The organism is Paenibacillus riograndensis SBR5 (assembly GCF_000981585.1).
GTDB classification, from domain to species: Bacteria; Bacillota; Bacilli; order Paenibacillales; family Paenibacillaceae; genus Paenibacillus_AQ; species Paenibacillus_AQ riograndensis.
Genome location: NZ_LN831776.1, coordinates 6,473,072 through 6,703,757, shown reverse-complemented (window position 1 = coordinate 6,703,757; position 230,686 = coordinate 6,473,072). Strand labels below are relative to the sequence as shown.

Below are 230,686 nucleotides of genomic sequence, written 5' to 3'. Positions count from 1 at the left end.
TCACCTGCTCCCGCTGACTTGCGGAGGCAGTCAATCCTTATTGCCAACATGGGTCTTTATCAGACGGCCGACACTTTGGATCAAAAAAGCGAGTGATTTAAAATCGACGGTCATCGCGTCCCCCAATTTTGGAATGAAGTACTTTTTGACCTTTTTCTACCGTTCACAATGCAGCTACGAATGGGATTTATCAAATGTCCGGGTGTTGCTTGACGCAGCTGAACCCATTGACGCCAAGCTATGCAACGAGTTTCTTGAGGTCATGGATAAGTTCAGCCTGCCCAGAACATCGCTCCTTCCCGGATACGGCTTGGCGGAAGCGACGGCTGCTGTAACTCTTTACAAGCCCGGACATGAATTTACATCTTATAACATCGTAAGAAGCTCTATCAATACAGGTAGCCGTGTCCAAATTGTTGAAGAAAACTACAAGGATAAGGAATATATTGTCTCCTTGGTAGATTTGGGTAACCCTATTGAGAATTGCTTCGTAAGGGTGTGTGATGAAGAAGACCGGGTATTGGATGAATGCGTGGTAGGGCATGTACAAATCAAGGGCAACAATGTCACGAACGGTTATTACAATAACGAGGAAGCTACCCGGAAGGTATTTACCAAGGATGGGTGGCTCAGGACAGGCGATCTGGGATTTATGAAGGATGGCAGCCTTATTGTAACCGGCAGAGAGAAGGACATTATTTTTATTAATGGCCAGAATTTTTATCCGCAGGATATTGAAAGGGTGGCAGAGGAATTTACCGGAACGAGAATCGGGGTTACTGCAGCGTGCGGTGTTTATAACGAGCAGCTGGCAACGGAGGAAGTGATTCTGTTTGTGAACTATAAAGACAAACCGGAAACTTTTGTACCTCTGGCGATAGAATTGAGAAAACAGCTGAATCTTAAAGTCGGCATACATGTCCGGCATATCATCCCTGTCAAAAAGATACTAAAAACGACCAGCGGAAAAGTGCAGAGATATAAAATGAAAAACTTATTCCTGGAGGGACAATTTACAGGATTGCTGGCTGAAATGGAGGAAGTCACGAATACAATAACCTCCAGAATCGATGCAGATCAGCCGAAGGATACGGTGGAAGCGGCACTGCTGAGCATATGGGCTAACGTACTCGGCAATGACAGGCTCGGTGTTAAAGATAACTTTTTTGAAATTGGCGGAACTTCGACTTTGCTGGCTCAAATGTTTGAACAGGTTGATCGTGAATATCCTGGCAAGATCACTTTAACTGACTTATTCGGACATCCTTCCATCAGTAAATTGGCCGGATTGATCCGGCAGGACGGCAGTGACATTAATGCAAGCGCTCACATCAGAGCCTTGGAATTGCCGGAGGAATTTTTCAAGAACGGCTCTCATGCGGAAGAGGAAGACGGTTTGAGCAGGACACTCAGCTTTTCAGTTGATCATAAATTCACCGGTCAGTTGAAGCGCATCGCTGCTGCGGAGCATCTGAAACACGAATCGATTCTTCTGTCGATGTTCGTATATCTGTTGTATGAGCTGTCTCCGTCTGCCCGGATAGAGGTTCAAACAATGATGGATGGAAGCGGCTGGGTAGTGCCGTTTACGGCTGACTTCGCTCAAATCGACCGGTTGGAGGACTTATTTACATTGGCTAACGAAACCGTCAAACCCGGAACTAGGGAAATCTATCATGTCCAGGATGTAAGCAAATTTTTTATCCATAAAAAGAACAGCGTAGTTCCTTTTATCTGTAAGGAGCACTTGAATCTATCGGCAGGAAATTTGCTTGACGTATATGATTTAGTACTGAAATTCAAAGAGGATCATAACGGAATTCATTTCGTGTGCGAATTCAATTCAAATGAGATTCGCAGCGAGCCCGTGCTTAACTTTATCCAGCGGTACGCTCAAGCGTTGTATGGAGTTGTTAACCGGTTTGTGAAGGATCATAAACCACTGGGTGTTATGTAAGAAAGACAGCTTAAGGAGGACTCTGTTGTGATCAAAAAATTGCTGGATATCCCTGAGGAGAAGGCGATAAATCTTTTAGTACAAGTGGAAAGCGCTTGCAATAATGATATCGCTATTATTGGAATGGCGGTAAAGCTGCCTTCAGCTGAAAATATAGATCAGTTCTGGGACAACCTTTGCGCCGGAAGAGACCATATTTCAGAGTTTCCCGAAAAAAGAAGAAGCGACGTTGAGCAATACCTGAAATTTTGTGGTGCTGCAGAAAGTCCGGGATTTATACAAGGCGGCTATTTGGAGGAAATCGATAAGTTCGATTACTCGTTTTTCCGGATTACTCCAAAGGAAGCAAGCCTGATGGACCCTTACCAGAGGCTTTTTCTTGAAACCGCATGGACTGCGATTGAAAATTCCGGATATGGCGGAGAGCGTCTGACCGGTAGCAGGACGGGAGTTTACGTAGGCTCCGGCGGAGAGCATGAATACCGGCAAATGATTGAAAAAGCCGATCCCGATTCTTTCGTTCCCTCGGTCGCCGGGAATTTGTCCCCCGTCACCGCCAGCAGAATATCCTATATGCTTGATCTTAAAGGTCCGAGTCTCATGGTGGATACGGCGTGTTCCTCTTCATTGGTTGCCGTTCATTTGGCGTGTCAATCCATTATGAATAATGATTGTGAAATGGCAATAGCCGGGGGCATACAATTGGACCTGTTCCCCTTGCAGGATCAGCCAAAAGTAGGAATTGAATCACCAACTTTCAAAGTAAAGGCATTTGATGACCGTGCAGATGGGACGGTCAAGGGAGAAGGTGTTGGTGCCGTTGTACTGAAGCCTCTTGCGAAAGCGCTGCAGGACGGCGATCATATCTATGCCACAATTAAGGGAAGTTCTGCCAACCAAGATGGGAAATCGATTGGCATTACATCGCCGAATGTCATTGCACAGGAATCCCTGATTTTGAATGCGTGGAAACAGGCACGGGTTGAACCGGAATCCATCACCTATATTGAAACCCACGGTACCGGGACCAAAATTGGCGACCCGATCGAGGTTGACGGAATCCAGCGGGCCTTTTCCAGATATACAGATAAAAAGCAATTTTGTGCAATTGGCTCGGTAAAAACAAATATTGGACACCTCTACTACGCAGCAGGAATTATCAGTGTGATCAAAGCGGCATTATCCCTGCACAACAAAAAAATACCCGGGACTCTTCATTTTGAGAAGCCCAACAAAAATATTAACTTTATAGATTCTCCCGTATATCCCAATACCGGGTTGGCCGACTGGAATCCGGCAGGTTTTTCAAGAAGATGTGGTGTCAGCTCTTTTGGGATGAGCGGAACGAACTGCCATGTGGTGCTGGAGGAAGCGCCGTTGCGGAAAGACAGTCCGATTAAGGTAGACCAGCGTCCGGCTGCACTTACCCTCTCAGCCCAGAACCCTCTATCTCTGGAGAAAATAATCGGGGACTATATCAATTATTTGGCCGGTGCTGATGCGGCGGAATTTCGGGATATTTGCTATACATCCAATATTGGAAGGGGGCATTACAGTTACCGTTTGGCGATAATTGCCGAGAATCTGGAAGATTTGATCACTAAGCTTAACAGAGTGAGTCTTTCACCGGACTATTTCGAAACCGGTAAAGGCGGAATCTACTCCCATTCTTCTTTGGCGAATTCAGGAGCCTGGGAACAATCCGGTTCCGGGATGCCGGAACCGGGTTCGGAATTCCTGCATTCATTGTGCAGCTCATATGCCAACGGGGAAGGCACTGATTGGACTGTTGTGTACACGGGCGAACGAAGACGGATCGTACCGCTTCCCACCTATCCCTTTGAGAGAAAGCGCTGCTGGATCAGGCTCCCGGATACACGTCAAAAACACCATGAAGAACCCGCAATGGCTCTCAATTTCAATCGAAAGGAGGCCCTGTCCAACATGTATCATAACGAGAATAAACGCCATGTGATTAATAGTTTAAAGAATATATTTAGTGAGGTGTCCGGACTGGAGCCGGACGATATTAACATACATACAAATCTGCTAGAGATGGGGCTTGATTCCATCCTGCTGACCAGCTCCAGGCATGCCATTAAAGAGCAGTTTGATATTGATGTGCCGATGAGAATGTTTTTTGAACAGTTGTCCTCCATCGATTCTATTGGGGATTATCTTGTAAGTCTGATTCCCCTAGATGCCGGGCCGGAACCATCCGGTTATCAGGAGGCGGCGGCAGCCGTTGGTATTCAAGAGCAAGCAGCGGCAATTCAAATGCCACTTATGGACAGGCAGGCAAGCCAACGTGAAGAGTCCAGCTGTAAGAGTCCAGCTAATTTGTCTGCTGTAGAAAGCGTAATGGAAAAGCAGTTGCAGGTGATGTCCCAGCAATTGGAGCTTTTACACGCGTTAGGAACTCGGGAAGAGGAGCCGTCCACTTTGGGGCAGGCAGGCAGACTAAAGGCAGTACAACCACTTCAGGCCGGCACTAGAAGCAAAGGCCATAGCCCCGATCCGGAAGCTGCTAACGAGACTAAAAGAGCGTTTGTTCCTTACCAGCACATCCCGTTGAAAGCCTCCACTAACTTTTCGGCAATGCAGCAGCAGTTCTTGGATTCCTTTATATCCGCTTATACTCACAAAACAGCAGGTTCTCAGAAGCATACCGATGATTACCGATATGTTCTGGCCAATAATCGAAATGTAGCGGGATTCCGTCCATACTGGAAAGATATCGTCTACCAAATAGTTGTGGATCATTCTTCCGGATCAAGGATTTGGGACATTGACGGGAACGAATATGTTGATCTGACAATGGGATTCGGAGTGAATCTGTTCGGGCATAATGTGCCTTTTATCAATGATGAGATTCAACGGGAAGTGGAAAGAGGCATGGCTGTCGGTCCCATATCCCAAACTGCCGGAGAGGTCGCTGCTCTGATTTGTAAATTTACAGGGACAGACAGAACCGCATTCTTCAACTCGGGAACTGAAGCCGTTATGGTGGCACTAAGGCTGGCCCGCGCTGCGACAGGACGTTCCAAGGTGGTCCTGTTCTCCGGGTCGTATCACGGTACGTTCGACGGCGTGTTGGCAATGGGAGGATCTGTGAAGGCAGGTGCACAGCCTATTGCTCCCGGTATCAATCACAACATGGTCGAAGACATCATTGTGCTTAATTATGGAACCGGTGAGGCATTAGAAATCATTGAAGCTCATGCAAATGAGCTGGCGGCAGTCTTGGTGGAGCCTGTGCAGAGCCGCAGACCTGATCTTCAGCCGGTAGAATTTCTGAAAAAGATCAGAGAAATAACCTCTATGTCAGGAACTGCGCTCATTTTTGACGAAGTCATTACAGGGTTTCGGATGCACCCTGGAGGAGCACAGGCTCTGTTTGATATTAAGGCTGATCTGGCTACCTATGGCAAAGTCATCGGCGGCGGGCTGCCAATCGGTGTAGTTGCCGGAACAGACCGGTTTATGAATGGTATTGATGGAGGCGCCTGGAAATTTCACGATGATTCACAGCCGGCTCATGAAGAACGCAGAACGTTTGTTGCGGGAACCTTCTGCCAGCATCCCCTTGCAATGAACGCAGCATTGGCTGTGCTGACCCATCTTGAAAGAATGGGGCCGGAGCTGCAGGCCAATCTCAATTTTCGTACTGCCCGGCTTGCCGGTGAATTGAACACCTATTTCAGGGAGCAGAATGTACCTGTGGATGTTGTTCATTTTGGATCGCTGTTCAGGTTCGTATTGCGCGGGGATCTGGAGCTCTTTTATTATTTATTGCTTAACAAAGGCCTTTACATCTGGGAAGGAAGAAATTGCTTTATCTCCACAGCCCACACGGATGAGGATATTCAATATATCGTTGACGCCGTTAAGCAAAGCATCGGGGAAATGCAGGCGGCGGGTTTCCTCCCGGGTCCGGATAACCGGCCAAGGGGCGGGTATCAGCCAAAGCCGCTGCCTTCCGGACCTGCCCGGGAGAGCTTAACCAGGGCACCCCAAGTTCTCAAATTAACCGAAGAGCAGCAGCAAATCAGCCTGGTCATTCATTCCAATGACACCCATGGTGTCGTACACCATGAGACCGTTGGTTTATATTTGCGGGGAGAGCTGAATAAGGCTGCGCTTGAAACTGCCTATCATAAAGTGTTGAACCGTCACGAAAGCTTGCGCTCAACCATAAGCGCAGACGGGAATGAGCAAATAGTTGCAAGTCATGCAAATGCAGACATTTTTTTTGCTGACATTTTGGCAGACTATAGCGCCTTGGGTGATGAAGCGATTAATCAAGCGCTTTTGAAGGAAAACGCAGCTGCTTTTGATTCTGTAATGGGGCCGTTAATCAGGCTTCGGGTGCTGGCTACAGCCAGACATGAGTATTTGCTGGCGCTGTCCGCCCATCATATCATCGCAGACGGCTGGTCGTTGATTGTTTTCTTGCAGGAGCTTGCTGCATTGTACTCAACCGAATGTACGGGCACGCGCTCTCTGCTGCCGACTCCCACACCCTTCTCGGATTACGCCATTTGGCAAAAGCGAATGTTGGAGTCCCAACCAAAAGAAAAGGCAGCAGCCTATTGGAAAAACAAGTTTTCCGTACAAACCCCCGCATTTGAGCTGCCTTCATTCAGGATCAGGGATGCCGCCGGAGTACGAAAGGGCAGCAGACACCGGTATGTACTTGATATCCCGTTGACCGCAAAGCTGAAGGCGGTTAGCCAAAGCATGAAAGTGTCACTTTTTACAGTCTTATTGAGCGCATACAAGGTGCTATTGTATCGGATTTCCAATCATAAGGAACTGGTTGTCGGGATTCCTACTGCAGGGCAGATGCAAATGGGGCAAAAGCACTTGGTCGGCTATTGCCTGAATATTCTTCCTTTCTCTACTACAATCAATCCTGAAATGACCTTCCGGGAGTATCTTTCCTACATGATGGAAGAATTATTGGAACTCTATGAGTATCAGGATTACTCTTATGCATCACTTATGAAGGAATTGCATTCCTTGGACGGCTCCGTTCATCCTCCGCAGATCAATACGATGTTTAATATGGATAAGTCGTTAGAAACGCCTGATTTCACGGGGATGGACGTCGAGCTTCTTCAATCGCCTGTTAGTTACTCGAAATATGACCTGAGTATGAATATTGTCGAGCTTGATCATGAGCTTATGATTGATTTTGAATATGACCCAAATTTGTTCGATACACAGATAATCACGGGTTGGGCTAATTATTTCAACCGAATTCTGCTGGCGGTTCTCCAGCCTGACCGGAAATTACAGGAAATCTCTCTGCTTTCATTGGAAGAAGAGAAGATTCTTCGGACAAGGGGAACTGAACAAGCGGCGGCATTGCGGGCTGAGCTGGATAAATATGGGGTTTCATGGGATGAGGCTGATATCTTCGTAATCTTGGATAAGGATATGCACCCTTCGCCTGTAGGCGTGCCGGGTGAGGTGTATTTGGCAAGGCTAACGGAACCGTCGCTTCTTGCGGAGCAACCATCCACGAGTACAGGGATTATGGCTATGTATACAGCAGATTTTGAAATAAAGGTGATCGGGCATCATTCCCGCCTTATGTCCCAAAATGGCCGGATGATTAATTTGGATACCATACAGGAACAATTGGTGCTTCATCCACTAATCGGACATGCTGCAGTAACGGTTAAACCTTCCGGTACTTTTCAGCGGGACCAAAAAATACTGGCCTACATCACACCACGGGGGACTTCCATTCCGAAGGTTAGGGAAATAAAGAAGTTTTTGCTCTCCAGAATCCCGGGGAATTTCATTCCTTCCGCTTTCATGGTCTTAGATGAAATACCGCTGAATTCAAAAGGGGGAATCAACGAAAGGCTGCTGCCGGCTTTTGATGAGGATAAAGCCTTGCGGGAAGAGATCATGCTTCCTGAAAATGAGACCGAAGAAAGGCTGGCGGAAATTTGGCGAAATGTGCTTAACCTTGAACTGGTCAACACCAATGACGATTTTTTCGAGCTTGGGGGGAATTCGTTAAAAGCCTCACTGCTGGCTTTCAGCATACAGAAGGAATTTAGTACTGACATTTCGCTGAGAATGTTGTTTGAGCATCCGACCGTGAAAGGACTCGCGAAAGCGATTAACGGTGCGGGGAAATCATTTCTCCCTGAAATCACGCCACTTGGGAAAAAAGATTGGTATCCGCAATCCTCTTCCCAGAAAAGGTTGTTTGCGATTGAACAAATGGGAGGGGCCGGGACGGCATACAACATTACCGGCATCCTGCACGTGGAGGGGAAGCTTGATCCTGGACGGATGGAGGAAGCCTTTCAACGGCTTGTTAAAAGGCATGAGCCGCTAAGGACATCGTTCGAACTTTTGCATGATGAGCCTGTTCAGGTCATTCATGATGATATCCCGTTCAGCATCTCTTATAGCATTGCGGAAGATGAGGATGAACCGGAATTGGTTAAGCGGTTTATATTGCCCTTTTCATTAAATCAAGCGCCGCTGTTCAGGGTCCATATTGTATCCAGATCTGATCATGAACACATTGTCATTATGGATATGCACCATATTATTGCCGATGGAATATCGGCCAATATTCTTTGTAATGACTTAATTTCCTTGTATAGCGGGGAGAATCTGCCTGGACTAGAGGTTCAATACAAGGATTATACGGCACTGCACAACGAAATGCTGAGCAATGAAAGGATTAGACAGCAGGGGGAGTACTGGCAGCAGCTGTTGTCAGACGACATCCCGTCTTTAACCCTGCCTCTGGATTTTCCCCGCCCTCCCGTGCAAAGCTTTGATGGAGCTTGTTATTCAGTTACATTGGATTCGGACTTAACCCGGGGTTTAAAAGTGCTTTCGAACCGGTTGAAAACGACGCTATATACCTTGCTGCTGGCTTCATATAACATTTTGCTGTCCAAGTACTCCAACCAGGAAGATATCGTTATCGGGTCACCCGTTGCCGGCAGATTTAACTATTCGACCAATAACATGGTAGGGATGTTTGTAAATACACTGGCAATGAGAAATCAACCGGCCAAGCACAAGACCTTTCAGGAGTTTTTATTGGAGGTAAAGGAAAATACGTTAGAGGCTTTTGAGAATCAGGACTATCCTTTTGAGGAACTCATATCCAAATTGGGCATCGAAAGAGACATAAGCAGAAATCCCGTGTTCGATGTCATGTTTGTTCTGCAGAGCCTGGATTTAGCTGTTCCGGATGTACATCTGGATGATATCAGGCTGAATGGTTACGAATTCAAAAACGATGTTGCAAAGTTCGATCTCATTCTCGAGGTCATAGAGAACACTGAGAATTTGACGCTTAATTTTGAATATTGCGCCAAATTGTTTCAGGAATCCACGATCATCAGGATGTCGGAAAGATTCCTCCGTATTTTGACAACGGTTGTGGAGAATTGCAATGTTCTGCTGTCCGACATCGATTTACTTCCGAAGGAGGAAACAGACCGGCTCATCTATACATTCAACGATACAGCAACAGCTTACCCCGGCGGCAAAACTGTGTATCAGTTGTTCGAAGAGCAAGCGGCAAGAACACCCGGCGCTGTGGCGCTTGTTCACCAAGGCGAAAGCATCACCTACGAACACTTTAACCGCAAGACGAATCAAATGGCCCGGATGTTAAGAAGTAAAGGAGTAAAACCCGATACGACAGTAGGAATTCTAATGGAGCATTCGTTTGAGCTGATTATTTCCATGTTCGCGGTTATGAAAGCGGGGGGCGCTTATGTTCCCATTGATCCGACTTATCCATCGGAGAGAATTAACTTTATCATCAAGGATAGCAATCTGGAAATCATGCTGACCCATAAGGGATTGGCGGAAAAATGCCAATTCCAGGGGGAATTCATCGACGCTGCATCCAGTAAATGGTATTGCGGGGACGACAGCAATCCAGTATCTGTGAATTCACCGGATGATCTGGCTTATATCATCTATACATCCGGATCAACCGGCTTGCCGAAGGGGGTCATGACCAGACACCAGGGCCTGACGAACTATGTATGGTGGGGAGACAAAACGTATGTACACGGGGAAGCGGTTGATTTTCCGCTCTATTCCTCCATTGCCTTTGATCTGTCAGTTACCTTGATCTATATCCCGCTTATTTCCGGCAACAAGGTATTTATTTATTCCGGTGTAAGTTATGAATCGCTGCTTGAAGCTGTAGTAATCGATAATCAGGTCGATTTTATTATGCTGACCCCGTCACATTTAAAAATTCTGGGTGAATATGACCTGAGCCGGCTTAAAATCAGAAAATTTATCATTGGCGGAGAAGCGTTTGATCCATTTTACGCCAAAAAGTTCTTTTCCCGGCTGGCGGAGGATGTGGAAGTTTACAATGTTTACGGCCCAACCGAAACAACGGTTGCCTGTACATTTTACCGTTACTACCCGGATAAAGATCTGCGAAATCCGGTACCCATAGGGGGGCCAATCTTCAATGTCCAGTTGTATGTCGTGGATCAGAATGGAAAATTACAGGGGATTGGTATTCCAGGCGAGCTGTGCATAGCAGGGGACGGCGTCTCCCGGGGCTACTTGAACCGTGAGGAACTGACGCGTGAAAAGTTTGTTCCCGATCCTTTCCAGACAAGCGGAATGATGTATAGAACGGGTGACTTAGTGCGGATGCTGCAGGATGGAAATGTTGAATTCCTGGGCAGAATGGATGATCAGGTAAAAATTAGAGGCCACCGGATTGAGCTTGGTGAAATCGAAAACCAACTGGTAAAGCAGCCAGGCGTCAATAAAGCGGCAGTCATTATTAGTACAGGCCCAACGGACAGCCGATATCTATGTGCCTACTATACCGCGGACTTTCCAATGAATTCCGAATTATTAAGGGAAAGCCTCTCTAGACTGCTGCCCAGGCATATGGTACCTTCATTTTTTGTGCAGATGAAGAGCATTCCCTTAACGGCGAGCGGCAAAGTAGACCGAAAAAAGCTTCCCGATTCATTCGAGTCGTTTCAGATGGAAGACGCATATTCGGCTCCGCAGAATTTCATTGAAGAAAAGCTGGCGCTGGTGTGGGAAGAGGTGCTTGGGATAAATAAGGTGGGCACCAGCAACAGTTTTATTAAATTGGGCGGGGACTCCATTAAAGCCATCCAGATCGTGTCACGGCTGAAGAAGTACGGGTTAAGCCTTGAGGTGAAAGAGCTCTTTCTGCATCAGAATATCAAGGGGATCAGCCCGTTCGTAAAGCAAAATATTAAGCGCCATAATCAGGGAACCATTGAAGGCCCCGTGAAGCTGACAGCCATTCAAAAATGGTTTTTTGAGCAAAATTTTGCAGAAATGCATCATTGGAATCAATCCATTTTATTGCACAATGAAAGGTTTGACGTGCAGTTTATCAGGCAGGCCTTCCAAAGGATCACAGAGCATCATGATGCTCTTAGAATGGTTTACAGGCATACAGGCCAGGCTGGAGTTGAGCAAAGCAACAGGGGGCTGGCAGGGGAACTCTTCTCATTGGAGGTCACGGATTTGACTGGGTGCGATGATCATACGGATCTGATGCATGCCGGCATAAAAACGATTCAAAAGGGTATCGACCTGGAAAAAGGACCGCTGCTCAAGCTGGGGCTATATCAAACCACTAACGGTGATTATTTGGCAATTGTGATTCATCATCTTGTTGTTGATGGCGTGTCATGGAGAATTATTCTGGATGATTTTGCGAGCTGCTACCTGAGCTTGGATAACGGTGAGGAAGCGGGACTAATTGAAAAATCGGACTCCTATCAGAAGTGGGCCGAAGCGCTTGAGGTTTATGCCAACTCGCCAAAGCTGCTGCAGGAATTAGCCTATTGGACGGACGTCAACCGGATTGCCGTTCCGGCACTGCCCAAAGATTCTGAAGCCGGCAACGGAAAAATAAAGGACCGCTATCAGACAAAGACCGTTCTTTCGGAGAAAGAAACGACGAATTTGTTGCGGCATGCGGGTGATGCCTACCAAACAGAAACGCTTGATTTGCTGCTTGCAGCTTTGGGGGCCGCCATAAAGGGGTGGGCGAATGTCGATCGTGTCCGCATCAATATGGAAGGGCACGGAAGGGAAGCACTGATTCAGGATCTGGACATTACTAGAACGGTGGGCTGGTTCACTTCGACCTACCCGCTTGTATTGGAGCTTGCGAATTCCCATGAACTGCCTCTTCATATTATGACCACAAAAGAAACGATCAGGCAAACGCCGAATAAGGGCATGGGGTATCAGGTTCTCAAATATTTGACCTCGCCCGAGCTCAGAGCAGCGGTGGACTTTAATGTGATGCCGGAGATTAGCTTTAACTACCTGGGCCAATTTGGAAATGAGGCATCGTATGGTACGTTTGAGATTTGTAACACTTTCATGGAGTCAACGGAAAGCCCGGAATCCCACAGGCCTTATGCCATAGACATTAACGCTATGATCGTGGGAAATCGTGTCGAAATTAGGGTTGATTACAATCCCGGACAGTTCAATGAGGCAACGATGTCACGGTTTGCGGAATTGCTGTTGAATTCTCTGAAGCTAATTATCTCGCATTGTACCCGGGAAGAACGGATTCAGCGCTCACCCTCCGATCTGACTTACAAGAAGTTGACCTTTGAGGAGCTGGATGATTTAAACCGGCTTTATCCCGGAGGCATAACGGATGTATACACCATGACTCCGATGCAGGAAAGCATGCTGTTTCATGCGCTTAAGAACAAGCGCTCCGACGCTTATCACGAACAATGTATCTTAGATCTGAAGGGTGACATTATTCAGGAGTTATTGAACGAAAGCTTCAAACTGATCGTGGGTAAGTATGATATTTTGCGAACCCGCTTTGTCTACAAAAAACTTCATAGACCCTTGCAGATTGTTCTGGGGAGTAGCGATTTCCACCTCGAATTCGAGGATATCACGCACATGGAGTCCAGTGAGAAGATGGCACACATGGAGAGATTAAAGGCGCTGGACCGGGAGAAAAGGTTTGATTTGGTACAAGGCCCGCTGATGAGAGCCATCTTGCTTAAGACCGGTGACAGTGTTTATCAAATGCTATGGAGCTTTCATCATATTCTGATGGATGGATGGTGTATCGGGATTGTATTAAAAGATATGTTGGAGCATTACAAACAGCTCAACGCCGGGTCTCGGCCCAGCTTGGAAACTCATCAGTACCGTTTGTATCTGGATTGGTTGGCGAGCAAGAACAAGGAAGAAGCCAAAGTTTACTGGATGCAGTACCTTGAGGACTATAAATATAAAGAATTGTTACGCAAGGAAGGGACGTCCAAAGAATTCCGCTTGGCAGTACTGGATATCAAGCTGGAGGAAAAAGTCAGGACAGCCGTCACCCATGTTGCCTCCAGCAGCGGGATCACGATAAACAGCTTCTTCCAAGCTGTGTGGGGGATTTTATTGTCTAAATACGACAATGCGGAGGATGTAGTCTTTGGAGCAGTCATTTCAGGCAGGTCTCCGGAAATTGAAGGCATCGAAAGGATGGTAGGCCTGTTTATAAATACCATTCCTGTACGTGTCAGATTAAGCGGCAAGACATTCCACGAGCTTGCTGGCGAAATTCAGAGCAGCTTCATCTCGTCTGAGCAATATGGTTATGTTCCTTTATCCGATATCCAGGCTTGGTCGCACCGGGATTTGATCAATCATGTGATGGTGTTCGAGAATTATCCTCTGGACCGGGAAATAAGGGACACGGACGGGCAGCAGATGGAATACGGATTTCAAATTGCCGGGTGCGAAATCCTTGAGCATACCAATTATGACTTCAGTATCATCATCGAGCCGGGGGAGGATTTTATTATACGCATTGTGTATAATGCGCTGGCTTATGACAAGGAGACGATCAGCATTCTGGAAAGTTATCTGCTGGCTATAATCGGCCAAGTAACAGCGTGCCCGCAAATTGAGGCCGGGGATGTTGAAGTGTTAAGCCAAGAAGAGAAGCTGAAGCTGATGAATGTCTTTAATAAGCCGAACAGAAGAGAAGCCGCCGATTTCAATTTTTGATCCATCATCCTGTATGTGAATAGGGGTTGAACGAGATTATGTCCATTCAAAATGCCAATATAAACGTTCTGTTATCGACTTCCGAAATGAAAAAGAAGAAAAAGTACTGGTTAAACAGGGTTGTTGGAAGCGAGACAGACAGCCGGATTCTGACTGACCCTCACAAATCTGCTCTCGGCATAGAGGGCAAAGAAAGCCTGCGGTTGGATATTCCTGATGGACTGTTCCAGCAGCTTCAGCATTTAAGCAACCGGTCCGACGATTCTCTTTACTATATACTTCTGACGGCGTTGAAGTGGCTGATTGTAAAGCATACCGAAAGCAGCATAATCACTGTCGCATCACCTGTATATATGGACGAGAACAGCACCAGCGAGGCGTACAATCATTATGTCCCGATTATTGACACGTTTACCACCGGCATGACGTTCAGGGAAAGCCTGCTTCAAGTCAGGGAAACCACCTTGGGAGCGTACGATCATCAGGATTATCCGTTCGATAAAATCATCGAAGATGTACAGGCAATCAGCGATCGTGATTTTTCTTTTGTCCGTCATGTGCTTTGTTTGCTGACCAATATCCATAATGATGCGGTCATTCCCGATGTAGGCAGCAATATTGTCTTTGGCTTTACCCGGGATGACGCTGGAATTAGTCTGAACTTAATATATAACCTCAAATATTTCACCAGAAATTTTGTAATGCAGCTAGCCAAACAATATTTCCAAATTCTGAAGGGGGCAGCGGAGAATGTAAGCATCAAGCTTGGTTCTATGAGTTTGCTGTCGGCGGAGGAATCGCTGAAGCTTTTAAAGGAGCAAACGCGAACCTATCAGAACATGGAAGACATGACGCTCTATGAACTGTTCGAGAAACAGGTTCGCCAGACTCCGGACCACGTGGCAGTCAAGTTCAACAACCAATCCATAACGTACAGAGATTTGAATGCCAAAGCCAACAAGCTCGCCAGAGTGCTCAGAAATCAAGGAGTCGGGGCCAACCAGATCGTGGGGCTGCTTGTCGAGCGGTCAATCGATATGGCTGTGGGCATATTGGGAATCTTGAAGTCAGGTGCGGCTTATTTGCCGCTGGATATAAAAAGCCCAGAGGAAAGACTGCAATTTCTAATCGAAGATGCTGGGATCGAAGTTGCCGTCTCTAACAAGCAGACCGAAGAGAAGCTGAAGCGGGACGGTTTGACAGTCATTCGGCTGGATGATGATGTCTTATTGGAGAACGAAAGCGATCTGGACTTAATTCTAGGCAGAGCTTTAGATCATCCCGCCTATGTTATTTATACATCGGGTACTACGGGACAGCCTAAAGGTGTTATTATCGAACACCGCAGCATTTCGAACACTATCCAGTGGAGAAAAAGCGAATACAGCTTTGATGCAAGTGACCGTATGCTTCAGTTGTTTTCCTATATTTTCGACGGATTCCTTACCAGCTTTTTTACGCCTATCGTATCCGGTGCCACGGTAGTATTTTTGGACGAAACGGAAGCGAGAGATCCTTTAGCCATTATTCAATTGATCACATTGCATAAAATCACTCATTTTATCGCCGTACCCACCTTATACAGCGCCTTGTTGCGGAACATGAAGCCCGAGGAGGCCCAAAGCCTCCGCATCGTTACCTTAGCAGGTGAGAAAGTAACACCCAATTTACTCATAGCTAGCAAGCAACTGCATCCCGGAATGGAAATCGTGAATGAATACGGACCAACAGAAAGCAGTGTGCTGGCAACCCTCAAAAGGGATCTGAAACCGGATGACACAGAGCTGACGATCGGAAAACCTATCGGAAATACCAGAGTTTATATCGTAGGCGACAATCTGGAATTAAAAGCGGCGGGTATGGTCGGGGAGCTGTGCATTTCAGGCGCCGGTCTGGCGAGAGGATATTTGCATAATGAAGTGCTTACCCGTGATAAGTTCGTCAGCAATCCATTTGAGGCCAACGAAAGAATGTACCGGACAGGAGACCTTGCACGTTGGACAACGGGCGGGGAAATAGAAATTATCGGAAGGGCGGATACACAGGTTAAGCTCAGAGGCTACCGGATTGAGCTGGGAGAAATCGAAAACCGTTTGCTGGAATATAACGGAATCACGGAAGCGGTAGTTGCACTATGGGAGGATCAGAACGATAACTCCAGAATTTGTGCTTATATTGTGTGCGACAGAGTGTTGTCGGCGCTGGAGCTAAGGGAATCGTTGTCGAAGTCTCTGCCGGAGTATATGCTGCCAACCCACTTTTTTCAACTGGAACAGTTCCCCATGACGCCGACAGGAAAAATGGACAGGAATGCCTTGCGGAATAATCAGGACCTTAAGGAACTCGGGGCCCGGTTCCAGCATCCGACGAATGAAATTGAAAGCAGACTGGTGGAAATCTGGAAAAATGTACTGGAGGTCGACAAAGTCTCGATTCATGATAATTTTTTTATGCTGGGTGGCCATTCTCTGAAGGCAACCATGCTTTTGTCTAGGCTTCATAAGGAATTCCAGGTAGAAATCGAATTGGATGAAATATTTGAAAAGCAAACGATATGCAACCTCGCGGCCTTGATTAAAAGTAAACGTCCCGGCACGTACTCCTCTATTCTGCCAACAGAAAAACGGGATTATTACCCCATGTCCTCAGCACAGAAAAGAATGTACGCCCTATACCATCTGGAAGGGGAATCTACGAGCTATAATATGCCGGAAGTGATGGTGATGGAGGGAGAACTGGATGTTGGTCAGGTGGAAAGCGTCCTTAGGCAAATGATCTCCCGCCATGAAATATTAAGAACCTCATTCCATATGATACATCATGAGCCGGTTCAGGTTGTGCATGACACTATTGATTTTTCAATTGATTATACAGAAGAGAAAATAGACGATATCCGCTTAGAGGCAGACAGGTTCATTCAGCCTTTTGATTTAGACACATCCCCGCTGTTCAGGGTGAAGATCATCAAAATCGCCAGCCGCCATTATCTTTTTATGTTCGATATGCATCATATTATATCTGACGGGATTTCGATTGGGTTGTTCATTAAAGAACTGGCCCTGCTTTATGGGAATGCCGTACTGCCGGAGCCGGAAATTCAGTTTAAGGATTTTTCCGTATGGGAGAAGGAATCCGCTGAGAACGGGGATTTCAAGCAGCAGGAAGAGTTCTGGCTGAAAATGTTCAAGGGCGAAGTTCCGCTGCTGGAATTGCCCGTTGATTACAAGAGACCGGTTCACAAGAGTTATGAAGGAAGCAAAATTCCTTTTACTCTCGATAAAGAAACTACTCGCAAGCTCAAAGAGCTTGCGGGCGACAATGGCGCGACGCTGTATATGCTTCTATTAGCCCTTTTTAATATTATGCTGTCAAAAATTACGAACCAGGAAGACATTATAGTGGGTTCCCCTGTCACACGCAGAAGGCAGGTTGAACTGGAAAGTGTCATGGGCATGTTCTCGAATACTTTGGCGATGAGAAATTTCCCCGCAGGGAATAAACGTTTCAAGGATTTCTTAAATGAGGTCAAAAGCAGTGCACTGAGTGCCTTTGACAACCAGGATTATCAATTTGAAGAAATGATTTCAAAACTGGACATCGTGAGGGACACGGGACGGAATCCCCTTTTTGATGCGATGCTTATCCTGCAGAATATCGCCGTCAATCAGTTTCAGTTCGGAGAGATGAAGGTATCTTTCTATGAACACGAGCATAACATTTCAAGGTTCGATATTACCCTTCATTGTCTGGAAGGACTGGATGGATTGCTGCACTGCAGCTTCGAATACTGCACCAGATTATTCAAACGCGAAACCGTGGAGACCATGATCGATTATCTCAAAGCAATAGTCAACCAGGTCATTGCGGACCGGGAGATTAGGATATCCGATATCTGCATGGTTTCAGAGAATGCTGTCCAGCAGATATTGGCTTTCAACCAGACTTCGTTTGACTTGCCGGCCGATCAAACCATTCATGGATTGTTCGAAGAACAGGCGAAACGCCGCGGTGATGAGCCTGCCCTGGAGTTTCTTGATCAAACCATGAGTTACGGTGAGCTGAATAAGAGAGCAAATCAGTTGGCGCGATTGCTGAGAGAGAAAGGCGTCACCGCCGGTTCAGTGGTGGGCCTCATGTTTGAGCGTTCTTTTGAAATGATGATCGGTTGGCTGGGCATTCTTAAGTCTGGAGGCGCGTATTTACCGATCGACCCGGACTATCCGGGTGAAAGAATCAAATTCATGATTGAAGACAGCGGCATACAATTAGTGCTGACCCAGAACATTCCTTATAACTGGCTGGATTTCGACGGGGAAGTTATAGATCTGAATTGCGCCGGACTGAACAATATGGATGGCTCCAACCTCCCTGTAATAAACCGGTCAAGCGACTTGGCTTATATGATCTATACTTCCGGCACAACCGGAAAGCCTAAGGGAACTTTACTGGAGCACAAAGGGATCGTGAACTTGACCGCCTCCAACAAGGAGCAGCTTAAAATTCAGGACCGCGAGCGGGTTGTTCAATTTTCCAGCATTTCCTTTGACGTATCATTAATGGATATTTCCATGTCCATCTTGCTGGGCGGCACTTTATGTCTCACGACCAAGGAGATCCTGAATGACAACAGCTGCTTCGAAGCATTTCTAAATTCCAACAGGATTACGGCAGCAATCCTGCCGCCGACTTATTTGGCCAATTTGAATCCAAATAACATTCATACGGTTGACAAGATGATTACGATCGGTTCAGCGATTTCATCCGGACTGGTCAATGAATGGAAAAGGAAATGCGAGTACATCAATGCCTATGGACCGACGGAAACGACCGTATATTCTTCGGTTTGGATCGCCAATAAGCAAGGTGAAGTGGATGACCCCGTTCCGATAGGCAAGCCGATACTGAATACTCAAATGTATATCCTGGATAAATATCGCAATCTTCAACCGGTGGGAATTCCGGGAGAACTGTGTATTGGCGGTATAGGCTTGACCAGGGGGTACTGGAAGCGGCCTGAGATGACCGCGGATAAAATAATTACTGCTGCCGATTCCAGAATCGGAAAAGTGTACCGGACAGGCGACTTGGCTAGATGGCTGCCGGATGGGAATCTAGAGTATTTGGGCCGGATGGACGAGCAGGTCAAAATAAGGGGCTTCAGGGTTGAGCCTCAAGAAATTAAAGCGGAATTGCTTAAGATCGAGGGCATTAAAGATGTAATCGTAACACACCGAAAAAATCAGCTTCAGCATGCCAGCATCTGTGCTTACTACATTTCCGCAATGGATTATTCAGTGACCGAATTAAGGAAGCAGCTCCTGAGCAAATTGCCTGAATTTATGATTCCTGCGTATTTTGTCCGAATGGAGGCTTTCCCGTTGACCTCCAACGGCAAGATTGATCAGAAATTATTGCCTGTGCCGGAGAATAGTATGCAGCGCCATTCCGGATACATTCCCCCTAGGAACGAAATCGAGTTGATGCTGGCGGAAGTCTGGGAAGAAGTGCTGCGGCTGGAAAAGGTGGGAATCGAAGATAATTTCTTTGAGGTTGGCGGAGATTCTCTGAAGGCAATGCAAGTGGCTGCAATACTGGGTAAGCACCGGCTGCATATGGAAATCAAGGATCTGTTTCATCGCCAGAAGATTGCCGAGCTCTCGGAATGTGTCCGGGATCTGCGAAATAATCCAATCGTGGAGAACCCTGTTGGAAGAATCGATTCATCTGGCACTGAAGGGGATGCTTCTATAGAAGTATTATGCAGCATATGGCTGGCTGAGATAAAGGATCAAGAGCTAAGGCATACGGAAAGTATCCGAAATGCCCCGTTGGTTGGGAAACATTTACCGGCGGCTGTTCAGAAATACCATCTGATGAATGCCGAAAAGGTCCATACTTCCATTCCATTTCGGAGCTGCGGCGATATTGGCAAGATTCAAAAAGCTATTTTGCGGCTCGTAAACGAACAGGTGCTGTTGAGATCTGTAATCGTAAATGACGGAGAAAATACGTATTTTTACGAACATGGCTCTGTATATAATCTTCCGTTTATATTGATTGATCTGTCCGGTTTTGATGCAGCACGGAGAAGTGAATGTCTGGCTTATTTGCAAGATCATTTCAACAAACTTCCATTTGAACGGGACAATGGATTATTATACCGTTTAGTTCTGGTCCAAACCGCTCCTGAAGATTATATGCTGCTGTATTCTGCCGATCACGCAGTTTCTGATGGATTAAGCCTGGGGATTATCACGGATCAATTGGCTGCTTACTTTGCCGGCGACTCTTCACTGCCTGTTCACTCCCTAAAGCATCATCAGAACTATTGGGATTATGCGGACCAAATGCAAAAGGGACCCCAAAATCTAAGCGAGCAGCAATTGTGCGGGATGTTCCGGTTGGCCGCATTTGCAGCGCAGGCCAGAGAATTGGAGAAGTACATCAACTCCAAAAACAGGCATAAATCTACAATGCTAGATCTGGTTATCCCCCTGAGGCTGGGAAACAAGGAGAAGTCGCATTGGCAGCTCGCTTTAGAGGTAATGATTCCCCTTTGCGGCAAAATGTTTGGAATCCGCGAGGTACCTTTTTGGCTGGTGAATAACGGAAGACGTTATGAAGAGAATCTCTATTACGATATCGTCGGAGACTTTGCAGATGTTATACCAGTGCTGGCGGGAAATAACCAAACGGATTCCCTCGAAAAATGGATTCAGCATCTGGTTAATGAATGTGTCAAGGGTAACATCAGCTTTGTCAATCTGATGCTGAATGGAGGGACGGCTTATCCTTTTGCGGAGACCTCCAGGCTTCTTGAGAAGCTATATTCAGGTGCGTCGATCATGTTCAACTACTATGGTGTCTTACAATCCTGCAGCGAGGATCTCACATTGCAAGAAATTGCGGTCAGCGCAGAATATGGTGAGCGGGCAGAAGACAGCAACGGGAAGATCGGGTTCTATGTCTGGCAGGGAGAAGACTATTTGAAGCTAAAAATCATCCTGCCATTTGAAGAAGATAGAGATGACCTTTTATTTGTCCTGCAGGAGGCCGCAGGAAACATCCAGCCCATTGTTACGCAACGAGATTAGGAGGAATGTGCAAACATGTCAAAGGTAATTTTTCTGAGCTACCCTTTCTATAGCCACGTCATTCCATCCTTGGCGTTAGTTCGTGAACTGCTTGAACGGGGAGAGGAGGTGATTTACTACTCGGTTGAGGCGTACAAGGATGCCGTAGAAGAGACAGGAGCGGTCTTCAGAGATTATGGAGACATCATTGGGCTACTGGAAGCGGCGACCGATCAGATTAATTATGCCGGGTATCCGACACCCGTTGATATTTTATACTCGCTCGTGCCAAGTAAAATTTTGAAGTCCAAAAAAGTGGTGCAAAGAATAGTCAACCGTGTACTGGCCGATAACCCTGATTATATCGTAAGAGATTGCGAGGCTTATTGGGGAAGGCTGCTCGGTAATATATTGGATGTGCCGGTCGTTTGTTATATCACTACCGTTGCATTAAATAACAGGATGATGGATATCAACAAGGAAGGTTTTATGGAATCTGTATTCAGCATGTCCGCGGATTCGCTGCCGGTTGCGGAGAAGGAAAGTGTCAGCCAGGTTCTGGATCATATTGCAGCAGGGATCGCCAAGGAACAAGGTGTTGAGGGATACACTGTACTGGACGCGCTGGCAGGTGGTGATGAATTCAACATTGTGTATACCTCCAGGGAGTTTCAGCCCTACGCGGAAACATTTGGCGACAACTACGTTTTTATCGGTCCGAGCGTGCGGGCAAGCAAAGAAAAAACGGATTTTCCGTTTCAAAAAGAGGCGGATAGGCCCGTGCTGCTCATCGCCTTCGGAAATATTTTTAATAACACGCTGGAGCTTTATAAAAGATGCATGGAAGCGTTCAGGGACACCGGATTTTCAGTCATTATGTCCGTTGGAAAGAAGGTGGATATTTCATTGCTGGGCGATGTTCCGGCAAACTTTGTAGTGGCAAATCAGGTTCCGCAGGTAGAGCTGATGTCGCAGGTAGATGTGTTCCTGTCACATGGGGGCTACAACAGTTTAAGTGAAGCGATCGATAATCATGTGCCGCTGGTCTTGTTTCCGCAGGGTGCCGACCAGGTGGCTACCTCCAGCCGTATAGAAGAAACCGGTGCAGGTGTTTATGTGAGAAACCAGGAGATATCTCCTGTGGAATTGCTGGAAACCGTGGAGGGTGTTTATAAGAATAGTGAGTATCGACGGAATTGTGAGAAATTGGCAGACTCCTTCCGGTTATCCGGCGGAGCAAAGCTGGGGGCAGACGCTATTCTGGCTTTTATCTCAGAAGCCATTGTCGTTTAGCTCCTCTGTGCAGGCGGTTATTTTTCTGGGCGAAAGGATGTCATACAGTGTCCAAAATCGTGTTTTTGAGCTTTCCTTTTTACAGCCACGTGATGCCAACCCTTACTTTGGTGAGGGAGTTGGTGTCACGGGGCGAAGAGGTTATTTATTATTCCAACGAGAGTTTCAGGGAAACCATCGAGGCAATGGGGGTGACATTCCGAAGCTATGGGCACGCAAGAGGGATGTTCGACAACAGCGCCACTACTATTGAGGTCGAACATCCCAAAGTACTGCTAAACTATCTCGTGCCGGGGGTCATCGAAAAAAGCAAAAAGATCATCAACGCCATCTTGCCGGAGGTTATGGCCGATAACCCGGATTATATCATCCGGGACTGTGATGCCTTTTGGGGGAAACAACTAGCCAGTGTCCTTGATGTCCCGGTCTTGTGCTACGTGCTTACCTTTGCTATTAACAAAACCATGATCGATGCTGCTCCATTGTACTTCCTGGAAAATGTATTTCGCATTCCCCCTGACAAAGGACAGGAATACCTGGATTCTCTTGGGAAGAGCCGTTTAAGCGAAGAATTGGACGTAATGTCCAAGCAAATCGCTATGGCTCATGGAATCAAGGACTTTGATGCGCTTGATGCATTTACAGGACGGGAGGAGCTTAATATTGTATACACCACAAAAGAGTTTCAGCCGTTTGCGGATACCTTTGATGAAAGCTATGCATTCATCGGACCTAACATCCGTCAGGATCGGACAGGCGTAGATTCCCGTATCGAAGAGATGTCGGGCAAGCCGCTTATCTATATTTCGTTAGGCTCAATCTATACGAACCGCCCCGGCTTTTATCAAAAGTGCTTTGATGCGTTCAGGGATACCGAATGGCAGATTGTAATGTCCATTGGCAGTCTTGTGGATATTGGCGATATCCCCGTCCCTGATAATTTTTATTTGAGTGCCTTTCACCCCCAGATGGATGTCTTGGAAAGAGCAGACGTCTTCATCACACATGGGGGATATAATAGTGTGTGCGAGGCTGTTCACAATAATGTACCCATGATCATGTTTCCACAGGGAGCCGACCAGTTCACCATATCCAGCCATTTGGATGACATGGAGGCTGGGATTTATGTAAGGAATTCTGAGATTAGCCCTAGGGAGCTGCGTGAAACGGCTTACAAAATTTATCAGGATAAAAAGTACAAAGAGAACGGAGACAAGCTGAAACGCTCGTTCCAATTGTCCGGAGGAGTCAGGCTTGCGGTCGATTCTATATTCTCATTCCTAAGACAAAAAGGAATTTAGCAGAACAGCGCTTGCTAATATAAGCAATCAAACAGAAAGGATATTTTTATCTTTTTTGTTAATTTCCGCCTGAAGGACATCCCGTAGCTTATTCATCAGGAGGCTGGTATCAAAATGCTTTACAGATTCCCGAACCGCCTCCTGTGACGGCAGTATTTCCGGTTGATCAATGACATTTTGCAGCATGGAGGAAATAGCCCCGACATCACCGGGGGGAACTAACCATCCGTTCTCGCCTCCGCGGATAATCTCGGATGGACCTGATGGGCAATCTGTGCTGATGCATGGTATGCCTTTGGACATAGCCTCAACAAGCACCAGTCCAAATCCTTCCAGCCGTGATGTTAATACTAAACAGGAAACGGGAGGGAGTTGATCCCAGGGGTTATATTGCCAGCCTCTCCATTCAACCCTGTCATTGATCCCCAATTGCCGGGACAAGGCAACTAATGGTTCATGATCCGGCCCGTCGCCAATCATAATGGTTTTGAACTCTCCCTTTAATTGAGAGAGGGCCTTTAAGAAATCACTTATTTTTTTATACTCATCTTCCAGCCGGCCTACATACAAAAAAGTGGCGATATCCGGTCGAGGCACGGTCATTTCAGAAATGGCGACAGGATTATAGATGATATGGACATTATCGCTTCTGCCCCCGTTCACTTTCTCAATTTGCCTGCCAATTCCTTTGCTAATGGCCAAATGGAAGTGGGCCGAGGCCAGCTGCTGAACCTTTATTAACGCAGACAGCTCAAAGTGAACCCAGGACCCAATGGCTGGTTTTCTTTTCATCCGGGAAGTCACCAATTTTGTTTGATAGATAAAGTAGGGATCAGTCACCAGAATGACCTCAGGATTGAAATTGCGCAGCAGTCTGGAATATACAACCAGCGAATTATAATAAATTTTTATCAGGTTGGATCGGGGCATTTCAATAATGTGATGCGGAACCGACTCCAGCCACTTTTTATCATGCGATCCCCCAAATATAATGAGTTCAACCTCATCACCCTTCTGCATCAAGTGTGTGATTACATTTTTAAATACCGTTTCCATCCCGCCTCTGCCGGACAGTTCCCTGCAAACAATGGAGATCCTCATCGAATTACCTGCCTTCATCATATGGATTTGGATATGCAGAGCACAAAAAAACAATTCGATTTACATTTCGACACATAAAAAGGATTTTCCTCCAATCTGGACAGGCAAATGTATTTACTTTTTTTATATAAGTTAAGGAATATTGACATGGAAGAATTAGCTTGTTATGATTTGTTTAACGAATACTTAACAAATTTCTATATTAGTTAAATTCATATTTAAAACCGAAGGGGGAAGGAATTATTAACCCGGATGAAATTGTGAAGATGATGAAGTTTGACTACTGCGAGCCGCTGGAATTCATTGCCGCACTGACGATGGCCGCCAAGGTTGAGTCCATGAACGAGCTTGCGCAGGAGCTAAAGTTTACACCAGACCCCCAATTCACGGAGATGCTGGAAGACGTCATAAGCCGAATATCCCGGCATGTCAAAGAGGAACTGGCCCGTTTTTTTGGAAAGACCCTGACGTACGACCGTCTGGATGCCGTTCTTTCCCAGGTGTTTTACGATGATGATAAAGTGGAGACCGTAGAGGCCTGGATGGAATGCTATAACAAGCGTCAACCTGGGGAACTGGCAGCGATGCTGGTTGAGGCTGTGTATGCAAGCTCCGGCCCGGATTGGCGAGGCGGCTTTTCTTTTGAGGAGGTTTGTCAGGATTCCGCTCTTCTGCATCGGCTGGTTGCCGCTGTTCCGCTGCCGGATGGAGAACTTCACGCTGAACTTATGGACTATGCAAGGTTTCCCGGGGAGTTCAAGCGGAGAACGCAGATTTTACTCGATTCTTTTTTCCGTCACGGCTTTCTAGTCCTAAGGGAGCGGTTAAGGGAGCTTGGAGAGGAAGGCGCGGCTCGTTATGACGTTTATTTTCACGAACAGCCGGAGAAGGCTTTTGGAGAGATTGCCAATTCCGGTAAAGAGCTAATCGTAAACGATACCCGGGTTCACGTCAGCTATATCTCACAGGTCCGCGTGGATTTCCGGCATTTTGAGGGCGTGTCCCGGCTGGATTGGATGATTCTCGGATACCGTAATGATGCTTTGGCCAGTCAGCGTGAAGAGAAGGAAGCGATTGAACAGTTCCTGAAGGTAATCTCCGACAAACGGAGGCTGGAAATTATCGGGCTGCTGAAACAGAGCAACCGGTATGCAGGCGAACTGGCGCAGCTATTAATGCTGACACCGGCAGCAATCAACTACCATACGAACCTGCTGATTGACCTGAATTTAATCCGAATCACCCGAACGGATAGCCGGATCTACTATGTGCTGGACACTGAGCGGCTGGCTGCGTTGATGGATCAGACCAAAAGCTTGCTTTTGCGATAGCGAAGGAGATGGGGAGAAATGGATAGCTGGATCTACGAGGTAGAGTGCGTCAATATGGTCTACAAAAAGGGCAAAATCAAAGCCAACGAAGATATTTCTTTTCTCATTCAAAGGGGAGAAATCCTGGGGGTGCTGGGACCAAACGGAGCGGGCAAATCGACATTGATCAAACAATTGGTGGGACACCTGAAGCCGACCGAAGGGCAAGTATTATACAACGGGCTTGATGTGTACAAACAAACACGTGTGGTAGCAAGCGAGGTGTCTTACTACGCGCAGGAGCCACATGCGTTATCTGCATTAACAGCGATGGAAGCGCTTGTATTTACAGGGCAGCTTCGCGGAATGCAGAAGAAACCGGCAGAGCGGGAAGCCGCGGAATTGCTGGAGCGGTTCGAAATGACAGAACTGCGGAACAAATCATTAAAACGCCTCTCCGGCGGACAGAAGCGGATGGTTGGCATCGGCACGGCGCTGATCGGCCACTCGCCGGTGCTGATACTGGATGAACCCACCAATGAGCTTGATCCGACAAAGCGGAGATTGGTGTGGGATCTCATCCAGGAGCATAACCGTAATGGCGCTACTGTAATCCTGGTTACACATAATGTTCTCGAAGCAGAGCATGTGGTTGACCGGGTCGCAGTGATCAATCACGGAAAGCTGCTGGCGATTGATAGTGTGGCTAAGCTGAAGCAGCGTGTGGACCAGCGGCTGAAATTTGAAATCCAGACGGCATTCGGCCAGAGGGAAGAGGTTGAAAAAGAGCTGGCTGAGTGGGGGATTCTCCAGAGAAGCGGTGAAAACCGGATCTGCCTGCTGGTGGACAAAGCCCAGGCGAGCAGCGTGCTGGACAGAATCATCTCACACCGCGGCCTGCAGATAGAGGAGTATGCCGTCCTGCCGCCAAGTCTGGAGGATGTATATTTCCATATCGATCAAGCAGCCAAAGAGGTGGTGGGGGCATGAGCACCTTTATGAATCCGATCGGGCTTCAGCCGCTGAGAAAGAGGGGCCGATGGGAACGCTGGTGGACGGAAATCTCTATTTTGTTCCGGATTCAGTTCGCGATTGTCAGGGACAGCTGGGCATGGGTCATTCTGATGGCGACGCTGTACCCGCTTACGACCCTGCTTTTCATGCGGTTTTATACGGTGAACCCGACTGATGAAATGGTCGTGCAGATTATTGCAGGAAATCTCGTGTTCGGAATTATCGTGATGGGGATGAATGGGCTGGGGCAGGAAATTGCCTTGCAGAAGCATCAGGATCATTTTACCTTTTATGCGTCTCTCCCCATATCCAAGAATAACTTTGTGCTTGCCAACATGCTGCGGGGACTGATGAACACACTGCCTTCTTTTCTTATTTTGGGATCGCTCGGCCAGTGGATGTACGGTGTTCAGCTTCATTATTCGCCGGGGCTGCCCGTCGTCATCATTCTAAGCCTGACCAGTGTTGTAGGCATTGGAATACTTCTTGGATTCTGGTCGCCCACCTTCCAGTTCACCAACATGCTCTGTCAGGCCCTGATGATGATCATCTCCTTTCTGTCTCCGGTCATGGTGAGCATTGATCAGCTTCCTGTGCCGCTGCAATGGATATCTTATGTGCTGCCGACAACCTACGCTGCGGATGCCATGCGTTCCATTCTGACGGTCGGCTGGTCTAAAGGGGTTATGCTGGATTGTGCCGTCATGCTGGTCTTCAGCATGATTTCACTGATTGTCGTGAACAGGCTGGTCAGTTGGCGGGTTAACAAATAAGGAAATCAAATAAATAAAGGGTTCTACATATGCATGACTAATAGGTGGAACCCTCTACTCAATAATGCCGGTATCTATAATTTTTACATCCACTTTAGGATGGAAATGTACTTTACGATAATCTTTAGGCCAATTTTTGTCCCTCCAGACCTTGTGATGATAAGCAATAAGTTCTCTCCCGACCCCAAAGATATCACAGTTGGCCTTTTGGACTTCTTCCACAACCGATTTAGCTTCTTTTGTGAGAATTTCCGAAAATGCTTGATTTACTTTTTGAAGATCGTTCTCCTTTAACGAACGCTTTCCGGGAAACTCTTCTACGATGGCTTGCAGCTTTAACTCCAAATGGACTTCAACACTTTTGTCCGCAGAAACCGATACCTTGAATTTCCGCTTCACTTTTTTTAAACCTACATTAATAGTAACGTACTCCTGTATATTATCCGGATAGCCCAGAACAATTTTCTTTGTGAATCTTGCATTTTTTCCCTTCTGTCCCTTTAGCAGGACTAGTAATATGGACTGATCTGGGTTCAGCATCCCGCTATAATACTGATCACTAAAAAGGGCCACTCCTCTTGTGATAATTTCATTGCCTTCCATAGCTATATAGGGAAGCGCAAAGTCCTGCCCGGGATCCTTCAGGTACCGGAACACGGTATCTAACGTTTCTTTTGGAAATACACTCATGTCCTCAAGACTTTTAATCTTTTGTGTGATGAACTCGCCAACCTTTGACTCCCCGACCGTTTTTTGTTCAAGAATATCGGAAGCCTTTCCTTCCGCAATAATTACCCTGACGTTGGATGTCGGGTTGCCCGGGTCCCTGAAGTTTACATCCAAGTTAGAGTAAAGGCCTTGCTCTGCCACGGACTTTCCGAGTAACTGAAAACCATTTTTAAGAAATCTAATGTTTCCACTCACCCGATTCCGCAGCTCATTGCTGGCACTGCGCAGGTTATGGCCAGAACTCGTATGAATTTCGCTCGTAGTGGCTTTCTGCTCAATTTCAGGTGGAATGATTAATTCCACAGTTTCTTGTATCTTTCCATCTTCGGTTAGATCAAACCCTGCACTGTAGGCCAGATGCAAGTCCTTCAAGTATTCCTGATCCCAGCATCCGGTGAGACTGAGGGAGGAAAGAATAATCAGCACCGAGAGTGCAATCGTTCCTAACTTCATGCGGCATCTCATGCAAGGCCACTTCCTTTGCTCTTTATAAATAGAGAGATGATTAACATTACCGGCGTGAGCCCGCCAATAATGAGGTAGGCAGCATATGTAGAGGCAGTATCCAGCAGATGGATGCCGACAGAAGTTGCTGGCGCAAGCGCAATTATGAATGTAATGATTTTCACAAACGGAGTAAAATTCCGATGGCTTTTTCGTCTGAATAAAACACTGAACCCCATGGACGCTGCGTAGCAATAACTTACGATAGAACATACAAGGGTTACGGTCCAGATCGGTAGAAACAGGATATCCGCACGGTCCACAATGAAAAAGCTTAGAGATTTCATTAAGTAAATAACCGGTTCGGGTATCATTTTGATTTGCTCGGAGTTAAAGAACATCAGACAGGTAGAGACCACGAAGAAATAGAACAGGGTCACAAACAGGTTAGAGAGACTGACCGTTATCAATTTTTGTTTATCTGTACCTTCAGACAGCGGGTAGATGATCAGCATTAATTCGAAACCATACATAGATATGGTTGTTTCCTTTGCTCCTTTTATAATATTCAAGACCCCCTTTTCCAAGAGGGGGAACATATTTTCCAAGTGGGCTTGAGTTAATCCATAGCAGATAAATAAAAATAAGGGAATAAACAGCACGGAAGCCAGCGTATAGAACCTTGCCAGTACGGTCAGCTTTTCTCTTGCGAGGTAGAGTGTCATGATAGAAAAAAGAGCCAGTACAGCCCATCTTGGCGTGGTTTGCAGCATCCATCTCCGAAGCACCTCTACGGCATTAAGCATAATATTGGAGCCAAGCAGAATAAAGTAACCGATGTACACAATAATCAACAGACTGCCAATAATCGGGCCTCCGAGCTTTATGCAAATATTGAATAGGTTAAGCCCGGGGAATTTCTTCAGCAGAAGCCACAGAAGAATGATGACAAGTTGGGTAACAGCCCCTGCAACTAAAACAGAAAGTCCCCCTCCGCCTTTGGCGGTTTCGTTAAGCTTGGAAGGAAGAGACAGAATGCCAACACCGATTTGGGCTTGAATTATAAAAAGGAAGAGTTGTCCCTTCGTTATCATTTTTTCCTTTTGAGCCACCGTGTCAACTCCTGTCAGTACAGTATAGATTAATGGTCATCTATCCGTTTTTGGGTTGCTTGTACTCTTCCGGAGGGACCAAATTGGAAAGCGTACGAATGTATCCTTCAAGCCTTGAAATTTTAGCGGACTTAATGGTCTAAGATAGGGTTGTCCAAAAGATTCTAGCTTACACAAATGTATAAAAATAAGTGTTAACCCAAAGGATATCCCGATATAGCCGAATAATGAGGCAGCAATCATCAGGGGAAACCGCATAAACCGGATAGCAGAGCTCATTTCGTTAGATGGGATCAGAAAAGATGAAATGGCCGTTAACGCTACAACAATGATCATCGTATAAGAAACCAGTCCTGCCTTAACAATTGCATCCCCGATGACCAAACCCCCGACAATTCCGATAGTTTGACCTACACGGCTGGGCAGACGAAGTCCTGCTTCCCGCAGCAGCTCGAAAATAAGTTCAAGCAGCATCGCTTCAATCAGCGGAGGAAAAGGGACCCGGGTCAATGAACCTTGAATCGTATAGAACAATTGCAAGGGAAGGACATTGGAGTGAAAAGAAACGGTGGCAATATAGAGCGCCGGCAGCTGAAATGCTGTTACAAAGCCGATCAGACGGATAAACCGGACAAAAGAAGCGATAAACCATCGATTGTTATAGTCGTCCGGTGTCTGATAAAAGCTGAAGAAGCTCGCCGGCACAATCAGAGCTGTGGGGTCCCCATCCAGCAGTATGGCGACATATCCGTCCAGCAGATAGGTTGCAGTATGGTCCGGACGCTCCGTATTGATTAGTTGTGGAAATATGGAGAATGGACTATCCTCCGTTAATTCCTGAATAAAACCAGTGGAGAGTACCCAATCAAGGGAGATCTTCTGTATTCTTGTTTCTACAATATTCACCAGTTCAGGGCTGGCGGTATTCTCCATATATACTAAGCTAACCTGTTTGGGGACAGTTTTTCCAAGTGTAAAGTAGCGGACCTTAAGGTTTGGGGATGCTATTTGTTTCCGGATCAGGTATAAGTTCACCTTCATCTGTTCAATAAAACCGTTATGAGGTCCCCGGATTACCCCTTCATTCTCAGGTTCGCTAATGCTTCGTTCGTACTTGGCAGGAGTGAACAGGACATAAAATTCAGATATTCCTTCTGAAAAATAAAGACAGCTTCCTTCAAGAAGTCCCTGAATGCCTTGGTTTAGTTCGGTTTCCATACTGAAACTGAGGGTTGTGAACAGCTCAGTAAGGTCTTTGTCCGGATTACGGCTAAAAGGAACAATCACGTTTCGTTCAATCAATTCTGTGTCAGTGATGGACTCCAGGTAAAAAACCATCCCTTTCCTTCCCTGAAAGGAAATGCTTCTTTTTTTGAGGTCATTGGTATGAAACATTGCCGCTTCGATATAATCGGAATTTTGATCCAGAGAAGGGAAAGAGGTCTGCGTTGGGTTAGTCATGATAAGGCGCTCGACTTTCGGTTAGATTTGCTGTTAACGTTCCCGGATAATATGCAGAATATTCCTGACGGGGCTAAGCCTCAAGTATTGAAGGGGAATTTACATATGAGTCTGAATGAGATAACGTAAATACATATAAAAAGCGAGGTGTACAATGGGGAAATTAACTGATCATTCTTTGAGTTTTACAAAGCTGTGTTTTATATATTTACTTGTTTGTCTGGTCGTCTTACAGCCTCAACGCGCTAATGGAGCAGCATATGTCACGGTTAAGAAGGACGGAGGCATAGATATCGCCTTCAGTCTCCAGCTGAATTCGCGCGTCGAATCGCTGGTTGGCGGCAAAATAGAGGAGCTGCTCACCAGCAGGCTGCAGGCCGCCGGAATCGAACTGCACAAAACGAAAAACGGTAAATCAACGGAATACCAATTCCTTAAATCCTATGACTCCATACAGGATTTGCAGAATGCAGCAAGCCTGGAGCTCGCCGACACTGAAGTCACAACAGAAGACAAGTGGCTGTATACCCGGTATGACGCAGTGGTTCAGCCCAAGCTGAATGCCTATTCGGAAGAGATTATAGACGGTCTTGGGACGCTGAGTGTGCCGAAGTCGCTGGTCCGGATGCTGATGCAGAATCTGGCGCTGGATTTCAATTTAACGCTGCCTTATGATCTGTACGGACCCAACAACGCTTCTGAACAGGACGGGAATACGCTGACCTGGCATATTACGATGGCTGATTCCGAACCGCTGCGCCTTGTTGTGAATGTGCCCAATATCAGGAATATTGCCATTGCCGGCGGCACTGTTATTCTGCTTCTGGCTGTTGCGGTCACCTTGTTCATCAGAAAAAGAAAATCCCGCAGCCGCCATCAATAATCATCCGGCACGGCCCGCTGCCTTGCGCCTGCATTTTCGCGGTACTGGCCGGGGGTCATCCCTTCCTGCTTGCGGAACGAGCGGATGAAATTCTGCGAATTGTTGTAACGGAGACGGGCGGCGATATCCTTGATCGGCATGTCCGTTTCCTTCAGCCATTTCTTGGCCATTTTGAACCGGTACATCGCGAGATATTCGCTGAAGTAATATTGGGTCTCCTTGCGGAACACGCTGCTGATATAGTTGGCATTATAGTGCAGCCGCGAGGCGCACTCCTCCAGCGTCAGGTCTTTGTCGTAATCATGCTGAACGATATCGATCAGCTTTTCCGATATATTGTGGTACTGGGCATTTTGCCTGCTGCCAAAAATGCGGATCATCGGCTGGATGACCACCGTCCAGAACCAGTCCTCTATCTCGGCCACGATGTGGATATCCGTCAGCTCCTCAAATAAAGAGCCGTTCCCCGGATGGATCTGGTTCAGGCTGATCCCCGATTCCTGCATCATAATCAGGAGATTGTTCAGCAGGCGGGTCAGCGGAATCTGATATTCCTGCGGCGACAGCCCCGGCGCAAAAATGCAGCTGAACACCTTATGCAGCACCTCTTTCGCCTTCCCGGCATCCGCCAGCTTAATGGCATCCATCAGATCATTTTCTTTATGTACAGGATAGCTCAGGTTGAGATAATGGTTTCCGGAGTTGATATTTTCGTATTGGATGATAATGCCTTTGCCCAGCGTTATCCGGTGTTTCAGGGCTTCGAGGCCTTCCCTGTAGGCAATCGACATTTTATCAAAGGCATGGAAGGGCAGGCTCAGTCCGATGCTGGCTTCCAGCTTCAGGTAGCTGTTGATAGTCTGCTGCAGCGATTCGGTGAGCGAATAGAGCATTTTGTGAAAAGACTCTGCATGGCCGTCGGCGCTTCCAATCAGTGTAACGACAGCATGGTCCATGATGACCGGTGTCAGCCGGCTGCTGGAAGGAACCAGCTCTTCTATCATATTATGCACGGCGAACAGCAGCAGGCTGAGGTCTTTTTTCAGGTAGCTGTTCTCCTCGGAGAAGTCGAGGCTGATTGTAATAACGGCCATGGTTTGCCATTCTTCGAGCTGGGTGTGATAGCCGAATTGTTCCAGCTCTTCAAGCAGCTCGCGCTTCTTGATATGGCCCTGGAAGGCTTTGATCAGGCCGAAGGTCCGCACCTGCTGGAGATGCTGGGCGACCTCCTTTTCCAGCCGGGATTTGGACTGGAACAGATGATGCACCTGCTCGCCGATGACCTGAAACTCGTTGGTATGCTTTTTGCGGATATCCGGCCTGCGCTGGCCTATCTGGTTGAGCAGCCGTTCAATGGGCGTGTACATTTTGCGGGAGCCAAGCCAGGCCAGCAGTACCGACAGCAGCAGCATCAGGGTGCTTACATAGAGGGTATAGGTCCCGATTTTGTCAGATTCCTTGGTCAGGCTCGCAATCGAGGTCACGGAGAGATAGATCCAGCCGCTCTGCTGGGAACGCATATAGGTGATGGAATAATCCTTGTTGTCCATCACGGTCTTGAATTGCCCCGATGGGGTGGCGGCAGCGGTAAGCTGCGCAAACTCCGTGAATCCGCTGGCGGCAACGGGCTGGCCGATCAGGGTACGGTCCGGGTGCAGCAAAATCCGGCCGGAGCTGTCCAGGACGATAATGCTGTCCAGCGGCTGCACATCGGAATTGATGAAATCCTGCAGACTGCAGGCGGGAATGTTGGCCATCGCCAGCCCGTATTTTTGCAGCTTGGTGGTCGGCAGCTTCTTAATGAGGCTGATGCTGTATGCACACCCCGTAACATTAATGCTCTCCTCGCTGTAGAACAGGGAAGAGGGGTTCAACACCCATGAGCTCTCATCAGGCAGATTAATCAGGTTCGTCAGCTGCTCGTAATTCTTATATTCATTCAGGCGGTAGAGACCGGAATTTTTGATCATCCAGTTCTGCCGCTGGTTCAGCAGGATCACATCCTCCAGCTTCGTATCAAAAGACTGCATATTGCGGATTTCCGTACGGATGTCATTATATAAAATGAAATCGGTTACATTTAACGGATTGTTCAGTGCTTTTTTGAGTACAGAGGAGTTTACGACCTGGTTCAAGGTTTGATTGACAGTAGCCAGCTTATGCTCTACATTTGATGTGATTTGTAAAATAAGCTCCATTTTGCTACGGTTAACATTTTTTTGAATCTCTCTGGAGGAAGTGAAATAAGAGAACGAACCAATGAACAGCACAGGCAATGTGCTGAGGACAAAGGCGAACATCGTTAATTTGCTCAGGAAGCTTAAATGTTTCAATAGATTCAGCACCTTTACATTAGGTAGAAGCAATCGCCTGTCTTAAGTGTATGCATCACGATGGATAATAACAATAATCATCTGGTGCCGCAATAATCATTTTCTCTAGTTATCACTATGAATTGCAATTTGTACATCTATTAGGAGCAAAATGTATAATTTATAGGCCAGGGGGATACATGGATGTTCAGACAAGGATGGGGCCGCAGGGCTGCCCGGTATAACGGTGTGCTTGTTCTGTTTGCAGTTATTATGTTAAGCGCTTGCAGTAGTGAGGATGCTGGACACAGCAGCCCCGCTGGTGAGGCTCCGTCGATATCCATACTGGCTCCGCTGCATTTTCCGCAGACTCCTGCCAGGGATATTGTCACGGAGATCGACAAGCTGACCGGTGTCCGGCTGGAGATCACCTGGGTTCCCGAAGGGGTCTACACCGACAAAATGAACACGGCAATGGCAACCGGTTCCCTGGGCAAGGTCACTTTTGTTAAGGTCACGGATTATAATCTGGTCAAGAACGCGATCCGCTCGGGTGCTTTTTGGGAGATTGGCCCCTATCTTAAGGATTTTCCGAATCTGAAGCAGCTGGACCCTGCGATTCTGGACCAGACTGCCGTGGACGGGAAGTTCTATGGCCTGTATACGGAGCGCCCCTCCTCCAGACAAGGAATTATCATCCGCAAGGATTGGCTGGACCGTCTCCATTTGAACAAACCGCAGACGCTGGAGGAGCTGTATCACGTTTTACGGCAGTTCACCTACAATGATCCGGACGGCAACGGCAAAGCCGATACACTAGGACTTGTTGACCGCAATGATCTCGTCTATGGGGTGTTTAAGACACTCAGCTCCTATTTCGGCACGCCGAATAACTGGAAGCGGGTGAAGGGCCAATTCATTCCTGAATTTGAGACGCCTGAATATATGGATACGATGAACTTTATGAAGCGGTTATATCATGAAAAGATCATCAACCAGGATTTCGCCTTGACCAGCAAGGAGGTGCAGCGGGATAAGTTCATCCGGGGCAGCGCCGGGGTATTCATTGGCAGCATGACCGATGTGCAGCGGCTCTCCATTGAGGCCCAGGCGATCAATCCCGCAGCCGAGCTGACCTTGATTAACCGGATCAAAGGGCCGGAGGGCTATAAGGTGTGGTCCATACCCAACTATAACGGGTTGTACCTCTTCTCCAAAAAAGCGATCGCCACGGAAGCGGAGCTGAAGCAGGTGCTGGGTTTTTTTGACCGGACGATGGATAAGGATGTCGCCAACCTGATGAAATACGGGTTCGAAGGACGGCACTACAAGCTGGAGGACGGCAAAGTCATTCTTCCTGAGGAAACCTCGCAGCTGCGTGTGAATGAGGTGAGTCCGCTCTACTCCCTGATGATCGCCGATATCGGCAACCGGAACATTATGGAAATCGCGCAAAAAGAGCAGCTGACCGCCCTCGCCGACCAGCTCAGCGAAGACAACGAGCAGTTTCTGGTCAATGACCCGACCGTCAGCCTCAGCTCGCCCACTTTTGACGAGAAAAACACCGAGCTGTCCACCATCATCGTCGATGCGACCTACAATTATATCCTGGGCAATATTACGGCCGAAGGCTTCCGCCAAGAGGTGAAGAAGTGGAGAAGCAGCGGCGGCAATCTGATTATTCAGGAATATGGGGAGGCGGCGCGGGCGAGGGCGGGGGGATAGGATGACTTGTGATTTTGGCCAAACTTTTAGTAGAACTGCTTGAATGAAGGAGTGGAGATTATGAAACGTATGCTGGATGATCAAATATCTGATACTAGGCATCGGCCAGCCTCTTCTTCAGATTATGATTCGTTAAAAGCTATTGCAGTAATCCAGAGGAGAAGACGCCGTAATCCAAATTGGGTTGCTGGTGAAAGTTCCATTACAACTGAAACGATTAAATCTGACTACAAACAACTTGATGCTTTTCTGGAAGTAGCAAGTACGAACGAAAAAGTTGAAGCCCCAGTTAAGACAATTCATTCCTAAACGAATTTCCCTAAACCCACCACATTTTCATGCGGTGGTTTTTTTCTGCTTTTCTCTCTGCACCTGCCCTAAATATAGAAAAATATTCATATTTATGGCTTGTATGCGTTATTGACCGCTGTTATATTTTATGTAGTGATGAAAGGGAATATATTCAAATTATTGGTTTTAAGTGTGAAAGGTGGTTACGACTTGGAACCTATACCTGCGATATTGGCAGAGCTCGAAAATTATTTGAAGCGAGAAGCCATTACGAAAACACAGTTTGCAGAACGTTCAGGCATTCATTCAGGTACGCTCAGCAATATGATTCGTGGACGCCGTCCCATCGCGATACAGCAGCTGGACCGGATTACCCAAGCGATGGGGCAGGACGAGGGATTTTTTTATAACTTATACATAGACAATTACATCATCGATAGTTCCCGGGACTGGCGCAGGATTGGCCCATTGCTGCAACGTTGTGCTGACTTAAATAAGCTGGATTGTATTCAGCGAATTGTTCAACATGTAATGGACAATCTGATGTATTCACCCATGCTTTTTGACACGGCCGAGGCATTATTTGCAAAAGACCGGTTGGCCGCAGCGGCGCTATTATACGAATGTGTGGCGGAGAGTGAACGGTCGCAGCATTCGGAACGTCTGGCGTTTTGCCAGTACCGTTTGTTTACTATTGCTCTTGGTGATAACCAGAGTGAAAATCTTAGGGCTGCTGATCGGTTTGAGCCTTTTGTAGAGCGTCTGGATGAAGTGGATCAACTGGACGCGCTCAAAGAGCTCGCGAATACATACCGTTCTTTGCAACGTTGGGACAAAGTGGATGAGTTGGCAACCAAAATGGGCCATAAAGCCAGAATTCAATATGATCTGCAGTATGGGCCTCATCGAAAATCTAATGAACCGCACAAGGCTCCCGGCAGACCCTTGTTTTTCTATATCGCCTACAGCGACTTGCTGCGTGGTAATGTATGTGATGAGCTTGGTGATTACGGGCAGGCCCTGGCTCATAAATATGCTTATGCTGATTTAGGCTGGGTGAAAGAGCAAGGGGAAGCGGTCGATTACTGGAAAGCTCTTTTTATGGAGTGGTCAGAGGCCAACGTGTATATCACAAGACTTTTGAGTGGTGATTCAACAGTGATTGAACCTTACGCAAACTATATCGATATCAAAAAAGGTGAGCTAACGATTGGACTTTTATACATATTGAAAGCCGCTAATAAATATCAATTCAATGTAGACGACATCTTGTATCGGTTTAGACAGGATATAGAAACTAATTTTAATGAGCTAACCCAGGGAAGATATTCTCGAAAGCTGGCTTTGGATCGCCAGGCAAATCTAACGTTTGAATTAGCTCATTATTTCTTGTATAAAAAGAATTATTCTAATGGATTCAGATTTCTATTAGATGCTTTAAAGAATTTCAAGCAAATCAATAATGAAAAGTATACACTGGAATGTGTGACCCTGTTCGAGCGATTTAGAAAGGCTGCCACTCAGGAAATAAAAGACCGATATCAATTATTACTTTTGGGAGGCTCTTCTTATGAAGAAAAAGATTCTTGTACTCTTAACCCTCATTAGCTTACTTGTTGGACTCATAGGCTTAGTCACGAATACATCAGATTATTTTGTGGTAACGCCATTTAATCATGGTGAAGGGTGATATTTTTTCTAAGAGTTCCTCTATGATTTAATATTATTTGGAAAATGCAGATCAGGAAATCCAAATCCAATTCCAACAAACATTACTTCTATATAAATTGAACTTGAAAATATTACAAATAAGGGAGAAGTGGCGGAGGAGAAGTTTGGAACTGGAGGAGCGGTAGCGTCCGCCTTTGTCTGCGGATTTCAACCGTTAATAACGGTATACAATCAAGAAATCTGTAGACAACAGCGGCCGGAAGTCCAAACATTCTCTGGAGTCACGACCCATCCCAAAATAGAAAAATCACAAGTTCAGTTTATATAGGAGGCGGATCTTATGAAGAAAAAAGCAGTCATATTTCTAACTGTTATTAGTGTTCTTTTAGGACCTATTATTTTAGTACCCGGAATACCAAATCCCCCCGTTATTACACTATACACACACGGAGATGGCTGATGCGATGAATACGGACAGGAGAAGCGTTATTTGATCCAAAAAGCTAATCTTTGAAGCCAAACGGACAGAGAAGCCGTTAATAGCTCCTTTGACCGTCATTTTGAGTTAAAAAGAATGAAATAAGGGCTTCTGAGTCCGGATGGACGTGAAAAGCTGCCTTTTTGGCAAAATAGCGCCTCATGTGTCCGTATAGCATTACGGACTTGCTGCACAATTTGCTTTGCACGACTTGCTGCACAACTTGCAATCTTCAACGTTCAATCGTTTTTCAGTTCTGATCGGCTACGCATAAGCTTGCCCTTAACCCCACCGCACATTCATGCGGTGGGGTTTTTCTGCTCTCCCTCCCTGCATTGAGCTGAACTACACCCAAGGGAGGTGGGAGTGACGGAGGGGAAGTTTGGAACTGGAAGAGCGGTAGCGTCCGCCTTTGTCACCGGATTTCAACCGCAGAAGGCGGTTCAAATCAAGAATTTCTTACGACAACAGCGGCTGGAAGTCCAAACATTCCCCGCAGTCACGCCCAAGCCACCTCCCGAGACACTTGTTCTGTTCCAATGCCCCGTTATCACGATAATCATTTCCCCAGAACGCCCGCAGCCAGGCCTTTTGTGAGTAAATGATTGTATTCGTAACCCCCCCGGACGCTGTAATGTAGGGCTTGTAACCAATTACAAGTTAAACGGAGGTCAAATCGGCATGAACAAAAAATCCTTCACCCTGCTCCTGTCTGCGCTGCTCACATTCAGCATGTTGACAGCGTGTTCAGGCAACAACAACAACAAGAACAACGAAGCTGCCCCAAGCAATGCGGGAACGAGCGGCGGAACGGACGCCGCAACAGCGGCACCGGAGCCGGAGAAACCGACAGAGATCAAGATTATGCTGCCGCTGAATACGACAGAGACTCCACCGGATACGATCAAAACCGAAGTGGAGAAGCTGACCAACACGAAGCTGACCTATCAGTTTTACCCGGCAGATACGTATGAAGAGAAGCTGAACTCTTCGTTCGCCACCGGCTCCCTGCCGCAGGTCACTTACCTGAAAAATCAGACGACTTTTATTCAAATGAAGGAATCGATGAAGGACGGGCAGTTCTGGGAGATCGGGCCGCTGTTAAGCGAATTCCCCAATCTCAATAAGCTGAAGCCGGAAATCCTGAATAATACCAAGGTGGACGGCAAGCTGTATACCTTGTACATTGGACGGCCGCTGGCGCGCCAGGGCATCATTTACCGCAAGGACTGGGCCGACAAGCTGGGGCTGCAGCCGCCTGCGAATGTGGATGAGCTGTTCGCTATGGCCAAAGCGTTCACGGAGCAGGACCCGGACGGCAACGGCAAAAAAGACACGACAGGTATTGTAGACCGCAACGAGCTGGTGTACGGCGCATTCAAAACCGTATCCTCCTGGTTCGGCACTCCGAACAGCTGGGGAGAGAAGGATGGCCAATTGGCGCCTGAATTTGAATTCCCGCAATACTACGATACTATGGATTTCTTCAAAAAAGCCCGCGATGCCGGTTACATGAACCAGGACTTCGCAGCTACCAGTAAAACGGATGCCGTTAACATGTTCGTCAGCGGCAAGGCCGGAATGTACATTGGCGGCTCCATGCAGGATATCGATACCCTCAACAAGGATCTGGTCAAAAACTACCCGAATGCCGTGCTCGATACGCACAGTATGGTTGCCGGTCCGGACGGCAAATTTGCGCAATGGATGATTCCGGGCTACAACAATGTGGTGCTGTTCCCGAAATCTGCGGTTAAGGACGAGGCTGAGCTGAAGAAAATCCTTGCATTTTTTGACAAAATGATGACTCCGGAGGTGGCTAATCTGATGTACTGGGGGATCGAAGGCACCCACTATACGGTGGTAGACGGCAAAGCCAAACCTGCGGATGACAAAGAGCTGATCGAACGCGAAGTCAAAGGCTTCAAGGACAGTGTGATCGGTGAAGCGGAGACTAATGGCATGTACCAAAGCCTGAACGTGCTGCCGGGCAGAATCCATGCGGAGGAATTGCTGCTGGAGAATGTCAAGGTGGGTGTAGCTGATCCCACGGCTGCGCTGGATTCGGCCACCTATACTTCCAAAGGCGTAGAGCTGCAGCAGATCATTTCGGATGCCACCTATAAATATATCTATGGGCAAATTGACAAGGCCGGATTCGAAAAAGAAGTGCAGGCCTGGAAGGAGCGCGGCGGCCAGAAAATTATTGAAGAATACAATGCCGTGTACAAGAAATAGGCAGCACCCTTGTGAGTGACTGATGCCATTGAAGCTGAAAAGGCTGCTAACAACGGATATAAAGCGGCCTTTTCAGATTATAACATACTACTGTTGGGGGCGCGCCGGCAGTCAGGTAGCCATTAAGAAGCAGAAAGGAAGAGTATTATGCAGGAAGTCTCCGCTCAGCCTGGTGTGGTTCCCGAGCTGAAGCCCAAGAGCTACAAGAGCAGCAGCGAGCTTAAGAAACGTCTGTGGAGAAACAAATTGCTCTACGTCATGCTGCTGCCGGGTGTGCTGTATTTTGTGATTTTTAAATATTTGCCTATGTATGGATTGATTATTTCGTTTCAGGATTACAAGCCTTACCAGGGGATAACAGGAAGTGAATGGGTGGGGATGGAGCATTTCCAGCGGCTGTTCACAGAGCCGGATTTCCTGAATATCTTGGGGAACACCTTGATATTGTTCGGCATGAACATTTTATTTTACTTTCCGATTCCGATTATTCTGGCTTTGATGCTGAATGAGCTGAGAGGCACCTTTTTCAAAAGAACCTTTCAGACGCTTATCTATCTGCCCCATTTCATGTCCTGGGTGATCGTCGTTTCGATTTCTTTTGTGATGACGACGATGGACGGCGGGATTATCAACGAGCTGCTGTCCTATTTCGGGTTCGAAAAGATTAATTTTCTGCTGAGTCCCGGCTGGTTCAGGCCGATGTACATTATTCAGATCATCTGGCGCGAGGCGGGCTGGGGAACGATTATTTATCTGGCTTCAATTGCGGCCATCGACCCCGGACTCTATGAAGCTGCACGCATGGACGGTGCCGGGCGGCTGAGACAAATCTGGCATATTACCCTTCCGGCGATCCGTGGCGTCATTGTTACCCTGCTTATTCTGAAAATCGGTTCCGTGCTCGATCTTGGATTTGAACATGTGTATCTGCTGCTTAACTCCATGAATCGCGAGGTCGCGGAAATTATTGATACGTATGTATACACGGCAGGGCTTAGACAAGGCCACTTCAGCTACAGTACAGCTATTGGATTCTTCAAGTCGATCATTGGGCTCGTTATGGTCATGTCGGTTAACAAATTGTCCAAGAAAATGGGCGAAGAAGGCGTTTATTGAGAACCAGCGGGAGGAATTTGAAATGGTAGAAGATCGTACGATCGGCGGCAGACTTTTTGCTGCTGTAAACTTTACCCTGCTTGCCATTATTACACTCATTACCGTGCTGCCGTTTATCCATGTGGTAGCCGGCTCATTCACGACCAGTGCGGAGCTTGCGGCCAACAAATTTGTGCTGTTCCCAAAGGTGTGGAGCTTTGAGGCCTACACCTTTATTTTCTCGACCAATACGATCATCAAATCCATGGGTGTCTCTATTGGAGTGACGCTCGTCGGCACGCTGTTCAGTATGTTAATTACTGCCCTGATGGCATATGGTCTGTCCAGAAGGGATCTGGACGGCCGCAATGTGTTCAATTTTCTCGTAGTATTCACCATGCTGTTCCATGGCGGGATGATTCCCACCTTCCTGGTGGTGAAGGAGCTGGGCCTGATCGACTCGTATGCAGCTCTCATTCTGCCGTCGGCCATCAGCGCGTTCAACATGATTATCCTGAAGAACTTTTTTCAGAATATCCCTGAAGGACTCGAAGAATCGGCCAAAATCGACGGCTGCAACGACTTCGGCATCCTGTTCCGGATTGTGCTGCCGCTCTCTTTGCCGGCGATTGCGACCATTTCCCTGTTCTATGCGGTGACTTACTGGAACACTTACATGAGTGCGATTCTGTATCTGGATGACAGCGCGAAATGGCCGATTCAAGTTCTGCTGAGACAAATTGTCGTGCTCGCGAGCGGCATGGATTACAGCGCCTCACTGGATGCGACCAATCCGCCGCCGGATCAGACGATCAAGATGGCCGTTATCGTGGTAGCGACGCTGCCGATTCTGATGATCTATCCGTTCCTGCAGAAGCATTTTGCCAAGGGGGCCATGCTGGGATCGATGAAGGGGTAAGAGTGAGTTGGAGAATAAAAAAGCAGAAGTGCAGAGGGGAGGTTTGGGACTGCAGGAACGTTACTTATACAGTAGGAGGGGTATGGAGATGATAGGCAGTCTGCCGGCTACACCGATAGAATGGGCGAAACAGGCCTGTGATTCTTTAATGGATACTTACACAGCGGGAGAGCTGCCTCCAGCCCACCGCTGGCATTATCATCAGGGTGTGTTTTTGTGCGGTATGGAAATATTATGGGAAGCCGTCCGGGAGGAACGTTATATCGAATATATTCAGCAGTATGTCGATGATCTGGTGGATGAGAACGGCAATTTATATTTTGCCCGCGACGAGCTGGATGCGATTCAGGCCGGACTGCTGCTGTTCACGCTGCATAAGCGGACGGGTAAGGAGAAGTACCGGATTGCTGCCGATAAGCTGCGCAGTCTACTGCTAACGCTGAACCGGACTTCGGAAGGCGGATACTGGCACAAGGATAAATACCCGAACCAAATGTGGCTGGATGGGCTCTATATGGCCGGGGTGTTCTCCTTAAAATATGCCAATACCTACGGTGAAACCAGCCTGCGTGAAACGGTGCTGCATCAGGAGCGGCTGATGCGGAGGCATATGAAGGATGAGGCTACCGGTCTCCTGTACCACGCTTGGGATGAGAGCAAGCGGATGCCCTGGGCCAATCCCCGGACCGGCTGCTCGCCGGAGTTCTGGAGCCGGTCGCTGGGCTGGTACGGGCTGGCCGTCTCGCAGTTTCTCGACCTGCTCCCGGCCGGGGACCCGGGCAGGGCAGAGCTTGCCGCCGAGCTGAGCGGCTTCGTTGAAGCGCTGATCCGGTATCAGGACAGGGAGAGCGGGCTGTGGTACCAGGTGGTCGACAAAGGCGACCAGCCGGATAACTGGCTGGAGACTTCAGGCTCTTGCCTGTTCGTCTATACGATTGCCAAGGCTGTGAAGCATGGCATCGCCCCACCGGGAGCACTGGCTGCCGCCCGCAAGGGATATGAAGGCTTGATCCGGGTGCTGCAGCAGGATGAACAGGGCAGGCTGATTCTGCCTGACATCTGCATCGGCACCTCGGCAGGCGACTATGAGAACTACGTCACCCGCCCGAAGGTCAGCAACGACCTGCACGGCGTTGGCGCATTAGTCATGGCCTGCGTGGAGATGCAGTCTTTGTATGACGAGGCTGCGGGCTGAGTGGGAGGCGTTAGGGGATCAGTCCGCTGGGCGTCGCTGTTAGCCGGCGGGAAGTGGGCGAAACAACGGTAGAAGTGCTGTTGTTTGGGCACGGAGAATGGCGGAAAGGTGGAGTTCTTCCAAGCCGGAAGAACTGGCTGGGCCGGTTGCTGTGGAGCCGGTAACAGTTAAGGTGACTCCAACTCTTGGAATAGCAGGGCTGGATACAGTAGAATCCACCCGTTTATTGGCTGCCGTTGAAGTTTTTTTCGCTTTAAGTTCTAAACGCAGCTGGTTTTGCCGGAATGTTTGCTCAAGAACCAAAGGGATGACTCGGCAGCTAACCGCGGCCAACGGATCATCCCTTTGTTGTGTCAATTCCCCCTGCACAAGCTACTTCCTAAGCAATAAATAGGCGAAATAAGGCACGCCGATCAAAGATACCATGATGCCTGCAGGGATGCCGTCAGGGTCTGCGATATTGCGGCCGACAGTGTCCGCGATCAGAAGCAGCCAGCCGCCGAGCAATATGGCAACGGGGATAAACATTTGATTGCGGGGGCCAACCAGTGATTTGGCAATATGCGGAGCCATCAGCCCGATAAAGGCAATTCCGCCTGTGACGGATACCGCGGCTGCAGCGGAGGCAACTGCGGCCAGAATCAGGACGATGCGCTCACGCTCCAGATTGAGACCTACGCCAACGGCCGACACCTCATTCAGGCTGAGCAGGTTGAGCTGCGAGGACTTGAACAGGGTAAAGGGAATCAGCAGGACCAGCCAGGGCAGCAGCGCCCAAATAAAGGGATAATCCGTCCCCCAGATATTACCCGCAATCCATTTTGCGATAAAGTCCACCTTAGCGCGTTCCGCCGAAGAAATAATCACGATCATTACTCCCGACAGCGCCAGGGAAAATCCAACCCCGACCAGCACCATCCGAATGGGATCAAGCCCCCGGGTCCGGCTGTAAGAAAATAGATAGATGAGCGTTGCCGTCATTATTGCCCCTATAAAAGCGGCCAGCGGCAGCGCATAAATGAATGATCCGGTGCTAACCGGGAAGTACAGGAAAAAAACAGCCACAGCCACACCTGCGCCGGAATTGATGCCAATAATGCCAGGGTCCGCCAAATCGTTGCGGGTAACGCTTTGCAGAATCGATCCGGATAACGCAAGGGACATTCCTGACAGCAGCGTAATCAGAATCCGCGGCAATCTTACGGAGAAGAGAACAAAATCTTCTTTAAAGGTTCCATGGCCGAACAGCACGGGAAGCAGCCGGTCGAAAGACAAAGAAGAGTATCCCAGCCCCATACCGGCAATAGCTGTCAGTACAATCAGCACGGAACAGAGCAGCAGGATCAGACGTTGTTTACGAACAGGAGCGGATGAAGTCATGAGAGTGCTTTGCCTCCTTTGCGCACAACGAACAAGAAGAAGGGCAATCCCAGCATAGCCACTACGGCGACTACCGGCGTCTCATAAGGTGCGTTGATTGTACGTCCGAGCGTATCCGCAAGAAGCATGAACGTCGCACCAATGAAGACCGAAACCGGCAGGATATAGCGGTAATCGGTGCCGACGATTTTGCGGACAATATGCGGGATCATCAGCCCCACGAAAGCCATGTCCCCGATCAGGGCAACCGATGCCCCTGTCAGCAGGATGATGAGAAGGAACAAAATTACTTTGATCAAAACGAGTCTTTGTCCTAAACCGATAGCTACCTCGTCACTCAGGCTGAGAATGGTTAACTGGCCCGAAAGAAGCAGTGCCGCCAGAATTCCAATGAGAATTACCGGGGCTATGGTCTGGAGCTGTCCCCAGGTTGTGCCGATCAATCCGCCTGCGGTCCACATGGATACATCCTTGGATATTTTGAAGGCAATGCTGACGCCGCTTGCGATGGCATACAAAAATGCAGACACGGCTGCACCGGCAAGCACGATCCGGATCGGGGACAGTCCGCCTTGGCGTGCGGAGCCAAGAATAAGAACCAGAGCTGCTCCGAGCGCAGCGCCCAAGAAGCATGCGATCATGGTTGCAAAATAGTTCAGCCCCGGGAGGAATACGAACGTGAGCGCCAGTGCCATATTGGCGCCGGAGGTCAAGCCCAGCAGGCCCGGATCAGCCAGCGGATTGCGCGTAACCCCCTGCATGATAGCGCCGGATACCGCAAAAGCGGCACCGATCAGCACAGCGGCCAGCTCCCGCGGCAGCCGGAGCTCACGCAGAATGAGAACGTTGTCTGCAAGAGAACCTGAAGCAACGGCAAGCCACAGGTCATGCAGCGTGGTTTCTTTGGCTCCGAATATCATTGCGATTAGGAAGCTGAGGACCATGGCCAGCATGCTGCCAAGCAACTTATACAAGAAAGGAATGGATGCTTGCTTCGTCTTCATCATTCGCATTATTTGCCGAGAAAACTATGCTCGAAGAATTCGAGCTGGTACTCCAGGCTCAGAGGATCGTTGAAGTAGAAGGCTTTTGCATCGGCCTCGAAGACATGATTATTCTGGACGGCAGGAATACTTTTATAGATATCTGTATTTTGGAAGGAGTTGTCTTCCTCAGCATTTTTACTGAAAATGACGTAATCTCCAAGATAGTCCTTCAAGACTTCCGTCGATACGGCTAAGTAACCGTCTGTCTTTGTTCCTTCCTTCACTTTTTCCGGCATGCCTAGTTTGAAGGCCCCATAGAGAAGTTCGGTGCCGCGGCCAAAGTTATATCCGTACACATATAATTGCTTGTTGAATGTCTCAATGACCGAGACGGTTGCCTCTTTGCCGATTTTTGCTCTAATTTCCTCTCCGGCTTTTTCGGTGCGGGCTTTAAAGTCATCAACCCAAGCCTGGGCTTCTTTTTCTTTATTCAGCAATTTGCCGACTTGCAGCTGCAGGGTTAAGTAATCAACTTTATTATAAGTATAGGTGACTGTTGGCGCGATTTGCTTGAATTTATCGATGTTTTTAATATCGGAGAGCCCGATAATGAGATCCGGCTGCAGCTCAATGATTTTCTCCAGACTCTCATCGCTGACTGCCTCTACATCCTTCAGCTTCTCTTCAAATCGCGGATTGGTTTTGGACATTTCGTCAACGCCGACTACAGGCACGCCCAGTGCCATAACGTTACCGGTTAAAAAACGGGTGAGTACAACAACGCGCTGAGGGTTCTTGGGAACCTCAACCGGCCCATTTTCAGATTCGTAAGTAAAGGTAGACCCCTCCGGCTCCGAAGAAGAGGCAGTAGATGAGTTGTTGGCTGAATTGCCGGCAGGACTGCTGGAGGGGCCGGGCACCTTCGCCTGATTTCCTCCACAGGCACTGAGTACAATCCCCAGGATAAGTACAAACGGAATAAATATCTTTTTCATAAACTTATGCTCTCCCCTTTGTGATGACAATGTTTCCATGAACAATTCTGAATCTTTAGCCGGGGCTTAAGACTGATTATGAGAATCATTCGCATTTGTAATCATTATAGGGATCACTTCTATGCCTAACCATACCTTTTTGTTAGGGAAAAGACTTGGACTATTATTTGCTGTCGAACAAAGCTACAGCGCGTCCCAATTGCAGACGAATTGAAACCGGGTTATAAGGCACCCATTCATCCCGTTCAAGCCAATGGACGTTCTTCCGTTGCACGGCAGGAAGCCGTTTCCAATGAGGGGACCGGAAGACTGCTTCAGTATGCGCTGTGGAGCCTTTGGCGTCTGGAAATACAACGACAAGCAATCGGTCTCCTGCATACTCTGCCAGCTCTGAAATATCAATGGGAAACGAATGAAACTGGTCACCCAGCTTCTTCATCTCCGCTTCTATCAAGGCCGGTGCTCTCAGCCCCAGCGATTGGTATATCACACAGCCAACATTCCTGGACCCATAAACCAGCAGCCCGTCGGGTTTAATCACCAGAATGGTTATGATTTCCTTCCCTCCTGTGCTTTGCTGCACTATTGCACGGGCTTCCGCCTCCTCCTTTTCAAAATCAGCCAGCCACTGCTCAGCCCGTTCACTTCGCTGAATGGCCTGGCCGATCAGGCGCAAGTGGTCCTTCCAGCCCATCTCCATCCAGGGAATCTCAACAATAGGGGCCACAGCCCGCAGTTCCCCGGGACTCAGCCGCAATTGGTCCAGATGTTGCCGGGCAGCAATAATCAATTCAATGTTGGCTTCAAGCAGGGCTGATCTCATCTGCGCAGCAGAGCTATTGGTATTAATAAATTTCATTGGTTTCGGTGGTTCCTGTCCAGAAAGATTCAAATACTCGCTGCTCTCCGAAATCGTAACCGCAGGTTCCAGTCCAAGCAACAGCAAATGGCTGGCATACGGGGTGAGCAGCACGGCTACATGCCGGATGGGTTTGCGGTTATAGCCCGACGGAGAGGTGCCTGTCTCCTGCTTGAAGCGCCGGCTGAGATAAAATTCATCCTTGTAGCCTACCTTCAGAGCTATTTCCCTAAGCGTACCCGAACTGTTAAGCAAAAGCTCTTTGGCCCGGTGTACCCGCAGCCGCGACAGATATTCATTCAGAGTAAAGCCTGTGAGCTGCTTGAATAGCGTCGAATAATGCGAGCGGCTTACACCTGCAATCGCGGCCAAGTGCTCACGTGTTATTTTTTCGCTGAAGTGATTCTCCAGGTAGGTGATGCTTCGTTCCATGGATGGCTGTCCACTGGCTATATATCTGGCTTCCTGCTGTTCCAGCAATTGCAGAAGAATCTGGTGGAACAGCAACTGATTCTGTACATGACGCGTTTCGCGGTCCGGCAACCGGTGGAGGTATAACTCTTTCACATCGGATACAATGGCAGGTTCATAAGGAAACAACAGCAGCTTTGAGTCTGAGGCAATTCCGCTTTTTTGCATCATCGTCCCGGCAGGCATAACCCGTGTCTGTTCAAGGAACCGGATGGAGAGCTTATAGGCATGAAGGGGCTGCCGGGGATTTGTAGTCAATGTGGCGTAAGTATTTGCGGGGAGAAGGACAATGCCTCCTTCCATAAGTTCATAATGCTGATTATTTACCTCTAAGCTGCCTTTGCCGGCGGCGATAGCAATCAGTACGGTTTGATTCTCATGAATCTGAACACTGGGCAGATTTGAGGTTCCATACATCGACTGAATACCATCAAAGGTATATAATGGAAAATGGGATTCAGCCCATTCCGGGACAAGAGTATTCAATACAACAGCCTCCATTGCTTTAAAGGTGTGAGGTCTTTTTTAGAGAGCTATGATTCAATGAATTTCATGTATTATTCAGTTTATATTACTAATTATAATGCCTGATGCCCTTCCAAGATAGGCAGGTGTAATAATGGGATCAAGTCTTTATGCAAAGCTGGCTTATTTAAATTCTTTTGCAATACAGGGTGCTGGAAGTTATAATTAGTACCAAGTACTAATAGCAGATACTAAATTATGGGGTGATACTCTTGAAAGGTGCCAAAATTACCGCAATCGGAGCTTATGTACCGGCCCGGAGACTTACGAACAGCGATCTGGAGCAGATGGTGGATACCAATGATGAATGGATTGTCCAGCGGACCGGAATCCGTGAACGCCGGATCAGCCGCGAGGATGAATATACCAGTGATTTGTGTGCAGCCGCTGTGCTGGATCTGATGAAGCGTTATGGCAAAAGCATGCACGATGTCGATATGATTCTCGTCGCCACCAGCACACCGGACTTCCCCTTTCCTTCGGTTGCGTCCATTCTGCAGAACCGTCTCGGTATTCCCGCTACCGCCGGAGCCATAGACATGAGTGCTGCCTGCGCCGGGTTTGTCTATGCGCTGCATACGGCACATGCCTATGTCGCTTCCGGTCTGCACCGCAAGGTACTGGTGCTTGGCGCGGATGCCTTGTCCAAAATTACGGATTATACCGACCGGAGCACCTGCATTCTGTTTGGCGACGGGGCGGGGGCAGTGCTGGTCGAGAGTGGTGAACAACTGGACGGCTTTGCCGGATTTCATCTGGGCAGCGACGGCAGCGGGGCGCATCATGTATACCGCACAGGCCTGTCGCACCGTGTGAATGAGGTTGAGCTATCAGATACGGGCAAGCTGGTGCAAAATGGCCGCGAAGTGTTCCGCTGGGCGGTACGGACTGTGCCGCAGGGTGTGCAGCAGGTGCTGAACAACGCCGGAATCGGCTTGGACCAGGTGGACTGGTTCATTCCCCACAGCGCTAATCTGCGGATGATTGAGCCGATTTGTGAACGGCTGAATTATCCTTTTGAGCAGGCCTTATACAGCCTTGAGTATTTCGGCAACACTTCTGCCGCAAGTATTCCGCTGGCTCTGGACTTAGGTGTACGCGAAGGCAAAGTTGTGAACGGCCAGCAGATTCTGCTCTATGGCTTCGGTGCCGGGCTGACGCAGGCCGGTCAGCTGGTGAAGCTGGAGCTGGCTCCCGAGGTCTCGCCGCCTACTCCGCTATAACCGAAAAATGACGCCCAAAACCAGAAAAACAGCGCCTTGAACCCTTCCATCAAATAGGCGATTATATTATCGAAAGTATTTCGATTAGTATTAGCTGTTAGTGAAAGTAAAGTTTCGTTGGAGAGGGGGATGCTGCATAAAGGTGAATTGGGTAAGTGCAGGTAAGTAAAATATTCCTTGAAATTAACTATCCGGGCCCCTTCTTCTGGTGTAATTGCACTTTGTACAATAAAAATTGCTCAAAATGGGGGGGAGATTCGCTTCAACTGCACTTTGTGCAGTTGAAAATCAAGAATTCCTCCTTTTTTGGGCAATAGGCACTTTCTAATTGCACAAAGTGCAGCAGAATCGCAATTTGGCTGATCTTGGCCCGTTTCTGTTGTACAAAATGCAATTGGCCGGCTGCGTCTGGAGCTGCTGCTATGAAACGCATGATGAAGGTACTTCCGTTGTAGCTGGTATCCTAGCTGCTGCGCTTGCAACGCCCGTCAGGATTTCCGGTTGCTGGAGCGGCCGGATTGAATCTGACAATTAAATTTTACCTTAAGCCACCTCCAGGTTAGCCAGTCAACTTGCTCCCGCAGGATTCGCGGACGATCAGTGCCGGTTCGACGACAAAAGAGCCGCCGTCCGATTGGTTGTTAATGAGGTCGTAGAGCATATGTGCTGCGAGGACACCGAGGCGCTCTTTGTTCTGGCGGATTGTGGTCAGTGTGGGGCTGGTGTATTTGCAGGCTTCGATGTCATCGCAGCCGATGATGGCAACATCCTCCGGGATGCGCAGGCCCTGCTCCTTCAAGGCGCGGATTGCGCCGAGGGCAAGCAGGTCTGAGGCGGCGAAGACCGCTTGCGGCATACTGCCGCTCTCCAGCAACCGGCGCATAGCCGTATAGCCGCTGGATTCGAAGAAATCATCCCCATGTACGAACCAGTTACGGTTCAGCGTCAGTCCAAAGCTTTCAACTGCCTTGACGAACCCGGCCTCCCGCTGATTGGAAATGTCCGAGTCGGCTGTGCTGCCGATAAAACCAAGCTCTCTGTGGCCCAGCAGATAGAAATGCTCCACCACCTTGGAGGCGATCTGAACATTGTCCGACATCACGTATCCGGATTTTTTGCCCCGCAGCTCCAGGTCTACGCCGATGCAGGGAATGCTGCTCATATCGAGGTCGCGGATCGCCGGCTCCATTTTTTGCCCGGAGATGATGACACAGCCGTCAACATTAAAATGCAGACAACGGGAGTAATAATCCCCGCTGCTGATGAATTTCTCGTTGGAAAAGAAGATCAGATCGTAGCCCAGCACACCCATCTGCTTCTTGAAGGCATTCAGCACTTCAACAAAAAAAGGGTGCGTAAACTCTACATTCAGCTCGCCGGCAAAAATCACCCCGATCAGGCTGGACTTTTTGGTGGCCAGTGTCTTGGCGGAGTTGGAGGGGGAATATCCGGTCTGTTCGATAATTTCCATGACCCGTTTTTTTGTTTTTTCGGAAACATCGCTGTAATTGTTTATGATTTTCGAAACTGTGGAGACGGAGACTCCCGCCATTTCTGCGATTTTTTTGATATTCAGTTGCATGGAAATCCACCCTCCGCTATTCAGTGCACTTAGTCCAAAAAGACGGCCACACCGCGCTTATTCATGAATTTAAGTCTATTCAACTTGCCGGAGCAAGTCAAACGGTTTTGCAGGATTGCTGCGGTAATCGGGGGGTGTGGAGATGGGCTAAGGTATGTTGGCGTAAATATTACCGAAACCGCTTTCGTTATATCAGGAAAGAACCATAGGATTTCGAGGAGGAATGAACAGAATGAAAAAAAAGGCATCCGCTCTGCTTACGGTCATGGCTCTGCTCTCAGGATTGCTGTCCCCGCTGGGCGGCGGACATATTGCCGGGGCTGCTTCAGGCCAGTCTGTCAAGGCTGCGGATTCAGCTGTCCAGACAGGCAGCGTAACGGCAGCAGAGGGCAAGTCTTCCGGTTACAATGGGTTGAAAGCGTTTACCGATGTTCCGGCGGATAGTTGGGCAGCCCGTGCCGTGCAGCGCTGGATTGAAAATGGAATTGTCGCAGGCTATGGAGACGGCTCATTCCGGCCGGATGCTCCGGTGTCGAAGGCGGAGTTTGCCGTAATTATTAACCGTATTTTTAACTATAGCGCGAAGTCGGCTACCCTCCCTGACGATGTGCCTGCGGCCGCATGGTTCAGCAGTGAGATTGCCAAAGGCATTGCCGCAGGTTACTTAATCGCAAGCAAAGACGGCCGCATTGAAGCGTCTGCTCCGTTGACGCGTGCGGAGACGGCTGTGGCTTTGCAGAAGATTTTTCGGCTGGACACCGGGGGGCAAGCGGCTTACAGCGATCTGGCCGGAACAGACCATGAGGTTAGGGATGCAGCGGCAGCACTTTCGGGTGCGGGGTATGTAAAAGGCTATCCTGACGGCTCATTCAAGCCGCAAGGGCGGATTACCCGCGCAGAGCTCGCCCAAACGCTAGACCGGATGGTGCCGGGTCTGGTGCGCTCTGCAGGGGAGGTCACCCTTGGTAAGGTACAAGGGAACGTGGTGCTGAATCATGCCGGTATCACACTAAAGGATACTGTAGTTGAGGGCAATCTGTATCTCTCGGAGGGGATTGGAGAGGGCAAAATAATACTTGAAGGAGTAAAAGTTACGGGCACGACGTTCATTCTCGGCGGCGGAGAGCAGGGCGTGGGCCTCCAGAACAGTGTGATTGGCAGAGTCCAGGCGGGCAAGCCGGATGGAGATATCCGTATGTATGCCAGCGGGACAACCTCGGTGGGAACGGTGCTGCTGAATTCAGGCGCCACGCTGGAAGAGACCGGGTTGACCGGTACGGGCTTCACAGATGTGGAAATCTCAGCCGCTGTAAAAGCAGCAGTGCTAAAAGGAAGCTTCGCCGCTGTATCCACAGCTTCATCCGCCACAGGCAGCGTTAAGCTGACGCTCTCCGGCAAGGTCGGCAAGCTTACCCTGGGCAGTCCTGGCCAGGTTGTGCTTGCAGATCATGCGCAGGTCGCGGAGCTGCTGCTTACCGCGGCTGCCAAGGGCACGGCCCTTCAGGGCAGCGGCAGCTTCGGCGCCGTCGTGAACAACGCCGAAGGCGTCACCGTCAGCGGCGTTCCGCTGAAGCCGGGCAGCAGCGGGCCGGTGGCTGTACCGCCGGCCGCTACCCAGGCTCCGGCCGGCGGCTCCGGCACGTCCCCGACGGCGACGCCGACCGCAACGGCCACAGTGACGCCGACGGCCTCGGCCACGCCGAGAGCCACGGCCACGCCAACGGCCACAGCGACGCCAACCGCCACAGCAACGCCAACGTCTCCGGCTGATCCCTGGACGCTGGTGTGGAACGATGAGTTCAATGACGGTACCATTGACCCGGCGAAGTGGACGTATGACCTGGGCGATGGCACGGCCGTCGGGAATCCGGGCTGGGGCAACAATGAGCTGGAATGGTACACGAATGAGGAGAAGAATGTGAAGGAAGCGGACGGGAAGCTGATCATTACCGCCCGCAAAGAGGCGCAGGGCGGCAAGGAATACACCTCCTCGCGGATCAAAACCAAGGATTTGTTCAGCAAGAAGTATGGAAAATTCGAAATCCGGGCCAAAGCGCCTGCGGGCAAAGGCTATTGGCCAGCCATCTGGATGCTGCCTGAAGATTATGTCTACGGTTCATGGGCGGCATCCGGGGAAATTGACATTATGGAAGGCTGGGGCAGCCGTCCGGGTACAGTCGCAGGCACAATCCATTACGGTTCCCAGTGGCCGGATAATGTGTATTCCGGCAAGGAATATGTGCTGCCAGGCAACTCCACCATTGAACAGTTCCACACCTATTCCCTGGAATGGGAGCCTGGAGAGCTTCGCTGGTATGTTGACGGTGTACTGTACTCAACTAAAAATGACTGGTACAGCCTGAGCAATGGACAGCCGGCGAACAATGCTTATCCGGCACCGTTCAACCAGGAGTTCCATCTGCTGATGAATCTGGCGGTCGGCGGTAATTTTGACGGCAATCCGACGGCGGAGACCGTGTTCCCGCAATCGATGGAAATCGATTACGTCAGAGTCTATGAGCTGACAGGGCGGCCTTACCGCCAGCCGGTGCCGGTTACTCTTACGAAGGAGCCTTATCTTGAAGGTTCACTGCCGCCGCTTGCGGACGGCAACCTGATCTACAATAACGGTTTCACCGAGCACAAGGAAGGCGACACCGGAATGGGCATCCCGAATACGGCGCATTGGGTGCTGTATAAGGAATCCGGTGCGGATGCGGCGGTATCACTGGAACCAATCAGCGGACGGAATTACCTCAAGGTGAATATCAGCAGCCCTGGGGGGAACTCGTACTCCATCCAGCCGCAGGCCATTGTATCGCTGGCTAAGGGGAGATTTTACAAGCTGAGCTTCGATGCGAAGACAGACCATTCGCGGAATATCGGCGTCCGGCTCACGGGCGGAGAATCCCGCGGGTATCAGGCCTATTCTCCGACGCTCAAGGCGGAATTGACCTCAACACTGAAGCATTACGAAACGATGTTCCAGATGAAGGAGAACCCGGACATTGCGGCCCGGGTGGAATTCAACTTGGGCACGAATGCTTCGCCGGTGTGGCTCGGGAATGCACGGCTCGAAGAGATCGACAGCATTCCGTTTGACCATGACAGCGCCAAAACGCCGCTGGGCAGCGGCAACCATCTCTATAACGGCACCTTTGATCTGGGTGAGCCGGACCGGCTCAGCTACTGGCATGCCGAAGCCACCGGAGGTGCAGCGGTCAGCCCAAGCGTTGACGCTGCCGGCCGGTTAAATCTGCAGATCAGCGGGACTGGCGGCGATGGTGCGGATGTCCGTCTGCTGCAGAATGGAATATTCCTGGTTCAGGGCCAGGATTACAAGCTTGCCTTTGACGTTGAGGTCCCGTCACCACGCACGGCGATAATTGAGCTGCAAGGCAGGGACGGTACCGTCTACGCTTCAGAAACGGTCCTGCTGAAGGCAGGAGCCCAGAAGGTGGAGGCGGTATTCCCCGATCTCGCCGGAGCAAGTGACACGCTGGGCCGGTTTGTGCTCCATCTCGGCAATGCAGCGGGGATCGTCCAGTTGGATAACTTCCTGCTGCTGCGCACCAGCTTCTACTATGACCCTTCGCTGGTCTATTATCCGCTGGTGAACGGGGATTTCAGCTTTGGCTTCAATAGCTGGGAGCGGCTGCTGACAGAGCAGGGCGGCGCGGCCACCGCTGCGGTTACAGAGGGAGCAGCCACCTTCAACATTGCCAATACCGGCAATCAGCCCTATTCGGTAATGCTGTTCCAGAATGGGCTGAAGGTTGCCGGCGGCACCGACTATGTTATCGAATTCGACGCGAGTTCAAGTGTTGCCCGCAGAATCAGCGTCAATGCGGAGAATGCTTCGTATCAGCCTTCTTTTACACAGATCATTAAGATCACACCGGAAACCAACCATTACAGATTCGAATTCCGGCAAGGTGTGAATGATACCTTGGCGCTGAAGTTCCTGCTGGGCAAGGTTGACGGTGTGAGTATACCCCAGGCGCATGAGCTGGTGATCGACAATGTGAGGTTTGAGATCAAGAATGCCCCGGCCAAACCGCAGGAGCTGCTCGGCGACAGTACGAATAACCGGGTATCGCAGCCGGTAGAACTGACATTCACCGAGAATGCAGCGTGGCGCAGCAGCATCACAGCCGTGAAGGTCAACGGCACAGCACTTGCCGAAGGGCAATATACCGTCCAAGCGGGTAAAATCACGATAGAACCAGCCGCTTTCCCTGCTGAAGGCAGCTACATGATCACTGTGGAAGCTGAAGGATATGTCAGCGCCACGGTAACTCAAACCATTCTGGCCAATGACAACAATCTGGTCGTCAACGGTTCGTTCGTTAGCGGTACAACGGGCTGGTCCACCTGGTCCGGGGAAGGCGGCGTGTCATCTTTTAACGTGAATGAAGGTGTGGCGGAGATTAGAATTGACGTTGCCGGTACGGCGGCCTGGCACACGCAGTTTTACCAGGAGGGCATCCCGCTGGAGGCTGGAAAGACGTATGAGCTGAGCTTCAAAGCCAAATCGACCGTTCCAAGGCAGATTATCGTGGAGTACAGCGGCACCTCGGCCGCAGCGGCGCAGGCGAAGTTCGAGGTTACCGCGACCTGGGCGACCTACAGTGCCCGGTTTACCGTGGATAACAGTAACCCGCTGAAGCTGAATTATCTGATCGGTGCGGCGATGGGAGAAGACAAGACAGCGAATGGAATCCCGCATACACTCTCTTTTGACGACATTAGGGTGACGGAGGTGGAAGGCGGGGGCGGCACGCCAGTGGAACCGGCCAGCGGTAAGCTGGATAATGGAACCTTCGATCCGGCAAAGGGCTTAACAGGCTGGACGCAATATTTTGACGGGACTGGTTCAGCCGCCGCGCAGGACGGAGAACTGGCCGTGGCACTGACAGGTACGGGAACGGCCAACTATAGCGCACAGGTGGATTATGCCAATCTGAAGCTTGTACAGGGCAAAACGTATACGCTGGCTTTTGCAGCCCGCTCCGATGTGGACCGTCTGATTGAAGTAGCTGTGGAGCATAAGGGCGGGGACTACACCAAATATTTACCGGCAAAAGCAGTAGCGCTGACGGGCAGCATGAACACTTACAGCTATACCTTCACCATGGACAGCGGGACGGATGCGGGAGCACATCTTGTTTTCCTTCTGGGTCTGGTTGCGGGCAACAGCGAGGGCACGAACAGCGCAATTCAGGCAGGCAATCATATTTACATTGATAACGTGAGCCTGACTGAAGCTCCGTAAGAGCGCAGCACTCCATAACAACAAACAGCCGAAGTCCTTGGTTAAGGATCTCGGCTGTTTCTTTTTTTGTGCAATAGGATACCCCGGGTGCAGTAAGCTCTAGGATTCTTTAGGAATCAGTTCGAAGATTTTGCCGGTTTCCAGTGCTTCAATCAGCTTCAGGAGCCAGCGGTAATATTTAATCGCTTCCTCAATTTTGACTTCATCAGTATTGAGCAGCTGTTCCACTCCCGGTTCATCCGCATAGTCGCTTTTCATTTGTCTGATTTCGTTCAGTGATTTGCTCAGCGCCGACATATTTCCTTCAACGGCTTTTCTCCATTTAATAGAGAAGTAATCACTGAAGTTCTGATGCCAATCGGGAACTACCTCGAACAAGTCCTTCCGGGTGCCTTTTCCCCATACCTTATCAATCATCTTCAGATCCAGCAGGGTGCGCACTCCTGTACTCATGGAAGTTTTGCTCATTCCCATAGTCCGGCTAAGCTCGTCCAGCGTTACAGGACCCTGATTGAAGTACATATAACCGTATAAATGCCCAATGGACAGTGTTATTCCGTACAAATCCATATTTTTGCCGATGGAATCGATGACGCGCTCCCGGGCTTTGCTAATTCTCTCAACTTGTTCGGGCGCAAGCCCTACTAAATCATTCATAAAGGTCCCTCCTGAGGTGTAGGCTAATGACTGCAAACCTCTATTGTGTATTGTAATCAAATCCCTGTGTATAAGTAAAGAATTCATCTGGAACGGGATTTGCCGTTAAACGGAGTATTCTTTACATAAAGTACGTAAAGTTAAAACTGTACACTAATTTTTAAGCGTATATGAACTTTGCGTCGCATTTCACATGTCCGTTACACTAGTTTGAGTGAAGCAAGACGAAAATTTGCTATACGGAAGAAGGAGGTCACCATGGCAATTATTGAGGTGAAGCAGCTTACCAAGGTATTTGGTCATGATGCGGTACGGGCTCTTCCATTACTTGCGCAAGGATGGTCTAAAGAGAAAATTGCCCGGGAAGCCAAGCTGACGGTTGGAGTCAACAGGGCGGACTTCCGCATCGAAGAAGGAGAAATCTTTGTCATTATGGGGTTGTCGGGAAGCGGCAAGTCCACTCTGGTCCGGTTATTGAACCGTTTGATAGAGCCTACGGGGGGACAGGTGCTTTTTAGAGACAAGGATGTCGTCAAAATGAATCCTGAACAACTCCGCCAGTTCCGCCGCAAAAATATCGGAATGGTATTCCAGAAGTTTGCGCTGTTCCCGCACCGCACGGTGCTGGCCAATGCCGAATATGGCCTTGAAGTGCAGGGGGTGGAGAAAAAAGAAAGAACCCGGCTCGCCATGCAGGCTTTGGAGCTCGTAGGCCTTAAAGGCTGGGAGCATCACCATCCCGATCAGCTCAGCGGTGGGATGCAGCAGCGGGTGGGCCTGGCCCGCGGACTTGCCAATGATCCGGATATTCTGCTGATGGATGAGGCTTTCAGTGCGCTGGACCCGCTGATCCGCAAAGACATGCAGCAGGAGCTGCTGGAACTGCAGTCCAAAATGAAAAAGACGATTGTATTCATCACACATGATCTGGATGAGGCCCTGCGCATTGGCGACCGGATCGCTTTGATGAAGGATGGCGTGATTGTGCAGATCGGTACGCCGGAAGAGATTCTGATCCAGCCTGCCAACAAATATGTGGAGCGTTTTGTCGAGGATGTCGATCTGTCCAAGGTGCTGACCGCAGCACATGTGATGCGCCAGCCGGAAATGATCCGGCCGGAGCGCGGACCGCGCGTTGCGCTGCAATTGATGCGGGACAGCGGCGTCTCCAGCCTGTATGTGGCCGATAAAGAAATGAAGCTGCAGGGAGTGGTTACGGCAGAGGATGCGGCGCAGGCGCTCAAGGAGAACCGGCCGATTCTCGAAGTCATGCGCAGAGAGATTCCCCGTGTATCACCGGATACGCTGCTGAATGATCTGTTTGAACTCATGTCCGAGACGCATCTGCCTGTTGCAGTTGTGGATGAAGCGGACAAACTGAAGGGCATTGTTATCAAAGGGGCCGTTCTGTCTGCCCTGGCGGGCAATGCGGTTCCGGAAGGGGAGGGAATGCGATGAATATTCCTAAGCTGCCGCTAGGCAAAGCAGTGGAATGGCTGGAGAACTGGTTAACCACCTACCTGGGGCCGTTCTTCGACTTCATTCATGCCGTTATCGGCGGAATGGTGAACGGTATCGAAACGGCCCTCACTGTTCTTCCAGCCCTTGTGCTGATTCTGATTATAACCGCTTTGGCCTATTGGATCGGCAAGTGGCGTATGGCGCTTTTCGCGCTCGCCGGGCTGCTGCTGATTGACAATCTGGGTCTATGGGGGCCATCGATGCAGTCACTGGCGCTTGTATTGACGGCCTCGGTGCTGGCAGTGCTGATTGGCGTTCCGCTTGGGGTGCTTTGTGCGCAGAGCAACGGGGTCCAGAATACAGTGACACCGGTTCTGGACTTTATGCAGACCATGCCGGCATTTGTCTATCTGCTGCCCGCCGTGTCTTTCTTTTCACTCGGGGTCGTTCCGGGTGTCATTGCTTCTATTATTTTTGCTATTCCGCCTACCATCCGCCTGACCAATCTGGGTATCCGCCAGGTATCTCCGGAGCTGGTGGAAGCGGCAGATGCATTCGGCTCCACTTCGGGCCAGAAGCTGTTCAAGCTGCAGCTGCCGATTGCCCTGCCGACGATCATGGCCGGCATTAACCAGACGATTATGCTCTCCCTGTCCATGGTCGTCATCTCATCGATGATCGGGGCTCAGGGCGTTGGCGCCTATGTATACCGGGCAGTGTCGCAAGCCAAGACCGGCGCGGGCTTTGAAGCGGGGATCGCAATTGTCATTATCGCGATCCTGTTGGACCGCCTGACTCAGAAACTGGTGAAACCAAAAAAAGGATAGGAGTGTTATTGATATGAAGAAAAAAACCTGGGGAATACTAATGCTGATTTTGCTCGTAGCGGTAGCCGCCGGATGTTCATCCAGTTCATCCAAGGCTAAAACGGTGAAGCTGGCCTATGTGGCCTGGGATTCTGAAATTGCCAGCACTAATGTGGTCAAAGAGGTGCTTGAATCGAAGCTCGGTGCTTCGGTAGAAATGCTTCAGGTGGATGCCGGTCCGATGTGGGCCGGGATTGCTGACGGCAGTGCCGATGCCATGGTAGCCGCCTGGCTGCCGAGCACACATGCTTCTTACCTGGAGAAGTACGGACAGGATATGGAGGATCTGGGGGCCAATCTTGAAGGGACCAAGACCGGGCTTGCCGTTCCTGCCTATATGGATATCAAATCCATTGAGGATCTGAAGAATGCCGGTGTGGCAAAGTCCCTGAACAACCAAATTATCGGAATAGAGCCGGGCGCCGGCATCATGACTGCCAGCCAAAAGGCAATTGATGCCTATGGCCTCAGCGATTACACCCTGCTGGAGAGCTCTTCGGCGGCGATGGCACAGGAGCTGCAAAAGGCTTATACGGACAATAAACCGATTGTCGTTACCGGGTGGACACCGCACTGGATGTTTGCCAATATGGATCTGAAGTATCTGGATGATCCGAAAGGCGTCTATGGCGGGGCCGAGCAGATACACACCATGGTTCGCAAAGGCCTGAAGGAGGATATGCCGGATGTCTACCGTTTCCTGGATCAATTCCAGTGGACGCCGGAGGATATGGCGCAGGTAATGGGCGAAATCCAAGGCGGCAAATCTCCTGAAGATGCAGCGAAAGCCTGGGTTTCGGAGCATGAGGATCAAGTGAATACCTGGATCGCCGGAATCGAATAATCATTCAGCGTGGGCTGCAGAGTTTTGCAGCAGCTGAAAATGTGTGCTATGATGAGGGAACATTAGGCTACAATTCTGTAACCTGTACGCTGGTTATCATGTTCCTTACATTACACATCATATAGGCAGATCCTATTCTATAAACACCCCGTGAGGGGTGTTTTTCTTGGAAATATAAGCATTCATATATTTTTCCGCCATGGCTGTTCCTTCTTATACACAAGATTGTATAGGCATTGACGGTGCTTTTCGGAAGATGAAAGGAGGTTGCCCCATGACAGAGACCATCAATGCCTGGATCGATTGGCTGCTGCAGTCACTTGGACTCAGCGGGCCGTACATTCTGCTGGTCACCATCCCGCTTACGGTGCTGCAGAGTCTGTTCGGATTTTTCCCTTTGGCGGTATTAATTGTTCTGCACGTATCTGTATTTAATGTAATCGGAGGGATGCTTGTCAGCTGGCTGGCCTGTAATGTTGGGGCGATGCTCAGCTATTTCCTGTTCCGCCGCTTTCTTTTTGACTGGTTCGACCGGAAATGGCGCTCCAAGCTGAAGCGCTATGACAAATGGCAGCGCTATCTGGACCGTTACGGGGTCTGGACACTGGTGCTGCTGCGTACGGTCCCGATCATGCCCAGCAATGTCATTAATTTCATGTCGGCGGTTTCGCCGATGAAGGTCCCGGCATTTATTTGGGGGACGGTTCTTGGCAATCTTTCATACATCTGGCTGTTCGGAACGCTTGGCTCGACACTGATTGTCTCCAGAGAGGAATGGAACGGCTTCCTTCTCTGGTACGGAGTGTTTGTTGTGATTCTTATCGGGATCTTCATCCGCCGCCACTGGGGACATCTTCAGGAGGATAAGCGCCGCCGGATGGAATAGCGGAGGTTGTGTGGTTATCTAAAAAAAAGGAACGTTGTCTCCTGCCATCCGCCGGAGGCAGCGTTCTTTTTGCTGTTGCTGCAGCCTGGCCCCACTTTTTGGGGTTATTTTGTGCGTGTCCCGAATAGCCTATAGTAACCGGAGGCGGGGCTAGACCTCCGGGAAGGTCGGGAGGGACAGAGGGCATGGGCAGAATCAAAAAATGGGGGAGCCGGAGCGCAAAGGTCCCCAATCTGGGACGGCTGCGGCTGCCCCGGCTGGGTTGGGGTGGCATTCCGGGAGCAGAGGGACGCAGCCCGGCATTCAGGGCTAAGCCATCTAAGGAAGGAATCCCGGTACTTACTGGACGCAGCCCGGCATTCAGGGCCAAGCCTTCCAAAGCGGGCAGCCGCTTTTCCGGTCAGGGCCTACGGTATGGAAAGCCGAAAGGCAGGGGATTTTTGCGCCTGCGGGGCAGTGGTGAAGGAGAGAAGACTGGATCCGGTTCTTCAGTACGGAGCCAGAAGCCGCGCAGACGGGGCAGATTCTGGCTCATTTTCAGCCTGGTGCTCATTCTGGCGGTACTGCAGAGCCTGCGTTATGTGGAGAAGCATTTGAAGCCGCCCATTCTTCATTTGGCACAGATCCGTGTCAAGCAGATTGCTACTGAATCGATCAACAAGGCGATCACCACCCAGGTGGCCGATACAGGGAACGCTGAAGCGCTGATTGACTGGAAAACAGACAAGGAAGGCAAAATATCGGGCTTCATGCTCAATTATAAGGAGCATATGCGCATTACGTCACAGGCCGCAGAGGTGATCCAGTCTACACTGCAAGAGCTGCATAATCAGACGGAGCGAATTCCGCTTGGTCAAGCGCTGGGAAGTTCGCTGATTGCTTCCTTTGGCCCCGATGTACCGATTAAGATTGAACCACAGGGTGCGGTCAAGGTGGAGCTGAATACCCGCCAGAAGGATGCCGGGATTAATATGATTCTGGTCGAGGTATACATTCATATTGTGACCGAGGTTGCCGTGATTATCCCGTTCGATATGGAGCCGCAGGTAGTGGATACCGAAATTCCCGTTTCCTATCTGATGGTGGTCGGTGATGTTCCTATGTACTACTATGATAATCAGGGCCAGCCTGTTGGAGACAACGGCAGCAGCGCGCCGGGAATTGCCATTCCGGCACCTGCCGTAGACGGAAATAAGGCGGCGACACCGGCGCCAGGCAGCAGCAACCCGGAAACCGGCAATTCCCCGGGAGAGGCTACTCATACTCCGGATTCAGGTGCAGCGGATACGGGCCATACGGAGGAGGAAACCGGAAGCGGCTCCGGGGAAGCTGACGGCGAGTGAAAGCTTACACAAGTTCGTTCCGCTTTTTGGATATGAACAGCGAGCGCTGGTGCAGCCATTCCTGACTGGAAATCCCCTGATAAAGAGCCAGGTCTCCAGTATTTCCCGGCGGAGTGTGTTTAGAGTACGGCAGATTGCCAAGTGCTGCCGTCATTGTCTGATTGGGAACGTGGAGGGCTTCCAGCCGTTCACGTTCTTCTGCTTTTTCCTTTTGCTTCTCCGCTTCGATTTTCCTGCCCTTTTCTACCTCTTCCGGAGAAGTGACACTAGCGCTCCATACGGTCTTGGTGCCGTCCTCATGAATAATCAGGCTGCTGCCGACATTGGTAACACCATACATGGCATCCATTTGTGCAAAGGCTGGAAGATCCACATTGGCATAATGGTCAATGTAACCCTTTATTTTCTCAGCCAGCTTGGAATCCGTCTTCATTTGTTCAACAATATCCGGAGCGATCACCACATCCTGAAGATTTCCTCTTGATCCCCGGCTTACGATTTCCTGTTCATTTTTCGGAATAGACTCGACGCCTACGGATAGGCCGTATTGCTGTGCAATCAAGGCAGCAGTATCGGCTGTGGCTGCTTTGGACAACATCAGGTTGAAATTAGCGGAACCGGAAGATGTGCTTGTTATACGGTTATTTTGGGCCGTTGAGTTAACCAAAGCGCCGGAATGTATGGCGGATGAAGAAATGTTCACATCCATGACCTCCAATCGGGTATTTTAAATGCGGCTACTTTTATTATCGGTGCAGAGACTTTTTTGAATAATATCTATGTAATTCCATTTCAGAGAAGTTTGGATGATGGGAAAGGAAAGTTAATATCTTACAGGGCAGGGATACCTGCGGCAAACCGCTCATACACTTTAGGTAGCATTATTTTTACCTAATGGAGAGTGAGCCCTAATGTCAGATTCTAATCATTCTGTCAGGAACGAGCGTCTGGCAGGCAGATACAGCTACCTGGAGCGGGAAGGGTTGCTTCCGCTGCCGGTGCAGGATGGCATAACCGTGGTAGTGGAGCTGCGTTATGCCGCGTGGGCCTGGGAATGTCTGAACCTTTTGCAGCAGCACTCCGGTGCTTCGATTTCGTTGATTGGTGTTGCCATGGACACGGATTTTCCGCTACAGCCGTTGACGGAAGCTTTTCCCGGGGCGGCCTTTATTCCCTATGAACCCGGAAAATATGGGGTGAACGAGGCTTTGGCTTATGCCGGGACCTCTTTTGTCGCGCTGCTTGAGGACCGTGTGATGGTGACTCCCGGCTGGGTTGGCAATCTGCTGTGGCCGTTTATTGATGATCCTTCCGTTCAGGTGGCTGCACCCCGCTCTTCAACCGAGCAAGGTGAGGCCAGAGAGCGGCTGCATTTCGGCACTGAACAGGAATTGTCTGCTTATGTCACCCATTCGCTGGAACGGCGGCAGGGTGAATGGCATGAGGCCCCCGTGCTGTGCGGCTCCTGTCTGGTCTTCACGCGGGAGCTGCTGCAGCGTATCGGCGGGTTCGATTCCACGCTTGTCAAGCGGCAGCTGATGGTGGCCGACTGGTGCCTGCGGGCCCGTCAGCGGGGGGGCCGTCTGGTGCTGAGCGACGCTCTGTACGTTCACTCCCTGCAGCCGCTTCTGGAAGCGCGGGCAAAAGCTGAACATGAAGGCATGCAGGATGGGGTTCAAGCGTACCTGGCCAAATGGGGCCTGGACCACAGTGCTGTGAACGTAGAGGAAGGGATTCTTCCGGTCCCTCCGGATGTTTCAGCTCTGCCGCCGAGGCCAGGGATTATGCTGGAAAAATCGACAGCAGCACCGGTTCCGCTCGTCACGGCTGTTGTCTATTCTGAAAGGCCGCTTATGCTTACACCTGAAGAATTCTGTGAATCCCAGAAGAGGCTGCAAGGGCAGCAGAGCTACGGCAATATCCGCTGGGTATGGATTAGGGACAGCCGCAGAGATGCCCTCCCCGAATATCCGGTACGGGAGCAGGATGCGGTCATTGCGGTTCAAGGCGAGGACTCCTGGCTGCATGCACTGGAGAATGTCGCTGCCTTATATGACAGTGAGATCGTAGTATATCTCTCTGCTTCTGCAGATTACGACAGTCATTATGTGAAGCGGATTGCCGAGGCTGTCCTGCATGGTTCAGCCGACCTCGTGGTCAGCCGGGCGGATTCCGCAATAGAGGAGCCTGCATCCGTTCAGAGCCTGCCTCTCCTGATTCCGGTAAAGCTGCCTTTGGAGCGCATTGCCCACAGGAGCGGAAGCGTTCCCGGCCGCATCACCAGACAGAAGGTATCCGGCCACGGTCTTCAACTGGAGCCGCAGCCTTCCCTGGCGATTGGATATATAGGCGGTCCGCCTGAAGCGAACATCCTCACCCGGTGTTCCGGCGGGGAGGTCCGCTTATGAATTACTTGATTCTCAGCCATGTCCCTTGGGAGGATTATCCCTATAAAAGACTGCTGGATCTTCTGCCGGAACGGGCAGAGGTCTGTTTTGCCGGCGCGATGACTTCCGATCAGCAGGCCGACAGCGGAATCCGCCCGGTGTCCCTGGCGGAATTGAAAACTCTGGATGGCAAGAGGTATACGATACTTGTCTCTTCGCCCTATTGGCTGCAGGATGTGCTGGCTCTGAAGCCGCGCTATATAGTGGCGCTGCTGGAGCCGTGTCCCGAAGGCGAGGATAACACGATGTGGAATAAGTACAGCGCCCTGCTCGCCGCCAGGGCAGACCTGGTGGGTACGGCTTCGGAACGGTTATATCTGGAGCAGAATCTGTACAGACCGAAGGTGGTTTATCTCGGCGGGGATCATCCGTTGTCCTGCGGTCTGATGCGGCGGGGGGATCAGCTGTTTTTTCTGACTGATTATGAAGCCATCTGGATTCAGGCGCTTACGGAATTGTGGCAGCCCGCTTCCCCCGGGGCAGGGGGATGGCTGTTCATACAGCACCGCCTAAGAGCGGATTTCTACGTGTCCATGTGCGGGAAGATGCCTGTCCAGCCGACGGTACATTATTTGGCTGCCACGTATTTGTATTTGCTGGGAGATGAAGCCGCCGGGCGTTATCTGGCAAGATCTTTTGAACTCATGCTGCTCCATGATTATACCGATTGCCTGCACTCCCATTACCGTTTTTTTTCGGCGATTGAAGCCAAGAAGAGCAATCTGGAGCTTGCCGTCGCCCAGTATGAAATCACAGCGTTTACCGAGGAAGAGAGAAAGACAGCCATGCAGATGCGGCAGTGGCTGGACAACGGGCAATCTGAACTGCTTCAGGCGGAAATTTACCGTGTGAACGAGGACATCGCTGAGGCTGTCCGGATTCTGGAGAACTTGTCCTGTCCCGAAGCGCAGCCGCTGCTGCTGCAGAATTACATCACCTCCTTTCAGTGGGACAAAGCGCTGCAGCTCCAGCGTGAATCCGGGCTCAGCGGCAGCGACGCGGGGAATATTCCGCTGCCGGACGGCGCAGTGCTGCCAATCAGCGCGACGCACCCCGCAAGCGCGGTGCTGCTGGCCGGTACGGAGATTCCCGTATACGGCGGCATTCAGCTCCCGGTTATTGAAGGGACGCTGCATCTGCTGCATGGCAGAAGACATGCGGCGATCCGCAGCTTCCTGCGGGTGGCAGGAGCCGGCGGGGAAGCCCGCACATTATTCGCAGAGATGGCTGACCTGGAGGAAGCGGTAGGCCGGTTAAAGGGGGAGGACCGATGATCAACAAGGGGAGACCGCTGCGCAAAACCTCAGGGAACCGCCTGACCGCCATGATGCAGGTGCGCAATGAAAGCGGACGCTATCTGGAACAGGTGCTGGAGGAGCTGAGCGGTTTTGTGGACGATATCGTCATCGTGGATGACGCCAGCACGGATGGCACGGTACGTCTGTGTGAATCTTTTGCCAAAGTGACAAAGCTGGTGACGCTGGAAGGATCACGGTTCAACCGGGAGTGGGAGCTGCGGCGGATCCTGTGGGAACTGGCGGTGTCGACGGACCCGGACTGGCTGCTGTCCGTGGATGCCGACGAATTCTATGAAGAAGAGGCCAAGCGGGAAATGCGCCGCCTGATAGATCAGGATGTGTACGATTGGGTGGCCTTCCGGCTGTATGACTTCTGGGGCGGCACCACACATTACCGGGAAGACGAACACTGGAACATCCATACCAAGCACACCCGGACGCTGGTCCGTTATCTGCCGCAGTTTTATTATTTTACACCTCAAATGGATCATCATGTTCCCCGTCTGCCGCTGTCCTACGCCGTCCTGCCGGGGTTCCTGACCGAGCTGCGCGTGAAGCACTACGGCTGGGCGCTGCCGCCCGAAGCCCTCCGCGAAAAATATGACCGCTATATGGAGCTGGACCCCGAGGGAAAATGGGGCAGCCTGGAACAGTACGCCTCCATTTTGGATGAAAATCCCCGTTTAGTGGAGTGGCAGGAGCGGCGGAGACTTGGCAGACCGGAATAGCGATTGGATACTGGTAGTAGCTTGAATGGAATAGCTTGAAATTCGACTGCATTTTGTACAACAGAATTGTCAAAATTGAGGGGGATTAACCCGGTTCATTGTACTTTGTGCAGTAGAATTCAGCAGAAACCCTTTAAATCACCGAATTAGCCGATTTCTATTGCATGAAGTGCAATTGAATCCTTTACAGAGTTGATTCACTAACATTCTATTGTACATTCTGCAATCTGAGATGTCTGCACTGGGAATTGAATATACTCCTCGGGCTATTTTCGCATTTCCTGCCCTTTTTGCACACTAGCGCTTCTCATATCTTTACGCACTTTATGGACTATACGCATTCTCATTCACTCATTCACTCACTTCTCGCATTTTACAAGCCGTCCCGAAGCGCTGTTCTTACAAGCAGCAACCAAGGTATTCTCCCCTGTAGCCCGCTATCCGGAAAAGCCTCTGCCGCCAGCAGCAGCTTATGGTAGCTGAGGCCGCCGGCTGCGGCTGCGCTTCCCGATTGGCGCAGCGCGTTTTCGGCTGCCGGATTAAGCTGCGGCACCCTTCCACAGGAAGCAGCTATGGCCGCATAGAGCAGCCATTCGGCCGGGCTGCCAGCTGCACCGCCGGATTGCTGCGCATGGCTGCTGTAGATCGAGCACCACTGTTCCCTGAAGGGAACAGGCGCCTGTATCAGCCCGCGCAGCAGCGGCTGAGGCAGGCGGCACCACTGGAAAACAGCGGGGGACGTATTCCTGTAGAGCCTCAGAAGGCTGCTCCAGGCTCCCGTCTGAAGCAACAGCTGCGCTGCGTAAGACAGGTCCGGGAAGGCCAAGGGCACCGCAGCCGGACTGCCCGGATGATCCGCATAGCATGGCGGCATTGCAGCCGGACCGCCCGGAGGATGGCGCTGCTGCGCCGCTGCCCGTCCGCCACCGGATTCCTCCCATATCCGGTGGTGGACCGCCGCCAAACCTGGCCTGGAAGCAGCCAGGCTGGCAAGCCATTGCCCTGCCGCTGCGGCGTCGCCGGTGCGGCAGGACCAGGCCCAGAGATAGCCGTGTATCGACGGCTGCTCCGGGCCTTCACGCAGCAGCTCCGGCAGAGCCGCTGCTGCATCAAGCGCCTGCGGGTGCTGCCGGGACAACTCCGGCAGCACCCGCAGCACGGACTGCACCGAAGCCGGGAGCTGCGGTGCAGTGGACAACACTTGCAGCCATGCCCAGGCATGGGCATTCAGGGCGGCAGGCACGCATCTGCCCAGCAAGTCCGGCGGCAAGGCCTGAAGTATCCGCCGGGTTAAGGCGGTCAGGCGGTGCTCACCTCCAGCCAGCAGGCAGAGGGGAACAAGCTCTGCCCAAGCCGCGGCGCAGGAAGGATCAAAGCCAATGGCCTGCTCCCAATAATCTGCCGCCTCCTCATAGCGGAGCAGCCTCTCGCAGACCTGGCCCATCAGCAGGCTGGTCCGGCTGGTCCCGCTGCCGGAGGAGGAAGGATAGTGCTGCGAGGTGTCTCCGCTTTCCAGCGCTTTTTGCAGCAGATGGTAAGGCTCCAGCAATTGTCCTTCTTCCAGCAGCAGAGCCGCGCAGCTTTCCAGCAAATCTGTGAAATCAGGGAATAAGCGGAGCCCTTCCTTATATACTGCCTTGGCTTCTTCTGGGCGTCCGCTGGATTGCAGGGCATAGGCCGTCTTCAAATAGATATCGGCAAAATAACCGGGGTCCGCAGGGGCAGACTTCAGGAGCGGCAGCAGAACATCAGCAGCAGTTCCATACTCTCCCAGCTGGTAATATTCGGTTCCCAGCGCATACTGCAGGGGGAGGCTCGCCGGATCATGCCGCAGCGCTTCATGGATCAATTTCAGATTGCGGGCAGATTTGTCTTTGCGCCTCAGCTCATCCTCCAGGTAGCCGTAATGCCGGACAGGCAGCGCTGCGTACGCGATTTTTCCGCCGGCCAGGGCCCAGATGCTGCTTGCGGCTTCCTCATGAATAGTTCCCCGGAACTTAATGCGTTCATCGTTACGGAACAGCCTGCAGACGTTGTCTGTCACATATTCTCCATTGGCAGCATCCCCTACATAGTGGATAAAAGGCAGGAAGTAGCCGTGCACATGCTCTGCGCCGAGCAGCACGTTCAGAGCGTCGGCCGGCCATCCGCTCACTGCCTCGTCGGCGTCAAGAACCAGAATCCAGGAACAGGTAGCCTGCCGCAATGTCAGATTGCGGGCGAGGGCAAAATCCCCTTCCCAGGAAATTTCGAGCACCCGTGCTCCGAAGCTCAGGGCAATCTCCACACTGTTGTCCGTCGATCCGGTGTCGGCAATAATGATCTCCGACACCAGTCCTGCAACCGAGGACAGGCAGCGCTCCAGATGCTGTGCCTCATTCTTGACAATCATGCACAGCGATAGATCAGGGATAGACATCAGCGGTCACCTGCCCTCTCTAGTCCGTCATCCGGGGAAGCGGGAGCAGCTGACGCGCTTTGCCGGCCGCAGGACTGCTGGCAGCCGAAGCAGGCAGCGAAGCCAGCACGAAGTCAGCCAGCAGCATCCAGCTGCGGCTATGCTGATAAGCCGGAGTGGATATGAGCCCTGTACCCTGCCCGGGAATGCTGCATGAGTGCTCCAACAGCACAGCAATATCCTCCTGCCTTAAGCTTGCTGCAGGAGCTGCCGCTGTTTTTTGCAGCGCCATTACGAAGGAACCGGAATCCTCAATGACCGTTCCCGGAGAACCAGCAGATCCTTGGGCTGCTGGCGCATCGCTCCCAGTCACAGGTTCACCCTTCCCCGCACTGTCGCTGCTGTCCGCACCATCTCTGGTCTCCGCACCATCGCAGTTTCCCGCACCTTCACTGTCCGCCATCCTCCCAGCCCCCTGCTGCACAAGTGATTCCCCGCATCCCACAGATGGAAGCTTACACTGTTCCGCCCCAACGCTGCCCGTCTCCGCAGCACTTGCCCCGCGCTGCCCCATTGGCCCAAGCGCATCGTTAAAGCCGCTCTTTTCCAGCAGCTCCGCCGCTGCCCCGTAGCAGCCTTCATTCAACAGCAGGACGGCCAGCTTCCGGTGTTCTGCCGCTGCCGGAGGAAGATGCAGTTCCAGCCAGCCGTTCAGCTCGCTCTCCCGGCCGGAACATTTCATAGTCCGCACCAGGCGCGCGATCAGTGGCCAAGGCTCCGGATGGAGCCGGGCGGCTTTTGTATAGAAGGCTGCCGCTTCATAATCTTCGCCGGTTTCCTGGCACAGCTGTCCCAGCAAAGACAGCGTAGCATATGTCCCGCAGCCGGCTTCCGTGTGATAGCCGGGTGGAGATACGCCGATGTCCAGTGCCTGGCGCAGCGCCTCTTTTGCCTCTTTCCAAGCTGCCGTCTGCAGCAGCAGGACACCTTTTATATGATGAAGGTCCGGATAGTCGGGAAATAAAGTGATTCCCCGCTCACAGGCCGCAAGCGCCCCCTGCACATCCCCCTTAACCGCAAGGCAGCGGATTTCGTACTTATGCAGCAGATGGACATAGCTGGTGTCCGGCTCCACATGTTCAAGCGATACGTGGATATGCTCAAGGGCATGATCATATTCACCGAGCCGCATGTATTCCACGGCCATATTGAAGTGGTGAAAAGCATCCCCGGGGCTGCGCTTCAGCTGCTCCTTCAGCAGATCGACATTGCGGCGGATCTTATCTTTTTTAGCTACAACGCCGTCGGCATAGCCGTAATGATGGATCACCACTGTACTGAGATGCATTGCGGCAGCCGGTTTTTCCCGTACGATGACCGAGGCGATTTGTTCATGGATAATCCCGCTGAAGCGGTACGCCGGACGGTTGCGGAACATCCGCAATATCGGATTCACGGTAATCGTCTCTGAGGAGCGGGAAGTTCCTCTGTGATTATGAATCCGCAGAAAAAACGCCTCATACTCCATATGCTCCGCACACAGCAGCAGCTCGCCTGCGCTGCCTTGATCCAGCTCTTCGTCCGCATCCAGCACCAGAATCCATTGTCCCCGTGCCGCCTTCAGACCGGCGTTGCGGGCAGCAGCAAAATCGCCGCTCCAGGGGAAATTCACGATCCTGGCCCCATAGCTGCGGGCAATCTGTACTGAAGAGTCCGTTGAACCTGTGTCGACCACTACGATTTCGTCAGCTACCCCGCGTACACTTTTTAGGCATTGCGGCAGATTGTCTGCCTCATTTTTAACGATCATGCAGAGGGAAATCCGGTTTCGCGGCTTCATGGTGTGGCTCCTTTCTGAAGTGTCCGGTGAGGGTTACACTGCGTATGCCAGGCGGTCCGGTTGAGTACGGCAATAGCCTGTTCGGCTGCCTTCATGTCCTCTTGCAGAGGACCATTGGTATAAATCTCAGGGAAGCCGGCTGCAGCCCCTTCAAGCTCCAGTCTGGCAAGGTGAAGATAGCTTAGCGCCAGCCCGATGCGGGAGGGTTCATGTCCTGGCGTTCCATCAAGCATAAGCTGAAACCATTCAGCGGCTTCTCTATAGTGGCCTTTATCAAACAGCAGCTCCGCCAGATAAAAAGAAACCTTACCCCGCACCTGCTGATCGGCAGCCAGGGCAATCAAAAGTTCCCCCGCTTCCTTCAACTGTCCCGATTCATATAAGGCTTCTGCCCAGTCCGCCCGGTGCTCCGGAAAAAGACCGGCCAGCTCTGCAGCCAGCCCGCAGCAGCGCAGCTTCACTGCCTGCCGGATCAGCTCCGCGATTACCTGGGGCAGGTTCCCGGCTTCGCCCGGCAATGCTAGAGCTGTATTATGCTGTGTCAACTGTTCATCGACAAGCAGCAGCGCAGACCGCAAGGGCTCCGGTGCGTCTGCGAATTCCAAGGGCTCTGCCTGCGGGCTGTTATCCTGCCAGCGGCAAATGGCCGCAATCATCCACAGACGGTGTATGGTATCCATATCCCCATCCATCGTCGCGGTGTCTCTGAGCGGAGAAAGAGCCTCACGCAGAGCTGTTCCGGCTTCCGCCAGCCGCCCGGTAATGATCCATGCGGAAGCTCTAGCCGGCAGGGTCTCCTGCTCCAGCGGAAAATCCGTCTGCGGCAATCCGGCAATAGCCTCATAGGCGCAGACCGCATCCAGAGCGTGAATAACGGCACTTCTCCCGGCAGCCTCCCCTGTACCAACAAGCTGGATTAGCAGAGTGGCGATATCCTGATCCGGCACATCCAGACGCTGGAAGGCGGAAGCGATTCCCTGGAGTGCCGGAGCATACAACACGTGGTGCTGAAGGGCACGGTGAAACCACCGGGCTGCTTCCTCGCAGTGTCCGAGCTGCAGCGAGATCTCTCCCATGCGGGCGAGGGGACGGAAGCTGTTCATACCTTTCTCCGAAACATATTTTCCGCTTAAGGCAGCACCAGCGTATAGGGTTGCTTCAGCGTTTACAACAGCACCGGCGTTTAAGGCTGCTCCAGCGCTTACAGCAGTATCAGCTTCTTCGGTTGCTCCAGTACTTGAAGCATCTACAGGCGCTGCTGGTTCCTCCGAACCTGCTGCTGCGCGCTGATAAGACTGGAAGGCCCGCTCCGTCAGCCCCTGGCTCTCCCAGGATTGCCCCTGGATGAAATGCAGGTCGGGGTAATCGCTGTACCGCGGCAGCTCCCGGGCCAATAAGGCATTGACTGCTTGGGTGTGGTTCAAGGACAGCTGGATTTTGGCTAAATCGCGGATCATGGACGGGCGGTAAGAAGCCTGAAGCGGGGCCCGGCTGATTGTGCGGGTCAGCAGCTCTGCTGCTTCCTCCAGCTGTCCATTTTGGCAGCAGGTGACCGCCAGATTATAGCTGTAAAAATCATTCCCCGGATCTTTTGCCAGTGCCCGGCGCAGTAATTGCTCGTTGCGGCTGATTTTGTCCTTTTGGGCCATGATGCCCGGCAAGTATCCCAGATGGATAATCTCGATGCCGCTGCTGCGGATGACAGAAGCACCATGCTTGCCGATGACGGAGGCGTCCAGGCCTTCATGAATGATTCCCTGGAAGCTATACCCTGCTCCATTGCGGAATAGACGGATTGCGTTATGTGTCAACCGGTCCTCGGGCAGGCTCCCTATCCAATTCTCTATATTTACGGTAAAAGCCATAGCTTCCGTGTTCCGCAGCATTTCCGTAATCGCCCCGACCGGTGTCTTCAATATTTCATCAGCGTCCAGGACCAGAATCCAATCCGTTTCTGCATGGGAGAGCCCGGTGTTGCGCGCTGCGGAGAAATCGTTATTCCAGTTCATGTGATAGACCTTGGCTCCGTAGCTTGCAGCGATGGCTGCAGAATTGTCGGTTGAACCCGTATCTACAATCACAATCTCATCCGCAGCACCGTGCAGGCTGTCCAGGCATTGAGGAAGAAGTGCCGCTTCATTGCGGATGATGAGATGTACACCTAGGGTGGGCTTTTTCACGGGTGGTCCTCCTTGGAAAGTCAGTTTCCTCATGTTTTGTTGTGCACGTGAGAGTGTTGTCCGGTACGGCCGGACAGAACAAAGAAGTACATGGGTACCCATGCACTCTTTGTCACTACATCCTATGAGAGCTCAACAGCTTACGTTCCCTGGGCATCAAAAATGACATTAAGCGTAGACGCTGCGCCCGGTGTCGCTGATTGATAAGCCAACCGGGTGTACTTGAGGAACCGCGATGGAACAATGACATCCACCGAGCCTGCAGGCAGCGGATTATCACCGGTTGTATCGACAAAATAATTCGTTCCGTCCGCGCTTATTTCGACTTGCGTATTCACAGGGTTAGCTCCGGTATTTACGATAAAATATGAATACGTGCCCAGCACACTTGTCGTGTTCGCAGGCAGCGGCGTAAACGCATCGGCTGTTGTGATGCCGGTGGTAGCCAGTTCAATAAAGCTGCGCTGTGAAATGGAGGTAACACTGCTGAGCGTACCGGCAGTAATGGTAGCACCCAGCACGCTGGTAATCGTACCATCAAGCAGGTTGGTTACTGTACCAGCAGACGACAACGTACCGGCAGTAATGGTAGCACCCAGCACGCTGGTAATCGTACCATCAAGCAGGTTGGTTACTGTACCAGCAGATGACAGCGTACCGGCAGTAATGGTAGCGCCCAGCACGCTGGTAATCGTACCATCAAGCAGGTTAGTTACTGTACCAGCAGACGACAACGTACCGGCAGTAATGGTAGCACCCAGCACGCTGGTAATCGTACCATCAAGCAGGTTGGTTACTGTACCAGCAGATGATAGCGTACCGGCAGTAATGGTAGCACCCAGCACGCTGGTAATCGTACCATCAAGCAGGTTGGTTACTGTACCAGCAGACGACAACGTACCGGCAGTAATGGTAGCACCCAGCACGCTGGTAATCGTACCATCAAGCAGGTTGGTTACTGTACCAGCAGATGACAGCGTACCGGCAGTAATGGTAGCGCCCAGCACGCTGGTAATTGTACCGTTTAAGAGGTTAGTTACTGTACCAGCAGACGACAACGTACCGGCAGTAATGGTAGCGCCCAGCACGCTAGTAATTGTACCGTTTAAGAGGTTAGTTACTGTACCAGCAGACGACAACGTACCGGCAGTAATGGTAGCACCCAGCACGCTGGTAATCGTACCGTTTAAGAGGTTAGTTACCGTACCAGCAGATGACAGCGTACCGGCAGTAATGGTAGCGCCCAGCACGCTGGTAATCGTACCATCAAGCAGGTTGGTTACCGTACCAGCAGATGATAACGTACCGGCAGTAATGGTAGCGCCTAGCACGCTGGTAATCGTACCGTTCAAGAGGTTAGTTACCGTACCAGCAGATGATAACGTACCGGCAGTAATGGTAGCTCCTAGCACGCTGGTGATCGTACCATTTAAGAGATTAGTTACCGTACCAGCAGATGATAATGTACCGGCAGTAATGGTAGCACCGAGCACGCTGGTAATTGTACCGTTTAAGAGGTTAGTTACTGTCCCTGCGGACGACAGCGTACCGGCAGTGATGGTAGCGCCCAGCACGCTGGAAATTGTACCGTTCAGGATGACTGTAGTCAGATTTCCGCTGGAATCGGTAGTGAGGGGGCGGTCAATCAGTGTGGAAGGGTCCCGCCCAAAGATCAGTGTCCGCAGATTATCGGGGTTTGCTTGAAACGAACTGAAGTTTGGCAAAAGGATTCATCCTCTCTTACTAGAATAGGAAGAACAACCTGCTCATAGTAAAAATCCCAAACCGTCGTCTGGGTTTTTCAAAAAAGCGGGCTGCGATCAGACAATAGCCTGTACAGATGAACAAAAACCATTCGAATGGTGTGATATTACTATATGGAAAAGTTTCGAGAATGACTGGGCAGGCAAACTCAATTACCGCAGAATTGACCGTTGAGGACTATTTTTCTTAAAATGGGATAAATAAGGGCATGCTACATAATAACTTCAGGCTCAATCATTCCCAATGAAAAGAGGGCATATATGGAAAGCTGTCTGTTCATCCATGGCTTTACAGGGGGTGAGTACGAAATCTCGCCGCTGGCGCAATTTCTGGAGCGGCATGATTACCATGCCAGAACGTTTACACTCAAGGGGCATGGGGGCAGCCGAAACGATCTGCTGCAATCCGACAGGCATGATTGGCGGCAAAGCGCCGAAGATCAGCTGCAGGATCTGCTCCTCGGCGGTGAGGGCGTGCATCTGATCGGTTTTTCGACCGGGGCACTGATCGCTTCCTATTTGTCGGTACAATATCAAGACTGCATCAAGTCGCTTACCCTGCTGTCCACCCCCGTCTTTCCTTTGAATCTGTTGGAGATTGCAAGAACCCTGGGCAGCCCGGTTATGGTTAGAAACTACCTTAGCAAATTCGGGACGACTCCGGCGAAGGCTACCAGGGAATTTTTGCGTCTGGTGCGGGAGAGCTTCAACATTTATCCGCAGATTAAGATCCCGACTCTGATTGTTCAGGGCCGGAGAGATCATCTCGTGAGAGCCAAAAGTGCGGCTTATCTGCAGCGCACGATCCCCTCAGGAAGCAAGCGGGTATTAATGGTGGAGCGAAGCGGACATATGCTGTGCCACGGAGAACACAGCGGGCAGATGATGAATGAAGTGCTGCAGTTTATGCGGACCTCCGGCCGTACCGGACTGAATTGAGTTGCGCCGGAAGTACCCTGAACCTGGCAAACCCTCCTTCACAACAAGCGTAGAGGAGGGTTTTTGGCGTGCCATATTCCGTTGACATCCCTTAGCCGGTATGATAGTTTCTATTTAGGGAAACCGGTTTCCCTATCGATGTTTATGTTCTTGTATGTCTGCAGGAGGATTCCCGCGGAAGGAGTTCCGGCGCCAGCAGCAGCTTCTGCAGAGCTTCGTTTTTGCCGCCGATCCGTTCCATTAAGAGCTTCCCGGCAGATACGCCCAGATGGAAGGTATCCAGATTAAGCGAGGTTAGCGGTGGTGAGGTATAGCGGGACAAGGGATAATCATCAAAGGTTGCAATCCCAAGCTGTGTTGGAACCTTCACCCCAAGCTCTCTGGCAGCCAGCAGCACTCCGTAGGCTGCAAAATTGCTCATACAGATTACCGAGTCCGGCGGTGTCTCGCTTAACAGCAGTTGCTTCGCCGCTTGATAGCCAAACGCCTCTTCTGCTTCGCCATTAATAATCCATTCCTTGCGGAGCGGCTTGCCAGCCTGCCCAAGGACCTGCCGGCAGCCTTCCAGCCGCCGGATGAAGAGCGGGTCTCCCTCGTATCCGCCAATAAAAGCCACTGCAGAATAGCCCTCCTCCAGCAGATGCCTGGTGAGCATTCTGCCGCCGGCTTCGTTGTCGAAGTCGACCCAGCATCCGGATGCTGCAACTTCTCCCAGCGAGACATAAGGGAACTCTAGATGGTTAAGCCGGGTGCACAGCTCCTCTGTCAGGACCGAGGTGTTGGCGATAAGGCCATCCACCCTTTTACTCCTTACGAGTCTATGCAGGAAATGGCCATCAGGATGATTGTGCTCGACATTTGCGATGGTCAGCTCATATTTCAGGGAGCCGATCACACTCTCAATTCCGCCGATGATGTTGTAGAAGAACTGGTTCAGGAATTCGCTGGACTTGGACATATCGATTAACAGTCCGATATTGCTGCTGCTCTGCCGGGCCAAGCCTGTGGCGATGCTGCTGGGTGTGTAATTCATCTGTTTCATAATTTCTCTGACCTTTTGTTTGGTTTCCTGCGAAATTTTTGGTGAATCATTCAGCACCTTAGATACAGTGGATTTAGCTACCCCCGCCGCAATGGCGATATCCGTAATCGTTACCTTCATAAGTTTTCCCTCACGGTCCTGACGGTTTTTTTGAATGATTAATATTCATTAATCAAGATATAATCCCATCATACAATAAAAGGAGCTTGTATAATATGATTCGCTGGTTTCTGTACCATACTGCTGAAGATCCCTTTGCCTTTCCGGTTGGTTCCGGCTTATTGAAGCTGCGCCTCTTTGTGCAGAATGGCCAGCAGCTGTCCTGCACTGTGATTCACTCCGACCGCTATGACACGCCAGGGAGCGAAATCCCGCTTCCAATGGAGCGGATCGGCTCTGCCGGAGCTTATGAAATCCACGAGGCTGTACTACAGTCGGCAACCGGCAAATGCAGATATTTATTCCACGTCGAGAACCCTGCCGGTGATTATGTATGGTACGGGGAGAGAGGTCTATCCGAGAACAGGGAGCACGCGGGCTCTTTTCAATATGCTTACATGCACCGGCCCGAAGCGGTTAAGCTGCCCTCCTGGAGCTCCGATGCGGTTGTCTATCAGATTTTTCCCAACAGCTATAACGGAGGGACCCTGAAAGGAATAACAGAAAAAATCCCTTATCTGCACCAGTTGGGTATTACGGCCCTGTATATGACGCCGATTTTTGATTCCCCCTCCGCGCACAAATACAATACCTCAGATTATTACAAGGTTGATCCTGCATTCGGCAGCACGGAGGATTTGAAGGCATTGGTGGATGAAGCCCACCGCCACGGGATCAGAGTTCTGCTGGATGCTGTGTTCAACCATTCCGGCGATGCGTTCTTTGCCTTCAAGGATGTGCTTGAGCATGGAGAGAATTCCCGGTACAAGGACTGGTTCGTGATTCATTCCTTTCCGGTGGTGCAGACGCCTTCCCCGAACTATGAAACCTTCGCCAAAGCGGAAGCGCATATGCCCAAGCTGAATATGGACAACCCCGACGTTGCTGATTACATGATGGAGGTCTCCAAGCACTGGGTGCGGGAGGCAGGGATCGACGGCTGGCGTCTGGATGTAGCCAATGAGGTATCCCCAAGGTTCTGGACGCGGTTCCGCCGGGAGCTGAAGGCGGAGTTTCCCGAACTGCTGCTGATCGGTGAGATCATGCATGATTCCGGGCCTTGGCTGAGGGGTGACCAGTTCGACGGAGGCATGAATTATGTGCTGCGCGATGCAGTGCTGGAGTTCTTTGCAGAGCAATACGCCGGGCCGGTACGCTTTATGGAACAGCTGCTGCATCAGGAGGCGTTATGTAATGATCAGGCGAATTCCGCCATGTTCCAGCTGCTTGGCAGTCATGACACGCTGCGTTTTCTGACGGCCTGCAAGCAGGGGGGGCGGGGCTGGGATCATGAGAACACAGCTGTACAGCGGATGCGGCTGGCAGTCTTTTTCCAAATGACCTATATCGGGATGCCGATGATTTATTACGGAGATGAAGTGGGCATGGAGGGAGCGACGGACCCGCACTGCAGACTGCCGATGGTGTGGAAGGAGCAGGAGCAGAATACGGCGCTTCATGCCTGGTATACCCAGCTCATTTCACTCCGGAAACAGTATGAAGTGCTGCGAAAAGGCGCTTTCCGTCCCTGGATCACGGATGAAGCCCGCAATGTTCTCGGCTATATCCGGTGCAGCGGCCAGGACCAGATGGGGCTGTTGATTAATAATTCCCCTAACCGTTACCAGCTGGAGCTTAGCCGTTTCCGTTCTGACGCCAACGTTCTGACTGACCTGCTGACTGGAGCAACCTTTCCCGGCACCGGAGATTTTCTGGTGGAGATTGAACCCTTTGGCTGCCTGATGCTCTACTAGGATGCGGCTGCGGAAACTCCTTGCCTATAAATCTGGGCTTATAATATGATGTTGGGGAACATTGTATATTAATAACAGAGATCAGCTCCATATCAAGATGACAACTCTGTCATTTTCTGTGTGGAAGGAAGGAGTACGTATGCCCAAAGTTCCGGAAGGGTATGGGGAGAAAATGCGCGGTCTCATATTGGATGCGGCTTTGGAGATTTGCCGGACCAAGCCGGTGTATGAAGTGACCATGCGGGATATCATCCGCCAGACCCGGCTCAGCGTGGGTACGGTTTATCGTTATTTTGAAGATATTGATGATATTTTCATAGGTTTGACTAACCGCAATCAAGATGAATATCAATTATGGGCTCATTGTGAGCCTTTATTTGCGGATGACCATAGCGTGCAGCAGGTTATTCTGGGGATATTCCATTACCTGGGGGAATACTTGGCGGAGTCGATTCCGAAAGAAGGCAAGTTTGCGTTCGAAATGAACATCAAATTTCTTGCGGACCCTGAATTATATGAGAAAAAAAAGAACGGGATCACGGAAGTGACAGATTTCGAGAAATTGATGCACCATGCCCTGATCTATCTTGCCGGCAAGGTGGAGGCTGGCTTGCTGAAGCCTGTAATGCCGCTGGAGCATATCTTTGCATTTGCGGTGACCTCCCTGGATGGAATAGTAAGGGATTTGACTCTGGCACGGTGTTATTCACTGCCGGGCGATGACGCGGGAATTACGCTGGATGAGCTGTCATTAACCGGCGCTTTGGCGAGAAGCTTGCTTTATTTACTGGGGGAGGCATAACCCATAGCCGGACGGCGGCTGCATGCTGCCGCTTTTGATAAGAATTTGTATGCTTCACGCCATAAATTATCCTTCTATTTCTCGCTGAAACGGTACCGTCCTTTTAAAGGACGGCCTAGCCGTTTCCACTTGCGATGCGCAGAATGGACCAGCATTTTTCCGGAAATGCTGTCCAGCCTGCGCTTATTTGAATTGTCCATAAATAGGCCGCACACAGCATGCCTGCACGGGTTGTAAATCAGGTCCGCAGGGACCGGGTTTTTAACATACGTGAGGCATTTTTGCTTGAAAGGGACCCGATCCGGTGCCGCAGGGAATGCGTGCTTTTTAGCTTGACAAAAGGGAAGCAGCTTCATATATTTAAAAGTGACTACCCCGTCATTTTTAAATATATGGAGGAAAAAAGCCGGGAAAACGCCGGAAACAGGAAGATCCGTGGGGTGGATATTGGATTCAGGGAATAGGAGAGCTTGAATATGGAACCATTTATTAAAATTGAAAAGGTGACAAGGCAGTATGAAACGGGAGAAATGACTGTGACAGCCGTGGATAAGATGGATTTTACAATTAATAAAGGAGAGTTTGTGGTGATACTGGGCCCGTCGGGCTCGGGCAAAAGCACGCTGCTGAACCTGTTGGGCGGCATGGATCAGGCCACCTCGGGCAATATCATTGTTGATGGAGCCAATATTGCCGGTTTTTCCATAGACCAGCTATGCAATTACCGCCGCAACGATATCGGCTTTGTATTTCAGTTCTACAACCTGATACCCAATCTGACTGCAAAAGAGAACGTCGAGGTTACGCGGAAAATCTGCAAAAACGTGCTGGACAGCACTTCCGTCCTCAATTCTGTAGGCCTTGGCGGACGGCTTCACCACTTTCCGGCCGAACTGTCCGGCGGTGAACAGCAGCGGGTATCCATTGCCAGAGCCATCTGTAAGAATCCCAAGCTGCTCCTTTGCGATGAACCCACCGGAGCGCTTGACAGTGTCACTGGGGCACTAATCATGGCCACTCTATGGGAGATGTGCAAAAAGAACGGACAGACGGTGATTATCGTAACCCACAACGCAGCCATTGCAGAGACAGCGGATAAAGTTATCCGGCTGAAGGACGGTAAGGTTCTGGAGGTCCAAATTCACAAAGAACCGCTTCCTATGAGCGAGGTGTCCTGGTGATGATTTTACCTCAAAAAATGTTCCGGGATATCTGGCACGCCAAGGCTCAATTCCTGACAATCATCATTATTGTCGCTTGCGGGATCTTTACATTTGTGGGAGCCATTACGGTGGGCGGGCGGCTGGAAAAAAGTGTTTCCCGCTTCTATGATGCCACAAGGATCAATGATATTTGGATCAATGTGCAAAATGCCTCAGATACAGATCTGGATGCCATTAAACAGCTTCCCGGCGTGGAGGAAGTACAGGGCAGAGCTGTGCTGAAAATGTTTTCCGGCAACCGGAGTGTTGATGTATTTGTTCTTAACGGGAATAAGCTATCCCGGCCTTATCTGGTCGAAGGGCAGCCTTATCAAGCCGGCGGGGAAGGCATCTGGCTGGACCGGGAATTCGCGGCAGCCAACGGCCTTAAGGCGGGTGATACACTGGACCTTGGCTTAGCAAGCGGCCGCAGCGGCAGTGTTGTTATCCAAGGCCTGGTCCTGAGTCCGGAAAAGCTGATCGATATCTCTTCCGAAACGCTGTCAACAAGACATGATCTTTACGGTTACGGTTACATGGATATGCAGGCTGCAAGTGAATCCTTCCGTGTCTCGGGCATGAATCAGATTATGCTGAAAATAAAGCAGGGTGCAGACGGGCAGGCATTGATCCGTCAGGCTGAGAATCTGCTGGGCGGCAAGTATCTGGACAGTATGACCCACAAGGAGCATCCGAGCACAGCCGGAGCCGCCAACCAGATCGCCCAGTTCAAAACAGTCGGCTATGTGACGCCCGTTTTGTTTTTTTCGCTTGCTGTGCTTGTGATGGTCAGCACGATGAGCAGGCTGATCGCTAATCAGAGGACACAGATCGGCACCATGATGTCCCTGGGCTTCTCCACCCGGCAGATCCGCAGGCATTATATAACTTACGGGCTGGTGCTTGGAATTGCAGGCGGCTTAATCGGGCTGGTGTCCGGATACTATGGAATTCCAAAGATTTTTATGGGGACTTTAACGAGGTCCTTTATTCTGCCGGAATGGACAACGGCGTTTCCGGTGGAAGCTTTGCTGTCTGTTGCTGCTGTCTGCGGATGCTGCGTTCTGGCCGTGCTGCTGGCCTGCGGGAACAAGCTTAAGCAATGGCCTGCGGCAGTTCTGCGCGGGAGTGTACCGCCAATCCCAGGGCATTCGAGGGCCGGAAGCCGGCTTAACCTGCGCTTACCTTCGTCCTTTGACAATGTATGGATGCTGCGGAATCTGAAGGCTCATAAAATGCGGGCGCTTATGGGCGTCATCGGGGCGTTTGGCTGCACATTTCTGATTCTGTTCGGCTTTGCCAATATCGATTCGAGCGGCGAGGCGATTGAAGCAGAGTTCGGCCGGCAGAATCTTTTTGCGTTAAAAGCAGATATCAATGCCACAAGCATATCCTTATTGCCGGACCCGTCCCCTAGTGAAACATCCGTGCAATATATACAGGAAGCGGGGATTCAGGTCAAATCGGAGCAGGGTGAACGAAATCTGCTGCTTACAGTGCTGGATAACGGGGAATACATAAATCTGGATGTGAACAGCAGCAAGCCTGTAGCCGCCCCTCAGGAGGGGATTGTTTTATCGGAAAATACAGCGGGTGTGTTGGGCGTGCAGAAGGGGGAACGGATCAAAGTAAGGTTTGCAGGCGGTGCTTGGAGGGATTTCAGGATCGCGGATACGATTCAGGCCCCCGCTGCCAACAAAGTCTACTTATCCAGAAGGGCTTGGGAAAAATCCGGGGAAGCATTTGTCGTGACTTCTGTGCTGCTTGGCGGACAGGCAAACCTGGAAAGGGTGAAGGAGGCCTACCCTGTCACTCAAATCGTGTCGAAGGAGGAGATCAGGGAGGCAAATGCACAGTTGAACGAAGGCGTTTTTGCCTCAGCCGCGGGATTAACCATTGCCGCCATATTCCTGGGGGTTGCTGTAATTTACAGTCTGGGCCTGATCAGCCTTACAGAAAGATCGAGGGAATTTGCCACATTAAAAGTCCTGGGCTTCCGGCAGCAAGAAATCCGGCGGCTGCTGGTGCGGGAGAACCTCCTGTTAACGCTGGCTGGAATAGCCTTGGCTGTTCCCGCAGCGTGGGAAGCTATTCAGGCCTTGGCCGAATGGAATGCCGATGAAACGATTATGCTGTTTCCCAAGATCAGGCTGCTAAGCTATTTTTCCGCGATTTGCCTTACGCTCCTGTCCTCCTATGCGGTGAATCGGTTAATGAGCAGGAAGATATCCCACATTGATATGGTCACTTCTTTAAAGGCGGTGGATTAGGTTTTTCTGGCCAGGGGCGGCATCCCAGACTCTGATTATTTGTGTTTTCTCATGGCTCTGTATTCCTGGGTTTCCCACTGCTTAAGCAATGGATAGGGATCGAAGGCCCATTCGGTAATCCCCCGGTCGCGGTAGATGCCATAATGCAGGTGAGGCGGGAATTTGCCTTGAGTACCGGGGTTGCCGTAGCCGGAGCTGCCGACCCAGCCGATCGTCTGACCTGGAGCTACGATATCACCCCGGGAAAGGGATTTTTCAAATCCGGCCAGGTGGGCGTAATAATGGTAGCGGTTTTCGATGTCGCGGATCCCGATCCGCCAGCCGCCATAACGGTTCCAGCCCTTGGTTTCCACAATGCCGAAGCAGGTGCTGCGCACAGTCATGCCGTAAGGTGTGAACAGGTCCGTCCCTTCATGGATACGTGCCCCGCCCCAGCTTCTGCCTGTCCCCCAGGTGCTGCGGTAGGAATAAGTTTTCCCGACCGGCAGCGGAAAAGCACTGCCCGATAAATCAAGGCGTCCGAAATGCTCATACAGCCTGGCAAACTGCTCTATCCGCTGCGTGGCCCGGCCATTATGGTAATATTCCCATACCCCAATATTGAAATCGCTGGAGGAGTCGCCGTATTTCATCAGATGTCTTGCCATACTGTAGAGCACATCGGCATCATTCTCAGGATCAGCCAGGCCGTCGCCGGACCCGTCTTTTCCGAGTCCTCCAAAAAAACGGATCGATTCCGGCGACTGGTCCTCCTGATTCGGGTTCAGCGGTCCGCTCCACACCGGTGGGGGAAAGCTGATTCCGGTAAGGCGGGGTTGGGCTTGCCCCGCAGTTCCGCTTTTCTTTTTGGCAATCGTCCGCTCATACTGGTCGATGGCGGCGAAGCGGAACCAGGCAATGCCGGTAGCCGCGCTCATTTGATCGTAAAGCTGCTTACGGCTGACGGAGAGACTCTCCTTGCCGGAAGCAGCTTCACTGCTGACTGCGTGCTTATTGCCTGCGGGTGCTCCTGCCACAGCATCACTATCCCCCCAGAGCATCGCGGCGGCCGACAGGCAGAGCACTGTTTTGCGTATTGCAGCAATTTTGAATAGAGCCAGCATGGGTAACAACCTCCTTGGTCCGGGTGCTGATTTTATAGATGATGAAGTTCTGTATCGAAGGGCATCCCGTCGGGTGCTTTTCTTTTAGATTGAAGCAAATGGCCTTTTTTTATCCGTTCTTGCCCAAAAGTACACAAAAACAGGCAAATGACCCTTGCACATGCTATAATATGAGGCAGCAAACTTTTAAGCATGCAACTACTATTCAGGCGAAAGCGGGGTTCTCCACTTTGACTAATAATCGAACAGCCAAACAGCCCAAGCCAGACTGGATCAAAATCAAATTAACGACTGGCGATAATTATCAGGAAATTAAAGGCATGATGCGATCCAAAACCCTGCATACCGTATGTGAGGAAGCGCGCTGCCCGAATATCTATGAATGCTGGGCCAACCGCACAGCTACTTTTATGATTCTGGGTGACATTTGCACCCGGGCCTGCCGGTTCTGTGCCGTGAACACCGGCCTGCCGACCGAGCTTGATCTTCAGGAGCCGGAGCGTGTGGCCGAGGCTGCCGAAAATATGAAGCTGAAGCATTGTGTCGTAACCAGTGTGGCCCGTGATGATCTGAAGGATGGCGGCGCAAGGATTTTTGCCGAGACCGTGGCTGCCATCCGTAAGCGGCTTCCGCTGTGCAGCGTAGAAGTGCTGATTCCGGACTTCCTTGGCGAACGGGACAGTCTGGAAATTGTAATGAACAGCAGACCGGATATCCTGAACCATAACATTGAGACGGTAGAGCGCATGTCTGACCGCGTGCGGGCCCGGGCCAAATACCGCCGTTCCTTGGAGCTGCTGAGCCGTGCGAAGGAGATCAAGCCTGACATTCCGACCAAATCCAGCATTATGCTTGGCGTAGGTGAGGAATGGGATGAGATTCTGCAGGCGATGGATGACTTGCGTGCCGTGGATTGTGATATATTGACATTAGGCCAGTACCTGCAGCCGTCCCCCAAGCATCTGAACGTTGAGAAATTCTATAACCCTGAAGAATTCGCCCTGCTCAAGGAAGAGGGACTAAAGCGCGGATTCAGCCATGTGGAGTCCGGCCCTCTGGTGCGAAGCTCCTATCATGCGCATGAACAGGTGAAGTCGGCGGCGGCTGCCCGCGAGGAGCGTACGGTTTCTTTGTAAGCTACAATTGTTCTTTGTAAGCCACAAATTTGAGTTGAAAATTTGTCCCGTGACGAAGTCACAGTAGGTTTTAGTCTTTAAGGTTTTGTGTTTAAGGTTTTAGTCTTTAAGGTTTTAGTCTTTAAGGTTTTGGTCTTTGATGTTTTAGTTTTGGGGGTTGGAGCGCGAGCAATCAACCCGCTCTTCGACGTTTGCTACCACCTCCCGCGTTGAGGGAGTCATGGAGAGGGATTTTGGAATTGGAGGAGCTTCAGCGTCCGCCTTTGTCTGCAGATTTCAACCGCTTATAGCGGTTAATCAGAGAAATCTGCAGACAACAGCGGCCGGAAATCCAAAAACCCGCGGAATGACGGGTTATCAACGCCCCCCCTCTCATTTTATTGAAAGGCAGGCGACAAACGCTTGATCGTTATAGGTGGAAAGGGCTACGAGCTCGTATTGGATCATAAGGACGGCTGGAACCCGGAGGCGTTTCGCGGAAGATACAGTGAAGTGCTGGACCGGTACGATTATATTATCGGTGACTGGGGTTACAGCCAATTGCGCTTGAAAGGCTTTTACCGGGATAATCACCCGAAGGTGAACCGGGACACGGCAATTTCAGGCATGGTGGATTACATTAATGAATACTGTAATTTTGGCTGTGCTTATTTTGTGCTCCACAAGTTGAAGGAAACGCCCAAAGAAGGCAGCTTCAAGGATATTCTGACCAAGGAAGCACCGGAGCCCGGCACAGACGATGAAATGGAGCAGACCTCTGCAGAACCTGTGGTAACAGCGAAGGTGCAGCGGGACCCTTCTTCCAGGCCCTCGAATTCAAATGCGGCAGCCCGTGACAAAAATGCGGGAGGCCCAGCCAAAGAGAACGGGGCAAAGGACAGACCCGCCCGTGAGCATCAAAGCCGGAATCACCGCAATAAAGAGAACCAGGGCAGAAGAAACAACAAGGATTCCCAAGGCAGACCACCACAGAACCCGCCGCAGAATCCTTCGAATTAACGGCTATAAGAAGCCCGGCAATCTAAAAAAAGGTGTCTCACAGCCAGTTTTGAACTGGTTGTGAGACACCTTTTTGATTATTTGGGGAATTGTGCAAATCCAAAACATACGGATCTCATGGAAGCATCAGATGATATAAGCAGTCTTCATGGCTTGCCTTAATAGAGCCGGAATGATATCTTCCGAATTTCCCGCCGGCTTGCCCGAAACTCCAGGCACCAAAATAATTCCCGGAAGCTTTGGGTCCAATGCGGCTAAGGGGTAACCGCTACCTCTCTGGATCGACCGATAGTTCTGATTATGATGTTAGGAATGACCAGCAGCAGCGCAATGGAGCCGTAAACGCCAATGATATAGCTGGTAGCGTAAACAAGACCGAATCCCTGATGAAAAAGAGCAGTGATGAGATGAATCAACATGTTCGTAAAACAAAAGGCGTAGCTTCGGATCATCCAGTTCCGGTGCCGGATGATGCGTTTCTTTTTGATTTGTACGAGTGCCATAATAGTGATAAGCAGCCATATGATATTAAGAGCGTTGAACCCCATACTGCTTATTTTTCCTCCAGTAGCGTAAGGCGCCATGTACCCGGAAGTAAGCACGACAAGAAGTACGGACACTAAATAAACGTAACCGTTTATGCGATGGAACTTTCGGCTTTTTTCAAAGATTCGATTAGAAAAGTTGAGCAGCCCCGCCGCCATGGCGATGCAGGCAAATGCGACATGAACATGCATAACGTTTAACCAGACCGGGAGATTAAGCTCGCGCTTCAGTCCGGTTTTATGGCTTAAAAATGCCCCGGCTCCCGGATCGATCAGATAATTCTCCGTCAAAGCGTAAAGGATAAACACAATGCTGACACAGGCTAATAATCCGTATAATATTTTCCGCTTCTCCATGCAATCCACTCCCCCCCTGCGGCTTCAACTTTATTGCCAATAGACATTTCTGGTTAAGATACCCGCTTGCCTGTTAATTTGGATGCAGGCAGTATGCCGGCCCTAGCGATTCCGATCATTTGATCTCCGCTCACGGCAACTTCGAATTTCAGATTCAAGCGCATGGGTTTCGTAATGCGCAGCGACCAGGTAAGCTTGTTGTCCTGAAGTACGGGGGTTATAAACTCGACCGTCTCATCCCCTTGTGTTGCCTGCCCTTGGATCATCCCATTCCTTGTGGAAATGGAGAACTTGACCTCCAGTTTCCCAACAGGTGTAGCGATTGTCGTATCCCAATCCCCGTCGAAGTCAGATTCCCTGAGTGATTTTATATTCAGGGTGTCATAGATCATCCCCGCTTTGATCGTCACGATGTTCGTTTCTTCGTGAGTCACTGCCATATGAGAGCTAGGCGCAATTCCTTCTTCCCGCCAAACCGTCCCCCTCCGTTCATATTCGAATAGCTGCTCTACCGCGTGTGCGATACGCGGTCCAAGCTCGCGTTCCACCAGATACAGCGCAACATCGAGGCCCGAAGTAACGCCGCCGCCGGTAACCAGGTTGCCGCTGTCCACTACGCGTGCCGGGACGGGAATGGCACCGGTTGCTCCAAGTACATCCATGCCCAGATGATGCGTTACCGCCGGTCTGCCCTCCAAGAGTCCTCCCATGGCCAGCAACAGGGAACCGCCGCAAACCGTGGCGATGACGATGTCTTTTTGCCTGATTGCCTGCCCAATCATTCCGGTCAATTCTGTATTCATTGCCCGCGAAAGAATAGCCGTGGGCGAATCGGGGCCATCCCCTTCGACGTCGCCCGACGCGCCAGGTATGAGAATGATGCCCGCACGTTCCGGGTTCAGTGTGCCGCTCGCTTCAATTTTTAACCCGTTGATGCCACTAGTGACGGATCTCGGCCCTTCAGCGGTAACGAGTTCTACGCTTAACGCGTTTTCAGCATATATTGCAGCGGCGCAAAAAACCTCGTAAGGCGCAATGGCATCCAGAAGATCGAAGCCATCAAAAAGCACGATTTGAACTGTTAACATCCATAAACCTCCTTCATCAGTTTGCTGCGTGGGGGACAAGTCACTACCCGCGATATTTGCTTCCGTGTACGCAAGAAAGATCATATCAAATGAATATCTCAAATGAAGTTGTAAAAGGGTCACAAAACCATAAACATTGCATCACAAATCAGGTGGATTCGTTAGTTTCCTGCGGAAAAAATGATAAACTGGAATTCAAAGGTGGGATATTTATGAGCGAAATTAGTACGATACTGGTTGTAGACGATGACCAAAGTATCGTTGAATTATTGAGGGACTTTTTGGAGAACGAGAATTTTCACGTTATAACCGCTTGTGACAGCGCAGAAGCATTGGCCTTATTCCAACAGAGTTCCATTCACTGCATTGTTCTTGACATCATGATGCCGGGACAAAATGGGTTTGAGTTATGTCGTCAGATTCGGGCGGAGAGCAATATTCCTATCCTTTTCTTGAGTGCTCGCAGCGATGATGTGGACAAGATTCGGGGGCTGACTCTCGGCGGCGATGATTATATCGTCAAATCCGCTTCACCTGGAGAGATTGTTGCCCGAGTGAAAGCCGTATTGAGGCGCTTTGCTTCCCAGAAGCAAATGGACGGAAGGATCCTGGATTATGGACGCATCAAATTAAATCTGTCCACAAGAGAAGTGATCGTGGAAGGAAAAAACGTCGATCTCACACCGAGAGAATATGAGTTGTTGCGATTATTTGTTGAACACCCCCGACATGTTTTTTCATATGAACAATTGATTGTAAAATTTTGGAATGGTGTGGGCGATAAGCATACGATCCGGGTCCATCTCAGTCGGCTTCGCGAGAAAATCGAATCCGATCCGAACCAGCCGAAATACCTGGTCAACGTATGGGGAGTAGGGTATCGCTTCGAGGGAGGATAAAATGAAAACACTTCGCATTCGTACGTTTACTATCTTTTGCTTTTTCTTCATCCTTTTATTGCCGTGGATCTTCTTTGTTACATCTCACTATATGGAAACAAAAACCTTTAGCTTCACAAAAAGTCAGCCGCAAAATGAAACTCTCCAAAGACAATTGACCGAGATGATCCACCTGATCGAAACGGGATCTGACAAATGGATGGATCCAAATTGGCAAAATCAATTGCATAAAGAATTGCGGAAAGCAAAGATGGATGTGGCTATTCTATCCGAGTACGGTCAGGAAATTTATCGGTCTAATCCGGAGCGCCGCGGTGCATTGTCGTCAACCGAACGGTTCTCCATCATAGAGCACGGTCATTTGTTAGGGAGGGTTATTCTTTATCTGCCAAAATCAAATACAGTCCAAATGATTTCGATATTTTCCGGATTACTACTTGCTTTCTTTGTTGTCGGAGTTGAAATGAGGCGGTTCCTACTTAAACCCCTCGAGAATATGAGTGTTGCAGCTAGACAAATTGCAGCAGGAGAGTGGGATGTGCAGTTACCCTTGTCGAGGATCACAGAAATCACTGAAGTACGCGACGGATTTGAAGTGATGGTGAAGGGGCTGCAAAAATCATATCGGAAACAAGTGGAATTGGAAGAAGAACGCCGATTCGTTATTGCTGCTGTCGCGCATGATTTACGGACACCGTTGTTCGCCTTACGGGGTTATTTGGATGGCCTGGAACAAGGGATTGCTCAATCACCAGAGAAAATAACAAAATATGTGGCCGTATGCAAGGAAAAGTCGGCTCAATTGGATCGGCTGGTAGAGGATCTGTTCACATTTACAAAAATGGAGTATTGGGAGACGAAACTTAACAACAAGGCTGTTGACCTTAAACTCATACTCCGGAAGTCGATTGACAGTCTGAGTCCACTGGCTTGGCAAAAACATATCTCAATTTCGAACCATGCTGCAGACGATTGCATCATTAGCGGCGACACGCACTTATTGGAGCGTGCCATGAACAATCTTTTGGATAATGCCGTCAGACACACACCTTCCAATGGTGAAATTGTTGTTCAATGTTATAAAGACGGTAACAAAGTAAAGTTTACGATACGTGATACAGGGCCGGGTTTCTCATCAGAAGAACTACAACAGGTTTTCGAACCATTATATCGTGGAGAAGAATCTAGAAATCGTTCAACTGGAGGCAGCGGATTAGGATTAACCATTTCACAGAGAATTATTAAGCGACACGGAGGTGAACTTGCCGCAGGTAACCATCCGGAGGGCGGAGCAATGCTAACAGGCTGGATACCTGTAGCTAACCCAAACTAAAATCGAAGAACGAACATTACTGGAGATTCACAGGTTCACCAATTACATCCTTCGGCAATGATGAGCTTATAAGAATTTAGAACAAAACTTAGTATCTCTAACGGAGATAGTTATGTTCAATTGATTGCGGATGCTTGCATCTTAAACAAAATAAAGTTATCATGGATACATGAAGTCTTTGATCTTCAACGAGGAGTATTATGAAATATTCACTAGGTTCCCCATCTCGCACAGACAAAATTCCCCTCGGAAATCGAAAGTGGCCTGCGAAAGGAGGTGAGAAAAATAAGTGAAAACAGAACCTTAAACTCCACCAGATGAACAGTTGAAATCTCATATGTAATCAAAGACATAATATATCTTTAGTATATTTAATTTGGAAGGATGATCACGATGGCTATTCAACACGCGAAAGATTCTACTTTTAAAGAGATGGTGCAAACTGAAGGTATAACAGTAGTGAATTTTTGGGCTTCCTGGTGTGGTCCATGCAGAATGTTTGCACCTGTTTTAGAGGAGTTTGAAAAGGAAGCAAATGATTCCATTAAAGTAGTTAAAGTTAATGTAGACGAAAATCCGGTAACCTCTTCACTATTTCAGATTATGAGCATACCGGCAACCATTATATTCAAAGATGGAAAGCCCCTATATAAAGAATTAGGCATATTGCCGAAAGGTGCCCTGCAGCAGCTTGTTGCCTCCAAATAAATCAACACACATTTTAAGGGGGAGATCCTTTTGAGTTATGATTGTGCCATTATCGGCGGAGGCCCGGCAGGACTAAATGCGGCTCTGGTACTGGGGCGGGCCAGGCGCAGTGTTGCATTATTTGATAACAGCCAGCCCCGAAATGCGGTTACACATGCCTCCCATGGATTTATTACAAGAGACGGTGTGACACCAGCCGAATTCAGGCGTATTGCATATGAGGAGGTTCAGGGGTATCCCTCCGTAGAACTTTTACCTTGGGAAGTAACCGGGATTCGCCGATCTGATAACAGGTTCGTCGTCGTGACGTCAACCGGAAGACAGATTGAAGCACGCAAATTGCTGGTCACGACGGGACTTAGGGAGGTTTTTCCGGATATTCCCGGCTTGCATGAATGTTATGGAACAAGTTTGTTCAATTGTCCCTACTGCGATGGTTGGGAGCTCCGAGATCAGCCGCTAATTGTTGTTTCCGAGAATTCTGGAGTGTTTCATATGGCCAAGCTGCTTTATACATGGAGTAAAGATCTTGTGATTTGCACGAATGGGCATGCTGTTCTGGATGTCGAGCAGAAACAGCTGCTTAAATCCAGAAACATCGATGTGGTTGAACAAGCAGTAACGATGTTTATCGGGCATGAGGGAAAACTACGGCAGGTGGAATTCGCGGATGGCACGCGGATCGAGAGAACGGGAGGATTCGTTACACCGGAATGGAAACCGAAGGCGTCTTTTAAGGGATCGCTCGGCTATGAGGTAAATGAGTTTGGCGGTATCGTCACCACGAATGAGTGGGGCAAAAGCACGATTCCGGGAGTGTATGCTGCCGGAGATGCTGCTTACGTAATGCCCTCTCAATTGATTTATGCTGCAGCAGACGGAAGCAAGGCGGCAGTTGGCATCAACATGGAACTGGCAGAAGAAGATTTCGTTTAACGCTAAGTGGACATGTCCTTCTCTTTGGGAAAAAAGCTTCTTAGAGAGAGGGCATTTTTTCAAAAGTGATAATTGTAATGATTACTTAGGATTCCTCATTGATTCGAGTGATTAAATTGAATACCTCCGAATGGAACAGAAAGTGGTGGAACACGCTATGAAAAGAAAACCCGTAATCATTGTCGCCTCGCTCATAGTCGGGAATTTCTTGGCGCAATTGATGCAAACGATGCTGAACACAGCTTTACCGCAAATGATGTCGGACCTTGGAATCCAGGCCAATCGAGCGCAATGGCTGATCACCGTCTATCTTCTTGTTTCCGGAATTGTCATCCCTGTGACGGGTTTCTTGATCGGGAAATACTCGACTAGAGCCTTGTTTTTTGCCTCCGTTGGAGCGTTCACGACAGGGACACTGATCGCCGGCTTCTCATCCGAATTTGCATTTATTTTGATCGGACGTATTATTCAGGGTGTAGGTGCTGGTTTGTTGATACCGGTGTTCTTGAATACAATTATCATGGTATTCCCTAAAGAAAAAATCGGTGCGGCAATGGGACTGGCCAGCCTCATTGTGGGACTCGCTCCGGCAATGGGACCAACAATCTCCGGCTTCGTCGTGCAAGATCATTCCTGGCGAATTTTGTTTTTCGGGGTTGCGCCGATTGCAATCGCGAACTTTTTTGTGGCTTATTATTGTCTGGAGAACGTCGGGGAAACAAACAAAACGAAATTGGATCGAAGATCGGTTCTTTATTCAACTTTAGGTTTCGGCAGCCTGTTGTACGGATTCAGTATCTTGGGAGAACAGGGGAGGAGCGCACTACTATCCGCAGCCATCCTCGCTGCCGGATTCATCATTACATTCCTGTTTGTAAAGCGTCAATTTAAACTGGCTGTCCCTTTGCTTGATTTCAATGTGTTCCGCTACCCTAGATTTACTTATGCCTCGATCATTGGCGTAATTTTGTTCATCGTAATGGCAGGAGTAGAACTGCTTCTTCCCATCTACGCTCAAAATGTCAGGGGACTGATGCCGAGGGAATCGGGCCTCCTGCTACTTCCGGGCGCTTTGCTTATGGGCGTATCGGGCGTGATTTCCGGGAAAATTTATGATCGTTTTGGTGGCCGTCATTTGATTCGAACCGGCTTTTTCTGGATTGCAGCCGTTTCGTCACTTTTAACAATGACGTTAACGGTACATGCTTCATTTAGTTTATTGATGGGTATATACGCATTGCTTATGACCGGGATTGGTTTTATGATGACCCCGATCACTGCCTTGGCTATGGCAAGTTTGCCAAATTCGATAATGAAATACGCTTCGCCGATGACGACAGCCATACGCACATTGAGCATGTCGATGGGCGGGGCTTTGCTGATCACCTTGATGACGATTACTGCAGATTATAGCTCAGTATCTTTTCCAGTAAACATGCTTGAAGGGATTCGAGCCGCGTTTTGGACATTAACCGTAATTGCGGCGGGGGGGTTTTTCCTTTCCTTCTTTGTTCCGTACGCCCAAGGTTCAGCGCATCCGCAAGTCAAGGAGAGCCGTCAAGCTTCGTAATAACGGACAATACAAAACCAAGACCACCCCCGGAGGCAGGGCCCCCAATTCGCGGAATCATGAACAGGAAAAAACGCGAGCCGGACGTGATCCAGCATTCCGACGGGCTAGTTTGGGACATTGTACTCTTCGAGAGTACGGACCAACTTCCTTCTGACAGCTTCTCTTAATTCTTCCGGTTGGATCACGACCGCTTCAGCGCCGAACGAAAAGAAATATTCAGCAAAGAATAGTATTTCTGGGGGAAAGATAACCATCTCTAGAATTCCTGTGCCGTTATCGGAACTATGTACTTCTCCCCAAGGGAAAATCCAGCTTTACACTTTCTTGTTTGCTGTAGAAATGAAGTCCCCAGTTCGTTAAATCCACCTCTGAAACATCCACTGTAGTCGATAACGCTTCGGCATCCGCCAAAACAGCTGACCGTATCCGATCTGCCCGAAACAATCGGTAGGCTTTTCGCAGATAGCAGTAGGCTGGGCAAAACCAATATCCCTCATGGGCATATAACGATGGGCTGAATCGTTCTTTGATCGGTCTCATTCTCCCGAATTCCATAATTAATTGTCACGGGCAACCTTCTGATGGATGCTTGGAGCAATATCTCAAGGTAATCGGCTCGTTCTTGGCGGGTATGCGTAAAGAAGTCAACTCGGTGTCGCATCTCATCTATCTGACTTTTCACATCTTCCGATAAATACCTGTAAAATTTTCGAAGTGCGGATTCTGCAGATGCCTCGAAGGGCAGCGAACTGAAGTGTCGAAGAGCAGGCGTGGATGTAATCCTTGACGTTACTGCCGACGCCCCGCATGTTTTCCAGGCGTTCACTGGTATTCTCGATGAAGCCGATCAAGCCCTGGACCGTGCTGCGTTCTTCATCACACAGCATCTCAGATGACCATTTGATCCTAACGAATATGAGTGTCTTATCAGGTCGAAGTAAAAACGGCTGCGCCATCCGAGGAAGGCACAGCCGTTTTATAGCTCAATTACTTTACGCTTAACTTCAATAGGTTCTGCGCAGCGTTGTAGCTCCATACCAGGGATGGGAACTTTTGCTGAAAAGCTTTTACATCAATGAAAGTCTCATTGTTCTGTGACAGTGCCTCTTTGGAGGCCAGGGCAAATCCGGATACCTTGCCGGTGCCGTTTGTGACAAGCACCTTTTTATTCTTGGCATCCCAGGAGACTTCGCTCTCCAGCAGGGCAGCCAGCACGCGCGAGGAAGCGTAGATCGTATTTCCTTGTTTGATCAGTCCGACATTACCGGCAAAAGGACTGCCGTTCACATCAAGGATATGGTTGTCGCCCGAAGCTGTAATCCTGTTCATTCCGGCAATTTGCAGGGCGGTAATCAATTGTGCCGTTTTGCCTTGGACTTCAATGTCAGGGCTCAACCCGATATGATTGAAGTCTTCTTTGCTTGGCGTCAAATATTTCTGTGTCGTCAGCTTTAGTTCTGCCCCGTCTGATACGGGAATCAGACTCTGAATCCGTGCCTTGCCGAAGGAACGTGTGCCCACTACCGTTGCCAGCTTGTTGTCATGAAGAGCACCGGTAAGCGCTTCGGAAGCACTGGCAGTGTACTCATTGGTCAGCACTACAACCGGCACTCCAATTTTACTGCCATTGGTGATGGTTACCGGGGTTAAGGCGCCGCTCTGGTCAGAGGTGTACATCATGATGCCCTTGTCCATAAATTGGGAAGCGATGTTATAGGCGGAATCCATGTAGCCGCCCGTATTGTCCCGCAGATCGAGCACGAGGGATTTCATGCCGCCGGCACGCATTTTGTCTAGTGCGGCGGTGAATTCCTCATCCGCATTCTGCGTGAAGCCGCCAATGGAGATATAAGCGATGTTCTGTCCGAGCATTTTGCTGGTCACTGAGGTGGAGGCCATCTCGCTGCGCTTGACGCTGAAAGTTTTCAGCACCCCTTTCCGGCTGACGAGCAGGGAAACCTTGGTGCCCGCTGTACCGCTCAGCTCATCGCCTTTGGTGTCTTGGATTTTTACACCGTTAATTTTGAGAATGGTATCGCCGCGTTTGAGGCCGGCTTGTTCTGCCGGAGAACCGGCTACAACTTCTTCAATATACAGTTCTTTGGCGGTGTAGACCATCCGGATGCCGATGCCGACATATTCGAGATCGACCGCATGGCTGAATGCAGCAGCCTCATCCTTGTCGAAGTATTGGCTGTAGGGATCGTTGAGGGTGTTCACCATGCCGTCAATCGCTCCGCGGATCAGTGTATCCTGATCGATTCCCTCCACATTATATTGCTCGAGATATTGCATGATTTCGTTAATCCGGTCCGTGGAGGCAGCCGCTTGTGCCTGGTCTGTGCCTGGTACCGCCTGAGAACTGTCCGCTGCCAGAGCAGCGGGAGCCAGAATAAGCGATACAGCCAGACAGCCGCTGAGGGCCGCAGTGATTACCTTGCTTGATTTCATGATTGCATACACCCTTTTTTATATGATTTATTAGGAATTACTTTTGATCGGAATAGGAAACCAAATAAGAATCGTCGATGGTCCATTGACCGCTGCTGGATTTTGAGAAAATAAAAATAGAAGATTGCGTATAGCTCTCACCGGAATCGGCATCCTTGACAGCAGCCTCCACATAAATGGCAGCTTCATCCGGGGTATAATAGAAGATATTGGAGCTATTCAGTGTTTCGGTAAGATTATAGGCCTCAAAATACTCGGCAATGGCATCTTTCATGGAAGCTTCATATTCTTCCCCGTAGTAGGTCAGCTGCGCAAGGGTGTTGTCCACATTTTTGGCGTTTCGGGCTGCGTAATACTTGCTGAGGCTGTCTTTAATAGCGGAAGCGTCGCTTTGTGGAAGCACGACAGCCGTTTTTCCTTGTTCAGGTGTAAGCAATACTGAGCTGTCCTGCAGCTCGGAGCTTTCGATTTTCCATACTCCATTCTTGCGGACAAGGGTGTGCAGGTACTCATAACGCTCATCAGGCAGGTAATCTCCTCCCTTGCGCACAGATTTCTCCACGGTATGCACAACGGCTTCGTTGCCCTGAATGCTTAGAATATCGAGGCTTTCGATGGTGGTGACCATATCATATCTCTTGAAGTATTCCTTCAAATTGTCAACTGAATCGGCCGGGACCGAATTGAAGACGACGAGCGAATAGTAGCCTGCTGCATTCTCGGCATTGAAATATTTATTGGATAAATGCATGAGGTCTGTAATTTGCTGCTCACTGTTATCAGAGGCTTCGGGGGTGTTGATTTTTACGCTTCTGCTGGCTGCATCCCAGACTGCTGTGCCTCCGGTAGCCTCGGCTACGAAACGCAAGGGTATGTATGTAGTGCCGCTGATGGAACTCGGAGCGGTGGCCAGCTTCTTGACCAGATTGTTAACCGTTGCCCGGCTGCTGCCGATTTTTAGGCTGATTGTTAGGCTGGCGCTTGTTCCGGTGACGGTTCCTGTCTTGGCATCCCAGAGTACGTTCAAGCCCAATTTTTCGAAGATGACACGAAAGGGAACAAGGACCGTATTGTTCTTCAGATACGGAGAACCGGCGGTGAAAGCAACGTTGCTTCCATTAATATAGACTTTGATCGGCTTGTCTGCGGCAAAAGCGGGAACGGCCAGCATTAAAGCCAGCAGGCTTATGCCCATGAGCGACAATAATTTCTTCAACAATGGTTCTCTCCTTTAAATAACAGCACTTTGTAAAATAGGTTCATTATACCATCGAAATTTTCTTGCTGTCTATCCATTCATGTAAGCTTGCGCAGATAAAATGAAAATGTCTGAAAACGCATGATAAAGCCGGAGATGGTTCCGCATCCCCGGCTTGATTTCTGCGGCTGGGCGGTTCTCTTAGAGCCGCCTTGCCTTATATGATTGTAGATGGAACCTGTTAGATCAGGAAAGCTTCACGGACCCTGTTCCAGAAGGGAAACGGGCGGTATCTGGCAAAGCTGATTTTTTTGTCGGATACCTGGCAGCGCACGGAGATCAGATCGTCAACGGGTATGTTATTATGGTCTATCGTCAGCAGCAGGCGCTGGTCCTTGCGCGAAAATATATCGCAGTGATGGTGCTTGGGCAGCAGCAGCGGCGACCCCATCGTGCGGAAAACACGGTTGTTAATGGAAGCAATTTCGGCAATCTGCAGGGCTTCAATGGTGGGGTGCACCATGGCTCCGCCAAGGCTTTTGTTGTAGGCGGTGCTGCCTGACGGTGTGGACACGCACAGGCCGTCGCCGCGGAACATCTCGAAGGTCACATCATTGATGTCCACCTGAATCACCACTGTTCCGTCCACACCCTTGAGCGTGAACTCATTCAAGGCAATATGAGAGCTGGAGCCGGATTTCTTGTGGATTTCCAATTCGAGCAGCGGGTATTTGACAATACGCGGTTTGTGCGGCTCGGCGCTGCCGGTACCACACATGTAATCAGCCAGGGCAGGCAGCTCGTCTGCCTTCCAGTCCGCATAGAATCCCAGATGTCCGGTATGGACACCCACAAAAGCCAGATTGGGGATCTGGTCGATAAACGTGTGAAAAGCGTGCAGCATGGTGCCGTCTCCGCCAATCGAGATGACGATTTCCGGAGATTTGGCATCCAGCTCCAGATTCCGCTCCGCTGCCAGCTTGTGAAATTGCTCCGCAAGTTTGATGGACAGTTCGTCACCGCGGTCCAGAACATAATATCTCAAGATGTATAGGCTCCTTTGTATGTTTCAGTCATACACCGATCATAATCAATCTGGACCAGGAACACAATATTTGAAGCGGTAAAAAGTCACCGCCGCCCTCTTGGACGCTTGATGCGCTGAAGCAGCATCACCAGCAGCGAGAGCAGCAGAGCTATGCCGAGCAGCAGGCCAAGCCAGCTTAGACTGGCGGCAAACCCGGACAGTGGAGCGGCGGTAAAGCCGGCAGCGGCGGTTGCCGGGCTGTGGTCCAGCCCGGACCCCGAGTGCGCAAAGGGCTTCCACAGCAGCAGCACAAGTCCTGTAGACAGGAAGGCATGGACCAGTCTGGCAGCCAAAAAGGGCAGATAGCGGAGTCCTGTTCCGTTCAGAATGCTGGCAACCTGTGCGTGTACGGATAAACCGCCCCAGGAGAGAACCCAGGCCCCAGCGGCTGCTTTGAACTCCAGGGGCACCGAAGCGGCAGCGGCACCGGCTGAGCGGGTACCCAGCGTTACCTCAAAAAGTCCGCTGACGAGCGCGGTGGACAGCTCAGCAGGGAATCCCGCCAGCGAGAGCAGCCTTCCTGTGAAGCTGAAGAGTGCGGACATAATTCCGGCCCGGTCCATCATCTCCATCAGCACATTGAAGAACACGACGAGGCCGCCCACAACAATAATGAGCTGCAGCGAAGACTGGACTGCTCCCTTCAGGAGCTCGCCTACACTTCGTCCGTCACGCCGCCTGGCTTCCGCCATGGAACTCAGGGCCGAACGGAGCCTGCCGGCGCGTTCAGGCTGTGGCGCTTTAGGCGGGGGTCCGGAAGGCGGACTCTTTTGCCTGCCGTGAAACGACATCAGCAGTCCTACAATGAGCCCTCCACCGTAATGGGCGAGCGCAAGAATCAGACCCAGAGAAGCATCGTGAAAAAAACCTACGGAAACCGCACCAAGCAGGAAGATCGGATCAGACGATGTGGTGAAGGCCACGAGACGTTCGCCTTCTACGCGGTTCAGCAGCCCCTGTTCCCGCAGCTTTGCGGTTAATCTGGCGCCGACGGGGTATCCTGATACATAACCCATAGCCGCCACAAAACCTCCGCTGCCGGGAATGTTGAACAGCGGACGCATCAGCGGATCGAGCAGGGCGCCGAACAGATGGACCACCCCGAAGCCCAGCATCATCTCCGAAATCACAAAAAAGGGAAACAGTGAAGGGAACAGCACGTCCCACCAGACGGATAACCCGCGGAGGGCTGCATCCAGAGAACTAGCCGGGTTCATTATCATCAGCAGCATACATCCGGCAAGGAGGACACCCAGCAGCGGACTGTAATTTTTTTTCAGAATCATGGTCAACGCCTCCCGGTATATGGATAGATGTATGCAAAAACAGGGACAAACAGCACAAAAAAAATAGGAAAGCGGTTACATTTAACTGTGCTTTTTGACTGAAATTATGGTATTATAAAATTAATTAATGCACACCTAATAAGGGATGGAGTGATGGTGATGAGTGTAGTTGCCGGAGTTCTGGTTTGTGCTTTTGTCTATGTGATCCGGGTCTCCCTCGTCCCGCCTGGTGATGAGGAATTTCGGACCTATTAAATACTCAAGGCGCTGAACACTGGTTTAGCGTCTTTTTTCTGCACATATCCGTTACGATAGGGTGCCTGAAGCAGGATAACCGTGAAGCTTATATTTTGGTATAATAAAAAGGACGTTACATTAATACGGAGGAAAGCTGGTAATCACCGATGAATCCAAACGACAGCATTTACGACAATCTGGGAGGCGCGGAAGGGGTTCACCGGCTGGTTGAGTCCTTTTACGCCAAGGTGCAGCTTCATCCGCGGCTCGGCCCCCTGTTTCCGGCAGATATTACTCCTGTAATGGAGAAACAGTATCAATTCCTGAGTCAGTTTTTTGGCGGACCGGCGCTCTACTCAGAGCTGCATGGACATCCGATGATGAGAGCAAGACATATGCATATCCCTATTACACCGGAACGTGCGGAGGAATGGCTGGAGTGCATGAATGAGGCGCTGGAGGAAACGGGTGTGGAGGAGCCGCTGCGTGCGTTTGTGTTAAGCCGTCTTGCGGGCCCTGCGCACCATTTTGTCAACATGCCCCAGGAGTAACGCGTAGTTGATCGTGAAAGGATGAGGGCATTGCCAGAATTAATACCGCTGTACACTATTAAGGTGATCTGCTGTAATTGTGAACAAGAATTTACAACCTCAAGAGTCCGTCCCAGCCTCAAAAAGGCTGTCCGGCGCGATGCGGACTTCTGCTCCTATTACAAGAACGAGAATCCCGATTATTACGTCGTGCGCGTCTGCCCGAGCTGCGGCTTCGCCTCCACCGAGAATTCTGCGGACAAGCTGGCGGACTGGCAGCGCAAATCATTCCGCGAGCAGGTGGGAAGCCGCTGGGTTCCCAGGGATTTCGGAGATAAGCGCAGCTGGGAGATTGCACTTGAGACCTACAAGCTGGCGCTGCTCTGTGCCCAGAGCATCAAAGACAAGGACCGGATTATCGCCAGTCTTTTGCATCATATTGCCTGGATGTACCGGTATCAAGGGGATATCGAGCAAGAGCAGCGTTTCCTGCGCTATTCGCTCGACATGTACATCAAGGTCTACGAAAACGATGGCATTGGCGGAAACGATGCCCGTCTAATGTATCTGATTGGTGAGCTGAACCGCCGGATCGGCGAATTTTCCAACGCAGTGAAGTGGTTTTCACGCCTGATCAATGATCAGAAGATCATGGATGCCGCAATGATCCGGGCAGCCCGGGAGCAGTGGGCGCTTTTAAGGGAACAGATGAACGGAGGCGAGCCGGAGGAAGACGGGCTGCCTTCCGGTACATAAGGCAAAGCACACCAGGATCTTTGTCCTGGTGTGCTTATCAGACATGCGTAAAAAGGAACACAAATGCAGTGCCTGTGCCGCAATATCAGCGGACAGCCCGGTCAAACAGCAGGTAGTCTGCATCCGTGTCGATAACGGTCAGACTCGTTTTGCAGCAGGGGAAGACCAGCAGCTTTTTTTTACCTTCGCGGACGTTCTGCAGCTCTTTCGGTTTCATGGGCAGAATAACGTTCTCCTTGTCGCAGAACGGACAATACTGCACATAGAGGTCTTCCAATAAAATGTCATAAGGCCAGGTGTGGCTGAATGGAATCATTGCTCGCCCTTCTCGGGCGCCTCAGCCGCTGAGCTGCTGTCGGTGGTGTCCTGACTCTGTTTCTTGGATAATTCTGCAATCTTTTGCAGCAAAATATGTTGAGGCATATGCATCAAGTGTTCCAGCGGAACGCCGAGTTGTTTGGCTAGGGTAACCGCCGTCTCCGGCGAGATTTGCAGTGGCTTCATGAGATGACCTCCTTGTAAATGTGCAGCTTTTGTAATTCACTTTACCATGGCCGCAGACCAAACACAAAAACCAAATGTAAACATAGGAAAGGTGAGATACAATGAAACAGCCTTTATCATTGACCTGGGATCTGGATTCTATATTTCCGGGAGGCTCAGCCTCGGCGGAATTCGAGCATTTTTTGAAGCAGCTGGAAACGGACATTGGGGTATTGGATCAGCAGGTTGCGGCGGCTGCATCACCGGCGAATATCGAGTCCACCAGGCAACTGGATGATGTAATAGCGCTGCTGCAGAGCTGTTCCGGCCGGCTGGTACAGGCATCCGAGTTCGCCGGATGTCTGGGTGCCCAGAACCAGCAGGACAAGGGAGCCGTACGGTTATCCTCCAAGGTTGCAGGCCTGCGGGCAGATTTCGAGGGAGTCAGCTCCAAGTTCGATGATGTGCTGCGCCAAACCTCTGATGAGGTATGGCAGGAGTGGATGGCCCGCCCAGAGATTGCCCCCCTGAAGTTCGTGCTTAGCGAGAGCCGTGATCTAGCCCGGGAAAAAATGAGTCCTGAGCTGGAGGCATTTGCGCTTGCGCTGGCCGTTGACGGCTACCATGGCTGGAGCGAGCATTACGAAACGATTGTCGGGTCCATACAGATTCCTTATGAGGATGAAGAGGGGACCAGGCTGCTCTCTGCCGGACAGGCCTTCAATAAGCTTGACGATCCCGATCCCAAGGTCCGGGAGGCGATGTTCGGCAAATGGGAAGAAGCCTGGGGCAGCGCTGCGGACTATTGTGCGGATACCCTCAATCATCTTGCCGGGTTCCGTCTGAATCTGTACAAAGGCCGCGGCTGGGAGGATGTGCTGAAGGAGCCGCTGGCCATTAACCGTATGTCGCATAAATCGCTGGATACGATGTGGGATGTCATCACCAAAGCCAAGCCGGCGCTGGTCTCCTACTTGAGCCGCAAAGCCAAGCTGCTTGGACTGGAATCGCTGTCCTGGGTGGATGTGGAGGCTCCCGTAGGCGAGTCCTCCGGCAAAATCCCCTATGATCAGGCAGCAAAAGACATTGTGGCACAATTCCGCAATTTCAGTCCGAAGCTGGCGGATTTTGCTGAACATGCTTTCGACAGCAATTGGATCGAAGTCGAAGACCGTCCAGGCAAACGCCCCGGCGGATTCTGCGTATCTTTTCCGGAGAGCAAGGAATCACGCATTTTTATGACTTACAGCGGTACCCCGTCCAATGTGTCAACGCTGGCGCATGAGCTTGGCCATGCCTATCATTCCTATCTGCTGGAGGATCTCCCGGTATTCAATCAAAACTATGCTATGAATGTCGCGGAGACTGCTTCAACCTTTGCAGAGGTCATTGTGGCTGATGCCCAGGTGAAGGCTGCTGCAAGCAGCGGGGAGAAGATTGCCCTGCTCGAAGCAAAAATCCAGAACAGTGTAGCCTTCTTCATGAATATCCACGCCCGCTTTTTGTTCGAAACCCGTTTTTATGAGAAGCGGAAGCAGGGGCTTGTAAATGCCGAAGAGTTGTCGGCACTGATGGTTGAAGCGCAGAAGGAAGCCTTCTGCGGGATTCTTTCCGAATACCATCCGCATTTCTGGGCGTCCAAGCTGCATTTTTATATTACGGATGTCCCATTCTATAACTTCCCTTATACCGTTGGTTACATGTTCAGTACAGGACTGTACAAGATCGCGCTTCAAGAAGGGACTTCCTTTGCCGATAAGTATGACAGCCTGCTGCGCGACACGGGCATCATGACGCTTGAGGACCTGGTGCAGAAGCACCTTGGTGTTGATCTGACTCAGCCGGATTTCTGGCAGGGCGCAGCCGATTTGATCATCGCCGATATCAACGAATTTATGAAATTGACGGAGCCTTCGGCCTGAAAAGTTTGTCAGAACCAAGACAGTTCATCTTTTCCCAGGCAACCGTGAAGGCTTGAGAACCTTGTATTAATGCGCAAGGCCCCTGTAAAGGGGTCTTTTTTTATGCTGGAATGCTGTCGAAATAAGACGATTGGTAGAAGGTTATATACAATAAAATAACGCAAATTACGCATATATAGGGATAAACACCCATTTATGTTGAATTATGTTGAAGGCTTGTACTTAGTGGCCTATAATGAGCCTAAAGCCTTATATAAAGGCTGCTAAGAAGCAGATTTTGTAGGAAAATGAAACAAGGAGTTTTGACTCACTTACACCTATTTTCAAAACTTTTAGGAGGATACACATGTTAAGAACGGAACAACTTTCACTGGCAAGACAGATTGACCTGGTATTTAAGGAACTGCAGGAGGAACTGTCAGGGCTGTCTTCCGGCACAGTCTTTGTACAAATCAGAAATAACGTCATAGGCAAGTTCGGAATACGCCACAATCCCCTGGCCGGCCGAAGCGGAACGTTCGCTGCAGAACAGGAAGGGCTGAATACCGTACAGCAATCTTCTTTCCGGCTTATGGCTCTGGAGAGCCTGAAATACAAGCGGCGCTGGACGCACGGTGAAATCAGCTATGAATTTGCCGTCCGCCAGGGGATGGTAGTGGTGGATGCCACACTGGAATCCAATTACAATATGGCTAATCTGATGATCCGCTATCCACGAAATGTCCAATCCGACAAGCCCGATCAATTTTACGGTTGAGTTATACATATAGATGTGCATAAACAAAAGCCCTCCTGCACTTCGGCGAGAAGCGCGGGAGGGCTGTTAAACAGGTCCGCATCAGGCATTCAGCCTGGCGGGATACTTATGATAAGGCTGTTACTGCGAACGACCAGACAGTTGCTGCTCTGCCAGTTGCACCAGACGTTTGGTGATGTATCCTCCCAAAGAACCGGTTTCGCGGGAAGTATAGTTCCCATAATAACCGTCAGCTGGGATTGTTACTCCAAGCTCCTGTGCTGCTTCATATTTCAACTGCTGCAGCGCTGCAGTCGCTTGTGGAACGACCAGGTTATTGGAACGGCTACCGCGACCTTGTTGACCTGCTTGACCCATGTTTGTTCACCTCCTTCGCCCGTTGTGAAGATAGTATGGGCGCTGGGAGAGAAATTCATGCACGGGTTCAGGAGATTTTAAGGGTGGTAATTATATGAAATTTATAGTTCGGGACTGACTACCTCTAGACTGCTTGAGACCGCAAGGGTCTGCCGGGGCTCCAAGGTAATGATGCCTGTAAAAGCATCATCTTTGCCGAGGTTGGGCCCGTCGGGAAGCCAAGTATAGGGCTCAATGCACAGATATTGGTCTGCCGTTCCATTGGTGTACACCACCCAGTGGCGGAAGTATTCCTGGTCGGCCGAATAGCGCAGGACGTAGCCGTCATCCCTTGCCAGCACTGCCTCGGCGGGCTGCTGATCACCTATGCGCAGCACAGTGTCCAGATTGATTCCCTGAAGTCCTAAGCCCTGATTCAGGGTCTCCAGCTCACCGAGAGGCAGGAGATTGCCGCTTGTCAGTAGTTCATCGTTCAATTCATAGACATTTTCGGCGGGAAGCTGAAGCTTCCAGCGCCCGGGCTCGCCATCAATCATAAACCAGGTATGATAGCCGATTCCAAAAGGGACACGGGCTGTTCCCTGATGGGTAATCTTTAGGGTTTGCCTGAAACGGTTATCCTGCAGCCGGAACGTCATCTCGAGCTTCAGAGGAACGGGGAACTGCTCCATCCAGCGGGGATCATCTGCGGTATTGAATTCAGTAGTCACCGCGCAGCCTTCCTCGTCTTCTTCAATATCACTGACGCACCAGGCTTGTGTCCGGTGCAGGCCGTGAATGTGGTGGCCTCCCGCTGTATTCTGCTCGAACTGATAGGTCCTGCCTTCGAACTGAAATTGCCCCTGGCGGATGCGGCCGGGCGGAATCAGGAGCGGCATGCCGAAATGATAAGGCTTCTGAAGGTAATAGGAGAGGTCGCTCTCTTCCGGCTTGCGAAGAATTTCACGGTTTTGCTTACGGTCCCACAATGAAATAACGTTGTTACCCAGTCGCGGCAAAAGCGTGACTTCCAGCTCACGGCTATGCAAAATATAAGTATCATAACCGCCCCACTGCCCTTTGGTCACCTGTTTCATGAGAAGTATGCTCCTTTGATTAGCTGTAATCGGATAGACACGGATACCCTTATCATACCAGATTTATGTACTTGTGGTTAGTCATTTGACAACTTCTCCGGTTCGCACTATGATGAATGCATTCATGAAAATGACAATGCGATGACAGGGACAAGTAGGCGGGAGAAGCACCTTCAGAAAGCCGGTGGTTGATGCGAACCGGCGGTTCACTCCAGGCTGAATGGACCCATGAGCGCCGTGCTCGAACAAGCTTCAGGCTTAAGTAGACCGGCCGGCTCTTCCCCGTTAACGGAAGTCAAGGCTGTTGCGGCAGACCTCCGGGAAGAGGCTGCGCACGGCGAATAAGGGTGGCACCACGGTCTCACGTCCCTTGCGGATGTGGGGCCTTTTTGCGTGCTGCGGTTCAAGTACAAACATAAACCGGAGGGAATATTATGGCTAAAAAAGTGTTGTCCGGCATCCAGCCCAGCGGTTCACTGACCCTGGGGAATTACATCGGTGCGATCAAAAATTTCGTCAAACTGCAAGAGGAGCATGAATGCTACTTTATGGTTGTTGATCTGCATGCCATCACCGTCTCACAGGACCCTGCCGCGCTGCGTGAAAATTCAGAATCTGTGGCGGCGCTGTATCTTGCGGCTGGAATCGATCCCAAAATTTCCAATGTCTATATGCAATCGCACGTACAGCAGCATGCGGAACTGGGCTGGATTATGACCACCCTTACAGCGATGGGGGAGCTGGAACGGATGACCCAGTTCAAGGACAAATCTTCAGGCAAAGATTCCGTAGGTGCAGGTTTGTTCGTGTATCCTTCGCTGATGGCTGCCGATATACTGGTCTACAATGCCGATCTGGTCCCGGTGGGGGAAGACCAGAAGCAGCATCTGGAGCTGACGCGTGATTTGGCAGGACGCTTCAACCACCGTTTTGGTGATTTCTTCACGGTTCCGGAGCCTTACATTCCTGAAGTCGGTGCACGGATTATGTCCCTGGATGACGGTACCAAGAAGATGAGCAAAAGCAACCCGAATCCGGGCAGCTATATCGCCCTGCTGGACCCGCCTGATGTGATCCGCAAAAAAATAAGCCGCGCCACAACCGACTCAGGCCGTGAGGTTATCTTTGATCCGGCGAATAAGCCTGAGATCAGCAACCTGATGAGTATCTATGCTGAATGCTCCGGAATGACCCTGCAGCAGATTGCCGACCGGTATGAGGGTCAAATGTATGGCGGCTTCAAAAAGGATCTGGGCGAGGTTCTGGTGGCTGCGCTTGAGCCTCTCCAGCAGAAATACCGGGAGATCCGCAGCTCCGGCGCCCTGAGCGATATTCTCGCTGAAGGAGCAGAACGCGCCCGCGGAGTCGCCGCCCAGACGCTCGCTGGTGTCAAAGAGAAGATGGGATTCCTGCCGCTGCGCTAGGAAGACTGGTGCGTCTTGGCCTCCGCCTTGCGTCTCAGTCTGGCTTTGAGGATGAAGCCCCAGCCAATATTCAAAATGCACAAGACCCCCAACAGCAGCGCCAGCCAAATATTAGTACTTATGGAGATGGAGGCTGCAGTCAGGAGGAGAATGGAAGAAACTGCGAACCAGAGGGATAAGCCTTTACCCATAAACGTCAGCCTTCTTTCCTTTGTTTATTTGATGAACTGAACGATTTTCAATTTTCCCGCTGCGTATTTTCTGCACAGCGGGATTTTATATTTATATGTTCCACGACACAAATCATCCTTATGTTTCGGCTTGTGTTAAAGTGAAAACGCTTTATGGTGATTGTGCCCTATGCGCCGGCGGGCGTCAAGGGATGAGTTTTCATCATTGTGAAGGTTTCCGGTTCAAACAACAAAAAGCGTCCGCCGAAACGGACGCCCCGCCTGCAAAACCTAAAGCTACATGGAACCCGGATCGATGGCGAACCGTTCATCCAGCTTCTCGCTGCTTAGCCAGCCCACATAGGTGTTAAGTGGATGATATTGGCTGTCCATAACCAGTACTGCAACAAACGGGAATTGCTTGCGGTGTAAATAACGGACATCCCCCCAGCGTACAATATAACCGGAGGGAAGTTCCTCGACCTCGGCTACCGCGTAGGAGGTAAAGTACAGAAAGGCTTTAATATCGGGATGGCTTTTGGAATGTTCAACGGCGGGGTGAGTGGAGCATACCGCATGCTTGAACCATTCAAGCCGTCCGCTGTTCAGCAGGCCGATAATATAACTGCCGTCGGGCTTGGCTTTGACCACATTCCAGCGTGCAGGTGATATGGTCGGAATGACAAAATAGCGTTCACCGGGGCTATGATGGATATCCTTGGTCTTGAGTTTCCTTGTCAGCCGGGCGTGCACCAGTGTCCGCCAAATATAATAAAGCGCGATGCAGGCATACAGGGTAATGAATAACGGAGCCGGCGGAACGAACCCGCTGATCCAGAGAATGATGGCCGCTACATGGCTGCCAAATATAAACGGATCAAAGATGTGGATAATGTTCCAGGCGATCCATTTCTCCGTAAACGGACGCGCGGCCTGCGTGCCATAAGTATTGAACAGATCGGTGAATACATGAACAGCCACGCCGATGAAGCTCCACAGGGCGATATGGCTCAGATCATGTAGCTCTGTGAACCCGAAGACCGGTCCAATAACCAAAGTGATCAGGGCAGGCCACAACAGTAAGAACGGCAGTGAATGTGTGATTCCCCGATGGTTGCGGATATACAGCGCGTTGTCCTTCAAACGCAGTGCGGTATCGGCATCGGGTGCTTGAGAGGCCAGTACGGTGGCGACCATGACAGCCCCGGCCAAAGTCGGCTGGGAGGCAACGACGGGATCGACGAAGGACAGTCCAGCGAGTCCCAGGCCCATAACGAAATGTGTAGCGGTATCCATTTGGTCAGATCTCCTTTGTACGGAAGTTCTCTATTAATAACTACCCAATTTGACGTCCAGTTATTTAGGGGGGGATAAAATAAATATTGTCACGCAATTGTCAAATTGATGAACATATTGGCCGATGATTGTCAAACTCTTTTCGGGTTTGATATGATAAAGTTAACAGCAGAGTGAATAATATTCTCAACTGAGAACGTTAATTCCGATTTTATGCTCCGGCGGAACGTAGAAGTCCCTTAGAAGGAGGAACACTAATCGTGGACAATCAATTGAGATATCAAGCTTCTTCGGATTCCGCAGCTTTGTCTGCCAAATCACCCAAAGAAGGTGCCGGCTGGCGCGATTTTATTACGGTAACTAAGCCCGGTATTATCCGTTCGAATCTGATCGCAGCTTTTGCGGGATACTGGGTGGCGTCAGGCTGGGATGTGCAGTATGGACGGTTGATCCTGACCCTGCTCGGAACGATGCTGGTCATGGCTTCTGCCTGTGTGTTCAATAACTATTTCGACCGTGATCTGGATATGAAAATGGAAAGAACACGCGAACGCGGTCTGCCAACGGGTAGACTGAAGCCGCAAACGGTGCTGATCTACGCCATAGGCCTTGGCATAGCCGGTCTTGCTGTGCTGTTTGCATTTTGCGGCGTGCTTGCCGGAATCTTCGGCATCGTCGGCATGTTTGTATATGTAGTAGTGTACACCCTTTGGCTCAAAAGAACATCTACGTGGAGTACATCGGTAGGGGCCATCTCGGGCGCGATGCCTCCGGTTATCGGTTATGTGGCTGTTACCGGGGCAGTTGACCTGGGGGCCTGGCTGCTGTTCGCGATGTTGTTCCTGTGGCAGCCGCCGCATTTCTGGGCGCTCGGCATCCGCCGCAAGGAAGAGTACCGCGCAGCGGGTTTTCCGCTGCTGCCGGTAGTCAAGGGCACGCGGCGCACGAAGTTTCAAATGATTCCTTATGTAGCGCTGCTGCTGCCCATTCCGGTATTGATGTATGTTTATGATTACGCAGGCATCTTTTACCTGGTTATTTCTGCGGGATTGTCGCTTGCCTGGCTGTACCTGACTTTAAAGGGATTCAGAGCGAAGGATGACGACGCTTGGGCGAAACAGAATTTCTTTTTCTCCATTAATTACCTGACAGTCAGTCTGATTGTGCTTGTACTGAATACGATTCACGGTTAAGGGGGAGAGTGTCCTGTGCAGACCTTGAAGCGCTACAAATGGACGTGGCTGATGCTGCTGGTCGCCTTGGGTTTGGCGGTTTATCTGGCATTCGGTTATTGGAACAAAGGAAATGACAAACTGCCTGTAATCGGAGAGGTGCAGGACTTCTCGCTTGAAAACGTGGATGGCAGGCCAATCACGCTGGCGGATACGGAAGGAAAGCCCAGACTCGTCTATTTCTTCTTCACGGAATGCCCGGATGTCTGCCCCATCACTACCTTTATGCTGTCGCAGACACAGGATCTGCTGAAAAAAGACGGCAGCTTCGGCAAGGATGTGGAATTCGTCTCCATTTCGTTTGACCCCTTGAATGATACGCGTGAAGCGATTAAGGCGTTTGCGGACCGCTTTCATGCGGACTACAGCGGCTGGTATTTTCTGCGGGGGGATCAGGAGCAGGTCCGTACGCTGGCGGCTGATTCCTTCAAGGTCTTGATTTACGGGGACAACAAGGATAACTTTGCCCATGCCAACCTAATCGGTCTGGTGGACCGGAACAACCGGCTGCGGGGATTGTATGATGCCGGAGATACGGAGAACGTGACCCCGGAATTTTTGGCCGGTGCGCTGAAGAAATTGGCCCGCGAATCATAATATGTAAGAAAATAGCGCCTTGTTCGAATTCTTGCATGTGATGCAAGATACGGATTAGGCGTTTTTTTTGTTGGAAACGGAGATTTCCTATTGTGCGGAGAAACCCGGGGTAAGGTAAAGTGGAATTAGTATACTTAAATGAAACCAAAAAGACCCTTGAAGGGGGAATAGTGGGAAAAAGTACACTTAATATGAACAAATTCGCGGGTAAGCGTGCGAATGGGGCAGATTAGTTGTCCTTTTTCCACTTAACGTTTGCGGGGAGGCGGGATGGAGGGAATTAAGTTTACTTTTTCCACTTGGATTAGTTGCTGGTCTAGCCGGGTGAAGTGTGAGAAGGAATGTTTCACCTGGCTGGGCGGATTGCCGGGGAACAACGGTAGAAATGCCGTTGTTGAAGCGTTGAAGGCCGGATTGTGCGGAAACAGCGGTAGAATTGCCGTTGTTAAAGCGGCGGCCCGCTTATGGTGGAATGAGAGGTACTTTTACCTCTGATTTGGCCCGGCGGCCCGCTTATGGCGGAATGAGAGGTACTTTTACCTCTCATTTGGCGCGGCAGCCCGCTTTCGGCGGAATGAGAGGTACTTTTACCTCTGATTTGGCCCGGCGGCCCGCTTATGGAGGAATGAGAGGTACTTTTACCTCTCATTTGGTGCGGCGGCCCGCTTATGGAGGAATGAGAGGTACTTTTACCTCTCATTTGGTGCGGCGGCCCGCTTATGGAGGAATGAGAGGTACTTTTACCTCTCATTTGGTGCGGCGGCCCGCTTATGGAGGAATGAGAGGTACTTTTACCTCTCATTTGGTGCAGCGGCCCGCTTATGGAGGAATGAGAGGTACTTTTACCTCTGATTTGGCCCGTCGGCCCGCTTATGGCGGAATGAGAGGTACTTTTACCTCTCATTTGGCGCGGCAGCCCGCTTTCGGCGGAATGAGAGGTACTTTTACCTCTCATTTGGCCCGTCGTCCCGCTTATGGAGGAATGAGAGGTACTTTTACCTCTGATTGGGCCCGTCGGCCTGCTTTGGCCCAACGGCCCGCTTGGGAAGGCCGGATTGCTGCTTTGTTCTACTGATGTGTGTTGGAGCGTCAGAATGAATGCTACGACTCCAAGTAAGGTAAAGGCTCAGGATAAATAATGAACTCCTCCAGCCCGGCTTTCTCCAGTTGGGTGATGCTGTATTCATCCGGGGTGCCTTCCACTCCGGCATAGCCTTTCCGGGTATAAATATGCACGGCATCCGGAAAAGCGTCGCGCAGAATGCCGCGGATTTTTTTGCCCGAGCTGTCATTATCCATGTAGAGGTAGACTTCCCCATCTCCTATTTTGCGCCGCAGTGTCTCCAGCTTGAGCGTATTCAGCGTGCCGAACGTACACTGGATGTCGACCTCTGGAGCAAGGATTCTCCGTAATCTGCTGCGGTCGTTTTTACCTTCGACAATGATGGTTATGGACATTTTCTGTCAACCTCCCCCGGTGTAATGTGTCTATGTCGATATTTTACCTAAGAGTCGTCATATTTAACAGCGAAAAGGCATACTGGATTTTCATTCCCCGGGAAATGTCGTAAAAAGAAACAATCACCCGGCTGCTGAACCGGGTGATTGTCGGGGAGTTGTCAATTCGGCAAATGCGGACAAAACCTAGAATATTCCCGCACTGAGGATGATAACCAGCAGAATGAAGAGCACCAGAATTGTACCTGTTGAAGTCCAGAATGCAGGAGCAACAGGAGCGGGGTTCGGGCCCGGACCGCAATATTCGCCCATCGAGAATTCACCACGCTTTCGGCTGAGGGGTGACTACAGTGTATATTATGTTTGTTGGATTAAAGCTGCCAGTGAACGGCTGTTGGCCTTCAGGCCGCCGGGCTGTTCCATTCCGGGTGGTAAGCAGGCTTGCCCGAGCCTCTGGGCGGGAGCAGCAGAATGGCGGTCATGAGCAGCACAAAGGCGATGAAGTACGGAGAGACGAAATCCCGCAGCTGCCCTGCTGCTACGGGACCGGCAAAGGCGCCCAGAGACATGGCAATCGATTGCAGCGAGAAAGTGCGGCCCATGCGCCCCGGCCCCCCAAGACTGATGAAGAGAGAAGCCATTGCCGGAAACAGCACCCCCTTGGCAGCACCAAGCAGGAAGAGAACCACTCCGGCAGGAATATGGCGGAAGGCGGCCAGAGTGAAAAAGCAAAGTGCCATGGCGAGGAGCGCCGCAGCGATTCTTATTCCCGGAGCAAACCTGTTCAGAAAAAGGAGGCTGAGCGTCACCAGCGCCCCCAAGCTAAGCAGTGACAGCAGGATGCCGGTTGAGATCATTCCTTCGCTGCCCTGTGACAGAGGCAGCTCAAAGAACAGCACGCCTTGGGAGCAGGAAACGAAGAAGGGCAGAAGGTAATAGCGGCGGGAGACCCGGGGGTTCTCACGGTCCGCAGCTTGTGCGGGGGAGTGCAGCGGCAGCGCAGGCTTGGCAGCAGACATGCTCTGCACCTGCTTCGGCACGCTGAATAATGCCATCACACCTGTGAGGATCAGCAGCCAGCCAAGTGTGGTGAACGTGCCGGAGTAGCCGGCTTTCGCCACAATAAAGGCGCCGGCCGCCGGAGAGACGACAGAGGCCAGCGTATGGACGATCCCATGGCCGGACATATATTTGCCCTGGGTCGCTGAATCGGAGGAGAGCGAAGCCAGCAGTGCCATGCAGGCCGGGGAGAGAAAGGCCAGCACAAATCCGCTGGCTGCGCGCAGCAGCAGCAGATGCCAGGGAAGCTGTGCGTGAGCCTGCATCAGCAGAATGGCTCCGGCCGCCGTGAGTGCGAAGACAATATAGCGGCGGCTGCCATTGCGGTCGACCAGCACACCGGCCAGCAGATTTCCGGGAAGATGCGTCAGCGAGTACATGCCCATCATCCACCCGATGAAAGCCGGCCCCGCCCCCAGAGAGATCGCAAAAGGTGTTAGGATGGGGTACTGGGCATGCAGGTCGAAGAAGGCCAGAAAGAGAAACAGGTATAGCCACAGCGCGGTTTTCAAGGAAAGCACCTCCACAGGGGCCCGTCTTTTGCACCGGTAAGGCGCGCACAGGCACTTTTTTCACAGGATAAATAATTAAAGGTTCATGCCATAAACAATCCTTCGGATTTCGCTGAACCGGGTGCGTTTCAGTAAAATGACGGCTAACCCGGCTCTTTTTATCTGTTGCTCCCGATAATGACCTACTTGTACTTTACGTGGGGTCAGGCAGGCTTATACCATTTTATTGAGGGCCTTTGCAGGAGGCCACTCAGGCCATGAATTATAAAGGTTATTCATGTATAATAATTATTAATTATGAAATGTTCCGGGGGCATGCGCCCTGCAGTGACGAAATTTGGCGATAGGGGTGTTGTGAAATTGATGGATCCGGCAGTGTGGTCACAATTTATTAGAGAGAATTGGCTGGTTATCGTTATTGCGCTTGTCCTGCTGTTTGCGGTAATTAACCTGGTTAAAACGGTGCTGAAATGGGCGATTGTAATTGTTATTGTTGTGGGCCTGTTCATCTACAGCGGGGTTACACTTGATCAAATTGGCAACGCTGTGAATAAGGTGACAGATGGAACGGTAAGTACGCTGAAGAAAGAAGCGCAGGAAGTCATGCTGAAGGAAGCGCAGGAAGCTACATATACCTCCGGGGGCGACGGCTCCTTTACGATTACAACACCTAATCTTGAGCTGAAGGGTGCGGCTGGAGAGGACAAGGTTGAAGTGACTTTCCGCGGGGTGAGCCTCGGGAAATGGAGCATTACGGACACGACCAAAACGTTCATAGACGAAGCCCGGAAGAACCAGTGAGATTCAGGCGGATATTTGCAGCCCGTTTGAATCTGCATACACAGGAAAGGAGGGACAAACATGCTTAACGGATGGATAGACAGCCTCAGTAATGCCAATATGATCTCCATCCTGCTGGTGGTGGTTGTCCTTTTCTCGCTGCTTCAGGGCTGGAGCAGAGGCTTCACAAGGGCGGCAGGGGGATTATTCGGGATGCTCGGGAACGGAGTGCTTACCATTCTGGCGCTCGCCATGGGCATTCCGGCGGCGATGTATCTGTCTCCGGCCGCAGCAGCCTGGGCTGAAGGAATTGCACTGCCGGACACAACGCTCAGCGGCTGGCAGCAATTATATTACACTGCCGTCTCGGTTTTAGCGGGATCGCCCTTTGTGCGTTTTCTGCTGCTTCTGTTGATCTCTTACAGCCTGATCCGGCTTCTGCTTGGACTGCTGTTCATGCTCCTGCCGTTCCGGCTGCCCCGCTTCCGGGCCAGGGCAGCGGACCGGAAGCCTACGCCAACCAGCCGTCTCAGCGGTGCGCTGATCGGCGGTGTGATTGGGCTTGTGCGCGGGCTTATCCTGGTGCTTGCCCTGTACATTGGCGTCGGTCTGAATCCGGACAGCGGCTTCAGCCGGTATGTAGAGTCCTCCCCGATTTACAGCCAGAGCGCGGCTGCGGTGTTCGAGCCGCTTGCCGGTGAAGAGGTGCGCAGCAAGCTGCCGGTGCTGACCCAAGCGGTGGCCGATGAGATGAACGATATTTTGCGGCGGAAATATGAAGTGATTGATCATGAAATTTCGCCCGATATTGTGGGAGCTGCGGCCGATATCGCCGGACAAGCCAAGGGGGAAGAGGACAAGGCCAGACGGCTGTACGACTGGATAGGCTCACGGATTGCCTATGATTACGGCAAAGCAGAGAACTATGAGCAGAACCGGATCTGGCATGAGCAGACGCCCCAGGATACCTTCGATACCCGGCTTGGCGTGTGCATAGATTATGCCCGCCTCTATGCCGTGATGGCCCGTTCGCAGGGACTTCAGGTGCGCGTAGTCACAGGCCAGGGGTACGATGGTCAAGGCGGGCATGGCCCTCATGCCTGGAATGAGGTGTACCTGCCGGACAGGCAGGCCTGGATACCGCTGGATTCGACATGGGCCAGCAGCGGGGACTGGTTCGACAGCAAGGATTTTGAGAAAACCCACATTAAAGAAGATGTGCTCTGAGAAGGGAGCGTCAGCCTTGGGATATATGGTACAATAACAAGGCATACCAAGCAGCCTTGAAGAATACGTTCCGACCAGGCAATATTTGCTTTAGCTAAGGAGAGAATCCGCCGTGAAATGGTTTGGTTTCCCGGGCAGAAGCCCCGATTCAAGTCATGGCCGAAGCACATCCAGTGTGCGCATCAATTTGTTTTTCTTCGGCACGTTTTTTATTTTTTGTGTCATTATTGTCCGTCTTGCGTCACTGCAGTTCGTCGAGGCTGAGGCTTTGACAGAAATTGAAGAGAATCAGGAGACCAAAACTGTCCCGCTCTCCGCGATCCGGGGGATAATTCATGCTGCCGGCGGGGAGAACATCGCGTATAACACTTCTGTCCAATCCCTGTACATCACGTTAACTAAGGACTATACCGAGACCTATAGGAATAAGACAACCAATGAATATGAATTTACCGACAAGGCCAAAGCGAACACTGCTTCCCTGGCAGCAAGACTGGAGTCTGTCTTCAATCAATATGGCGATCCGTCCGGCAAAAAGCTGACAGGAGAAGAAATTACAACACTGCTTGATCTCAATTTCAAAAAAACGCTTGGCTACTATCCGCGCAAAATCAAGACAGGACTTACGCCCAAGGAAGTGGCTCATTTTCTGGAGCATAAGGAGCAGTATCCCGGCCTTTCGATTGTGGAGGAGGCTGCACGACATTATGACAAGGACACGGTGGCTGTACAGACGGTAGGTTATATCAGACCTTTTAAATCCTTAGACAGTTTGGATCTTTACAAAAATATCCGCAGTGCGATGAAGCAAAATAATGCCGATCCCGGCTTAGCGTATAAAGAGGAAGAATTTGTAGGTGCATATGGCCTTGAACAGCAATACCAGCGGGAGCTGCGCGGGAAAAACGGCTACCAGACCATTTCTGTAAATCCGCAGAATATGGCCGAAGAAATTATTGAATCCGTACCTCCGGTCAAGGGGAACGACATCTGGATGACGATCAACAAGAACGTACAGATGAAGACCGAACAGGCGATTATGGATCAGATCCGCTGGCTGCACACCAATCCGGTGCTGGGGAAACTTCATCCCGATGCCCTGACCGGCTACGCTGTTGCCATGGAAGTGGACACTGGAAACGTAGTGGCCATGGCCAGTATGCCTGATTATGACACGAATGTCTGGACAACAGATAAAGTTGAGCCTGAGGTGTATGAAAAAATTGCGAACAATTATTTGAACGGAACGATCAGAGATACTACCTCCGGGATTTCAGGGAATGGCCTGAAGTCAGTGATCTATTTGGGGTCCACGGTCAAACCGTTAAGTGTGTTGATTGGATTAAATGAAGGCTTGTTCTCTACCGGCGATACTTATAACGATGTAGGGATCGCTTATTTCGGCAAAGACGACAATGCTTCTGTAAAAAATTCCTCAGGCCATGTGCTGGGACCGCTGGATCCGGCTAAAGCGATTCAGGAATCATCCAACGCGTTTATGATCGATATGATCGGGGATCCCCTGTACAAGAAATATAAGAGCAAGGCACCGGAGGTGTGGGATCAATATTTGAAGGCTTTTGGGCTGGGCGTATCCACACAAAGCGGCCTGCCTAATGAAAGTGCCGGACTGGGTGATTATATGGATACCAAAGCGGCCGGCAGCACCCAGGCAGCCATGGTCTACGCCTCCTTCGGCCAGAAAGGCAAATATACAGCGCTGCAGCTGGCCCAGTACACAGCAACTCTCGCCAATGAGGGAGAGCGGATCAAGCCGCAGCTGGTCAGCAGAATTACCGATGCGGAAGGCAAGACCGTCAAAGAGTTTCACCGTGAGGTGCTAAGCACAATTTCGTTCGATCCCTCCTACTGGAAGGAGATCAAAAAAGGGATGAATACTGCCGTCAAGGCATTTGACGGATTTCCTTATGATTTTGCCCGCAAGACCGGCACTTCCGAAATGGATGCGTACGGAGTGACGCGTGACAACGGTGTGTTTATCGCTTTCGCGCCCCGTGAGCATCCCAAGCTGGCTGTAGCTGTAGTGATTCCGGAGGGCGGTTTTGGATCGAATAGTGCCGCCCCGGTAGCCCGCAAAATATTTGATGCCTATGACTGGGAATACGGACTGAATGGAGTCCCCCGAAAGAACGTATCCCCTGCCACGGAGTCAACATTGAAATAAATGGTTTATTTTAAGATGTAGAGGAGTGAAAAAACTGTGAGTGTTTTCCGTAAGCAGGCCTCTCCCCCGGACGGGAAGGACAGCAAGAGCTCGCTTGGCCTGCGCCTCAACGTGTTTTTCTTCAGCACGTTTGTCATTTTCTGCGTTATCATTATCCGTCTTGCCGTTGTTCAGTTTGTGGAAGGCCCCAATTTAAAAGAGGTTGAGACCAGCCGTGATACCAAAAATGTGCCGCTTGCAGCCATAAGGGGATCGATCCGCGCCGCCGGAGGCGAGGAAATTGCGTATTCCAGCTCTGTGCAATCCCTGTATATCACGCTTACCAAAGAATATATAGCCAAGTCTACAGATAAGAAAACAGGTGAAACTTCATTTACTCCGGAGGCCCGGGCAAATGTCTACGCGCTGGCTAACAATCTGGTTGAGAATTTCAATAAGTATGGCGATCCGAATGGCGAAAAACTGACGGTTAATGATGTAATTAACTCCCTGGACCTCAAGTTCAAGAAATATTCCGGCTTTATGGCCCGGCGGATCAAGGCTGGCCTTACCCCCAAAGAAGTGGCTTATTTCATGGAGCATAAAGAGGAATACCCGGGCCTTGAAGTCGTCGAGGAGAGCAACCGCCATTATAATAAGGATACGGTCGCGGTGCAGACTGTTGGTTATATCAAACCTTTCAAGTCCGCAGGCAGTCTGGATATTTACAAAAACATTCAAAATGCAATGAAAAAGATCGACAATGACCCTGGGTTGACTTACAAGGATGATGAGTTTGTCGGCTTCGACGGTCTGGAGCTGCAGTATCAGCGGGAACTCCGCGGCAAAAACGGCTATCAGGTAATCTCCGTCAATCCGCAGAATATGGCCGAAAAAATCGAGAATATGGTCCCTCCTGTAAAGGGAAATGACGTCTGGATGACCATCAATAAAAACATCCAGCTTAAGACAGAGCAGGCTATTACAGAGCAGATTAGCTGGCTGCATTCCCATTCCGTGCAGGGGAAAACACATCCTGATGCCGTAACAGGCTACGCTGTAGCGATGGAAGTCGACACCGGGAATGTCGTCGCTATGGCCAGCATGCCTGACTATGATACAAATGTCTGGACGAAAGGCTCACTGCCTACCGATGTCTGGAACAGCATTATTGATAACTATCAGAACGGAACCATCAATCCGATATCCTCCGGGGTGTCGGGCCATGGACTTCAATCGGTGCTGCTGATGGGTTCGACCATCAAACCCTTGAGTGTGCTTATCGGACTGAACGAAGGCTTTTTCTCCACTTCTACTACCTATCAGGATAAAGGGATTGCCTTTTTCGGGAAAAATGATAAATCCTCGGTCCGCAATGCCTCCGGGCACGTGTACGGTTCCATGGACCCCTCCAGGGCGATTGAGAAATCCTCCAACGTCTTCATGGTGGATATGGTCGGCAAGAAGCTGTACGAGAAATATGGCGACAAAGGTATTGGGGTCTGGGATAAATATATGAAGGAATTCGGCCTTGGCGTGTCGACGCAAAGCGGACTTCCCAGAGAGTTCCTGGGACAAATCAACTATACGAATACAAAAGCAGCCGGGAGTGCCCAGGCGGCGCTGGTCTATGCATCGTTCGGACAGCAGGGAAGCTACACTACGCTGCAGCTTGCACAGTATGCCTCGACCCTTGCCAATGAAGGTGTACGGATCAAACCGCAGCTGGTCAGCAAAATCACGGACCCGGACGGTAAGGTGGTTAAGACCTTTGGACGTGAGGTTATTGATGAAGTCACGACCTTTGACAAGTCCTTCTGGAGAGAAATCAAAAAGGGCATGAGCAGTGATGTAACTGCATTTTCTGATTTCCCTTATGATTTTGCCCGCAAAACAGGGACATCACAGCAATCGGCCAAAGGCGACCTGCGCGATAACGGGGTCTTCATTGCCTTTGCCCCGCGTGAGAATCCGAAGCTGGCTGTAGCCGTGGTTATCCCTGAAGGGGGATTTGGCTCCAACAGTGCGGCGCCGGTGGCCCGTAAGATTTTTGACGCTTACGATTGGGAGTATGGCCTGGATGGCGTGCCTAAGAAAAGCTTGAAGACAGAAGGTGCCAAAGACGGCGCTGACGCAGGGAAGGATTCCGAAAATACAGCGACAACAAACAACTGATATAATAGTCGGGAAGACGGAAAAGCCGGCAATACAAATACACAGCTGCTCTTTGCATAGAGAGGGCCTACAAGAAGAATGGAGGGGTGGCAAATGATTGCCAAATACCGCCTGCTAGCATTGGATATGGATGGAACCCTGCTGAATGATGAACAACAGATTACCCCCAAAACGGTGGAATGGATTAAAAAAGCGATGGATGCGGGCGTTCATGTCTGCCTGTCCACCGGACGCACCTCCCGCGGTGCCATGCCTTATGCTGAGCAACTGGGACTTGAAACTCCGATGATTATGGTCAACGGCAGTGAGGTGTGGCGTACGCCGAGTGAGCTGTACCGCCGCTCCCTTTTGGATGTGACGCTGGTCAAGACCATGCATGAGATCGCCGAAGAATACGGGACTTGGTTCTGGGCGTGTTCAGTAGATGAGGTTTATAACCGCGACAATTGGGATGGGGATATCGAAGGCCGGGAGTGGCTTAAGTTCGGGTATTCCACAGAGGACGATGACATCCGCCATAAGCTGCTGATGCGGCTCCAAGATCTGGGCGGACTCGAAATTACGAATTCTTCACCAACCAATCTGGAGATTAATCCGCTGGGCATCAACAAGGCTTCGGGTATCCGGGAGGTCTGCAAGCTTCTGGGCTTAGAGATGTCCCAGGTTGTCGCTGTAGGGGACAGTCTGAATGATCTGGCCGCGATCCAGCAGTCCGGCTTCGGTGTCGCCATGGGCAACGCCCAGGAGGTTGTGAAGCAGGAAGCGGACGCCGTCGTCGCCACGAACAATGACGACGGCATTGCAGAAGTAATCCAAAAGTATATTTTGGCCGAAGCTGAACTCGAAGTAGAAGCCCAGGCCGGAAGATCATCCGGAAAATAACAGATTTTAGGAGTTGAAGGAATTGGCGATTCTGGGGTGGGTTCTGATTATTGCTTTGTTCGCCGTGGGGCTTGCCGGAGCAGTGTATCCCATACTGCCGGGCGCACTGGCGATTTATCTGGCTTTTTTCGTATACGGCTGGTTCTTTTCCTTTGATCCGTTTGGTGCGGGATTCTGGATCACCCAGACGCTGATCGTGGTTGTGCTGTTTGTGGCGGATTATGTGGTCGGGGCCTGGGGCGTCAAAAAGTTCGGCGGCTCCCGCGCTTCGGTGATCGGCAGCACGATTGGCCTGATTTTGGGCCCGCTCCTTATCTCAGCGTTTGGCCTGCTGATCGGTCCTTTTGTCGGGGCATTTGCCGGTGAGCTGATCGCCGGCTCCAAGCCCGGCAAAGCCTTGAAGGTGAGCTTTGGCTCACTGCTTGGCTTATTCAGCAGCACGGTCGTCAAAATCGTGCTGCAAATTGCCATGGTCGTCCTCTTCTTTATCTGGATTGGCCGGTATTAATTTAACAGCGAAGAAGGCGAAACAGTTTGTCCACCAAGAAAGAGTCTTTTGTCAAAGGCACGCTTATCCTGGCCGCGGCGGCGCTCGTGGCCCGCGTGCTTGGTCTTGCCCAGCGGGTGCCGCTGGAGCATTTATTCAATGACATCGGGAATGCATCGTTTACGCAGGCCAACAACGTGTATTTGATGCTGCTGCCGCTGGCTACAGCAGGTATTCCGAGTACGCTCAGCAAAATGGTGTCTGAGCGTTATGCCCTGAACCGGCCGCATGAGGCGCAGCAGGTATACCGCGCGGCGCTTATTTTTGCTGCGGTGGTTGGTGTGCTGATGAGTACAATCCTGTACATAGCGGCTCCCTACTATGCAGAGTATAGCAAGGTGCCTGAGAGCACGCTGGCGATCCGGGCGATTGCCCCGGCGCTGCTGCTCTTTCCGATGATCGCGATGATGCGCGGTTATTTCCAGGGACGCAACAATATGATGGCTGGCGGCATCTCACAGATCATTGAGCAGATTGCCCGGGTATCCACGGCGATCCTGCTTGCCTTTATTCTGCTGCGCCAAGGGTACAGCAATACCTGGATGGCTGCCGGCGCCTCCTTCGGCAGCGTTCTAGGCAGCATCGGGGCTTTTGGCGTGATGCTGTATTATGCGGTGAAGCTCCGCCGCAGCGAGGAGCAGAAAGCCCTGTATGATTCCAGTCAAGCCCGGATTCCGCTGCTGAAAATCTATAAGGATATCTTTAAGCTGTCCATACCGATTGTGCTCTCTTCCGTTACGGTTCCGGTCGTGAACTTCATTGATACCTCATTCATTGTTCCGCTGCTCAGCGGGCAGATCGGGCGGGAAGCCGCTACTCAGGCCCTGGGGATCTTTGGCAGCCGGGCGCAGAGTGTAGCCGGAATTCCGCCGGTGCTGTCCATCGCACTCAGCACCTCGCTGATTCCGGTCATTTCCGCCGCTTATGCAAGACGCGAAGAGGCGCACCTGAAGCGGCAGATCACGCTGGCGCTGCGGATTTCAATTTTGACGGGGACGCCTATTGTTCTTTCACTCGTTGTAGCGGCGTATTCCGTGAACGGCCTGCTGTTCAGCAGCCTGGACGGCAGCGGCATTGTAGCCATGCTGACCCTTGGGACGATATTCCAGATTACGATGATGACGACCAACTCCATTCTGCTGGGGATGGGCAAAGCGCGGATCTCCATGTATTACGTGCTGGCGGGTCTGCTGGTCAAATTCGGCTCCAACTTCCTGCTCAGCCGCTTGTTCGGGATTTACGGCATTATTGCTGCCACGGCGCTGTGCTTCATTGTGATTACCCTGCTTAACCTGAGAATGCTCAAGACGATCGTTCCTTTCGAGATTCTCGGCAAACGCTGGGGCGGCTTCGCAGTTGCCGTATTGGCCGCCGGAGGGATTGGCTACGGACTGAACGAGGCGGGACAGCTGCTTACCCATATGATGCCTGTGCGCCTGGCCTTCCTGATCACTTGCCTCGTTGTAGGGGCGGCGGTGGTTATCGTCTACCTTGTGCTACTCATTGTTCTGGGAGTGCTGAGCCGTCAGGAAATCGCCGGTTATCCACGGCCGTTGCAGAAGCTGCTGGGTCCGCTCATGAAGCTGCAGCCTGAACGCGTTCGTTCTGAGCAATAAATCTGTGATCATTGTCTTATTCTGTCTTTTTTATTTGACTTATTCCTGACAATTTGATTCACTTAAAGAAAAACCAACAAACAGCTTACTCTTATATCAGAAGGGACTGTTCAATTTATGGATAAAATTACTTCGCCTGCGGAATTTCAGGTGGCGATTCAATCGCCCCGTCTGACCGTGGCCGTGTTCAAAGCCGACTGGTGCTCCGACTGCAAGTTCATTGATCCGTTCATGCCTGATGTAGAGCAGAAATATACGGACCGCCTCACACTGGTTGAAGTGGATGTTGACGCTGTAGGCGATGTCAGCCAGGAACAGAATATTCTCGGCATTCCCAGCTTTGTTGCGTATAGCGATGGCCGCGAGCTCGTGAGATTCGTGAACAAGCTGCGCAAATCCCGTGAGGAGATCGAGGGGTTTCTGGACAGGGCGCTCGAAGTTTATCTGACCATACACAAGTAATCACATTGCACCGCTTTGCCCTACCCGAGCAGAAGCGGTTTTTTTCTAAACCGGGTGCTGCAAAGGCTTACAACCACGTACTAATTCCTAATCATTCCTATAAAAATTGCGGGTGATCTCATTGACGATGAATCAATTGAAATGGCTCAGCTACATCACTTGTCTAATTATGTTTATGGCTCTGCTCGGCGGAGCCGTGGTCACCAAAACAGGTTCCGGGCTGGAGTGCGGCAATGAATGGCCGCTGTGTCACGGAAAGCTTATTCCTGCCTATACAATAGGCTCCCTCATTGAGTATACCCATCGTCTGTTCAGCGGTCTTGCCGGTCTGCTGTCCCTTGCTTCAATGTTTGCCTTTTGGCGTTATGCCCGTGAGCGGAGAGATCTGCAGGTGTTTGCCCTGCTGACGCTTTTATTCGTGGTAGTGCAGGGAGGAATGGGGGCACTCGCGGTGATCCGGCCGCAGTCGGCTGCGGTGATGGCGCTGCATATGGGCTTTTCGCTGATCGCTTTCGCCAGCTCGCTGATGCTTGCCCTGGGGACGAAACGCAGGCATGCATGGGGGGATGCTCCCCCTGTGGCGGACCGGGGGGTCAGCAGGGGCTTCCGCAACTTAACGTGGGCGGCTGCGTTATATTCTTATATAGTGGTTTATATTGGGGCGTATGTCAGCCATACAGACTCCCAGGGAGGCTGCTCCGGGTGGCCGCTCTGTAACGGGGAGTGGTTCCCTGAGCTGTCAGGCGGAGTAACCATTGTTTTTACGCACAGGGTTGCGGCGGCGCTGCTGTTTCTCCTGATTGCGTGCCTTGGACATCTGGCCTTCTGGAAACATAAAGCGCAGCCTGAGCTGAGAGCCCTTGGCATTGCAGCAGTTGTGCTGTGTCTGCTTCAGGTACTCAGCGGTGCGGCTGTTGTTCATACCCTATATAACGAAAGGCTGTACATATTTGCCGCACTGGCACATATTCTCCTGATCGCCGGGCTTTTCGGTGTTCTGTGTTATATGAGTGTGCGCGTATGGCAGCTGGAAAGAGCGAATAAATAGTCTGCGCTCATCAAACTTTTGTGGGATAGTGCCCTGTTTGAGGAGGAACGAGATTGGGATATGGTAATTTGCGTCAATGGATTGAACAGCTCCGCAAGGATAAGGATCTTGCCGTAATTGATGCTCCGGTGGACCCTTATTTGGAGCTTGCGGAGATTCATCGGCGTGTGGTGCGGGAGGAGGGGCCGGCTCTGCTCTTCACGAATGTAAAAGACACGCCGTTTCCGGTGGCGACGAATCTGTTCGGAACGGTGCGCCGGGCCAACCAGGCCTTCGGGACCCGCCCCGAGCAGCTGGTAAAGACCCTCATGGGCGCCATGGAAACATTGCTGCCGCCAACAGCATCCGGGCTCTGGAAGGAGAAGCGGCTGCTGCTGGACCTGCTCAAGGTCGGGACCCGGAATGTGCCGCAGGGAGAAGCGCCTGTTCTTGGGGTCTGCCGCAGCACCGAGCCGCTGAAGGAACTGCCGCGCATCACCGGCTGGCAGGAGGAAGGGGGGCCTTCTCTGACCTTGCCGCTGGTCTATACCGAGAGCATCACTCATCCGCAGAACCATAATCTTGGAATATACCGTGTTCAGATATATGATGACAGCAAGGCGGGGGTCTATTGGCAGAAGCATAAGGGAGGCGGCTTTCATCACCGGGAGGCGGAGCAGCTCGGCGAGCCGCTGCCCGTGTCCGTTTTTCTCGGCGGGCCTCCGGCATTGATAGCCGCTGCAGCAGCTCCTGTGCAGGAACGTCTGCCGGAGCTGCTGCTGGCATCGCTTGTGCTGGGCGGCAAGCTGCAGATGGTCAAGGACCCGATGGGCGGGCACCAGATACCCGCTGAAGCGGAATTTGCCATCCGGGGCCTGATTGCCCCCCATGAGCGGCGGGCGGAAGGGCCGTTCGGGGATCACTACGGATTTTATTCCGCACCCCTCCATTTCCCTGTTATGCATGTGCAGCGTATCTGGCACCGCAAGGATGCGATCTTTCCGGCAACGATCATCGGCAAGCCGCGCCAGGAGGATTATTATCTCAGGGAATACATACAGCGGCTGCTGGCCCCCGTATACCCGCTGTTGATGCCTTCCGTCAAAGCGTTGTGGGAATACTCCGAATGCGGCCCTCATTCACTGGTGTCTGCCGTAGTAAGGGAGAGTTATCCCAGAGAAGCGGTGGTGTCCGCCTACCGTATCCTGGGGGAAGGCCAGCTGTCACTGACCAAATTCCTGCTGCTGACCAATGAACCCGTGGAGCTGGCGGAGTTCCCCAAGCTGCTGGAAAGTGTGCTGGAGCGCTTCAATCCCGCCTCGGATTTCCTGGTGTACGGAAATGCTGCCCCGGACGAGCAAGATCATTCGCCCAATGCGATGAACCCTGGCAGCAAAGCCATCATGCTGGGTGTGGGGAATCCGGTGCGTGAGCTGCCCTCAGCTTACACGGAAGGTCTTCTACCGGGCATTACAGAGGCAATTCCTTACTGCCGGGGATGTTTGGCTGTTTCCGGTGCATCCTATGAAGAAGATCCTGAGCTTCCTTCCCGGCTAATCGCAGCTCTGCGTGCACAGGAAACAGCCTGGCCGCTGGTGTTTGTAGTGGATAATGCCCCGGATACGGTGCGCACGCAAACTTCATTCCTGTGGACGGTGTTCACGAGGTTCGATCCGGCCAGTGATATCTACGCCGAATACGAGATCAAAAGCCATCATATCGGCTATAAGCTGCCCCTTGTGATCGATGCCCGGATGAAGCGGGATTACCCCGAGGAACTGGTTCCGCGCGAGGATATTGTCCAGCGGGTCGACCGCAACTGGAACAGCTATTTCCCACACTGAGGAGGATGCAGGATGCTGCGGATATTACTCGGAGAACCGCCCCGCGAGAACAGCGGTATGCTGGCTGAAGCCATGGACAATATGGCGAAGGTGGCATCCATGCTGCGCAGGGAGATGAACACCCATGAAGACCCGGATCATGAATCCCGCAAGCTGGAAATCTGGACGCGCGGGCTGATCTCTTCCTTGGACGAGCTGGAGCAAAGCTGGTTCGCGGCTGCTTTTTTCCGCAAATCCGTTGTAGCGGGTTATATGGATGATATGTCTCCCAAGGAGCAGGGGGAATATGCGCGTTATGTTTATTTTTATAAAAATGGCTTCATTCGTGTATTCTCACTGCTGGACAAGCTGGGTACGGTTCTTAACAGTCTGTATGACCTGAATACCAGCAAAGTCAAAGTCCATTTCTCCTATTTCACTGTACTGCGCCAGTTTCAGCTGCATGAGAAGCATACAGCCTTCGCCGGCGAACTGGAGACGATCAAGAACGCCTACCGTGAACCGCTCGAAAATCTGCGCAAACGCCGCAACGCCGAGATTCATTACATGAACGCCGAAATGCAGGATGATCTGTGGCAGCGGCATCAGGGCCTCCATGACAAAATTCATCTGGAGGATCTGGACAGCCATCTGGAGGATTTGAAGCAGAGTCTGGAAATGGTCTGCAAATCCTTGGCAGCTTCCTTCAGGTACAGCAATGAGCAGTGGCACAAGGGCAAAATTGCGGCAAACCTAAAGAGAGGCCATCATCCCCAGTAAAAAGTTCCCTTTGACAAAAAACCTGAAAATTACTATACTTGAGCTTGCATTAGCATCTTACATGCTTCGGCAGCTAACTTCATAATCAACTCTTATCGAGAGCGGCGGAGGGATAGGCCCGATGAAGCCCGGCAACCGATTTGTATGGAATGCGTTACATGGTATTCTGTACAAATGTCATGGTGCTAATTCCTACAATGCCGTACAGGTTACGGTCGTTGGCAGATGAGAAGGCAGGGTTAATACAATCACGGGGCCTCTTGCGATCTGCAATCGATCGTAGGAGGTCTTTTTAGTTTTTATAAGGGTTACTTGGGGGAGGATTACTAGTTTGATAGAGCTGAAAGGTTTGACCAAAGTATACGGAAAAGGCAGCAAGGCTGCAATGGCGCTTTCGGGTCTTAACCTGTCGATTAAAAAGGGTGAGATCTTTGGGGTGATTGGCCACTCCGGCGCCGGCAAAAGCACACTGATCCGCTGCATCAATCTGCTGGAGCGCCCTACCGAAGGCGAAGTTTGGGTGGATGGAGTGGAATTAACCTCACTGAGCCAGGGACAGCTGCAGGAACAGCGGCGCAAGATCGGCATGATCTTTCAGCATTTTAATCTGCTGTCTTCTGCAACGGTGTACGACAACATTGCTTTTCCGCTCCGCCTGGCTGGTACGCCGAAGGCGCAGATTGAACGCAAGGTGCTGGAACTGCTTGCGCTTGTGGGACTGGAAGAGCACAGCCGCAAATATCCGGCGCAGCTCTCCGGCGGTCAAAAGCAGCGTGTCGGTGTAGCACGGGCGCTGGCCAGCGACCCCGATGTGCTGCTCTGCGATGAAGCCACCTCGGCGCTGGACCCGCAGACAACCGACTCCATTCTCCGGCTGCTGCTGGACATTAACCGGAAGTTTCATCTGACCATTGTGCTCATTACCCACGAAATGCATGTGATTCAGAGCATTTGCGACCGGGTAGCGGTGATCCATGGCGGGGGAATTGTGGAGCAGGGGGAAGTGGCAGATGTATTCCTGAAGCCCCAACATGAAGTGACGAAAGATTTCATCCGCAGTGAGAACCAGCATGAAGGGCCGCTCCGTGTTGCCCTGGAGGCAGTGCATGATAAGTACAGCAAATCCGTCAAAATCACTTTTCTTGGACAAAAGACATATGAATCTACCTTATCCCATGTGGTTCGTGGAACAGGTGTAGACTTTGCCATCCTCCAGGGGACGATTTCAACGATCAAAGATGTGCCTTACGGCCAATTGCTTGTTCGCTTTGAAGGAAGCGCGCAAGCCGTCGAGGCGACCCTTGCCGAACTGGCGGCACAAGGTCTTGATGTGGAGGTGTTCGCCTGATGGGCGGCTTGAACTTTAACGAGATTAACTGGGAAGAAATGCTGGATGCGGGTATAGCTACCCTTCGAATGTTGGCTTATTCCGGAATTTTCACAATTATTCTTGGTTTACCACTCGGAATTGTGTTATATTTATGGGGCAGATCAAATCACTTTATAATCAGGTCAATTTACTCGGTATTATCATTCGTTGTAAATATTCTGCGGTCTGTGCCTTTTATCATCCTGATGGTCGCCTTGATTCCTCTGAGCAAGTCCATTATGGGGACTTCAATTGGCGTATTGGGGACGATTCCGGCGCTGGTGATCGGCGCGGCTCCGTTTTTTGCCAGACTGGTGGAGACGGCACTGCGTGAGGTTGACCGGGGTGTGATCGAAGCGGCGCAGGGAATGGGAGCCTCTACAGGCCAAATCGTTTGGCGTGTGCTTCTGCCCGAGGCCCGTCCAGGCCTGCTGGCCGGAGTGACGATTACGATTGTTACCTTGGTCTCTTACACAGCGATGTCAGGAATGATCGGCGGCGGAGGCCTGGGGGACCTGGCTATCCGTTACGGGTATTACCGTTATGAGAAGGAAGTTATGATTATCTCCGTGGCACTGATGGTTATTCTGGTGCAGCTGCTGCAAATGGCCGGCGACCGGCTGGTACAACATTTTACCCGGAAATAAGGCAGTTTCATATAGAGCCTTATTCATACAAAAATAATGAGATGGAGGGGGATTTACAAATGAAAAAAGTATTGCTCACATTCTTCAGTTTGACCTTGGTATTGGTGCTGGCAGCTTGCGGCAACAACAATAAAACCAATAACGCTGCAAATTCTGCGGCTACGAACGCTCCGGCTGCGGATGCTTCCGCAGAGCCCACCACTGAACCTTCTGCAGAACCGGTAACCCTGGTAGTTGGCGCATCGCCAAAACCGCATGCAGAAATTCTGAAGGCTATTGCTCCGCTTCTGGAGAAACAGGGCATCAAGCTGGAAATCAAGGAATTTACCGACTACATTCTGCCGAATACGCAGCTGGCCGAGAAAGAACTGGATGCGAACTTCTTCCAGCACAAGCCTTATCTGGATGATCAGAATAAGCAAAACGGCACGAGCCTCGTATCCGTAACAGCGGTTCACGTAGAACCTTTCGGTGCTTACTCCAAAAAAATTAAATCGATCGACGAGCTGGCTGACGGTGCAAAAGTAGCGATTCCGAACGATGCCACCAACGGTGGCCGCGCGCTGATCCTCCTGGCCAAAAATGGCCTGATTAAGCTGAAGGACGATACGAATATTACCTCAACTACAGCCGATATCACGGAGAATCCGAAGAATCTCAAAATTGTAGAGCTTGAAGCCGCTATGCTGCCCCGCCAGCTGGATGAAGTAGATCTTGCCCTGATCAACACCAACTATGCCCTGGAAGCGAAGCTGGTTCCAACCAAGGACGCATTGTTCATCGAAGGAACCGATTCTCCTTACGCCAATCTGCTGGTAGCGCGTCCTGACAACAAGGACTCCGATGCCATTCAGAAGCTGGCTGCAGCTCTGACTTCCCCGGAAGCCAAAGCCTTTATTGAAAAAGAATACCAAGGCTCGATCATTCCGGCATTCTAAGTTGATTTCTTGAGCTGAACATTTATAAATTAAAGACCAGAGGTATCCGTTAGCCATGAAGGCAACGGAGCACTTCTGGTCTTTTTGCAGATTCAGATTTATTCCGGCGGCTGCACCCGCACACTAGGTTGATCCCGAATGTGAAATCCACTATAATAGAAAAAATCCCGGCCTTCTTCATCCGAGGCCGGGATTGTTATACAACGGGATTAGAATACTTGAATAACTTCTTCTACGCCTTCTACTTCTTCAAGGAGGGCGCGTTCGATCCCGGCTTTAAGCGTGATCGTGGAGCTTGGGCAGCTGCCGCAGGCACCCATAAGCTTCAGCTTAACAATGCCGTCTTCTACATCGATCAGTTCGACGTCGCCGCCATCGCGCTGCAGGAACGGACGAAGTTTATCGAGCACTTCCAGTACTTCATCATACATGGTGGTGCTTTGCAGATTCTCACTCATTTCTCAATCACTCCTTTCGTATGCTTATTATAGTACAAAAAGTTAAAAAATAAAATGGTTCACACAGAATAAGGAGAACATCATGAGACCACTTATTGAATTTTGTGCCAGCAATATCGGACACGGCACAGAACCGCTCAAGCGCAAGCTGGAACTCAATCCCGAATACGATGTCATTGAATATGGCTGTCTGAACAATTGCGGACAATGCTATCTGCAGCCGTTCGCCATGCTTGACGGTGAGATCATTGAAGCGGAAACACCGGAAGAGCTTGAAGCGGCCATAGAGGCTGCAATAAAAGAACAAGAAGCCTGGGACAATCTTGAGATCGATTAGTCCCAGGCTCATATTTTAGCCAAAATGCCGTTTGGACATCCAGAGCACACCGCTTTTCAGCAAGCGGGGAACCCGCCCCATGACAGAGCGGCGGCCCATCAAGCCAAAACCGGCATTTTTGCCCAGAGAGCCAAGGGTGCCCTTCAGCTTGATTTTGTGCAGCTTCGGCGTTTCATCACGCCACAGGGCTTGCATGATCTGCGCCACCTGTTCACCCTGCGCTCCGGCCGCCTGCGCGCTTGGCGCGAAGGGAAGGCTGGCACAGTCCCCGATCACATAGACCTCGGGATAATCCGCCACATTGTAGTAAGGCTCTACAATAATTCGTCCGCCCCGGTCTTTCGGCAGCTCAAGCTGCTGCACGACCTCCACCGGCTGGATGCCGGCGGTCCATACGGTCACATCACCGGGAATAGCCTGGGTGCCATTGAAGATGGCATCTTTTTCGACATGGGATACGGAGATATGACCCAGTGTCTCCACATGGTGCTCACTGAACCACTCTTCCACATACTGCGACAGCTTTGCCGGAAAAGAGGACAGCACACGTTCTCCACGGTCCAGAATAGAGATGTTTAGATCCGGCCGGCTTTCCCGCAGCTCTGCAGCAATCTCCACTCCGCTAAGTCCTCCGCCTACAATATTGACAGTTCCGTAAGGCCTCACATCATTCAGGCGCCGGTAAGTCTCGCGTGTACTGGAGAAGCTCTGAATGCTGCAGGTATGCTCTTCTGCGCCTGGAACATTATGATAATTATCCGTACAGCCGAGAGCAATGGCCAATATGTCGTAAGACATGGGCTCTCCCGTCTTCAAAAAGATCATCCGGCTCTCCAGATCGATGGAGCCTACCTCGCCGTAACGTACAGTAAGACGCGGGTGCACCGGAAACTGGATGCGCAAGTGATAATCGGTGACGGTGCCCGCAGCGAGTGCGTAGTATTCTGTCTTGATTCCCTGGTAAGGCATACGGTCCACTAAAACAATTTCCACATCGTGGGGCAGATGGTTGTCGAGTAATTTTTGAATGAGGGCAAGGCCGCCGTAGCCGCCGCCCAAGACGAGTAATGTTCTCATGACATCGTCCTTTCGAATATGGCTCAGTTATGGTCATTGCAGCAGCTGCCGGAGGAACGCCGGCTTGCAGTTATTCGTATACCTTAATTTCGTTATAAAACGTGTCCCGCTCTACCGGAATCTTTCCGGCACCTTTTACCAGCCAGATTAGCTCTTCACGGGTCAGTCCCTCTGGAGTCAGGGCTCCGGCCGCATGGCTGATGCGTTCCTTCAGAATCGTACCATGTACATCCGAGGCGCCGAAGCTGAGTGCGACCTGGGTAAGCTGTGGCCCGATATTAATGAAGTAGGCCTTAATATGGTCGAAATTATCCAGCATTAAACGGCTGATCGCAATTGTTTTGAGATCCTCATAAGCCGAGTTGCGGCGCATAATGCCGGCATTCTTGTTTTTGGGCTGCATAGACAATGGGATGAACACCATGAAACCGTTCGTTTCATCCTGCAGGTCGCGGATCTGCAGCATATGGCGCACGCGGTCCTCATGCGATTCAATCGATCCGTACAGCATTGTGGTATGAGTCTTCATCCCAAGCTGGTGTGCGGTCCGGTGAACTTCCAGATATTCCTCTACATTGGCTTTGTTGACACGCATTTTTTTCCGGTATTGGTCGGACAGAATTTCTGCCCCGCCGCCAGTAAGAGACTGAAGTCCGGCAGCACGCAGCTCCTCCAGCACTTCGCGGATGCTCAGTCCGCTAATCCGTGTAAAGAAGTCAATCTCCGCCGCTGTGTACGCCTTCAAAGTCACCTGAGGGAACGCTTCGTTCAAGGCCTTGAGCGAATCAACATAATATTGAAAGGGCACCTTATCATTATGGCCGCCGACAATATGGAACTCGCGCACTCCGGGATGGATGTGCTGTTCGACATATTGCACCATTTCCTGACCGGAAAGGGTATAGGCGCCTTCTTCACCGTCATCTTTGCGGAAATTGCAGAATGCGCAGTGTGCTTCGCAGACATTGGTGAAATATAGGCTCATATTTTCGATAAAATATACCTTGTTGCCGTTCTTCCGCTGATTCACCTCATTTGCCAACTGGCCGATGGTTAGCAAATCGTTGCTTCCATATAAATAAACGCCATCTTCCAAATTTAATCTTTCTCCGCCGCGAACCTTGTCGATAATGTTCGCCATTCTGGCATCGGTCTGGGGTGTTATAAGAGTAGACATATAATTTCCTCCTGAAGGTTTTGGCGAAGCAAGCGCATCGCAGAATCATTCCCGAAACAAACTTAGGGAGTAGCCGTCCATTACAAAAAGCTGCGATGTTAGCTGACTGCGTGACAATTTTCCGAATTTTCGCATATCGCTTTACCTATTATAAACCTCTCACAAGGGGGGAGCAACCGCTGAGAGAAGATGGATTTGCATGTTTAACTGTGCCGCTCAGGTGCAGTTTGGACTTGAGGGCAGGGGAATAGTGGAGTATACTTATTTTTATATAGACAGTTACTTTTGGCCGGGCAGGCTGTAGAATACAGAATAATTTTTCAGGAGGTTAGAGACTATGATTACAATCAGTGAAGCAGCAGCAGGACAACTCAAGACCATGCTGGCTGAACAGGAAATCCCGAATATGTTCCTTCGTCTTGGTGTAACTGAAGGCGGCTGCAGCGGTTTCTCCTACGCTATGGGCTTCGACGACAACGAAACTGACCAGGACGTCTATATGGATGTGCAGGGCATGAAGGTTGTCGTTAGCAAAGATGATATCCGTTACCTGAACGGCCTCGAGATCGACTTCGAGGAATCCGGCATGACCGGCGGTTTCACCATCAATAATCCGAACGCTACCGCTACCTGCGGCTGCGGCTCAAGCTTCCGTACGAAGGACGATGCCGGCAAGCCTGCGGCTGAGCCTTGCTAAACCCCGGCTGAATGTATTTGCTGCTCTCTAGCTGTAGCCGATGATTGATACAGACGGATATAAGCGAAGGATTCGTGGCTCAGCGCTGCGGATTGAGGGATTGAGGCTAAACATTTTGGTGTAGCGGAATTACTCGGATGGTGGCGCTGAAACTGAACTAAGCTATAGAGTTAAGTGGAATTTCTCCCACTAATCCGAGACTTTTGACTGCTGTGCCCTCATTAGGTGGAATAAGTACAACTAAAATGGCCCATTTAGGCGGTATCAGCTAAGTTCCTCCGAAATAAGTGGAGAAAATCCCACTAAATGCTACTGAGCTAACAGAATGCTATAATTTAGTGGAGAAATTCCACTTAAGGTTAGAGTGTCTGAGAGCCATTACTTTTCTTATTCATATAACCGGCTGCTGTACCGAAGTCTTCAGGTGAATGTACCTGGAGGCTTTTTTGTACGTTGGGGCAAGCTAAACTCCGTTTCCAGTTTTTAGTTGGACTGGTATAATGAAAGAGTAATAATCTAAAGAACAACCAGTCTCCCTTGATAAAAATTAAACAGCGAATATTTCAAAAAAATGCTGTCTGCCCGATTGCAAACAATCTATTTTAGGAGATGCCCAAAATGCCGGAAACGATTAAAAGCATGGAGAATTTGCTCAGCATGCTGGATTCGCTGATGAGGGAGCCCGCCCCGTTTTGGAATAAATTTTATGGTGACCGAACGAAGGGAGTTCCCTTTTTTGCAGATAAGCCGGATGAGAATTTAGTCTCTTTTGTAGAAGCAGGAGCACTACAGGGAGGGCGAATGCTGGAGCTGGGCTGCGGTCCGGGAAGGAATGCGATTTATGCGGCGCACCATGGCTTTGATGTGGATGCGGTAGATCTTTCAGAAGAAGCTATTACTTGGGCAAAAGAGCGGGCAGCTGAAAAGAATGCCACGGTGAACTTTACGCTTGGATCAGTTTTCGATCTGTCTCCCCGGTCCGAATATGATCTGGTCTATGATGCAGGCTGCCTGCACCACCTGTGGCCCCATCGGCGTATCGGATATATTGAGATGATCCATCATGCGCTGAAGGACGGGGGATATTTTGGATTAACTTGTTTTGCTCCCGGGTTTACGGAAATGGGAGGAGCCATGGAAATAAGCGACTGGGATGTCTACCGGGATCGCAGCATGCACGGCGGACAAGCTTACAGCCAAGAGAAGTTACGCGAAATCTTTGGCGGATATTTTGAACTGGTGGAGATTCGTATGATGAAGGAATGTGCAGAGAATGATCCTGTGTTCGGTGTTCCGTTTCTATGGACAAGTATTTGGAGAAAACACTCGAAGGGATAGTTGCATATGCCAGAATATTCGCATATTCAAACCTATATGAAAAAGAAGCTTGGAATCGCGGTTATTGCTTAATATTTTTTTAACAGGAAATGCCGTTGGGGCTCTGTAAAAGCTTTGAAGTATGACGGCTCTCTTTATTTGTCGGTTAAAAGCATGACTGATTATTTTGGACTGAACTCAGCTCTGAAATATGATAGTGCAAATAATAAAGTAACTATTGGCGGACCCCCGTGCTGCAGAGAGGGAGGCGGAAATGATTATAGAGATAAGGCAATATCAGCAAATCAACCTGTCCATTTGCACAAGCCATCGCTTCTTTTTTTCATAGAGTATAATAAAAACCCTGTACAGAAAACTCTGTGACAGGGCGTTGCAAAGAGCGAAACTTTTAATTAAGCAGGAATAATAAACTTGAAATTAATCATAAATACGACCAGTGCGGCGGCGCCCAGAGAAAAGGCGATGCAGCCCGTGCCGAGGACCCGGCGCCGGTCTTTGATGAATTTGAAGCCTAATGCGCAGACAAGAACGGTGATTCCTGCCAGAACGACGGTCATTCCAACCATTGCCACCCAGTACAGCACTTCAAAAAGCTCTGCCATGAAGAGTCCTCCTCTCCAGGTCATAATACAATGAATTTTAAGGATTTTCCAGCAAAAAGTGGCTGAGGGGCAACGCCGCATGACCAGAGAATCCGACAGACTCTGCGAGCGGTTCCCCTACCGGCGGTTGCTGTCGATTGCCGTAGAAGAGGCTTGTCAGAATTTGCAGCAGCCCTGCTACTCTCCCATATAGGTTAGATAGGACATAAGGCCTGGCGGCTATATGCCCTTTTTTGCTGTGCGCACCTGCTCATACGGACAATCATACAGGAGGGGGGGGCCTTTTCTGAGTAAAGTATAGGGTAGGCTGGGAATGTGAAAGGAGAGGTTGAACAATGGCGGGAAGACAACTGGCCAGCAAGTGGCTGAAAACCGAGGCGCTGCTCAGCGATCCGCGGGTTGCCGGTTACATTCCGAGAACGATGGAATATAGCGCTGCTGGGTTGTTAGGGATGCTGAGGAAATACGGAACGGTTGTAATCAAACCTGTTGTTGGCGGTGGCGGTTTTGGGGTGATCAAAGTGTTCCGGAACAGCCGGGGATACGGCTTCACACATATGCACAGCACAAGAATGTACCGGGATTTCTCCTCCATGAAGCGCGCACTCGACTTATTTAAGGCCAAACGGAAATATCTGATGCAGCAGGGCATCTCACTGGCCCAGATTGGCGGACGTCCTATCGATTACCGGGTCAAGGTGGCGAAGAACGGAGCACACTGGGAATTTCGTTCTATGGTCGGAAGAGTGGCGCGTCCGGGACTGTTCGTGACGAATCTCTGCAAGGGCGGAACGATGCTAAGCTGCCGTGAGGGACTGAGAATATCATTGCCGCGGATCAGGACCTCTGCCAAAAAAGCGGAGATGCGGAGCCTGACCCTGATCTGCATAGAGGTGCTGGAACGGCATTTTCCGGGCATTGGTGTGCTTGGTTTTGATTATGCTGTGGACCGCCGGGGAAAGATCTGGATTTTGGAGGTCAATACCCGCCCGAAGTAATTAAAAAATTTTTAAGAATTGACGATAAATATAATAATGAGATAGAATTGCGTTTAGTTGTGTAATCCTTGAGGTAATATATGATAAAAAATTCCACGGAATTATGAACAATGTAAAAATATTTCAGGCAAAATATCGGCGGATTCATCCTGTGTATAACTGTTATCCCCATAGTCCACTGTGCGGTGAATGACTTCTCGGCCTTTACTAACATATTATGCACAGGATCTCCACAGTTGCTTGTGGATAGTGGGAACGCTTGTTCGAAAAATAATAGTTTGCTATGATAGATTCAGATTCAAATAAAGGAAAGGTAGGTGAACGTTATGGTTGAATTGTCGGATGAGATGCTCTTGGACTCTTACCATAGAGCAATAGAACTGCAATTAGAGCATGATTTCATCGCTCTGCTGCTCGCTGAAATTCGCAAACGGAACTTACACTCTCCAGTTCATGCGGTTCTGCACTAGAAGCCCGGAGCATACCTTTGCAGCAGATCAATCATTCAACCGCAAGCGGCACAAATAGGGTATCTTTTCAAGTTGAAGTGCAATCAACCTGAAAGGATACCCTTTTATTTGTAGAATAACAGAGGTGAATGTCCGGCTACAGCTTGAGATTGCTGCTGTGTCCGGGAGACAGCTTGGCTTCGGGATCAATATAGACCTTGGCGTTGTTCACTGCGGTAGGCGCTTCTCCGAATCCAACAGCGATAAGCTTCAGCTTACCCGGATACGTGGTAATATCACCAGCGGCGAAGATCCCCGGAATGCTGGTCTCCATGCGGGAGTCTACCACAATCGAGTTGCTCTCAATATCGATGCCCCATTCGGCAATCGGCCCCAGCGAGGACACGAAGCCAAAGTTAACGATAACACTGTCCACTTCCAGCTCCTGTGTTTCTTTGGTTTTGATGTGGGACAAGGTAACCTTGGTAATAAATTCTTCGCCGTGAAGCCCGGTAATCTCCGAAGGCGTAATGACATTGACCTTGGATGCCATCAGGTTCTCCACACTGTGCTCATGGGCGCGGAACTTATCCCTGCGGTGAATCAGAGTAACCTGCTCAGCAATCGGTTCAAGCATCAGTGCCCAATCCACAGCAGAGTCGCCGCCGCCGCTGATCAGCACCTTTTTGCCCTTAAATGCATTAAGATCGCTGACAAAATAATGCAGGTTGGCTTTTTCGAAACGCGCCGCTTCGGGAAGCTCCAGACGGCGGGGTTCAAAAGCGCCTACGCCTGCAGTAATGATCACGGCTTTGCTGTGATATTCCGCTTTATCGGTAGTAATGACGAAATGGCGTTCGTCCTGTTTTTTAAGCGAAACGACCTTCTCCTCCAGCCGGATATCGGACTGAAACAGCTCCATTTGGCGGGAAAGGTTATCTACCAGCTCCTGACCGGTGACTTTTGGAAACCCGGCCACGTCGTAAATATATTTTTCTGGATAAAGAGCAGCAAGCTGCCCCCCGAGTTGGGGCATACTCTCAATAAGGGTTACCGATGCCTGGCGCATTCCGCCGTAAAAAGCGGCAAACATCCCGGCCGGACCGCCTCCTATGATCAGCAGATCGCTCATAGGAACGGATTGCTCTAGTGTCACGTAATATTACACCTCCGAGTTGATAGTTTCAAATTGCCATATTGGCTTATCTAACATTATAAACATTGTGGAGCTGACCTGCAAAGGCTTGATTTCCGCAGAATATTGTGACATTTTGTTGTATGATTATATTTGATTAAAACGATACTAAGGTTTACAATGGATATGGCTATTTTGGAAATCCTTTAAGTTTTATTGGAAATTCTTCTGAATTTAAGTGTATAAATTCACAAAAGAAACCGAATTTTTTTACAAAAAATAACACATAGACAGATTCACCTGTTGGAAGGAGCCGGAACATGAGCAGTATTCCTAAAATCGTCATCCTAGGCGCGGGATATGGAGGTATTTTGACCGCGCAGCGGCTGCAGAAAGCTTTGAACTACAATGAAGCTGATGTGACACTGGTTAACCGCCATGAGTATCACTATTTCACAACCCATCTGCATATGCCTGCTGCAGGTACAGACAGCATCGAGCATACCCGCGTATCTATTTCAAAATTAATTGATGAATTCAAAATTGATCTCGTAAAATCTTCCGTGCAGGAAATCCGCACCCAGCAAAAAAAGGTGATTCTGGAAGATGGCACGCTATCTTATGACTATCTTGTAATCGCCCTGGGCGGGGAACCCGAAACCTTCGGAATTCCGGGACTGGACAAGTACGCTCTGACGATCCGCAGCATTAATTCCGTGCGGCTGATCCGTGAGCATATTGAGTATCAATTCGCCAAATACAAGAATGAAAATAATGCACAGGAACATATTAATTTTGTTGTCGGCGGCGCAGGCTTCAGCGGCATTGAATTTGTGGCGGAGCTGGCAGACCGTATTCCGGCGCTGTGCAAGGAATTCGATGTAGATCCAAGCATGGTCAATATCTACAACGTGGAGGCTGCTCCGACGGCACTGCCGGGCTTCGCCCCTGAATTGGTAGAGCATGCCATGACTGTGCTGACGAAGAAGGGCGTGACCTTCAAGATCGGTGTAGCGATCAAGGAATGCCTGCCGGGCGGAGTTATCCTTGCGACGGGTGAAGAGATCAAGGCTTCAACCATCGTCTGGACCGGCGGCATCCGCGGCAACCGTCTGATCGAAGCAGCGGGTTTTGAAGCTATGCGCGGCCGGGTGAAGGTGGATGAATATCTGCGTGCACCGGGACATGAGAATATCTTTATTATCGGCGACGGCTCCCTGATGATTAATCCGGAAGGACGCCCATATCCCCCGACGGCACAAATTGCCATGCAGCAGGGGGAATGCTGCGCCCATAATCTGGTGGCCGCAATCCGCAGCCAGCAGCCGAAGAAATTTGCCTTCAGCAACAAAGGCACTGTAGCTTCCCTGGGCAAAGGCCAAGGCATCGCTGTAGTGGGCGACAAGAAATATAAGGGCTGGACCGCGGCGCAGCTGAAGAAGGTTGTGGACATGCGTTATCTGTTCATCATCGGCGGCATTCCGCTGGTACTGAAGAAAGGAAGATTCCTCTAGGATGCGCCACTGCAGCGTACAAGTTCGCGGACTGCTGACGCGTGAGGAGCTGGACCGGTATAACGGACTGATTGAGGCCGGGACTTATCTGGAGGATCAGGGCCGTTACGATCTCGCCTACAATGTCCAGAAGGAGATTGATATCCTCATTCTGCCGGCAATTGAACGCCTGAAGGACAAGAGCCGGGCCCGCGACCGGGCGACGGCGGAATACCTGGAGGGCTTGCGTGAAGATGGCGATGCCGGTGAAGAGGATGACGGCAGGAATCTGTCAGATGATTAATTTGGAGTGGGATATATTTATTTATTAAATCCACTTGTGGTATAGTGAAGGCAGATAAGACGTACAATGCAAAGTGAGCCGTGCTACCAACACGACTCCCTGTTTGCAATAGCCGCTTTTAAGGGCGGCGGCTTTCGGGAAAGTAGTCAGGAAATAGACCGTCTCCTTTGACCAGGGCGGTCTATTTCTTTTGTGCGACTTGTTTTGCTATAACTGTCTTGCGGCAGGAAAAGCAAGAATGCGAAAGCATTTAACTTTGTATCCGAAGATCGGAATGATGGAACCATGTATCCCGAAACGGTCTCGATAATACTCCTGCATGCTCTATCCGGACAGCGTATAGAGTATGAAGCCAGGTGAAGGCGGCAGAAGGAAAGCTGGAGCCACTCGGTCGAGAAGGTATGCCAACTGATATGCCGGACGGCTGAAAAACAGGCTATGGTGAGAATGTCCCACCGGACTGACGAACTGCCGAATGTACGGGTCTAGAGTAGGACCATCGGGAAACCAATGGGCTAGCGTAGGCTAGGTGGACGGCGAAAAGTACGATATAGAAGATAGGAACCTCGCTATACCGGACAACGGCGGTATCCCTCCACAGGCTCAAAGGCAGCACCTAAGGCTTGAATGTATAGCTAGGGCACAAGGAACAAGGAAAGCAAGGAACGTCGGAACAAAGTCTGTCAACTTAGACGGCTGCTATAAGGCATACGCCGAAATGCACTTATCCTTGTGAGAGTAGGGGAACGACCAATGAAATGCCTGTAATGGGCATGAAGGAACAGCCCCGAGTCTTCTTGAAAACGAATTCAATTTTCCAAAATGAACGGCAAAGATCGGGTAAGAATGTGGGGAATATCTTTCTCTCTAAAAAAAAAAAAAAAAAAGAGAGAGGGGGATACCACAATGTCGGCACTACGATACTGGGACTACTACAACATGACCGGAACCTTCACGGAGCTGTACGAAAGAGCCAAAAATAAGGGGAAATTCTCGAAACTCAACGACATTGTTACATCTCGGGAAAACATCCTCCTGGCTTATCGAACCATCAAATCCAATAAAGGTTCCCGCACAGCCGGAACAGACGGCAAAACCATTGAGGATATCAAAGTCGAAACTGATGAAGCAATTGTAAATCTTATCAGACAAAAGCTGTTGAATTATAGACCAAAAAAGGTAAGACGTGTTTTCATCCCGAAACCAAACGGCAAACAAAGACCTCTAGGCATACCTTGTATTTTAGATCGGATTGTCCAGCAATGTTTCAAACAAGTGCTTGAACCCATTGCTGAAGCCCGCTTCTATAAACACAGCTACGGTTTTAGACCTATGCGAGCTACTCATCACGCTATTGCACGGGTGCAGCACTTAATCAACTTTAACCGTCTCCACTATATTGTGGATATTGACATCAAGGGCTTTTTCGACAATGTAAATCACACTAGACTGATAAAACAGTTATGGAACATGGGGATTCGTGACAGGAAGGTTCTTCGGATTATCAGCAAAATGCTGAAAGCCGAAATTGAGGGTGAAGGCAGACCCACCAAAGGAACTCCGCAAGGGGGAATTCTGTCTCCCTTGCTCTCCAACATCGTTCTAAACGACTTGGATCAATGGGTTGCCGGACAATGGGCGGACTTTACGACCACGCACAAGTATGACAGAGATGATAATAAGTACATGGCCCTCAAGAAAAGCCATTTGAAAGAAGGCTACATCGTCCGATATGCTGATGACTTCAAAATCTTGTGTCGAGATTGGAAGACAGCCCAAAAGTGGTACCATGCCGTCAGATCATACCTTCAAGAGCGTCTGAAATTGGACATCTCGCCAGAAAAATCGCAGATTCTGAATCTTCGAAAGAGATGCTCCGAATTTCTCGGATTTACGATCCGAGCCGCAAAAAAGGGGCATAAGCGAGTCACCCACACAGGGATCAACAACAAAAAGAAGCAGCAAATCAAGAAGGAAGCGAAGAAGCGGATTCGAAAGATCCGCCAATCGCCTACCGCTCAAAACGCCCTTCTGTTCAACAGCTATGTCTTAGCTCTACATAATTACTTTAACCGAGCGACACATGTAAGTCTCGAATTCTCCCGTCTTGCCCGAGAACTGCGCGTGTTCTTCTACAATCGTCTGAAACAAGTCGGCAAATATGAGCATCCCAGCAACCCACCACCGGTTTACCACAAATTTTATAGCTCTAACTACAAAACATTCAAAATCGCCAATGTTTATCTCTTCCCCTTGGCCAATGTTAAGATGAATATTGCAATGAATATTAATCAGAGCATAACCCCATTTACAGAAGAAGGGCGAAAGTTGATAATCGAAAGAATGAAACCGGACATTCAATGGGAAGTAGCAAAGCTTATGAAGTCCAGACTACCTGATCGTAGTCTTGAGTATATGGACAATCGTCTTAGCAGATACAGCATGAAAATGGGCAAATGCGAGATAACAGGTTTGTTTTTGCACGCAGAAAATGTACATTGTCATCATTATCTGCCGACCCATTTAAAAGGAAACGACCAGTTTAAAAACCTTCGCATCCTCCATAGAGATGTCCATAAATTAATCCATGCCTCCGCAAAACATACGATCATGGAACTACGTAAACGTCTGAACTTAACCGACAAAATGATCATGACGATAAACCAGTACCGCAAAAGGTGTAATTTGGAACTTATTGATTAACAATTATAAGAAGATGGAACGCCGTATGCGGTGAAAGTCGCACGTACGGTGTGGAGGAGGGGAAAAGGTAGCGATCACATCAAAGCCTTACCTATTCCTATTGAGGTAGTTCAGCAGAGCAATAATGAACATGCCGAACATGAACATCAATGACAACGCTTGATAAACCTCCATGGCCTCACCTCCCTTCCGGGAGCTTAGCCGACCGCCCTTGTAAGCCTTCCATTGCTTATGCGATTATACCACGTCACTTTGAATATGGATAGAATATACAGTACAACCATCATGATGTGAAACTGAATGTGATGAATCATCTATAACAGAAACTCAAATAAAGGGAAGGCCCCTCAGACAGGGAGCCTTCCCTTTATGACTTATCGGTATTTTGCGCTGCTACAGCTTCAGCAGTTCTTCAAAGGTATCCGGTGTCAGCAGATTTCCGACATAGAACGGGCCAAATTCGCCGTAGCGGGCACTGACTTCGTCAAAGCGCATCTCATAGACCAGCTTCTTGAATTGGAGCGCGTCATCGGCAAAGAGGGTGACGCCCCACTCCCAGTCATCGAAGCCGACAGAGCCGGTGATGATCTGCTTCACTTTGCCGGCATATCCGCGTCCGATTAACCCGTGCGAATACATCAGCTCCCGGCGCTTCTCCATATCGAGCATATACCAGTTGTCCGCAAGCTCGCGTTTTTTGTTCATCGGATAGAAGCAAATATGCTTCGTTTGCGGGAGAACAGGCTTCAAGCGGGCGGCTACGTGCGGGTTCTGCATCGGGTCGCTGCCGTCTCCGGCGCTTCCGCCAGCCGCATAGTTGCTGAGTTCAACGATGCTGACATAGGAATAAGACTTGGTGGTATACTGGGCAAAAGCGATTTTGTTAAAGGCGGTTTCAAGCTGGTTCAGCGCTTCCAGGCTTTCCCGCAGAAACATCATCACGAAATCAGCCTTCTGGCCGACAATGGAGTACACTGCAGTGCTTCCTTCCTTGGCTTCCTCCACCGGGCCCCATTCCTGCATGAAGGCGTGCAGTTCTTCCAGGGCGACAGCGCGTTCTTCATCATCGGCGGCCGTCCAGGCTGTCCAGTTCAGAGAACGGAAGTCGTGCAGGGCATACCAGCCCTCCAGTGTCAACGCGGCTTCGTTCATGTATTCTCACTCCTTAGCATATGGATATATGTACAATCCGTTTGATCTATCTGCATTGTATCGCATGCAGGCAGGCAAGAGCAAACGCACACCCCTGCTCTTATGGGGCGGATACCCGGAATTGCCGATAATGTTCATTGCTTCGTTACATTTTTTCTAGTAAACTTACTATTAATTAAGGTTTGCTGTGCGGTTCTTTATAGAGAGAGGGGATGGCAGTACGATGGGGTTTATTCCTGTATTTGTTCTGGCCGTGTTGTTCTTTGTCATGATGTTTGGCATTGGCTTTATCCTTAACATGTTAATGAAGACCACCTGGTTCCCTGCCTATCTGTTCGTTATTGTGATTCTGCCTGTGGTCGTCTATTCGATCTGGGACCGGAGCGCCATGAGCCTGTGGGAGCATCTGTCGACCTTTCATCTCGTGGATTATCTCACCGGGGTTGCCGGTCTCGCCGGAGCGGTGCTCAGCGGCTGGACGATCCAGAAGCTGCGGCTCGGCGGCTACAAAATGTTCTAATAAAGAGTTTCGCGTGCATACGAACGGCTGCTGTCCTTATCCAAGGATGGCGAGGCCGTTTTTTTCTTGGAATCGAAGAGGATTTTCGGATTTTCCGCTAACGCCAGCAAGGGGGAACAAGCTGTCGATATCAAGGGGATATACGCTGAATTTGGACTTTTTTTTACATTTCCGGGCCGGGGTTTTGTGATAGAATAGAAATCTAAATGGATTCGTGTAGAAAAAGAGGGAGGTAATCCGCAGATGCGTATGAGTAACCTGCATCATTTCACCGAACATCATCGGTACTGCGTTTCCCGCGAATTCGGTCTAAGCAGTGTAGATGCACGTATGCTGGGCTCGGTCTATCAGCCGATGGTGGGCGCCTTTGCCATCAGCCTGTACCGGCTGCTGTTCGAGCATATTCCGGCTGAAGCAATCGGCTATTCTCCGGTGGAGCAGCAGCGGCGTCTGTTCATGACGCTGGGCGTGGAGCCGAATGAGAAAGGCCGCAAATATATAGTGGATCAGGCTTCCCTGCTGGAGGCGGTGGGGCTGCTGCAGACCTGCCGGATTTTTGTAGCGGAAACCGATGATTATATGTACGAATACGAACTGCTGCCGCCGCTGTCGCCGGCTGATTTTTTTGCAACCCAGCATTTGACGTTGCTGCTGCGTGACAAGATCGGCAAATTCGCCGTGCTGTCGCTGCGTGAGCAGTTCTGGAACCGGGAGCCGGAGGAATGGAGCCGCCGGTCGATCGGCAAAGAGAACATTTCCCTGCCCTTTTATGATATTTTTCAACTCAATACCCATGTGATTGACTATGAGCTGGAGCAGGCTCTGGCTGAGGTGGCGACAGTCAAGCAACCCGGCATGCGGGAAACCGGGGAACCGGCGATCGGCTACAGTGATATTATCCTGCGCTTTCCGCGTGAATCCGCCAACCGTGTCCATGTCGAGAAGCTGCGCTTTGACCATGCCCAGATGGGGATGATCAATTATGTGGCCCACAAATATGAGCTTAGCCCGCAGGATATGTCCCGCCTGCTGGATGAAGACGGAGTGTTCACACAGGAAGGTGAAGTGATTCTGGATACGCTGCAGTACAAAGCAAGCCAGCATTTCCGGCAGGATATGAAACGCCAGGAGAAGCGGGAGATTGCGGCGGCAAAAGTGGTAGCCCTGCGCTCTGCCGCCTCCGTGGAAGGCGATGATTCCACACCGCCGATGGAGCAGCCGGTCGAAATGGAATATTATGTGGAAGTGCCGCCGCAATTTTTGTCCAAATGCGACATTCACCAATATAATATGATGCTGCGCAATGAGCCTTATACACGGCTGCTGCAGACCTTTTTTCCGGGGGCCGTGCCAACGCAGCTGATGGATACATTTGAGAAGATTGATCTCAATTATAAGCTGAGCGGCGAAGTGATTAATGTACTCATTCATTATCTGATGACCATGGTGGCTTCCGCTGGCGATCAGCGGATGAACCGCAACTTCGTGGAGGCGATTGCCTCGAACATGCTGGTGAAGCAGGTGAACACGTACGAGAAGGCTGTGCGTTATATCCGGGACCAGACCAAGGTCAAAGGCAAAGGTGCAGCGGCAGGGGCTTCAGGCTCAACCGGGACGCGCCAGCGCAGCTACAGCAAGACCGGCGGCCGTTCCGGCAAAGCGGAGATCCCGATTGTGCTGGATGACGGCAGCGCCGGAACCGTGTCGGAGGAAGAGTTCGCGGCGATGATGAAGAAGGCCGCTGAAATCAAGGCCAGTAAGAAAAAAGGCGTATCCAAGACGCCGTAATGAAAGCGAGGTGCGGCTATGGAGTCTATGGGCGAAGTGCTGCGTTCGATGAATAATTCCGCGCTCCGCCAGCGCTCCCGTGATCTTGAGCAGAACCTGCTGAACCATCCTCTGGTGAAGCAGCTTCAGGCGGAGCATCCCGAGCTGGACGAATCGCGGCTGCGGCTTCACTTGAGCCGCCTGTATCAATATGTGGAAGAAAGCCGCCACTGTGCCAATTGTCCGGGCCTGGAGAAGTGCCCGAATGACTTTCAGGGCCACTACAGCAAGCTTACCGTAGAGACTGTAGGCGGTATGGCAGATCTGTACGAGCGGAAGACGGCCTGCAATCTTAAGATTGCCCAGGATAATCAGGACAGTATCCGCAAGCGCATCCGCAGCTTTTATGTGGATGAGCGTGTGCTGAATGGCGGCTACGATGAAATTGACATTATGGGTAAGGACCCACGCCGGGTCTCAGCCGTGAATCGTATATTTGATTATATTGCAGGGGCGAAGGAGAACGGGCTGACCTCGCGGGGGATATACCTGCAGGGCTCTTTTGGAACAGGCAAAACCTTTTTGATGTGCTATATGCTGCATGAACTGGCGATTGCCGGATACAGCGGCGTCATCGTCTACATGCCTGATTTCATCGAGGAGCTTAAGTTGATCATGATGGACAATCAGAAGCTGAAAGAAATGGTCGACACAATGAAGAACTGTGATCTGCTGATCTTTGACGATATCGGGGCGGAGAACCTGAATCCATGGGCCCGCGACCATGTGCTGGGGGCGATTCTGAACCACCGGATGAACCGCAAGCCGACCTTTTACACTTCGAATTATCCTTTGGACGGTCTGGAGAAGCATCTGAGCATTACGAGCAAGGACGGCGAAGAGATCTACAAAGGCCAACGGCTGATGGACCGGATTGCTCCGTTTGTGGATGTCATTCCGCTTTATGGCGAGAACCAGCGGGGAACGGTAAGATAAAAGTGCTAAAGCAGCAAAATCCGGCTCCTTCCTTAAATGGAAGGGCCGGATTTTGCTGCTGCCCAGCTGAAAAGCATGTGGTGAAGAGTTACTCGGATAAAAACTTGATAATCACCATGCCGAAGAAAACGACGGTCATAAAGCCCGTCATGCCGAAGAAGCCGGCGAGCAAATCGCCAAGGTCATTGCGCGGCTCCTCGTTGACATGCTCCCGCGGGTCGCGTGTGTGCGCGTTGACATCCATCTTTTTTCCTCCTTGCAGTTGCATGACTGCAATTAGTGGGTTACAGTTAGACGTGTGAGAGAAGTCATTGACAATTAATGCGCTTTCTTCAAGTATACGAACTCCCTGCGGCCTTGTAAAGAAGAGACTGTGGAGGAAGTATTTGATTTTGTGCAATTTAATTTCCTAAAACATTATACAAAATCACTGTTAATATGTTATACTGTGGATGTGTCGGTAAATGGTAATCTGGTTATCATATTACATGAAACATTTTATCCCGTTATAATTTCGGAGTGAATTCGCCACACTAGGCTTATGGGTTATAGAAGCGGATGGAAGCTTCGTACAACTTAAAGGAGGAACTATATCATGGCTATCGTGAACGTGTCTGACCAATCCTTTGTGGGTGAAGTTGAAGGTCAAGGTACTGTTGTTGTAGATTTCTGGGCACCTTGGTGCGGCCCTTGTAAAATGCTTGCCCCCATTCTGGAGGAACTGTCCACTGAACTGGGAGACGATGTGAAAATTGCCAAGCTGAACGTTGATGAAAATCCGGAAACAGCTTCCCGTTTTGGAGTTATGAGCATTCCTACCCTGATCTTCTTCAAAGACGGCCAGCCTGTGGACAAAGTTGTTGGACTTAACTCCAAGGATTCCCTTAAGAATATTGTAGCAAAACATCAGTAAAATGATGCTGTAGTATCCGGGCATATGCCCTGCCGCCAAAGCGCCTTCGGTTTATCCGAAGGCGCTTTGTGTGTCAGGCGCAATCCGTTGCGCCTTTTGGAAGAATGAACGTTTCTTAGCCAACAGTACTTTATTTTCTACGCTATGGGGTTGAACCCATGGCTTCTTATATTTAAAATTAAGTTATCACGGTGTTGTTACAGGTGGGGGAGAACGCATGGATTATATGGATAATATCCGCAACAAACTGGCTTTGCTGCCCGACCTGCCCGGGTGCTATCTGATGAAAAATGAAGAGGGCACTATTATTTATGTGGGCAAGGCCAAGGTGCTGAAGAACCGGGTCCGCTCTTATTTTACGGGCAGCCATAACGGTAAGACCCAGAGGCTCGTCGCCAATATTACCGACTTTGAATATATCGTCACGTCCAGCAATATGGAGGCGCTCATTCTGGAGTGCAACCTGATTAAAAAGCATATGCCGCGTTATAATGTGCTTTTGAAGGATGACAAGACGTTTCCGTATTTGAAAATTACGAATGAAGCTCATCCGCGTCTGGAGGTTACGCGCCGGGTGATTAAGGATAAAGCGAAGTATTTCGGTCCATATCCAAATGCTTATGCGGCGCATCAGACCAAGAAGCTGCTCGACCGGATGTATCCGCTGCGCAAATGCGGCGTGATGCCGAAGGAAGTCTGCCTGTATTATCATATGGGCCAGTGTCTGGCGCCCTGCGAGAAGGAGGTGCCCAAGTCCGATTATGAGGAGATTACGCAGAACATTGCCGGTTTTCTCGGAGGCGGCCATGAGGCAGTCAAGAAGGATCTGCAGCAAAAGATGCAGGAGGCTGCAGAGGAGCTGTATTTCGAGCGGGCCAAGGAGCTGCGCGACCAGATCATCCACATCGATGCCCTGATGGAGAAGCAGAAGATTAACACGGCTGATACCAAAGACCGCGATGTATTCGGCTATGCCGTGGACAAGGGCTGGATGTGTGTGCAGATTCTGTACATGCGGCAGGGGAAAATGATCCAGCGGCACTCCTCCGTGTTCCCTTTCTACGGGGAAGCGTACAGCGATTTCATCTCTTATGTGGCACAGTACTACAGCGAGAACCCTGCCCTGCCGCAAGAAATTCTGCTGCCGGATACTGTGCTTGAAGGCACGGATAAATCAGGCAAACCGCAGCTGGCAGTCAGCGGTGAGGCTGAGGCGGCCGGCGGAGAAGCGGCGTTGGAGGCTGCAGCGCAAGCGGATGCGGGTGAAGCCGCTGCGGCTGAGGCAGCCGCTGAAGGCACCGTGGACGCAGCCGGCGGCGCGGCGGCCCTGCAGGAGTGGCTGGGCGTCAAGGTGCTGGTGCCGCAGCGCGGGCTGAAGAAGCAGATGGTCGGAATGGCCTGCCAGAACGGCCGGGTGGCGCTGGACGAGAAGTTTCGCCTGATCGAGCGGGACGAGGAGCGCACCTCCGGCGCAGCGATCAGCCTGGGCCAGAGCTTGGGCCTGGAATCGCTTAGCCGGATTGAAGCATTTGACAACTCGAATATCCAGGGAACCAATCCGGTATCCGCGATGGTTGTGTTCATTGACGGCAAGCCTGCACGCAAGGAATACCGCAAATACAAGGTCCGCTCGGTACAGGGACCGGATGACTACGAAACCATGCGCGAGGTGATCCGCCGCCGCTATGAACGCGTGCTGAAGGAGAACCTGCCGCAGCCGGATCTGATTGTGGTCGATGGAGGGAAGGGGCAAATTTCTTCCGCCATTGACATTTTGCAGAATGAGCTGGGGCTGTACATCCCGGTCTGCGGCCTGGTGAAGGACGACAAGCACAGAACGGCGCAGCTGCTGGTCGGTGATTCCGCCGAGCCGGTGCAGCTTGCCCGGGACAGCCAGGAGTTTTATCTGCTGCAGCGCATTCAGGATGAGGTTCACCGGTTTGCGATTACATTCCACCGCGAGCAGCGCGGCAAATCGATGGTAACCTCGAAGCTCGACTCCATTCCGGGCATCGGCGACAAGCGCCGGAAGCTGCTGCTGAAGCATTTTGGCTCGCTCAAAAAAATCAAGGAGGCCAGCATCGAGGACTTCCGTCCGCTGTCGATCGGCGACAAGCTGGCTGGGCAGATTCTGGATGCCCTGAAGGATGAAGGGCCGTCATTATAAAGTATTATAGTTTTATACAAGAAGAGACTGGCCTGAGGGCCAGTCTCTTCTTGTATATCGTTCCCTTCGTGAAGCGGCAGCTGTAATCAAATAGATGAGTTTGCGGTTCGATCAAGGTTTACAGATCGACTCTCAAGGTGCCCAGCATCTTGGCGAATTTCGGATCATGGTAGGATAAGAAAAGACTTTCCCGCGTATCGAGGGCGGAGATTTGTTCGATATCGTCCGCGCTCAACTCAAAATCGAAAATGTTGAAGTTTTCGACGATCCGCTCTTTTCTCACTGATTTTGGAATTACAACGACCTCACGCTGAACAAGCCAGCGCAATATGACCTGGGCGATGGACTTGTTGTATTTTTCTGCGATCGAGGCCAGCACTTCGTTGCCGAACATGTTATTACGTCCTTCAGCGAACGGGGCCCAAGACTGGTGTTGAACTCCCTGCTCTTTCATAAAAGCAGCGCTCTCCGTCTGCTGGTAGAACGGGTGCGTTTCGATCTGGTTGACGGCAGGCACGATTTCGTTATGCACGATGAGGTCCATCAGACGGTCGGGCAGGAAGTTGCTGACACCGATCGCCTTGATCTTGCCTTCGCGGTACAGGTCTTCCATCGCACGCCAAGCGCCGTAGTAATCGCCGAACGGCTGGTGAATAAGGTATAGATCGAGATAGTCGAGCTGCAGTTTCTTCAAGGATTTAGCAAACGCCAGCTTGGCACTCTCGTAGCCGGCATCCTGAACCCAAAGCTTGGTTGTGATGAACAGCTCCTCACGCGGCACGCCGCTGCGCTTGATCGCACGTCCTACCGCTTCCTCGTTGAGGTAACCGGCAGCGGTATCGATCAGGCGGTAACCAGCCATCAACGCTTCATACACGGCGTTCTCGCATTCTTCAGCATCCGGAACCTGGTAGACACCAAAGCCGATGATCGGCATTTTTACACCATTGTTCAATGTTACGGTTTGCATTATAATTCCTCCCTGTGTTCAAATGTATAACAGCAATCGGTGCGCAGCCCGGGAACCGGGCACTGAAGCGGTTATTCCGCTTCCATCCGATTTGCATTACAATGAGCTTATCTCCTTCGTGTAACACGAAGTCAAGCGGTCTTATAATTTTTTTCAAGGAGGATCAAACATGCATACGGTTAAAGAAGCTGCCCTGATAACGGGACTTACCGAGCACGCTGTACGCTTTTACACCGATAAAGGGCTGGTGCCAAGCGTACAGCGGAATGAGAATAATATCCGGCTGTTCGACGAAGAATCAATCAACTGGCTGCATGGTGTCAAATGCCTCAAGCAATCCGGAATGCCGATTGAAGTCATCAAAAAATACGTTGATCTCTGTCTCGAAGGGGATTCGACCATTCCGCAACGCAGCGCACTCATGATGGAACATAAAGAAGCGGCGCTCGTTAAACTCGAAGAAGCCAAACGGCACGTTGCCCATTTGGAACAAAAAACTGCCCTGTATCAGGCCATTCTGGAGCACCGCTCTCCAGACACGGCTAATCCCGTCAATTGGGACAAAATTCAGCATATGCATGCAGACGTATTTTACTCGCCCTCTGTTTTGAAGGCGTGAGAGATATTCGTGAGCATATCAATGGCTCTGAAAAAAATCACCCAGCACGGCGCTGCACACGCAAACGGCTGAGCTGCCCATGAAAAGGCGCTCAGCCGTTTGCAGTCAGTCTTCAGTTAGGTTATGGGGCTGACAGGCTCTGCCGGCTCCATCTTGCGCGGGGGATTGAACCGGTACACGATATAGCCTACGATGAACGGCAGGACGATGGTGACAATGCCTGCGCCGACATTCACGGATTCCTTCATGAAGATCAGTGTGGCGCCCATCAGGATGCTGTCAAACACCACGTGGCTGAACATGGCGGCGATAAAGCCGTAGCGCAGGAAAATATAGCTGAACAGCAAGCCGATCACCGTCAGCTCAATCGGACGCGAGCTGATGGGATAGATCGGGTACAGCGTATGTCCAAAAGCCCAGATCAGGGTGGTGATCAGCGAAGCCAGGAAGGTGCTGCGGACGATCTTCTTGACCATCCGGATGCCGAACAGGCGGTATACGGCCTCCTCGGACAACCCGGCAAGCCAGGCGACGATGGGCAGCAGCCAGGCATATCTCATATTGTACGGTGACTGGCTGGCATCCGTGGTGGACCAGTTATGCAGGGTGTAGGACAGGATAATGAACATAAGCGTCTGTACGCCGAGCAGAATAAAAGCCCAGACATACCCGGCGCGCATGCTGTCCAGCACATAACGCCCGTAACCCGGCTCCTTGGCGCGCGGCCAGGGGTTCAGTCCCTCTTCCTTGCGCCACAGGCCGTTGCCGCCAACAAGGGAGAAGTAGAGCATCAGCGACATCAGCAGACTGTAAAAAATATAGAATATGAGCATGACGAGGCTTGTGATGCGGCTCTCCAGGCTGTCCCCGCTGGCTTCCGGCAGCATGTTGTAGGTGCTGACCATCATAATTACAAAATGGGCGGAGCTGAGGAAGATGCCCCGCTTGAACGAGGTATGCCCTCTGCGCAGAATGCTGTAGATCAGAGCCAGAATGCCCAGCGCCAGCGTAGGCACGCCATAGCCGACCCCGGTCAGCCACCTGGCGAGGGCGGTCTGATCCTCGACATAACTGGTATGCCAGGCAGGGGCGGTGAAGCCTGCCCGGAAATACGAGACCTGTTCCTGCTGGAATTTGAATTTGTACTGCAGCTGCGACTCTCCAATCTTGACAGAGCTGTCTGTATAGACCAGACCGTCAGGATCTGTGCCCGACTGGATCTGCAGCTTGGCGGGATTCACTTCCCATAATTGAAGCCACGGGCGGGCAAGCTCCTTTTTCTGTTCAAGCGAAAGCTCCGGTTCACCGGCCGTGCTTACAGTACCAGGCAGGGCAGAGCTGCCGTGATTCCCTGTTTCAGCGCTGGAGCTTGTGTCTTCCCCGCGGCTGAATCCCACAACCTTACCGGTGTACATATTAAGATCAACCGATAGAATCGGGTTCACTTCACCGGAAGCGTAGAGTACGGCATGAAAGACATCGAACGGATAGCGCTGATCCAGCTTCGCTTTGGAATATTGATCCAGAAGCTTCTCCCGGGACATATAGCCGTAGAAGGAAGAATCGGTCCTGTAGCTTACAGCCCATTCCTCCCCTGTGGAATCCGGATGGCCAAGCTGCTGGGCTGCGAATGCGGCGGCTTGCTCACGGGCCTCATTTTTGCTGATAGGTGTGGTGTCAGAATCACCCGGGCCCCCTAAGAGCTGGGGAGCGATCTGGAACATAATGAACACAATAAGACCGATGATACCCGCAAGAATGAGCCTGGTCGAAAGGGGCCGCTGCTGTAGGGGCTGGCCGACGGAATTCATGTAACGCCTCCTTGTTATGTAATAAGCCTGTTCTTTCCATTATAATATTAGCGGCAGGCCGGTTACAAAAAAATGCCGTATTATCCTTTTACGTGGAAATGGCCGGGCTTATGCTTATTTTGTCCTTCCGGCTTCATTCTTTTGTACCAGGAGGGGCTGGGAATATTTTGGCCTGCAAGAATACAGCATACCTCAAAAGGCTGATCAGTTAAAGTTCAATCCATAACGGAAACCAGCCGTAATAAAATGAACCTTTGTGAAGTTAGGGAATAACGTTTATAATTTGTATGTTTCTTACGCAACCAGCGGGAGGATGAGAAGGTTGGCTTCACCGTTACCCAAGATTAACAATTTTAGATTTCTGAAGCTGTCCCCGCCGCAGATTCTGGTGCTGGGCTTTGCAGCCGTTATTCTGATCGGGACCTTGCTTCTGATGCTTCCCGTGTCGAGCACGTCGGGAGAATCACTCAACTTTATCGATGCGTTGTTTACTGCAACTTCTGCAACTTGCGTTACCGGGCTGGTGGTGGTGGATACAGGGACGTATTTTACCGTGTTCGGACAAACTGTGATTATGGTGCTTATTCAAGTCGGCGGCCTGGGTTTTATGACGATGGCCACCCTGTTTGCACTTGTACTGAAACGCAGGATCTCCCTGCGTGACCGGCTGATTCTCCAGGAAGCCATGAATCAGAGCTCAATGGAAGGCATTGTGCGGCTGATCCGCAAGGTGCTGATTTATTCACTTGTCATTGAGGCAGGGGCGGCTGTTATACTTTCGATGCGCTGGGCATTTGATATGCCGTTTGGGCGTGCGGTCTATTTTGGTATTTTTCATGCGGTGTCGATGTTCAATAATGCCGGGTTCGATATCTTCGGGGACTATCGCAGCCTGACTGGATATGTCAGCGACCCTATTGTGAACATTGTGGTCATGTTTCTGATAGTTTCCGGGGGCATTGGCTTTATCGTGATGTCGGATCTCGTAGACTACCGCCGCCGTACCCGCAGATTGTCACTGCATAGCAAGGTGGTTCTGTCAATGACAGCGGCGCTGATTGTGATCGGAACGGTTGTTATCTTTGTTTTTGAATTCACCAACACCCGCACGCTGGGTCCGCTCAACTTCGGCGGCAAAATCTGGGCCGCGTTCTTTCAGTCCGTTACTCCGCGTACAGCCGGGGCGAATACAGTGGATATTGCCGGACTCCGCCAGGCCTCGCAATTTTTTATAGTGATTCTGATGTTCATCGGCGCTTCGCCCGGCTCAACTGGCGGCGGTATCAAGACTACGACCTTCACTCTGATGATCGGTGCGGTTATCTCGATGCTCCGCGGACGCGAGGATATCGTCTTGTTCCGTTACCGTCTTGCACAGGAACGTGTATTCAAGGCGTTGACAGTTACCCTGCTGGCACTGCTGCTGATTGTGGCCGTGTCCATGGCGCTGTCCACCACGGAGGATCGGGCCTTTCTGATGATTTTGTTCGAGACGACCTCGGCTTTTGCTACGGTGGGCCTCAGTATGGGACTTACGCCGGAGCTGAGCCAGGCCGGCAAAATCCTGATCTGCCTTACTATGTTCGCCGGACGGCTTGGGCTGCTCACCCTGGCGTATGCAATTGGCCCGAAACAGGGTAAGCAATTATATAAATATCCGGAAGGCAAAATGATAATTGGATAAGGGGTTATTGATATTATGAAAGCACAGCAGTTTGTCATCATCGGACTCGGCCGCTTTGGCTCAAGTCTTGCCCTTGAGCTGATGGCCATGGGCTATGAAGTGCTTGGCATTGACCATGTGGAGGAACGGGTGGAGGAAATGAGCGGCCAGCTGACGCATACGGTCATGGCGGATGCCACGGATGAGGGGATCATGCGCTCCCTGGGTGTGCGCAATTTTGATTGCGGCATAGTTGCAATCGGAGACAATATGGAGCGCAGCATCCTGGCGGCGATTCTTTTAAAAGAGCTGGGCGTGAAGCAGGTGGTGGCCAAAGCGATTTCGATCCTTCACGGCCGGGCGCTTTCCAAGCTGGGTGTGGACCGTGTGATTTTTCCTGAACGGGATATGGGGGTCCGTGTAGCTCATCAGTTGACCACGCCGAACCTGCTGGATTATATCGAGCTTTCCAAAGATTACAAGGTGGTCGAGCTGACTGTGCCTGCCTGTATGGACGGCAAAAGCCTCTCTGAGCTCAACACACGGGCCAAATATGGCTGCAGCATCATTGCCCTGAACCGCGAAGACGGCGTAATTGTTGCCCCCACTGCGCATGATCATGTGCATCAGGGCGATATTATGGTGGTCATCGGTTCCAATGAGAGCATTGTGGAATTCGAGGACGAAGCGGTGAATGTGGAGTAGCTGGCTTCCTGCTGGCTAGGTGATACAATATTAACGCAAATAAACACCCGGGCGCATCCGGGTGTTTATTTGTTGTTTAGGAAATTACAATGCTGGGAAAACTGGAGGATTCGGATGTCCAGCGACCGCTATTCCCGTCCCGGCAGGAACACTTCCTCAGTGACCTGCACCAGGCAGCGTGCGGCTGTACTCAGGCCGCCGCTGCTAGGGTAGATCAGGCAGGTCGTCCGCTGGGTCTGCTCCAGCTCCTTAATATGCAGCGAGACCAGGCCGCCGCCATTCAGCAGCTCGGGGCGAAGGTAAGACTTCGGCAGCAGCGCCGCAGCCTTGATCGTCGGCAGCAGCCGGACGATGGCCTCGAAGGAGTCGATCTCCATCCTCACGTCGGGATCGACTCCGCTGCGCTGGAACAGCTCGTCGGTCATGCGGCGGTACCAGGTGCCCTTGGAAAAGAGGATCATCGGCAGCCGGGAGAGGTCGCTCATCGTCAGCTTCGCAGACAGGGTCAGCGGGTGATGCTCGGAAACCACCAGCCGCAGCTGATCCTCGAACAGCGGGATGCAGCGCAGACCCGGCTCCTGGGTGGCCGATGCGATGATCCCGAGATCGGCCCTGCCCTCGCTGACCGCGGAGACAATCTCATGCGTCTTGCCGGTAATCAGCTTCAGCTCGGCCGCCGGGTATTTCTCCATATAGGCATTTACAAGCGGCGGCAGTGTGGTCTGGAGCGTGGTAAGGCTGGCGCCGAGCGTTACCAGCTGGGGTTCCCCTTCCTTGAACTTCGACAACGCTTCCAGGAACTTGGAGCGCTGCTGCCGCTGCTCCAGTGCATAGGTATAAGTAAGGCGGCCCACCTCCGTCAGCTCCAGCCGCTTGCCGAAGCGGTTGAACAGCGCAACGCCGAGCCGCTCCTCCAGCTTGGAGATCTTGCGGGAGAGGGCAGGCTGGGACAAATTGAGCTGGCGCGAAGCCCGGTTCAGGCTGGAATGCTCCACGACAGCGGCAAAAATATCCAAATCATCAAACATAAGCCATCCTCCTTGAAGTGTTACCATATTCGATAAAGTGATAAATAGCATAGCCGTTATAATGGGATAGCCTTTCCCAGTAAGGATAAATAGAGCTTTTACTCTTATTTTCGCCTACTAAATGAGAATTATTATCACATTAAAAATATTCTTATGCGTTTATTGTATAACGTTTAATAATTAGATTGCAATTCCCTTATAAGTGAAAAAGGAGTAACATGAAAAGTGACACAAGATATTCACATATTGTGAATGTTGCAGCAAAGTCCGGGAAAATAATGAATTACGGTGAAAATAGACATTTTGCGGGCTTCCCTAAGCCCCTTACCCCCTGTTTCAACTGTACTCCCGGCAGTGTATGCTCATTAATGAAAACGCTGTTTTATATCGGAAAGGGGACACTTTGCATGAGAGGATTTTATTCCAGAAAGATTCATTCCTTGCTTGGCGTGATCCCGCTCGGGTTCTTTTTCCTGGAGCACATGCTGACGAATTTCTCGGCAGTAGAGGGAGGCGCTTCCGGTTTTACGGACAGTGTGCTGTGGCTGAACAGCCTGCCGCTCGTCTTCTTCCTGGAATTGTTCGGCATATGGCTTCCGCTACTCTATCACGGAGTCTACGGGTTGTACATCGCCTATCAGTCCAAACCAAACCTGAACCGCTTCAACCTTGAACGGAACTGGCGGTATACGCTGCAGCGGATTAGCGGAGTGATCACCTTCATCTTCATCGTCTGGCATTTGTACGATACCCGCGTTCAGGTGGCGCTCGGCAATGTGAAGCACGAAGAGCTCGGCGGCGTTATGCATAACATTGTAACCCAGCCGCTGCTGCTGATGGTGTATATCATTGGGGTCCTGGCCGCCTGCTTCCACTTTGCAAACGGTCTCTGGTCGTTCCTGATCAGCTGGGGAATTACGGTGGGGCCTCGTTCCCAAAGAGTATCCTCCGTCATCTGTCTGGGCCTGTTCGTAATTGTCAGCTTCATGTTTCTGTTCTCGCTGGTTACTTTCCGTGACAGTGAATTCCAGGCTGCGGCTTCGGCTGTACAGTCGCTTCGCAGTCTGATTTAAGCTTAGAAAGCGCGTCCAACTTCGGACGACGTTATGATGCAATATACAAGCAGCAGTTTCTGCAAAACAATTTAGGAGGGAACAATCATGGCATCAGCCGATATCATTATCGTGGGCGGGGGGCTGGCCGGCCTGATGGCTACCATCAAGGCGGCAGAATCCGGCGCGCATGTGCATCTATTCTCCCTTGTTCCTGTCAAAAGATCGCATTCGGTCTGCGCGCAAGGCGGCATCAACGGAGCGGTGAACACCAAAGGCGAGGGAGACTCGCCCTGGGAGCATTTCGACGATACTGTGTACGGCGGCGATTTCCTTGCCAACCAGCCTCCGGTGAAGGCGATGTGCGAGGCCGCACCGGGCATCATCCATCTGATGGACCGGATGGGCGTCATGTTCAACCGCACGCCGGAGGGGCTGCTTGACTTCCGCCGGTTCGGCGGCACGAAGCGCCACCGGACAGCTTTTGCAGGTGCGACGACCGGCCAGCAGCTGCTGTATGCGCTGGATGAGCAGGTACGCCGCTGGGAAGCCGAAGGCATGGTCACCAAAAGCGAGAACTGGGAATTCCTCTCGGTGATCCTGGACGATGAGCGTGTATGCCGCGGCATCAGTGCCCAGAATCTCAAGACGATGGAGATTCAGACGTTCCCGGCGGATGCGGTGATTCTGGCGAGCGGCGGGCCCGGCATTATTTTTGGCAAAACAACGAACTCGGTCATCAACACCGGAACCGCTGCCAGCGCTGTATATCAGCAGGGTGTATATTACGCCAACGGCGAATTCATTCAGATCCACCCCACAGCCATTCCCGGCGATGACAAGCTGCGGCTGATGTCGGAATCGGCGCGCGGTGAAGGCGGACGCATCTGGACCTACAAGGACGGCAAGCCGTGGTACTTCCTGGAGGAGAAATATCCTTCTTACGGGAATCTGGTGCCGCGCGATATTGCAACCCGGGAGATTTTTAATGTATGTGTCGACCAGGGGCTGGGCATTAACGGCGAGAACATGGTATACCTGGATCTCTCCCACAAGGACCCGAAAGAGCTGGACGTCAAGCTAGGCGGCATTATCGAAATCTATGAGAAATTCATGGGCGATGATCCCCGCAAAATTCCGATGAAAATCTTCCCGGCTGTGCATTACTCCATGGGCGGCATGTGGGTCGACTACAACCAAATGACCAATATTCCCGGGCTGTTCGCGGCAGGGGAATGCGAATACCAATATCACGGCGCGAACCGGCTGGGCGCGAACTCGCTTGTATCGGCGATCTACGGCGGCATGGTCTCTGGGCCGAAGGCTGTTGAATATATTAAGGGGCTGAAGAAATCGGTACAGGACATTTCCTCTACCGTCTTTGACAGCTTCCATAAGACACAAACCGATAAATACGAGTCTTTGCTGGCGATGTCAGGCACAGAGAATGCCTATGTCATCCATAAAGAGCTGGGCGAATGGATGACCGCCAACATGACGGTGGTGCGCGAGAATACCAAGCTTACCGCCACCATCGGCAAAATTAAAGAGTTGAAGGAACGCTACCGCCGGATCAACATGAACGATACGTCGCGCTGGAACAACCAGGGTGTGGCCTTCACCCGCCAGCTGTGGAACATGCTGGAGTTGTCCGAGGCCATGACCCTGGGCGCGCTGCTGCGCAACGAGAGCCGCGGCGCGCACTACAAGCCGGAATTCCCCGCCCGCAATGACGAGGAGTTCCTGAAGACCACCAAGGCCGCATGGACGGCGGACGGCCCGCAAATCTCTTACGAAGAAGTGGATGTGTCGCTGATTCCTCCACGGGTGCGGGATTACTCGAAGGATTGATCGTTGAACGGTGAGGCAGCGTTCGATAAGCATAACTATGGGTGAACATCGATCAGTAAGCGGGAGGCCAATGTTAATTGTATTTCATGCAATTAAACGGACTTCCAAGCGCTCTTAAAGAGAGTTAGCTGTATTTTGTACAATTATTTTTGGAGAATTGTTCGTTTAGAGAGTGTTGCCCGAAATGTAACTGCATAAATTGCAACTATATGTTGAAATGAGCAAAAATCAGCTGTCTTAGCTGTACAAAGTACAATTAAATGTTCGGTCAGTGTACCATAAAACTTTTAGGAGGTAACAGATATGGCGGAAACTGCTGCAGCTCCCAAAAACGTAAAATTTGTGATTACCCGCCAGGACGAACCGGACACGGCCCCTTATACGGAAGAGTTCGAGCTTGCATACCGTCCGGGGATGAACGTGATCAGCGCTTTGATGGAGATTCAGCGCAACCCGGTTAATGCCAAGGGCGACAGTACGGTTCCGGTCTGCTGGGAATCCAACTGTCTGGAGGAAGTGTGCGGGGCCTGCTCAATGGTCATCAACGGCAAGCCTCGCCAGGCCTGCGCCGCCCTGATCGATAATCTGGAGCAGCCGGTGCGCATCGAGCCGATGAGAACCTTCCCGGTGGTGCGTGACCTGGTGATTGACCGCAGCCGGATGTTTGGTGCGCTCAAACGGGTCAAGGCGTGGATTCCGATCGACGGCACCTACGACCTCGGTCCTGGTCCGCGCATGGCGGAGAAGAAGCGTCAATGGGCGTATGAGCTGTCCAAGTGCATGACCTGCGGCGTCTGCCTGGAAGCCTGCCCTAACGTCAATGAAAAAACTAATTTCATCGGCCCGGCGGCCATTTCACAGGTCCGTCTGTTCAACGCCCATCCTACAGGCGAGATGAATGCCGATGAGCGCCTGGATGCGCTGATGGAAGACGGGGGCATTGACGGCTGCGGCAACTCGCAGAACTGCGTGCGCGCCTGCCCGAAAGGCATTCCGCTCACCACGTCCATTGCCGAGATCAACAAACAGACCACCAAGCATATGTTCAAGCGCTGGCTGGGTGTGTAACAACATCAATAAAAAAGAAAGCCCTGCCGGCAGCGGCAGGGCTTTTGTGTCTGTCTGGGCCAGGGTGGTTTCCCTCTACTTCCCTGTACGCAGACTGTTTCTTTCCAACGGAAAAACGGGTACATTTTAAAACAGTCCATTCAGGTTAAACAGTCCATTCAGGAGGGAATAGCTTTACATACAATGAGGGCAAGGCGTCAAGATTCCAACAAATATGGGTACATATGTTATAATCTTCATAGCCGATGCATATCCAGGCTGTGGATATACCAGGGGGGATTAATTGTGATTTGTCGTGAACAGGACGGATATTTAATAATGATGAGGCAGCATGAGCACGGGCTATTGGCGGGTAAATTTGCCGAACGGTTCAAGGAGCAGCATGTTCCGGCAGAAGGGCGCCGGGCGGAGGTGCTGCGGGCGGTCAGTCAGCATGACCGGGGCTGGATCGATCTCGATGAGACTCCGTTCTGGAATGACGCGGAGGGGGCGCCGTACACTTTTATAGACTTTCCGCTTGTGCCAAAGCTGACCTTTTACAGACGCGGACTGGATGAGATTGAGGCGGATACGCCGTATGGCGCACTGCTGTGCAGTTCGCATTATGAGCGGCTGATTGAGATATCCGGCGAGGATTGTCCGGAGCTGACCGCCTACCTGAAGCATGAGGAGGACCGCCGGGCCCGTATCCACCGTCATCTGGAGAACAGCAACCCGCTCGCAGAGGGCGAATTGTATTATGATGCGAGATTGCTGCAGTTCTGCGACGACCTCTCGCTGTACCTGGGCTTAAGTGAGCCGGGAAGCCCCAAGTCGGAAGAGCATCCCTGGTTCCGTGACGGTTTCTCGGGCAGTGAGGATTTCAGCTTCACCTCCGGCCGTCAGATTATGGCGGAATGGCAGGATGAGTCCACGCTGCTGCTTGATCCTTTTCCATTCACCGGGAACGTCGAGGTGACCTTCAAGCTGCGCCGGGTTCCCAGGAAAGATGCAGAGAGCAAAGGCATCGCCCGCGCCTACAGCAGCACACCGGAAGAAGAATGCCGCATTACTGTAGCGGGCCGGTCCGAATAGACTGTATTTAGCAACCGGGGAACAGGAGAGTATGCCCATGACTTGGTGGATGTGGACCCTCAATATAGCTGTAATTGTGCTGCTCTCGTTGTGGCTGTACCGGATGAAGCTGAGCTGGATGGGAAAAGGAGTGCTTCTCGCCCCCATTCTGATCTATGCCCTGATCTCGGTGGAAGATCTGCTGAACTGGATTGATCTCGGTGCCATCCTGCCGGGAGACAGGGGACTGCGCGGACTCATTCTTATTTTTGCCCTGGCTTCGATGCTGTTCTACGTACTGTTTATCTTTCATGAAATCAAGGAATCGAACAGCAAAGAGGTCAGGCTGCAGCAGACGCTGGTGCGTATCAGTATTGCGGCATTCTCCTGCATTATTTTTTTCACTGTCGTATATACATCGATATATAAGCTGTTTGGACAGTCCTCCTTTGATGGAAAAGGGCTCGGCGAAGATCTGCTCAGCCAGCTGATAACCTTCCTCTATTTCAGTGTAGCCACCTTTACAACGGTCGGGTACGGGGATGTAGCCCCGGTGGACAGTACCTCGCGTCTTGTGGTTATTATGCAGATCAGCTTCAGCTTCATTACCGTCGCCTATGCACTTTCTATGCTGGGTTTGTTCCGTAAGATTCTGGGACCGGGCTCAGAAGAGGAGGTTGAAGCCGAAATTGATGTTAATATCGAAACAGAGGTTGATGAGAAGATAGAGGAAGCGAAGGACGAGGTGCAGTCAGAAGAGTGTGAGAGAGTGTGAGGAACGCTCCGATTCATCCAAGCCCGCCCAATAGTCTTCATTCCCCGATAACAATCCTGCAAGAAAGGAGAACCTCCCTATGAATAAAAAATCGTCCGGGGTTTCTCCCGATCTCCCGGCAGCTGCCGCAGAAGGCAGCTACCGGTACAGCACTCCGCCCCCGCAGACCGGAAGCGGCCGCAAAATCACCCGCCGCCAGTTCCTGACCCGGGGGGCAGCTGCATTATTCGGCGCAGGGCTGCTCACCAGCGGCTACGCCTGGAAGGGAGAGCCGAACTGGCTGGACATTACCCGGCTGGAGCTGTCCTTCAAGGAGCTCCCATCCGCCTTTGCAGGCACCCGGCTGGTACACTTCAGCGATGTGCATCTGGGCTTCAACAAGGATGTCCATGATTTGAAGCGCCTGGCCGGGCATATCAAGGAGGCACAGCCGGACATCATCTGCTTCACCGGAGATATAGTGGACAGCTATGCCGAGGATCTGACGGAGTCCGTACCGGTTCTGGCCGGGCTGAGCGCACCGCTTGGCAAATATGCGATCCTGGGCAACCATGATTACAAGAATACGGAGCTGCTCACCCGTCTGCTGAATGAAGCCGGATTTCGCGTGCTGCGGAACCAGTCCTATCTGGTGAAGCAGGGAGGAGCTTCCATCGCAGTAACGGGACTCGACGACATGCTGCACGGCAAGCCTGACCCCCAGGCGGCGCTGAAGGATGTTCCTGAGGGCATGTTCACGCTGCTGATGATGCATGAGCCGGATTATGCCGATACGGTAGAAGCGTATCCCTTCCATCTGCAGCTGTCCGGTCACAGTCATGGCGGGCAGATCCGCCTGCCCTTTGTGGGCGCGGCATACACTCCATATGGATCGAATAAATACATAAGCGGGTTGTATTATACGGACAAAAAGAGGATGCCGGTGTATGTCAACAGGGGGTTCGGCGAAACCTATATGCCATTCCGGTTGATGTGCAGGCCTGAACTGACCATTTTTACCCTGCGCCGGGCATAAGAACGATGGCCCCGTTATGGCTGGCAGCCGGGGAGATTCCATTATATCTGCCAAAGAGAAGGAGAAGCGTATGAGCACTTACGATACGGTATTATCCCTGGCACGGCAAGGCCAAAAAGTTGAGCTCAGAACGATGCCGGCCACCGAGTCCGGGGTGCTCAAGACGCTGCTTGCCCATCCGCTGGTGCAGCCGCATATTCTGCTCCGTCAGGGTGCAAGCTCACCGCATGCTTATCTGGATAAGCTGGCAGCCCGGATGCTTCATGCTGTCGACCCCTGCGCACTTCATGCCGGAATTTATGCGCTGGAACAGCAGGAGCTGATCGGAACAGTCTCTCTGCAGAACTGGAACCGTTATGAGAACAAGGCTGTGCTGGGATATCTGCTGAATCCGCTATGGTGGGGCCGGGGACTGGCAACGGAGGCTGTCGGGCTGCTGCTGGATTACAGCTTTCAGGAGCTGGGGCTTCTCAGGGCTGAGGGACGCTGCCGGGGTGACAATCTCAGGTCTGAGCGCGTCATGATCAAAAACGGGCTCACCCTGGAGCGGGTCCTCCCCATGCCGGGCAGCCCGTCCGATGTAATGAAAGTATTCACATTGTTACACAATTGAAATAATGCCGTTATGAAACTCTAACAGTGTCCGGTTAAACTAAGTACATGACCCCCTTTTAAAAATATAAATGCTGTTGGGACCCGATGCTTCGGGTCCATTTTTTTTGCAGATCCCTTTTTGCACCAGCCTATGCTTATAATGCTGTCTCGCCGGGGACTGGCGGCCCCGCAGGCAGTAGGATATGATAGTTGTATTACAAGACAGCGGTCAGGAGGTTATTATTCTTTGAATGAAGTGATCCGTACATTAATGAATCACCGCTCCTTCCGGCAATACCGCCAGGAACCCGTGGAGCCGGAGAAGCTGAAGACTATTATTAAAGCGGCCCAGGCAGCCCCGTCCTGGGTGAATGGACAGCAGGTATCGGTCATCGCCGTACGCAGCGAGGAACGCCGGCAGCGGCTTTCGGTGTTGAGCGGAAACCAGAAGCATGTGGCGCAAGCGCCGGTATTTCTGGTATTCTGCATGGATTTTTACCGGGCCAAGGTGGCAGGTGAACTGGAGGGGCAGCCTTTTGAGGCCGCCAAGGATGTCGATGCGCTGCTCGTCGGCGCTACAGATGTGGGGATTGCTTTATCCAATGCCATTGCGGCAGCGGAGTCGCTGGGGCTGGGCATCATCCCGATTGGCGGAGTGCGCCGCCACACGGCGGAGGTCATCGAGCTTCTGCAGCTGCCGGAGTATGTATTCCCGGTTGTGGGGCTATGCGTCGGATACCCTGCTGAGGAATTGCCGAAGAAGCCAAGACTCCCTCTTGAAGCTGTCCTGCATGAGGAACAGTACAATCCGGAGGTGAAGAGCCTGATTGAAGCCTACAATCTGGCGCACCGGGCCTCTCTGAAGGAGCAGGGGCTGACGGAGCGGGACTGGAGCAGCACAATCGCCCATTTTTATACACTCAATCCGCAGTATGGAGACGCTCAGCATACGCTGAAGCGGCAGGGCTTTACCTGCGATAATCTGAAAGACTGAACCTAAATAAATGCACCCCAACGAATCATGGTGACGGAACCAATCGTCCGTAACCGAGAAGGCAGGGGTGCATTTTTCTGCTTGCGATTGTAGATCGCCTAAGTTGATTTATTGAATAGGTACGGAGATTTGCTGGGTCTGCTTGAAGTAGACCCAGCGGGTAAATCCGATCTCCTTCAGGCGTGCCGCTACAGCCTCCCGCTGGTCAGCGACCCGGGAAGGGACATGGGCATCGGAGCCGAAGGTGACCTCCACACCATAATGCAGCGCCCGCTCCAGGATGTCATCCGAAGGATACCAGCCTCCGCAGAGCTTGGTGCCTCCGGAGGTGTTGATTTCGATTGCAATGCCGCATTCTCCGATAACGCGCAGACACTCGTCGATTTCGGCCGTAGCCGGGATATCCGAGAACTGCGGATAATTGCCCTTCATGGCATCAATGTGGCCGAGAATCTGGAACATGCCGCTGCGGGCGGAAGCGGTAATCAGCCGGTAATACTCAGCTTTGCTGGCGATCTTCCCTTGAAGATCAAGGTTTTTCCAGCGGCTTTTATTGAAGATGCTCACACCGCCCACATTATGCACCGAGCCGATGATGTAATCAAACGGATAGGCCGATAATGTCCGGCGGTACAGCTCTGCATATTCGGGGAAGTAGTCTGACTCGATCCCCAGCAGCACATCGATGGTGCCTGCGTATTCTTTTTGCAGGGCCAGCACTTCCTCCACATAGCGGGCGAGCTCGGATTTGGCCATGGCAATACGGGGAAAAGCCTGCTCGGACTCACTTCCGAAGTATGGCGTATGGTCGGAAATACCGATGACTGTAAGACCGGCGGCAATGCCGGCCTCAATATAGTCCCTGATCGTTCCGTCAGCATGGCCGCAGCGGAAATGATGGGTATGCAGGTCGAATTTCATGGGTTGATCATCTCCTTATTTATTCTGAGCCGATGAAGTGGGTTTCCGGCATGCCCTTGAGATCGCTTAGAAACTGCCGCATGGCAGAGTTGACGTATTTGCCTGATTTCGTAATGACGCCTACAGGATGGGTGACCTCAAGCTCGATAATCGGGACGATCTTAAGGGTGCCGCTGCGCACCTCGGCGGTCACCGACTGTTTGGAAATCACCGCCGCACCGAGATCCAGCTCCACCATCCGCTTGACTTCCTCGCTGCTGGTCAGTTCCATGATTACCTGCGGCTGGATGCCGTGCTTTGCGAATACCTCATCAGCGAATCTCCGGCCGACGGTGTCTGGCGAGAGCAGGATCAGCGGGGTATTGCGCAGCGCTTCAATTCCGGCCGATTTGACCTGTGCGAGGGGATGGCGGGGGGAGACCACTAATTCGAAGGTGTCGTAATAGAGCACTGAGGTAGTCATTCCCGGACTGCGTCCGATTAAGTAGCCGATGCCGACATCGACCAGGCCGTTCTCCACATGCTGATATATCTGGGACGAAGACATGGAAGAAATCGAAGTTTTGATATGCGGGAACTGGTCCTGAAAATAAGAAAGAATCCGTGGCAGAATCTGAATGGCGATTGAGGTGGTTGTCCCGAGAATAATATGCCCCTGCGGATTTTCATCCAGGTCCGCAAGGCGCTGCTTAAGCTCTTCGACAAGACCTACAATCTGTTCAGCGTGCGTGAGGAATACCTGTCCCCTGTCTGTCAGTGTAACCGGCTGGTTGCGGTCAACAAGCTGTGTTTTGAACTCCTCCTCAAGGCTTTTGATCTGGGCCGAAACCGCCGGCTGGGTCAGGTTGAGCAGTTCGCCCGCTTTGCGGAAGCTCATGGTTTTGGAGATGGTAATCAGCGTTTCAAGCTGACTGATATTCATGGACTTACCCCCTTTTGGCCTGCTGATGGATGCCGCCGATTTGTGTGTAGGATTATTTAATAAAAACATGCTTGTCACAGGACTCCGTAGTCCGCCTCCGACCAGGGAATTACATTGTGCCCTCGGTGACTGCCGAGTGTTCGGGATAAGCCGTGAAGTAACGCTCCACGATGTGGGGCCAGAAAACTAATCAGGATATTCGGGTGGTTCGGGGTTCCTGCAAAGTCAGTGAATAACACCGCGCCGGGGCCGTTTTTGGCCAGGATGACGCAACAGGGTCTACATCTATCTTACGCCGGATGTTGGCATTTGATTAAATTATAGGAGATAACCTCCGGCAGGGCAATGTTACCCCAGTAACTATCTTCAGAATTCCTTCGGAAAGACCATTAATTTTTGGTGAATAATACCGATATATGAAGTATAATAAATCATTATTGCCTGGGACTTTTGGTACAAGACTAAAGCCTGGTAGAGGGGGGACAGCACTTTCATGAAAGCAGAAGTAATTAATCCGTTTTTAGAATCTGCAAGAATTGTAATTGAACAGGTGATACAGGTCTCGCCATCCACCGGTAATTTGGGGATTAAGGATATCGAACTGATTGATAGTCATATATGGATACAAGTGGGGATGACTGGTCAACTGAGCGGGGATATTATCTTCGGAATTGCTGAACAGGTAGCGCTTAAGATCGTATCCGCCATGATGGGCGGCTATGTGATTACGGAGATGGACGAGATGGGCCAGAGCGCCATTTCGGAGCTGGGCAACATGATCAGCGGCAACGCCAGCACCATTTTGTCCAATCAGGGGGTATCGGTGGATATTACTCCGCCCAAGCTGGTGAAGACAGAGGGGATGGCGGTGCTGCCGCGCAAAGCGCTGAGCATTCCGCTTTTAATGGAAGGTATCGGAGAGCTCGATATTCAGGTAATGATCTCTTAGGCGGACATCGGGAGCTGAGAATGAATTCATGGCACTACAAGACAAAGTCGTTGTAATTACTGGAGCTTCAAGCGGGATTGGAGCGCTGACAGCACAGATGCTCGGCAAGCGTGGAGCTATCCCTATCCTGCTGGCCCGTTCAGAGGATAAGCTGAAAGACACTGCGGCTGGTATTCCGGGCGTTTTTGGACTGTATGCCTGCGATGTTACCGATGAAGAGCAGGTACAGAACACCTTTGCGGACATTCTCAGGGTATACGGCAGAATCGATGTTCTTCTGAATAACGCCGGATATGGGAAGTTTGCCGCTTTTACCGACATGGAGTCCCGGGAGTTCGATGATATGATGGACGTGAACTACATGGGCATAGTCCGGTGTACAAAAGCCGTAGTCCCGCATATGCTGGAACGGGGAAGCGGGCAGATTGTTAATGTGGCATCTATGGCCGGCAAAATCGGCACGGCCCGATCCGTTGCTTATACCGCAACCAAACATGCTGTGCTGGGCTTCACGAATGCGCTGCGCCAGGAGCTGCGCAGACAGGGGATCATTGTCTCGGCAGTCAATCCCGGACCGATTGCGACGGAATTTTTCCGTACGGCCGACCCCTCCGGCAGCTATGAAAAGAGTGTAGCCCGGATGATGATGACGCCTGAGCATGTATCCAAGAAAATTGTCAAGCTGATCGATAAAGGCAAAGAGGAGATCGATCTTCCGGGCTTCGCGGCGGTTGGCATCCGCCTGTATGGTCTGTTCCCCCGGCTCGCGGATAAGCTTACCTATAACCTGATGAACCGGAAATAGCCGGCAGATCAAGGACAAAGTATCTTTCTATCACGGCTTAACACGATCAAACGGCCTTCCATTTGGTGGAGAGGCCTTTTTGGCATATAATAAACATATTATCTTAAGGGAAAAGGATGAACTACAATTATGAATAAAGCTTCTTTTGCGGCCATCGGCATCCAGGAAGACTTCGTTGCCCGATTGTCGGAATTCGGCATTCAAGATCCATCCCCTGTTCAGAAGGAGACCATTCCGCTGCTGCTGGAGGGAAGAGACGTGCTTGCCGCATCCCAGACAGGAACCGGCAAGACGCTGGCTTACCTGCTGCCGCTGCTCCAGGGGATTAATCCGGAGCAGAAGGTGGTGCAGAAGCTGGTGCTGGCCCCTACGCAGGAGCTGGCAATGCAGATTCTCCGCGAGGCGGAGCGTTATGGCGCCCATCGCGGCATCAAGGTGTTAGGCCTGATCGGCGGCGCGGCGATCAAGCGGCAGATCGATAAGCTGCGCGAGCATCCGCAGCTTGTAGTGGGCACTCCCGGCCGTATCCGGGAGCTGATCGGGCTGCGCAAGCTGAAGATGCATGAGGTGACCACGATTGTCATCGATGAAGCGGACCAGATGTTCCAGCTCAGCGGTGCGGGCGAGGTGGCGAAGATTGTCAGCAGCGCGCTGCGCACCCGGCAACTGGTCATGCTGTCGGCGACCATCGGGCCGGAGACGAAGGCGCTGGCAGCACGCGAGATGAAGAATCCGGCAGAGATTGGCATTGATCCGGGGATCATGACCGCCCAGAGTCTTGAGCATCACTACGTGGTGACCGAGGAACGGAACAAGATAGATATGCTGCGCCGGGTGATCCGTCATTACAATCCGGAGCGGGCGATTGTGTTCGTCAATGCCACCGACGACATCGCTGAGGTGACCGCCAAGCTGAACTATCTGGGGCTTACGGCAGCAGCGCTCTACGGAGATGCCGATAAGGTGACGCGCAGCAATGTGCTGGCCCGCTTCCGCGACGGGCGCTTCCGCGTGCTGGTGGCCAGTGATGTGGCGGCCCGGGGCCTCGATATCGAGAATCTGACGCTGGTCGTCAGCTTCGATCCGGCTTTCGACTCAGAGCATTATGTGCACCGGGCCGGGCGAACAGGGCGCATGGGACGGCGCGGACTGTCCGTGACGATTGTCACGGAGCAGCAGACGTTCATTATGCGCAAGTTCGCTAAGGAGCTGGACATCCGGCTGGAGGAGAGGGAAATGGTCGGCGGCAAGGCACTGACCGCCGAGGAGGCCCGCAGCGGGTCCAGCGGCGGGACAGGTTCTAGCCGCCGCGATAGCAGCGGCGGGAGTGAACCTGCGGCGCGCAGCGGCAAGCCGCAGGTGCGGACCGCGGCAGCGGGAGGCCCAGCCTCCCCGGCCGGGGCTTCTGCAGCGCAGCCGGGAGCGGCAGCGGGCTTTGATGCGCGGCGCGGCCAGCAGCGCCGCAGCGCGGGTCCCGCCGCAGGAGCACGCGGCGGCGCTCCCGCAGGCAAAGCGCGCACCAGCAGTGCGGAGCGCGAGAAGAACCGCAAGAACAAAGGAGCACCAAAGTGGTTGAAAGACAAAACCCCGAGAGGTGAAGGTCAATGAGTACTGCCCCCGTATTGCAAATTACGGGCTTAAGCGGAGGCTACAGCCTGAACAAGCCGGTGCTTCACGATATCGGCCTTGAGGTACAGCCTGGAGAAATGGTCGGGCTGATCGGATTGAACGGAGCAGGCAAAAGCACGACCATGAAGCATATTCTGGGCCTGATGTCGCCGCATAAAGGCGAGATCACGGTCCAGGGCAAAACCCGGAGCAGCGACCCGGAAGCCTATCACGGCGCACTGTCCTTTGTGCCGGAGTCCCCGCTGCTGTATGAGGAAATGACAGTACGCGAGCATGTGGAATTTACCGCCAGGGCTTACGGCGTGGAGCAGAGCGATTATGAATCCCGCAGCAGCCGGCTGGCCGCACTTTTTAATATGGATGATAAGATGGATACACTGTCCTCGCATTTGTCCAAAGGGATGAAGCAGAAGGTCATGATTATGTGCGCTTTCGTGGCGCGTCCGGCGCTGTATGTGATCGACGAGCCATTTTTGGGGCTGGACCCTTTGGGCATCCGCTCCCTGCTTGATTTCATGCTGGAGCTGAAGAATACCGGGGCTTCGATTCTGTTAAGCTCCCATATTCTCTCCACCATTGAGAATTACTGTGACAGGTTCATTGTCCTGCACCGCGGGAAGGTGATCGCGCAGGGTACGCTGGCCGAGATGAGCGCGGCTGCCGGACTGCAGGGACTGAATCTGGAGCAGCTGTTCTACGAACTGGTGCAAGGAGGGAAATGATATGGATTTGAAGGAGCTGCGCCGGCAGCGGCGCAGCCGGTTCATGGGAGGCCTCACTCCTTATGTAGGTTATATCATTCAGAGCGGTATCGCGATGGTTTTCCTGCTGGTGCTGATTATCTTCTCGGCCTGGTATACCTCGCTGCTCCGCGATGTCCCTGAGGGCATTCCCATCCGCTGGATCATGCTGGTGCTGCTGCTGCCTGCAGCGGCGCATAGCAGCTTCCGGACCTATCTGCAGAGCCCGGATACGATCTTTCTGCTTCCGCAGGGCCACCGGATGAAGGAATATTTCGCTCCCGCCTGGACCGCCGGAAATGTGTGGAAAATTCTGCGTCTGGCTTTCGTGCTGATTACACTCTGGCCGCTGTACATACGGACGGATGATTCTCATCAAATGCTGTTTGCCACATTGGCTGTGCTGATTCTGGTGAAAATATTGGCAAGCTTTGGCCTGTGGCGGGAGCTTGCCATGCTGTCCCGTCCGGCTTCCATGGGCTACAGCCTGCTCCGCTGGGCAGTCTCCGGCCTGATGATTGCCGCATGGCTCTGGCAGCCGGCGCTCCGGGCACTGATCTTTATTGTTATTCTGGCAGCAGCCTATGTGGCGGCGCTAGCTGTTCCGGCACGGCTCTCCGTTCCCTGGGAACGGCTGATCGCCACCGAGCGCAATCAGGGGGCAAGAGCGCTGATGATCCTCGGCTGGTTCGTGGATGTGCCCGGACGGGAGCAGCGGGTCTATCCCCGCCGCTACTTGTCCAAGTGGGGCGCGGGCATCGCCTGGCGGCGCAGCACTGCTTACCGCTTCCTGCTGACCAAAAGCTTCGCCCGGGGCGACATCTTCGGTATCGTGATCCGGATTTTCCTCCTGGCGCTGCTGCTGGTCTGGTGGAACCGGGAGAGCTACATCGGCTCCGGTATCTATTTGTTCTTCGTGCTGGTCATGGGCGTACAGCTATCGGCGCTGCGCAAGCTGCATAGCGAATCGTTCTGGCTGACTGTCTACCCGCTGCCGGAGGGCAGCAAGGCAAGCAGTACGATTCAGTTCATCTTCCGGGCACATTTGCTGCTGGCTATGCTGACCGCTCTGCCTCTTCTGACCGGGATCGCCGGGCGGCCGCTGCCGGTCATCGGGACCTTTCTTGCCGGCGCGCTGCTGGCCTATCTCTTCAAAAGCAGGGCCTCCCGCAAATCGGCGCAGGACGACGACGATATCTGAAAAAAAGACGCCTTGAGCGGAGAATAGCTCCGTCAGGCGTCTTTTTCTGATAGTTGAAGCTTATTTAGACCTATTTCTGGAATTGAAGAAATTCCTGTTTGGAACGGAGGCAAGAAACAGGGAATGCTGTAAAACGCGGGCAAGTGGGAGAGAGCCGGAGCCCCCTCCCGGGATGATCATTCCCGGTTAGACAAAGAGTGAACGGCTGATGATAACCAGCAGGATAAAGAGAACCAGAATTGCACCAGTGCTTGTAAATCCAGGGTATCCGTATCCGCCTCTAACTTCTTCGCTCATGTTCATTCCCCTTTCGCGTGTGAGTTATTGTACTTGAGTACACCGTATTGTATGTGCGGAGGGAACAACGTGTATAGGCCAATGCCATAACGGCCCGCAAAAAAAAGCAGCCCCGGCACGGCCGGGGCTGACATTTAACTTACAGCTTGTGATTAGGCTTTTTCCAGATCGCGGATTCCCGCATAGACCATATCGAACAGATCCTCTAGCTGATCTTCTTCAATACAGGAGAAGGCCACGCGCAGATCGGTCTCACCCAGGGCAATGGTCCCCAGACCATAGTTATGGATCAGGTGCAGACGCAGGGCGTCAGCCGGAACGGTGTGCAGCTTCAGGCACATAAAGTACCCGGAGTTGAACGGATAATAGGTCCATACCTCATCGCCGTATTTGCCGCTGTCCAGCAGTGCCTTCACTTTGTTGGCACGGCCCTTCATAATCTGGAACTTCTCTTCCTTCTGTTCGGCAAATTCCGGCGATTTGAGCGCATCGAGCACAAAGGTCTGTGAGGGATGCGGTCCGCTGGAGATGGTGGCGCGGATAATCCCCATTGTCTTCTGCTCCAGGGCAGCGAGCACTTCCTTGCTGTCGGAAGCATAGGTGATGAAGCCGACGCGGAAGCCCCAGACGAACTCTTCTTTGGTCGCTCCGTCAATCTTCACGGCTAGCACGCGCGGATGCAGATTAGCCAGACGGCCAAACAGGGATTCCTTCAGTGAATCCTCGAAAAAGAGCCCGAAATAAGCATCATCGCTGACCACCACAACATTGATGCCTTCTTCCGCTGCGCGCAGAATAGCGGCAACAATCGCTTCGCCTTCCTTGATGCCGGGGGTATAGCCCGTAGGGTTATTCGGGAAGTTAAGCAGCACAATGGCTTTGCCGCGCTCCTTCTGGGCCAGCAGGGCATCCAGCAGCCCTTCGCTGTTGAAGCTCATATCTTCCGTGAAGAGCGGATAGTTCACGGTGTCGCTGAGACGGCGGACGCCGAAGGTCAGCTCGTAATTCTCCCAGTTTTTGTCCGGATAGATGACGGCATCCCCCTGATCGGCGAACAGATCGGCAACGATGCTTAGCCCATGGGTCAGGGCATTGGTAGCGATAGGGTTGCCGAAGGACTTGCCTTCAAGCGACGGCGTTTCGCGAAGCATTTTTTCCCGCCACAGGGTGCGCAGCTCCGGCTTGCCTGCCGGCGGAGCATAGCCGTACAAATCCTTGGGACTGTAAGCGGAGAGCTTATCCTGAATAACGCCGAGGTGCATAGGTACACCATGTTCGGTGGCAATACCGATGGTTGCGTTGTATTTCTTAGCGTGAGCAGCCGCTTCGGCGGATTGGCTCAGAATGCCCTCCTTGGGATAATACAGCGCTTTGCCCAGATTGGAGAGCATATCGTACACATGTTCATTGCCTGCCTTGATGCTGTCATTCAATTGTCCAGCCAATGGATTCATCAGTTTCATCCTTCCGGTATTCTTCTGGGATATACGTTAACATTGCCTAACATTATATCACCGGGATACTCCGCCGTCACTGATGAAAGACGTTTTTTGCTGAACCTTTTAGAAAATTTGCTGCGGATTCTCCCGCACCTTATCTCATCGTAGGAAACAAATCGGGAAAAGATGCCACCGGCATCCGCAGTCAGGAACTAAAGCTAATAAGTGGAAAAAGTAAAACTAATGAGCTGAATTTCTGGCTCCAGGAGGTTTTAGTTGGAATTTGTACACCTAATTCGTGTATATTTACCTCATATAGCCATTTTCAGCGAAATTAGTGGTACTTTTTCCAACATAGACTGCTTCATAAGCGGAATGAGCTTGATTAGTGATACTTTTTCCACTATATAAACTGAACGTGAGAGTTATCGGGTTTGGGCGGTTCAAGTTCAATCTACACTGGAGTGATAGGGGCAGTATTTTTCCATCATGGCAATGGTTTCGGCGTCACGTGCCCCGTTTCTGTCCTTCAGTCCCTGTGTAACGGCGGTCCGCTCCTCTTCCTTCAGATTCTGGCCGAATTTGAACTTGGCCGTGATTTCTTCCGGAACGATTCGCACTACTGCGACACCCTTCAGCCGTGAACGGTATCTGGGATCTTCGGCATCAATCGGGGCAAAACCGCCTTCCGGCTGGAGTTTTTGCATAAAATGTGTAAGCACGGCTGCTTTTTCGGCAGCATCCTCTACAAGCTCAGCCTGTCCATAAGCGGTTACGCTTTTGAAATAGGCGGTGGCGGGGCAGGCCAGCTCGGGATCGCTGAAATAGGAGGGAATGAGCGCATATTCGTCGGCAACAGTGAAGCATACCTGCTGATTGTGGCGGATGCTCTTCATTTTGCCTCCGGCATGGCTGCCGTGGAAATAGAAGTTTCCCTCTATATATACAAAATTCAGCGGCGTCACACGCGGCAGCCCCTGCTCATCGCTGGTACCGAGAAAACCAAAGCTCATTCCGCCCAGGAACTCGATCAGCTCCTCTTCCTGCTCTACCTGAAATTCTTTTCTGCGCATAACGCACTTCCTTTTCTCATGGGTTGCGGAGTCCTATGCTCCGGATTAAACGGTTTCCTTAGAATAGAGGAAGAATTGACAATAAAAAAGGACCGGTTTACATTAATTTTATTAGTCCACTTTGATATGAAGAGGTAGGGACATGAATTTCACGTTGCCATATGACCAGTACCTGGCGGTGCACCGCTACAAATATCTGGCTCTGTACCATGCGCTGCGCGCAGCGATCCTTGGCGGGACTCTGCCGGGCGGGACAAGACTGCCGTCGACACGGAAGCTGGCGGAGTTGTACGCAATGTCGCGGGGTTCGGCATCCCAGGTTTACGATATGCTGCTGGCTGACGGCTACATCCGGACAGAGACCGGCCGGGGCACCTTTGTCGCGGATGACAGTTTTTATCCGGCGGAGGGGGAGCGGAAGGGGGCAGCCCAATGGGCTGAAGGTGATGATGCAGCGGATATGTTAAAAGAGCCTGCTCCTGCGGGGAAACCTGCTGATGCAGCCTTTGATGAAGCAGGGATGATGGAGCCGGCGGATAGTGCTGACTGTGCTGAAGCGGGAATACCGGGCTCCCCCGCTAATACTGCCGGTGATTCACAGACTGAGGGAACCCTGCCAGTCCAAGAATCCGCCGGCTCTGGTAAAGCCGGTTATTATGCGGTGCAAACTGGAATTATAGGTAATGTACGCGCACCTGTTGCTTCTAATGCTTCTGATGCGGCCTCCGCTGCTTCTTTACCGGGAGCGCCTTACTCCGGGATACCGCTCTCCAGCTGGGGAAACCGGCTGATGCACCGGCATGTCTCCATATATGAACCGGCGGATGGGGCATTTGTCAGCTTTCGGAGCAGGGGAATGCTGATGGAGCATTTTCCTTACGCCGAGTGGCGGAGTGCGCTGAAATACGCCGGAGGCAAAAGCGGCGGGCTGCTGGAGGGTTATTGCCCGCCTCAAGGGGAAGAAGGCCTGCGGCGGGCCATTGCCGCCCATCTCCGCGTGACCCGGGGCATCCGGGCAGAAGCGGAGCACATCGTGCTGTTCAGCGGCTCGATGCAGGGCATTGTCCTTCTGGCACAGCTGCTGCTGGAGCCCGGAAGCCCTGCTGTTGTGGAGGACCCCGGATTTCACGGCATCCGCAGAGCGGTGGAGATTTCCGGGGGAGAGCTGCTGCTTGGCCGGGTAGACGAAAGCGGGCTGGTGCCGCAGGATTGGGCGGCCCGGCTGCTGTTCGTTACGCCAAGCCGCCAGTTCCCCACTGGCGCGGTGCTGCCGCTGGACCGGCGGCGCCGTCTGCTGGAGTGGGCGCGCCGGCAGGAAGCGCTGATCGTGGAGGACGATTATGACAGCGAGTTCCGCTGGGGCGGGCGGCCCATAGAGCCGCTGAAGGCGCTTGACCACGAGGAGCGGGTCATCTACATCGGCTCGTTCTCGAACAGCATGTTCTCCGGCTTAAGGCTGGGCTATGCCGTACTGCCGCCATGGCTGATCAAGCCGGTAACCGCCGCCAAAGCGCTGTATGAGCCGCTGCCGGGAGGCCAATTGGAGCAGCGCGCGCTGGCGCGCTTCATGCATACCGGCGGCTACGGCCGTCACCTGCGGCGGATGACGCGCATCTATGGCGAGCGTGCCCGCATCTTCCGCTCCCTGCTGTCGGAGCGGCTCGGTCTGCTGTTTGAGCCGCTGCCCGGCGATGCGGGTCTGCATATCTACGCGCACTGGCGGCGCAGCAGTGAGGAATTCGCCGCCTTCCGGGCGGCGGCGCTTAAGCGCGGCACGGATTTCCGGGACGCTTCGCTGTACCGGGTCGTGCCGGGTGCGCCGGCCGCCTGCTTTTCTTTTGCCCATTTGGATAGCGGACAGCTGGAAATCGGGGTCAATCGTCTTCTGCTGGCGTGGAAGGATGTGCAAAATAGGACATGACAAGGTATTATGAGAAGTATGGAAATGCCGTGAACGGGCGGCATGGGTGTCTGTTGTATTTTGTACCGAATATTGGGGAGGCTTCCGAAGCGGGTTTTGCTGCAAAGCAAGCACGAAGAAGCAGAATTCCGCAAAACTTTAGAAGATGCTTCCGATGCGAGTTTGTACGAAGCATATGCAGGAAGTAAAGCTCACAAACTTTTAGGGGGGAACATTATGCTGCATGCATCGCCGTCCTCTTTTGTGATCCTGCCGGCTCTGGCGAAGATTGTCTGCGAACCGGGCTGGAAATGGCAAAAAAGAGAGAAGCCGCTGCAAAATTATGATTTGTTCTATGTCTGGAGCGGGGAAGGCACGGTTGTGCGCAGAGGGGTGCCTTATCAGGTGGGCCAGGGGAGCTGCTTCCTGTTCCGTCCCGGAGATCATACGAGTGCGACCCATAATCCGCAAAAGCCGCTTGTGCTTACATATATTCACTTTGATGTTGCTGAGGATGTGACAGACATTCCCGAGCCTTACCGCGTGCTGTCGGAAACGGTGGAGTTCGAGCATTTGCTGGCCCGGTATGTCCGCCTGTTCCTGGTGAAGACTTTCGCGGCACAGGAGGAAGGCCAGCTCATTCTGAAACAGCTGATGATTCATCTGCTGCGTGAGGACCAGGTGATGCCGGTGGAACGCCATGTAAGCAACCAGCTCGCAGAGGTCATCCATGAGGTAGCCAACTATGTCAGCCAGCATCCCGGAGCGATGCACCGGGTGGAGGATCTGGCGGCGCGCGCAGGGCTGTCGCCGCGTTATTTTTCAATCAAATTCAAGGAGATTACCGGATCTTCCGTGCAGTCTTATGTGATCCGCACCCGGATTGAGCGGGCACAGCATCTGCTGCTGTACGCCGGAATGAACGTGACCGAGGTGGCGGATGCGCTGGGCTACCGCGATATTTTCTTTTTCAGCCGCCAATTTAAGCAGCACACCGGGAAAAGTCCGTCCGAAATCCGCTGATTTCCCGGTTGTTTCAGTTTTTTCCAGCCGGGGTAAATACGTTGCAACCTGTTTACATACGATGTGAACTGCTGCCTGGAAGGGGAGAATGAACAAAATGATAAGACGACGGATCTGCAATACCGACTGCAAAGGCGGAGGGAGCGGGATTTTCCGCAACCGCTGGAGACGCTTGAAGCACAGCGGCGTGATGACTCCCGATCATTGGTTCTGAGTGAATTAGGAATGCTGGGCCATGGGACATAGACTGGTCCAATGGGTATAAGAAAAGACCGGGGCCGGAGGGCTTCCGGTTTTTTGATATAACGGCGCGCTTTATGCATGTTGCTTATTGGTAATATAGCTGCCAGGGCGTAAACCGGGCGCGGTTAATAACTGCTGCCCCCGCGGTCCATAATAAGAGGATACATGTAGACAGCCCGGGGAAGAACAATGAATATTTTATTGGCGGAGAATGAGCCGGATCTTCGGAATTTGTTGGTTGCTGCATGAACACGACAACCGTCTGACCGGCTTAGCACCTCGCTACAAATTGGATAGCGGCTTATTTATAATAAAAGCAGGCGTACTCTTATTCACAAGGAAGATTATCCGGTGAAATACAGACGAGCGGGGGGAAGCAGATGGAAGGTCAACGAACTCGGTTTGGGCCGCTGCCTTCCTTCCGGAAGTTATGCCGAATCCGAACACGCGGAGCAATCATTCCAAACAGCATACGGTCCCGGCCATCCATCCTGTAAGGTAACCGGAACCAGGGGCTTATTCGGCTCCAATATACGGCTGCGCGGCATATGCGCCGAAGAAACGGGAGAGGAGCAAGTTATGTGTCAAGTAACGGATCAGATGCGGTAGAGGCGGGTCAAGGGGCATTGAAGACTGATGCAAGCTCGGGCGAAGTGACAAGTACAGGCTCAGGGGATATGCGTGCAGATGCAGGTACGGATATGCTCCGGATCAAACGTATCTACGCCCCGCCGGAGGCAGCGGACGGCAGAAGGGTGCTGGTTGACCGCCTGTGGCCGCGCGGGGTGTCCAAGGAATCCGCACAGCTCGACGACTGGATGCGGGAGGCCGCGCCGTCACCCGAATTGCGGAAGTGGTTCGCTCATAAACCCGACAAATTTGCGGAGTTTGCGGTGTTGTATGAGGAGGAGCTGCAGTCGGAGCCGGCGGCGGGCGAAATGGAGCGGCTGTGCGACTGGGCCAGGGAAAGCCCGGTGACACTGCTGTATGCAGCGAAGGATGAGCGGCACAATCATGCGCGGGTGCTGCGGGACGCGGTGCTGCGGCGGCTGTCAGCACACGGATCGTAGCGGGAACGGCAACAGGCGGTAAAAGCGGCAGGCTGGGGGACGATTTTTGGACCGGTAAAGAAACCGGAGAGCCGCCGAAGCAAGGCCTTGAAGAACCCGGTCAGCAGGCCTATGATGGGTGTAGGATTATATAGATTATGAAACTATGGGCAGGAGGAGAGAGTATGTACGAAATCGTATTGATACGCCATGGAGAGAGCGAGTACAACCGCCAAAATCTGTTCACAGGCTGGAGCGACCCCGATCTGACGGAGAAAGGGGTAGAGGAAGCTAAAGCGGCGGGCAAGCTGTTGAGGGAGGCCGGCTATACTTTCGATTTGGCCTTTGCTTCTGTGCTGAAGCGTTCGATCAAGACCTTGAATTATGTGCTGGATGAAATGGACCTGCTGTGGATTCCGGTACAGAAATCCTGGAAGCTGAACGAGCGTCATTACGGAGCGCTGCAGGGTCTGAGCAAGAGCGAGACTGCGGTAAAATACGGCGAAGAGCAGCTGCATATCTGGCGGCGCAGCCTGTCCGTCCGGCCTCCGATGCTGGATCCGGATGATCCGCGTTATGCCAGAAACGACATCCGCTACAAGGAGGTCCGGCCCGGCGATATTCCGCGCGGCGAAAGCCTGGAGGATACCGTACACCGTGTCGGTGATTTCTGGGGCAACCGCATTGTGCCGCTGATCCGCAAGAAGGAGCGGGTGCTGATCTCGGCGCATGGCAACACGCTGCGGGCGCTGATCAAATTCATGGAGGACATTGACGAGAAGGCGCTGCTGGACCTGAATGTGCCGACCGGAGTCCCTCTGGTCTATAAGCTGGATGATGATGTGAAGCCGATCAGCCGCTTTTATCTCGGCGAGCCGGAAGAGGTGCAGGAGAAGGCCCGCGAGGTGGCGAATCAGAGCAAGGTGACGGAATAATTCTATGGGTATAGGTGTCATTTAAAAAGGCGGCAGATCTCCAGGCCTTGGGAGACTTGCCGCCTTTGATTATTCTACACCGGACGCTGCAGCGTGCCCAGCAGCTCGCCCATCTTCACCTTGGTTCCGCTGGTCAGCCCCGGACGCGCGGTGAAGCTGCCGTTCTCCAGGAGCAGTACTACGGTGGAGCCGAATTCGAAATAAGCGAGATCGTCGCCGATCTGCCAGGCATCAGCCGTTTCATCCGCGTAATGGATGCTGCTGACATTCATCGCGCCGACTTTTACCACGGCGGCTTCACCGTTGGCTCCGGCGATATAAGTAATCAGCCGTTCATTGCGGCTGAGCACACCTTTCATGTGTCTCATGCCGAACTCATTGACCGGATAGGCCCGTCCGCGGATATGCTCACTTTCGACCTTGCGCCCGGTAAGCGGGGAGTGAATCCGGTGATAATCCGTTGGACTTAAGTAGAGCACGAAGAAAAAGCCTTTTTTGTACAGCTCCAGGTGCGGGGAATGGTTCAAAAGATCTTCCAGTTCATAGTCCTGTCCTTTTACATTCATTATCGTTCCGGAGTGAATCTCGCCCATGGCGGTAATCAGCGCATCCACCGGGCTGGCTACCGCATTCTCGTGGCTGGCAATAGGACGCATGCCGGGTTTTAGGCGGCGGCTGAAAAATTCATTGAGTGTAAGGTATTCCCCGGAATGCTTCTCCGCCTCAGAAGCGGGAATATGATAAATCCGAATAAATGCCGGGATTAAAAAACGGCTGAGTCTGCTATGGGAAAAAGCCCCCATCAACCGGGAAAGCCATCTGTGCGAGGACAACTCGGTCATCAGCCGCAGCAATTGTTTTACCATGATTATCTCCCTTCCATCATGCAGCAGCACGGTCCCGTGTCCGGGACCGCCCGCTCTGCATTATATTGACATAGAATAGGAGACAAATCAATAACTGTTATGCCGTGCAGGACGGTCAAGCAGGTATCTTGCATATGCCATAGGCTTCCGGTAGCTTTCCTTCCAGGTGCCGGTCAGTCCGGCTTTGCGGAAGCCGTAGCGCTGATCCCGTCCGTTGCACTCGATGAAATAGATGCGGCCTTTTCCGGTGATGCCCATGTCCAGCCCGATGTCCGAAAGGCCGGGGAGACTTTTCTCCAGTTCACGTGCAACACTGAGGCTGTGCGCTAGAACGGACATGCGGATACCTGCCGCTGCGGCACCGGAGAATGCCTGCTCCAGTGCAAAGGTGGGGTCAAGCGCCTCTCCGCCGCGGGCAATGTTGGAGACGAAGCCGCCGGGTGCTGCCCGTTTGGCGAACAGTCCGGTGACCTGCCACTCTCCGCCCCAGCCCCGCTGAACGGTGACGCGAAGATCAAACGGCCGGCCCCCAAGCTCGGCCAGCGGGATACGTTCCTGGACCAGGTAAGGAGCAGATGCCAGGCGCGCCCGCAGGGCTCTGGGCAAGGCATCCTGGTAGACGGCTGTACTGGCCCAGCTGTTGGAGCCGCCGGGCAGATAGCTCCAGGTCCAGTGCCCGGGACTATTCCGCGAGAGGCGCATTACACCCTGCCCGATGCTCCCCCGGCAGGGCTTCAGGATAAGATCAGAATAGCTGTCCATCATTTCCTTCAGTCCGGAGAGCCCGGCTGAGGTGACTGGCAAAAGGCCGCGCAGCCCTTCATTCTGCTCAAGCAACCCATGGATCTGGTCTTTTCCATAGCGGTTGCATGTATTATATACCTGAACGCCGCTGCGAAGGAGTCTTTCAACTCCACGGCTCCCCGGATCGTAGATGGCCCGGTTATGAATGACGTCCGGTGTCGGAATTACGGCACTCCTGTAGCCATTAGGCCCTTTTACGTAGGCAATGCTGTAGCCGGATCTCGTATCGATGTCGGACAGCTTCAGGAAGCAGGGGGTTAATCCGTATGCGGCGGCGGCTTCCTCATAGCTCTCCAGCGATTCCTGTCCCGTTTTTAGCCGGGGAACGCCCCGGTGCATAGCGGCATTTAACAGTATTCCCACGAGCTTTTGCCCCATGTTTGTTCCTCCTGTTATCTTCTATTGTTCCGGCTGCTCCTCTTCCTGTGTCATTGTATGTGTGTACTTGCCTTTTAGGGTTGGACGAATGCGCGGTGGCAGATGCCCTTTTTTGAAAGAAACTGCGTATTCTGTTTCCACAGGCAGCGGAAGCAGAATTGTCAAGCTTGGCGCGCAAAAAGGTGTCATCCGCCCAATGCGCTGCATATGATGCCTAGGAGAAACAATAGATGGAAGGAGGAGACTGCTTGTGAAGGGCTCCAGAAGAAATCAGCACCGCAGTTCCAAAAAACCGCTCTATATTGTGGATAATCCGAATATGAGGGAACTCAGTTTGCTGGGAAGCAGTCCCAAGGTACAGGAGGTGGCAGACACCTCCGGCAGCGAACCCGGCAGCGAAACGCCGGATGCCGGGAGTTCAACTCTGAAGGTGAGCGGGGTGGATACGCTTGAGGCGGCGGAATTCGTACAATCTCCCGTACTTGATCAGCAAGAGCTTCAGGAACAGGTGGAGGAAATTGACGCTGAGGATGATGAACCTTTGCCGCCAATCCCTGAGATTGTGCCGCCAGTGGTCGAAAAGGAACGCCTCCAGCCTGTATATACGGACGATTTGTCCGATGGTGCCGTTACCGGAAGAAAAATTGCGCCCCGCACCATTGACGGGTCCAAGCTGAAATTCGGCATCATCGGCACGCCCTGGCTGCAGGACTATGCTGTGCAGAGCATTAATATCGCGGACAAGGCAATAACATCCTCCAAGCTGGCCCCTGAATCCGTAACGGGCGAGCATTTGGCGGAAGGAAGCATCAGCGGCGGCAAGCTGCTGGACCATTCCATTAGCGGTGAAAAGCTGAAAAACGGCAGCATCGGTCCGGAGAAGCTGGCAGACCGGATCATCGGCGGAGGCCAAATCGCCGACCAGGCCATTACCAGCCGCCACCTCAGCGACTGCATCATCACAGCGGAGCTGCTGGAGGATGGGGCGGTGACAGGCGAGAAAATCCTGAGCAGCAGCATCGTCAGCCGGCATCTGGCGAATGGAAGCATTGACCGTTCCAAGTTGGCTGACGAAGCGGTATCGGGCGATAAAATTGCCGACGGTGAAATCAGCGGCGCCAAGCTGGGGGAGGCCGTAATTGAGAGCCGCCATATCAGCAACAGCGCAATTACAGCGGCGCATCTGGCTCCGGGTGCGATTGGACCGGAACAGCTGGCCGGCCGGCTGATCGGCAAAGAGCAGCTTCAGCTTGGTGTTATCGAAAGCGGGCATCTTGCCGACGGTGCGGTAGGTTCACGCCAGATTGGCAAAGAGGTGATACGCGGGCAGCACTTAAGCCCGGAAAGTGTGAACGGCATCCATATTGCTGACGGTGAAATTGCCAGCCGTCATTTGGCGGACCGCAGCATTTCTTTTGTAAAGCTTGCAGAAGGGGCGGTAGGGACAGCCCAGCTTGTGGAGCAGGCGGTCACCTCCTCCAAAATCGCCGATCAAAGCATTCTCTCGCATAAGCTGGCTGATGAAGCCGTCACGACACGGCATATCGCCAAGTCTGCTGTACGCGGGCCTCAGATTGCCATGCAGGCCGTTACTTCCGTCCACCTGCAGCGCGAGTCTATTGAGCATTCCCATTTGGCAGCGAAATCGGTCGGTTCAATCCAATTGCAGGAGGAGGCAGTGCTTACAGCCCATCTGGCCGACGGAGCTGTTACGGGTGAACAGCTGGCAAGTGCCTCCGTGGCAGGAGAGCATCTCCGTCCGCAAAGTATTACCCCGGATAAATTGGCGGATGGCAGCATTACTGCCGCCAAACTGGCTCCCGGTGCGGTTAGTGCCAATGCTATTGCGCGGGAGGCGGTTAGCGGGGAGCATATTGCTTTTTGTACGGTGGAGGAAAAAAATCTGGCCGATGCCAGCGTCAGCGGGCGTGTATTGCAGCGCGCCGTGGTGGATGCCGAACATTTGGCACCGGGTGCTGTGGAACGCAGGCATCTTGGAGACAACAGTGTCACCTCTTCTGCACTGCAGCCGGGTTCGGTAGTGAGTGAAAAGCTGGGTACAGGTGCTGTGAAGGAAATTCATCTCTCCGCCGCAATTGTACAGCCGCATCACCTGTCTGATTATGCAGTAACTTCATTAAAGCTGTCGCCGGAAAGTGTGTCCACCGATAAGCTGGGGGACCTGTCGGTTACGACGGCAAAGCTGGCGGATGGAAGCGTAGAATCCGCCAAACTGGCAGCATCGTCCGTTCAAGCCGAGCACTTGGCAGCGGGGGCGGTCGGGTCTGGTTCGATCATCGACGCTGCAGTGCAGGGCAGACATCTTGCCCCGGGAAGTGTGGGCGGGGCACATATTCGGCCCATGTCCATCGGCAATGGGCATATTAACCCAAGTTCGGTCTCTTCCATTCAGATTCAGGATGGCAGTATCTCCGGAGCCAAGCTGATCGAAGGAGCTGTTTCCTCCCGCCACCTTGCGCAGAAAAGTGTAGAAAACGGCCACTTGGCCGAAGCTTCGGTGGAAGGGCGGCATATTGGGGAAGGCAGCATTACCTTGGCCCATCTGGCTGAGGAAGTCCGCAGCAGCCAAATTCTGCCGGACGCCAGTATTGGCGGAGAGAAGCTGGTACCGGGTGCTGTAGAGGCCACGCATTTGGCTCCCGGCAGTGTGGGAGCCGGGCATCTGCAGCCGGAGGCGGTGGAAGGACAGCATATTCGGGCCGGAGAGATCACTCTGGCGCATCTGGCGGAAGAAACGCGCAGTGCAGACATCCTGCCGGATGGAAGCATCAGCAGTATGAAGCTGGCCGAGGGCTCCGTCGGGCCTTTCCATTTGGCCCCCGGCACCGTATATGCAGATCATTTGACCACAGATTCGGTAGACAGCCGCCATATTCGCTCCGGCAGCATCCAGTTTGAACATTTGGCCAAAGACACGCTGACCCCGGAACTGCTGCCGGATGGCAGTATCGACGGCGTGAAGCTGGCAGCAGGCGCGGTGAGCTCGCTCCATCTGCAGCAAGAAAGCGTTTATGGTGAACATCTTGTAGACGGAATCCTGCAGGAACGGCATTTGCGTCCCGGTCTGATCAAGCTTGAGCATCTGGGGGATGAAGCCCGCAGTGCAGCGCTGCTGCCGGATGGCAGTATTGGAGGAAGCAAGCTGGCGGCTGGTGCGGTAGGTTCTTTTCAGCTGGCTTCCGGCAGCGTCTATGGAGGACATTTGGCAGCGGATGCGGTAGACAGCCGCCATATCCGTCCCGGCAGCATCCAGTTAAGCCATCTGGCTTCCGGGACGAAAAGCGCAGAGCTGCTGCCGGACGGCAGCATCGAAGGAAGCAAGCTGGCAGAAGGAGCAGTGGGTTCACAGCATCTGCAGGCGGAGAGCATCAAGGGCGGACATCTTGCGGATGGAACGCTGGAGGAGCGTCATTTGACCCCCGGTATCATCAAGCTTGAGCATTTGGCCGAGGAAGTCCACAGCGCAGAGCTGCTGCCGGACGGCAGCATCGAAGGAAGCAAGCTGGCAGAAGGGGCAGTGGGTTCACAGCATCTGCAGGCGGAGAGCATCAAGGGCGGACATCTTGCGGACGGAGCACTGGAGGAGCGTCATTTGAGCTCCGGTATCATCAAGCTTGAGCATTTAGCTGAGGAAGTCCACAGCGCAGACCTGCTGCCGGACGGCAGCATCGACGGCAGCAAGCTGGCAGAGGGCGCAGTGGGCCCGCAGCATCTGCAAGCGCAAAGTATCCAGGGCGGACATCTTGCGGATGGAACGCTGGAGGAACGTCATTTGAGCTCCGGTATCATCAGGCTTGCGCATCTGGCGGAGGAAGTCCACAGCGCAGACCTTCTGCCGGACGGCAGCATTGGAGCAAGCAAGCTGGCGGCTGGTGTGGTGGGTACCCATCACCTGCAGCCGCAGAGCATCTACGGCAGTCATCTCGCAGATAAAACGCTGGAAGACCGCCATTTGGGCCCCGGCATCATCAAGCTTGAGCATCTGGCAGAAGAAATCCGCAGTGCGGAGCTGCTGCCGGACGGCAGCATTGATGGCAGCAAGCTGGCAGCCGGGGCTGTAGGCCCGCAGCATCTGGCCACCGAAAGCGTATATGGCGGCCACCTGGCCCCTGAAGCAGTGAACAGCCGCCATATCTGCCCCGGCAGTATTCATCTGGAGCATCTGGCAGAGGGTACGCTGACTCCGGAGCTGCTGCCGGACGGCAGCATTGATGGCAGCAAGCTGGCGGACGGAGCGGTGGGTCCGGAGCATCTGCAACCGCAGAGCATCGAGGGTGGTCACCTGGCAGATGGAGCGCTGGAAGATCGCCATTTGAGCCCCGGCATCATCAAGCTTGAGCATCTGGCGAAAGAAGTCCGCAGTGCGGAGCTGCTGCCGGACGGCAGCATTGATGGCAGCAAGCTGGCGGACGGAGCGGTGGGTCCGGAGCATCTGCAGCCGCAGAGCATCGAGGGCGGTCATCTGGTAGATGGAGCGCTGGAAGACCGCCATTTGAGCCCCGGCATCATTAAGCTTGAGCATCTGGCAGAAAAAGTCCGCAGCGCGGAGCTGCTGCCGGATGGCAGTATTGACGGCAGTAAGCTGGCGGCAGGCGCGGTGGGTCCGGAGCATCTGCAGCCGCAGAGCATCGAGGGCGGTCATCTGGTAGATGGAGCGCTGGAAGATCGCCATTTGAGCCCCGGCATCATCAAGCTTGAGCATCTGGCGGAAGAAGTCCGCAGCGCGGAACTGCTGCCGGACGGCAGCATTGATGGCAGCAAGCTGGCGGCAGGGTCGGTGGGTCCGGAGCATCTGCAGCCGCAGAGCATCGAGGGCGGTCATCTGGTAGATGGAGCGCTGGAAGATCGCCATTTGGGCCCCGGCATCATCAAGCTTGAGCATCTGGCGGAAGAAGTCCGCAGCGCGGAACTGCTGCCGGACGGCAGCATTGATGGCAGCAAGCTGGCGGACGGAGCGGTGGGTCCGGAGCATCTGGCCTCCGGCAGTGTAGATGGTGGTCATCTGGCTCCTGAAGCAGTCGACAGCTACCATATCCGTCCCGGCAGCATCCATCTAGTGCACCTGTCCGAGAACGCACTGACTCCTGAGCTGCTGCCGGATGGCAGCATTGGCGGCAGCAAGCTGGCGGCCGGCGCGGTGGGTCCGGAGCATCTGGCTCCCGGCAGTGTATATGGAGGACATCTGGTTCCAGAAGCGGTGGACGGCCGCCATATCCGCTCAGGCAGTATCCGGCTGTCACATCTGGCTGAGAACACACTGACTCCAGAGCTACTGCCGGATGGCAGTATTGGCGGCAGCAAGCTGGCATCAGGAGCAGTGGGCCCGCAGCATCTGCAGCCGCAAAGTGTCCAGGGCGGGCATTTGGCAGATGGAACGCTGGAAGATCGTCATTTGGGCCCCGGCATCATCAAGCTTGAGCATCTGGCGGAAGAAGTCCGCAGCGCTGAGCTGCTGCCGGACGGCAGTATTGACGGCAGCAAGCTGGCGGTAGGGTCGGTGGGTCCGCAGCATCTGGTTCCCGGCAGTATATATGGAGGACATCTGGTTCCAGAAGCGGTGGACGGCCGCCATATCCGCCCCGGCAGCATCCATCTAGAGCATCTGGCTGAGAACACACTGACTCCAGAGCTGATACCGGACGGCAGTATCGATGGCAGCAAGCTGGCGAACGGTGCGGTGGGTCCGGAGCATCTGCAGCCGCAGAGCATTGAGAGCGGGCATCTGGCTCCTGAAGCGGTGGACAGTCGCCATATCCGCCCCGGCAGCATTCATCTGGAGCATCTGTCCGAGAACACACTGACTCCAGAGCTGTTGCCGGACGGCAGTATTGACGGCAGCAAGCTGGCGGTAGGGTCGGTGGGTCCGCAGCATCTGGCTCCCGGCAGTATATATGGAGGCCATCTGGTTCCAGAAGCGGTGGACGGCCGCCATATCCGCTCTGGCAGTATCCGGCTGTCACATCTGGCAAAGGATACACTGACTCCAGAGCTGCTGCCGGACGGCAGTATTGACGGCAGCAAGCTGGCGGCAGAGGCAGTAGGGTCCTATCAACTGGCCCCGGGCAGTGTATACGGAGGTCATTTGGCTCCGGGGGCGGTGGATGGCCGCCATATCCGCTCTGGCAGCATCCAGCTTGCTCATCTGTCCGAGAGTGTGCTGACCTCCGAGCTGCTGCCGGATGGCAGCATCAGCGATGCCAAGCTGGCGGCAGACGCGGTAGGCCCGCAGCACCTCCAGCTGCAGAGCGTCCACGGCGGGCATATTGCGGATAAAGCGCTGGAAGAACGCCATTTGAGCCCCGGTATCATCAAGCTTGAGCATTTGGCGGAGGAAATCCTAAGTCCAGACCTGCTGCCGGATGGCAGCATCAGCGATGCCAAGCTGGCGGCAGATGCGGTAGGCCCGCAGCACCTTCAGCTGAACAGCGTCCACGGCGGGCATATTGCGGATGAAGCGCTGGAGGAACGTCATTTGAGCCCCGGTATCATCAAGCTTGAGCATCTGGCGGAGGAAATCCACAGTGCAGACCTGCTGCCGGATGGCAGCATTACCGGGGAGAAGCTTGCGTTCGGCAGTGTAGGAACCAGGCAGCTGGCTGAAAGCGCAGTTGGAAACATAGAGCTTCAGGATGAGGCGGTGGACGCCTCCAAAATCACTTCATTCGCCATTCAATCCCGTCATCTGGAAGAAGACAGCGTACAGAGCTATCATATTGCTCCTGGGGCAATAATCGGTGATCATCTGACGCCCGGATCGGTAAATGCGGAGCACCTGTCGTTCAGTCCGGTACAGAGTTCAGGTAACCGGCAGGTTCTGCAGCAGTTCGGCATGACAGCGTTCATGTTCAACGGGGATGCGGAGAGTGTAGAGGTTACAGTGACTTTTGATGAAAGCTTTGGCCATACCGGCTATGTGCTTGTTGCCATGACCAATCAGCCGTTCTTCCATGCCTCGCTGAAGAGCAGGGGCGGTGGAGAAGCAGTCATTGAGGTGGTGAGGCTGCGCGAGACCTCGCATTTTTATGGAGTGTTATCATGGATTGCCCTCGGCTCCCCATTGGTGAAGCCAGCCAAGGATCATCGGGCGTTTGATTAAGAGCGGGGCCGGGAAGAGAATAATGTAAAATTTTTAACAGGGCGCAGCCAACGGCTGCGTCCTTGTTTTTTGTGCAGGAAATTATGCAATGCCCAAAAATGCGGATATCTTGGGAGCATGAGCTTCAGATGATACAGGCGGTGCAAGAGGAGTGGACTCCGTTAGTAGAGTGAAGCGGACAGAGAAGACCTAATTTTGCGAAAAATCCTGTTTTGCTGGTTGTTTCGGAGCCGTTATATCGCCCTTTTGAGCCTAGAATGAGGGGGGAAAGGACAAATAGCGGAATCTCAGTCTGCATAACCCCCTGAACCGTCTGATTCGGCAAAATAAAGGATTTCCTGTCCGCATCAGCCGAGGATAGATCGTGAGGGGGCTCATTGAGTCCGCAGAGGAACCCGCGCAAAACCGCACGCTCAACCATGCCTTTCCTAACCCTAGCTTATGGGCGAAAGTTGTACACGCTGCACAACTTAGTAGGCTTTAAGCAAGCCAAAAGACGCTAATCTTGCCTATTGTACAACAACCCGGGCCTCCAGCGTGCTCCCTTGATATTGGAACGGTGGGGAATTTCTGCAATCGTAAGCTGTGAGTTAGTATTTACCCGTTAGGGAGATTTTGTATTACGGAGGCGGCGTCGGGCTTTTGTCCAAATTTCTGCGCGCAGGGAGACATTTGCCGTTACCCGGGACAGCGGATTACATAGACTGTGATGTAACCCTCAGCCCGGAGACCATGCCCTGCAAGGAAGGTGGATGAGCTTGAAGCATAGACGTACATCTGCCCGCCGCACGGGGCGGCGGGCTTTGCAACCAACGCGGAGAATCTCCCGGCCGGTGCGCCCTGCCGCGCCGCGCCCTGCGGCCAATCACCCTGAGCCTTACGTGTCGGTAATCATTCCTGCTATGAATGAAGCGGGAACGATTGCCAAGGTGATTGCCGGAGCAAGGGGAGTTCATCCCCGCTGTGAGGTTATTGTTGTGGTTAACGGCTCTCTCGATAATACAGCAGACATTGCGTTGTCACAGGGGGCGCGTGTTATTCTCTTCGAGCAGCCGCTCGGACATGATGTGGGCCGCAGTATTGGAGCAGAAGCGGCTAAGGGAGAGGTTTTGCTCTTCACCGACGGGGATCTTGTGATCCCCGCTTCACAGCTGCGTCCCTTTGTGGCTGCAGTCAGCCATGGTACAGATGTGGCTCTAAATGATTATTCCGGTCCGGTCCGGAGTAAGTTCCCGCATCCGGTAGTGCTCTCCAAGCATGCACTCAACATTATGCTTGGCCGCTCTGATCTAAAAGGCTGCTCGCTGACGGCAGTCCCCCATGCGCTCAGCCGTAAAGCGCTTGCCGCGCTAGGAAGCGGCCTGCTGTCCAGGCCTCCGCTCGCACATGCACAGGCTGTGCTTGACGGCCTGCTTGTGAAGGCGGTGCACAAGGTGCCTGTAGGCAGACTGAATGCTGTCCGCCCCAAGCAGGCGGGCGCAGATCCCTTGCGTGAGGTGATCCTCACGGATCATCTGGACGCGGCAGGCATGGTGCTTCAGCGAAGAGGCGAAAGAGCGGGCTTCAATGATGGCAACCGGCGAAGGGAGATGGTGAGATGACAGCAGTTGCAGCAATGCTCGATCCTGGGGCCAGCTCCCGGCCTAAGGCTTATACATCTTCCATCCGCCGCCTTGAAGCCAAAGCGCGGCGGGCTTCACTTGCCTCCCGCAAGGGAGCGCCCTCACCGGGCCATGGCAGAGCTGCCGCCGCCATGGTCAAGACGGCGGCAGCTGCGCCTGCCCGCCGGACGGGGACGGGCGGCACCGCCGGCAAGCGGAGGGCGGCCCAAGCTGGTGCCGCCGCCCGTACCGCAGTCCGGCGGAGCGCCGCCGCCGGCAGCCCTGCCTCCCGGCAAGCGGCAGGCAATGCCGCGCGCCTGGAGGAGAGGGCTTCTGCTTCCGCCTCCCGCGAAGCAGAGCTTTCGCTGCCGAAGCTTCACGGCTCGCTGTCGGTAATTATCTCGGCGCGCAATGAGGAGCGCACGCTGCCGGGGCTGCTGAAGCAGGTACAGCGCCTGAATCCGGCCGAGATCATCCTTGTGCTGAACGGCTGCACCGATAACAGCTATGGCCTTGTCCGGAACTTCAAGCAGGCCACAGTGGTGCATTGCCCGGAATCTGCGGGGCATGATGTAGGGCGGGCGCTTGGGGCCAAGCTCAGCCGGGGCGACATCCTGTTGTTCCTGGATGGGGACATGGTCATTCCGGCTTCACAGCTGGCTGTTTTTGCTTCGGCTGTGGACGGTGGTGTGGATGTCGCACTGAATGACCTGGATGCGCTGCTGCCTCCGTTCGCCTTAAGTGATGATGTCACACGCTGCAAACTATATCTGAACAGTGTTCTGGGCAGAAACGACCTGGGGGTCAGCTCGATGACTGCTGTCCCCCATGCCCTGTCGCGGCGGGCTCTGGAGCGGATCGGCTACCGTGAGCTGACGGTACCGCCCAAAGCGCAGGCTCTCTCAATCATAGGGCAGCTGAGAGTGGAGAAAGCGGGGAAGGTGGACGTCATCAAGCATAACCGACTACGCCAGGGGAACACAGGAGCCGGCAATGCTATGGAGCAACTGATCGCCGGAGATCATGCGGAAGCGCTGTTCAGGGTGCTTATGCACCGTAACGCCGGAGGCATAATCTCCGCTGAAATCCGGCAGGAGCAGCGGCGGCAATTGGCAGCCTGGAGGAACGGCATATGACAATGACCAGTATCATTATCCCAACCTATAACAAGCTTAGCTTGCTCAGTTCCTGTGTGGAAGCGGTCAGGGCATACACTGAATTACCCTATGAAATAATTGTGATCGACAATGCTTCGACCGATGGAACAGACGCTTTTTGCCGTGAGAACAAGCTGACCTTTATTTCTCTTCCCCAGAACCGGGGATTCCCTGCGGCTTGCAATCTGGGTATGCAACTGGCCTCGGGCGATGAACTGCTGCTGCTGAACAATGACGTAATTGTCTCGCAAGGCTGGCTTACCCATTTGAAAAACGCCCTGTACAGTGCGCCGGACATCGGCATCGTAGGACCTGTAACGAACTATGCCAGCGGGCGTCAGCAGATAAGCGTACCTTATACAGATATTTCGGGTTTTCACGCCGAGGCAGAGAGGCTGGGTCTTCGTGGACCGTCTGAATGGATCGGAACCCAGCGTCTGGTTGGATTATGCTTTTTATTTAAAAGAGAACTGTTGGACACCATCGGCTTTCTGGATGAGCGGTATTCGCCGGGACACTATGAAGACGATGATTACTGTTACCGCGCCCGGCTGCGGGGCTACCGTCTGCTTATTGCCGGGAATTGCCTGGTGCATCATGAAGGAAGTGCCAGCTTTAAGGAGGTTTACTCCTCACGGCTGCAGGAGCTGGTGGAACGCAATCGCAGGATTTTTATGGATAAATGGCACGCAGATCCGGCAGAGTTCATCTGAAACGTTGACCCAAAGGCTTAAGACACAGATAAAAAGGAGGAAAGTAAGTGAAAGGAGTCATACTGGCGGGCGGAACAGGATCAAGACTATATCCGCTGACCCGGCTTATGAACAAACATTTGCTTCCGGTCGGCAAATATCCTATGGTGTGTTACGGTATAGACCGGTTGCGCCGGGGGGGTATAACCGATATTCTCCTGGTCATCAGCAAGCAGTCCGCGGGGCAGTATACGGATTTTTTAGGCAGCGGGGCAGAGTTTGGCGTTTCTCTGACTTACAAAATTCAGGAGGCCGCCGGAGGCATTGCGGAAGCGCTGGAGCTGGCAAAAGGGTTCATTCTCCCGGGTGAGCGGTTTGTCGTATTGCTTGGTGACAATCTTTTTATGGATGATCTGGAGCCTTATGTGAAAAAGTATCTGCAGCAGCCTCCGGGGACAGCCAAAGTCTTGCTGAAACCGGTGGAAGATGCGCGGAGATATGGTGTTCCCGTGTTCGACAGTCAGGATACCGGCTTGATTGCCTATATCGAAGAGAAGCCTGAGCATCCGAAGACAAAATATTGCGTAACCGGCATTTATATGTACGATGAGGCTGTATTCGATATTATCCGGCGCGTATCTCCTTCCCAAAGAGGCGAGCTTGAGATCACTGACGTGAACAACATTTACGCCTCTAACCGCAGGCTTAGCTATGATGTGCTCAAGGAATGGTGGAGCGACGCCGGAACATTCCAATCCCTGTACGAAGCCGGAGAAAAGCTGAAAAACACGCTGCCGTGAGGCGCGTGTTTTTTGGTCTGCAGCGTGAGCGCCATCAGCGGTCTCTTAACAACGGCAAAAGTGCCGTTGTTTCACCCGGCATACGCTTGAGGTGGAATCCGGCCATCCCGTAAACAGATTATTGGATGAATCGAGAGGTGAAAATACCTTCGATCTAGTGGTAAAGATGGCTATATAAAGCGAACTTGAAAAAGTAACAAAAGGGATGGAGGGGAGGTTTGGATACTTACGGAGCGAATGCGTCCGCCTTTGTCTGCGGATTTCCACCGCGAACAGCGGTAACAATCAAGAAATCTGCAGATGGGCGGCGGCCGGAAGTTCCAAACATTCCCCGTAGTCCCGACGAAGTCCCTTATGGAAATATCTTAAGTTCACTCTATATAGTTGGGAAAATGAGAGGTAAAAATACCTCTGATCCGGTGGTAAATGGGCTATTTGGGAAAATGAGAGGTAAAAATACCTCTGATTTGGTGGTAAATGGGTTAATTGGGATAATGAGAGGTAAAAATACCTTTGATCCAGTGGTAAATGGCTTAGTTGGCGAAATGAGAGGTAAAAATACCTCTGATCACCCAGCGGCCCCTCAACAACGGTAAAACTGCCGTTGTTTCCCCCGCCCCGCGCCCGCGGCCCCTCACCAACGGCAAAACTACCGTTGTTTCCCCCGCCCCGCGCGCCCCTCAACAACGGTGCGCCTGATTTGCACCTCACTTGCCTGCGGTTCACCATTGCAGCTGGCGCAGCGCGTATCAGACCACGGTTCCTGCCGGAGTCTGGCTGTCCGGCCGGGCAATCCGCCACCAGATCAGCTCTCCGGCCTCCCGGTGCTTTTGTGCGCCGAGGTGTTTAAGGACTTTGTGCGAGGCGGCATTGTCTTTTTCGGTATCGGCGATGACCCAGAGCGCCTGCGGATCGCTGAAAATCCAGCCGCAGATGCATTGCAATGCCTCTGTAGCATATCCTTGTCGGCGGTGGCCTTCATTGATTGTGTAACCTACGATAACCTCGCCCTGATCATTCGGGCGGCCCTTGAGGATGATGAAGCCGATTAGCCGCTGTTCTTCCCGCTGAATGACCGCCCAGTTGGTCAGCCATGGGTAGTTGAGCGGGTCCTGAAGCACTTTGGAGTGTCTGACCTGCATGGCATACAGCATTTCATCATCCAGTACAGTTCCACTGATGTTCAAGCCAAAATCCCGCTCCAGTCCGGCATAATTCAATCCCGCCAAGGATAGCTGGGCCAGTGTTAAAGGCCGCAGATCCAGGCGGGTGCTCTTGAGTTTCAATAGAGTGCCCCCAATCCGATAGTACCGGCTTCAAGTATTAAAATGGAAAAAAAGTACAAATCCATCCCCAGCATAATCTCGGCATCTTCACCTTGTCAATCCTTCATAGCCTCCCTCTCCCGTTGCATTACATACGGTTTAATTGCTGCTCAGCGCATCCCTGATATAAGTTTATTCCAGTACGTGACATCTTGCAGTGAGGTTTGGCCGAGTCGGGCTAGGCTATTGCTTTGGAACTGCAATTTAACCCGCTGCCACTCCGCAACTTCCTGTAAAGCCCAGCACCGCTAGGGCTTCTGCCGCATATGCTGTAGCAGGGCGTTTGAGCAAAGGAGACATGAAGGTGCAGAATAAAATAACGAAAGTCCTGCAGCACATGGCCCATACGCACGAACAGATGGCACGGATTCTCGACGCCGAACGCCACGTAGCCGTCCGTATGTCGCAAATTGTCCATGATCTGCCGGATGTAGAGCCTGATTTTGGCGGATTCAGCGGGCTGGTGGAAAGCACGGGTCAGGTCAACAAAAATATTATTGCCTACCTTAACGCGATTGCTGATCTGGAAGAGGCAATGGCTGAAGGGGTGGGCAGGGTTATCAAGGAATTGAACGGCCAGGAAGAAGAGTAGCGCTTACAGAGCAGGAGGTGGAAGATGAGCAGAGAAAAGGCTTATCTGCAAATGCTGGAGTCGTCCGCTACTATCCAGTGGAACATCGCAATGATTCTTGAGGCCAAGGCGGTGGAAGCGGAAAAAGTGAAGCAGTGGACACAGCATCATATCCACGCTAAAGCGTTCGACTCCCATGAAGAGCAGCTTAAGGGACCCATCTCCATTCACGAAGTGATCGTGGAAATGGTCGAAGGGCTGACCAAGCTGGAAAATGGGTTGTACAGCAATTTAAAAGCGGTGCTGGGCAGCGGTGAAGAAGGCGGAGAAGGCTTTGGCGGCATGTCCGGCGAGGGCTTCGACTTCGGGGAAGACAGCAAATGAGCGGCGGGCTGCTCTCTGAACACGCCGTCAAGCTGGAGATGATCCGCTCCATTGCCCGCAGCCAGGCTGCGCTTGCGGCCATCTTGGAGAGTATCGCCGAGGTTACGGGGCAATCGGAGCTGACAGCCCGCAAGCTGAGCGACAATATCCGGATTCTAAGCCAATATCAGAGCTCGATGTGCCGGATGATGTCCGGTATTTCGCTGCATCAGCCGAAACGGGGAAATCCTGCTGCGCCATGGCTGAGTCCGGCTTGCGCAGGCGGTACCGCAAGAAGTACTTGGAGTTCAGGAGGAGGAGAAGGATGAAGAAAAAGAAGCTGGGAAAGGTAAGCTTAGGCAGCAGAACCCGCAGACGTACATTGCTGCTGTCGCGCAAAGCCAGAATCCGCAAAGGGCCTTCACGCAAAACGGGCAGGGGATTGGCGCTCCGTACCGGCAAGACCAAGAGAGGCCTCCTGCCGCGGAGAAAAAGAAGACTTCGCCGCCGGCTTGTCCGCAGAGTGCAGGTCATTCAACCGCCGGTGCAGGTAGTTCAACCGCCGGTGCAGGTAGTTCAACCGCCGATTGAAGTAGTAGCGGCGGTTGAGGTTCCGCCCGTTGCACAGGTGGTGCAGCTCCCCCCGGATCTGGGCGTCCCTCCGGAAACGCCGCCGGGAGACGCCTTTCAGCAGGGCTACACCGAAGCATACAACGTGGGGTTCGACGCGGGTTTCGCCAAGGGCTTCGAGGACGGGCATAAGCTGGAGCTGGGCTGAGATGCCCGGAGCCATAGGATAAGGTTGCTCTATAGAGGTGGCATGCCGTTTACCGCACACCGCCTTTATAGAGCTTTGGCACGGATGCTTCCACACTATCGGTACCGCTCCCGGATATGGTAGACTTCTTAACAGAATCTCTACCAGGTTCAAATGTCGATAGGAAGCAGGGATGTCCATGAGTGGAGATAAGATACGTAATGCCCGTAGAGATGAAATTGGCGCGATCATGGAGCTGATTGCCAAATGTGTACAGGTCATGCAGGCCGGCGGAAGCGACCAGTGGAATGAGAGCTACCCGAACCAGGAGGTCATCTCGGAGGATGTGGATAATGGCACGTTGTATGCCTACGAAGAGCAGGGAGCTATCGCCGGTATTATTGTGCTGGATGAGGAACAGGCGGAGCAGTACGATGCCATTGACTGGGCAGAGGGGCAGGGGCCGCATCTTATGATGCACCGGCTGGCCGTTCATCCTGAAGTGCAGGGCAAAGGGATTGCGCGCAAGCTGATTGCTTTTGCCGAAGAACATGCCCGGAGCCGCGGCTATACCAGTATCCGGCTGGATACCTACGCCAAAAATGCAAGAGCGCTGGCACTATATCCCTCGCTGGGATATGAATACAGAGGTGTAGTGGATTTTCCCGGACGCACAGCGAACTTTTCGGTTTTCGAGAAAGTGCTCACAGCCGGCGGAAACAATGGACAAGCCAGTTAACCGTTAACGGGGGTCCCTTATGAGATAACAGAGGATGCTTGCTAAATGATATATTGTAATGAAACATGACATTCATTCGGCGAAAAGCGTTGTTTTTTATCGAAATATATTTGAAATAATAAATATGTTATTTTATATAACTTTTATTGACATGTAACTTGTCATTCGTTTATGATAGGGTTATTCAGTAAGCAATTGAATAATCCTTTTTTTCGTATATCCTTAATAATTGGTTTAAGGGTCTCTACCGGGAACCGTAAATTTCTGGCTACGAAAATATGCCCAGGCATATTTTTGTGGCCTTTTTGTGTTAAGGCGGTTATGGATGCACAAGACAAGGGGGACGATGAAGATGGAAAATATCCTGATCCGGAACGCAGAGATTATCACAATGAACAAGCAGGAGGAAATCATCTATGGCGATATCCGTATCAGGGACAACCTGATTGCCGAGATCGGCAGCGGCCTCGTTGCGCAGGGGGATGAGCGGGTGATCGATGCCAGGAACCGTACTGTCATTCCCGGTTTTGTGCAGACTCATATTCATCTCTGCCAGACGCTGTTCCGGGGCAAGGGGGATGACCTGGAGCTGATGGACTGGCTGCGCAAGCGGATTTGGCCGCTTGAAGCGGCACATGACGAGGAGTCGCTGTATTATTCCGCTATGCTGGGTATCGGCGAGCTGATTTCCAGCGGTACCACGACAATTGTGGATATGGAGACAGTGCATCATACGGATTTTGCGTTTCAGGCGCTCGCCAAGAGCGGTATCCGCGCTTTGTCCGGCAAGGTGATGATGGACCAGAAGAATGCGGATGCGCCTGCGGCTCTGCAGGAGGAGACAGCAGCTTCGCTCCAGGAGAGCGTGGACCTGCTGGAAAAATGGAACGGGTATGGAAACGGCCGGATTCAATATGCGTTTTCGCCGCGTTTTGTAATCTCCTGCACGGAGCCGCTGCTGCGGGAGGTGCGTGACCTGTCGGAGCGCTACGGAGTCAGGGTACATACCCATGCTTCCGAGAACCTGGGGGAAATTGAGATCGTTCAGGCTATGACCGGGATGCGGAACATTGTCTATCTGGATCATCTGGGGCTGGCGAACGAACGCCTGATTCTGGCGCATTGCGTCTGGCTGGATGATGAGGAACGGCGTATCCTGCGTGACCGCGGGGTTCATGTCAGCCATTGCCCGGGCTCCAATCTGAAGCTGGCTTCCGGTATCGCAAATACACCGGGTATGCTCCATGACCACATACATCTCAGCCTGGGCGCAGACGGGGCGCCGTGCAACAACAACCTGGATATGTTCAATGAAATGCGGCTGGCCGCCATGATTCAGAAGCCGCAGCATGGGCCGACCACGATGGATGCAAGAAGTGTCTTCCGGATGGCGACCATCGGCGGAGCCAAGGCTGTGGGTATGGAGGATCAGATCGGCAGCATAGAGGTTGGCAAAAAAGCAGACCTGGCTATCCTGAATCTCTACAACTTCCATACCTTCCCATCCTTCGATGTAGATCCGATCTCCCGCATTGTCTATTCGGCAACCCGGGCCGACGTGGAAACAACGATCGCCGACGGTGAAATTCTCATGGATAAAGGGCTGCTGAAGACGGTAGACAAGGACACAGTGCTGCATGAAGCCAACCGCTCCATTAAAAGGCTGCTGGCGCAGACCCCGCTTGCCTGATCATTGATTGCATGGAGGCGGCGGATGCGCACCCCGCTTACTCATGGCATTGACCTACTTGCAAGGCTGCCGTTATAATTTGCAGGTGGAAATTTTCAGATCACGGGAATGCAACACAGGATATCAACTAACGATTGTAACTAGCAGAGGGAACGGGCCCTCTGCTTTTTTTTGCGATTCCGGGAACCGCATGGACAGAGTTGAGGTCATATACAGTGAGGTGAAGATTTTGGAACTGGGATGGGGAACCGAACTGCAGGACCTGGCGCATGCGGCGGCCATGAGCGAAGAACAGCTTAGGCAGATCATGGGCTTTTACGGAAATGATGTATGGCATTATATCTACTATCTCACCAAAAGCGCCGATATCGCGGATGACCTGGCACAGGAGGTGTTTATTAAATGCTTTTACCGGATCGGAACCTACCGGGGCTCCTCTTCCTTTAAGGCATGGCTGTTCACCATTGCCAGGAATACCGTATTCTCTTACCGCAAGTCGCGGTTCTTCCGGTCGGGATTCTGGGGTGGTGTACAGGCCATCCGTAATAATGAACCTGTCAGGAACAGCTGGCCTGATGAACTTCCGGGTACAGCCCGCTCTGCGGAGATGGAGTATCTCGGCAACTGCCGGACAGACGAGATTTGGAGCATCATCCTGCAGCTTCCTGACAAGTTCCGCGAAGTGCTGGTGTTGGATTTGAAGGCAGAGCTGTCCATTCAGGAAATCGCGGGACTGACCGGGCTCTCTCCGGGAACCGTCAAATCCAGGCTGCACCGCGCGAGGCATAAAGTCCAGGAGAAATTAAGGGGGATGGAGTCATGAAGGAGCGGGAGCCGAAGTGGTATGAAGAAGCGCGGAACGGTCCATTCCGGGAATCAAGGTTCACGGAAGCGGCTGCGGATAAAGTTATTATGCAAGTACGAAGCGGCGCACCGGGACTGGAACGGACAGGTAACAAACTCCGGTTAAGCTTCATAGTAGCTGCGATTATTCTGCTGCTGGCCGGGACGGGAGCGCTCCTGCAGCAGAAAGGGCTTCTGGGGGAAGGCAGACAGGCGGGCATGTTCTATCATGAGGTGAAGACCCCCGACCTCACCGATGCAGGGCTCCGCAAGACAGCCGAGCGCATCATGCAGGAGCAGCTTGGAAAGAAGCTTCCTGTTGTGAGTTTGGAGCGGATGGAGAGAATAAATGAGGTCAGGATCGTTTTTGAAGACGGGGAATATACCAGTACCCTTAGAATCAATACTGAGATCGGACAAGTAACGGAGTGGAATATGAATGTTTTTTATCCCCTTAAGGAAATCGATCCCCAGCTTATCAATGAAGCGGTTGTGAATCTGCGGGATAATGGTTACGAAGGGAATTTTACGGTTACCGGACTTGAGAGATCCAGCCAATACAGCCTGGTATCGAATCGAGAAGTCCGGACCCACGATGTTCTCCTCGGCAAGGAAGGACGGATAGACTACGAAAACGGTATCTACGCCGGGGCGACGATCAATCTGAACAGAAATGAGGTAAGTGAAGAAGTGATACAGAAATCGGATAGGGCGCTTAAGCTTCTTAGAGGTGAGCGTGAAGATCACTTGTATCAGATTACCCGGGGCTTGGCTGCGAAGTGGGATGTCATCATTTTAAAATATGGAGAGGATGAAAATGGGCCTTCCACAGTGATAATGGATTATGCCACACATGAAATCCTGCATGTACAAGACAACTCCCTGCATATCGAAGAGTCATATGATTCTAAAATTCATGGAGAACAGGACACGAAGATACTCACTATGGATAACGCTAAGCTGCAGAGTTCGGCTGCTGTTATTGCTGATGAGTTATTCGGCATCCGGCTGGAGGATTACACTGTTGTCAATAAAATGATAGGGAATATTTTGTTTGAGAGCCCTTCAGGAGACTCTCGTATCTACGCCGCGTATAATGATGAAGGGGTGTTTTACGCCATGGTTAGGCAGATCACCACTCCTTAATGGTGAAAGGAATAGTTGTAAATAGATACGATAAAAGGACGTATGCCTATACTGGGCTGCGTCCTTTTTGATAACCCTGTAAAGTATTGTTATACTAGAGAAATCTGAGATTTTACAGAAAAAGAGAATTGGGTTAACAAATCAACTACAAGGTACAGAGGAGAAGTTATGAACGAGAACAAACCTGTGCGGGTAGGGGGACCATTCTATATTGTGGCCGGGCTGGTTTGGCTGAAGCTACTGCTGCTGCGGGGGCTGTTTTTTGACCGGATTGCCTGGGAATGGATTGCCGCAGATTTGGCGCCCGTGCTGCTGCTGATGGGAATTCTGGCACTGGTCATTCCGGCGCGGATCAGGACAGGGGTGTATTGGACTTTTAACGGCCTGCTATCGCTGCTGCTGTTTGCGGCGAGTGTCTATTTCAACCATTTCGGCTCCGTTCCAACCTACCTGGCCTTTTATGAGCTGAATCAGGTGTTTCAGGTGAAAGAGAGTGTAGAATCTACAATCCAGAGCATTGATTATCTGTTTTTTGCGGATCTGGTGATTGCAGGCGTCTACAGGCTGTTCCGCAGATGGAAAAGAGGGGTATCACATCCGCTGCGCCGCTATGTCTCACCTGGAGCACGGAGAGTGCAGTGGATCGTCATCCTTGTGTCCATTATCGGCGGCGGCGCATTATCGGCTTACTCTGTTCATGCGGCACGCGGGGTTACCAATGAGCTGGTGCAGGCGGAGAGCGCCGGGTTTCTGAACTATGAGGTGTTCGCAGCGATGAAATCCCAGGAGGACAACGGCCTCATCGGCACCGGAGACATCCGGGAGACAATTGCCAAGATTGACGCGCTGGAGGCCACTTATCCTTACAGCGGCAAGCCTGCGGGGACGATGCCGGATTATTTCGGTTCGCAGCAGGGGAAAAATGTAATCGTGATTCAGATGGAGGCTTTTCAGAACTTTCCGCTGCATCAGTCGCTGGACGGACAGGAGCTGACACCCGTGCTGAACAGCCTGGCCGGCGAGGGTTTTTATTTCCCGCATGTCTATCAGCAGATCGGAGCAGGCAACACCTCGGATGCGGAGTTTATGAGCAATACCTCCATTTATCCGATTGCAACGCTGGCGATGTCGACAGGCTTCGGAGACCGGGTGCTGCCAAGTCTGCCGCGTCTTTTGCGGGATAAAGGCTATGAGGCGTACACTTTTCATGTGAACAAGGTGGGCTTCTGGAACCGCAATGAGCTGTATCCGGCGCTGGGTTTCAATGGCTATTATGAAAAAGGCGATTTCAAAAATGACCATTTCAATGCCTTTGGCGCTTCCGACGAACAGCTGTATATTACGGCTGTGGAGAAACTGGCAGCACTGCAGTCCAAGGGGACGCCATTTTATGCCCAGCTGGTGACAGCTTCCAGCCATCATCCCTTCAAAATCCCCGATGCCTTCAAAAGAATCACCCTGCCGGACTCTTTGCAGAATACGATGCTTGGTGACTATCTGACTGCTATCAATTATACAGACTATGCTATCGGCACCCTGATTGACGGGCTGAAGCAGAATGGACTCTGGGACAATACGGTCCTGGTGCTGTACGGTGATCATTTTGGGCTGCAGCCCAAGGATGTTCCCCCGGAGCAGGTGGAGGAAGCGCTCGGAATCCCTTACGATTCGCGGATCAGCCGCTTCAATATACCGCTGATTATGCATGTGCCTGGCATGGCCCAGGGCAAGGTTGTCAAGCAGACCGGGGGGCAGTTGGATATTTTGCCGACCCTTGCCAATCTGCTGGGGGTATCGCTGAAGCAGGAAGGGTTCACGGCCTTTGGGCATGATCTGCTTAATATTGACCGCAACGTGGTGGGCATGCGCTATTATTCACCAACAGGCTCTTTTTTCAACAATGAGATTATGTTCGTGCCGGGCAAGGGTTTCGCAGATGGCGAGGCGGTGTCGCTGGATACGCTCCAGCCGGTAGCCGATATCGATAAATATCAGAGCGACTATGAATATATCCTGAAGCTGATGGGCTTATCGGATGAATACGTGAAGCTGCTTCCGCAGCGGTAGGGGGAAGATATGAAACGTTGGTTCAAAGCAGAAAATCTGATTGCCCTTGCAGGCTGCGGCCTAATCATCTATTTGCTGTTTGTACAGCCGTTCGTCGGCGTGGCCGATAATGGCGATTTCAAGCGGATGATGAATACAGTGGGGCTGGATTACTATAATGCCGCAGAAAGCTATGCCGACCGCTTTTTCAGCTTCAGCCATTCGAGATTTGCCTATGGGGATTTGTTCCTGGGCTTCTATCCGTCCTCGCAAATTCTGCTGGTGCTAGTGCCGAGACTGCTGGCCGGGCTGGTGCACGGCAGTTATTTTGATATCCGCCTGCTGGCGGCAGTGTATGCGCTATTGCTGCTGGCGGCGACCTGGATGATCGTCAAGCTGGGCGGCAGCCGCTCCTATATTACGGGACTGCTGCTCGGCGCAGGAATGCTTATCGTATTTTACGATATCGGGTATCTGGCCTACTTCAATTCACTGTTTGGCGAGCCGGTATCGATGGTATCCATGTTGCTTACTTTTGCACTGGGACTCAGGCTGGCAGGACAGGAGCGGCCGACAACCAAAGGGCTTACGCTGTTTTTTATCGCTGTATTGTTTCTTGTCTGCTCCAAAATCCAGAATGCCCCGGTGGGCCTTGCCTTTTCCCTGATCTTCCTGCGGCTGATGACACTGAACGGAACGGGAAACTGGCGCAAGCTGGCCATGCGGTTCGCGGTAGCGGTATGTCTTGTTTCGGTGATTATGTATGTGGCTGCGCCCAAAGAGCTGAAGCATATCAACTTGTATCAGACGGTGTTTTTCGGGATTTTGAACGAATCGCCGGATGTGCGGGGAGACTTGCGCGAGCTGGGTTTGCCGGAGAAGCTGGAAGTGCTTGCGGGCACGAACTATTTCCAGTCCGGTACGGCGATCAAGCAGGATGATCCGTCGCTTCAGGCGGATTTCTATGACCGGGTGTCCCATAAGGATGTGCTCTTCTACTATATTAAACATCCCTCGCGGCTGGTAGACGGCATGAAATTTGCTGCCCGGAACAGCATGGACCTGCGTCCTTATTACCTTGGAAACTATGAGAAGTCCGAAGGCAAGCCCGAAAAAGCATTATCCTATGCGTATAGCACCTGGAGCCAGTTCAAAAGAGAAGTGCTGCCGCATTCGCTGGGCTTTCTGGCTATATTCTATCTGCTCTATTATGCCGGCGTCCTGTTCGAATATTTCCGCAGCCGGGATCTGCGCGGGCGGATTGCCGGGGAACTGCTGATGCTGCTGGGTCTGATTGGGCTATTTTCCTTCCTGGTACCGATTATGGGGGATGGCAGGGCCGATATCGGGAAGCACTTGTTTCTGTTCAACGTCAGCTTCGATATGATGGCTGTGGTGATGTTCGGCTGGGCAGTCCACAAGCTTGTGCGGCTGGTACAATCCGTTGCCGGGAAAAGCGGCCAATATGGGAGATAAACAACATCAGGCACGTATTGAACAAGCCCGGAAAGAGCTGCACTCCCTGGCCTTGGAGCTGGGGATCAGCCACCCTAAAGTGCTCAGCCAATCGGTGAAGCTGGACATGCTGATCAACGAGTATATTGAATGTCAGACTGACGAGCCCGGGGATATTACCAGGAGAGATCACTAGAATATTATGCAGAATGTCAAAAGACACGTGTACAGGCGAGGCGTTACCTGTGCAGGTGTCTTTTTGTGTGCTGAGAGAGTGAGTGATGAAATGCTGTACGTTTTACAACAATCTGGCGTCTGAAGTGGCCGTAGCGCGAGAAATGCTGCATTCCGTGCAACAATCCGCCGTCTGAAGTGGCCGTAGCGCGAGAAATGCTGCATTCCGTGCAGCAATCCGCCGTCTGAAGTGGCCGTAGCACGAGAAATGCTGCATTCTGTGCAGCAATCTGCCGTCTGGGCCGCAGCGCGGGAAATGTATACAACTCTTTCCGCCAGTCGGCGGCCCATTGTCCCTCCTTCACTCCCCGCTATCCTTTTCAGCCGTCTCCCAGCAGCTCGCGCAGCATTCCCGCACGGTCGTTCATAAATGCTTTGGTTACGGTGTAATGCTCCGTTTCTTCCAGAGGGACAGGCCGGATGCCCTCGCCCTCCAGCAGGTATATATCCGCCCCGGGATAGGACATCAGAATCGGTGAGTGGGTTGCGATGATAAATTGCGAGTGCTGCTCCGCCAGCTCGTGCATACGCACCAGCAGCGACATCTGCCGCAGCGGGGAGAGGGCTGCTTCCGGCTCGTCGAGAATATAGAGGCCTTGCCCGCCAAAGCGGTGGACAAAGGCGGCAAAAAACGATTCCCCGTGCGACTGCTCATGCAGTGACTTGCCCCCGTAGGAATCTTTGATCATAGGGATCTGAAACTGTTCTCCCGGCTCCTCATCCAGCTGGTCAATATAAGAAGCCACATTATAATAGCTCTCCGCACGCAGAAAGAAGCCGTCCTTGGGGCGTCTCACCCCTTTGGTAAGCCGCAGGTACTCATGCAGGCTGGAATGCGAGGAGCGGGTATTAAATGAGAAATTCAGCGTTCCGCCTTCCGGATTGAAGCCCCAGGCTGCAGCAATGCCTTCCAGCAGCGTGGATTTCCCCGTCCCGTTCTCCCCCACAAGGAATGTAACCCGGTTCTGAAAGTCCAGCCGGTTAAAGCTGCGGATCACCGGTAGATCAAACGGATAGGCCTGAAAAGAAGGAACCCGTTCACGCAGCAGCTCTGCATTACGGATGTAGAGCATGGCGTTATCCATAGCATACATTATCCCACTCTCCCAAACTTCTTAATAGTCTCGCATATGCTTCCATAATTGTAGCCCGAGTGGAACCCGTCTGCAAAGGTTCGGGCAGCTTGGGCAATAGACAGGGGGCATATGCCAATTTCGGCAGAATACAGACAGATGTCCATGAGGCGGATGCTGACTCCGCATATAGTTATACTGTCTTGAGAATATAACGGGGCAGGGTGAAAGCCGTGAAATCAAAAAAGAGAAAAGTGCATCCACCGGATTACCGTGACGGTTATCAGGAAGGCTACCGCCTCGGCCTGTGTGAAGCCGTGAGACGCCTGAATTCCCCGGAGGTGGGGGCATGCCGGCCGCTCAAGCTGATGTATGTGCCGCAGGGATTTCAAGCGATTGATGCGGGAGTAACGGAAGCGCTGGGGCAGCTTGTCAGCGAACTGGTCATCAGCTCTCCGGAGACCATGCTGGAGACAGCTGCCCGCGAGTCGCCGGGAGCTGTGCTGGTCATGAACGGACTGCATGTGTTCCCCGACAATCATCTGGAGCAGATCACGGAAATACGAAAACTGGGTATTCCTACAGCAATCTGGTTTGTGGATGATCCTTATTTTACTGAGGATACATCGGTAATTTGCAAGCATTATGACCATGTCTTTACACATGAACTGGGATGTGTGGAGTTCTACCATGACCTGGGAGTGAACTCTGTACATTACCTTCCGCTCTGTGTGAATCCGCAGATGTTCTACCCGCGCCGCACTGGTCCGCAGTATCAATTTGATGTTGTTTTTATCGGCAATGCCTTCCGCAACCGGACAGAATTGTTTGACGGGCTGGCTCCGTTTCTCCAAGGCAAGAAGGTGCTGATCGCCGGAGGGTTCTGGGAACGGCTGTCCACCTATGAGGAGCTGTCACCTTTTATCAAAGACGGCTTTATTCCTCCGGAGGAGACCGCAAATTATTACAGCGGTGCCAAACTGGTCATTAATATTCACCGTCCATGGGAGGGCGGGCAGGACAACCGGAACTCTTTTCAGCTTCCCTCCCGCTCTATTAATCCGCGAACCTATGAAATCAGTGCCTGCGGGACCATGCAGCTGACGGATGTCCGCGAGGATCTGGGCAATTATTACCGCCCGGGCAAGGATTTGGATACCTTTGAAAACTCCGACGAGCTGAAGTTCAAAATTGACTACTATCTGAATCATGAGAAGGACCGCCGGCAGATCGCACTTCAGGGACTGCGGACGACCCTCCGCCATCATACTTTCATTTCCCGGCTGCCTCACTTGCTGAATGTTCTGACAGCACAAGTATGATATTCAATACGGATTAAAGGAGCGAATAACCAATGAATAATAATTTTGTAATACCTGCACCGCCGCTGCCACGGACACCGGCGGAAGAAGAGAAGCTCCGAGGCCGCCTGTCCGGCTTCAAGGTAGGGTACGATGAAGGCTACCTGCGGGGAAGACTCGCCATTCTGGATGGCCGGCCGGAGGAGCCGCTTCCGGTTCGCAATATCCATGTAATGTATGTGGCATCGGGTAAAGGTTATCCGTACTCGCCGCTCGATGATGCGGTCCTCTATGCGCTGCAAAAATTGACCACTCAGGTCACGATTACCGATGTGCGGCAGAATCTGGTGGAGCTTGTGGGTGCGCAGCGCCCTGATCTAGTGCTGGTTTTGGATGGAATGGATCTGCCGCTTGACCAAGTGGCCGTCCTGCGCAGTAAGGGCATCAAGACAGCCATTTGGCTTACGGACGATCCTTACTATACGGACTTCACGGTAAAAATCGTAGCCCACTACGATTATGTGTTCACGCTGGAACAGAATTGTGTGGAATTCTACCGGGGCTTGGGATGCCCGGAGGTGCATTATCTGCCCTTTGCTGCCCACAGGGAGCATTACCGCCCGACAACCGGACGTTCGCCGGTCAGCCGGGATATCAGCTTTATTGGTTCGGCCTATTGGAACAGAGTTCACTTCTTCCGTGAGATTATGCCGGAGCTGATGAGCTATAACACAATCATCAACGGTATCTGGTGGGATCGGCTGCCGGAGGCGCCGCTCTATGGGGAACGTATTGAGATCGGCAAATGGATGACGCCGCAGGAGACAGCAGTTACCTACAGCGGCTCCAAAATCGTCATTAATCTCCATCGATCCCACATCGACGAAGCAGCGAATAACAACACTTTATTGATTCCTGCGGTTTCGCCGAACCCGCGCACCTTTGAAATTGCGGCCAGCGGAACCCTGCAGCTGTGTGACGCAAGAGATGATATGGGTACTTTTTATACCGTAGGTGAAGAGATCGATACATTCACCACCCCGCGCGAAATGATGGATAAAATCCGCTATTACCTCACTCATGAAGAGGAACGCCGCGCGATGGCTTTGCGCGCTTTTGAACGGACGCTTAAGGATCACACGTATACCAGACGCCTGCATAAGCTGTTGACCATAATTTATGGCTAAGCAGTACGGAGCGCATGGGAAATGTGCGTATATCCGGGGGACAGGTGTCGTGCCGGCATCTGTTCCCTCTCAATATACTACTGGAGTACCGGGCATTGGCGTTCGCCAGCAGAATCCCACGCTATAACCGCCGTGATGCCCAAAATTTCAGCTTAAGCAATGCGGGTTTACAGCAGGACATGAACGGTAAAATTTGCCCGGTAAAATAAAGCAGCTGCTTCCGAAGCAAGTTTTACTGCGAAGTTATTTCAAGCAGCAATGCTCCGTAAAACTTTTAGGGAGGTGAATGGCTGCTCCACAGCCCCGCCAAGGAGCGCCGACACACCATGGCCGACAAAGCGACAATCGTGCTCTTTTCCCATGTATCCAATACACGCAGCATTACAGGGGCGGAGAAGCTGCTGCTGTTCTTCAGCCGGGAGCTGTCACCCTACTTCAACTGCGTTCTCGTGGCACCCCAGGAAGGCAAGCTGACCCGGCAGGCGCGTAATAATGGACTGAATGTACAGCTGCTGACCATTCCTCTGGTCTACGGGATGTACACACCCTATGCCGGGCTGGAGCCGGATATCCGCAAATTTCAGGAGAAACTTGAGTATTGCGAGCTGGTAGAGTGGCTTGCTGCCCTGCGCCCGGCGTTTATTATCTCCAGCACCTGTGTTCATGCTTTGCCGGCGATGGCGGCGAAATCACTGGGCATCCCCGTGGTGTGGAAGATCTCGGAGACCATCACGGACAACGATTTCACATCAATCAGCACGGAGCTGATCCACAAGAACAGCGATGAGATTCTGGCCATCTCCCATACGGCGGCGTCTTGCTTTCCCGAGGATATCCGCGCGGAGAAGGTAACCCTGCTTCCCCCGTCGTGGAATGATTCGGAGATGATGTTCGAAGCCTGGAGCAAGCTGCGGAGCGAACGCCGCCGTGATTTGCGGGTTGCCCCCAAAGAGCCGCTTATCGGTTATATTTCTTCATTTATTAATAAAGAAAAGGGACTGGAGCATTTCGTAAAAATGGCTGTGCTTGTATCAAAGGAGCATCCCGAAGCAAAGTTCATGGTCGTCGGCACACCCGGAGATAAAAGCTACTATGACCGCTGCGTCCGCAAGGTGAAGCTGGAAGGCCTGACCTCACATTTCAAATTTGTAGGCTATGAAGAAAGTCTTCCGGAGGTCTATTGCGCCATGGATATGCTGGTGGTTCCCAGCCTGATCCGCGAGGGCTTCGGTATGACTGCGCTGGAAGGCCTGGCCTTCGGTAAACCGGTAGTGGCTTATGCATCCGGCGGCTTGTACGAAATTCTCCATGCCGCCGGCTGCGGTGAGCTGCTTGCTCCGGTGGGAGACATCGACCAGCTGGCACAGCGGGTGAACGGCCTGCTGGCGGAGCCGGGGCTGGCAGCCGTCGTCGGCAGCCAGGCGCGGGAGCGCGTCGACGCCGTCTATGGGCCGGCGGCCTACCGCGCGCGCCTGCTCGGCCTTGCGGAGAAGTGGCATCTCCGCTACTGCCCCGCGCTGCCGGAACCTGTCAGCGCACCGGAGCCCCCCGCTGCTGCCGAAGCTTCGGACAGCAGCGAGCCCGCCCCGCCGCTGCAGCTGGAGCCGCAGCCGGAGGCCGTCCCGCCGCCGGAGCCGGAGCCGCAGCGGCGAAAACACGCAAGCCGCGCAGCACGGCTTCGGCGCGGCAAGCTTCGGCGCGGCAAGCTCCGCCGCGCCGCATCCCGGGCGCGCAGCCGTCCGCGCCCCGGCCGCAAGCGGCGCGCCGCAGGCAGCGCGCGCCGGAGGAGCAGCGGCGGCAAGCACCGCCGCGCGGGCCATGCCCGCCGCAAAGCGAAGCGGCGGCGCAAAGCGGCCTAGGCACGCCGCCGGGGAGGCGTGCCCTTCAAGCAGCTGCGCGGTGCAAGTGCGCAGCCGCCCGAAGCCGCGCCGTGCCGCTCAATAACGGCCAAAGCCGTTATCTCCGCCACCGGGCGCAGATGCACGCAACACCGTCTGAAGTTCGTTAGTTCCGCCACCGGCGCGATACAGCATGCAGGCAGCACCGTTTGAAGTTCGCTATTTCGGCGACAGGTGCCTAGATGCACGCAATACCGTCTGGAGTACAATTAATTCCGCCATCAACGCGCCAAATGACCAACACCACCAAAGTAATGTTAACTCCGCCACCAGCGCGCCAGCATGCAGGCAACATAGGCCTAAGTTTCATTAGCTCCGCCATCGGCGCGCCAGGCTTAGGTTGTTAAGAAGTTTGTATAAGCAACGTACGCATCCTCTCGATACGCCTTGGTTGGGTGAAGTGGAAAAAGTACCACTAATCCGGCCGAAGTTTCATTAGCTCCGCCATCGGCGCGCCAGGCTTAGGTTGTTAAGAAGTTTGTATAAGGAACGTACGCATCCTCACGATGCGCCATGGTTGGGTGAAGTGGAAAAAGTATCACTAATCCGGCCGAAGTTTCATTAATTCCGCCATCGGCGCGCCGGGCTCAGGTTGTTAAGAAGTTTGTATAAGGAACGACGTATCCTTTCGATGCGCCTTGGTTGGGTGAAGTGGAAAAAGTATCACTAATCCGGCCGAAGTTTCATTAGCTCCGCCACCGGCGCGCCAGGCTCAGATTGTTAAGAAGTTTGTATAAGGAATGATGCATCCTCACGATGCGCCTTGGTTGGGTGAAGTGGAAAAAGTATCACTAATTTGCTCGATAGCCCTGCGTTACCCAAACTAAGTGGAAAAAGTATCACTATTTCAGCCCATTTTGCATCTAACGGACAAAAATTGCCTAATTAAGTTTACTTTTTCCACCTAAATCTCAATATTGTTTATTTTCGGGAGAAATAACTATACTTTTTCCCACTCGCATCCGAAACAACGGCAAAAATGCCGTTAAATCCGCCACGTCCGCACCAGTCGCACCCAACAACAGCAAAAATGCCGTTAAATCCGCCACGTCCGCACCAGTCGTACTCAACAACGGCAAAAATGCCGTTAAATCCGCCACGTCCGCACCAGTCGTACTCAACAACGGCAAAACTGCCGTTAAATCCGTCGCTCCCGCACCAGTCGCACCCAACAACGGCAAAAATGCTGTTAAATCCGCCGCTCCCGCACCAGTCGTACCCTAACAACGGCAAAACTGCCGTTAAATCCGCCGCTCCCGCACCAGTCGCACTCAACAACGGCAGAACTGCCGTTAAATCCGTCGCTCCCGCACCAGTCGTACTCAACAACGGCAAAACTGCCGTTAAATCTGCCACTCACGTAAAAGTAACCTCTAACAACGGCAGAAATGCCGTTTTATCGGGCCACCCGCACGCCAGACGTACCCGGCGACCGGCCAACTCTGGCGCGCCGTGGCTTAACACCAGCCCGCCGCACAATCCTGCGGCAGGCCAACACCCAAAGGGGAGTGAACCCATGAAGATCATGACGATTTTGGGCACACGGCCCGAGATCATCCGCTTAAGTGTCATTATTCCGCTGCTCGATGAGCATGCGGAGCAGCATGTGCTGGTGCATACGGGACAGAACTTCACCGCCAGCCTCAGCGGGATTTTCTTCGCTGAGCTGGGGCTGAGGGCACCGGATTATGTGCTTCAGGATAAGCAGGCCGGGCTTGGCGGGCAGCTTGCTGCCATGTTCGGGAGCCTGGAGAGCATTCTGCTCCAGGAGCAGCCCGACCGGATTCTGCTGCTGGGGGATACGAACAGTGCGCTGTGCGCTATCCTTGCCGAGCGGATGGGCATTCCTGTGGTGCACATGGAAGCGGGAAACCGCTGCTACGATTTGAAAGTGCCGGAGGAGAAAAACCGCCGTGTCATAGACGCTGTTTCCACCATAAATATGCCCTATACCCAGCAGAGCAAGCGGCATCTGCTCAGCGAAGGATTTCCTAGCCAGCGCATTGTTTTAACCGGGAATCCGATTCATGAAGTGATTAAGCATTATAACCGGCAGATCGGAGCCAGCGATATTCTGGACCGGCTGAACCTTATGGCAGGACAGTACTTTCTGGTTACTGCCCACCGGGCTGAAAATGTGGATGATCCCGAATCGCTCCGGCAGATTATGTCCGGGTTGAACCTGGTGGCAGAGCATTTTGGCCTACGCCTGATCTGCAGCATCCATCCCCGTACGCGTTCCAAGCTGGCGGAGCAATTCAAGCTGGAGATGAACCCGCTGGTGGAGTTTCATGAGCCTTTTGGATTTTTTGATTTTGTCCATTTGGAGCAGTATGCCCTGTGCGCAATCACCGACAGCGGAACCGTTCAGGAGGAATGCTGCCTGATGGGAGTGCCGACAGTAACCATCCGCCGGACCACAGAACGTCCGGAAACGGTGGACTGCGGAAGCAATGTAGTTTCAGGAGTGGAGCAGGAGAGCATATTGCGCTGTACCCGGCTGATGACGTCACTGAGTCCCGAATGGGAGGCGCCGGAAGGCTATTTGACCCCGGATGTCTCTGTTAAGGTAGTCAAATTTTTGCTTGGAGGGAACCTGCATGTTCAATAATAAAAGGATTTTGGTTACAGGCGGAACCGGTTCCTGGGGGCATGAACTCATCCGGCAGCTTTTGCCGCAGAACCCGAAAGAGATTGTCATATTCTCCCGCAGCGAGTCTGCTCAAGTGGCCATGAGCCGCGAATATGAGGATTCCCGCCTCAGCTTCATCATTGGCGATATCCGTGACAAGGACGCTTTGGTGGCGGCATGCCGGGGCATCGATTATGTCTTTCATCTGGCGGCCCTCAAGCATGTTCCGGTCTGCGAAGACCAGCCGTATGAAGCGCTCAAGACCAACGTGGTCGGCACCCAGAACGTCATTGAAGCAGCCATTGCCTGCAATGTGGAAAAAGCGATTTACATCTCCACCGACAAAGCGGCCAATCCCTCCAATTTCTACGGGATGACCAAAGCGATCGGGGAAAAGCTGTTCGTCTACGCCAACCTGCTGGGCTCCAACACCCGGTTCGTCACGGTGCGCGGCGGGAATGTGCTGGGAACGAACGGCAGTGTGGTCCATCTGTTCATGAAGCAGATCAAGGACAAGGGACAGGTGCGGATTACAGATATGAAAATGACCCGCTTCTTCTTCACCCTGCGCGATGCCATCACCTTGCTGTTCAAGGCCTCTGAGGTCAGCCTCGGTGGTGAAATCTTTGTAATGACCATGCCAACCTGCCGGATCGTGGATCTCGCCGAAGTGCTGATTGAGGCTTCAGGCAGACGGGATGTGAGCATTATTGAAGCAGGTATCCGCCCTGGCGAAAAAATCCATGAAATTCTGATGAGTGATTTCGAAAGCCAGACGACGGTTGTCTACGATGAGCAGTATCTGGTCATTCTGCCTACGCTGGATATGCCTGAACTCAAAGCCCGTTACAGCAAATATCCGCATGTTTCCTTCAACAGCTTCAGCTCCGAGAATAACCTGATGGACCAGAGGGAGATCAAGGACATCCTGATCCGGGGAGGGTTCCTCCAATGAAGCTGCTTATCCTCGGCGGAAACGGTATGGCGGGTCATATGCTGGCGGATTATTTCCGCCGTCAAGGCAAGCATCACGTCTTCCATACAACCCGGGATAAGAGTGATCTTGGCGGGCTGTATATAGATGCTGATGATATTGCCGGAGTTGAAAAGCTGGTCGAAATTGTCTCTCCCCATTGCATCATCAATGCGCTGGGTGTGCTGAATCAATTTGCCGAGCGTGACCGGATCGGCGCCTACCATGTGAACGGATTCCTGCCCCACCGGCTCCGCCGCGCGGCGGACGGTGTGCATGCCCGGCTCATCCATATCAGTACCGACTGCGTGTTCGAAGGAACACGCGGCGGTTATACGGAAGACGATACGCCTGACGGCACATCTGTGTATGCGATCACCAAAAGTCTTGGAGAAGTGCGGGAGCCCGGGCACCTGACGATCCGAACCTCTATCATTGGCCCGGAAATCCGCCCTTCGGGCATCGGGCTGATGGAATGGTTCCTGGCCCAGCGGGGGCCGGTATCCGGATACCGGCGGGTGATGTGGAACGGGGTAACCACACTGGAGCTGGCCAAAGCTATAGACGGTCTGCTGGAACCGGAAATCTCCGGGCTGATCCATCTGGCCCATCCGCAGCCGGTCAGCAAATATGAGCTGCTCCGGCACATGCAGGCAGCCTTCAACAAAGAGGATGTAGAAATCATTCCCGAGTCTGCGCATATTCAGGACCGCACACTGGTCAGCACGAGAGCGGATGTTCAGGTGCAGCTGCCTCCGTACCCCGTGATGCTGGCAGAACTGGCGGCCTGGATGAAGCAGCCGGCGATGTCGATATGAAGACGCGGAGAATTCTGATTACCGGGGCTTCCGGATTTACCGGAAGGCATGCCGTAGCTTACTTTCATGCAGCAGGTGCGGAAGTGACCGCCGTGGTGCGGAGTGCTGCAGCAGCTTCCGGCATTTTTCCCGCAGGTGTGAAGCAGCAGGTCTGTGATTTGAGCGACCGCCGGGCGGTACAGTCGATGATTGAGGAGGTAGAGCCGGAAGAAGTGCTGCATCTCGCCGGCAAAAACTCAGTCCCGGAATCCTGGCAGGACCCGCTGCTCTACATGGAAACGAACGTCATGTCTACGCTCTACTTGCTGGAGGGATTGCGTACCCGGCCGGCCCGCCGTATTCTGGTGGCCGGCTCCCGGCTTAAGTTCAAGCCGGGCCTGGCGGAAGGACCGCCTCATCCGTACAGTCTGAGCAAAACCCTGGAGGAACTGGTATCTCTGGCCTGGTGCACATTGTTCAAGCAGCCGGTGCTGCTTGCGGAACCCTGCAATCTGATCGGGCCCGGGCCGTCTACAGGCTTCTGTTCCCTGCTGGCACAGCATATTGTACGCAGTGAGGCCGCTGCAGGCACTTCTGAAACCCTTCCGCCGTTTAGGCTTTCCTCACGGTTTGCCCTCAGGGACTTCCTTGATGTGCGGGATGCGGTCAGAGCCTATGACTGTATTCTGCGCAGTGGAGAGCCGGGGAAGGTCTACCGTATTGATTCCGGCACCCTGCGGGGGCTTGGCGCAGTTGCCGGGCAATTGCTGGCCCATGCGGCTGCCCCGGTGGCGATGGATTGGGGGCCGGTGGACACGGCTGCGGAGCAGGAAGCCGCTGCATCCGCAGCTGCCGTTCCGGCAGCGTTGTCCGGCGCATTAGTTAATCAGGAGGAATTATCCGCATCCCCCGAGGACAATGCCGCCTGTCTCGGCTGGAGCCCGCTGATTGAGCTGTCCCGTTCACTTGCGGATATTATGGACTATTACCGGGCAAGCAGAGAAGGAGGTGCTTTATGAGACCGAGAGTATCCGTGGTGATTCCTTTTTACAATTGCCCTTATATCGAGCAGGCGCTGCAAAGCGCCTTGAACCAATCCTGGCAGCCATATGAGATCATCGTTGTCGACGATGGCTCCACTATGCACACAGACCGGATTACGCCATACCTCCCGCACATTCACTATCTGGGGAAGGCTAATGGAGGAACCGCGTCCGCACTGAATCACGGAATCCGTCATGCCACAGGTGATTATGTGGTCTGGCTCAGCTCGGATGATATGTTCTACCGCGACAAAATAAACAATCAAGTGCTGTTCATGGATCAGAACCGCCTGCTGATCACCTACACCAACTTCAACTATATAAATGAAAGCACACAACTGACCGAGCTTAATGCGGCGGCGGTATTTCCAAGCCATCTTGACTATTTGCGCTGTTTTCTGCAGGGCAATCCGATTAATGGCTGCACCGTCATGTTCAAGCGGGAGCTGTTCGCCGCCATTGGGCTTTTCGATGAGTCGCTGCCCTATACCCATGATTATGACCTGTGGTTCCGGGCGATTCTGAACGGATATCCGCCTGTGATGCTCAATCAGTCCCTGACTGCCTACCGGCGGCATGACGGAATGGGTACACTCAAGCATTATGATGCCATTATGGCTGAAGCTGCGGCGACCAACGCCCGTTACACCCCCATGCTCCGCAGTTTAATTGCTTCCATGGGCGGCTGAGCAGCAATCTGGTAGATGTGGGAGGCTAGAATCTATGTACCGGGAAATTAAAGTAAAGGACTTCCTTCCGGTTCTGCTGGAGCATCTGAAATTCGCAGAAACGATACTCGATGTGGGCAGCGGAACCGGTACGTTGCTTGAACGCTATGAGGCATCGGTTGTGATTGGCCTGGATATTCACAGACCCTATCTCCTGCACCGCAAGTATACAGCGTCCCATATCATTCCGGTGCATGCTGATGCGAGACATATCGATAAGCTGTTTCTGCCGGGCACCTTCTCGGCAGTGACACTGATTGACTCTTTGGAGCATTTCACCATGAGCGAAGGCAAGGAGCTTTTGCGGAAAGCGGAGGTCATCGCTGCGGGCCGCGTGGTTGTTTTTACCCCACGCGGTTTTTTTCCCCAAGAAGGAACGGATCATTACCATCTGCAAGGAGAGTACTATCAAAAACACCGGAGCGGCTGGGAACCGGAAGATTTTTTGGGGCTGGGCTATGCGGTAACTGTGCTGAAAGACTTTCATCACGCGGAGAACCCTTCCTTCCGGGAAGCGTTCGGACCGAATCATGCGCCACTGGACGCCTTGCTGGCCTGCAAAACCGTATAACTAATCCATCCGGGAAGGAGGTGAGCGCATGAACTATGGAACCAGGGTTTCGGTGATTATCCCTTTTTACAATTGTTCATACGTGCATCTTGCCATCGAAAGCGTACTTGCGCAGAGCTACCCGGATATAGAAATTATCGTTGTGGACGACGGATCGACCCTTCACACGGAAAAGCTGTTGCCTTACAGCGGGCGGATCAAAGTGCTCCGCAAAGCAAACGGCGGTACTGCTTCAGCTCTTAACCTGGGAATAACCTCGGCCAGCGGGGCATATTTTGCCTGGTTAAGCGCCGATGACTGTTTCCATCCCGATAAAATCGGCCGGCAAATCGCAGTTATGCTTGCTACACAGACCTCCTTTAATCATACGGCTTATTACTATATCAATGAGCTGGGAGAGCGTTCTTCCGGAAGGATCAGTGTGCCGTTTCACAGCAAAGCGGAGCTGATCGAAACCCTGATGACGGGCTGTCCGGTGAATGGAAGCACTGTGATGGTGGATATGAACGTTTTCAAGAAGGTCGGATTGTTTAATGAGAAATTGCTGTATACCCAGGACTATGATTTATGGCTGCGCATCCTGGCTTATTATGAATGGTCCTACATTGAAGATCCGCTGCTGGATTACCGGGTGCATCAGGAGATGGGCTCCATTATCCATAGTGAGGCGCAGAAGCGGGAGATTAAGCAAGTACAGGAACTGCATCACAAGTCGCTTGTACGGCTGCTCCGAAAGGAGAGAAGAAAATGAGAATAACCTTGCCCGTTCTGACGCTGACCAGAGGGGGCGCGCAGAGGATGCTGGCCGAGCTGGCTAATCGTCTCGCGGATGGAGGGCATGAAGTGACCGTTCTGATGCCCTCCCACGGCATTGTCGAATACCCCATGCGATGTCCGGTTATTTTTGCTGGCGATACCGTGATTTCGGAGGATGATTTTCCGGCGGGCGATGTCATTGTCTCCAACTACTTCACGACTGTTCCTGTATCGCAGCGGGCCAGCGAACAAGGCAAGGGGATACACATCCGGCTCGCACTCTGCTATGAGCCCACGTTCCTGCCGGACAACAACCAGTCGTTTGCTTCCTATCATCTAACACCGAATTTGCTGGTGCTTTCCCGCTGGCAGCAGAGCATTGTCCGCATTAATCATGGAATCAAAGGCAGAATTGTGCCGGTTGGCCTCAGCTCTGACTTTTATAATATGCATATCCGCGAAGCGAACAAAAAGCTTATAGTGTCTGCCATTGTCCGCAAGCCGGAGGGCGGTTTTTCGGGGCACCGGGAACAGGAGTATCTGCTGCAGCAGCTGGATCTGATTAAAGGGCAGCAGCCGGAGGCCGAAATCTGTCTGATCACTCCACCGCGTGAATATGCGGAATCCTCATGGCTGCAGTCTCTTTTTGAAGACGGGCATTACCGTCTGCGTACCCCTTCAAGTGATGAAGAGCTTTGTTACCACTATAATGAAAGTGATATTTTTGTCAGCTCCAGCACCTATGACAGTGGTTCGCTCCCAGGTCTTGAGGCGATGCGCTGCGGGGCGGCACTCGTCACTGTCTATTCCGGGGGCAATCTCGAATACTGTGTCCATGGCGTCAACTGCCTGATGTCGTACCGTTATGAAAACCGGCTGGCTGAAGATGTGGTAACGCTCATCCGGAATATGGAGCAGCGCGAACGTCTGTCCATTAATGGAGCAGCCGACTCCCTGCGGTTTACCTGGGAGAAGAGCTATAATATTTTCCAGGCAGAGCTGTATGATATTGTATCCAAGCGGGGTTGAAACAGCGCTCCATCCAGCCCAAAGAACCTTCAAATCCACGTGACCGTGTGGGATTGAGGGTTCTTTTGTATTTAGAAAATGGCGAAAGAGTTCAACATTTCCCGGAAGGATTGGGCATATTTCTCGGAACCGAAACTGGAGACCATATGGAGGCGGCCCTGCTCGCGGATAGAGTCCCGGAGCGGCAGATTATCCATAAGCTCAAGCCCTTCATTGACGGCGGCTTCTACATTGCCCAGCGGATAGAATTTTCCGGTCACATTATGGATGATGAAAGACCGCACCCCGTCGGAATCCGTGCTCAGCACCGGGCAGGTACAGCAGACGGCCTCAGCAACCGCATACCCAAAGCCCTCGGTGATTGAGGAAGACAGGAGGAATCCCCCTGAAGCGGCTATGGAGGAGTAATACACCGGCATGACATGATTGGGAATATTGGTGAAAACATTCAGCCGGTCGTGCAGTTCGAGTGCATGGAGCTCTTCATGAAACAACTGCTTTTGCTCGCTGGTTGCAAGGTTTGGATCATGAAACATCCAGAGATGCAGATCCGGCTTGCTGCGGCGGATTAAATGGGCAACTTTCAGATATTCGCTCCAATTCTTATTCGTCTCCAGGCGCCCCACCCAGGCGATCACCGGATCACATGGTGCTGCACCGGGAATGTACCGGAAGGACTGGACATCCACAATATTAGGAATAACATACCGCTGGAGCCACGGGCAAATTGAAATGAACAGCTCCAGCAGGTGATCTGTGGGCGGTATCAATACAGCATTACAGTATGAACGTAAAAAAGGCACTGCCTCCGTGATCAGAAGCTTCGCGTGCGTGCGTGTTCCCAGGCCTTGGGATTCGTAGATCAGGATTCGGCTGTACCCCAGACGGCGCAGACGCTCCAGCAGCAAATAATCCGAGGTTACAATAATGGCATCATAGTTATGGGTGTCCAGCACCGCTTTGATATCGGCATCTGTGGGGGCGATAAATACAGGGAAGCTTGCCGGGCTCTGGCTGATTGACCCTGACATCAAATACAGCACATGACACTCGATGCCGCTGCGCAGCAGACTTTCACACCGCAGCTTGTTCAATGTCTCGACTCCGCCGCTGGGCACATAAAATGTAAATAAAACCTTCAAGGTCATCCCTCCTGACTTTACCTTGCGGAGAAACATTGGCGCCTTTTGCAGAAGCAGGGCCTGCTGTTTATAAGATACGCAGGACTGCCCTTACACGTGACGATGAAAGGGCGGCATGCCAAATCCTTTCAGGATAGCCCGGCAAGATGGGGGCCATCCTAATCATTGTTACGCGGCACAACTAACAATTTTGAGGATGGAGGATGAGTTCATGTTGCGATCGAAGATCAGCATGTCGGTTTCCGCTGCGCTGCTTCTGGGTGTGGTAAGCATCACAGGCTGCGGAACCAATAACACGGCAAGCGATAATAAGGTTCAAACCCAAAACGTGCGGGGAACCCATGACGGAAGGCTGGGTGTTAACTCCGTACAGGGAGCTAGAACCAATACCTTCGATAAAATGGAAATGAGCCAGGAGCTGGCTGACCGGATTGCAGCCATGCCGGAGGTTCGCTCGGCGAATGTGGTAGTGGCAGGCAGGAGTGCATATGTTGCCGTAGTTTTGGATGAGGCCTCAGGCGGAGTCCATGCCAAAAGCAACGGAAATACCACGAGAATTAACAGATACAACGGCACGGGAGGGCCATCTGGAATAGTGGCCGGCGATGGAAGAACTTTGGGACGCACAGCGACAGGAATCACAGGCAGGGACGGTACGCGGGGTTCCAGAAACGGCGTGCCTGGAATGACGGGGGTAGGCGGTTCGATGACTGGCATTCCAGGAAGCCTGTCCACCGGAAGAGGGACTGTGGGTGGAACCGGATTGGCCAATCCGGGGGCTTTTACAGGTAATGGCGGCAACGGAATCATGTCCCGAAGCAACATGACCGACGGCCGGGTCCTGAAGCGGGATATCGATAGAGGTATGGGAACGGCGGCAGGCACACGCTCGATCACCCCATACAGCACACATGGAACAACTGGCACACATGGAACAACTGGCACGCATGGAACTAACGGTGTGGGTACTGGGGCGGTAAACGGAACGAATGCGAATGGTGTAAACACGCTTGCCAATGATACCGTCACCCGGGACATGAAGGACAAAATTGCTGCCGAGGTCAAAAAGTACGATAAAAACATCGATAATGTCTATGTATCCGCCAATCCGGATTTCGTGGACCGGGCTAACTTTTACGCCCAGGAATTCCGTGCAGGCCATCCGTTAAGAGGTTTTGCGAGAGAATTCGGCACAATGGTGCAGCGTATCTTCCCGACCCGCAGCGGATATTGATCTTCATCCAAAGGATTGTCTCAGACAGCGCAGCAATAAAAACAATTCCTGAACTTCTGTTAAGTATTCTTATCTAAGGGAAAGATTATTCCAATCAATTAGTACTAAAAAACAGCCCCCTCCCGGCATCTTATACCGGGTGCGGGGCTGTCTTGGTAAATCAGGACATTTGGGGATCAGCGGTTTTACGTCCGTTGATCCAGACTTCTTGCAGGTTCAGCTCGTTATCCAGCAGCAGGATATCGCCGCGTTTACCGGCTTCCAAGGTCCCGATGGTCCGCTCAAGGCCAAGAGCTTGAGCCGGTGTCAGGCTTGCGGCTCTGGAGGCTTCCTCCAGAGTCAGGCCGACCTCCTGAACCAGATAGCGGAACCCGCGGATCATGGTCAGCGTGCTGCCCGCGAGAGCTTCCGGATTCTCCTTCAGCCGGGCGACACCGTCACGGACCAGAACGGGAAGATCCCCGATGGTATATTCGCCGTCACTGAGACCGGTCGCCGACATGGCATCTGTAATCAACAGCAGATTGCCTTCCTTTTTGAGGCGGGCGAGCACAGAGATGGCTGCCGGATGCACATGAATCCCGTCGGCAATAATCTCCGCACGGATGCGCTCATCGAACAGGATGGCGCCCGCGGCTCCGGGCTTGCGGTGATGGAGCGGGGTCATGGCATTGAACATATGCACAGCCTGATTCAGTCCGGCATCGGCTGCGGCGATAACCTCTTCAAAGGAAGCGTTCGTATGTCCAAGCGCTGCAGTGACTCCGTGCTTCCGGAGCCAGGTGACGGCCCTAAGCGCCCCTTCTCCTTCCGGAGCGATGGTTACCTGCCGGATTAATCCCGGATACAAGGTTTCCCACTGCTCCAGCCATTCCATATTGGCAGGAACAATATGCTCGGGGTTTTGCGCTCCTGACCATTTGGGACTGATGAACGGGCCTTCCAAATGTACGCCCGCCAGCTGGGCATAAGGCATGGGGGCAGAACGGAAGGCGTGAACTTCTGAGAGCACCCGGTCAATATCCTTTTTGCCCGCTGTCATGGTGGTGGCCAGCATAGTGGTTGTACCCTGCGAAGCATGATACCGGGTAATCGCCGTTAGCGCCTCCGCATCCGCATACATGAAATCGAAGCCGTCTCCGCCATGCACATGCACATCAACAAATCCCGGAATAAGCAGGCCGCCGCCGGTTTTCTCATTGCCTGCGGGCCACTGGGTGTAAGCTTCCGGCAGCCAAGCGGCTTCCCCGGCATAATGAATGGCCTCTTCCGATACAGCAATTACGCCCTCCCGGATAATTCCTGCCGGTGTCAGCACATTCCCGAACAACAGCCGGCCTGTCGTTATTTTAGCCATTTTGCCGCTCCTTCATCGAGCAATACAACGACATTGGGATGGCTCTGTAGCAGGGAAGCCGGACACTGAGTCGTGATCGGCCCTTCAAGCGCATTTTTTACTGCCTCCGCTTTCTCTTCGCCGCGCACCAGCAAAACAATTTGCCGCGCCTTGAGAATACCGCCAATCCCCATGGTCACCGCCTGCCGGGGAACATCTTCCCGGCTGTCGAAGAAGCGTGCATTGGCTTCCAGTGTCTCCGGCAGCAGGTCAACGACATGCGTGCCGCTGGTGAGGCTGGCATCCGGCTCATTGAAGCCGATATGACCATTGCTGCCGATCCCCAGAATTTGCAGATCCACCGGACCGCCTTCCTCCAGCAGCTTATCATAGGCAAGGCATTCCGCTTCAAGATCAGCCGCGTTGCCGTTCGGCACATGGGTTTTGGCCAGATCGATATCAATGTGATTGAACAGGTGTTCATTCATGAAGCTGCGGTAGCTCTGCGGGTGATCCACAGGCAATCCGACGTATTCATCAAGATTGTAGGACGATGCCTTGGCGAAGCTGACGATGCCTTTGGCATGCATTTCCACCAGCTTGGCATAGACGCCAACCGGCGAGCTTCCTGTAGCAAGGCCCAGCACAGCTTTGGGATTGCTCTGCAGCAGGCTTACAATCAGATTGGCACCGGTTTGCGCGAAATCTTCATCGCTTGTAAACTTCAAAATATTCATTACGATTGACCTCCCCGTTTGTGACGGTAATGTTGGACATTCAAATAAGACTGCTCCAGCTTGGGAATGAAATCTCCAAACCGTGTGCTGACCATTCCGGTGAACAAAATATCGATGATATGCAGTTGGGCGATCCGTGAAGCCATGTCTCCCCGCCGCATCCCCTGCTCAAGAGAGGAAGAGAACAACGGGATGTCGGCCAGAGTAGCCAGTGAACTGCTGCCGTAAGAGGTGAGCGAGATGGTAGCCGCCCCGCTCGCGGCGGCACAGCTTAAGGCGTCAATTGTTTCCGGGGTTTCGCCGGAATAAGAGACCGCGAACGCCACGTCACCCTCCTGGAGCGAAGAAGCGGACGTAATCTGCATATGGGAATCAGCAAAAGCGGTGCAGTTCACGCCAATGCGGATCAGCTTCTGATAAAAATCCTGGGCCACGATCGAAGAGGTGGCCATCCCGTACATATCCACCCGCCGGGCCCGGCATAATACATCAATAGCGCTCTGCAGCCGTTCAAGGTCGAGGAGGGAAGTGGTATCACGGATGGAAGCGAGATGATTGGCCTGCATCGCTTCCACAATTACCGAAAGCGGATTGCCTGCGACAATATCCTGATAAGAGGACCCGCTGCCCTCAGGAGAGCCGTCACTGTGGGCAATCTCCGCCGCCAGCTTGACCTTGAAATCCGGGAATCCTTTGAAATGCAGAACCTTGCAGAACCTTGTAATCGTAGCAGGGCTGATGCCGCACTGTTCTGCCAGCTCCGTGATGCCCATATGGACTATTTCTCCGGGAGAGGCCAGAATCCGCTCCGCCAGCTTGCGCTCCATCTGTGACAGCTTGGATTTCTCATGCTCCAAAGCATACAGAATAGGAGACATCGCTCCACCTTCTTTTCTTCAGTGTAATGAAATTATTTTTATTATTATACTAGCATACAAGAAAATTATTTTCATGAATAGAATAAGGCAAAACCCCTGAGGTTGCAAGAGGGATTTTGCCTTGCTATTTAGCCATCCATTTAGGGTATAGATATTCAAGCACTCGGGCTGTCCTTATCTGCTTAGTAAAATGGTCTTTTGAACATGTTTTTAACCGGAATACAGCGCTGGTGTCCGCCAGAACAGCAAAAAACCTCCCTGGACCGCAGGGAGAGGATTTGTTGTCCGCAAGCTGCTGGCTCCATGGAGGGGGGATATGGGAAGAGGATTCTGAAAAGTTCAACCCGTTCCCGGGTTAGCTGTATTTACTGCAGTTAAAGGGACCTGCAGAACCGATAATTCTTGCGTTAAATGTATTCTGTGCAGCTAAAAATAGCTAAAGCCCCTCGTTTACAGAATCGCTGCTAATCTAACTGTACCAAGTGCAATTAAGTTGGTTTCGGCATGAAAATTGGGCGTTTTAGTTGTATCAAATACAATTATGCTAGGAAGGGGTGCCATTTTCAGTAATACAGCCGCTATTCCACTGTCCGTGACTTGCCGGCCGCTGTTCTGCTGCGCAGAAGCTCCCAGCAAATGAAGGCCAGTATGATGAGCTGGGGCACCAGCGTTTCCCAGGTTGGGTATAAACCGAGCCAACCGATGGAAGGCAGGCCGTTCTCCGCATGTGCCGGAACTCTGCCCGCTACCTGGAGGGAGTGGATGCTCTCGCCGAGGAAGCGGAACACCAGATAGTAGATCAGCACGGTGGCTATGCGGAAGAAAACGGCGATCGGCAACTTTGCACTCAAGGCGATAATGGCATACCCGAGAATGACCAGTACCACCAGAGCGCCCCCAATGCCAAGCAGCAGCTGCGTGACGGCAATGGAAGGGGCCATCCCCACATAGAAAATGGTCGTTTCCGCACCTTCACGCAAAATAGCCAGGGCTGCTACCAGGAACAGGGACCATAGATTGCCTTTGGCCAATGCCCCGTCAACCTGTACTCCTACATAATTGTTCCAGGCAGCGGTATTGGATTTGCCATGCAGCCAGCGTCCGATTGTGAGCATCATTACCACGGCAACGAGCCCGGTAATGCCTTCGATCAGCTCCCGTGCGCTGCCGGAAGCCGCTTTGGAGATGGTTAGACTTAAGATAACCGCCAGCAGGATGCTTACCAGGAGTCCGGCTGCGGCACCGGACCAGATCCAGCGCTGCGTTTTGGGCGTACCGTCCCGCTTAAGATAAGAAAGAAGGGCGGCGAGCACAAGAATGGCCTCCAGACCTTCACGGAGCAGAATCAATGCGGCATCCCAGGCGGTGTAGCTAGTTTCTCCCGCCAGTGGTGCCAGCTCCGACAGCATGTTGTCCATGGCCGCCAGCGCCTGCTCCAGCTTGGGCGGATTGGAGAGAAGATCTCCGGTGACCGCTGCGCTCTCGTTTTCAATATTGGCATACACTTTGGGCGAAGCGATCTGCACCTTGCCTTCAGCTGAAGGCCAAGCGGCGATGAACTGCTCCATAATCCCCGCTGCTCCGGCACTGTCGCCGGCAGTTGCTGCAGCAGAAGCCTGCTTCAGGTAACCGATCAGCCCTTCAATGGATGCCGGTTCAGCGGAGGCTCCGCCGGTGTCGACGGCTTTGCCTTCACTATAGCCGGCCAGAAGGGTGTACAGCGCTTCCGCCTCCGTGAGCGCTGCTTCTTCGCGCACCGGCTCTGCCTGCAGCGAGATGCGCAGCAGGCTCATCTTCGTCTCCAGCAGGCCGTAGACTGCTGGATTATCGGCCCGGATGCCGCGCTCCGCCGGCGTCCAGCCGTTGACGACTGCGCGGTACGCTTCCGCGGCCGCCGCAAAGTCCCCGCTGCGCGCCGCCTCCCGCACGCGTTCGGCAGCGGGCAGCAGCTTCGCCGCCGCCTCGCGGCCGGCGGCGCCAGCGTCCGCGCCGCCCGTGCCGGAGGCGGCGCTCACATAGGCGTCCACGCTTCTGGCTAGCGTGGACAGTGCAGTTTTGGCGGGCGTGCCGCCGCCCGCCTCAAGGGCGTCCGCCGCTTCCAGAAGCGCGGCGTCTACGGCGGCAGCCGGACCGGCGAGTGCCGGGTCCGGCGTTCCTGCGTTCGCGCTGCGCCACAGCGCGGCGAACGCGTCAAGATCGGCGGCGGCCGCGTCCCAGCGGCTTTGGCCGGCTTCGACGAGCGCGCTGCCGACCGGCGGCAGCAGCTCGTCCAGCGGCGGTTCCGCCGCCGGGGCTGCCGCTGCCGGCCTGCCGAGCAGCAGCAGGAACAGGCAGCCAAGCAATACGGCTGCCTGTATTAACCTAGGCGTCCCCGGCTTATCCGTGCGCCGTCTCACTTGTGTATCCAACCTGCGGGTTTCCGTCACAGTCAGACCTGGACGGTTGTCCCGCCGCTGGACTTCCCGGACGGCTGTTTCCTTATTCTGTATAGCTGCCAGCATCGGGATCATCCCTTTCCATGGGAGCCGGGCAGGCCGGGAATAGGACTTGTGTGCTTCTGTAGATGTGTGTACCCGTTCCTTCACTGCTGCGAACCTCCGTTTATCTGTTTTTGTTACGCTCAGCCGAGCAGAGTTTCCCCGATATAGCCGCCTTCGCGCACGCCCGGGAAGCAGGCAAAAACCGCACTCCCGGTATGCACCATATATTCATTCAGCCGGTCGCTTTTGGAGAGGCGCTTCTGGATGCTCACGAACTGCTTCACCAGATCCTTCTGGAAGCTGATGAACAGCAGACCCGCATCTAACTGCCCGGTGGTAAGATCCATTCCGCTGGAAAAGGAGTAGGAGCGGCGCAGCATTTTGACCGTGCCGTCTCCATGGGCAAGTGCCGAGTGGGAATCCGGCGGGATGACGGGTTTGCCTTCCGCGTCCGCCGCATCGAGGTTGAGCTTGGCGAATTCGTCTGTGGCTCCAATGGGTGCGCCGCTTTGGCGGTGGCGGCCGAAGGTGGCCTCCTGGTCGCTTAACGTGGAGCGGTCCCACACTTCAATACGCAGCCGCACACGGCGTACAGCCATGTAGGTGCCGCCCTGCATCCAGGCAGGGCTTTCGCTGCCGCACCAGACCACCTCGCGCATTTCGGCATCGTCAGTCACATCAGGGTTGCCTGTACCATCCTTGAAGCCAAGCAGATTGCGCGGAGTGCCGCCTTTGGGATCGGCATTGCCTGTGCGCTGGAAGCCTTCCTGTGTCCAGCGCAATACCGCTGTCCCTCTGGCGATGCGGGCGAGATTCCGTATGGCGTGGAATGCCACCTGCATATCGTCCGCGCACGCCTGGACGCACAAATCACCGCCGCACCACTGCGGCTCCAGACTGTCCCCCGCAAATGGCGGGAGCTCAGCAAGAGTGGACGGGCGTTTGGCAGCGAGTCCGAAACGCCCGTCGAACATAGCAGGCCCCGCGCCAAAAGTAAGCGTACATTTGGAAGGTGTAAGCCCGTCGGCCTCTCCGGTATCGGTAGGAGGCAGATTGGGATTGTCATTGGCGCTGCCGATCAGGCTCCCGGAGGTGAGGGCAGCAGCTGCAGCAGTCCATGACTGGAGCAGCTTTTGGACATCAGCCAGCTTAGTGGTCGTCAAATCAAACGCAGCAAAGCACAGGAAGTTCTGCGCAGGAGTCAGAATTCCGGCCTGATGGCTCCCGTAGAACGGGATGACATCCGCACTGGAGACTTGCGGAGCGGATGCTGCCCGGCCGGTGGCTTCACGTGCTGCCAAGATGCCGCCAACGCCGCCGCCGCCCAGCAGCAGTCCGAGCCCGGAGGCGCCGGTAAGCCGCAGCATCTCGCGGCGGCTTAGTTTTTTATTGAAGATGGGTGCCCCTTTGACATCTTTGTTATCTGTAGGTTTCATGCGGTCACACTCCTAGAATAGTACCCATATTGGACAGGGGCTCCGCCAAAGCATCCAGATTCTGGCTTAGTTTACGCACTTCATCTTCCTTCAGCGTTTCGTAGGAAACGTAGCCGTCCCCGGATTTAAAAGGCGCCAGCTCGGCCAGCAGCGCATCGAACCGTTCGCCGATCGTTTGCGCAAGCGAAGGATCTTTTTTGGTCAGCTCAGGCTTCAGCAGCTCGTAAATCTTCTGCGCCCCTTCCACATTGGCCACAAAATCATACAGGTCCGTATGGGAGTAACGCTCTTCCTCGCCCGTTACCTTAGAAGAAGAAACCTCGTTCAGCAGCTCAACGGCCCCGGTAACAAGCAGGCTTTCGTCGATGTCCACGGTTTCGACCTTGGCGCGAAGCAACTGCGCATCCTTAAGCAGCTGATCGGCTGTCCCGGTCACCCCGTCTGTAGAGTTTTTCTGCCAGAGGGCTTGCTCAATTTTATGGAAGCCGCGCCATTCAGCCGGGTCCACATCATTTTCACGGGCATCGATATTCGGGTCCAGATCTCCAAGCGCCTCAGCGATCGGTTCGATCCGTTCGTAATACATGCGGGCTGGAGCGTATAGAGCTTTGGCATCTTCGAGCTTGCCGGTCTTGACGGCAGTGGTAAA

The 230,686-nt window shown here is 52.0% G+C and carries 185 protein-coding genes and 2 riboswitches (2 of these 187 cut by a window edge); of the genes, 123 read left to right on the top strand and 62 right to left on the bottom strand.

Going from position 1 to position 230,686, the window contains the following annotated elements; translation table 11 throughout:
* The 5 genes in view from PRIO_RS28290 to PRIO_RS28270 are tightly spaced (at most 47 nt apart) and all read left to right on the top strand, a layout consistent with a single transcriptional unit that may run on beyond the window.
* On the top strand, positions 1-1,957 hold the 3' portion of the coding sequence (locus PRIO_RS28290; protein ID WP_020433406.1) for a non-ribosomal peptide synthetase. The gene continues 662 nt to the left of window position 1, outside the view; the window shows 1,957 of its 2,619 coding nt (coding positions 663-2,619); its start codon lies beyond the left edge, outside the window; it ends in the stop codon at positions 1,955-1,957.
* A gap of 27 nt (positions 1,958-1,984) precedes the next feature.
* Positions 1,985-14,020 carry a non-ribosomal peptide synthetase gene (locus tag PRIO_RS28285; RefSeq protein ID WP_020433407.1) on the top strand — a complete coding sequence of 4,012 codons (12,036 nt, stop codon included), beginning with the start codon at positions 1,985-1,987 and terminating at the stop codon, positions 14,018-14,020.
* A gap of 38 nt (positions 14,021-14,058) precedes the next feature.
* The gene (locus PRIO_RS28280; protein ID WP_052741529.1) at positions 14,059-21,114 is read left to right on the top strand and encodes a non-ribosomal peptide synthetase; all 7,056 of its coding nucleotides are present in this window, start codon (positions 14,059-14,061) and stop codon (positions 21,112-21,114) included.
* A gap of 15 nt (positions 21,115-21,129) precedes the next feature.
* On the top strand, positions 21,130-22,386 hold the full coding sequence (locus PRIO_RS28275; RefSeq protein ID WP_020433410.1) for a macrolide family glycosyltransferase: 1,257 nt from the start codon (positions 21,130-21,132) through the stop codon (positions 22,384-22,386).
* A 47-nt stretch (positions 22,387-22,433) separates the two neighbouring features.
* Positions 22,434-23,687, top strand: a complete 1,254-nt coding sequence (locus tag PRIO_RS28270) for a macrolide family glycosyltransferase (RefSeq protein WP_020433411.1) — start codon at positions 22,434-22,436, stop codon at positions 23,685-23,687.
* A 27-nt stretch (positions 23,688-23,714) separates the two neighbouring features.
* Here PRIO_RS28270 and PRIO_RS28265 read toward each other — a convergent pair whose 3' ends face one another.
* Positions 23,715-24,743 carry a glycosyltransferase gene (locus tag PRIO_RS28265; protein ID WP_046507522.1) on the bottom strand — a complete coding sequence of 343 codons (1,029 nt, stop codon included), beginning with the start codon at positions 24,741-24,743 and terminating at the stop codon, positions 23,715-23,717.
* A gap of 311 nt (positions 24,744-25,054) precedes the next feature.
* Here PRIO_RS28265 and PRIO_RS34180 point away from each other — a divergent pair, with 311 nt between their 5' ends.
* The 3 genes from PRIO_RS34180 to PRIO_RS28250 are packed head-to-tail and all read left to right on the top strand — an operon-like array spanning position 25,055 to position 27,885.
* A complete protein-coding gene (locus PRIO_RS34180; RefSeq protein WP_020433415.1) occupies positions 25,055-26,119 on the top strand; it encodes an ArsR/SmtB family transcription factor in 1,065 nt (354 codons plus the stop codon).
* Positions 26,120-26,137: 18 nt separating this feature from the next.
* The gene (locus PRIO_RS28255) at positions 26,138-27,088 is read left to right on the top strand and encodes an ABC transporter ATP-binding protein (RefSeq protein ID WP_020433417.1); all 951 of its coding nucleotides are present in this window, start codon (positions 26,138-26,140) and stop codon (positions 27,086-27,088) included.
* The gene (locus PRIO_RS28250; protein WP_020433418.1) at positions 27,085-27,885 is read left to right on the top strand and encodes an ABC transporter permease; all 801 of its coding nucleotides are present in this window, start codon (positions 27,085-27,087) and stop codon (positions 27,883-27,885) included. The genes PRIO_RS28255 and PRIO_RS28250 overlap by 4 nt, the downstream gene beginning before the upstream one ends.
* Before the next feature lie 54 nt (positions 27,886-27,939).
* Here PRIO_RS28250 and PRIO_RS28245 read toward each other — a convergent pair whose 3' ends face one another.
* The 3 genes from PRIO_RS28245 to PRIO_RS28235 are packed head-to-tail and all read right to left on the bottom strand — an operon-like array spanning position 27,940 to position 31,631.
* Positions 27,940-29,067 (bottom strand): Ger(x)C family spore germination protein, encoded by a 1,128-nt coding sequence (locus PRIO_RS28245; protein WP_039790948.1) that lies wholly within the window; start codon positions 29,065-29,067, stop codon positions 27,940-27,942.
* An 8-nt stretch (positions 29,068-29,075) separates the two neighbouring features.
* On the bottom strand, positions 29,076-30,170 hold the full coding sequence (locus tag PRIO_RS28240) for a GerAB/ArcD/ProY family transporter (RefSeq protein ID WP_020433421.1): 1,095 nt from the start codon (positions 30,168-30,170) through the stop codon (positions 29,076-29,078).
* A gap of 36 nt (positions 30,171-30,206) precedes the next feature.
* Positions 30,207-31,631: a spore germination protein gene (locus PRIO_RS28235; RefSeq protein WP_046505694.1), complete on the bottom strand. Its 1,425-nt coding sequence runs from the start codon at positions 31,629-31,631 to the stop codon at positions 30,207-30,209.
* Between the two features lie 178 nt (positions 31,632-31,809).
* Here PRIO_RS28235 and PRIO_RS28230 point away from each other — a divergent pair, with 178 nt between their 5' ends.
* Complete coding sequence (locus PRIO_RS28230; RefSeq protein ID WP_231869768.1) at positions 31,810-32,514, top strand: hypothetical protein; 705 nt, start codon at positions 31,810-31,812, stop codon at positions 32,512-32,514.
* On the opposite strand, the gene PRIO_RS28225 is transcribed toward PRIO_RS28230, so the two are convergent.
* A complete protein-coding gene (locus PRIO_RS28225; protein WP_020433425.1) occupies positions 32,508-34,847 on the bottom strand; it encodes an AraC family transcriptional regulator in 2,340 nt (779 codons plus the stop codon). The genes PRIO_RS28230 and PRIO_RS28225 overlap by 7 nt on opposite strands.
* Before the next feature lie 183 nt (positions 34,848-35,030).
* On the opposite strand from PRIO_RS28225, the gene PRIO_RS28220 reads away from it, so the two are divergent.
* The 7 genes from PRIO_RS28220 to PRIO_RS28185 all read left to right on the top strand — a co-directional run bounded on the left by PRIO_RS28220 (position 35,031) and on the right by PRIO_RS28185 (position 44,438).
* Positions 35,031-36,551, top strand: coding sequence for an extracellular solute-binding protein (locus PRIO_RS28220; protein WP_020433427.1), 1,521 nt, complete (start codon positions 35,031-35,033; stop codon positions 36,549-36,551).
* Positions 36,552-36,611: 60 nt separating this feature from the next.
* The gene (locus PRIO_RS28215; RefSeq protein WP_046505691.1) at positions 36,612-36,860 is read left to right on the top strand and encodes a hypothetical protein; all 249 of its coding nucleotides are present in this window, start codon (positions 36,612-36,614) and stop codon (positions 36,858-36,860) included.
* Between the two features lie 192 nt (positions 36,861-37,052).
* Positions 37,053-38,450, top strand: a complete 1,398-nt coding sequence (locus tag PRIO_RS28210) for a helix-turn-helix transcriptional regulator (protein WP_046505688.1) — start codon at positions 37,053-37,055, stop codon at positions 38,448-38,450.
* 1,222 nt (positions 38,451-39,672) lie between these two features.
* Positions 39,673-41,229, top strand: a complete 1,557-nt coding sequence (locus tag PRIO_RS28200) for an extracellular solute-binding protein (RefSeq protein WP_020425767.1) — start codon at positions 39,673-39,675, stop codon at positions 41,227-41,229.
* A 147-nt stretch (positions 41,230-41,376) separates the two neighbouring features.
* A complete protein-coding gene (locus PRIO_RS28195) occupies positions 41,377-42,345 on the top strand; it encodes an ABC transporter permease (protein WP_020425768.1) in 969 nt (322 codons plus the stop codon).
* 22 nt (positions 42,346-42,367) lie between these two features.
* A complete protein-coding gene (locus tag PRIO_RS28190; protein WP_020425769.1) occupies positions 42,368-43,243 on the top strand; it encodes a carbohydrate ABC transporter permease in 876 nt (291 codons plus the stop codon).
* A gap of 88 nt (positions 43,244-43,331) precedes the next feature.
* On the top strand, positions 43,332-44,438 hold the full coding sequence (locus PRIO_RS28185) for a glycoside hydrolase family 88/105 protein (protein ID WP_082118148.1): 1,107 nt from the start codon (positions 43,332-43,334) through the stop codon (positions 44,436-44,438).
* Between the two features lie 372 nt (positions 44,439-44,810).
* Here PRIO_RS28185 and PRIO_RS28180 read toward each other — a convergent pair whose 3' ends face one another.
* The 4 genes from PRIO_RS28180 to PRIO_RS28165 all read right to left on the bottom strand — a co-directional run bounded on the left by PRIO_RS28180 (position 44,811) and on the right by PRIO_RS28165 (position 49,615).
* Positions 44,811-45,818 carry a FecCD family ABC transporter permease gene (locus tag PRIO_RS28180; RefSeq protein ID WP_020425771.1) on the bottom strand — a complete coding sequence of 336 codons (1,008 nt, stop codon included), beginning with the start codon at positions 45,816-45,818 and terminating at the stop codon, positions 44,811-44,813.
* Positions 45,815-46,831 (bottom strand): FecCD family ABC transporter permease, encoded by a 1,017-nt coding sequence (locus tag PRIO_RS28175; RefSeq protein WP_407944473.1) that lies wholly within the window; start codon positions 46,829-46,831, stop codon positions 45,815-45,817. Before PRIO_RS28175 ends, PRIO_RS28180 begins: the two co-directional genes overlap by 4 nt.
* The gene (locus PRIO_RS28170) at positions 46,831-47,799 is read right to left on the bottom strand and encodes an iron-hydroxamate ABC transporter substrate-binding protein (protein ID WP_020425773.1); all 969 of its coding nucleotides are present in this window, start codon (positions 47,797-47,799) and stop codon (positions 46,831-46,833) included. Before PRIO_RS28170 ends, PRIO_RS28175 begins: the two co-directional genes overlap by 1 nt.
* Positions 47,800-47,962: 163 nt before the next feature.
* Positions 47,963-49,615 carry an AraC family transcriptional regulator gene (locus PRIO_RS28165; RefSeq protein WP_020425774.1) on the bottom strand — a complete coding sequence of 551 codons (1,653 nt, stop codon included), beginning with the start codon at positions 49,613-49,615 and terminating at the stop codon, positions 47,963-47,965.
* A gap of 251 nt (positions 49,616-49,866) precedes the next feature.
* On the opposite strand from PRIO_RS28165, the gene PRIO_RS28160 reads away from it, so the two are divergent.
* Positions 49,867-50,877: a ketoacyl-ACP synthase III gene (locus PRIO_RS28160; RefSeq protein WP_020425775.1), complete on the top strand. Its 1,011-nt coding sequence runs from the start codon at positions 49,867-49,869 to the stop codon at positions 50,875-50,877.
* A 559-nt stretch (positions 50,878-51,436) separates the two neighbouring features.
* Here PRIO_RS28160 and PRIO_RS28150 read toward each other — a convergent pair.
* Positions 51,437-52,459 (bottom strand): LacI family DNA-binding transcriptional regulator, encoded by a 1,023-nt coding sequence (locus PRIO_RS28150; RefSeq protein ID WP_020425777.1) that lies wholly within the window; start codon positions 52,457-52,459, stop codon positions 51,437-51,439.
* 232 nt (positions 52,460-52,691) lie between these two features.
* On the opposite strand from PRIO_RS28150, the gene PRIO_RS34170 reads away from it, so the two are divergent.
* Positions 52,692-57,734: a carbohydrate binding domain-containing protein gene (locus PRIO_RS34170; protein WP_020425778.1), complete on the top strand. Its 5,043-nt coding sequence runs from the start codon at positions 52,692-52,694 to the stop codon at positions 57,732-57,734.
* A 99-nt stretch (positions 57,735-57,833) separates the two neighbouring features.
* Here the strand turns inward: PRIO_RS34170 and PRIO_RS28140 are convergent, their stop codons facing one another.
* The gene (locus PRIO_RS28140) at positions 57,834-58,391 is read right to left on the bottom strand and encodes a GbsR/MarR family transcriptional regulator (RefSeq protein WP_020425779.1); all 558 of its coding nucleotides are present in this window, start codon (positions 58,389-58,391) and stop codon (positions 57,834-57,836) included.
* Between the two features lie 258 nt (positions 58,392-58,649).
* Between PRIO_RS28140 and PRIO_RS28135 the strand changes: the two genes are divergently transcribed.
* The 5 genes from PRIO_RS28135 (at position 58,650) to yunB (ending at position 63,791) form a co-directional block, all read left to right on the top strand.
* Positions 58,650-59,849 carry a quaternary amine ABC transporter ATP-binding protein gene (locus PRIO_RS28135; protein ID WP_020425780.1) on the top strand — a complete coding sequence of 400 codons (1,200 nt, stop codon included), beginning with the start codon at positions 58,650-58,652 and terminating at the stop codon, positions 59,847-59,849.
* Positions 59,846-60,679 carry an ABC transporter permease gene (locus tag PRIO_RS28130; protein WP_020425781.1) on the top strand — a complete coding sequence of 278 codons (834 nt, stop codon included), beginning with the start codon at positions 59,846-59,848 and terminating at the stop codon, positions 60,677-60,679. The genes PRIO_RS28135 and PRIO_RS28130 overlap by 4 nt, the downstream gene beginning before the upstream one ends.
* Positions 60,680-60,692: 13 nt before the next feature.
* Positions 60,693-61,562, top strand: coding sequence for a glycine betaine ABC transporter substrate-binding protein (locus PRIO_RS28125; RefSeq protein WP_020425782.1), 870 nt, complete (start codon positions 60,693-60,695; stop codon positions 61,560-61,562).
* 274 nt (positions 61,563-61,836) lie between these two features.
* Positions 61,837-62,448: a TVP38/TMEM64 family protein gene (locus PRIO_RS28120; RefSeq protein WP_020425783.1), complete on the top strand. Its 612-nt coding sequence runs from the start codon at positions 61,837-61,839 to the stop codon at positions 62,446-62,448.
* Positions 62,449-62,633: 185 nt separating this feature from the next.
* Positions 62,634-63,791 carry a sporulation protein YunB gene (gene yunB / locus PRIO_RS34480; RefSeq protein ID WP_020425784.1) on the top strand — a complete coding sequence of 386 codons (1,158 nt, stop codon included), beginning with the start codon at positions 62,634-62,636 and terminating at the stop codon, positions 63,789-63,791.
* Positions 63,792-63,795: 4 nt separating this feature from the next.
* On the opposite strand, the gene PRIO_RS28110 is transcribed toward yunB, so the two are convergent.
* Complete coding sequence (locus tag PRIO_RS28110; RefSeq protein WP_141639034.1) at positions 63,796-64,494, bottom strand: DUF6033 family protein; 699 nt, start codon at positions 64,492-64,494, stop codon at positions 63,796-63,798.
* Positions 64,495-64,702: 208 nt separating this feature from the next.
* Between PRIO_RS28110 and PRIO_RS28105 the strand changes: the two genes are divergently transcribed.
* Genes PRIO_RS28105 through PRIO_RS28095 form a run of 3 tightly spaced genes read left to right on the top strand, consistent with a single transcriptional unit; the run spans position 64,703 to position 68,264 of the window.
* The gene (locus PRIO_RS28105) at positions 64,703-66,199 is read left to right on the top strand and encodes a glycosyltransferase family protein (RefSeq protein WP_020425786.1); all 1,497 of its coding nucleotides are present in this window, start codon (positions 64,703-64,705) and stop codon (positions 66,197-66,199) included.
* A complete protein-coding gene (locus tag PRIO_RS28100) occupies positions 66,196-67,512 on the top strand; it encodes a hypothetical protein (protein ID WP_020425787.1) in 1,317 nt (438 codons plus the stop codon). The genes PRIO_RS28105 and PRIO_RS28100 overlap by 4 nt, the downstream gene beginning before the upstream one ends.
* Positions 67,509-68,264: a glycosyltransferase gene (locus PRIO_RS28095; protein ID WP_020425788.1), complete on the top strand. Its 756-nt coding sequence runs from the start codon at positions 67,509-67,511 to the stop codon at positions 68,262-68,264. The genes PRIO_RS28100 and PRIO_RS28095 overlap by 4 nt, the downstream gene beginning before the upstream one ends.
* Positions 68,265-68,637: 373 nt before the next feature.
* Here the strand turns inward: PRIO_RS28095 and PRIO_RS34165 are convergent, their stop codons facing one another.
* The 4 genes from PRIO_RS34165 to PRIO_RS37085 all read right to left on the bottom strand — a co-directional run bounded on the left by PRIO_RS34165 (position 68,638) and on the right by PRIO_RS37085 (position 76,406).
* Complete coding sequence (locus tag PRIO_RS34165) at positions 68,638-70,683, bottom strand: tetratricopeptide repeat-containing glycosyltransferase family 2 protein (protein ID WP_020425789.1); 2,046 nt, start codon at positions 70,681-70,683, stop codon at positions 68,638-68,640.
* A 19-nt stretch (positions 70,684-70,702) separates the two neighbouring features.
* Positions 70,703-72,502, bottom strand: a complete 1,800-nt coding sequence (locus tag PRIO_RS28085) for a tetratricopeptide repeat-containing glycosyltransferase family 2 protein (protein ID WP_020425790.1) — start codon at positions 72,500-72,502, stop codon at positions 70,703-70,705.
* The gene (locus PRIO_RS34160) at positions 72,499-74,682 is read right to left on the bottom strand and encodes a TPR domain-containing glycosyltransferase (protein ID WP_020425791.1); all 2,184 of its coding nucleotides are present in this window, start codon (positions 74,680-74,682) and stop codon (positions 72,499-72,501) included. The genes PRIO_RS28085 and PRIO_RS34160 overlap by 4 nt, the downstream gene beginning before the upstream one ends.
* Positions 74,683-74,822: 140 nt before the next feature.
* On the bottom strand, positions 74,823-76,406 hold the full coding sequence (locus PRIO_RS37085; RefSeq protein WP_231869767.1) for a DUF6385 domain-containing protein: 1,584 nt from the start codon (positions 76,404-76,406) through the stop codon (positions 74,823-74,825).
* A 300-nt stretch (positions 76,407-76,706) separates the two neighbouring features.
* On the opposite strand from PRIO_RS37085, the gene PRIO_RS28065 reads away from it, so the two are divergent.
* Positions 76,707-77,384, top strand: a complete 678-nt coding sequence (locus PRIO_RS28065) for an alpha/beta hydrolase (RefSeq protein ID WP_020430210.1) — start codon at positions 76,707-76,709, stop codon at positions 77,382-77,384.
* Between the two features lie 142 nt (positions 77,385-77,526).
* Here the strand turns inward: PRIO_RS28065 and PRIO_RS28060 are convergent, their stop codons facing one another.
* A complete protein-coding gene (locus PRIO_RS28060; RefSeq protein ID WP_020430209.1) occupies positions 77,527-78,546 on the bottom strand; it encodes a LacI family DNA-binding transcriptional regulator in 1,020 nt (339 codons plus the stop codon).
* A gap of 95 nt (positions 78,547-78,641) precedes the next feature.
* Here PRIO_RS28060 and PRIO_RS28055 point away from each other — a divergent pair, with 95 nt between their 5' ends.
* The 4 genes from PRIO_RS28055 to PRIO_RS28035 all read left to right on the top strand — a co-directional run bounded on the left by PRIO_RS28055 (position 78,642) and on the right by PRIO_RS28035 (position 84,613).
* The gene (locus tag PRIO_RS28055; RefSeq protein WP_020430207.1) at positions 78,642-80,339 is read left to right on the top strand and encodes an alpha amylase N-terminal ig-like domain-containing protein; all 1,698 of its coding nucleotides are present in this window, start codon (positions 78,642-78,644) and stop codon (positions 80,337-80,339) included.
* Positions 80,340-80,478: 139 nt separating this feature from the next.
* Positions 80,479-81,141, top strand: coding sequence for a TetR/AcrR family transcriptional regulator (locus PRIO_RS28050; protein WP_020430206.1), 663 nt, complete (start codon positions 80,479-80,481; stop codon positions 81,139-81,141).
* A gap of 476 nt (positions 81,142-81,617) precedes the next feature.
* The gene (locus PRIO_RS28040) at positions 81,618-82,322 is read left to right on the top strand and encodes an ABC transporter ATP-binding protein (protein ID WP_020430204.1); all 705 of its coding nucleotides are present in this window, start codon (positions 81,618-81,620) and stop codon (positions 82,320-82,322) included.
* On the top strand, positions 82,322-84,613 hold the full coding sequence (locus PRIO_RS28035) for an ABC transporter permease (protein ID WP_020430203.1): 2,292 nt from the start codon (positions 82,322-82,324) through the stop codon (positions 84,611-84,613). Before PRIO_RS28040 ends, PRIO_RS28035 begins: the two co-directional genes overlap by 1 nt.
* A 35-nt stretch (positions 84,614-84,648) precedes the next feature.
* Here PRIO_RS28035 and PRIO_RS28030 read toward each other — a convergent pair whose 3' ends face one another.
* Positions 84,649-85,716 carry a M23 family metallopeptidase gene (locus tag PRIO_RS28030; protein ID WP_020430202.1) on the bottom strand — a complete coding sequence of 356 codons (1,068 nt, stop codon included), beginning with the start codon at positions 85,714-85,716 and terminating at the stop codon, positions 84,649-84,651.
* Between the two features lie 170 nt (positions 85,717-85,886).
* Between PRIO_RS28030 and lipA the strand changes: the two genes are divergently transcribed.
* Positions 85,887-86,852: a lipoyl synthase gene (gene lipA / locus PRIO_RS28025; protein ID WP_197545367.1), complete on the top strand. Its 966-nt coding sequence runs from the start codon at positions 85,887-85,889 to the stop codon at positions 86,850-86,852.
* Positions 86,853-87,254: 402 nt separating this feature from the next.
* Positions 87,255-87,851, top strand: a complete 597-nt coding sequence (locus tag PRIO_RS35785; RefSeq protein WP_020430199.1) for a YutD family protein — start codon at positions 87,255-87,257, stop codon at positions 87,849-87,851.
* 254 nt (positions 87,852-88,105) lie between these two features.
* Here the strand turns inward: PRIO_RS35785 and PRIO_RS28015 are convergent, their stop codons facing one another.
* A complete protein-coding gene (locus PRIO_RS28015) occupies positions 88,106-88,753 on the bottom strand; it encodes a DUF2306 domain-containing protein (RefSeq protein WP_020430197.1) in 648 nt (215 codons plus the stop codon).
* Positions 88,754-88,806: 53 nt separating this feature from the next.
* Positions 88,807-89,841: a DJ-1/PfpI family protein gene (locus PRIO_RS28010; RefSeq protein WP_046505672.1), complete on the bottom strand. Its 1,035-nt coding sequence runs from the start codon at positions 89,839-89,841 to the stop codon at positions 88,807-88,809.
* A 212-nt stretch (positions 89,842-90,053) separates the two neighbouring features.
* Between PRIO_RS28010 and PRIO_RS28005 the strand changes: the two genes are divergently transcribed.
* The 5 genes from PRIO_RS28005 to PRIO_RS27985 all read left to right on the top strand — a co-directional run bounded on the left by PRIO_RS28005 (position 90,054) and on the right by PRIO_RS27985 (position 95,287).
* Entirely contained in the window at positions 90,054-90,740 is a 687-nt protein-coding gene (locus PRIO_RS28005) for a response regulator transcription factor (RefSeq protein ID WP_020430194.1), read from the top strand.
* Position 90,741: 1 nt separating this feature from the next.
* On the top strand, positions 90,742-92,073 hold the full coding sequence (locus tag PRIO_RS28000; protein ID WP_020430192.1) for a sensor histidine kinase: 1,332 nt from the start codon (positions 90,742-90,744) through the stop codon (positions 92,071-92,073).
* Between the two features lie 393 nt (positions 92,074-92,466).
* Entirely contained in the window at positions 92,467-92,781 is a 315-nt protein-coding gene (trxA, locus tag PRIO_RS27995; RefSeq protein ID WP_020430189.1) for a thioredoxin, read from the top strand.
* 30 nt (positions 92,782-92,811) lie between these two features.
* Complete coding sequence (locus PRIO_RS27990) at positions 92,812-93,717, top strand: NAD(P)/FAD-dependent oxidoreductase (protein WP_020430188.1); 906 nt, start codon at positions 92,812-92,814, stop codon at positions 93,715-93,717.
* A gap of 130 nt (positions 93,718-93,847) precedes the next feature.
* Positions 93,848-95,287, top strand: coding sequence for a DHA2 family efflux MFS transporter permease subunit (locus PRIO_RS27985; RefSeq protein ID WP_231869766.1), 1,440 nt, complete (start codon positions 93,848-93,850; stop codon positions 95,285-95,287).
* A gap of 107 nt (positions 95,288-95,394) precedes the next feature.
* Here the strand turns inward: PRIO_RS27985 and PRIO_RS37545 are convergent, their stop codons facing one another.
* Together PRIO_RS37545 and PRIO_RS37540 are read right to left on the bottom strand one after the other, a co-directional pair.
* Entirely contained in the window at positions 95,395-95,544 is a 150-nt protein-coding gene (locus tag PRIO_RS37545; protein WP_020430186.1) for a WCX domain-containing protein, read from the bottom strand.
* 28 nt (positions 95,545-95,572) lie between these two features.
* Positions 95,573-95,830 (bottom strand): WYL domain-containing protein, encoded by a 258-nt coding sequence (locus tag PRIO_RS37540; protein ID WP_167345674.1) that lies wholly within the window; start codon positions 95,828-95,830, stop codon positions 95,573-95,575.
* 230 nt (positions 95,831-96,060) lie between these two features.
* Between PRIO_RS37540 and PRIO_RS37245 the strand changes: the two genes are divergently transcribed.
* Complete coding sequence (locus tag PRIO_RS37245; protein WP_020430185.1) at positions 96,061-96,186, top strand: hypothetical protein; 126 nt, start codon at positions 96,061-96,063, stop codon at positions 96,184-96,186.
* 91 nt (positions 96,187-96,277) lie between these two features.
* On the opposite strand, the gene PRIO_RS27980 is transcribed toward PRIO_RS37245, so the two are convergent.
* From PRIO_RS27980 to ylbJ, 4 genes are all read right to left on the bottom strand, one after another.
* Positions 96,278-97,741 (bottom strand): S41 family peptidase, encoded by a 1,464-nt coding sequence (locus tag PRIO_RS27980; RefSeq protein ID WP_020430184.1) that lies wholly within the window; start codon positions 97,739-97,741, stop codon positions 96,278-96,280.
* Positions 97,742-97,778: 37 nt separating this feature from the next.
* Positions 97,779-98,957, bottom strand: a complete 1,179-nt coding sequence (locus PRIO_RS34150) for a copper amine oxidase N-terminal domain-containing protein (RefSeq protein WP_020430183.1) — start codon at positions 98,955-98,957, stop codon at positions 97,779-97,781.
* Positions 98,958-99,180: 223 nt separating this feature from the next.
* Positions 99,181-99,984, bottom strand: coding sequence for an NAD kinase (locus PRIO_RS27970; RefSeq protein ID WP_020430182.1), 804 nt, complete (start codon positions 99,982-99,984; stop codon positions 99,181-99,183).
* Positions 99,985-100,070: 86 nt separating this feature from the next.
* Positions 100,071-101,312: a sporulation integral membrane protein YlbJ gene (gene ylbJ / locus PRIO_RS27965; RefSeq protein ID WP_020430181.1), complete on the bottom strand. Its 1,242-nt coding sequence runs from the start codon at positions 101,310-101,312 to the stop codon at positions 100,071-100,073.
* Between the two features lie 404 nt (positions 101,313-101,716).
* Between ylbJ and PRIO_RS27960 the strand changes: the two genes are divergently transcribed.
* Together PRIO_RS27960 and PRIO_RS27955 are read left to right on the top strand one after the other, a co-directional pair.
* Positions 101,717-102,100, top strand: a complete 384-nt coding sequence (locus PRIO_RS27960; protein WP_039834285.1) for a globin domain-containing protein — start codon at positions 101,717-101,719, stop codon at positions 102,098-102,100.
* Between the two features lie 30 nt (positions 102,101-102,130).
* Complete coding sequence (locus PRIO_RS27955) at positions 102,131-102,835, top strand: DUF2225 domain-containing protein (RefSeq protein WP_020430171.1); 705 nt, start codon at positions 102,131-102,133, stop codon at positions 102,833-102,835.
* An 85-nt stretch (positions 102,836-102,920) separates the two neighbouring features.
* Here PRIO_RS27955 and PRIO_RS27950 read toward each other — a convergent pair whose 3' ends face one another.
* Positions 102,921-103,151 (bottom strand): hypothetical protein, encoded by a 231-nt coding sequence (locus PRIO_RS27950; protein WP_020430170.1) that lies wholly within the window; start codon positions 103,149-103,151, stop codon positions 102,921-102,923.
* Positions 103,148-103,339: a YycC family protein gene (locus PRIO_RS27945; RefSeq protein WP_020430169.1), complete on the bottom strand. Its 192-nt coding sequence runs from the start codon at positions 103,337-103,339 to the stop codon at positions 103,148-103,150. Before PRIO_RS27945 ends, PRIO_RS27950 begins: the two co-directional genes overlap by 4 nt.
* 101 nt (positions 103,340-103,440) lie before the next feature.
* Between PRIO_RS27945 and PRIO_RS27940 the strand changes: the two genes are divergently transcribed.
* Together PRIO_RS27940 and PRIO_RS27935 are read left to right on the top strand one after the other, a co-directional pair.
* Positions 103,441-105,240, top strand: a complete 1,800-nt coding sequence (locus PRIO_RS27940; RefSeq protein ID WP_020430168.1) for a M3 family oligoendopeptidase — start codon at positions 103,441-103,443, stop codon at positions 105,238-105,240.
* A gap of 346 nt (positions 105,241-105,586) precedes the next feature.
* On the top strand, positions 105,587-105,997 hold the full coding sequence (locus PRIO_RS27935) for a hypothetical protein (protein WP_020430167.1): 411 nt from the start codon (positions 105,587-105,589) through the stop codon (positions 105,995-105,997).
* Positions 105,998-106,117: 120 nt separating this feature from the next.
* Here the strand turns inward: PRIO_RS27935 and PRIO_RS27930 are convergent, their stop codons facing one another.
* A complete protein-coding gene (locus PRIO_RS27930; RefSeq protein ID WP_020430166.1) occupies positions 106,118-106,354 on the bottom strand; it encodes an alpha/beta-type small acid-soluble spore protein in 237 nt (78 codons plus the stop codon).
* Positions 106,355-106,455: 101 nt separating this feature from the next.
* Positions 106,456-107,430: an aldose 1-epimerase gene (locus tag PRIO_RS27925; protein WP_020430164.1), complete on the bottom strand. Its 975-nt coding sequence runs from the start codon at positions 107,428-107,430 to the stop codon at positions 106,456-106,458.
* Positions 107,431-107,864: 434 nt separating this feature from the next.
* Between PRIO_RS27925 and trpS the strand changes: the two genes are divergently transcribed.
* Positions 107,865-108,854, top strand: coding sequence for a tryptophan--tRNA ligase (gene trpS / locus PRIO_RS27920; protein ID WP_020430162.1), 990 nt, complete (start codon positions 107,865-107,867; stop codon positions 108,852-108,854).
* Here trpS and PRIO_RS27915 read toward each other — a convergent pair.
* Entirely contained in the window at positions 108,851-109,045 is a 195-nt protein-coding gene (locus tag PRIO_RS27915; RefSeq protein WP_020430161.1) for a DUF5325 family protein, read from the bottom strand. The two genes, trpS and PRIO_RS27915, sit on opposite strands and share 4 nt — an antisense overlap.
* 276 nt (positions 109,046-109,321) lie before the next feature.
* Positions 109,322-110,320 (bottom strand): metal-dependent hydrolase, encoded by a 999-nt coding sequence (locus tag PRIO_RS27910; RefSeq protein WP_020430160.1) that lies wholly within the window; start codon positions 110,318-110,320, stop codon positions 109,322-109,324.
* A gap of 260 nt (positions 110,321-110,580) precedes the next feature.
* Here PRIO_RS27910 and cyoE point away from each other — a divergent pair, with 260 nt between their 5' ends.
* From cyoE to PRIO_RS35765, 3 genes are all read left to right on the top strand, one after another.
* A complete protein-coding gene (cyoE, locus tag PRIO_RS27905) occupies positions 110,581-111,513 on the top strand; it encodes a heme o synthase (RefSeq protein WP_046505664.1) in 933 nt (310 codons plus the stop codon).
* A gap of 15 nt (positions 111,514-111,528) precedes the next feature.
* Positions 111,529-112,149, top strand: a complete 621-nt coding sequence (locus tag PRIO_RS27900) for an SCO family protein (protein WP_020430157.1) — start codon at positions 111,529-111,531, stop codon at positions 112,147-112,149.
* A gap of 472 nt (positions 112,150-112,621) precedes the next feature.
* On the top strand, positions 112,622-113,224 hold the full coding sequence (locus tag PRIO_RS35765) for a hypothetical protein (protein ID WP_144412138.1): 603 nt from the start codon (positions 112,622-112,624) through the stop codon (positions 113,222-113,224).
* Between the two features lie 26 nt (positions 113,225-113,250).
* On the opposite strand, the gene PRIO_RS27890 is transcribed toward PRIO_RS35765, so the two are convergent.
* Positions 113,251-113,607 carry a primase gene (locus PRIO_RS27890; RefSeq protein WP_020426334.1) on the bottom strand — a complete coding sequence of 119 codons (357 nt, stop codon included), beginning with the start codon at positions 113,605-113,607 and terminating at the stop codon, positions 113,251-113,253.
* Between the two features lie 401 nt (positions 113,608-114,008).
* Complete coding sequence (locus tag PRIO_RS27885) at positions 114,009-115,178, bottom strand: MFS transporter (RefSeq protein ID WP_046505657.1); 1,170 nt, start codon at positions 115,176-115,178, stop codon at positions 114,009-114,011.
* A 363-nt stretch (positions 115,179-115,541) separates the two neighbouring features.
* On the opposite strand from PRIO_RS27885, the gene PRIO_RS27880 reads away from it, so the two are divergent.
* From PRIO_RS27880 to PRIO_RS27815, 14 genes are all read left to right on the top strand, one after another.
* Positions 115,542-115,979, top strand: a complete 438-nt coding sequence (locus PRIO_RS27880) for a hypothetical protein (protein ID WP_020426337.1) — start codon at positions 115,542-115,544, stop codon at positions 115,977-115,979.
* A gap of 60 nt (positions 115,980-116,039) precedes the next feature.
* Positions 116,040-117,185 (top strand): transglutaminase domain-containing protein, encoded by a 1,146-nt coding sequence (locus PRIO_RS27875; RefSeq protein ID WP_020426338.1) that lies wholly within the window; start codon positions 116,040-116,042, stop codon positions 117,183-117,185.
* A gap of 112 nt (positions 117,186-117,297) precedes the next feature.
* Positions 117,298-119,370, top strand: a complete 2,073-nt coding sequence (locus PRIO_RS27870) for a peptidoglycan D,D-transpeptidase FtsI family protein (RefSeq protein WP_020426339.1) — start codon at positions 117,298-117,300, stop codon at positions 119,368-119,370.
* A gap of 36 nt (positions 119,371-119,406) precedes the next feature.
* Entirely contained in the window at positions 119,407-121,524 is a 2,118-nt protein-coding gene (locus PRIO_RS27865; RefSeq protein WP_020426340.1) for a peptidoglycan D,D-transpeptidase FtsI family protein, read from the top strand.
* A 93-nt stretch (positions 121,525-121,617) separates the two neighbouring features.
* Positions 121,618-122,406 (top strand): Cof-type HAD-IIB family hydrolase, encoded by a 789-nt coding sequence (locus PRIO_RS27860; RefSeq protein ID WP_020426341.1) that lies wholly within the window; start codon positions 121,618-121,620, stop codon positions 122,404-122,406.
* 22 nt (positions 122,407-122,428) lie between these two features.
* Positions 122,429-122,914 (top strand): DUF456 domain-containing protein, encoded by a 486-nt coding sequence (locus tag PRIO_RS27855; RefSeq protein ID WP_020426342.1) that lies wholly within the window; start codon positions 122,429-122,431, stop codon positions 122,912-122,914.
* Between the two features lie 26 nt (positions 122,915-122,940).
* The gene (locus tag PRIO_RS27850; protein WP_020426343.1) at positions 122,941-124,569 is read left to right on the top strand and encodes a putative polysaccharide biosynthesis protein; all 1,629 of its coding nucleotides are present in this window, start codon (positions 122,941-122,943) and stop codon (positions 124,567-124,569) included.
* A gap of 117 nt (positions 124,570-124,686) precedes the next feature.
* The gene (locus PRIO_RS27845; protein WP_020426344.1) at positions 124,687-125,031 is read left to right on the top strand and encodes a thioredoxin family protein; all 345 of its coding nucleotides are present in this window, start codon (positions 124,687-124,689) and stop codon (positions 125,029-125,031) included.
* A 121-nt stretch (positions 125,032-125,152) separates the two neighbouring features.
* Positions 125,153-126,079 carry a COX15/CtaA family protein gene (locus PRIO_RS27840; protein WP_085981506.1) on the top strand — a complete coding sequence of 309 codons (927 nt, stop codon included), beginning with the start codon at positions 125,153-125,155 and terminating at the stop codon, positions 126,077-126,079.
* A gap of 53 nt (positions 126,080-126,132) precedes the next feature.
* On the top strand, positions 126,133-127,902 hold the full coding sequence (locus PRIO_RS27835) for a UbiD family decarboxylase (RefSeq protein WP_020426346.1): 1,770 nt from the start codon (positions 126,133-126,135) through the stop codon (positions 127,900-127,902).
* A 12-nt stretch (positions 127,903-127,914) separates the two neighbouring features.
* Entirely contained in the window at positions 127,915-128,661 is a 747-nt protein-coding gene (locus PRIO_RS27830; protein ID WP_020426347.1) for a Cthe_2314 family HEPN domain-containing protein, read from the top strand.
* An 89-nt stretch (positions 128,662-128,750) separates the two neighbouring features.
* A riboswitch (SAM riboswitch) is annotated at positions 128,751-128,893 on the top strand.
* A gap of 99 nt (positions 128,894-128,992) precedes the next feature.
* Positions 128,993-130,009, top strand: coding sequence for a methionine ABC transporter ATP-binding protein (locus PRIO_RS27825; protein WP_020426348.1), 1,017 nt, complete (start codon positions 128,993-128,995; stop codon positions 130,007-130,009).
* Positions 130,009-130,677: a methionine ABC transporter permease gene (locus tag PRIO_RS27820; RefSeq protein ID WP_020426349.1), complete on the top strand. Its 669-nt coding sequence runs from the start codon at positions 130,009-130,011 to the stop codon at positions 130,675-130,677. Before PRIO_RS27825 ends, PRIO_RS27820 begins: the two co-directional genes overlap by 1 nt.
* 59 nt (positions 130,678-130,736) lie before the next feature.
* The gene (locus tag PRIO_RS27815; RefSeq protein WP_020426350.1) at positions 130,737-131,615 is read left to right on the top strand and encodes a MetQ/NlpA family ABC transporter substrate-binding protein; all 879 of its coding nucleotides are present in this window, start codon (positions 130,737-130,739) and stop codon (positions 131,613-131,615) included.
* A 209-nt stretch (positions 131,616-131,824) separates the two neighbouring features.
* Here the strand turns inward: PRIO_RS27815 and PRIO_RS27810 are convergent, their stop codons facing one another.
* Positions 131,825-132,073 (bottom strand): NifU family protein, encoded by a 249-nt coding sequence (locus PRIO_RS27810; protein ID WP_020426351.1) that lies wholly within the window; start codon positions 132,071-132,073, stop codon positions 131,825-131,827.
* Between the two features lie 82 nt (positions 132,074-132,155).
* Here PRIO_RS27810 and PRIO_RS27805 point away from each other — a divergent pair, with 82 nt between their 5' ends.
* The gene (locus PRIO_RS27805; protein ID WP_020426352.1) at positions 132,156-132,410 is read left to right on the top strand and encodes a YuzB family protein; all 255 of its coding nucleotides are present in this window, start codon (positions 132,156-132,158) and stop codon (positions 132,408-132,410) included.
* A 15-nt stretch (positions 132,411-132,425) separates the two neighbouring features.
* On the opposite strand, the gene PRIO_RS27800 is transcribed toward PRIO_RS27805, so the two are convergent.
* The gene (locus tag PRIO_RS27800) at positions 132,426-133,487 is read right to left on the bottom strand and encodes an NAD(P)/FAD-dependent oxidoreductase (RefSeq protein WP_039785694.1); all 1,062 of its coding nucleotides are present in this window, start codon (positions 133,485-133,487) and stop codon (positions 132,426-132,428) included.
* 70 nt (positions 133,488-133,557) lie between these two features.
* A complete protein-coding gene (gene mqnE / locus PRIO_RS27795; protein ID WP_020426354.1) occupies positions 133,558-134,664 on the bottom strand; it encodes an aminofutalosine synthase MqnE in 1,107 nt (368 codons plus the stop codon).
* 337 nt (positions 134,665-135,001) lie between these two features.
* On the opposite strand from mqnE, the gene PRIO_RS27790 reads away from it, so the two are divergent.
* Positions 135,002-135,361, top strand: coding sequence for a HesB/IscA family protein (locus PRIO_RS27790; RefSeq protein WP_020426355.1), 360 nt, complete (start codon positions 135,002-135,004; stop codon positions 135,359-135,361).
* Positions 135,362-135,970: 609 nt separating this feature from the next.
* Positions 135,971-136,699: a class I SAM-dependent methyltransferase gene (locus tag PRIO_RS27785; protein WP_039785697.1), complete on the top strand. Its 729-nt coding sequence runs from the start codon at positions 135,971-135,973 to the stop codon at positions 136,697-136,699.
* 392 nt (positions 136,700-137,091) lie between these two features.
* Here PRIO_RS27785 and PRIO_RS27780 read toward each other — a convergent pair whose 3' ends face one another.
* Positions 137,092-137,301: a hypothetical protein gene (locus tag PRIO_RS27780; RefSeq protein WP_020426357.1), complete on the bottom strand. Its 210-nt coding sequence runs from the start codon at positions 137,299-137,301 to the stop codon at positions 137,092-137,094.
* Positions 137,302-137,636: 335 nt separating this feature from the next.
* Here PRIO_RS27780 and PRIO_RS27775 point away from each other — a divergent pair, with 335 nt between their 5' ends.
* Positions 137,637-138,299, top strand: a complete 663-nt coding sequence (locus tag PRIO_RS27775) for a YheC/YheD family protein (RefSeq protein ID WP_020426358.1) — start codon at positions 137,637-137,639, stop codon at positions 138,297-138,299.
* A 326-nt stretch (positions 138,300-138,625) separates the two neighbouring features.
* On the top strand, positions 138,626-138,769 hold the full coding sequence (gene sda / locus PRIO_RS35145) for a sporulation histidine kinase inhibitor Sda (protein WP_042217282.1): 144 nt from the start codon (positions 138,626-138,628) through the stop codon (positions 138,767-138,769).
* 136 nt (positions 138,770-138,905) lie between these two features.
* On the opposite strand, the gene PRIO_RS27770 is transcribed toward sda, so the two are convergent.
* Positions 138,906-139,880 carry an NAD(P)/FAD-dependent oxidoreductase gene (locus PRIO_RS27770; RefSeq protein ID WP_020426359.1) on the bottom strand — a complete coding sequence of 325 codons (975 nt, stop codon included), beginning with the start codon at positions 139,878-139,880 and terminating at the stop codon, positions 138,906-138,908.
* A gap of 323 nt (positions 139,881-140,203) precedes the next feature.
* Between PRIO_RS27770 and PRIO_RS27765 the strand changes: the two genes are divergently transcribed.
* The 3 genes from PRIO_RS27765 (at position 140,204) to ltrA (ending at position 144,383) form a co-directional block, all read left to right on the top strand.
* On the top strand, positions 140,204-141,397 hold the full coding sequence (locus PRIO_RS27765) for an NAD(P)/FAD-dependent oxidoreductase (RefSeq protein WP_020426360.1): 1,194 nt from the start codon (positions 140,204-140,206) through the stop codon (positions 141,395-141,397).
* Between the two features lies 1 nt (position 141,398).
* Complete coding sequence (locus tag PRIO_RS27760) at positions 141,399-141,680, top strand: hypothetical protein (RefSeq protein ID WP_020426361.1); 282 nt, start codon at positions 141,399-141,401, stop codon at positions 141,678-141,680.
* A gap of 906 nt (positions 141,681-142,586) precedes the next feature.
* A complete protein-coding gene (gene ltrA, locus PRIO_RS27755; RefSeq protein WP_046505648.1) occupies positions 142,587-144,383 on the top strand; it encodes a group II intron reverse transcriptase/maturase in 1,797 nt (598 codons plus the stop codon).
* A gap of 87 nt (positions 144,384-144,470) precedes the next feature.
* Here the strand turns inward: ltrA and PRIO_RS37360 are convergent, their stop codons facing one another.
* Both PRIO_RS37360 and hemQ read right to left on the bottom strand, forming a co-directional pair.
* Entirely contained in the window at positions 144,471-144,557 is an 87-nt protein-coding gene (locus tag PRIO_RS37360; protein WP_282705064.1) for a putative holin-like toxin, read from the bottom strand.
* A 219-nt stretch (positions 144,558-144,776) separates the two neighbouring features.
* Complete coding sequence (hemQ, locus tag PRIO_RS27750) at positions 144,777-145,535, bottom strand: hydrogen peroxide-dependent heme synthase (RefSeq protein WP_020430361.1); 759 nt, start codon at positions 145,533-145,535, stop codon at positions 144,777-144,779.
* 223 nt (positions 145,536-145,758) lie between these two features.
* On the opposite strand from hemQ, the gene PRIO_RS27745 reads away from it, so the two are divergent.
* The 3 genes from PRIO_RS27745 to dnaI all read left to right on the top strand — a co-directional run bounded on the left by PRIO_RS27745 (position 145,759) and on the right by dnaI (position 148,818).
* A complete protein-coding gene (locus PRIO_RS27745; RefSeq protein WP_020430362.1) occupies positions 145,759-146,055 on the top strand; it encodes a YuiB family protein in 297 nt (98 codons plus the stop codon).
* Between the two features lie 243 nt (positions 146,056-146,298).
* Positions 146,299-147,843, top strand: a complete 1,545-nt coding sequence (locus PRIO_RS27740) for a replication initiation and membrane attachment family protein (RefSeq protein ID WP_046505644.1) — start codon at positions 146,299-146,301, stop codon at positions 147,841-147,843.
* 18 nt (positions 147,844-147,861) lie between these two features.
* Positions 147,862-148,818: a primosomal protein DnaI gene (dnaI, locus tag PRIO_RS27735; RefSeq protein ID WP_020430368.1), complete on the top strand. Its 957-nt coding sequence runs from the start codon at positions 147,862-147,864 to the stop codon at positions 148,816-148,818.
* A gap of 88 nt (positions 148,819-148,906) precedes the next feature.
* On the opposite strand, the gene PRIO_RS35760 is transcribed toward dnaI, so the two are convergent.
* Positions 148,907-149,062 (bottom strand): hypothetical protein, encoded by a 156-nt coding sequence (locus PRIO_RS35760; protein WP_020430369.1) that lies wholly within the window; start codon positions 149,060-149,062, stop codon positions 148,907-148,909.
* 351 nt (positions 149,063-149,413) lie between these two features.
* On the opposite strand from PRIO_RS35760, the gene trxA (PRIO_RS27730) reads away from it, so the two are divergent.
* Positions 149,414-149,731 carry a thioredoxin gene (trxA, locus tag PRIO_RS27730; protein WP_020430371.1) on the top strand — a complete coding sequence of 106 codons (318 nt, stop codon included), beginning with the start codon at positions 149,414-149,416 and terminating at the stop codon, positions 149,729-149,731.
* A gap of 217 nt (positions 149,732-149,948) precedes the next feature.
* Positions 149,949-151,898 carry an excinuclease ABC subunit UvrC gene (gene uvrC, locus PRIO_RS27725; RefSeq protein ID WP_046505641.1) on the top strand — a complete coding sequence of 650 codons (1,950 nt, stop codon included), beginning with the start codon at positions 149,949-149,951 and terminating at the stop codon, positions 151,896-151,898.
* 118 nt (positions 151,899-152,016) lie between these two features.
* On the opposite strand, the gene PRIO_RS27720 is transcribed toward uvrC, so the two are convergent.
* Positions 152,017-152,868, bottom strand: coding sequence for an aldo/keto reductase (locus PRIO_RS27720; protein ID WP_020430378.1), 852 nt, complete (start codon positions 152,866-152,868; stop codon positions 152,017-152,019).
* Between the two features lie 169 nt (positions 152,869-153,037).
* Between PRIO_RS27720 and PRIO_RS27715 the strand changes: the two genes are divergently transcribed.
* A complete protein-coding gene (locus PRIO_RS27715) occupies positions 153,038-153,487 on the top strand; it encodes a MerR family transcriptional regulator (RefSeq protein ID WP_020430380.1) in 450 nt (149 codons plus the stop codon).
* 116 nt (positions 153,488-153,603) lie between these two features.
* Here the strand turns inward: PRIO_RS27715 and PRIO_RS27710 are convergent, their stop codons facing one another.
* Positions 153,604-155,298 (bottom strand): CPBP family intramembrane glutamic endopeptidase, encoded by a 1,695-nt coding sequence (locus tag PRIO_RS27710; protein ID WP_020430382.1) that lies wholly within the window; start codon positions 155,296-155,298, stop codon positions 153,604-153,606.
* A gap of 322 nt (positions 155,299-155,620) precedes the next feature.
* Between PRIO_RS27710 and PRIO_RS27705 the strand changes: the two genes are divergently transcribed.
* A complete protein-coding gene (locus PRIO_RS27705; RefSeq protein WP_020430385.1) occupies positions 155,621-156,982 on the top strand; it encodes a TrkH family potassium uptake protein in 1,362 nt (453 codons plus the stop codon).
* A 15-nt stretch (positions 156,983-156,997) separates the two neighbouring features.
* Positions 156,998-157,666, top strand: coding sequence for a potassium channel family protein (locus tag PRIO_RS27700; RefSeq protein ID WP_020430387.1), 669 nt, complete (start codon positions 156,998-157,000; stop codon positions 157,664-157,666).
* A 128-nt stretch (positions 157,667-157,794) separates the two neighbouring features.
* Here PRIO_RS27700 and PRIO_RS27695 read toward each other — a convergent pair whose 3' ends face one another.
* Positions 157,795-158,694, bottom strand: coding sequence for a LysR family transcriptional regulator (locus PRIO_RS27695; protein ID WP_020430390.1), 900 nt, complete (start codon positions 158,692-158,694; stop codon positions 157,795-157,797).
* A gap of 407 nt (positions 158,695-159,101) precedes the next feature.
* Here PRIO_RS27695 and PRIO_RS27690 point away from each other — a divergent pair, with 407 nt between their 5' ends.
* From PRIO_RS27690 to PRIO_RS27655, 8 genes are all read left to right on the top strand, one after another.
* Positions 159,102-159,767: a succinate dehydrogenase cytochrome b558 subunit gene (locus PRIO_RS27690; RefSeq protein ID WP_020430392.1), complete on the top strand. Its 666-nt coding sequence runs from the start codon at positions 159,102-159,104 to the stop codon at positions 159,765-159,767.
* An 87-nt stretch (positions 159,768-159,854) separates the two neighbouring features.
* Positions 159,855-161,597, top strand: a complete 1,743-nt coding sequence (sdhA, locus tag PRIO_RS27685) for a succinate dehydrogenase flavoprotein subunit (protein WP_020430394.1) — start codon at positions 159,855-159,857, stop codon at positions 161,595-161,597.
* A 303-nt stretch (positions 161,598-161,900) separates the two neighbouring features.
* Positions 161,901-162,665 (top strand): succinate dehydrogenase iron-sulfur subunit, encoded by a 765-nt coding sequence (sdhB, locus tag PRIO_RS27680; RefSeq protein ID WP_020430396.1) that lies wholly within the window; start codon positions 161,901-161,903, stop codon positions 162,663-162,665.
* A 285-nt stretch (positions 162,666-162,950) separates the two neighbouring features.
* The gene (locus PRIO_RS27675; RefSeq protein ID WP_046505638.1) at positions 162,951-163,739 is read left to right on the top strand and encodes a DUF3891 family protein; all 789 of its coding nucleotides are present in this window, start codon (positions 162,951-162,953) and stop codon (positions 163,737-163,739) included.
* Between the two features lie 37 nt (positions 163,740-163,776).
* Positions 163,777-164,493 (top strand): ion channel, encoded by a 717-nt coding sequence (locus PRIO_RS27670; RefSeq protein ID WP_020430400.1) that lies wholly within the window; start codon positions 163,777-163,779, stop codon positions 164,491-164,493.
* 79 nt (positions 164,494-164,572) lie between these two features.
* Positions 164,573-165,508, top strand: a complete 936-nt coding sequence (locus PRIO_RS27665) for a metallophosphoesterase (protein ID WP_020430401.1) — start codon at positions 164,573-164,575, stop codon at positions 165,506-165,508.
* Between the two features lie 70 nt (positions 165,509-165,578).
* Positions 165,579-166,121: a GNAT family N-acetyltransferase gene (locus PRIO_RS34145; RefSeq protein WP_169316501.1), complete on the top strand. Its 543-nt coding sequence runs from the start codon at positions 165,579-165,581 to the stop codon at positions 166,119-166,121.
* 228 nt (positions 166,122-166,349) lie between these two features.
* Entirely contained in the window at positions 166,350-167,096 is a 747-nt protein-coding gene (locus PRIO_RS27655; RefSeq protein ID WP_020430405.1) for an NADPH-dependent oxidoreductase, read from the top strand.
* 108 nt (positions 167,097-167,204) lie between these two features.
* On the opposite strand, the gene PRIO_RS27650 is transcribed toward PRIO_RS27655, so the two are convergent.
* A complete protein-coding gene (locus PRIO_RS27650; protein ID WP_020430407.1) occupies positions 167,205-168,017 on the bottom strand; it encodes a histidinol-phosphatase in 813 nt (270 codons plus the stop codon).
* 19 nt (positions 168,018-168,036) lie between these two features.
* The gene (locus PRIO_RS27645; RefSeq protein ID WP_020430409.1) at positions 168,037-168,939 is read right to left on the bottom strand and encodes a LysR family transcriptional regulator; all 903 of its coding nucleotides are present in this window, start codon (positions 168,937-168,939) and stop codon (positions 168,037-168,039) included.
* Positions 168,940-169,432: 493 nt separating this feature from the next.
* Between PRIO_RS27645 and PRIO_RS27640 the strand changes: the two genes are divergently transcribed.
* The 5 genes from PRIO_RS27640 (at position 169,433) to PRIO_RS27620 (ending at position 174,263) form a co-directional block, all read left to right on the top strand.
* Positions 169,433-169,888, top strand: a complete 456-nt coding sequence (locus PRIO_RS27640; protein ID WP_020430411.1) for a chemotaxis protein CheX — start codon at positions 169,433-169,435, stop codon at positions 169,886-169,888.
* 28 nt (positions 169,889-169,916) lie between these two features.
* Positions 169,917-170,693, top strand: coding sequence for an SDR family NAD(P)-dependent oxidoreductase (locus PRIO_RS27635; RefSeq protein ID WP_046505635.1), 777 nt, complete (start codon positions 169,917-169,919; stop codon positions 170,691-170,693).
* Positions 170,694-170,822: 129 nt separating this feature from the next.
* Positions 170,823-172,301, top strand: a complete 1,479-nt coding sequence (locus tag PRIO_RS27630) for a DEAD/DEAH box helicase (RefSeq protein WP_046505633.1) — start codon at positions 170,823-170,825, stop codon at positions 172,299-172,301.
* A complete protein-coding gene (locus tag PRIO_RS27625) occupies positions 172,298-173,044 on the top strand; it encodes an ABC transporter ATP-binding protein (protein ID WP_020429697.1) in 747 nt (248 codons plus the stop codon). The genes PRIO_RS27630 and PRIO_RS27625 overlap by 4 nt, the downstream gene beginning before the upstream one ends.
* Before the next feature lies 1 nt (position 173,045).
* Entirely contained in the window at positions 173,046-174,263 is a 1,218-nt protein-coding gene (locus tag PRIO_RS27620) for an ABC transporter permease (RefSeq protein ID WP_020429696.1), read from the top strand.
* A 186-nt stretch (positions 174,264-174,449) separates the two neighbouring features.
* Here the strand turns inward: PRIO_RS27620 and PRIO_RS37075 are convergent, their stop codons facing one another.
* The 3 genes from PRIO_RS37075 to PRIO_RS27610 form a co-directional block, all read right to left on the bottom strand.
* Positions 174,450-174,560, bottom strand: coding sequence for a hypothetical protein (locus PRIO_RS37075; protein WP_020429695.1), 111 nt, complete (start codon positions 174,558-174,560; stop codon positions 174,450-174,452).
* A gap of 152 nt (positions 174,561-174,712) precedes the next feature.
* Complete coding sequence (locus PRIO_RS27615; RefSeq protein ID WP_039789448.1) at positions 174,713-176,014, bottom strand: aminotransferase class I/II-fold pyridoxal phosphate-dependent enzyme; 1,302 nt, start codon at positions 176,012-176,014, stop codon at positions 174,713-174,715.
* Positions 176,015-176,448: 434 nt separating this feature from the next.
* Positions 176,449-177,072: a pyridoxamine 5'-phosphate oxidase family protein gene (locus PRIO_RS27610; protein ID WP_020429692.1), complete on the bottom strand. Its 624-nt coding sequence runs from the start codon at positions 177,070-177,072 to the stop codon at positions 176,449-176,451.
* A 142-nt stretch (positions 177,073-177,214) separates the two neighbouring features.
* Here PRIO_RS27610 and PRIO_RS37070 point away from each other — a divergent pair, with 142 nt between their 5' ends.
* The 4 genes from PRIO_RS37070 to gpmA all read left to right on the top strand — a co-directional run bounded on the left by PRIO_RS37070 (position 177,215) and on the right by gpmA (position 182,222).
* A complete protein-coding gene (locus PRIO_RS37070; RefSeq protein ID WP_046505630.1) occupies positions 177,215-178,993 on the top strand; it encodes an aminotransferase-like domain-containing protein in 1,779 nt (592 codons plus the stop codon).
* 216 nt (positions 178,994-179,209) lie between these two features.
* Positions 179,210-179,995 (top strand): helix-turn-helix domain-containing protein, encoded by a 786-nt coding sequence (locus PRIO_RS27600; RefSeq protein WP_039789444.1) that lies wholly within the window; start codon positions 179,210-179,212, stop codon positions 179,993-179,995.
* A gap of 944 nt (positions 179,996-180,939) precedes the next feature.
* Positions 180,940-181,308: a DUF488 domain-containing protein gene (locus PRIO_RS27595; RefSeq protein WP_039789442.1), complete on the top strand. Its 369-nt coding sequence runs from the start codon at positions 180,940-180,942 to the stop codon at positions 181,306-181,308.
* Positions 181,309-181,472: 164 nt separating this feature from the next.
* Positions 181,473-182,222: a 2,3-diphosphoglycerate-dependent phosphoglycerate mutase gene (gene gpmA / locus PRIO_RS27590; RefSeq protein WP_020429684.1), complete on the top strand. Its 750-nt coding sequence runs from the start codon at positions 181,473-181,475 to the stop codon at positions 182,220-182,222.
* A gap of 74 nt (positions 182,223-182,296) precedes the next feature.
* On the opposite strand, the gene asd is transcribed toward gpmA, so the two are convergent.
* A complete protein-coding gene (asd, locus tag PRIO_RS27585) occupies positions 182,297-183,088 on the bottom strand; it encodes an archaetidylserine decarboxylase (protein ID WP_020429682.1) in 792 nt (263 codons plus the stop codon).
* Positions 183,089-183,175: 87 nt separating this feature from the next.
* Entirely contained in the window at positions 183,176-184,270 is a 1,095-nt protein-coding gene (locus PRIO_RS27580; RefSeq protein ID WP_020429680.1) for a YheC/YheD family endospore coat-associated protein, read from the bottom strand.
* Between the two features lie 250 nt (positions 184,271-184,520).
* Between PRIO_RS27580 and PRIO_RS27575 the strand changes: the two genes are divergently transcribed.
* From PRIO_RS27575 to PRIO_RS27550, 6 genes are all read left to right on the top strand, one after another.
* Positions 184,521-191,387, top strand: a complete 6,867-nt coding sequence (locus tag PRIO_RS27575) for a WIAG-tail domain (protein ID WP_046505628.1) — start codon at positions 184,521-184,523, stop codon at positions 191,385-191,387.
* Between the two features lie 752 nt (positions 191,388-192,139).
* A complete protein-coding gene (locus PRIO_RS27570) occupies positions 192,140-192,988 on the top strand; it encodes a glycosyltransferase family 2 protein (protein ID WP_039785707.1) in 849 nt (282 codons plus the stop codon).
* On the top strand, positions 192,985-194,124 hold the full coding sequence (locus PRIO_RS27565; RefSeq protein ID WP_052741528.1) for a glycosyltransferase family 2 protein: 1,140 nt from the start codon (positions 192,985-192,987) through the stop codon (positions 194,122-194,124). Before PRIO_RS27570 ends, PRIO_RS27565 begins: the two co-directional genes overlap by 4 nt.
* On the top strand, positions 194,121-194,858 hold the full coding sequence (locus PRIO_RS27560; RefSeq protein WP_020427917.1) for a glycosyltransferase family 2 protein: 738 nt from the start codon (positions 194,121-194,123) through the stop codon (positions 194,856-194,858). The genes PRIO_RS27565 and PRIO_RS27560 overlap by 4 nt, the downstream gene beginning before the upstream one ends.
* 47 nt (positions 194,859-194,905) lie before the next feature.
* Positions 194,906-195,637: a sugar phosphate nucleotidyltransferase gene (locus PRIO_RS27555; protein WP_020427918.1), complete on the top strand. Its 732-nt coding sequence runs from the start codon at positions 194,906-194,908 to the stop codon at positions 195,635-195,637.
* A 218-nt stretch (positions 195,638-195,855) separates the two neighbouring features.
* Positions 195,856-196,233 carry a hypothetical protein gene (locus tag PRIO_RS27550; protein ID WP_046505624.1) on the top strand — a complete coding sequence of 126 codons (378 nt, stop codon included), beginning with the start codon at positions 195,856-195,858 and terminating at the stop codon, positions 196,231-196,233.
* Positions 196,234-196,386: 153 nt separating this feature from the next.
* Here the strand turns inward: PRIO_RS27550 and PRIO_RS27545 are convergent, their stop codons facing one another.
* Positions 196,387-196,923, bottom strand: coding sequence for a GNAT family N-acetyltransferase (locus PRIO_RS27545; protein WP_020426411.1), 537 nt, complete (start codon positions 196,921-196,923; stop codon positions 196,387-196,389).
* 337 nt (positions 196,924-197,260) lie between these two features.
* Between PRIO_RS27545 and PRIO_RS27540 the strand changes: the two genes are divergently transcribed.
* The 11 genes from PRIO_RS27540 (at position 197,261) to PRIO_RS27490 (ending at position 206,768) form a co-directional block, all read left to right on the top strand.
* Positions 197,261-197,554: a hypothetical protein gene (locus PRIO_RS27540; protein WP_020426410.1), complete on the top strand. Its 294-nt coding sequence runs from the start codon at positions 197,261-197,263 to the stop codon at positions 197,552-197,554.
* Between the two features lie 24 nt (positions 197,555-197,578).
* Positions 197,579-197,917, top strand: coding sequence for an alpha-helical endospore appendage domain-containing protein (locus PRIO_RS27535; RefSeq protein ID WP_020426409.1), 339 nt, complete (start codon positions 197,579-197,581; stop codon positions 197,915-197,917).
* Complete coding sequence (locus PRIO_RS27530; RefSeq protein WP_020426408.1) at positions 197,914-198,225, top strand: hypothetical protein; 312 nt, start codon at positions 197,914-197,916, stop codon at positions 198,223-198,225. The genes PRIO_RS27535 and PRIO_RS27530 overlap by 4 nt, the downstream gene beginning before the upstream one ends.
* Complete coding sequence (locus PRIO_RS27525; RefSeq protein WP_020426407.1) at positions 198,222-198,674, top strand: hypothetical protein; 453 nt, start codon at positions 198,222-198,224, stop codon at positions 198,672-198,674. The genes PRIO_RS27530 and PRIO_RS27525 overlap by 4 nt, the downstream gene beginning before the upstream one ends.
* Positions 198,675-198,852: 178 nt before the next feature.
* Positions 198,853-199,392 (top strand): GNAT family N-acetyltransferase, encoded by a 540-nt coding sequence (locus tag PRIO_RS27520; protein ID WP_020426406.1) that lies wholly within the window; start codon positions 198,853-198,855, stop codon positions 199,390-199,392.
* Between the two features lie 192 nt (positions 199,393-199,584).
* Positions 199,585-199,683: riboswitch (purine riboswitch) on the top strand.
* 61 nt (positions 199,684-199,744) lie between these two features.
* Positions 199,745-201,082, top strand: coding sequence for a 5'-deoxyadenosine deaminase (locus PRIO_RS27515; RefSeq protein WP_020426405.1), 1,338 nt, complete (start codon positions 199,745-199,747; stop codon positions 201,080-201,082).
* Positions 201,083-201,311: 229 nt separating this feature from the next.
* The gene (locus PRIO_RS27510; RefSeq protein WP_051010599.1) at positions 201,312-201,905 is read left to right on the top strand and encodes an RNA polymerase sigma factor; all 594 of its coding nucleotides are present in this window, start codon (positions 201,312-201,314) and stop codon (positions 201,903-201,905) included.
* Positions 201,902-203,071 (top strand): hypothetical protein, encoded by a 1,170-nt coding sequence (locus PRIO_RS27505; RefSeq protein ID WP_020426403.1) that lies wholly within the window; start codon positions 201,902-201,904, stop codon positions 203,069-203,071. The genes PRIO_RS27510 and PRIO_RS27505 overlap by 4 nt, the downstream gene beginning before the upstream one ends.
* Positions 203,072-203,239: 168 nt before the next feature.
* Positions 203,240-205,138: an LTA synthase family protein gene (locus tag PRIO_RS27500; protein ID WP_046505616.1), complete on the top strand. Its 1,899-nt coding sequence runs from the start codon at positions 203,240-203,242 to the stop codon at positions 205,136-205,138.
* A gap of 9 nt (positions 205,139-205,147) precedes the next feature.
* A complete protein-coding gene (gene wsfD / locus PRIO_RS27495) occupies positions 205,148-206,593 on the top strand; it encodes a glycan biosynthesis hexose transferase WsfD (protein WP_020426401.1) in 1,446 nt (481 codons plus the stop codon).
* Positions 206,583-206,768, top strand: coding sequence for an aspartyl-phosphate phosphatase Spo0E family protein (locus PRIO_RS27490; protein ID WP_020426400.1), 186 nt, complete (start codon positions 206,583-206,585; stop codon positions 206,766-206,768). Before wsfD ends, PRIO_RS27490 begins: the two co-directional genes overlap by 11 nt.
* Before the next feature lie 358 nt (positions 206,769-207,126).
* Here PRIO_RS27490 and PRIO_RS27485 read toward each other — a convergent pair whose 3' ends face one another.
* Positions 207,127-207,900: an AAA family ATPase gene (locus tag PRIO_RS27485; protein ID WP_020426399.1), complete on the bottom strand. Its 774-nt coding sequence runs from the start codon at positions 207,898-207,900 to the stop codon at positions 207,127-207,129.
* A gap of 203 nt (positions 207,901-208,103) precedes the next feature.
* Here PRIO_RS27485 and PRIO_RS27480 point away from each other — a divergent pair, with 203 nt between their 5' ends.
* From PRIO_RS27480 to PRIO_RS27470, 3 genes are all read left to right on the top strand, one after another.
* Positions 208,104-209,201 carry a CgeB family protein gene (locus tag PRIO_RS27480; protein WP_407944472.1) on the top strand — a complete coding sequence of 366 codons (1,098 nt, stop codon included), beginning with the start codon at positions 208,104-208,106 and terminating at the stop codon, positions 209,199-209,201.
* 32 nt (positions 209,202-209,233) lie between these two features.
* Positions 209,234-210,367 carry a CgeB family protein gene (locus PRIO_RS27475; protein WP_020426397.1) on the top strand — a complete coding sequence of 378 codons (1,134 nt, stop codon included), beginning with the start codon at positions 209,234-209,236 and terminating at the stop codon, positions 210,365-210,367.
* A 326-nt stretch (positions 210,368-210,693) separates the two neighbouring features.
* Positions 210,694-212,226 (top strand): glycosyltransferase family 4 protein, encoded by a 1,533-nt coding sequence (locus PRIO_RS27470; protein WP_052741527.1) that lies wholly within the window; start codon positions 210,694-210,696, stop codon positions 212,224-212,226.
* A 960-nt stretch (positions 212,227-213,186) separates the two neighbouring features.
* Here the strand turns inward: PRIO_RS27470 and PRIO_RS27465 are convergent.
* Positions 213,187-213,621: a hypothetical protein gene (locus PRIO_RS27465; protein WP_046505611.1), complete on the bottom strand. Its 435-nt coding sequence runs from the start codon at positions 213,619-213,621 to the stop codon at positions 213,187-213,189.
* A 160-nt stretch (positions 213,622-213,781) separates the two neighbouring features.
* Between PRIO_RS27465 and wecB the strand changes: the two genes are divergently transcribed.
* From wecB to PRIO_RS27425, 8 genes are read left to right on the top strand one after another with little or no spacing between them, the layout of a single operon-like run.
* Entirely contained in the window at positions 213,782-214,876 is a 1,095-nt protein-coding gene (gene wecB, locus PRIO_RS27460) for a non-hydrolyzing UDP-N-acetylglucosamine 2-epimerase (RefSeq protein ID WP_020425676.1), read from the top strand.
* Complete coding sequence (locus PRIO_RS27455) at positions 214,866-215,852, top strand: polysaccharide biosynthesis protein (protein ID WP_020425675.1); 987 nt, start codon at positions 214,866-214,868, stop codon at positions 215,850-215,852. The genes wecB and PRIO_RS27455 overlap by 11 nt, the downstream gene beginning before the upstream one ends.
* Positions 215,849-216,688: a dTDP-4-dehydrorhamnose reductase family protein gene (locus PRIO_RS27450; protein ID WP_020425674.1), complete on the top strand. Its 840-nt coding sequence runs from the start codon at positions 215,849-215,851 to the stop codon at positions 216,686-216,688. The genes PRIO_RS27455 and PRIO_RS27450 overlap by 4 nt, the downstream gene beginning before the upstream one ends.
* Positions 216,685-217,686 carry an SDR family oxidoreductase gene (locus PRIO_RS27445; RefSeq protein ID WP_020425673.1) on the top strand — a complete coding sequence of 334 codons (1,002 nt, stop codon included), beginning with the start codon at positions 216,685-216,687 and terminating at the stop codon, positions 217,684-217,686. Before PRIO_RS27450 ends, PRIO_RS27445 begins: the two co-directional genes overlap by 4 nt.
* Positions 217,683-218,399 (top strand): glycosyltransferase, encoded by a 717-nt coding sequence (locus PRIO_RS27440; RefSeq protein WP_020425672.1) that lies wholly within the window; start codon positions 217,683-217,685, stop codon positions 218,397-218,399. The genes PRIO_RS27445 and PRIO_RS27440 overlap by 4 nt, the downstream gene beginning before the upstream one ends.
* Before the next feature lie 34 nt (positions 218,400-218,433).
* Positions 218,434-219,009 carry a class I SAM-dependent methyltransferase gene (locus PRIO_RS27435; protein WP_020425671.1) on the top strand — a complete coding sequence of 192 codons (576 nt, stop codon included), beginning with the start codon at positions 218,434-218,436 and terminating at the stop codon, positions 219,007-219,009.
* Between the two features lie 28 nt (positions 219,010-219,037).
* Positions 219,038-219,760 carry a glycosyltransferase gene (locus PRIO_RS27430; RefSeq protein WP_020425670.1) on the top strand — a complete coding sequence of 241 codons (723 nt, stop codon included), beginning with the start codon at positions 219,038-219,040 and terminating at the stop codon, positions 219,758-219,760.
* Positions 219,757-220,794, top strand: a complete 1,038-nt coding sequence (locus PRIO_RS27425; protein ID WP_020425669.1) for a glycosyltransferase family 4 protein — start codon at positions 219,757-219,759, stop codon at positions 220,792-220,794. The genes PRIO_RS27430 and PRIO_RS27425 overlap by 4 nt, the downstream gene beginning before the upstream one ends.
* Before the next feature lie 71 nt (positions 220,795-220,865).
* Here the strand turns inward: PRIO_RS27425 and PRIO_RS27420 are convergent, their stop codons facing one another.
* On the bottom strand, positions 220,866-221,942 hold the full coding sequence (locus tag PRIO_RS27420; RefSeq protein WP_039785074.1) for a glycosyltransferase family 4 protein: 1,077 nt from the start codon (positions 221,940-221,942) through the stop codon (positions 220,866-220,868).
* Positions 221,943-222,147: 205 nt separating this feature from the next.
* On the opposite strand from PRIO_RS27420, the gene PRIO_RS27415 reads away from it, so the two are divergent.
* The gene (locus tag PRIO_RS27415) at positions 222,148-223,170 is read left to right on the top strand and encodes a YhcN/YlaJ family sporulation lipoprotein (protein ID WP_020425667.1); all 1,023 of its coding nucleotides are present in this window, start codon (positions 222,148-222,150) and stop codon (positions 223,168-223,170) included.
* 160 nt (positions 223,171-223,330) lie between these two features.
* Here PRIO_RS27415 and nagA read toward each other — a convergent pair whose 3' ends face one another.
* The 6 genes from nagA to efeO all read right to left on the bottom strand — a co-directional run.
* Positions 223,331-224,527: an N-acetylglucosamine-6-phosphate deacetylase gene (gene nagA / locus PRIO_RS27410; RefSeq protein ID WP_039785072.1), complete on the bottom strand. Its 1,197-nt coding sequence runs from the start codon at positions 224,525-224,527 to the stop codon at positions 223,331-223,333.
* Positions 224,515-225,243: a glucosamine-6-phosphate deaminase gene (nagB, locus tag PRIO_RS27405; RefSeq protein ID WP_020425665.1), complete on the bottom strand. Its 729-nt coding sequence runs from the start codon at positions 225,241-225,243 to the stop codon at positions 224,515-224,517. Before nagB ends, nagA begins: the two co-directional genes overlap by 13 nt.
* Positions 225,243-226,121, bottom strand: a complete 879-nt coding sequence (locus tag PRIO_RS27400) for a MurR/RpiR family transcriptional regulator (protein WP_020425664.1) — start codon at positions 226,119-226,121, stop codon at positions 225,243-225,245. Before PRIO_RS27400 ends, nagB begins: the two co-directional genes overlap by 1 nt.
* 578 nt (positions 226,122-226,699) lie before the next feature.
* Positions 226,700-228,517, bottom strand: coding sequence for an FTR1 family iron permease (locus PRIO_RS27395; protein WP_046507493.1), 1,818 nt, complete (start codon positions 228,515-228,517; stop codon positions 226,700-226,702).
* Between the two features lie 224 nt (positions 228,518-228,741).
* The gene (gene efeB / locus PRIO_RS27390) at positions 228,742-230,037 is read right to left on the bottom strand and encodes an iron uptake transporter deferrochelatase/peroxidase subunit (RefSeq protein ID WP_020428612.1); all 1,296 of its coding nucleotides are present in this window, start codon (positions 230,035-230,037) and stop codon (positions 228,742-228,744) included.
* A 4-nt stretch (positions 230,038-230,041) separates the two neighbouring features.
* Positions 230,042-230,686, bottom strand: partial view of an iron uptake system protein EfeO gene (gene efeO, locus PRIO_RS27385; RefSeq protein ID WP_020428610.1) — the 3' portion only. Its footprint extends 252 nt past the window's final position; 645 of the gene's 897 nt are visible here — the last part of the coding sequence; its start codon lies off the right edge, out of view; the stop codon is at positions 230,042-230,044.

What these genes read in the sequence shown, in the direction of transcription:
- PRIO_RS27430 (WP_020425670.1), top strand. Translation starts at nt 219,038, where the DNA reads ATGAACTATGGAACCAGGGTTTCGGTGATTATCCCTTTTTACAATTGT.
- PRIO_RS35765 (WP_144412138.1), top strand. Translation starts at nt 112,622, where the DNA reads ATGAGAGGTACTTTTACCTCTGATTTGGCCCGGCGGCCCGCTTATGGC.
- PRIO_RS27985 (WP_231869766.1), top strand. Translation starts at nt 93,848, where the DNA reads ATGGAACAGAAAGTGGTGGAACACGCTATGAAAAGAAAACCCGTAATC.
- PRIO_RS27540 (WP_020426410.1), top strand. Translation starts at nt 197,261, where the DNA reads ATGAAGGTGCAGAATAAAATAACGAAAGTCCTGCAGCACATGGCCCAT.
- nagB (WP_020425665.1), bottom strand. Translation starts at nt 225,243, where the DNA reads ATGAATATTTTGAAGTTTACAAGCGATGAAGATTTCGCGCAAACCGGT.
- PRIO_RS28040 (WP_020430204.1), top strand. Translation starts at nt 81,618, where the DNA reads ATGGAACCATTTATTAAAATTGAAAAGGTGACAAGGCAGTATGAAACG.
- PRIO_RS28050 (WP_020430206.1), top strand. Translation starts at nt 80,479, where the DNA reads ATGCCCAAAGTTCCGGAAGGGTATGGGGAGAAAATGCGCGGTCTCATA.
- PRIO_RS27950 (WP_020430170.1), bottom strand. Translation starts at nt 103,151, where the DNA reads ATGATTCCATTCAGCCACACCTGGCCTTATGACATTTTATTGGAAGAC.
- PRIO_RS27690 (WP_020430392.1), top strand. Translation starts at nt 159,102, where the DNA reads ATGAGAGGATTTTATTCCAGAAAGATTCATTCCTTGCTTGGCGTGATC.
- PRIO_RS27505 (WP_020426403.1), top strand. Translation starts at nt 201,902, where the DNA reads ATGAAGGAGCGGGAGCCGAAGTGGTATGAAGAAGCGCGGAACGGTCCA.
- PRIO_RS27535 (WP_020426409.1), top strand. Translation starts at nt 197,579, where the DNA reads ATGAGCAGAGAAAAGGCTTATCTGCAAATGCTGGAGTCGTCCGCTACT.
- PRIO_RS27600 (WP_039789444.1), top strand. Translation starts at nt 179,210, where the DNA reads ATGCTGCATGCATCGCCGTCCTCTTTTGTGATCCTGCCGGCTCTGGCG.
- PRIO_RS27530 (WP_020426408.1), top strand. Translation starts at nt 197,914, where the DNA reads ATGAGCGGCGGGCTGCTCTCTGAACACGCCGTCAAGCTGGAGATGATC.
- PRIO_RS34145 (WP_169316501.1), top strand. Translation starts at nt 165,579, where the DNA reads ATGAGCACTTACGATACGGTATTATCCCTGGCACGGCAAGGCCAAAAA.
- PRIO_RS28255 (WP_020433417.1), top strand. Translation starts at nt 26,138, where the DNA reads ATGGATAGCTGGATCTACGAGGTAGAGTGCGTCAATATGGTCTACAAA.
- PRIO_RS28175 (WP_407944473.1), bottom strand. Translation starts at nt 46,831, where the DNA reads ATGCGAATGATGAAGACGAAGCAAGCATCCATTCCTTTCTTGTATAAG.
- yunB (WP_020425784.1), top strand. Translation starts at nt 62,634, where the DNA reads ATGGGCAGAATCAAAAAATGGGGGAGCCGGAGCGCAAAGGTCCCCAAT.
- PRIO_RS28170 (WP_020425773.1), bottom strand. Translation starts at nt 47,799, where the DNA reads ATGAAAAAGATATTTATTCCGTTTGTACTTATCCTGGGGATTGTACTC.
- PRIO_RS27925 (WP_020430164.1), bottom strand. Translation starts at nt 107,430, where the DNA reads ATGAAACAGGTGACCAAAGGGCAGTGGGGCGGTTATGATACTTATATT.
- PRIO_RS28180 (WP_020425771.1), bottom strand. Translation starts at nt 45,818, where the DNA reads ATGACTTCATCCGCTCCTGTTCGTAAACAACGTCTGATCCTGCTGCTC.
- PRIO_RS27450 (WP_020425674.1), top strand. Translation starts at nt 215,849, where the DNA reads ATGAAGCTGCTTATCCTCGGCGGAAACGGTATGGCGGGTCATATGCTG.
- PRIO_RS27525 (WP_020426407.1), top strand. Translation starts at nt 198,222, where the DNA reads ATGAAGAAAAAGAAGCTGGGAAAGGTAAGCTTAGGCAGCAGAACCCGC.
- PRIO_RS28055 (WP_020430207.1), top strand. Translation starts at nt 78,642, where the DNA reads ATGATTCGCTGGTTTCTGTACCATACTGCTGAAGATCCCTTTGCCTTT.
- PRIO_RS27665 (WP_020430401.1), top strand. Translation starts at nt 164,573, where the DNA reads ATGAATAAAAAATCGTCCGGGGTTTCTCCCGATCTCCCGGCAGCTGCC.
- PRIO_RS27500 (WP_046505616.1), top strand. Translation starts at nt 203,240, where the DNA reads ATGAACGAGAACAAACCTGTGCGGGTAGGGGGACCATTCTATATTGTG.
- PRIO_RS35760 (WP_020430369.1), bottom strand. Translation starts at nt 149,062, where the DNA reads ATGGATGTCAACGCGCACACACGCGACCCGCGGGAGCATGTCAACGAG.
- PRIO_RS27940 (WP_020430168.1), top strand. Translation starts at nt 103,441, where the DNA reads ATGAAACAGCCTTTATCATTGACCTGGGATCTGGATTCTATATTTCCG.
- asd (WP_020429682.1), bottom strand. Translation starts at nt 183,088, where the DNA reads ATGGTAAAACAATTGCTGCGGCTGATGACCGAGTTGTCCTCGCACAGA.
- PRIO_RS27770 (WP_020426359.1), bottom strand. Translation starts at nt 139,880, where the DNA reads ATGAGCGATCTGCTGATCATAGGAGGCGGTCCGGCCGGGATGTTTGCC.
- hemQ (WP_020430361.1), bottom strand. Translation starts at nt 145,535, where the DNA reads ATGAACGAAGCCGCGTTGACACTGGAGGGCTGGTATGCCCTGCACGAC.
- PRIO_RS27715 (WP_020430380.1), top strand. Translation starts at nt 153,038, where the DNA reads ATGCATACGGTTAAAGAAGCTGCCCTGATAACGGGACTTACCGAGCAC.
- mqnE (WP_020426354.1), bottom strand. Translation starts at nt 134,664, where the DNA reads ATGTCTACTCTTATAACACCCCAGACCGATGCCAGAATGGCGAACATT.
- PRIO_RS27880 (WP_020426337.1), top strand. Translation starts at nt 115,542, where the DNA reads ATGGATCCGGCAGTGTGGTCACAATTTATTAGAGAGAATTGGCTGGTT.
- ylbJ (WP_020430181.1), bottom strand. Translation starts at nt 101,312, where the DNA reads ATGATTCTGAAAAAAAATTACAGTCCGCTGCTGGGTGTCCTCCTTGCC.
- PRIO_RS27805 (WP_020426352.1), top strand. Translation starts at nt 132,156, where the DNA reads ATGAGACCACTTATTGAATTTTGTGCCAGCAATATCGGACACGGCACA.
- gpmA (WP_020429684.1), top strand. Translation starts at nt 181,473, where the DNA reads ATGTACGAAATCGTATTGATACGCCATGGAGAGAGCGAGTACAACCGC.
- PRIO_RS28035 (WP_020430203.1), top strand. Translation starts at nt 82,322, where the DNA reads ATGATTTTACCTCAAAAAATGTTCCGGGATATCTGGCACGCCAAGGCT.
- PRIO_RS28125 (WP_020425782.1), top strand. Translation starts at nt 60,693, where the DNA reads ATGAAGAAAAAAACCTGGGGAATACTAATGCTGATTTTGCTCGTAGCG.
- PRIO_RS37070 (WP_046505630.1), top strand. Translation starts at nt 177,215, where the DNA reads ATGAATTTCACGTTGCCATATGACCAGTACCTGGCGGTGCACCGCTAC.
- PRIO_RS27740 (WP_046505644.1), top strand. Translation starts at nt 146,299, where the DNA reads ATGCGTATGAGTAACCTGCATCATTTCACCGAACATCATCGGTACTGC.
- efeB (WP_020428612.1), bottom strand. Translation starts at nt 230,037, where the DNA reads ATGAAACCTACAGATAACAAAGATGTCAAAGGGGCACCCATCTTCAAT.
- PRIO_RS28150 (WP_020425777.1), bottom strand. Translation starts at nt 52,459, where the DNA reads ATGCAACTGAATATCAAAAAAATCGCAGAAATGGCGGGAGTCTCCGTC.
- PRIO_RS27670 (WP_020430400.1), top strand. Translation starts at nt 163,777, where the DNA reads ATGACTTGGTGGATGTGGACCCTCAATATAGCTGTAATTGTGCTGCTC.
- PRIO_RS27935 (WP_020430167.1), top strand. Translation starts at nt 105,587, where the DNA reads ATGTTAAGAACGGAACAACTTTCACTGGCAAGACAGATTGACCTGGTA.
- PRIO_RS34165 (WP_020425789.1), bottom strand. Translation starts at nt 70,683, where the DNA reads ATGTCTATCCCTGATCTATCGCTGTGCATGATTGTCAAGAATGAGGCA.
- PRIO_RS27415 (WP_020425667.1), top strand. Translation starts at nt 222,148, where the DNA reads ATGTTGCGATCGAAGATCAGCATGTCGGTTTCCGCTGCGCTGCTTCTG.
- PRIO_RS27560 (WP_020427917.1), top strand. Translation starts at nt 194,121, where the DNA reads ATGACAATGACCAGTATCATTATCCCAACCTATAACAAGCTTAGCTTG.
- PRIO_RS27625 (WP_020429697.1), top strand. Translation starts at nt 172,298, where the DNA reads ATGAGTACTGCCCCCGTATTGCAAATTACGGGCTTAAGCGGAGGCTAC.
- PRIO_RS28250 (WP_020433418.1), top strand. Translation starts at nt 27,085, where the DNA reads ATGAGCACCTTTATGAATCCGATCGGGCTTCAGCCGCTGAGAAAGAGG.
- PRIO_RS27765 (WP_020426360.1), top strand. Translation starts at nt 140,204, where the DNA reads ATGAGCAGTATTCCTAAAATCGTCATCCTAGGCGCGGGATATGGAGGT.
- PRIO_RS28120 (WP_020425783.1), top strand. Translation starts at nt 61,837, where the DNA reads ATGACAGAGACCATCAATGCCTGGATCGATTGGCTGCTGCAGTCACTT.
- PRIO_RS28130 (WP_020425781.1), top strand. Translation starts at nt 59,846, where the DNA reads ATGAATATTCCTAAGCTGCCGCTAGGCAAAGCAGTGGAATGGCTGGAG.
- PRIO_RS27790 (WP_020426355.1), top strand. Translation starts at nt 135,002, where the DNA reads ATGATTACAATCAGTGAAGCAGCAGCAGGACAACTCAAGACCATGCTG.
- PRIO_RS27960 (WP_039834285.1), top strand. Translation starts at nt 101,717, where the DNA reads ATGAATCCAAACGACAGCATTTACGACAATCTGGGAGGCGCGGAAGGG.
- PRIO_RS28190 (WP_020425769.1), top strand. Translation starts at nt 42,368, where the DNA reads ATGGTAGAAGATCGTACGATCGGCGGCAGACTTTTTGCTGCTGTAAAC.
- PRIO_RS28220 (WP_020433427.1), top strand. Translation starts at nt 35,031, where the DNA reads ATGTTCAGACAAGGATGGGGCCGCAGGGCTGCCCGGTATAACGGTGTG.
- PRIO_RS28030 (WP_020430202.1), bottom strand. Translation starts at nt 85,716, where the DNA reads ATGCTGGCTCTATTCAAAATTGCTGCAATACGCAAAACAGTGCTCTGC.
- PRIO_RS27700 (WP_020430387.1), top strand. Translation starts at nt 156,998, where the DNA reads ATGAAAGCACAGCAGTTTGTCATCATCGGACTCGGCCGCTTTGGCTCA.
- PRIO_RS34170 (WP_020425778.1), top strand. Translation starts at nt 52,692, where the DNA reads ATGAAAAAAAAGGCATCCGCTCTGCTTACGGTCATGGCTCTGCTCTCA.
- PRIO_RS27930 (WP_020430166.1), bottom strand. Translation starts at nt 106,354, where the DNA reads ATGGGTCAAGCAGGTCAACAAGGTCGCGGTAGCCGTTCCAATAACCTG.
- PRIO_RS37540 (WP_167345674.1), bottom strand. Translation starts at nt 95,830, where the DNA reads ATGAGACCGATCAAAGAACGATTCAGCCCATCGTTATATGCCCATGAG.
- PRIO_RS27815 (WP_020426350.1), top strand. Translation starts at nt 130,737, where the DNA reads ATGAAAAAAGTATTGCTCACATTCTTCAGTTTGACCTTGGTATTGGTG.
- PRIO_RS27635 (WP_046505635.1), top strand. Translation starts at nt 169,917, where the DNA reads ATGGCACTACAAGACAAAGTCGTTGTAATTACTGGAGCTTCAAGCGGG.
- PRIO_RS27745 (WP_020430362.1), top strand. Translation starts at nt 145,759, where the DNA reads ATGGGGTTTATTCCTGTATTTGTTCTGGCCGTGTTGTTCTTTGTCATG.
- PRIO_RS27490 (WP_020426400.1), top strand. Translation starts at nt 206,583, where the DNA reads ATGGGAGATAAACAACATCAGGCACGTATTGAACAAGCCCGGAAAGAG.
- PRIO_RS27565 (WP_052741528.1), top strand. Translation starts at nt 192,985, where the DNA reads ATGACAGCAGTTGCAGCAATGCTCGATCCTGGGGCCAGCTCCCGGCCT.
- sdhA (WP_020430394.1), top strand. Translation starts at nt 159,855, where the DNA reads ATGGCATCAGCCGATATCATTATCGTGGGCGGGGGGCTGGCCGGCCTG.
- PRIO_RS28140 (WP_020425779.1), bottom strand. Translation starts at nt 58,391, where the DNA reads ATGAATGATTTAGTAGGGCTTGCGCCCGAACAAGTTGAGAGAATTAGC.
- PRIO_RS28185 (WP_082118148.1), top strand. Translation starts at nt 43,332, where the DNA reads ATGATAGGCAGTCTGCCGGCTACACCGATAGAATGGGCGAAACAGGCC.
- PRIO_RS27650 (WP_020430407.1), bottom strand. Translation starts at nt 168,017, where the DNA reads ATGAAATTCGACCTGCATACCCATCATTTCCGCTGCGGCCATGCTGAC.
- PRIO_RS28265 (WP_046507522.1), bottom strand. Translation starts at nt 24,743, where the DNA reads ATGGAAACGGTATTTAAAAATGTAATCACACACTTGATGCAGAAGGGT.
- PRIO_RS27910 (WP_020430160.1), bottom strand. Translation starts at nt 110,320, where the DNA reads ATGGATACCGCTACACATTTCGTTATGGGCCTGGGACTCGCTGGACTG.
- PRIO_RS27720 (WP_020430378.1), bottom strand. Translation starts at nt 152,868, where the DNA reads ATGCAAACCGTAACATTGAACAATGGTGTAAAAATGCCGATCATCGGC.
- PRIO_RS28200 (WP_020425767.1), top strand. Translation starts at nt 39,673, where the DNA reads ATGAACAAAAAATCCTTCACCCTGCTCCTGTCTGCGCTGCTCACATTC.
- PRIO_RS27455 (WP_020425675.1), top strand. Translation starts at nt 214,866, where the DNA reads ATGTTCAATAATAAAAGGATTTTGGTTACAGGCGGAACCGGTTCCTGG.
- PRIO_RS27470 (WP_052741527.1), top strand. Translation starts at nt 210,694, where the DNA reads ATGGCCGACAAAGCGACAATCGTGCTCTTTTCCCATGTATCCAATACA.
- PRIO_RS28095 (WP_020425788.1), top strand. Translation starts at nt 67,509, where the DNA reads ATGATCAACAAGGGGAGACCGCTGCGCAAAACCTCAGGGAACCGCCTG.
- PRIO_RS28135 (WP_020425780.1), top strand. Translation starts at nt 58,650, where the DNA reads ATGGCAATTATTGAGGTGAAGCAGCTTACCAAGGTATTTGGTCATGAT.
- PRIO_RS27695 (WP_020430390.1), bottom strand. Translation starts at nt 158,694, where the DNA reads ATGTTTGATGATTTGGATATTTTTGCCGCTGTCGTGGAGCATTCCAGC.
- PRIO_RS28015 (WP_020430197.1), bottom strand. Translation starts at nt 88,753, where the DNA reads ATGGAGAAGCGGAAAATATTATACGGATTATTAGCCTGTGTCAGCATT.
- PRIO_RS27570 (WP_039785707.1), top strand. Translation starts at nt 192,140, where the DNA reads ATGAGCTTGAAGCATAGACGTACATCTGCCCGCCGCACGGGGCGGCGG.
- PRIO_RS27440 (WP_020425672.1), top strand. Translation starts at nt 217,683, where the DNA reads ATGAGACCGAGAGTATCCGTGGTGATTCCTTTTTACAATTGCCCTTAT.
- PRIO_RS27645 (WP_020430409.1), bottom strand. Translation starts at nt 168,939, where the DNA reads ATGAATATCAGTCAGCTTGAAACGCTGATTACCATCTCCAAAACCATG.
- PRIO_RS28195 (WP_020425768.1), top strand. Translation starts at nt 41,377, where the DNA reads ATGCAGGAAGTCTCCGCTCAGCCTGGTGTGGTTCCCGAGCTGAAGCCC.
- PRIO_RS27915 (WP_020430161.1), bottom strand. Translation starts at nt 109,045, where the DNA reads ATGGGTAAAGGCTTATCCCTCTGGTTCGCAGTTTCTTCCATTCTCCTC.
- PRIO_RS27485 (WP_020426399.1), bottom strand. Translation starts at nt 207,900, where the DNA reads ATGTATGCTATGGATAACGCCATGCTCTACATCCGTAATGCAGAGCTG.
- wecB (WP_020425676.1), top strand. Translation starts at nt 213,782, where the DNA reads ATGAAGATCATGACGATTTTGGGCACACGGCCCGAGATCATCCGCTTA.
- PRIO_RS27615 (WP_039789448.1), bottom strand. Translation starts at nt 176,014, where the DNA reads ATGAATCCATTGGCTGGACAATTGAATGACAGCATCAAGGCAGGCAAT.
- PRIO_RS28010 (WP_046505672.1), bottom strand. Translation starts at nt 89,841, where the DNA reads ATGTTAACAGTTCAAATCGTGCTTTTTGATGGCTTCGATCTTCTGGAT.
- PRIO_RS27425 (WP_020425669.1), top strand. Translation starts at nt 219,757, where the DNA reads ATGAGAATAACCTTGCCCGTTCTGACGCTGACCAGAGGGGGCGCGCAG.
- PRIO_RS27435 (WP_020425671.1), top strand. Translation starts at nt 218,434, where the DNA reads ATGTACCGGGAAATTAAAGTAAAGGACTTCCTTCCGGTTCTGCTGGAG.
- dnaI (WP_020430368.1), top strand. Translation starts at nt 147,862, where the DNA reads ATGGAGTCTATGGGCGAAGTGCTGCGTTCGATGAATAATTCCGCGCTC.
- ltrA (WP_046505648.1), top strand. Translation starts at nt 142,587, where the DNA reads ATGTCGGCACTACGATACTGGGACTACTACAACATGACCGGAACCTTC.
- PRIO_RS27420 (WP_039785074.1), bottom strand. Translation starts at nt 221,942, where the DNA reads ATGACCTTGAAGGTTTTATTTACATTTTATGTGCCCAGCGGCGGAGTC.
- PRIO_RS27800 (WP_039785694.1), bottom strand. Translation starts at nt 133,487, where the DNA reads ATGAGAACATTACTCGTCTTGGGCGGCGGCTACGGCGGCCTTGCCCTC.
- PRIO_RS27610 (WP_020429692.1), bottom strand. Translation starts at nt 177,072, where the DNA reads ATGCGCAGAAAAGAATTTCAGGTAGAGCAGGAAGAGGAGCTGATCGAG.
- PRIO_RS28275 (WP_020433410.1), top strand. Translation starts at nt 21,130, where the DNA reads ATGTCAAAGGTAATTTTTCTGAGCTACCCTTTCTATAGCCACGTCATT.
- PRIO_RS37075 (WP_020429695.1), bottom strand. Translation starts at nt 174,560, where the DNA reads ATGAGCGAAGAAGTTAGAGGCGGATACGGATACCCTGGATTTACAAGC.
- wsfD (WP_020426401.1), top strand. Translation starts at nt 205,148, where the DNA reads ATGAAACGTTGGTTCAAAGCAGAAAATCTGATTGCCCTTGCAGGCTGC.
- PRIO_RS27820 (WP_020426349.1), top strand. Translation starts at nt 130,009, where the DNA reads ATGGGCGGCTTGAACTTTAACGAGATTAACTGGGAAGAAATGCTGGAT.
- PRIO_RS27400 (WP_020425664.1), bottom strand. Translation starts at nt 226,121, where the DNA reads ATGTCTCCTATTCTGTATGCTTTGGAGCATGAGAAATCCAAGCTGTCA.
- PRIO_RS28100 (WP_020425787.1), top strand. Translation starts at nt 66,196, where the DNA reads ATGAATTACTTGATTCTCAGCCATGTCCCTTGGGAGGATTATCCCTAT.
- PRIO_RS27520 (WP_020426406.1), top strand. Translation starts at nt 198,853, where the DNA reads ATGAGTGGAGATAAGATACGTAATGCCCGTAGAGATGAAATTGGCGCG.
- PRIO_RS27630 (WP_046505633.1), top strand. Translation starts at nt 170,823, where the DNA reads ATGAATAAAGCTTCTTTTGCGGCCATCGGCATCCAGGAAGACTTCGTT.
- PRIO_RS27780 (WP_020426357.1), bottom strand. Translation starts at nt 137,301, where the DNA reads ATGGCAGAGCTTTTTGAAGTGCTGTACTGGGTGGCAATGGTTGGAATG.
- PRIO_RS28060 (WP_020430209.1), bottom strand. Translation starts at nt 78,546, where the DNA reads ATGAAGGTAACGATTACGGATATCGCCATTGCGGCGGGGGTAGCTAAA.
- PRIO_RS28235 (WP_046505694.1), bottom strand. Translation starts at nt 31,631, where the DNA reads ATGACTAACCCAACGCAGACCTCTTTCCCTTCTCTGGATCAAAATTCC.
- PRIO_RS28215 (WP_046505691.1), top strand. Translation starts at nt 36,612, where the DNA reads ATGAAACGTATGCTGGATGATCAAATATCTGATACTAGGCATCGGCCA.
- PRIO_RS37545 (WP_020430186.1), bottom strand. Translation starts at nt 95,544, where the DNA reads ATGGTTATCTTTCCCCCAGAAATACTATTCTTTGCTGAATATTTCTTT.
- PRIO_RS27595 (WP_039789442.1), top strand. Translation starts at nt 180,940, where the DNA reads ATGCTCCGGATCAAACGTATCTACGCCCCGCCGGAGGCAGCGGACGGC.
- PRIO_RS27580 (WP_020429680.1), bottom strand. Translation starts at nt 184,270, where the DNA reads ATGGGGCAAAAGCTCGTGGGAATACTGTTAAATGCCGCTATGCACCGG.
- PRIO_RS27760 (WP_020426361.1), top strand. Translation starts at nt 141,399, where the DNA reads ATGCGCCACTGCAGCGTACAAGTTCGCGGACTGCTGACGCGTGAGGAG.
- PRIO_RS27475 (WP_020426397.1), top strand. Translation starts at nt 209,234, where the DNA reads ATGAATAATAATTTTGTAATACCTGCACCGCCGCTGCCACGGACACCG.
- PRIO_RS27775 (WP_020426358.1), top strand. Translation starts at nt 137,637, where the DNA reads ATGGCGGGAAGACAACTGGCCAGCAAGTGGCTGAAAACCGAGGCGCTG.
- PRIO_RS27830 (WP_020426347.1), top strand. Translation starts at nt 127,915, where the DNA reads ATGCTGCGGATATTACTCGGAGAACCGCCCCGCGAGAACAGCGGTATG.
- PRIO_RS28000 (WP_020430192.1), top strand. Translation starts at nt 90,742, where the DNA reads ATGAAAACACTTCGCATTCGTACGTTTACTATCTTTTGCTTTTTCTTC.
- sda (WP_042217282.1), top strand. Translation starts at nt 138,626, where the DNA reads ATGGTTGAATTGTCGGATGAGATGCTCTTGGACTCTTACCATAGAGCA.
- PRIO_RS27640 (WP_020430411.1), top strand. Translation starts at nt 169,433, where the DNA reads ATGAAAGCAGAAGTAATTAATCCGTTTTTAGAATCTGCAAGAATTGTA.
- PRIO_RS27875 (WP_020426338.1), top strand. Translation starts at nt 116,040, where the DNA reads ATGCTTAACGGATGGATAGACAGCCTCAGTAATGCCAATATGATCTCC.
- PRIO_RS27980 (WP_020430184.1), bottom strand. Translation starts at nt 97,741, where the DNA reads ATGAAATCAAGCAAGGTAATCACTGCGGCCCTCAGCGGCTGTCTGGCT.
- PRIO_RS27890 (WP_020426334.1), bottom strand. Translation starts at nt 113,607, where the DNA reads ATGTCCATAACCATCATTGTCGAAGGTAAAAACGACCGCAGCAGATTA.
- PRIO_RS28065 (WP_020430210.1), top strand. Translation starts at nt 76,707, where the DNA reads ATGGAAAGCTGTCTGTTCATCCATGGCTTTACAGGGGGTGAGTACGAA.
- PRIO_RS27945 (WP_020430169.1), bottom strand. Translation starts at nt 103,339, where the DNA reads ATGAAGCCACTGCAAATCTCGCCGGAGACGGCGGTTACCCTAGCCAAA.
- PRIO_RS28245 (WP_039790948.1), bottom strand. Translation starts at nt 29,067, where the DNA reads ATGAAGTTAGGAACGATTGCACTCTCGGTGCTGATTATTCTTTCCTCC.
- PRIO_RS27785 (WP_039785697.1), top strand. Translation starts at nt 135,971, where the DNA reads ATGCCCAAAATGCCGGAAACGATTAAAAGCATGGAGAATTTGCTCAGC.
- PRIO_RS28005 (WP_020430194.1), top strand. Translation starts at nt 90,054, where the DNA reads ATGAGCGAAATTAGTACGATACTGGTTGTAGACGATGACCAAAGTATC.
- PRIO_RS27445 (WP_020425673.1), top strand. Translation starts at nt 216,685, where the DNA reads ATGAAGACGCGGAGAATTCTGATTACCGGGGCTTCCGGATTTACCGGA.
- PRIO_RS34180 (WP_020433415.1), top strand. Translation starts at nt 25,055, where the DNA reads ATGATGAAGTTTGACTACTGCGAGCCGCTGGAATTCATTGCCGCACTG.
- PRIO_RS27810 (WP_020426351.1), bottom strand. Translation starts at nt 132,073, where the DNA reads ATGAGTGAGAATCTGCAAAGCACCACCATGTATGATGAAGTACTGGAA.
- sdhB (WP_020430396.1), top strand. Translation starts at nt 161,901, where the DNA reads ATGGCGGAAACTGCTGCAGCTCCCAAAAACGTAAAATTTGTGATTACC.
- PRIO_RS27515 (WP_020426405.1), top strand. Translation starts at nt 199,745, where the DNA reads ATGGAAAATATCCTGATCCGGAACGCAGAGATTATCACAATGAACAAG.
- PRIO_RS28105 (WP_020425786.1), top strand. Translation starts at nt 64,703, where the DNA reads ATGTCAGATTCTAATCATTCTGTCAGGAACGAGCGTCTGGCAGGCAGA.
- PRIO_RS27845 (WP_020426344.1), top strand. Translation starts at nt 124,687, where the DNA reads ATGGATAAAATTACTTCGCCTGCGGAATTTCAGGTGGCGATTCAATCG.
- PRIO_RS37360 (WP_282705064.1), bottom strand. Translation starts at nt 144,557, where the DNA reads ATGGAGGTTTATCAAGCGTTGTCATTGATGTTCATGTTCGGCATGTTC.
- lipA (WP_197545367.1), top strand. Translation starts at nt 85,887, where the DNA reads ATGAGGCAGCAAACTTTTAAGCATGCAACTACTATTCAGGCGAAAGCG.
- trxA (WP_020430371.1), top strand. Translation starts at nt 149,414, where the DNA reads ATGGCTATCGTGAACGTGTCTGACCAATCCTTTGTGGGTGAAGTTGAA.
- PRIO_RS28085 (WP_020425790.1), bottom strand. Translation starts at nt 72,502, where the DNA reads ATGAAGCCGCGAAACCGGATTTCCCTCTGCATGATCGTTAAAAATGAG.
- PRIO_RS27860 (WP_020426341.1), top strand. Translation starts at nt 121,618, where the DNA reads ATGATTGCCAAATACCGCCTGCTAGCATTGGATATGGATGGAACCCTG.
- PRIO_RS27710 (WP_020430382.1), bottom strand. Translation starts at nt 155,298, where the DNA reads ATGAATTCCGTCGGCCAGCCCCTACAGCAGCGGCCCCTTTCGACCAGG.
- nagA (WP_039785072.1), bottom strand. Translation starts at nt 224,527, where the DNA reads ATGGCTAAAATAACGACAGGCCGGCTGTTGTTCGGGAATGTGCTGACA.
- trxA (WP_020430189.1), top strand. Translation starts at nt 92,467, where the DNA reads ATGGCTATTCAACACGCGAAAGATTCTACTTTTAAAGAGATGGTGCAA.
- PRIO_RS28280 (WP_052741529.1), top strand. Translation starts at nt 14,059, where the DNA reads ATGTCCATTCAAAATGCCAATATAAACGTTCTGTTATCGACTTCCGAA.
- trpS (WP_020430162.1), top strand. Translation starts at nt 107,865, where the DNA reads ATGGCTAAAAAAGTGTTGTCCGGCATCCAGCCCAGCGGTTCACTGACC.
- uvrC (WP_046505641.1), top strand. Translation starts at nt 149,949, where the DNA reads ATGGATTATATGGATAATATCCGCAACAAACTGGCTTTGCTGCCCGAC.
- PRIO_RS27620 (WP_020429696.1), top strand. Translation starts at nt 173,046, where the DNA reads ATGGATTTGAAGGAGCTGCGCCGGCAGCGGCGCAGCCGGTTCATGGGA.